Source organism: Ectopseudomonas composti (genome assembly GCF_001567565.1).
In the GTDB taxonomy this organism is placed as follows: domain Bacteria; phylum Pseudomonadota; class Gammaproteobacteria; order Pseudomonadales; family Pseudomonadaceae; genus Aquipseudomonas; species Aquipseudomonas composti_A.
On the sequence record NZ_LSSW01000031.1, the window covers coordinates 1 to 230686 of the forward strand.

Sequence of the window (230686 nt, forward strand, 5' to 3'; positions counted from 1 at the left end):
TCCCCTAGGGGACGCCACTTCAAGTTGTATCGCGGGAATAGCTCAGTTGGTAGAGCACGACCTTGCCAAGGTCGGGGTCGCGAGTTCGAGTCTCGTTTCCCGCTCCAAATAAACGAAAACGCCGCTCAATCGAGCGGCGTTTTCGTTTCTGTCGTTTGCCTTCAACAGCCTGTTAGGCCGTCTGCGCCAGATACAGCAGCGCATAGCCCAGCCCACACAGGCCCCAGCCCAGCCAGGGCGAGAACAGGGCGCGCCACAGCCAGTGGCGCGGGGCGAAGCCGACGCCATGGATGAAGGCGCAGGACACGCCCCACATCACCAGCATCAGTAGCGAGTGGCTGTAGCGGCCCTGGCTGTCGAGCATGGCGCCAGGGTGGATCAACAGCAACAGTGCCAGCGGCGTGGCCAGTAGCCAGGAGAGCGCGCGCAAGGGCGTACGCTCACTCAGGGTGATGTCACTCATGCTCGCTCTCGGTATCGAGATTCTGCGTGGTTTCCAGCCACAGTGCGTTGATGATGCCGAAACTGCTGGCCAGCAGCACGCCAAGAATCCAGGTGAAGTACCACATCGCGTTTCTCCTCAATACAGGCCGTGGGGGTTGGCTTCGATGCTGCTGTCATTCAACTTGCCCCACATCTTCACGTAGCCCCACAGGGTGTAGATGAGGATGATCGGTACGAAGATGCAGGCGACGACGAACATGATGCCCAGGGTCTTGTGGCTCGATACCGCGTCCCACACCGTCAGGCTGGAAGCCGCATCGAGGCTCGACGGGAAGACGAAGGGGAACAGGGCGAAGCCTGCGGTGCAGATGGCGCCGACGATCATCAGGCTGCTACCGATGAAGGCCAGGCCGGCGCGGCGCCAGGTGCTGGCGAGAATCGCCAGCAATGCGCCGAGTATGCCCAGCACGGGGGCGCCCAGGGTCAGCGGATAGCGGCTGTAGTTGCCGAGCCAGCCGGCGTTGTCGGCCAGTACCTGCTTGTTCAGCGGGTTCAGCGCGGCGCCGGTTTCGACGGCGCTGGCCAGGCTCATGCCGTTGATGCCGAGGGCCAGCCAGCTGCCAGCCAGCAGGAACCCGATCAGGAAGACCAGGGCGCTGAGGAAGGTGGCCTGGCGCGAGCGGGCGGCCAGGTCGCCTTCGGTGCGCATCATCAGCCAGGCGCCGCCATGGCTGCAGAGCATGCTCAGGCTGACCACGCCGCAGAGCAGGGCGAAGGGGTTGAGCAGGGCGAAGAAGGAGCCGTGGTAGGTCGAGCGCATCATGTCGTCGAGCTGGAACGGCAGGCCGAGGAACAGGTTGCCGAAGGCTACGCCGAACACCAGTGCCGGTACCGCGCCGCCGACGAACAGTGCCCAGTCCCAGGCGCTGCGCCAGCGGGTGTTTTCCAGCTTGCTGCGGTAGTCGAAGCCCACCGGACGGCAGAACAGGGCGAACAGCACCAGCAACATGGCCCAGTACAGCCCGGAGAAGGCCACCGCGTAGACCATCGGCCAGGCGGCGAACAGCGCGCCACCGGCGGTGATGAACCACACCTGGTTGCCGTCCCAGTGCGGGGCGATGGTGTTGATGGCGACGCGGCGCTCGTTGTCGGTCTTGCCGACGAAGGGCATCAGCGCCATGGCGCCCATGTCGAAGCCATCGGTGAGGGCGAAGCCGATCAGCAGTACGCCGATCAGCACCCACCAGACGAGTTTCAGGGTTTCGTAGTCGAACATGGCGAAGTCCTCAGGCGTGGGCCGGCTGCTGTTGCTCGAAGTGGTAGCGTCCGCTGTGCAGGCTCGAGGGGCCAAGGCGGGCGAACTTGATCATCAGGTACATCTCCACCACCAGCAGCAGGCTGTAGAAGGCGATCAGCGCGGTCAGCGAACCCCAGATGTCACCAGCCGACAGGCTGGAGGTGGACAGGTGGGTGGGCAGCACCTCACCGATGGACCAGGGCTGGCGACCATGCTCGGCCACGTACCAGCCGGTCTGCGCGGCGACCCAGGGCAGCGGCAGGCTCCATAGCGCCCACTTGAGCAGCCAGGGTTTGCTTTCTTCGTTCTTCTTCGCCGAGGCCCAGAAGGCGCAGGCGAACAGTGCGAGCATGAGGAAGCCACTGGCGACCATGATGCGGAAGGTCCAGAACAGGCTGAACACGTTGGGGATGGTATCCAGCGCCGCCTGCTTGATCTGCGCCTCGCTGGCGTCGGCCACGTTGGCGGTGTACTTCTTCAGCAGCAGCCCATAGCCCAGGTCGTTCTTCACTTCGTTGAAGGCAGCGAGGGTCTCGGCCGACTTGTCGCCGCCGCGCAGGCGTTCCAGCAAAGCGTAGGCGGTCATGCCGGTGCGGATGCGCGCCTCGTGCTCGACGAGCAGGTCCTTGATGCCCTTGACCTCCTTGTCCAGCGAGCGGGTGGCGATCAGACCCAGGGCGTAGGGGATCTTCACCGCGTAGTCGGTACGCTGCTCATCCTGATTGGGCAGGCCGAACAGGGTGAAGCCAGCCGGCGCCGGATGGGTGTCCCATTCGGCCTCGATGGCGGCCAGCTTGGTCTTCTGCACGTCACCGATTTCGTAGCCGGATTCGTCGCCGAGCACGATCACCGAAAGGATCGAGGCCAGGCCGAAGGCCGAGGCAATGGCGAAGGAGCGGCGGGCGAAGCCCAGGTCGCGCTTGTTCAGCAGGTAGTAGCTGGAAATCGCCAGGACGAAGATCGAGCCGGTGACGTAGCCGGCGGCCACGGTATGCACGAACTTGACCTGCGCCACGGGGTTGAACAGCAGCGCGCCGAAGTCGGTCAGCTCCATGCGCATGGTCTCGAAGTTGAACTCGGCGCCCACCGGGTTCTGCATCCAGCCGTTGGCGATCAGGATCCACAGTGCCGAGAGGTTCGAGCCAATCGCCACCAGCCAGGTGACGACCAGATGCTGCACCTTCGACAAACGATCCCAGCCGAAGAAGAACAGGCCGATGAAGGTGGATTCGAGGAAGAAGGCCATCAACCCTTCGATGGCCAGCGGCGCGCCGAAGATGTCACCGACGTAGTGGCTGTAGTAGGCCCAGTTGGTGCCGAACTGGAACTCCATGGTCAGCCCGGTGGTGACACCGAGGGCGAAGTTGATGCCGAACAGCTTGCCCCAGAACTTGACCATGTCCTTGTAGACCTGTTTGCCGGTCATCACGTAGACCGACTCCATGATCGCCAGGAGGAAGGCCATGCCCAGGGTCAGCGGCACGAAGATGAAGTGATACATCGCTGTCATGGCGAACTGCAGACGTGACAGATCGACGACTGATTCCGAGATCATCTCGGTTTCTCCTCGGTGGGTAGTGAAGAAGGGGCGCTGGCCTGGCCCAGCAGGTGGGCCTCAATGCGTTGCTGGCCGTCCTTGGGCACTGTCGGCGCGCTGAACCAGATGGCCTTGATGCCCAGCAGCAGGGTCAGCTTGATCAGCAGGATCACAGCGATTTCGCGTACCAGCGGAATGCGCCAGTGGGAAGTAGGTGCGCGTTCGGGCATCTCGACACTCCGGTTTTGCCGACGCTGGCACTGATGCAGCGTCGGCAGAGTGGATGTGTCTTAATGTTACTGGGTACCCGTGGGGGTATGTAGTGGCGACCATTGATATAGGTCAGGGGAATGGCAGTTAGTGGGGAAAATCCTGCAGCAGCTGGCCTTGGCGGCTCAATCGAAGGCCGGCAGGGTAGGTGTCAGCAGCTCGAGACCGGCCGCTTGCCAGGCTTCGATGCCGCCGGCCAGAGACACCACGTAGCGATAGCCCATGTCCTGCAGGGCACGTGCAGCCAGGGCCGAGCGGCCACTGTTCTTGCAGTAGAGCACCAGTTTGAGCGTGCGCTCGGTCAACTGCGGATCGTTGCTCAGCTTGAACTCCAGCAGGCCGCGGGGAATGTTGACGGCGCCGGGAATGTGCGCGGCGCCATATTCGTCCGCTTCGCGCACGTCGATCAGCAGGTCGGCGTCGCGGATTACCGCTGTGGCCTGCTGTAGATCCACTTCCGTGATATGGGTTTTGGCTTCGAGCACCAGGTCATGAGCGCTTTTCATGGGAGTTTCCTTGCCGGCAGGGTGGTTGAGAATCGGGTGGGGCGAGCTGTCTGAGCGCCTCGAACTGGCTGATGAACACCTGGCCGCCGAAGTGCTGCAGGAAGTCGGAGCGGCGCAGGCGATCCATCACCGGCCCCTTGACCTCGGACAGGTGCAGCTGCACGCCGGCGGTGTGCAGGCGCTCGACGATGGCGTTGAGCGAGTCCAGCGCGCTGGCGTCGATCAGGTTGACCCCCGAGCACATCAGCACCAGGTGGCGCACCTGCGGGCGGCTGGCAATCAGCTCGCCGACGCGGTCTTCCAGGTAGCGGGCGTTGGGGAAATACAGGCTCTCGTCGACGCGCAGCGACAGGACACTGGGCGACTCGATCACGGCGAAGCGCTCGACATTGCGAAAGTGCTCGCTGCCCGGCACCTGGCCGACCACGGCGATATGTGGCTGGCTGGTGCGCCAGAGAAACAGCAATAGCGAGAGGCCAACGCCAAGCAGGATGCCGGCTTCGACACCGATCAGCAGCACGCCGAGCAGCGTGGCGATCTGCGCCGCGCCGTCCTGGCGTGAGTAGCGCCAGGTGTGGCGCAGCGACTGCAGATCGACCAGGCTGAGCACGGCGACGATGATGGTGGCGGCCAGCACGGCCTGCGGCAGGTCGTGCAGCAGGGGTGTCAGCAGCATCACGCTGAGGCCGATGCCGAGGGCGGTGAACACGCCGGCCATGGGCGTCTGCGCGCCGGCATCGTAATTGACCACCGAACGGGCGAAGCCACCGGTCACCGGAAAACCACCGCTCAATGCCGCGCTGATGTTGGCGGCGCCGAGGCCAAGCAGCTCGTTGTCTGGCCCGATGCGCTGGCGCCGCTTGGCCGCCAATGTCTGGCCGACCGAGACCGATTCGACGAAGCCCACCAGGCTGATCAGCAGCGCGGCCGGCAGCAGTTGCATGGCCAGATCGAGATCCAGTGTCGGCAGCGTGAGCCCCGGCAGACCCTGTGGCACCAGGCCGACCACTCTGACGCCGGCGTGCTCCAGTTGCAGCAGGCTGACTGCGACAATCGCGACGATGATCGCCAGCACCGGGCCGGCCTTGGCCAGGTTACCGGCCAGTTGCGGCGACAGGCCAAGGCGCTGCAGTCGCAGCTTCAGCCGGGTTCTGGCCCACCATAGCCACGCCAGGCTGAGCGTACCGATGAGCAGGGTCGGCCAATGCGTAGCGGGCAGTGCCTTTAGAAGTTGTGGCAGCAGATGTGGCAGATTTTCGCCGGAGGCCGAGACACCAAGCAGGTGCTTGAGCTGGCCGACAGCGATCAGAATGCCGGAGGCGCTGATGAAGCCGGAGACCACCGGATGGCTGAGGAAGTTGGCGATGAAGCCCAAGCGCAGCATCGCCATCGCTGCCAGCAGCAGCCCGCAAAGCAAGGCCAGGAGCATGGCGGCGCCGGCGTATTCGGCACTGCCGGCCGGGAACAAAGGCGCCAGGGTGGCGGCGGTCATCAGCGAGACCACGGCCACCGGGCCGACTGCCAGGGTGCGGCTGGAGCCGAACAGGGCGTAGGCCAGCAGCGGCAGGATACTGGCGTAGAGTCCGGTCACTGGCGGTAGGCCGGCGAGCATGGCGTAGGCCAGGCTCTGCGGAACCAGCATCAGAGTGACAATCAGGGCGGCGAGGCTGTCCTGCGCCGCGCTACGCCGGTCGTAGGATCGGCCCCAGTCCAGGCAGGGTAACCAGTGGCGCAGCTTCATGTCCGGCCCCAGCTGAGGGTTGCTCTGCTAGAGGACATCGAGCGGAATCTTCAGATAGCGCGTGCCATTGTCTTCGGCCGGGGGCAGTTGCCCGGCCCGCATGTTCACCTGAACCGAAGGCAGGATCAGGGTCGGCATGCCGAGTGTGACGTCGCGCGCCTGGCGCATGGCGACGAACTGGTCTTCGCCGATGCCCTGGTGCACATGGACGTTGTGCTGTCGTTGCTCGCCGACCGTGGTCTGGTTGCGGAAGTCGTCGCGGCCCTCGGCCTTGTAGTCGTGGCACATGAACAGGCGGGTCGCGTCGGGCAGGGCGAAGAGCTTCTGGATCGACTGGTAGAGGAGGTGTGCGTCGCCACCAGGGAAGTCGCAGCGCGCGGTGCCATAGTCGGGCATGAACAGGGTGTCGCCGACGAAGCCAGCATCACCGATCAGGTAGGTCATACAGGCCGGGGTATGGCCGGGCGTGTGCAGGGCTCGACCCTGCAGCTCACCGATACGGAAGGTGTCGCCATCGCACAGCAGGTGGTCGAACTGGCTGCCGTCGGTGGCGAACTCGCTGCCGGCGTTGAACAGCTTGCCGAAGGTGTTCTGTACGACGGTGATGCGCTCGCCGATGGCCAGCTTGCCGCCTAACTCATGTTTGAGGTGTGGCGCAGCGGACAGATGGTCGGCGTGCACGTGGGTCTCCAGCAGCCACTCGACGTGCAGGCCGCGTGCCTTGACGAAGTCGATGATGCGCTTGGCGCTGGCACGCGAGGTGCGCCCGGAGGCGGGGTCGTAGTCCAGTACCGAGTCGATGATCGCGCAATGCTGGGTGACGGGGTCGATGACCACGTAGCTGTAAGTGTAGGTGGCGGGGTCGAAGAACTCGACGACATCGGGGCGCATGATGAGGCTTCTCTCTTATACCCATGGGAGTATTCAGTTAAGGGTAAGCGTAACTGTTTTTTGGTTCTATGCTTAGATTTAAATGAAATAAGAGAAAGAGCCTTGTTCAGCTCAGCTATAACCGCTGCTCGGGCCTTTGCAGTACCTGGTTCTCGCTGGGCAGAGTGGGCTTGGCGCACGCGAACGCTGCGCCGGGAGGGCATCAGGTGTACTTGGTGAATATCTCGCGCACGCGCTGCAGGGAGGCATCGGTGTCCTGCTCGGGGTCGAGCATGGCCTCTTCGATCAGGCAGGTCAGCATCAGCCGGTAGGATTTGTCCAGCGCGCTACGCGCCGCCGAGAACTGCTGGGCGATAGCGGCGCAGTCCTCACCGCGCTTGATCATGGCCTGGATGCCACGGATCTGTCCTTCGACCCGGGCCAGGCGTTTGAGCATCGCCTGCTGCTGCTCGAGCATGCGTACGTGTAGGTCGGTAGGTTCGGTCATGGCGTTTCCTTTGCGATGGGGCGGCTCAGGGTGAAGGCGCCGCGCAGCTCACCAAGCTGGTAGCCGCGGGCCTGATCATGCGGATAGTACTGGTCAATCACATTCTCTACCTCTGTGCTGATCGCCTTACCGTGACACGCCAGGCACGGCTCGCCGACGGCAATGGCCTGCATGTAGCGGTATTGCCCGTCGATTTCCTCGGCATGGCGCAATTGCGTGACGGGCGTCCCGCTGGCGGCTGCGGCGGCGAAGCTCTGCAGCACGCTGCGCTCCCAGGCATCGGGGGCGTTGTCCGGGTTGCGTACCTTCAGGGATGTGCGACCGATCTGCCAGGCCTGCTGGCTGTGCTCGCGGGCAATCTGCGGCGCCAGCGCCTGACAGGCCTGCACCGCTGCACCTGGCCCGCCATCGGCAATGGCCTGGCGCACGGTGCCGAGCAACTGCTCGGCGAAGGCGGGTATCTGCTTCGCCGCGTCATCCTGCCAGGGCGTGGCGGCGTACAGTGTGTTGCTGGTGAGCAGGGCGGTGAGCAGTAGCGTGCGCATGATCGATCCTCATAAATACTGGTGGGAGTATTTATGCACGAAAAAGGCAAGCTGTCATCGGCGCGCCCTGCGACATTACGACTCGTGAGATAGCCGCTGCGGATCAGTGCTTGGAGCCGTCGGTGGGCAGGGCCAGCAGCTGTTTTTCCTGGTTCCAGTCGAACGGCTCGTCGTTCTCTTCGGCTTCGAAACGGCGCTCGTCGAGCGTCTGGTACAGGGCGATTTCCTCGTCGGGCATGAAGTGCAGGCAGTCACCGCCGAAGAACCACAGCAGGTCGCGCGGTACCAGATGAGCGATCTGCGGGTAGCGGTGGAACACCTGGCTGATCAGGTCCTGGCCCAGGTACTGGCTGGAGACCGGGTCACGCGGCAGTTCGGCGAGCAGCTCGTCGTAGCGCTCGAGGAACAGGGCGTGGCTGTCGTCGAGCACCTGTTCGGCTTCGCCCAGGGCGACGAGAATGCCGCGCAGATGGTTGAGCAGGGCGAGGTGGTGTTCGAGATGGCTGGCCATGGTGCAGGCTCCTGAAGGGTAAAACGGGCGCAGGAGTATAGAGTTCCTGGCGCCCGCTGTCCCGTTTGGCTGGCCTTGCGTAGGAGAGGCTTACGGCTCGGGCATCCTGCTTCGCTCTACCTCCTGCATCCCTGCAGTCGTAGCCGCGGCACAAGAAACTCGCGGCTAAAGCCCCTCCCACACGCGGTCGCGTCAGCGAACCTTGCCGCGACTGAGCTTGAGCTCTTCCTTGGCGAAGTCGTCGACGTCGATCACCCGGCGCCGCGCCGCCTCGGCCGCGTGCAGGCGCTGGCCCTGTTCGCCGTCGAGAATGCCGGCCGCGATCGCCGCTTCGATGGCATCCTGGCCCGGCGCCGGTTGCAGGCTGCCGTCCTTGAGCGCCTGGTGCAGGCGTTTGCGCGCGTCCTGGCTGGCGTGCACCAGGTTCAGCGCATGTTGCAGGGCGCCGACCGAATCCTGGTCGGCCTGCGGGCGGTAGCAACCTTCCAGCACCGACTCCAGGGCCGGGTCGCCAGCCTGGCGGCCGATGATCGCGGCCACTTCGGCATCCAGTTCGTCGCTCGGGCCCTGATGACGGCGGCCCAGCGGGAACACCAGCACCTTGAGCAGGCAACCGAACAGGCGGTTGGGGAAGTTGCTCAGCAGGTCATCCAGCGCCTGTTCGGCATGGTAGAGGTTTTCCTCCATGGCCCAGCGCAGCAACGGAAGAATGTCTTCTGCATAGTCCAGGTCGTGGTAGCGCTTGAGTGCGGCCGAGCCCAGGTAGAGGTGGCTGAGCACGTCGCCCAGGCGCGCGGACAGGCGCTCGCGACGTTTCAGGTCACCACCGAGCAGCATCATGCTGCTGTCGGCGCACAGGGCGAAGGCCGCGGCCAGGCGGTTGAGCGCGCGGTAGTAGGGTTGGCTGAGGTCGTCACCCGGTACGGTGCCCAGGCGGTTCAGCGTCAGGCCGAGCAGCAAGCTGCTGGCGGCGTTGCCGACGGCGAAGCCGATATGGCTCATCAGCAGCGAGTCGAACTCGGCCAGGGCCTGGTCCTTGTCGTCGCGGTCGGCCAGGGCCATTTCCTTGAGTACATAGGGATGGCAGCGGATGGCGCCCTGGCCGAAGATCATCAGGTTGCGCGAGAGAATGTTGGCGCCCTCGACGGTGATGAAGATCGGCGCACCCTGCCAGGAGCGGGCCAGGTAGTTGTTCGGGCCCATGATGATGCCCTTGCCGCCGTGCACGTCCATGGCGTGGCTGATGCACTCGCGGCCGCGCTCGGTTAGGTGGTACTTGAGGATTGCCGACAGCACCGAGGGCTTCTCGCCCAGATCGACGGCGTTGGCGGTGAGGATGCGCGCGCTGTCCATCAGCCAGGCATTGCCGCCGATGCGCGCGAGCGCCTCCTGGATACCTTCGAACGCTGCCAGCGGCACGTTGAACTGCTCACGCAGCTGGGCGTATTGGCCGGTGGCCAGGCTGGTGAACTTGGCGGCGCCGGTGCCGACTGCCGGCAGGGAGATGGAGCGCCCGACCGACAGGCAGTTCATCAGCATCATCCAGCCCTTGCCGAGGTACTCCTGGCCACCGATCAGGTAATCCAGCGGAATGAACACGTCCTTGCCCGAGTTCGGGCCGTTCATGAAGGCGGCGCCCAGCGGCAGATGGCGACGGCCGATTTCCACGCCGGGGGTGTCGGTGGGGATCAGCGCCAGGCTGATGCCGAGGTCTTCCTGGTCGCCCAGCAGGTGATCCGGGTCGTAGGCCTTGAAGGCCAGGCCGAGCAGGGTGGCCACGGGGCCAAGGGTGATGTAGCGCTTTTCCCAGTTCAGACGCAGGCCGATCACTTCCTCGCCGTTGTGCTGGCCCTTGCAGATGATCCCGGTGTCCGGCATGGCGCCGGCGTCGGAGCCCGCCAGTGGGCCGGTGAGGGCGAAGCAGGGAATGTCCTCACCGTGTGCCAGGCGCGGCAGGTAATGCTGGCGCTGTTCTTCGGTGCCGTAGTGCAGCAGCAGCTCGGCCGGGCCGAGGGAGTTGGGCACCATCACGGTGGAGGCCAGGTCGCCGCTGCGGGTTGCCAGCTTCATCGCCACCTGCGAGTGGGCGTAGGCCGAGAAACCCTTGCCGCCGTATTCCTTGGGAATGATCAGGGCGAAGAAACCATGTTGCTTGATGTGCTCCCAGGCTTTTTCCGGCAGATCCATCTGCTGGCCGACCTGCCAGTCGCTGACCATGGCGCAGAGTTCTTCGGTGGGGCCGTCGATGAACGCCTGTTCTTCTTCGGTCATTTTTGCCTTGGGGTAGGCCAGCAGCTTGTCCCAGTCGGGCTTGCCGCTGAACAGCTCGCCATCCCACCACACGGTGCCGGCTTCTATGGCATCGCGCTCGGTGGCCGACATCGGCGGTAGCACGCGCTGGAACCAGGCGAACAGCGGGCTGGTGAACAGTTGCCGGCGCAGGTCGCTCAGCAGAACGAAGGCAGCGACGGCGCCGGTGACGATCCACAGCAGCAGTTGCAACCAGCCCGGGACCGGGCTGAACAATGCCATGGCGACCAGATAGGCCGCGGTGATGCCGAGGGCGGGTAGGGCGGCTGTGCGGCTGTGGGCCAGGTAAGTGACCCCGAGCAGCAGAACCAGCAACCAGATGACGAGCATGTGCATTCCTCCATGATTCGAACGGGCAACGCCCCGAGCATAGCCTTAATTGGCGGCAGGGGCGGTGAGCTTGGCCGGATCGTCGTGAACGTTGCGTAATGGGCAGGATTAGACTGAAGCGAACTTCAGGAGTATCCGTCATGCAGACCTATCTACGTCCCGGCCGCTTCATTGACAGTGACCACCCAGCGGTAATCGAGTTCGCCGAACGTTGGCGTGGCACGTCACCAGAACCGCTCGGTCAGGCCGTGGCCCTTTATAGCGCAGTGCGTGACGAGATCCGCTACAACCCTTATACCTTCAGTCTCGATGCGCAGACGTTGAAGGCCAGCCACGCCTTGGCGGCAGGGGAGTCCTACTGCGTGCCCAAGGCCAATCTGCTCGCCGCGTGCGCACGGCATTGCGGTATTGCCGCGCGGATCGGCCTGGCCGACGTGCGCAATCACCTGTCGACGCCGCGCCTGCTGGAGCTGCTGCGCAGTGAGGTGTTCGCCATGCATGGTTATACCGAGTTGTATCTGCATGGGCGCTGGGTCAAGGCCACGCCGGCGTTCAACGAAGCGCTGTGCCGGGTGTTCAAGGTGGCGCCACTGGAGTTCGACGGCGTGCATGACAGCGTCTTTCACCCGTACAACGACAAGGGCGAGCGTTACATGGAGTACCTGCATGACCACGGCCAGTTCGACGATCTGCCCGAACGATTGTTTTTCGATCATCTGCGGCGCTGTTACCCGCATCTGTTCGAGGCGGGTGCGCTGCAATTGAGTGGCGATATGCAGCGTGAGGCGGGTGTTATCGACTGAGTCGATAATCAACATCGCCAGGACGGTCTTTTCTCTATGTGTCCGGGTCGGTAGGGTGCATGCCAGCAACGAGTGGGCGAAACACGCGGTTGCAATCCACTGTGTCCGCCCACATCTATAACGACCTCACTCTCGCGCGGGAAACCCCATCTTCATGAGCTCCGCCCTGACCATCCGCCAGTTGACCAAGACCTACGGAAACGGCTTCCAGGCCCTGCACGGTATCGATCTGGACGTCGCCGAAGGTGACTTCTTCGCCTTGCTCGGCCCCAATGGCGCCGGCAAGTCCACCACCATCGGCATTCTCTCCACGCTGGTGAACAAGAGTGGCGGCACGGTCAGCGTGTTCGGCCATGACCTCGACCGCGAGCCCTACGCACTCAAGCGTTGCCTGGGCGTGGTGCCGCAGGAGTTCAACTTCAACCAGTTCGAGAAGGTGTTCGACATCCTCGTCACCCAGGCCGGCTATTACGGCATTCCGCGCTCCATTGCCAAGGAGCGCGCCGAGCAGTACCTGACCCAGCTCGGCCTGTGGGACAAACGCGACGTCGCCTCGCGCGAGCTGTCCGGCGGCATGAAGCGACGCCTGATGATCGCCCGCGCCCTGGTGCACCAGCCGCGTCTGCTGATTCTCGACGAGCCGACTGCCGGGGTGGACATCGAGCTGCGCCGTTCGATGTGGAGCTTCCTCACCGAGCTGAACAAGCAGGGCACGACCATCATCCTCACCACTCACTACCTGGAAGAGGCCGAGCAGCTGTGCCGCAACATCGGCATCATCGACCACGGGCGCATCGTCGAGCTGAGCAGCATGAAGGATCTGCTGAAGAAGCTGCACGTCGAGACCTTCCTGCTCGACCTCAAGGATTCCTTCAGCGAGGCGCCGAACCTGGTCGGCTACCCGGTGCGCCTGGTCGACCACCACACTCTTGAGGTGCAGGTGGAGAAGAGCCAGGGCCTCAACGCGCTGTTCCAGCAACTGGCGCAGCAGCAGGTGCAGGTGCTGAGCCTGCGCAACAAGAGCAATCGCCTGGAGGAGCTGTTCGTCTCCCTGGTGGAAAAGAACCTGGCCAAGGTGGCGCAATGAATACCCCGTACCTGAACAGTGAATTCGCCGCCAACCTGGTGGCCCTGCGTACCATCGTCCACCGTGAAGTGCGCCGTTTCGTGCGTATCTGGCCGCAGACCCTGCTACCGCCAGCGATCACCATGGTTCTGTACTTCGTCATCTTCGGCAATCTGATCGGCCGGCAGATCGGTGACATGGGTGGTTTCACCTACATGGAGTACATCGTGCCGGGGCTGATCATGATGTCGGTGATCACCAACAGCTACGGCAACGTGGTGTCGAGCTTCTTCGGCAGCAAGTTCCAGCGCAACGTCGAGGAGCTGCTGGTGTCGCCGGTTTCGCCACACACCATTCTTATCGGCTTCGTCGTCGGCGGCGTGCTGCGCGGGCTGGCAGTGGGGCTGATCGTCACCATCCTGTCGCTGTTCTTCACTCATCTGCAGGTGCATCACCTGGGCGTGACGGTACTGGTGGTGTTGATGACGGCGACCATCTTCTCCCTCGGTGGCTTCGTCAACGCGGTGTATGCGCGCAATTTCGATGACATTTCCATCATCCCCACCTTCGTGCTGACGCCTTTGACCTACCTCGGCGGGGTGTTTTACTCCATCACCCTGTTGCCGCCGTTCTGGCAGACGGTGTCGCTGGCCAACCCCATCCTGCATATGGTCAACGCCTTCCGCTACGGCATTCTCGGGGTGTCCGACATTCGCATTGGTGTGGCCATCGCTTTCATGCTGCTGGCGACCGCTGCGCTTTACACGCTGTGCATCCGCCTGCTGGTCAGCGGCCGTGGCATGCGCCAGTGACGCCGGACCCTCGCGCTTTTGTGGGAGCGGATTCATCCGCGATTTTCGCAGCGCAGGCCGCGCCTACACGTTTGCGTCGTCCGGGCTTACTGTTGGCGCTCGCGGCTGAAGCCGCTCCTACGGCGCCAGGCAGCGCTAGAAAAAACATAGCGAAATAACTTGCGCACCTGTCAGTAACGCAGCAGCCGGTTAGACTCCGCCTCTACCGAGAAAAAGGGGCTGATCATGACCGTGCTGTTACGTGCTCTTCCATGGTTGTTGCTGGGTGCATTCGCGCCGCCTGCCAGTGCAGCCGAAGGGCCGATGGTCGAGGTCGTGGCGGTACGCCAGATGGAGGTGCGCGACGAGCTGATCACCTTCGGTTCGTTGCGTTCCGACGAGTCGGTGATGATCCGCCCGGAAGTGGAAGGACGCCTGGCGACTCTGCATTTTCGCGAAGGCCAGGCAGTGACCGCGGGCGATCTGCTGGTCAGTCTCGATGATGCGATCGCTCGCGCCGAGTTCGCCCAGGCTCGGGCCAACCTCGATCTGGCCGAGAAGAACCACCAGCGTGCGCAGATGCTGTTCCAGCGCGGCGCCAGTAACGCCCAGGCGCTGGATGAAGCGCAGAGCCAGCTGCAGGCCGCACGCGCCAGTCAGGCCCTGGCCCAGGCCCGGCTCGACAAGACCCAGATCAAGGCGCCTCATGACGGCACGCTCGGCCTGCGCCAGGCCAGCGTCGGTGACTACCTCAGCGCCGGCCAGAACATCGTCAACCTGGAAGTGCTCGACCCGCTGAAGGTCGACTTCCGCATCCCGCAGAAGGCCGTGGCTCAGGTGCGCCTCGGCCAGACCGTGGAAATCACCCTCGATACCTACCCGGATGAACGCTTTCGTGGCGAAATCTTCGCCATCAATCCGCGCCTCGATGAAGCCGGGCGTAGCCAGGCGATCCGCGCGCACATCGGCAATGCCGACCGCCGCCTGCGCCCGGGCCAGTTCGTCCGCGTTTCGGTGATTCTCGAAGAACGCCCCAATGCACTGGTGATCCCCGAAGAGGCGGTGATGCCCCAGGGTGACAAGCTGCTGGTCAATCTGGTGGCAGACGGCAAGGTCGAGCGCCGTGAGGTGCTTCTGGGCAAGCGCTTCGAGGGGCTGGTGGAAGTACGTGAAGGGCTGCAAGGCGACGAAACCATCATCAGCGCCGGTTGGCAGCGGGTGCGTGAGGGGCTGGCGGTGCGCACCAAGAGTGGGGAGCGCCAGCCGTGACGCTGTCGGATATCTGCATTCGCAGGCCGGTATTCGCCACCGTTCTGTCGCTGATCGTGGTGCTGCTGGGGCTGATGGCTTACGACCGTCTTAACGTGCGCGAGTACCCCAATATCGATGTGCCCATCGTCACCGTGCAGGTCACCTATCCCGGTGCCAGCCCGGAGATCATGGAGTCGCAGGTGGCGCAGCCGGTGGAGGACGTGCTGTCCGGCATCGAAGGGCTGGATTTCGTCACCTCCATCAGTCGCGCGGAAAACACCCAGATCACCGCGCAGTTTCGCCTCGGGCGCAGCGCCGATGAAGCGGCCAACGATGTGCGTGACCGCCTGGGGCGGGTCCGCAGCCTGCTGCCGGACGAGGTCGACGAGCCCATCGTGCAGAAGGTCGAGGCCGATGCCCAGCCGGTGGTGTGGATCGCCTTCCACAGCCAGCAGCACAGCGCCATGGAGATTACCGACCTGCTGGAGCGGGTGATCAAGGATCGTCTGCAGACCATTCCCGGTGTGTCCGAAGTGCAGGTGCGGGGTGCGCGTACCTTTTCGATGCGCATCTGGCTCGACCCCGAGAAGCTTGCCGCGCACAACCTCACCGTGCAGGACGTGGAGGACGCCCTGCGCCGGCAGAACGTGGAAATTCCGGCGGGCCGCATCGAGTCGCGCGAGCGCGAGTTCAGCGTGCTCTCGGAAACCGATCTGCGTACGCCGGAGCAGTTCAACGAGCTGATTCTCGACGATTCGCAAGGCTATCTGTTGCGCCTGTCCGATGTCGGCCGCGCCGAAGTGGGGCCGCGCGACGAGCGCAGCGTAGTGCGTTTCAATGGTCTGCCAGCGGTGACCCTGGGTCTGGTCAAGCAGGCCACAGCCAACCCGCTGGATATTTCCGACGGGCTCCAGGCCGCCTGGCCTGACGTCAAGGCGCTGTTACCCGACGGCATGAAGATAACCGTGGCCAACGACAACTCGCAGTTCATTCGCGAGTCCATCGACAACGTCTTCACCACCATCTGGGAGGCGGTGGCGCTGGTCATCCTGATCATCTTCATCTTCCTGCGTTCGCTGCGTGCCACGCTGATCCCGCTGGTGACCATTCCGGTGTCGCTGATCGGTGCCTTCGCCCTGATGTCGCTGATGGGCTTTTCCATCAACACCCTGACGCTGCTGGCCATGGTGCTGGCCATCGGCCTGGTGGTGGACGACGCCATCGTCATGCTGGAGAACATTCACCGCCATATCGAGGCGGGGATGAAGCCCATGCAGGCAGCCTTCACGGGCAGCCGCGAGATCGCCTTCGCGGTGATCGCCATGACCCTGACCCTGGCCGCGGTATTCGCGCCCATCGGCTTCATGCAGGGCACCACCGGCAAGCTGTTCACCGAGTTCGCCTGGACCCTGGCCGGCTCGGTGCTGGTGTCCGGCTTCGTCGCCCTGACGCTGACGCCGATGATGTGTGCGGTGATGCTCAAGCCACATCAGCACGGGCAGCGTCATGGCCGCGTGTACAACCTGATCGAAGGCTTCCTCAATGGCCTGACCTACAGCTACAAGCACAGCCTGGAGCGTGCCCTGCGCGCCTGGCCGCTGGTGCTCGGCGTGCTGCTGGGTGCTTTCGTGCTCTGTGCCTGGCTGTTCGGCGGCCTGCGTTCCGAGCTGGCGCCGACCGAGGACACCGGCACCATCGTCGGTGTGTTCAATGGCCCGGATGGCGCCACCATCGACTACACCGCGCGTTATGCCCGCGAAGTGGAGGCGGCCTATGCCAGCATCCCCGAGACCAACCGCTATTTGGTGGTGGCCGGTTTCCCGACCGTGGCCCAGGGCATCTCCTTCATGAAGCTGGAGGATTGGGCCGAGCGAAGCCGTAGCCAGTTCGAGATCCGCAACCAATTGCTGCCCAAGCTGCAGGACATCGCCGGCATGCGCGTCACCCCGGTCAACCGTCCGCCACTGGGGCAGAGTGCGCGCAACCAGCCGATCAACTTCGTCATCCGCTCCTCGATGGAATATGCCGAGCTACAGGGGTATGTCGACCAGTTGATGGAACGCATGCGCGATTATCCGGGGCTGGAAGGGCTCGACAGCGACCTCAAGCTCAACTCGCCGCAGCTCAAGATCGCCGTCAACCGCGAGCAGGCCGTGGCGGTCGGTACCGACGTGTCGCTGATCGGCCGCAGCCTGGAAAGCCTGTTCGGCAGCCGTCAGGTGACGCGCTTCAAGCAGAACGGCGAGCAGTACGACGTGCTGGTGCAATTGGCGGACATCGACCGCAGCAATCCGCAGGATCTGGATCGCGTCTACGTGCGTGACCGCGACGGTGGCATGGTGCAGCTGTCCAACCTGATCGAGGTGCGCGAGACGGTGGCGCCGCGCGAGCTCAACCACTTCAACCAGTTGCGCGCGGTGACCATCAGCGCCAACGTCGGCACCGGTTACACCCTGGGCGAAGCACTCAATCATCTGGAAGGCGCCGCCCGCGAGGTGTTTCCGCCCGAGACGCAGTATGACTACACCGGTACTTCGCGCGATTTCAAGGAATCCAGCTCGGGCATCGCGCTGATCTTCGCCCTGGCGCTGGCGTTCATCTTCCTGGTGCTGGCGGCACAGTTCGAGAGCTTCAGCGATCCGCTGATCATCCTGTTCAGCGTGCCGCTGTCGATGGCCGGAGCCTTGCTGGCGCTGAAGCTGTTCGGCGGCACCTGGAACATCTACTCGCAGATCGGCCTGGTGACCCTGATCGGCCTGATCACCAAGCACGGCATTCTCATCGTCGAGTTCGCCAACCAGTTGCTGCGTGAGGGCAGGGCGCTGCGCGAGGCGGTGATCGAAGCATCGGTACAGCGTCTGCGGCCGATCCTGATGACCACGGGTGCCATGGTGCTGGGTTCGCTGCCGCTGGCCATTGCCACGGGCGCCGGCGCCGAAAGCCGCCAGCAGATCGGTCTGGTGATCGTCGGCGGGCTGCTGGTCGGTACCTTCTTCACGCTCTACGTGATTCCGACCCTGTACCTGCTGCTGCGCCGTTGGGCGCCGCTGCGTGGGATCGGGGACGAGCCAGTGGCGGTATGACTCCTGTAGGAGGCGCTTTAGCGGCGAGCTTTTGAGACAGTCGCGGCTACGACTGCAGGAGGTAGAGCGAAGCAGGATGCCCGAGCCGCAAGCCCCTCCCACGGATTGCCGTTCAGCGTTCGGTCGGCGGGTGCGGCGGGGCGGTCAACCCGTTAAACTCGCCCGGTTTTTCGCCACCCTGGATTGCGCACCATGCAGCACCCCGCCGAACATTCCCCGCTGGGCAAGTCCAGCCAGTACATCGCCGAATACAGCCCCGAGCTGCTGTTCCCCATCTCGCGTACCACCAAATGGGCGGAGCTGGGTCTCGATGGCGCCAGCCTGCCGTATCAGGGCGTGGACTACTGGAATTGCTACGAGCTGTCCTGGCTGCTGCCGTCCGGCAAACCGGTGGTGGCCATCGCTGAGTTCGCCATCCCGGCCGACTCGCCCAACATCATCGAGTCGAAGTCCTTCAAGCTGTATCTCAACTCGCTGAATCAATCGGCTTTCGCCACCTGGGACGAGGTGCAGGCGACCCTGGCGCGTGATCTCTCGGCGGTAGCCGGCAAACCGGTGGCGGTGCGTCTGCGCTCGCTGAGCGAGGTGTCGGCAGAGGGGGTGGCGAGATTGCTGGGGCAGTGCATCGACGAGCTGGACATCCGCGTCAGCCAATACGATCACCCGCAGCCCGAACTGCTGCGCTGCGATGCCGGCCGTGTGGTTGAGGAGAGCCTGCACAGCCACCTGCTCAAGTCCAATTGCCCGGTCACTGGCCAGCCGGACTGGGGCAGCCTGGTCGTGCAGTACCGTGGCGCAGCGCTGGATCACGCCAGCCTGCTGGCCTATCTGGTGAGTTTCCGCCAGCACGCCGACTTCCACGAGCAGTGCGTCGAGCGCATCTTCCTCGATCTGCAGCGCCTGCTGCAGCCGCAGTCCTTGACCGTCTATGCGCGTTACGTGCGGCGCGGCGGGCTGGACATCAATCCCTATCGCAGCACCGAGGCGCTGGCCCCGGAAAACGCCCGCCTGGCGCGTCAGTAGTCCATGAAAAATGCCGCCCGATGGCGGCATTTTCTTGAGTCGCTGCAGGGCGTTCAGATGCCCATGTTGGCCAGGCTTTGCATGATGTTGCGCAGGGTGCCGGCGAGGGTGGGGTGGCTGGCCTCGAAGCGCTCCACCGCCAGATTGACGCCATCGACCAGCGTGGCGTCTGGCGCTGACGCGGCTTCGCGCGCCAGTTGCACCTCGATTTCCTGGGTCAGCAGGTAAAGCGATGCGCGTTCTTCCTCGGTCAGCGGCGTGTCCTGAGCCAGGTGTTGCTGGAGCGCTTCCAGTTGCTGCTGCAGATCGCTTGCTGGCATAGAGTTCTCTCCTTGTCGAATCGGCATAGACATGGACCTCCAGCACTGCCGGAAGTTTTCAGCCCGTACCTGAAGGTTAATCCAAGCGCGCGGGCTTTGCCTGATCCGAATCAAGGGCTCAGGGCTTTTCCCCCTTGCTGCGGCGCAGGCCAATATCTTCCAGGCTGGCTTCGATCTCGCCCAGATGATCGACCACCGAATGCACGCCCAGGCGGTAGAGCTGCAACGTGGCTTCGGCGCGCAGGCGTTCCTGATCGCTTGTGCCGAGCGCCTGCCAATCAGCTGGCGCATGACCGCACAGCGGCCCGCAGGCAGCCAGGCCTATGGTCCAGCAGCCGGCATTGAGCCCGGCTTGCAGCAGCAAGGGGTTGCCGCTGACGACAATACAACCCTCCAGGCGCTCGACGCCTATCTGGCTCAATGCCTGCCAGCAGCTGTCGGGTGCAGGCCAGGGTCTGGTCGGACGCGCCAGCACGGCTTCGACAGGCACTGGCAGCGCCTCGGCCAGGCGCAGGCTGGCGTCGGCTGGCAGGTCGTCGAGCCAGGCGCAAGGTGTGCCTTGGGCGTGCAGGGTTTGCAGCAGCTGTGCGGCGCCGGGGGTCAGCTCGGCATGCTCGCTGGCCACTTCGCTGAGTGCCTGCTGCAAGGCCTGCTGTTGCGCTGTGGTTGCCGCCTGGCCCAGCCAGGTATCCAGTGCCTGCAGGACTGTACCTGCCACAGCAGGGTTGGCGCAGCTGGGATGGAGTCGCTGCAGCGCGACGGGCAGGGTACGGGCACCGAAGTCGACCAGGCAGCCGGACAGTTGAAAGATCAGGGCGGTGCAGGGGGAGGGCATGGGATCATCCGTGGCATTGGCCCTGATCAATCTAGCGCCCGCGGATGACCGAAAGATGACCGTCAGGTTACGCCGAAGAGCGCCCGCACGTGCTCGGGCAGGGCCACGGAATTACCTTTGGCATGATCGATCCACACCAGCTTGCAATAACCCTCGCCGTAGACCGTCTGCGGCTCTTCCACGGTCATCAGCCGGTGTTCTATCACCAGGCTGCTGCGTCCGACCGCGCCGGCGCGCAACTCGACCACTACGGTGGCAGGGTGCACCACCGGCTTGAGATAGGTGTGCTGGGTCTGCAGCACCACCGGGCCGAATGGCACGTTGCTCATCGCCACGCCGGCCAGTTCGAACCAGGCGACACGCGCCTCTTCCAGGTACTGCATGTAGATGATGTTGTTGACGTGCCCGTAGCTGTCCATGTCGCCCCAGCGTACGGGGATGTGTGCGGTGTGCAGCAAGGTTTCGTCGGTCATCGCTTTTCTTCGCTATGCTGCCCAATAAGGGCTCCTGGCTTTATACTACGCGGCCTGCGGCCCATTGGCGGTGGCCACATTATTCCCTCAAGGAGAGATTTCAAATGCATGTGATCGGTGCTCGCTGGATCGCGCGCCTGGGCGGCCTGATGGCCCTCGTTGGCTTGAGCCTGCTGCCTGCAATGAGTCAGGCCGCTTCGGAAGAAGACCCTTGGGAAGGTTTCAATCGCCCGATCTTCCGCTTCAACGATACCGTCGACACCTATGCGCTGAAGCCGATCGCGCAGGGCTACCGGGCAGTCACGCCGCAGTTTCTCGAAGATGGCGTGCACAACGTTTTCGGCAATATCGGCGACGTTGGCAACCTGGCCAACAACCTGCTGCAGGGCAAGCTGCACAACGCCGGTGTCGATACCGGCCGCCTGATCTTCAACACCACCTTCGGCCTGCTGGGCTTCTTCGACGTGGCCAAGCACATGGGCCTGCGCAAGAACGACGAAGATTTCGGCCAGACCCTCGGCGTCTGGGGGCTCGACAGCGGGCCTTACCTGGTCATTCCGTTCCTCGGCCCGAGCAGCGTACGCGATGCCACCGGTCGCGTGCCGGACAGCTTCCTGACCCCCTATCCGTACATCGATCATGTACCGACCCGCAATGTCACCCGTGGCGTGCAGGTGGTCGACACGCGCGCCAACCTGCTGCAGGCAGAACGCCTGGTCAGCGGTGACAAGTACATCTTTATCCGCAACGCCTACCTGCAGAGCCGCGAGTTCAAGGTCAAGGACGGGCAGGTCGAAGACGACTTCTAAGCCCGCACAGATGCGAAAAAGGCGGCCCTTGGGCCGCCTTTTTCGTAAATACAGATTTCAGCTCATGGAGATGATGGCCAGCCCCAGCGACTGGCGACCATCGCCCATGTCACTGATCCGAACCACCTCGGCATGAGCATCGAGACCTGCCAGTTCGTTGTGCTCCGAGGGAATGTGCACCTTGACCTTGTCGCCCATGCTCAGCGCGACCTCAGCCTCTATTTGCATGCCGGTACTGGAAAGATCCAGGCACAGTGCGGGGATTTCCCGGCCAGCATGATGGAGGACGACTGCTGCTTCCAGTCGCATGCGGATGTAGTCGCGTTTCTCGCTGTACGCTCGATCATTCTGACTCATGGACCCTGTCCTCTTCTTATGAGCTCTCCCGTGGCTCTTATAACTCCCGCCGATTTGACCTGTAAAGCCGCCGAACGACGACCGGTCCCGGCTTGAATCGGCCGGCAGATGGGAGTACCGTCTGCCCCTTGAAATCGCCCTGGCGCCACTGATGCGGCGCCGCGCTACGGGCAGTGACCAAAAATTGCCCTGGCGCAGTTTGCCTGGATACCCCATGCACAAAACCAGTGCCACTCTGCTGATCATTGACGACGACGATGTCGTACGTGCAAGCCTCGCGGCCTACCTCGAGGACAGCGGCTTCAAGGTGTTGCAGGCCAACAACGGTTTGCAGGGGCTGGAAGTGTTCCAGCAGGAAGGCCCCGACCTGATGATCTGCGACCTGCGCATGCCGCAGGTCGATGGTCTTGAATTGATCCGTCGTATCAATGCGTTGGGCGTCGAAGTGCCGGTAATCGTCGTTTCCGGCGCTGGCGTGATGAACGACGCCGTCGAAGCCCTGCGTCTGGGCGCTGCCGACTACCTGATCAAACCCCTCGAAGACCTTGCCGTGCTGGAGCACTCGGTGCGCCGTGCCCTGGATCGTTCGCGCCTGCGGGTCGAGAACCAGCGTTATCGCGAGAAACTGGAGGCAGCCAACCGCGAGCTGCAGGCCAGTCTGCACCTTTTGCAGGAAGACCAGAACGCGGGGCGCCAGGTGCAGATGAACATGCTGCCGGTGACGCCCTGGCAGGCCGATGGCCTCAACTTCGCGCACCAGATCATCCCTTCGCTGTACCTGTCGGGTGACTTCGTCGACTACTTCCGTATCGACGAGCGCCGTATCGGCTTTTACCTGGCCGACGTTTCCGGCCACGGGGCATCCTCGGCATTCGTCACCGTACTGCTCAAGTTCATGACCACACGACTGCTTTACGAGTGGCGTCGTGGCGGTACCCTGCCGGAGTTCAAGCCTTCCGATGTGCTCGGCCATATCAACCGTGGGCTGATCAACTGCAAGCTGGGTAAGCACGTGACCATGCTCGGCGGTGTGATCGACGAGGAGAGTGGCATGCTCACCTACAGCATTGGCGGGCATCTGCCTCTGCCGGTGTTGTTCGAGAATGGCCAGGCGCGCTACCTGGAAGGACGCGGCCTGCCGGTCGGCCTGTTCCAGGAGGCCGAATACGGTGACCTGGTGATGAAGCTGCCGGAGTCTTTCAGCCTGACCCTGCTGTCCGACGGTATTCTCGATCTGTTGCCGGGTGACACGCTGAAAGAGAAGGAATTGGCGCTGCCACAACTGGTTAGCCAGGCCGGCGGTACGCTCGGTGGTTTGCGTCAAGTTCTCGGTCTGGCCAATCTTGGCGAGATGCCGGATGATATCGCCTTGCTGGTGTTGAGCAGGAACCTTGCATGAATCCTGGGATAAGCCCCGGTCGCATCCAATTCGCCGAGCAGGATGGAACATTCGTCCTCAAGTTTGTCGGTGAAGTCCGTCTGACGCTGTGTTCAGCACTGGATGCCACGATTGAAAAGATTTTCACCGCGTTGAATTTTTCGGCGATCGTCATCGATCTGACCGAAACGCGCAGTATCGATAGCACCACCCTTGGTCTGCTGGCGAAATTGTCCATTTTGTCGCGGCAAAAGGTTGGTCTGTTGCCGACCGTTGTCACTACTCACGACGACATCACCCGTTTGCTGGAGTCCATGGGTTTCGATCAGGTGTTCAACATCGTCGACCGGCCGATTCCTTGTCCGGACTGTCTGGATGACCTGCCTTCGCAGGATCAGTCCGAAGAAGTGGTGAAGGCCAAGGTGCTCGAAGCGCACCGTATTCTGATGGGGCTCAACGACTCCAATCGCGAGGCCTTTCACGATTTGGTCAACGCACTCGAGCGGCACTGATCTCCCGCTTTCTGCAGGGTGCGCCCTGCCCGGGTATTGATCTCGCCGTATAGAAAAGGGGCGTCAGCTTGGCTGGCACCCCTTTTTCGTTCAGGCCTTGGCGGCCAGCAACGCTTCGAGTTTTTCCTGATCGCGGGCGAACAGGCGAATGCCTTCGGCCAGTTTCTCGGTGGCCATGGCATCCTCGTTCAGGGCCCAGCGGAAGGCCGCTTCATCCAGGCTCTGGCGAGGCTCACCGGTTGCGCCAGGCGCGAGCTGGCGACTCAGCTGACCATCGTCCTCGGCCAGTTTCTGCAGCAGTTCCGGGCTGATGGTCAGGCGATCACAGCCCGCCAGTGCTTCGATCTGGCCAAGGTTGCGGAAGCTGGCGCCCATCACCACGGTGTCGTAGCCGTTGGCCTTGTAGTAGTCGTAGATGCGCGCGACCGACTGCACGCCCGGATCTTCACTACCCGCGAAGTCACGGCCTTCGGCCTTCTTGTACCAGTCGTAGATGCGCCCCACGAACGGCGAAATGAGGAACACGCCGGCATCGGCACAGGCCTGCGCCTGGGCGAAGGCGAACAGCAGGGTCAGGTTGGTCTGCACGCCGGCTCTTTCCAGCTGTTCGGCGGCGCGGATGCCTTCCCAGGTGGAGGCGATCTTGATCAGTACGCGTTCGCGGCCGATACCGGCTTTTTCGTAAAGGCCGATCAGGCGCTCGGCGCGGCGCAGGGTCGCCTCGGTGTCGAACGACAGGCGCGCGTCGACCTCGGTGGAAATGCGCCCGGGAATGACCTTGAGGATTTCCTGGCCGACGGCAACCGCGAATTGGTCGCAGGCCATGCCCAGGTCACCCTTGCCAGCGGCGACTGCCTGATTCAGCAGATCCGCATAACGGGGCAGGGCAGCAGCCTTGAGCAGCAGCGAGGGGTTGGTGGTGGCATCCACCGGTTGCAGGCGAGCGATGGCGTCGAGGTCACCGGTGTCGGCGACTACGGTAGTGAACTGCTTGAGTTGTTCCAGCTTGGAGGTCATGACGAGGCCTTGTCGTTGCAGATGGCATGACCTTACCCGAGGCGCCTTACAGGCTCAACGGTCTGGCCACTGACAAAATTTACCTTCTTGGTATGCGCTTTTGGCCGGCTCGTTCGTCTTTATCCATGACAGTGCGTCAGAACGTACCGAAGTCGGTGGAGTCCGATTTCAAACGAGCCAGCAGGGAGCCCGAATATGTCGACCCAAACCCCGTCTTCTCGTTCAGTCCCTGGCGAGCCGGATACTCGTCAGTGCCGCGAGTGGCTGCAGGCAGTTGGCCTGCGCTTCAGCATGCCCAGACTCAAGGTGGTGGAGGCGCTGTGCCGTGCGGATGAAGAGCAGGGCGTCTCCGTCCGGGAGTTGCACCAGCAATTGAGTGAGGCGGGTGAGCCGCTGTCGCTGGTCAGCGTGCGTCAGGTGCTGCACCGCCTGGCAGGAAACGGGCTGGTGCAGGCGACAGGGCGCAGCCGCTATCGCCTGGCAACGCCGGATCAGTGCCCGCGCAGCAGTTCGGCGGCCTGATCCAGCAGCGCCAGCGGATCCTTCACCTTGTGGATGTCCACCGACAGCAGTTGGCGGAAACGCCGCGCACCGGGGAAGCCCTGAGCCAGGCCAAGCACGTGGCGGCTGATGTGGTGCAGGGTGCCACCGTCGCGCAGATGCTGCTCGACGTAGGGCTTGAGTGCGAGCAGGGCATCCATGCGGGTGATGCCTGCGTCTTCGGCGCCGAACAGGCGGCTATCCACCTGCGCCAGCAGATAGGGGTTGTGATAGGCCTCGCGGCCTAGCATTACACCGTCGAAGGTCTGCAGGTGCTGCTCGCATTCCTCCAAGGTCTTGATGCCGCCGTTGAGGATGATCTCCAGATCTGGAAAATCCTGCTTGAGCTGGGCGGCGATGTCGTAACGCAGCGGTGGAATCTCGCGGTTTTCCTTCGGCGACAAGCCTTCGAGGATGGCGACACGCGCGTGCACGGTGAAGCTGCGGCAGCCGGCATCGCGCACCTGGCCGACGAAATCGCACAGCTCGGCATAGCTGTCACGACCGTTGATGCCGATGCGGTGCTTGACCGTCACCGGGATGCTCGCGGCGTCCTGCATGGCCTTCACGCAGTCGGCCACCAGCGCTGGATGGCCCATCAGGCAGGCGCCGATCATGTTGTTCTGCACCCGGTCGCTGGGGCAGCCGACGTTCAGGTTCACTTCGTCATAGCTCTGTGCTTCGGCCATCTTTGCGCAGGTCGCCAGGTCCTGCGGGTTGCTGCCACCGAGTTGCAGGGCGATGGGGTGTTCGCACTCGCTGTAACGCAGGAATCGCTCACGGTCGCCGTGGATCAGCGCGCCGGTGGTGACCATCTCGGTATAGAGCAGGGCATGGCGCGACAACTGGCGCAGGAAGTAGCGGCAGTGACGGTCCGTCCAATCCATCATCGGTGCCACGGAGAAGCGGCGGGACAGGGTGGGCGGCGTGGTTACGGCGTTTTCTAGAGGCATTTGGGATGACGCGTTCTGACGTGTTGACGGGGTTTTCAGGCAAAAAACTCTGGCGCGGCGCTGTTCTACTGGTATCCGTCGCGCAGTGGCGCAACTGCTGGCCGCGGCGTGCAAGTCTACCAGAGCTGTGACTTTTCTCTCGCGGCGCGTATCGGTTTAACGCTACAAGCTGCATGCTTTAGGTCGAGCCGTTCTCCAGACAGCGGCCAAATAACAACAACGCCTGCGTGAATTGCCTGCATGAAGATTCAACCTCTGCCTCCACTGAACAGCCTGGTGGCGTTCGAGTCGGCCGCGCGAAACCTGAGTTTCACCCTCGCGGCCAAGGAACTGAACGTCACCCAGGGTGCGATCAGCCGACAGGTGCGCCTGCTCGAGGACTACCTCGGCAAGACCCTGTTCGAGCGCACCACCCGCGAGATCAATCTCAGCCCGACCGGTAGCCACTACTACGACACGGTGCGCGAGTCCTTGCTGCAACTGGCCCACGCCACCGGCGAGATCCGCCACTGGCGCGGCGCGCAGCAGGTCACGGTGGTGACCAGTACCGCCATGGCCTCGCTCTGGCTGTTGCCGCGGGTCGCCGAGTTCCAGCGTGACAACGAAGAAGTGGACCTGCGCATCATCGCCTACGACCACGTCAAGGATTTCTCCCGTCTGGACTGCGACCTGGCGTTGTACTACTGCCGCACGCCGCCTAAGAACATGCAGGTGACGCCGCTGTTCGCCGAAGAAGTGTTCCCTGTGTGCAGCCCTGGCTACCTGGCCAAGCACCCGGATTTCTGCGAGCCGACGCAGTTGGCCACCGGCACCTGGCTGTGGCTGGAAGACCCGCAACGCGACTGGATCAGCTGGCCGGAGTGGTTCCAGCGCCTGGGTTACAAGGCGCGTGAGCCAAGGCATCGGATCAATATCAACAGCTATTCGATGCTGATCCAGTCGGCGCTGAGCGGGCAGGGCATCGCGCTGGCCTGGTCGAACCTGGTCGACAACTACCTGCAGACCGGCGCACTGGTGCGGCCCATCGATGTCGCGCTGCATACCGATGCGCAGTTCTGCCTGCTTGAACCGCTTGGCCGCAGCAGCCGGCAGAGCGTGCAGCGCTTTCGCAACTGGTTGATGGAGCAGGTCGCCAACGCGCCCGATGATGAGGCGCAGAGCGGCTGAGACGAGGCTGGCGCAGGCTTGTGGCCTGCGCCAGCTCGTGCATTGCCTGCAGTGCAGGCGCTCAGTGAGGAGGGCGGTTCTGCCGCTGGTGGCGTAGAACCGCTGCGCAGCAGGCAGCGTTTGCCGGCTTGGCGAATGCCTGCGGAGCGTTGCGCAGTGGCGGCAAGATGGCACCGGCGACGACGCCGGACAAACCATTTCTGATCATGAGTCGATGAGCTCGTGACATGCATGAAGCCCCGTTTTTTCTGGGCTAACTCACCTGTCTCTATCGATATTTATGATTTTTAATCATAAATATCTGCGCAAAAAATCGTTTGTCGAACAATCCCCTGCTTTTCGACACTGGTGACCAACGAGCAGCGCCCAAGCGCCTGCCGATCACCACCACCGTGCCTTGCAGGGGATAACAACAATGACTCAAGCCACTTCTCAGCAAATCCCAGTGCGTCAGCTGGAAACCATACTTGCGCCGATCCACCAAGCTACCGGCCTGTCCAACGCGTTCTACACCGATCAGAAGCTGTTCGAGCTCGAGCGCGACGAGGTCATGGGCAAAACCTGGGCCTGCGTCGGCTTCGCCAGCGACCTGAGCCAGAACGGCTCGGTCAAACCGGTCGACTTCATGGGCCTGCCGCTGCTGCTGATGCGCAACCGTGAAGGCCTGGTGCAGGTATTCCACAACGTCTGCAGCCACCGTGGCATGAAGCTGGTAGAAGAAGCCGGCACCGTGCAGGGCGTGATTCGCTGCCCCTACCACTCCTGGACCTACGACCTCAACGGCGGCCTCAAGGGCACGCCGCATGTCGGTGGTATCGACAAGCACAAGGACGAGCGCTTCGCCTGCGAAAAGCATGGCCTCAAGGCCATCCGCAGCGCCATCTGGATGGACATGGTGTTCGTCAACCTGTCCGGCGATGCGCAGCCGCTGGAGGAGATGCTGGCGCCGCTGACCGCGCGCTGGAGCCAGTTCCTTGGTGACGACGGCATGGGCCTGATGCGCCGCCGCGCCAACATGGACTCGACCACGCTCGACATCGCCTGCAACTGGAAGCTGGCCGTGGAGAACTACTGCGAGGCGTACCACCTGCCGTGGGTGCACCCGAGCCTGAACACCTACTCGCGCCTCGAGGATCACTACAACATCCTCTTCGACGAGCAGTTCGCCGGCCAGGGCAGCTACGCCTACAACCTCTCCGATGTTGCCGGCACCCACCTGCCGCAGTTCCCCAGCTGGCCGCAGGACCGTCTGCGCAACGCCGAGTACGTGGCTTTCTTCCCCAACGTGCTGCTGGGCATCCAGGCCGACCATGCCTTCGCCATGCAGCTGGAACCGGTCGCACCGGGCCGTACCATCGAGCACCTGCGCCTGTTCTATGTTGGTGACGAGGCGCTGAGCGACGAGTACGCCGCCTGCCGCAACGCCATTCTGGAATCGTGGAAGGTGGTCTTCGCCGAAGACATCGCCTCGGTCGAAGGCATGCAGAAGGGCCGTCACTCGCCGGGCTACGGCGGCGGCGCGTTCTCCCCGGAAATGGACATCCCGACGCACTACTTCCACCAGTGGGCCGCACGCAAGTTGCTGGCCCTTGCGCAGAACGCCTGAGGAGGTCGTCATGTATCCGATTGCCTCTCACTGGCTCAATTACATCGACGGTGCCTGGGTCGACAGCGCCCAGCACCTGGGCGTGAACAACCCTGGTACTGCCGAGCCCCTGGCGACCATCGCCCAGGCTACCGTCGAGGACGCCGAGCGTGCGTTGCTGGCGGCGCGTCGCTGCGCCGACAGCGGTGAATTGACCCGCGCTCGCCCGGCGCAGCGGGTCAGCTTGTTGCTGCGCATCGCCGAGGAAATCCGCGCGGTGGCGGATGAGGGCGCCTCGGTGCTGTGCCAGGAGAATGGCAAGAGCCTGAGTGACGCCCGCGACGAGTTCATCGAAGCCGCGCGCTACTTCGAGTACTACGCCGGCATGGCGGACAAGATCGAGGGCACCTCGATCCCGCTGGGTAACGGCTACATGGATTTCACCGTCTACGACCCCATGGGCGTGTCGGCGCAGATCGTGCCGTGGAATTTCCCGGTGTCCATCTGTGCGCGCTCCCTGGCGCCGGCACTGGCTGCTGGCAACGCGGTGGTGATCAAGTCGCCGGAGCTGTCGCCGCTGGGCATGTGCGTGCTGGTGCGCGCCATCGTCAAGGCCGGTTTGCCGCAAGGCGCGATCAACCTGATCTGCGGCCGTGGCCGTGAGGTTGGGGCGCACCTGGTAAGCAGCGCCAAGGTCGACCAGATCGTCTTCACCGGCTCGGTGCCTACCGGTCAGTCGATTCTGCGTGATGCAGCGGCCAACGCCATTCCCAGCGTCATGGAACTGGGCGGCAAGTCGGCCGCCATCGCCTTCGCCGACGTCGACCGCAAGCAACTGCTGGCCAGCGTCAAGAACGGCATCTTCTTCAATGCCGGGCAGGTTTGCTCGGCCATGTCGCGCCTGCTGGTGCAGCGCGAGATCTACGAAGACATCGTCCAGGCGGTGGTCGAGCTGGCCGAAGGGCTCAGCGTCGGTCTCGGCCAGGACAACCCGGACCTCACCCCGGTGGTCAGTGCAGCTCAACTCGCTGGAATCGAAACCCTGTGTCGGCGCGCAGTCGATGAAGGTGCAGTACTGGCCACCGGTGGCGAGGCTCATAGCGAACTGGCCGGGCACTTCATGCGCCCGACGGTGTTCCGCGACGTGCGGGCGGACATGTGCATCGCCCAGGAAGAGGTGTTCGGCCCGGTACTGGCCATCATCCCCTTCGACAGCGAGGAAGAGGCCATCGCGATTGCCAATGGCACCGATTTCGGTCTGGTCGCCGGCGTCTTCACCCAGGACATCAGTCGTGCCATGCGCTGCGTGCGACGTCTGCGCGCTGGTCAGGTGTTCGTCAACGAATGGTATGCCGGCGGCATCGAAACGCCGTTCGGCGGCGTCGGCCTGTCCGGCTTCGGCCGCGAGAAGGGCCAGGAAGCGCTGTACAGCTACGTACGCACCAAGAACGTCGCCATTCGCGTGGCGGGGGAGTGAACGAGATGTTCAAGACCTGGCTCTGTGTGGTTTGCGGCCTCATCTATGACGAGGCCCTGGGCTGGCCGGACGACGGCATTGTCGCCGGCACCCGCTGGGAAGACGTACCGGCGGACTGGAAGTGTCCGGAGTGCAAAGTCGGCAAGGAAGATTTCGAGATGCTCGACATCAGCCCGCTAGTCGCCGCTGCGGCAGCGCCGCTCAGCACGCCGCTGCCGGTGCCGCCGCAACCGCTGCTGGCCGTGGCGACCGACGTGCGTCAGCCCATCGTCATCATCGGCAGCGGTTATGCCGGTTATGGCCTGGCCCAGGCCCTGCGCCGCGCCGATGCCGAGGTGGAAATCCGCGTGCTGACTCAGGAATCTGGTCACCTGTATTCCAAGCCGGCGCTGTCCATCGGTCTGGCGCAGGGCAAGAGCGCCGACGCGTTGGCCGGCGAGTCTGCGCTGGCCATCGAGAAGCGCCTGAAGATTCGCGTCTACCCGCATTGCACGGTGCAACACATCGACACCACCGCGCGGCGCCTGCACACCAATATCGGTGAGATGGAATACGGTCAACTGGTACTGGCCAGCGGCGCCGCGCCGATTCGGTTGCCCATCGAAGGGGCCAGCGATGCGCTGATCAGCGTCAACAACCTGCATGACTACCGCAGCTTCCGCGAGCGCCTGGTTGGCGTGCGGCGTGTGGCGATTCTCGGCGATGGCCTGATCGGCTGTGAATTCGCCAACGACCTGGCGGCCAGCGGTTTTCAGGTCAGCGTCATCGGCCTCGGCAAGTGGCCGATGGAGCGCCTGCTGCCGGCTGAAGCCGGGCAGCACCTGCAAGACGCGTTGGCGGCGCTGGGCGTCAGTTGGCATCTGCAGAACACCGTGCGCCGCGTCGATGCGCTGGAGCAGGGTTACCGCCTGACCCTGGCCAATGGCGACAGCCTGGAGGCCGATCTGGTGCTCTCGGCTGTCGGCCTGCAGCCCAATCTGGGCCTGGCCAAAGGCGCTGGGCTGGCCGTGGGCCGTGGGATACAGGTCGATGCTCAGTTGCAGAGCTCACAGCCGGGCATCTACGCCCTGGGCGATTGCATCGAGGTCGGCGGGCAGCTGCTGCCATATCTGGCCCCAATCAATCAGGGCATCGCCGCGCTGAGCAAGACCTTGCTCGGCCAGCCGACGGCGGTGAGCTATCCGCTGATGCCTGTGACGGTGAAAACCCCGGCCGCGCCGCTGTGCCTGCTGGCGCCGGCGCCAGGCACCACCGGAGAGTGGCGCTGCACAACGAACGACGATGGCCTGAGCGCGGGTTTCTACGATGCCCAGGGGCTGGCCTGCGGCTTCGTCCTGCTCGGACGACAGGCGCAGACCCAACGCAACAGCTGGCTGCAAAGCTGCCAGAACGCACAACGATCAGTGGCCTGAGGGCACGCGCATGAGCAAGCAAATCAATCTGCCCCATGATGACAGCAGTTGCGGCTGGTACGCCGCGCTGGGGCAACAGCCCGCGTGCAAACGCCTGCTGGGTGAGCAACGCGCCGATTACGCGGTGATCGGCGCCGGTTTCGCCGGCTTGGCCGCTGCACGCCGCCTCGGCGAACTGCTGCCGGACAAACGCATCATCCTGGTCGATGCTCAGCGTGTCGGCCAGGGCGCTTCCGGGCGTAACTCCGGTTTCGTCATCGACCTGCCGCACAAGTTCGCCCTGGAGCATCCCGACCCGGCGCACAAGCAGCGCCTGCTGTCGCTCAATCGCGCCGCCATCGCCCAGCTACAGGGGTTGATCGAACGCCACGGGATCGACTGTCAGTGGTCCCACGCCGGCAAGTATCAGGGCGCCGTGGGCCAGCGTGGCCTGGCGTATCTGCAGCATTTCGAAACGTTGCTGACGAACCTCGGCGAACCCTTTCGCCTGGTCGAACGCGACGAGCTGGCGCAGGTGCTGGGCAATACCTATTACAGCCGCGCAATCTTCACCCCGGGTTGCTACTTGATGCAGCCCGTGGCGTTGGTCACCGGGCTGGCGCGTTCGCTGCCGGACAACGTCGAGCTGCTGGAAGAGTCGCCCATCACCGGTCTGCAACGCGACGGGCAGGGCGACTGGCTGCTGCAGGGTAGCCAGGGCACGATTCGTACCGAGCAACTGCTGCTCGGCACCAGCATCTTCACCCAGGAGTTCGGTTACCTGCGCAACCGCCTGCTGCCGGTGATGACCTTCGCCAGCTGGACGCGTCCGCTAAGCGATGCCGAGTTGGCGGCCTTCGGTGGTCAGCTCGACTGGGGCCTGACCCCGGCCGATCACGCCGGCACCACGGTACGTATGACCCAGGATCGTCGCCTGATCATCCGTAACACCTACAAGCACGTGCCGAAGTACGGCAAGAGCACCAGCGACGCCATGCGCGAGTCGGTGCGCGACGACCATCGCAAGGCCTTCCTGGCGCGCTTCCCGCAACTGGCCGATGTGCCGTTCAGTCACACCTGGGGCGGTGTTTACGCGATCTCGCGCAACTTCACCAACTTCTTCGGCGAGCTGGAGTCGGGCGTGTTCGCCTCGGCCTGCGACAACGGCGTCGGCGCGGCCTGGGGCACCATCTCCGGCACGCTGCTGGCGGAAATGTCGGTCGGTAGCGACTCGGCGCAGTTGCGCGATATCCAGGCCGTCACCGGCATGCCGTCGCTCAATCCGCCGGAGCCGTTCCTCGGCCTGGGCGTACGCTCGCGCATTCGCCTGGCGGCCTGGAACAGTCGGAGCGAGCTATGACTCAGGTCGTTTCCGGGAAAGGTCCGGTGCTGTTGGTCGATCACCATGATCTGGAGTTCATCCCCCGTGGCGGCCCGCCCGGTGCTGCTTTCGTGGCGCGGGCGATCAGCAACGAGATCTCGCCGAACATCGGCATCGGTTTCGCCCGCTGGGAGGGCGCCGAGGTGGCCTGGACCCTGCTGTATGACGAGGTGATCTTCGTCATCGAGGGCTGCTTCGAGCTCAAGGCCAACGGCGAGTTGTATCTCGTCAAGCCGGGGCAACTGCTGTGGATTCCCGAAGGCACCGAGCTGGTCTACGGCGGGCATGCGCTGTTCGGTTACGTGGTCCATCCGGGTGACTGGAAGCAACGGCATGGTCTGGCCTAGCAGCGAGAGGGTTGACGATGGTCCAGCTTTGCTGCGCGCCCGGCTCAGGCGTGGTGGTTCTCCGTGAAAAAGGGGTGAGCAATTGCTCGGACTGACCCAGGCGTTCGCTGCACTGTATCTGGCCAGCCTGTTGATGCAGCTCGGCTCGACCCTGCTGATGACCTACCTGGCGCTGCGTCTGACTGCCGGTGGCGTCGCCGAATTCTGGGGCGGCGCGCTGATGGCGGCCAATGCCCTGGGCATGGTGGTCGGCGGCAAGGTCGGCCAGGTGCTGATTGGTCGTGTCGGTCATATCCGCACCTACGTGGCCTGCTCCGGGATCATCTGCGCGGCGGTGCTGACGCATGCCTTCAGCGAGGCGTTGCCGCTCTGGCTATTGCTGCGTTTTGTCGTCGGCATGGCGATGATGTGCCAACTGATGGTGGTGGAGAGCTGGCTCAACGACTGCGCGCAGAGCGATCAGCGCGGCAAGGTGTTGGGCATCTACATGGTCGCGGCCTATGTCGGCATGATGCTCGGTCAACTGGCGCTGAGCATCGACGGCAACCTTGGCCTGCATGCGCTGCTCGGCGTGGTCATCGCCTTCGCCCTGAGCCAGGTGCCGGTGGCGCTGACCCGCAGTACCCATCCCGCCATCCTGAGCGCCGAGCCGGTCGACCTGCGTCTGTTTCTGCAGCGCGTGCCGCAGTCGCTGATCACCGTGCTGATATCGGGGATGATCAACGGCAGCTTCTATGGGCTGTCGTCGATCTACGCCAGTAGGCAGGGCCTGAGCACGGTCGAGGTGGGGCAGTTCATGGCGCTGGCGATCGCTGCTGGTCTGCTCGCGCAACTGCCGCTCGGCTGGCTGTCGGATCACCTGCCACGCACCAGCCTGATTCGTGGTGTGGCGGCGCTGCTGATCCTGGCTTGCCTGCCGCTGGCGTTTTATCAGGGGGCGTCGTTCGGTGTGCTGCTGTTGTTCAGCGCCTGCATCGGTTTTCTGCAGTTCTGCCTGTACCCGCTGGGTGTGGCCCTGGCCAACGACAACATGGAGCCGCGCCTGCGCGTTTCGCTGGCGGGCTTGCTGCTCGCCACCTTCGGTGTGGGGGCCTGTATCGGCCCGCTGCTGGCTGGCGCGCTGATGGAGCACTGCGGCTCCGCAAGCCTCTATTACTTCTTCGCCGCCTGCTCCGGTCTGCTGGTGCTGGCGGTGAGCCAGAAACGAGTGACTGGCGAATTTCTCCAGGCGGATGCGCCGCTGCAACACCAGGCCACGCCGGTTGGCCTGGCCTGCGCCACGCTGGCCGCGGCCGTGGAGCCCGCGCAGAGCGGTGAGGCCTCGCAAGCCGAGGCGCCATTGAGCGTCATTGAGCCGCCCGCGTGACGGCGTCTCCCCATTTTATTCCCCAGGAAGTCTGGCCATGTTCGAAAACAAGAATAAGTACCTAGCAGACGAGACCGCTGCGCAGCCCCTGCGCAACCCAGTGAGCGTCGAAACGCATAAAGCGGCTTGCGCCTATCGTCTGCAACGCGTGCGTCAGCAATTGAAGGCCGCTGATTGTGCGGCCATCTTGCTGTATGACCCGGTGAACATCCGCTACGCCACCGACACCTCGAACATGCAGGTATGGACTCTGCATAACTACGCCCGCTATGCGCTGGTGTTCGCCGAAGGGCCGGTGGTGCTGTTCGAGTTCCACAACTGCGAGCACCTGCATGAAGGCAATGAGCTGCTCGACGAGATCCGTCCGGCGATCAACTGGAGCTATTTCGGCGCCGGTTCGCGGATCAGCGAGAAAGCCTTGGTCTGGGCCGACGACGTGTGCGCAGTGATCCGTCAGCATGCCGGTGACAAGGTGCGCCTGGCGGTGGATAAAGCCGATCTGGAAGGTCTTGAGTTGTTGCGTGACAGCGGCATGACCTTGGTCGAGGGGCACAGCCTGATGGAGGAGGCGCGCAAGATCAAATCAGCCGGGGAGCTGGAATTGATGCGCTGGACTATCGCGGTGTGCGAGCGCGGTATCCAGCGCATGCATGACGAGCTGCGTCCGGGGATGACCGAGAACGAGCTCTGGGCCTGGCTGCATTACGAGAATGTCCGTCACGGCGGTGAATGGATTGAGACCCGCCTGCTGGCCTCCGGGCCGCGAACGAACCCCTGGATGCAGGAATCCAGCAACCGGGTGATGAACGAGGGCGAGATCATCAGCTTCGACACAGACCTGATCGGTCCCTACGGTTACTGCGCCGACATATCTCGGGCCTGGACGGTTGGACACGTACCGCCCACCGCCGAGCAGCGCAAACTTTACCGCTTGGCCCATGAGCAGGTGCAACACAACATGAGCCTACTGCGTCCGGGGCTGAGTCACCGCGAGTTCGTCGAGCGTTCCTGGGATATCCCCGCGGCCTATTTGCATAACCGCTACTGCTGTGTGGTGCATGGCGTCGGCCTGGCTGACGAGTACCCAGCTCTGGCGCACAAGGGTGCCGATTGGTCCATTAGCGGTTACGACGGAGTGTTTGAGGAGAACATGGTGCTCTGCGTGGAGAGCTATATCGGCGAGCAGGGCGGTGCCGAAGGGATCAAGCTCGAACAGCAAGTGCTGATTACAGCGAACGGGTGTGAATCCCTGTCGCGTTATCCATGGCAAACGGACTGGCTCTGATGGCCTGCGCTAGAAGACTTCCCGAATCTGACGAAATACGCCGATCCCGCTGATGGTCATGCTGCGCGTGCACCTGCAGGACGATGCACCGCTGCAGCTTCAGGCCGCACCCAATGGCCTCGCGTGTACGGCCCTGGCGGCGGTCATCGAGCCGGCGGTCAGCGTGGAGGCGCGAGTCGAGGAGGCACCCAGCCAGAGGCTCTGAACGGTCCATCCCGATCCGCGAATGGATGCGCAAAGCTCAGCCAGAACAACGAGCCGGCAGGTGCCTGCCTGGAGGCTCGCCAGCGCCCGTGAAACATGGCTTTGGTGCGCTGTCGAGGCGCCCTGAGCAGCTGCTTATATTGATGATTAAAAGTCATAAGTCGCGCAGATTAAATGGTTTGTCGGTGGATTCGGGCCTGATCGACTATTGATCATCCGCAGCGCTTGCCGAGCCACCAACTGCACCAGCAGGGCTCGATCCGGATGCGGAGAAAACTATTACAAGAACAAAATCGAGGTGCGTGCATGAAGCCTATGGTTGCGCAAGACATCGTCGGTCGAGACTTCAATATCCGAGTGCTCGGCTTGAACTTCCATCGCGTCATATTCCCTGTTTCCTTCTCCATCATCCTGTTGCTGGTTCTCCTGGCACTGAGCAATCCCGTGGTCTTCGGCGAGACGCTGGAAGGCATCAAGGGCTGGATCCTGAAGAACTTCGACTGGTTCATCATCATCATGGGCAATCTGGCGGTGCTGTTCTGCGCCGGCCTGGCCCTGTCGCCGCTGGGCAAGGTGCGCCTCGGTGGCCGTGATGCCAAACCCGAATTCAGCACCCTGTCGTGGTTCTCCATGATGTTCGCCGCCGGCATGGGCGTCGGCCTTCTGTACTGGGGCGTCGCCGAGCCGGTGGCGCAGTACACCGCCTGGTGGAAAACACCGCTGAACGTGGCTGCCAGCACCCCGGAGGCCGCCCATGCGGCAATGGGCGCGACGATGTATCACTGGGGCTTTCACCCCTGGGCGATCTACCTGACCAGCGCGTTGGTGGTGGGGTACTTCTCCTACAACAAGGGCCTGCCGCTGTCGCTCAGCTCCGGTCTGCAACCGCTGCTGGGGCGCGGGCACCGTGGCTTGCCGGGGCAGATGGTCGACGTGTTCACCGTGGTGCTGAGCATCTTCGGCCTGGCCACTTCTCTCGGTCTGGGCGCGATGCAGGCCACCGCCGGCATTGCCCACGTGCTGGGTACACCGAATACCTTCGCCTTCCAGCTCATGTTTATCGTCGCGGTCACCTGTCTGGCAGGGTTCTCGCTGTGGCGCGGACTGGATGCCGGGGTCAAGGTCCTGAGCAACATCAATATGCTGCTGGCACTGGTGCTGTTCCTGCTGGTCGCGGTCGGTATCGGTGGCATGGCGTTCTTCTCCAACACCCTGAACGCGGCGGTCGACTACGGCCAGATGTTCCTGCCGCTGAGCAATTGGATCGATCGTCCTGATCAGGACTGGTTCCAGGGCTGGACGGTGTTCTACTGGGCCTGGTGGTGCACCTGGGGGCCGCTGGTGGGGATCTTCGTTGCCCGCGTTTCCAAGGGCCGTACCCTGCGTCAGATGGTCGGCATGGTGATGCTGGCGCCGACCGTGGTGACGCTGCTGTGGTTCTCGGCGTTCGGTGGCGGCGCCATCGCCCAGGTGATCGATGGTAGCGGTGCCCTGGCGGCTGGTCTCAGCGACGTCAACATGGCCATCTTCCAGTTCCTGGAGATGCTGCCGCTGGCTGGCATCGGCTCGCTGCTGGTGGTCGCCCTGCTGGTGTTCTTCATGGTGACCTCGGTGGACTCCGGCGCGCTGGTGATCGACAACCTGTCGGCTGGTGGTGACCCTGACACCCTGCCGGTGCAGCGCGTGCTGTGGCTGGTGATGATCGCGCTGGTGACCGTGACGCTGTTCGTGATCGGCGGCGATACCGCGCTCAAAGGCATTCAGGCCGGTGCCGTAGCCATGGGCCTGCCGTTCATGGTGCTGATGCTGTTGCTGATGATTGGCCTGGTCAAAGGCCTGATTGAAGACTGCCGCAGCTGACGTCTGCCAATCGACGCCCCGACACTCGCCGCAAGGCTGGTGTCGGGGCGTTTGCGTTTCTACGTGTACGGCTATTTACGACCAAAGGCGTGTTTTACCCAGTCGAAAGCAGCATTGTCTGGCGCTGGTGCGTTATCGAAGCTGGACGATATGCTGTCCAGAGAACCTTCGATGCCCCTGCACGCCGCGCACCTCGTGGGCGCCGCGACGCACTTCCAGCAGCGGGTTGTAGGCGGCCGAGGTCAGGTCGGTGGGGTTGAACAGCAGGCAGTGCGAGAAGCGGGAGCGCCAACCCGCGGTCAGGCTCCAGTTCTCGCCCTTGATGTCATGGATGACCGCCGAAGCGGGCCAGGAGAGCAGGGTGGGTACCACCAGACCGACGCCTTTGCCCGAACGAGTCAGTGCGAAGGTCAGGATATGCTCGGGGCCTTCATTACGCAGGTACTGCCCATCGAACTGGCCGAGGAACACGCCCGCAGGCTGGGTCAGGCCAGCATTGCGCACCTCATCCGCATCGGCCCAGCGCGCCGAGCCGTAGGTGGTGACGCGGCGTGCCTGGCGGGCCCGCCAGATAGCCATGCCAATGGCCACCACCAGTGCCAGCAGGCTGCTGCAGGCGGCGATGCTGCCGCCGACGTTGAAGACGTCCGGTGCGTAGGCATCGAAGACGAACCACCTCTCAAACAGACACCAGGGGTGATAGACCGGCGTGCCCAGCAGATCGAACCAAGGCGCTCCCAGGCGAGCCTGGGAGCCGAGTGCGGCAGCCGTCCACTGCGTGGCACTCCATACCCCGGATAGGGTAATGGCCAACACCACCAGCACTTGGCCGTACAGCACCGTCGTCGCTTGCATCCCTGAACCCAACCTCCCAGACAAGACGCACGGCACGCGTATGTGCCGCGAGCGAAAGGTTCGGTACTGGGAGAGGAAGGGTCAAAGACCGTTTTCGAGATGGCTACGAAGGATATGGCAACAGTTATGGCAGAGACGGACAGCGGATGAAACCGGCGAGGTGTGGCGACTACTGCAGGCAGATGTTCACATAGCTATTGTGTCGCCGCCGCGTCTGCGGAAGTTGCTTGTGGACGAAAATAAGATCGATAAGTCTTTAGCCCAGCCAGCGCTCGAATACGCTACTGGCGTTCTTGTCGTGCAATCCAGCGTCAAGCTGGCTCGCAATCTGGCGCTGTGAGTTATCGTCGAGGGCGTCGACAGCCAGGTGACCTCGGGCCACATGCGCGTCATCATCTGTGACGAAGTGCAGTGTTATTTCGTAGCAGTACCCTTGCAGATGGGGGGTACCGGCTTCAGTCGATGCCGAGACACATGTACTTTTGCTCAATATAGTCGTCGATGCCGTAGTGCGAGCCTTCACGGCCCAGGCCGGATTGCTTGATGCCGCCGAACGGCGCGACCTCGGTGGAGATCAGTCCTTCGTTGACGCCGACCATGCCGTATTCCAGCGCTTCGCTGACACGCCAGGCGCGGCCAAGATCGCGGGTGTAGACGTAGGAGGCCAGGCCGAACTCGGTGTCGTTGGCCATGGCGATGGCTTCGGCTTCCGTGTCGAAGCGGAAAATCGGCGCCAGTGGGCCGAAGGTTTCGTCGCGAGCGACCAGCATCTGCGCGGTGACGTCGCCGAGCACGGTCGGCTCGAAGAAGCTGCCGCCGAGTGCATGAGGGCGGCCACCGGCCAGTACCTTGGCGCCCTTGCTGATGGCATCGGCAATATGTTCCTCGATCTTCTCCACCGCCTTGGCGTTGATCAGCGGGCCCTGTTGAGCGCCATCTTCGCTGGCCGGGGCGACTTTCAGCGCGTTGACTGCGACGACCAGGCGTTTGCTGAACTCGTCGTACACGCCGTTCTGCACCAGCAAGCGGTTGGTGCACACGCAAGTCTGCCCGCTGTTGCGGAACTTGGACGCGATGGCGCCCTGTACGGCAGCGTCCAGGTCGGCGTCGTCGAAGACGATGAAGGGCGCGTTGCCACCCAACTCCAGGCTGACTTTCTTGATGGTGCTGGCGCACTGTGCCATCAGCAATTTGCCGATTTCGGTGGAGCCGGTGAAGGACAGTTTCTGCACGTCCGGGTTGCCGGTCAGCTCGGCGCCGATGGCGCGTGAGTGGGTGCCCGGTACGATGTTCAGCACGCCAGCCGGTATGCCAGCGCGCTCGCCGAGCACCGCCAGGGCCAGGGCCGACAGCGGTGTTTCCGAGGCAGGCTTGAGCACCACGGTGCAGCCGGCAGCCAGCGCCGGGCCGACCTTGCGGGTGATCATGGCGTTGGGGAAGTTCCAGGGTGTGATGGCCGCGACCACACCGATGGCCTGCTTGATCACCACCAGGCGCCGGCCCTGCTTGTCATGCGGAATCACATCGCCGTAGATGCGCTTGGCCTCCTCGGCGAACCATTCGATGAAGCTGGCGCCGTAGGCGATCTCGCCACGGCTTTCGGCCAGCGGCTTGCCCTGTTCCCAACTGAGCAGGCGGGCCAGGTCTTCCTGATTTTCCATGATCAGGTTGAACCAGGTGCGCAGGATGGCGCTGCGTTCCTTGGCGGTCCTCTCGCGCCAGGCCGGCAGGGCGGCCTTGGCCGCAGCGATGGCGCGGGCAGTTTCCGCCTGGCCGAGGGAGGCGACTTCGGCGATCAATTCGCCATTGGCCGGGTTGGTCACGGCGAAGCGCGACTGGTCATCGGCCTCGACCCACTGACCGTCGATGAAAGCCTTTTCGCGCAGCAAATTCAGATCGGAGAGTTTCATGTCGTTCTCGTAATCGCTTCAGTAAACGCCGCCGCCAGACGTGGACGGTGTCGGTGCATCCTTGAAAGTCGCAGCCAGGGTTTGCAGGCCGCGCATCAGCACGGTGGTGTCGACGCCGACGGCGACGAACTTGGCGCCCAGTTCCAGGTAGCGCCGCGCCAGGCTCTGGTCGGCGCTGAGGATGCCGGCGGCCTTGCCGGCCTTGCCGATCCGCACGATGGCGTCTTCGATGGCGGCCTGCACCTCTTGGTGGCCGGGGTTGCCGCGATGGCCCATGGACGCGCTGAGGTCGGCGGGGCCGATGAACACGCCATCGACGCCCTCGACCGCGACGATTTCATCCAGCTTGGCCAGGCCGTCGAGGTTCTCGATCTGCACCAGCAGGCACATCTGCTCGTCAGCCTTGTCCAGATAACCGGGAATGCTGTTCCAGCGCGAGGCGCGAGCCAAGGCGCTGCCGACACCGCGTACGCCGTGCGGTGGGTAGTGCATGGCGCGCACCAGCTCGCGGGCTTGTTCGGCGCTTTCCACCATCGGCACCAGCAGGGTCTGCGCGCCGATATCCAGCAGTTGCTTGATCAGCGCGGTATCGCCGATCACCGGGCGAATCACCGGCTGGCTAGGGTAGGGGGCGATGGCCTGCAACTGGCCGAGCAGGCCGCGTAGGTCATTCGGGGCGTGTTCACCGTCGATCAGCAGCCAGTCGAAGCCGGCATTGGCCGCTAGCTCGGCGCAGTAAGCGTCGGCCAGACCGAGCCACAGGCCGATCTGTGCTTCACCCGACTGCAGGCGTTGTTTGAAGGTGTTGATGGGCATGTCCATGATCGCCTCCTGCGCTCAGACGAACCGGCAGGCGATGCTGCCGAGCACGTCGTAGTCGACGTGGAAGGTGTCGCCGGGGCTGGCGGCCACCGGGCGGGTGAAGGAGCCACCGAGGATGATCTGCCCCGGTTCCAGGGTGACGTCGTACGGCGCCAGTTTGTTGGCCAGCCAGGCCACGCCCTTGGCCGGGTGGTTGAGCACGGCGGCGGATACGCCGGATTCCTCGATCACGCCATTGCGGTAGAGCACCGCCGGCACCTTGCGCAGGTCGATCTCGGTCGGTCGCACGGCGCGGCCGCCCATCACCACGCCAGCGTTGGCGGCGTTGTCGGAGATGGTGTCGAACACTTTGCGGGTGACCTTGGTTTGTGGGTCGATCTGCTGGATGCGGGCATCGATGATTTCCAGCGCCGGGATCACCCATTCGGTGGCGTCGAGCACGTCGAAGATCGTCACGTTCGGGCCTTTCAGCGGTTTGCCGAGAATGAACGCCAGCTCCACTTCCACGCGCGGCACGATGAAGCGCTCGAAGGGGATGTCGCTGCCTTCCTCGAACAGCATGTCGTCGAGCAGGGCGCCGTAGTCCGGCTCGGTGATGTTGGAGGACACCTGCATGGCGCGCGAGGTCAGGCCGATCTTGTGGCCGACCAGCTTGCGGCCATCCTTGATCTTCTGCTCGACCCAGGCGCGCTGGATGGCGTAGGCGTCTTCGATGGTGATGTTCGGGTAGTCCAGGGAGAACTGGCGGACCTGCTGGCGCGAACGCTCGGCGGAGTCCAGGCGTGCGGCGGCCTGCTGAATGATGCTGGCATCGAGCATGGTCAATGAACCTCAGGAAGTCTTGTTGAACAGGGGGTGCAGGCTGCTGTGCTTGGCGTCGAAGACCTGGCCGGGACTTTCGTCGATCTGCAGGGTGACGCCCACAGGGCGTTTGGCCAGCAGATCGTCGAGGTGCGTACGCAGCACACGCATCAGGTTGTCGCCGACCTGCTTGTGCACCACCTGGCTGCGCCCGGCGCCCATGCGCAGGTTGGCGTAGAGAAAGCCGTAGTCACCCTTGCCATCGGCCACCGCCGAATGAGCCGCCGGGTAGGCCAGCACGCGGGTGCCGCCGATGGGGAACACCGCCTTGCCGGCTTCATCACGTTGTTCGAGCATGCAGTCGGCCAGGGCGCGACACAGGGCCCCGACATCCACATCAGGTTCGACGTCGGAGGTGTAGAGCAGTACCAGGTGGGGCATCGTGATGTCCTCACAAAAGCAGGAGCGGCCGCCGCAAACCAGGGCTTCGCGGCTAAAGCCGCTCCTACGGGGTCAGAGGCGGCTGGTGGGGGCGACGCCAGCCGGGTTGGAGGCCTGGGCTTCGGGGATGGCGGAGCCGTCCTGTGGGGTGACCGGGAAGATGGCGTTGATCTGGCCGGTGCCGGAGGAGCCGAAGTAGGGCGTGACCACTTCGGCCTTGGCGTTGTATTTCGACCAGCCCAGCGCGCCGAGCAGCATGGCGGTGTCATGCATGAAGCCTTCGCCATGACCCTTGACGGCGTATTCCGGGAGCATGTTGCAGAAGGCTTCCCACTCGCCGTCCTGCCACATCTGCACTACGCGGTGGTCGAGGGTTTCCAGGAACGGGCTCCAGACCTTGGTGGCGAAATCCGGCGCCTGGCCGTTCTGGGCGAAGCGGTGCGACAGCGAGCCGCTGGCGAAGAACGCCACGGTGCCGTCGTAGTGTTCCTCCACGGCCTTGCGCATGGCCCAGCCGAGGCGGGCGCTGTCGGCCAGGTAATGCGAGGTGCATAGCGCCGAAACCGAGACCACCTTGAAGTGCTGATCCTGGTTCATGTAGCGCATTGGCACCAGGGTGCCGTACTCCGGGCCCAGGGTGGTGGCGTCGTGCGCCATGGTCTCGACACCCAGGCGGTTGCACTCGGCTGCGAGGATCTTGCCCAGCTCCGGGTTGCCCGGGAACTCGTACTCCATGTTGCTGATGAAGTGTGGCAGCTCGTTGCTGGTGTACAGCCCCTTGAAATGCGGCCCGCAGAGGACGTGGTAGTTGGCGTTGACCAGCCAGTGGGTATCGAACACGACGATGGTGTCGACGCCCAGTTCGCGGCAGCGCTTGCTGATTTCGATATGGCCGTCGATGGCTGCCTGACGGAAACCCTGACGCGGGCCGGGCAGTTCCGAGAGGTACATCGAGGGTACGTGGGTGATCTTGGCGGCGAGAGCGAGCTTACCCATGGTGATCTCCGTATTGTTCTTGTTGACGATGGGCTGCAAGGCAAGAGCAACGCTCCCGCTTGCAGCGGCGTTATACGCCCCAGCGCGGGATGTGGTGGCTGCCCATCGAGATGCACACGTTCTTGATCTCGGCGAACACCTCGAAGCTGTATTCGCCACCTTCGCGGCCAGTGCCCGAACCCTTCACGCCGCCGAAGGGCTGGCGCAGGTCACGCACGTTCTGGCTGTTGATGAACACCATGCCGGCTTCGATGCCGCGGGCCAGGCGGTGGGCCTTGCCGATGTCCTGCGTCCAGATATAGGAGGCCAGGCCGTACTCGGTATCGTTGGCCAGACGCAGCGCTTCGGCTTCGTCCTTGAACTTGATCAGGCACACCACCGGGCCGAAGATTTCTTCCTGAGCGATGCGCATGCGGTTGTCGACGTGGGCGAACACGGTGGGCTGGATAAACTGCCCCTTGGCCAGGTGCGCCGGCAGATTGGCCGGGCGCTCCAGGCCGCCCGCGAGCAGTTCGGCGCCTTCTTCCATACCGATCTTGATGTAGCCGGTGACCTTGTCGTAGTGCGCCTGGGTGATCATCGAGCCGACCTGGGTTTTCGGGTCGGTCGGGTCGCCAACGATCAGGCGCTTGGCACGGGCGGCGAACTCGGCGACGAACTGGTCGTAGACGCTCTCCTGAATGAAGATGCGCGAGCCTGCGGTGCAGCGCTCACCATTGAGCGAGAAGATGGTGAACAGCGCGGCGTCGAGGGCGCGGTCGAGGTCGGCGTCGTCGAAGATCAGCACCGGGCTCTTGCCGCCCAGCTCCATCGAATACTTCTTCAGGCCGGCGGTCTGCATGATCTTCTTGCCGGTGGCGGTGCCGCCGGTGAAGGAGATCGCGCGCACGTCCGGGTGGCGCACCAGGGCGTCGCCAGCGGTGGCGCCGTAACCCTGTACCACGTTGAGCACGCCCGGCGGAATGCCGGCTTCCAGGGCCAGGCGGCCCAGCTCGTTGGCGGTCAAAGGCGACAGCTCGCTCATCTTCAGCACCGCCGTGTTGCCCAGCGCCAGGCAGGGCGCGGTCTTCCAGGTGGCGGTCATGAACGGCACGTTCCACGGCGACACCAGGCCACACACGCCGACCGGCTGGTACAGGGTGTAGTTGAGCATCTGGTCGTCGACCGGGTAGCTGTGGCCGTCCATGCGTGTGCAGACTTCGGCGAAGAAATCGAAGTTGTGCGAAGCGCGCGGGATCAGCACGTTCTTGGTCTGGTGAATCGGCAGGCCGGTGTCCAGGGTTTCCAGCTCGGCCAGTTTCGGCACGTTCTGGTCGATCAGCTCACCCAGCTTGCGCATAAGCTTGGCGCGCTCCTTGGCCGGGGTGCCCGCCCACTTGGGGAAGGCTTCCTTGGCGGCGACCACGGCGCGGTTGATTTCCTCGGCGCCGCCGCTGGCGACTTCACCGATGGCTTCGCCGGTGGCCGGGTTGTAGTTGGTGAAAGTCTCGTTGCTCTCGACTTCCTGGCCGTTGATCCAATGCTTGATCATGTTCTGTGCCTCGTAGGTGTCACTTGCCGCGCGCGGCGAAGAATGCGGATTCGCTGACGATACGGTTGACCAGGCGGCCAACGCCTTCCACTTCCACCACCACTTCATCGTCTGGCACCACATCGGCCAGGCCTTCCGGCGTGCCGGTGGCGATCATGTCGCCGGGCTGCAGGGTCATGAAGCTGGAGAAGTATTCGATGAGATACGGAATGTCGAAGATCATGTCCGCGGTGGTGCCTTCCTGTTTCAACTCGCCGTTGATCCAGGTGCGCAGCTTGAGCTTGGACGGATCAGAAACGTCGGCGGCATCGACCATCCATGGGCCGACCGGGGTGGTGCAGTCGCGGTTCTTCACCCGCAGGTTGGGACGGTAGTAGTTTTCCAGGTAGTCGCGGATGGCGTAGTCGTTGCAGACGGTGTAGCCGGCCAGGTACTGCAGGGCGTCCTCGCGCTTGACGTTCTTCGCCGGCTTGCCGATCACCGCCACCAGCTCGCACTCGTAGTGCATGTACTTGACGTTGTCTGGGCGCCAGGTCAGCTGATTGTGGCCGGTGTAGGTGCCGGGCGACTTGATGAAGGCCAGCGGCTCGGTCGGCGCCTTGAAGGCCAGTTCGGCGGCGTGGTCGGCGTAGTTCAGGCCGAGGGCGAACATGCTGCCTTCGGCAGGCGGCAGCCACTCGACATCGGTTTCGGCGAGCAGGCGACCATCGGCCAGGCGCACGGCGTTGTCCGCCTCGACGGTAACGGCGTGGATCTGGTTCTCGTAGCGAATACGGGCGTGTTTCATCTTGCTCTCCTTACTGCGCCACGATGTGGTTGGTCAGGCGACCCAGGCCGCTGATTTCCACGCTCACTTCATCGCCGGGCTGCACGTCGACCCGACCTTCCGGGGTGCCGGTGATCAGCACGTCGCCTGCATGCAGGGTCATGAACTCGCTGAGTTCGGCGATCAGGCGCGGCACGCTGCGCACGAAGTTGGCGGTGGTGTTGTCCTGGCGCACTTCGCCGTTGACCAGCAGCTTGAGGGTCAGGGAATGCGGGTCCGCCAGCTCGATCACTTCGCTGCCGAGGGCGCAGAAGCCATCGCGGCACTTGGCCTTGACGGCGGGGCGGTAGTAGCTCTCTTCCGGCAGGCTGAATTCGTTGACGATCACATAGCCGGCGACATGGGTCAGGGCATCCTGCTCAGTGACGCGGCTGGCGCTCTTGCCGATCACCACGCCCAGGGCCGGGCCAGGCTGCAGGCGCTCGCCGGCTGGCATCACCACCGGCTGGCCGTCGCCATTGCGGGTATTAGGCGTCTTGATGAACAGCACCGGCTTGAGCGGTGGCTGCTGGTATGGCGGCTCGTTGAACTCGGCCAGGCGGCTGCGCAGCAGGCCCTGGTAGTTCAGGGCTACGCCGAAAAGTGTTCCGCTGGCGGCCTGTTCGGTGGGGCGACTCATTTCTTGTTCTCCTGCTCGGGGCGTTTGACATCGCCGGTTCGGTATCTGTCGTTAATATATTAATTTTAAAGTTAATATGTAAACGAAATTCTTGTTGCGGCGTCGGCCTGATCCTGTACGGGTGATATTGATGGTGTAGAAGGCGGCCTTTAATGGCTGTTTCAGGGAATCAATTGCACTTTTGCTGGTTTACGCGTCTGGGCGGCGGTCTTTGCTCGGCAAGGCCGCCGCGCGTCGTCATCAGTAGGTGATGCACACCGATTTGACTTCGGTGAAGCCTTCGATGGCGCTGCGGCCGAATTCGCGGCCCATGCCCGATTGCTTGTAGCCGCCGAAGGGCAGGTTGGGGTCGACCGGGACGTGGTTGTTGACCCAGACGGTGCCGGCCTCGACCTGCGGAATCAGCTCCATCACCCGGCCCAGGTCGTTGCTCCAGAGGCTGGCGGTCAGGCCGTAGCGGCTGTCGTTGACCATCTGCAGCCCTTGTTCGAGGTTGTCGTAGGGCACCACGGACAGCACTGGGCCGAAGATCTCTTCCTGCACGCAGGTCATGCGTTGCTGCATGTCGGCCAGTACGGTCGGGGCGACGAAGTAGCCGGGCAGATCCACGGGCTGGCCACCGGTGGCGAAACGTGCGCCTTCGCGACGGGCCGTTTCCAGGTAGTTGAGCACGCTGTTTTGCTGCTTCTTCGACACCAGCGGGCCGACCTGGGCGGTGGCGTCCATGCCGGCGCCGATGCTCAGTGCACCGACCTGGGCGCTGAGCGCCTCGACGAAACGCCCATAGTGGCGCGCCGGTACATAGATGCGCGAGGCTGCTGCGCAGACCTGGCCCTGGTTGAGCAAGCCGCCGCCGATGGCACCGGCCACGGCCTTGTCGAGGTCGGCGTCCTCCAGCAGCAGCATGGGGTTCTTGCCGCCCAGTTCGAGGGTGAAGCGGGTCATGTTCTGCAGCGCGGCGATGCCCACCTGCTTGCCGACCGCGGTGGAGCCGGTGAAGGACACCTTGTTCACCAGCGGATGCGCCACCAGCGCCGGGCCGACTTCGGCGCCACGGCCAATCAGCACGTTGAACACCCCGGCGGGGATGCCGGCTTCGACGGCCAGCTCGGCCAGGCGCAGGGCAGTCAGCGGGGTTTCGTCGGCTGGCTTGATGATCACGGTGCAGCCGCAGGCCAGCGCCGGGATGACCTTCCACAGCGCAATCATCATCGGGAAGTTCCACGGCACGATGCCGGCTACCACGCCTGCCGGTTCACGGCGGGTGTAGGCATTGAAGCGCGCGTGCTCCGGCATGGGGATGGACACGTCGAGCGTCTGGCCTTCGATCTTGGTGGCCCAGCCGGCCATGTAGCGCATGTAGTTGAGCGATGCGCCGACTTCGATGGCGCGCGACAGGTGGATCGACTTGCCCTGGTTGAGGGTTTCCAGCTGGGCCAGTTCTTCGCTGTGGGCCTCGACCAGATCGGCGAAACGCAGCAGGATGCGCTCACGCACGGCAGGTGCCAGCTTGCTCCAGCAGCCCGAGGCGAAGGCGCGCTGGGCCGAGGCGACGATGGCCTCCACTGCCGCTGCGTCGGCCAGCTCCAACTGGGTCAGCACCTGCGCGCTCGCCGGGTTGAAAATCTCCATCCCCTCGCCATGCCGAAGGCTGGTTTGCGCGCCATCGACAAAGGAGCTGTGACGCTTGTTCAGAAAGCTATCGACGGCGGGGAGAGTGGGTACGAGTGAGGTGGCCATGGGCGCGGAGCTCCTGCTACAAGTGGATTGCCAACATCGGGCCGTGGCTCGAGTCAGTTGGAGATCAGCATAAGAGCGGGCCGGCCGGCGAGCTTGACCGAGGCTGCCGCAGGCCATGTATGAGCATGCCAGTCGCACAGGCAGTGATTGACGGCAGGGTGTTATCTGCTTTATTTCGTTAAGCTATTTACTAATTCCGCTCTGTGAACCTTGCCATGCCCACACCTCGACCTTCCCTGACCCTTACCCTGCTGCAGGCCCGTGAAGCGGCCATGAGTTTCTTTCGTCCGCTACTCAACGAACACGGCCTTACCGAGCAGCAATGGCGGGTCATCCGCATCCTGCGCCAGCAGGGGGAAATGGAGAGCTTTCGCCTGGCCGAACTGGCCTGCATCCTCAAGCCGAGCATGACCGGTGTGCTCAGCCGTCTGGAGCGCGACGGTATCGTGGTGCGACGCAAATCCACCACCGATCAGCGCCGCATCCATATCAACCTGACCGAGAAGGGCCACGCCTGCTTCCTTTCCATGAGCGATGGCATGGAGCACAACTACCAGCGCATTCAAGAGCAGTTCGGCGAAGAGAAGCTGCAACAACTGCTTGGCCTGCTCAACGAACTCAAGCAGATCAAGCCCTGACACTGGTGAGCTGAGGGGGAGGAGCCATGCACGATCCGCAACCCATCCCCAACATCAACATCGGCCAGGTCTACGACCAGCGTTACGCGGATGCGGATGTGCATTACGAGGCCCTTGGCAAGCTGGCCGACTTCTTCGGCCGCAACATGCCGGTGCATCGGCATGACCGCTTCTTTCAGGTGCACTACGTCAAGAGCGGCGTGGTGCGGGTGTACCTGGATGACCAGCGCTACCAGCAACAGGGGCCGATGTTCTTTCTCACCCCGCCGACCTTTCCCCATGCTTTCGTCACCGACGCCGACAGCGACGGTCATGTGCTGACCGTGCGCCAGGAGCTGGTCTGGCCGCTGCTGGAGAGCCGCCAGGGGCTGGCCCAGGGGCCGCAGATCGCGCCCCTGTGCGTGGCGGTGGGCGAGCTGGACGGGCAATACGACGGCGAGGTCGCGCGGCTGAACCTGCTGTTCGACGAACTGCGCCACGAATTCGCCGACGACCGCCCTGGCCGCGAACTCAGCCTGGCGGCGCTGACCCGGCTGATCTTCGTCAGCCTGCTGCGCCTGTCTGCCCGCACCATCCAGGCGCAGCCGGCGCGTGGCGAAGACCTGCACATCTTCCAGCGCTTCAATGCCCTGATCGAAACCCACTATCAGGAACACTGGTCGCTGGGCCGCTACGCCACGCAACTGGGCGTCACCGAAGCGCGCCTCAACGACATCTGCCGCCGCATCGCCGACTTGCCGTCCAAACGCCTGGTGTTCGACCGCCTGATGCAGGAAGCCAAGCGCCTGCTGCTGTTCACCGGCAGCTCGGTCAATGAAATCTGCTACCAGCTGGGCTTCAAGGATCCGGCCTATTTCAGCCGGTTCTTCACCCGCAATGCGGGGGTGACGCCGGGGGAGTATCGGGTGGCGAAGGGAGCGGTGGAGTAGGGGCTTTGGGTGGTCAGGGTTGTGGTGATGGCAGCTCTCGGATATTGGCTGTTGAGGGCATCGTCTCTCCTCCTTGTATTGTTGGAGGCTAGAGGGTGCCTAAGGAATCGTGGTCTATACGTGGGTGGTTTTAAAACGGTTCAACTGCGATATTATTAAGCCATTATCTAGCAGTCTGTTAGTGTCTGATTAACATCAGAAAATGCTCGAATAGGGCAGGCACTTACAGGTTGGCTAGGCAATTTTGATCAATTGCTGTCAGCAGTTCATGAGGGCATAAAGATATGCAGATTAGGCCGCCATTAACAGAGTTGCATGAGACAAAACTTTACCGATATTTAGCATCGATCGACCAAGAGTATTCCGAGCGAATCACAACGTTTGTTCGCGAAATAGCACCTTTGATGGCGTCGATTGAAAGTTATTTTCCTTACTATACTCGGCATGACGCACACCACGGATACCAAGTGGTTAGGAGAATGGCTCAATGCGTACTTCCCTCCTGCTTCAACTCCTTAAAGCCAGAAGCACTAACGGCACAAGAAGTTTTTTTATTAATTGCCGCTGCATATGCACATGATCTGGGTATGGCTGTTTTTCCCGGAGAAGAGGCGGCTTTAAGAGCAAAGCTTCGCCTTGACGATGTGCCGGATTGGAAAACAAGCGGCAAGCTTCAAAGCTATCTACGGCAAAATCATTCTATCCGTGGAGGTGAGTACATCGAGAAATGTGCCGAGCAATTTGGCGTCCCTCGTAATCTGGTTTCAGCACTAGATCTACTCATGAAGGCGCATAATTACTCTATAGCTCAACTGGAAAAAGAGTTGCAGCGCCCATTCGCAACTGGCCAAAAAGAAAGCGACCTGGCTCAGTTGGCGGTAATTGTATGCGTGGCAGACGCTATAGAGTTCAGTGATACACGAGTACTTGATGGCGTACTTGATAAAATTGGAGTAGATGAAAGCTCTGCTGCCCGAATCTCTTATGCTGAGAATATGAAACACGTCTGCACTGGTGACAGTCTAGCTGTGACTGATGACGGTCGAATTATTGTCAGTGGTGCATTTCAGGATGCCGATGTCCTAGCTCTCGCTCATCGGACTTTTGATCAAATGGAAGAGTGGATTCAGGGGTACTGCGATATAGACCGTCGATGCAAAAGTAGAAGACTGAAGATTGTAGGGGAGCCTTTTCAGCGCAATCTGTCATTCAGTCGAGGAAATTTTCAGAGATTGGGTGTTAGGCTAAATAAGCGAAGTGTAATCGACTTGATCGCATCCAATGCAGTTTGGCGAACTAAACAGGGCATTGCATTGCGTGAATTAGTGCAGAACGCGGTTGAGGCATGCCGCTTTAGGGAACATCACTCTGCACGCTCGGACAAGTATTGTCCAGAAATCAGCGTAATTTTTGACAGAATACGACATGCAGTGATAGTCAGTGATAATGGATGCGGGATGTCGGAGCGTACTGTTCTGAATAACTTGCTTACTGTCGGGAGCAGTAGGTCTAGTGAGCCTGCATATATAGATAGCGAGTACGCACCGATTGCCCGCTTTGGTATTGGTTTTTGGTCGGTTTTTACCATTGCAGATGTGGCCAGCGTGTCCACCGCCGCATTTGAGGGCTATAGAGGAAGACCCGCCGAAGCTATGAATGCTCAAGGCTTCGAGTTTGACGTTCAACTCGCAGAGCTCAAAGATTTTACAGTTTTTACAGCAGTTGAAAGGCCCTGCGGAACAACCATAAAGCTAAAGCTAAAGCCTGATGTTATTATTGATGACGTATTTACAGATCTGAAAAGGCAGTTGGTTTGTTCAATGGTGCCTCTAACTTTGGTTTTGGACGAGGCAGAAGAGGTAATTGGCAGAGCTTTGCCTAAAGTTGAAGAGGTTGCTCTGTTTGGAGTGAGGCGTTTAAAGGCAAAAGAACTTGGTGTGAGGTGCTTTAACTATTCCGCTGAACTAGCTGGCGCATCTGTTTCGTTTGGCCTCGCGTATCGGACTGACGGAGAAATTACGACATTTACAGCGGAGTCTGGCGTTGCATTGCATAGAGTGTTGGATAGCTTTTACAGAAGTCAGTCAGCTGTGTGCGGATTTTCAGTGCCAGTACGAATTTCTCCATTATGCATCGATTTGGAGAGGGTCGGTACCTATAAAGTAAATGCCACCTCTCCTCGTGGATTTGAATTTTCCATCGATAGAACTCAGTTGAATGATAATGAAGCAGCTCAAGAATTCATAAAATCGGCTAGGGATATTATTCATGATGGGTATCGTGATTTTCTCAGGCAGACCAATTCTTATTCTCCGTCGGCGATCAATCGTTTGCAGAGAGAGGCTGCTGCAGGAGGTGGTAACGTATATGATCAATTCACAGGAAGCGAGCTATCTACCGCCAAATCAAGTTACCCTGATCTGATTTGCCTGGAGCTAATTCCTGTTATGCGAGATTGCGAATTCAATCATGCAAGGCGCAGCGCAAGATATGTTAGTTTAAATGAGTTGTGCAGCATGAGTGGCATAGTTTGGTGTTTGCAAGCGCAGCGCGGTAGGTTTAGTTTAAGAGGAGCGCCATATTTTTCTCTTGAAGACTCGGGGATGCTTGAGTTGGTGTACGCTTTCATACAAAGGCAGCAGGAAGCTCTAAGGGACGATATTCCTATATATATAGCGCGGCCAGATCGAAATTTTTCACTTCTATTCGACAATGATAGTCGCTCATATGCTCATGTGACCTCTCTGCCTAATGAGTTTTGCTTTCTTGCAGTCAATTTGGCGAATGTTGATTATACAGGTAATGCTGTCAACATTATTCCTGATATTAGAGGCGTGTGGACGGGGGCTATTTATTGGCGAGATTTTGATGTGTCAGATAATAAGCCATACTTATTCCTTGGCCGACATCGTGTTCTGGTTAGGCCTGGAACTGCGCTTCAGTCCCATATTCAAGCTCTTGCGGATAACTCTCGATTTTCTGCTATAGCGAATATCGTTAAGCTTCTTCAGGAGGACGAAGCAGGTCATTTAGTAGAGGAATTAAAGGGCCTGTTGTAAGGGGGATTGGGCGGCTTATGCTGCCTGGCGATAGGCTTCTTTGTTGTAAGACGCCAATCGCATGAATCTGTGAAGCGGCACTACCCGTGCCCGCGCCTCAACCCAAGCCACCCGCAATAAACCAACAACACCACACCAGCCAGCGCCATCATCCATGGGGCACCCAGATGAGCGGCCAGCAGGCCGACCAGCAGGCCGCCGAGGGCGTCGAAGCCGAAGCGGGTGGAGGTGTAGAGCGAGACGATGCGCCCGCGCAGGGCTTCCGGGGCTTCGCTTTGCAGCACGATATTGGTGCCGACGTTGCTCACGGTGATGCCGAAGCCGATCACCGCCATGGCGGTGAGCGACAGCGGCAGCATGTCGCTACCGGCGAAGACCAGCAGGGCCAGGGCAGTAACGGCGCTGGCGGCGAGTATGGTGCGCGGCAGCGACTCCACGGACAGGCGCGAGGCCAGCAGCACGGTCGATAGCAGCGAGCCGAGTCCAGCCGCGCCCCAGAGCCAGCCGAGGGTGGTGGCGTCGCCAGCGAAGATGTCCTTGGCGAACACCGGCAGCAGCACCGCGTAGCTCGACGCCGTGAAGTTGATCACCAGCACGCTGAGCATCATTGCCCGGATGCGTGGGTTGTGTCGGGCGTAGCGCAGGCCTTCGCCGAGCAGGTCGCGGTAGGAGCCGGCCGCGCGTTCGGCGGGGCGCAGGTGGATCAGCAGCAGGCCGATCACCAGCGCCAGGTAGGACAGGCCATTGAGGAAAAAGCACAGCGCCTCGCTGGATACGCCCAGCAGCAGCCCCGCCAGGGGCGGGCCGACGAAGCGTGACGAGGCGAACAGCATGGCGTTGAGCGCCAGGGCGTTGGGCAGGTCGGCGCGGTCGTCGACGAACTGGCTGAGCAGCGATTGGCGCAAGGGCGTGTCGAAAGCGTTGAGCACGCCCATCAGTGCGGCCATGGCGACGATCAGCGTCGGGTTGATCCAGCCGAGCCAGGTGAACAGGGCCAGCACCAGTGCCTGCACGCCGAGCAGGGCTTCGACGAGGATGAGCAGGCGGCGTTTGTCGTGGCGGTCGATCCAGGCACCGACCAGGGGGCCTACGAACAGTTGCGGCAGCAGGGCGACGCAGGTGGTCAGGTCGAGCAGGGCGGCTGAGCCGCTCAGGCCAGCGCCACTTGCTGGATCCAGGTGCCCAGCGTGGAGATGGCATGGCCTGCGAAGTACAGGCGGAAGTTGCGGTGACGCAGGGCGCGCAGCAGGTGAGGGCGTGCATAGAAGGGCAAGGCGGGCATCGGGCGCGTCCTGAGAGGGGGGCAAGGGGAAACTCATTAATGGATTAACTTTTTGCGTCTTGCCGCTCAAATTCCTATGGAAAGTACAATCGAGTCCTCGTAAGGTGCATTTTTAGCCCGCTGGCCAATACCCATAATGAGCGCGTCCCTCGGCCGGAATCGCACTTGATGCGCAGGCTGACGGGCTGCACGAGCAGCTTGTCAGTGTTGCCAACGAGTCGCCTGCCGCGATCTACAGCTAACAATAATCAGGGCTCGTACTCAGATGAAAAAGCCAAATCCGCTCCTCGAAGACCTCAAGGCCATCCTCCCGGCCATCGCTGCCAATGCTTCGCGTGCCGAGCAGGCGCGCAAGGTGCCCGAGGAAAACATCGCCTTGCTCAAGGGCATCGGCATGCACCGTGCCTTCCAGCCCAAGGTCTATGGCGGCCTGGAAATCTCTCTGCCGGAGTTCACCGATTGCGTCGCGGCCCTGGCCGGCGCCTGTGCCAGCACCGCCTGGGCCTTCAGCCTGCTGTGCACCCATAGCCATCAACTGGCGTTGTTTTCCAAACAACTGCAGGACGAGGTCTGGGGCGAGAACCGTGATGCCACCGCGAGCAGCAGCATCGCGCCGTTCGGCAAGGTGGAGGAGGTGGAAGGCGGCGTCATCTTCAACGGTGAGATGGGCTGGAGCAGCGGCAGCGATCACGCCGAATGGGCCATCGTCGGCTGCCGTCGGCAGAACGGTGAAAGCGGCCAGGATTATTGTTTCGCCGTGCTGCCGCGCAGTGACTACGAGATTCGCGACGACTGGTTCGCCGCTGGCATGAAGGGAAGCGGCACCAAGACCCTGCTGATCAAGGATGCCTTCGTGCCCAACCATCGCATCCAGAAGGCCAAGGACATGATGGAGGGCAAGTCCGCCGGGTTCGGTCTGTACCCCGACAGCAAGATTTTCTACGCGCCTTATCGCCCGTACTTCGCCAGCGGTTTTGCTGCCATCGGCCTGGGCATCGCCGAGCGCATGCTCGAAGCCTACAAGGAAAAGACCAAGAACCGCGTGCGCGCCTACACCGGCGTCAACGTCGGCACCGCCACGCCGGCGCTGATGCGCCTGGCCGAGTCGACTCATCAGGTCGGCGCCGCGCGGGCCTTCCTGGAAAAGACCTGGGCCGAGCACGCCGAGCATGCCGAGCGTCACCAGTACCCAGGTCGTGAAACCCTGGCGTTCTGGCGCACCAACCAGGCCTATGCGGTGAAGATGTGCATCCAGGCCGTGGATCGTCTGTTCGAGGCCGCTGGTGGTACGTCCTGGTTCGAGAGCAACGAGATGCAGCGCCTGTTCCGTGATTCGCACATGACCGGCGCCCATGCCTACACCGACTACGACGTCTGCGCGCAGATCCTCGGCCGTGAGCTGATGGGCCTGGAGCCGGATCCGAGCATGGTCTGAGTCTGGTTGCCTTGCGTTGGGGCCGCTAGCGGCCCCGCTACTCGAACAATAAGCCGCATCGCAGCGGCCAGGGAGATCCCCATGAGCACTTCCATCGACGCGCGCGCCTTTCGCCGTGCGCTGGGTAATTTCGCCACTGGCGTCACCGTCATCACCGCTGCCACGCCCGATGGCGAGAAGGTCGGCGTGACCGCCAACAGTTTCAACTCGGTGTCGCTGGATCCGGCCCTGGTGCTGTGGAGCATCGACAAGCGCTCCGGCAGCTACGAAGTGTTCCAGCGCGCCACGCATTACGCGGTGAACGTGCTGGCCGCTGACCAGATCGATATTTCCAATCAGTTCGCCCGGCCGCGTGACGACAAGTTCGACGGCATCGTGCATGAGGCCGGGGAGGGCGGGGCGCCGCTGCTGGCCGATTGCGCGGCACGCTTTCAGTGCGAGATGCATCAGCAGGTCGAAGGTGGCGATCACTGGATCCTGATTGGCAAGGTGGTGGCCTTCGACGATCTGGGGCGCTCGCCGCTGCTCTATCACCAGGGCGCCTATTCGATGGTGCTGCCGCACACGCGCATGACCCAGAAAAGCGAAGGCCAGCAGCCCAGCAGTGCCTTCCAGGGGCGCTTGAGCAACAACCTCTACTACCTGATGACCCAGGCTGTACGCAGCTACCAGAGCAGTTACCAGCCTCGTCAGCTTTCCACCGGCTTGCGTACCAGCGAGGCACGCATGCTGATGGTGCTGGAGAACGATGCGGGGCTGAGCATGTGTGATCTGCTGCGCGAAGTGGCCATGCCGGTGCGCGAGATCGAGCAGGCGGTGGCGATCCTCAAGCGCAAGGGCATGGTGGCTGATACCGACGAGCGCTACGTGCTGACCGCCGCAGGCGTGGAGCAGGCCGAAGCGCTCTGGCGCATCGCCGGTGAGCAGCAGGACAAGGTGTTCAGCGCCTTCAGCGCTGAGCAGATCGAAACCTTCAAGAGCATGCTCAAGGCGGTCATCGCCCAGGGCTGAAACCCAGTGTGGCGTTACGCTGACCGGCCCCTGGCATAGCGCCGGCGGCCGGTTTTTTATACGTGCTCAATGGCCGCATCCGGCGAAATGTTCGGCCCTGACACACCGGGGCAAGGCGGCGGCAGCCTGGTGCAAGAATTACCCCCCGGCGCAGTAGCACAGTGATAGTCGACGCGGCGCTCGACCGACGTCATATCCATGGGCACCACTGGGCCGCAAGGCCCGAGCGGGAGAATAATCGAATGAACAAGACCAACGCCCCTGACATTGCCTCGATGAAGGCGGGGAGTGCGACCTTCAAGCAGCACAAGAAACTGGGCTTCATCACCATGATGGCGATTTGTGTCGGCCTGGTGATCGTGCAGGGCTCGATGATCACCGCCACGCAGGGCATCGGCATTGGTGGCATGGGCTTCATAGCCGCGCTCATCGTCGCCTTCGTTCTGGCGCAGTTCAACGCCATGAGCTTTGCCGAGCTGTCGTTGATGTTTCCCCAGGAAGGGACGCTGGCGACCTACACGCAGAAGGCCATCGGCCACTTCCCGGCCATCGTTGCGGTTTTCGCCGGCTACGTGGTGGTTGCCATGCTGGCCCTGCCGGTGGAGATGTTCCTGGTCGATGCGATCATCGGTGAGTTGCTACCTGGCATGTTCCCACCGCTGGTGCTGCCGTTTCTGGTGCTCGGCGTGCTGGTGGTGACCAACATTCTCGGCGCGGATGTGTTCGCCAAGGTGCAGAACCTGCTGTCGTTCATCCTGGTCACAGCGCTGATTTTGATCGGTCTCTGCGCGGTCAGTGGTGCTGTCGAACCGCATGTCGAACTGAGTGGCACGCCGGTGAGCCTGAGCCTGGAGCCGATATTAAATGGCAGTTTCATCGGTCTGATCGCCATGGCCATGTGGCTGATGGTAGGGGTGGAGTTCATCTGCCCGATGATCAACGAAGTGGACAACCCACAGCGCAATATCCCGCGCGCGATGATGCTGTCGCTGTGCGCCATGCTGGGGATCTTTCTGCTGTTCGTCTGGGGCGCGACCTACTACCTGAATGTGGAAACCCTCACCGGCTCGCCGCTGCCTTATCTGGATTACGCTCATGCGGTGTTCGGCAAGGCCGGTCTCATCATCGCAGCGGTGATGGCGGTGACCGCTACCTGCAGCACGGTCAACACTGTATTGGCCGCCGTGCCGCGCATGTTGCAGGGCATGGCCGAGAACGGGCAGGCCTTTCCGCAGATGAAGATCATCAGCCGGCGCTTCGGCACGCCTTGGGTGGGCATTCTGTTCATGGCGGTAATCATCGCTATCCCGTTGCTGCTGATGGACATCGACTCGCTGATCCCGTTGGTGATCGCGGCCTCGACCAGTTGGCTGCTGGCCTACGTGGTGGCGCATATCGATGTGCTTGTACTGCGTCGCCGCCTGCCGCACCAGCCACGTCCCTTCAAGACGCCGTTCTACCCGCTGCCGCAGATCATCGGCATCGGCGCCATGCTCTATGTCGCGATGAACAACTCCCCGTCACCGGAAATGACCGTGCTGGTCTACAAGATTCTCGGCGCCATCCTGCTGCTGGTCAGCATCATCGCGCTGCTCTGGGTCAAGCTCTATATGAAACGCCCGTTGTTCGCACCTGACCTCGACTAGACGCACTACACCATGCCTCAGCTGAGGCGTGGCTGAAGGCGCGCCCGCACACGCAAGGTCAGCGTCAGTTGCCCTTGCGTAGTGCGTTGTCACTGAGTATCGACAATATCAGGGGAGTCGGATGATGAGAGGCTTGCTGCTAGCCGTGCTCATGCTGTCGAGTGTCAGCGGGCATGCCCAGACGCTACGGATCTACAACTGGAAGGACTACATCGACCCGCAGGTGCTCGCCCGTTTCGAGCACGACAGCGGAATTGCTGTCGACTACCAGACCTTCACGACGGCCCAGGAGTTGGACCAGGCGCTCCGTCAGGGTTCGTCTTTTGACCTGGTGGTGCCCTCGCATTTCCAGTTGCAGCGGCTTATCGAGGAGGGCCGCCTGCAGAAACTGGCACTGGACAGGTTGCCTCACTACGACAACCTCGATCCGAAATTGACGGCTGCCCTGGCGAGCTTTGCCGGTGCGCCGCGCTATGTTGTGCCGTACCTGTGGAGCACCGTTGGCCTGGTGATCGACCGTGATCAGGTCGAGCGTACATTGGGCCGGCAGGCACCACCGAGCTGGCGCCTGTTGTTCGATGAGCCCTATGTTCAGGCACTCAAAGCATGTGGCATCGGTTGGCTGGATGCGCCGGAAGAAACCTTCTCGCTGTGGATGAACGCCAAGGGACGGCGTCTTTCCGATGCTACGCCCAGGCGCTTGCAGGCAGTCGGTGCGTCTCTGGCAGTCAGCGCTGGCGCCGTGCATACACTGGACAACGAGGGCTATATAGAGGCGCTGGCTGCCGGGCGCCTTTGCGCGACCATGGCCTGGAGTGGGCATGCGCTGCAGGCGGCTGCGACGCGGCCATCGTTGGAGTTCCTGGTACCGCAGGAGGGCGCGCTGCTGACTGTCGACAGCTGGGCCATCCCCGCCGATGCGAAGGCGCCAGAGCTGGCCTATCGCTTCATCGACTACATGCTGACGGCCGAAAACGCCCGCCTGAATACCCAGGCCACCCATTTCTACGCGCCCTTGCGCGCTGATCTGCCGGAAATGATCGAGTTAGCCCGGCAGGCGCCGAGTCTCGTGCCGGCAGTCGGCGAGCGTCGCCGCTTGTACTTTCTCGAGCCGCTCAAGCCCGAGCAGAAGCAGGTCATCGACCAGCAGTGGCAACTGATCAAGCAGCGTGCGGCGCCCAGGCCGCCGCCCATCTGACGGGAGTAGCCGTTATGTTCTTTCGTGATCGAGGACGTGATATCGCCGAGGCGCTGGAGCAGCAGCTCGAGGCCTTGGGCCGGGGCGCGGAGCTTGCGTCGGCTCGTTGTGCAATATTGGCCGAGCAGCCCCGTTTGAACGATGCGCTGGCGCGAGTCGCTGCCCACCTGAGCCAGCTTCAGGAGCAGCAAGCGCGTTTGCAGACGCAGTTCGATGCGCAAGCCGAGGCGCAGCAACAGGCCACTGTTCGCGAGCGCCAGTTGCAGGAGCAGGTGCAGCGCCAGACGCTGGAGCTGGAGGCACTGCATGACCGGTGCCATGAGCAACACGAGGCGCTGCAGCACTGCCAGCAGGAAGCCCGGGTATGGGAGCTAGCGCAGTCGACGCTGACCGAAGGCTATTGGGACTTTATCGTGGTCAACGGGCGCATCGACGATCCGGCCAGCAGCATGCGCATCTCCAACCAGTTTCGCTCACTGACTGGATATAGCCGCGACGAGTTGCCCGATGGCCTGGAAAGTCAGGCCAGCCTCATTCATCCGGACCATCTCGGGGCCATCGCCGGTCTGTTCGAGCGAGAGATCGTCGATCCAGCCGGCAGTGGCGAGTACGTGATCGAATACCTGATGCGCCACAAGACGCGGGGCTACATCTGGTTTCGGGAGCGCGGGCGTTCGGTGCGCGATGAGCAGGGGCGGCTTTACCGGGTGATCGGGGCGGTGCGCGACATCTCCGATGAGCGCAACGCCCAGGCGGCGCATGAACGCATGCTGCAACACAACCAGGACACCTACGGGCAGATTGCTCAGGTGGTCAGCGTGATCAAGGGCATCGCCGAGCAGACCAACCTGCTTGCGCTGAACGCCGCCATCGAGGCGGCTCGCGCAGGCGAGGTAGGGCGTGGATTTTCGGTGGTCGCTGACGAGGTGAAAAAGCTGGCGCAGAACACGCGTCAGGCCACCCAGGAAATTCAGGCAATGCTGGCGCGTACCCAGTCCTCTGCGCCGCAACCCGACTGAACTCGCGTCCGCCGCTACGCTCTGCGTAGCGGCGCAAGCCCGATCCTGATTTGCGAGGCGTCTCTGCCTGCCAGGCGTACCCGACGAAAACAGCACGACCGGCCCGTTCGGGTTGTCAGCTGCAGGTTTCATGGGAAGTGGCAGTGCCGTGATGTTTGGTTATCCATGCACAAAGGCGCCCGAGTGGGCGCCTTTGCTATTGCGGCGGTGTGTTCAGGCCGTTTTCACCGGACTGCAGACGTCAGGCCGCTTGGCGCCTGCTGCTCGCGCGAGGCTGTAGCGAGCCGCTCCGGCTTCAGCAGGAAGTGCGCCAGGGCGGGAAGGAGGATCAGGGCACCGAGCATGTTCCAGAGAAACATGAAGGCCAGCAGCAGGCCCATGTCGGCCTGGAACTTGATCGGGCTCAGCACCCAGGTGATCACGCCGATCGCCAGGGTCACCCCCGTCAGCATCACCACCTTGCCTGTGAACAGCAGGGCGCGGTAGTAGGCTTGCGACAGGCTCTTGCCCGCGCGCAACTGGGCCAAGGTCACCGAGAGGATGTACAGCGCGTAGTCGATGCCGATGCCTACGCCGAGGGCGATCACCGGCAGGGTCGCCACTTTCACACCCATGCCCAGCAGTACCATCAGCGCTTCGGCCAGTACCGAGGTGAGCATCAGCGGCAGCACGGCCACCAGCACCGCACGCCAGGAACGGAAGGTGATCAGGCTGAGCAGCGCCACGGCGGCATACACCAGCACCAGCATCTGCCACCAGGCTTGCTTGACCACGATATTGGTCGCCGCCTCGATGCCGGCGTTGCCGGCGGCCAGCAGGAATTTCGCGTCCGGGGTGTCGTTGACCCGGGCGAATGCGGTGACGTGGTCGACCACGGCGGTCAGGGTGTCGGCCTTGTGGTCGCGCAAGTAGATGTACAGCGTCAGCAGGCTGCAGCCATCGTTGTACAGGCCACGAGGGGCGCTGGCGGCGACCGAGTTGAGCATGCCCTGGTTGGGCATGAACTCGTACCACTTGGGATTGGCCTCGCTCAGCCCGACCATCATGCGGCGGTTGAGCAGGGCCAGCGATTGGGTCGACTCCACACCAGGGAGCTGGCGCAGTTGCCATTCCAGGGCATCGACCCGGTTGAGGATGTCGTATTGCGCGCATTGGCCGTCCGGGCTGCTGACCAGTACCGCCAACACGTCGCTGGAGGCGCCATAGTTGGCGTTCATAAAGGCCACGTCGCGGTTGTAGCGGCTGTCGGGGCGCAGCTCCGGCGCACCCGGATCCAGGTCGCCGATCTTCAGGTGGGTGCTGACGATGAAACCGCCTACGCCGATCACCAGCGCGCCGGCTACTGCCACGCTGGCCATGGGGCGACGGGTGAAGCCATCGAGCAACGACCACAGGCGGTGCTTGCGCTGGCCACGGGCGTCGGCCTGCTCGGCCCGCAGGCTGCGCTGGGCGGCCCGCGTGCTGACGCCGGTGTAGGAGAGCATGATCGGCAGCAGGATGAGGTTGGTGAAGATCAGCACCGCGACACCGATGGAGGCGGCGATGGCCAGTTCACGGATGACCTGGATATCGATCACTAGCAGCACCGCGAAGCCCACTGCATCGGCCAGCAGGGCGGTCATGCCGGCCAGGAACAGGCGGCGAAAGGTGAAGCGCGCCGCCAGCAGCTTGGGGATACCACGGCCGATGTCCTGCATGATGCCGTTCATCTTCTGTGCGCCGTGGCTCATGCCGATGGCGAAAACCAGGAACGGCACCAGAATCGAATAGGGATCGAGCGAGTAGCCCAGCGTTGGCAACAGCCCCAGTTGCCATACCACTGCCACCAGGGAGGCAGTGACCACCAAGAGGGTGGAGCGTATGCAGCGGGTGTACCAGAACAGGGTGAGCGTGGCGATCAGCACGGCGATGGCGAAGAACACCAGTACTGCTCGCACCCCGTCGATCAGGTCGCCGACTATCTTGGCGAAGCCGGTGATATGGATGTCCAGGCCTTCGGCCTGGTATTGCTGGCGCAGTTGTTCGAGCTGCCCGGCGAAGGTCGCGTAGTTCAGCGCCTGGCCGTTGCTGTCCTTGGTCAGCAGTGGCACGTAGATCACCGTGGAGCGCGCATTGCTCGCCACCAACTGGCCGATCTCGCCGGAGCGGGCGATATTGGCGCGCAACTGTTCCAGGCTGGCCGGGCTGCCATCGTAGCCGTTGGGGATCACCGAACCGCCCTCAAGGCCATCTTCGGTCACACCCGTCCAGCGTGTCGAAGGCGTCCACAGGGATTTCATGTTGACGCGGTCGACCCCCGGCAGCAGGAATACGGCGTCCGACAGACGACGCAGGGCGTCGAGATAGTTCGGGTCGTAGATGTCGCCAGCCGGGTTCTGCACCGCGATTCGCAGCGAGTTGCCGAGGCCGGTCAGCTGGTTCTGATAGCGCTGAAAGACCTGGATATAAGGGTGCTGGGTGGGAATGGTCTTCTCGAAGCTGGCGTTGAATTCGAGCTTGGTGGTTTGCCAGGCCAGCAGCAGGGTGGTGATGGCGCACAGGGCCACCACCAGCAGGCGGTGGTTGAAGAGCAAGCGCTCGAGCAGCGAGCCCGAGCGCGGATCGAAGTCAGCGGAAGCTTCCGCCAGGTCTGTTGGCGCGTTGTTCACTTCACGTCTCCAGCTTTCAGCACACTGACACCTTCTGCGCTCACGAGGACGATATCGGCATGTGCAGTGGGCAGTAGGTTATTGAGGGGCGGCAGCAGCTGTCGGTTGCTCGGCAGCAGGCGCCCGTCTTGCTCGCGCAGGATCATGCCGGCCTGGTTGACGAATATCGGCTTGCCATTGGCCTGTAGCGCCGAGGCGGTGATCGAGGCCTCCACGGGGGAGACGAGCGGGCCCCAGCTCACACCACCGTCATCGCTGCGCAGCGCATTGCCACGCAAGCCGGCGAGCACGATCGAACCATCGGCTGGCAGTTCGAGGGTGAAGAAACTGCCGGAGTAGGGCGTTTCGACTGGGGTGAAACTGGCGCCGCCATCCTCGGAGAGCAGCACCAGGCCCTGTTCCCCAGCGATCACCACACGCTGGCCACGGCTGCGGATGGCATTGAGGTGCAAACCGCCCGGGTTGACGCTGCGCTGCAGCCAGGGCTGCCAGCTCTTGCCGCCATCGCGGCTGCGCAGGGCCAGGCCGTAGGCCCCGACGACATAAGCCTCCTGCGGGCCCTTCAGCCACAGGTCAAGGAAGGGTTTGTCCGGGCCGTCCTCGACCAGGCGCTTGGCTTCGGCTATCGCACGCGGGTTACCTTGCGCCTGCGCCGCTGCCAGTAGCGTTTGGGCGGCGCGGCGGCCATCGAGGCTGGCAGTCCAGCTAGTCCCTCCATCCTGGCTGACCAGTACGCTGCCGCCGTGCCCGACAGCGTAGCCGTGCTCGGCATTGGCGAAGCGCACAGCCGTCAGGGTGACGCTGACCGGGGAGGCGGCCTGTCGCCAGGTCGCCCCCTGGTCGTCGGACAGCAGGATAAGCCCGCGTTCGCCAACGGCTACCAGGCGCTGGCCGGCCTGGGCGAGGCCCAGCAGATAGCCCTGCGCCGGGTTGACCGTGGCCAATGCCGGGCGCTCCAGCGCAGCGCCGACCGGTTCGGCCTGCGCCGCACTGGTCAGGCACAGGCAGGCTGCCAGCAGTGCCCACGGCCAACGTCCTGCAGTGCCGCGCGATAAATGACTATGGGTGTTCATGAGCGCGCTCCGTAATGCTGTCGCGGATGGCGGGTAACAGGTCAGCGAATGCCGTCATTGGCCAGGGCGTCGGGGGTGAACTCGACATCCGGCAGGCGTTCGAGCAGCTCGTAATGCACCGGCTTCTCGTTGAACAGGCCGGCGACCATGGCCGCGCCGGAGAGCAGGTCATTGAAGCCGAAGGCGAACATGAAGTTGCCGGGTAGCTCTGGCATCACCATGACCTGGCCCCAGGTGGTCTTCCACAGTTGGCCGTTGGCATCCCAGCGATCACCCATCACGCAGGTCCAGGTGTCTTCGTCGCAGTAGTAGCGACTGCGTGCGGCCTGGTGGCGCTGGCCATTGCGCAGAGTGGCTTCGACGACCCACACGCGATGCAATTCCCAGCGAACGTGATCGGGGTTGAGGTGGTGGGCGCTCAGTACCTCTTTGTCCGAGGTCGGCTGCAGCAGTTTGTTGGCGTTGTAAGGGATGTACTTTTCCTGCTTGCCGATGATCTTCCAGTCGAAGCGATCCAGGCGACCAGAGAAGACTTCCAGTTCATCGAAGCTCATCAGACCAGCCATGGTCGGGCTTGGTGTGTCGCAGCAGGTATTGGGTAGTTTGCGCACGCGGCGTTGCCCCACCAGGTAAACCCAGGCCTGATCCTTGGCGGCGTCGAGGTTCTGCCGCCCGACGATGCCTTCGCCCGCACGGATGGCCGGGGCGGAGAGGTTGACCCGAATGTTGAAGTACAGGTTGGACTTGGCGTAATCCTCCAGACTGCTGTCCTTGAAGTAATAGGGCACCTGTTGCACGGAGCTGGCGTCGCTGGCCAGGACGGCGCGGCCATCGGAGGTCAATTGGTAGGCCGTGGCGTAAAAGCGTGCGGTCGGTGCACGCCAGCGCAGCAGGTGGTTCCAGATCACTTCGGCGCCGCTGCTAGGAATAGGGAAGGGAATCCCGCCGAACGCGCCGACCACCACGTCGTTGTCGATTTTCGCCCGGCTCGCGTTGGCCTGGGTGTTGTCGTACACCCATTGCGGCGCCGCGGCGGTGCGGTGCGTTTGATACACATCCAGGCGATAGCTGTCGGGGTACTTGGCCAGCATCGCGCGGGTGCCATCGGTCAGCTTGTCGGCGTATTGCGCGGCGTTGCCCGCGTTGATGCTGAACAGCGGCTTCTCGTCCTTGAACGGATCAGAACGGCGGCCTCCGGGTTTGTCGCCAGGGATGGGCGTGGTCAGCCCGCCTTTCCAGGCGGGAATGCTGCCGTCGGCGTTGCCGGCGCGTTCTGCACCGAGTGGCGTGAGTTCGCCTGTCAGCTTGGCGGCTTCTTCGGCCGTCACCGCAGCCATGCTCTGCTGGGCGCAAAGCAATGCCAGGCCCAGTATGGGAAGGGAGAAACGGGTCATGTGAGGTTCCTCTGCTTAGAAGGTACGCTGGATCGACAGGGCGATGAAGTCGCGATCCTTCAGCGATTGCTTGAAAGAGATGTGGTTGTCTTCGTCTACCGAGGTGCCAGCCGGCCCGAAGTAGTGGGTGTAGGTGAGGCCAGCTCGCCATTCGTTGAGGTACAGCGCGGTCAGGCCGATACTGAAGTCGCCCACCTTGTCGCCATTGAAGGCCCCGACCACTGCGGAGTTGCCGATGCCGAATCCGAGCCCGACCGGCACCGACAGGTCGACACCGGGAAACACCTGGCGATAGCGGGGCTCGTAGACAAAGCGCACGTTGGCGGCGTCGCGATCGGCCAGGGGGTTGAGCGCCTGGCGGTTCTTGGTCACGTCGAGTACACGGTTCCAGGCCACCTCACCGAGGAAGTCCGCTTCGTTGGCGATGAAAGACGGGCCTAGCGTCGCCAGCCAGGACACCTGCGCATGCAGGGTGTTGCCGACGGCGTAGCGGGCATCGCCATCGTTGTCGCCGCTGCCGTCGAGGATGGTCACGCCATCGCTGCTCAGCGGCATGTTGCGGCGGGTGGAGATTTCCGCAGCGACGTTGTAGTCGCCGAAGGTGTGGCTGACGCTGGCACCGAAGGCGCGGATGTTTTCCGGATAGACCCACTGGTAAGTGCCCAGGCGTCCGCTGGCGAAGTCGGGGGCGCCTGCACCGGGGCGAATGTAGATCTGCGGTGTCTTGTCGTGGTAGCGAACGGCATAAAGACCGAAGTCTGTCTCACCGGCGCGAAAGCGGATCTGCACGCCGCCCTGGCCGGAGTCCTTGGCCTTCATGTCCTGCTGGCGGAAGAATGCCAGGGGTTCACCACCGGGGATGACCGGGTTGGGCCCGGCGATCAGGCGCTCAGCGCCCTCGCCGATAGTGTCGAGCACCGAGAAGTAGCTGCCTGAGGCCGGCAGACGGGTCTGCTCCCAGCGCCATTGGTAGAACGCGCCGATGGAGACGTCGGGCGTCAGTTGCAGTTGACCGGAAAACTGCTCGGTGGGGCGGATCAGCTCCTTGAACTGGGTGTTGGGCACCGAGGCCGCCTTGACCGCGTCCACGGGCGCCATGGTGCCGGCAATGCCGTTTGCGCCGAAGAACAGGCTTTCCCCCCACACCAGTGCATGCCGACCGGCGCGCACCGTACCTTTGGCGTCGCCCAAATTGAAGCGGGCGAAGAGGAATGCATCGAGCAGTTCACCCTTGCGCCCATGCAGCTTTTCGGTAGCACGGGTGAACTCGTCGTGGTCGACCGAAAAGGCATTGGCGGTGGCCGCCGAGTTGTTGTCGTTACCCTCGTTGTAGACGCTGTCGTACCACGCTGCCCCCGATACCCGGGCGCCAACGTTCTTGTACATGACGTCGAATTCCGAGAGCAGGTCGAAGCGGTTGGAGATCAGGCCACGGCTGAAGTTGCGGTCGCCGTCGTCGTGGTTGGGAAGGGCGGTGAGCTGATCGGACGCGCCCTTGAGGCGGCTGGCCGTACTGTATTTGAACGTGTTGTCCCAGCGCAGCCTGAGATCGGGATCTCCGCTGTCGATCTGGAATGCCTGAACTGCAGGGGACATCGAGGCCATGATCGACATGGCCAGGGGATACAAGGCAAATTTCTTGTCCATCTCCCAGTTACCTCCGTTGCGAGACTTTTTTATTGTCAACAGGGTGTGTTTGCCCGCCTGGATAGGCGGAGACCGGGACGTGGCAGTTCGTCCGTTACGTTCAGGTTACGGAGGGGGCATTGGGCGTGTTAGCCAAAAATGGCAAAGATGCAGGCGCGAGGGTAGAAAAGCTGATACGCCCCCAGTCGCGGCTGTCATCAGTCGCGTCTGAGGGTTGGGTTAGCAGGAGGGGCGTAGGAAGTGCTGCGCCGATGGGGTCAGCGATGCAGGGTTTGCGAGGGACGTTCACCGAACATCGTCCGGTATTCGCTGGAAAAGCGACTGAGATGCCAGAAGCCCCAGCGGCTGGCGACCTCCTGCACTGACACCAGGTCGGCGCCCTGGCGCAGCTCCCGGCGCGCCGCGTTCAGGCGCAGCGTTCGCAGGTAGGCCACCGGATTGGTGCCAAGGGTTTCCTGAAAACAGTACTGCAGCTTGCGGCGACTGGCGCCCAGCGTGCGGCACAGATCGAGAATGGTCAGCGGCTCGTCCAGATGCGCCAGGGCGTATTCGCAGGCGCGGTCGACCGTGCGCTTGCGGTTCGAGGGGGTGATCTCGACGGGCTGGCTGGAGGGCAGCAGCTCGAACAGTTGCAGCATGATCGCGTCGCGGAACTGGTGACGTAGCCGCTCGTCATTCAGGTCGGCCGTGGAGCTGGCGCAGCCGTATTCGAGATTTTCCAGAATAGTGCGCAGGTTGCGTGGCAGATCCAGATCTTTGACCAGGTAGGTCTTGGGTAGGTGACGGCTTTCGAAGGCGATGCCCTGCAGGGTCAGCTCCCGTTCGAGTATTTCCATGTCCACGGCCACCACGAGCAGATCCATTTCGTCGGGCGTGCGCAACTGCGGCAGGTCATCGGCATGGGCGACCAGGGCCTTGCCTCCGGAAACGAGATTGCCATCGCAGTAAAGGTCACCGCTGAAGCTGAGCGGAATGCTGAAGTTGATGGTGCCGGGTTTGGCCGAGCCGCGCTTGATCAGAGACTGGTTGGTTCTGTCACGGATGACCTGCATCCAGTCCAGGCTGAACTCCGTCAGTTCGCCGTGAAAGCGGCCAGCGGACATCTGGTCGTAGGTCAGCTGCCAGTCGCTGACCTGCTCGGCATGCTCGTCGATATCCTGCGAGCTGACGTGCCGCGAAAAGGGAGAGGTGCTGATCAGTCGGGGAGTGGTGGATGAAGCGAATGTGTCATACATGCTCATTTAGTCCGCTCGAACGCCGTCGGTGCGGTGCTTACCGATGAGCCATTCTCCAGAGCGGAGGGCATGCGCATCATGCGCTTTGCCGTCTGCGGCGATCCATGTCCAGATGGAGTCTGGGTAGTCACCAGTGAGGCACCAAAGGATTCCCACTTGGGAAACACCTGAGCTGCAGTTAAGGAAAGGTTCTTTGTTGTTCTTGTTGAAATTTTCTTTAAGTAAGCAGCCTTTTCAGTTCGGCTCGTGGCACGACTGGGGCAGACCACCTCTCGAACGGATAGGGACGAAGGGTGATGGCTTGATGCATATGACGATAGAAGTTAAGACGTATAACTGTCTTGATCAAGCGTGCCTCCTTATTGATCGCTGCTGCCAGGGTGTCAGCGGATGAACGGTAGAGGAAGCAATTTCAGGCTGCGGTGTCACCTGAGCCCATAGGCTCTGGCAGGAATGGTCAAGTGTCAGGGCAGGGTGAATCAAGACGTGCTTGGCCTGATGAGTTCCTAATGTGATCCAGCAGAACGCAACGTGCACGGCGCCGGGCACGTTTAGCAGTCGTTCCTTCTCGAATACTTAGGTTGCTTCCCATGATCAATATCGAAACGCCTACCTACTACACGGCCACCAAGAAGTATGACCTCAGCTTTCCGTCCCTCGAGGCGGATATCGACGCAGACGTGGTCGTGATCGGTGGCGGCTTTTCCGGCATAAACACAGCTCTGGAGCTGGCCGAGAAGGGCATCACCAACATCGTCGTGCTGGAGGGGCGCTACCTCGGCTTCGGTGGTACTGGGCGCAACGGCGGGCAGATCATGGCGGGTATCGGCCATGACCTGGAGAAGATCCGCAAGGATGTGGGGGAGGACGGCCTGCGCGCGATTCTGGAGATCAGCGACCAGGGCGCGCAGATCATCAAGAGCCGCATCGAGAAGTACGCCATCGATGCCGACTTCTGCCATGGCTATGGCTACATGGGTTTCAATGCCCGCCAGGAAAAGACTCTGGCTGCCTGGGAGAAGGAGTTCAAGGCGCTGAGTCCGCAGCAGGAGATCCGTCTGCTGGTGGGCAGCGAGCTCAAGCAGATGATCGGTTCCGATGCCTATTCCAGTGGCTTGCTGCACATGGGCGCCGGCCATGTGCATTCGCTCAACCTTCTGCTGGGCGAGGCCAAGGCGCTGGCCAGTCACGGCGTGAAGATTTTCGAGTACAGCCCGGCGCTGGAAGTGACCTATGGCGAGCGCGTCACGGTGCGTACCGCCAAGGGCTCGGTCAAGGCCGGTAAGCTGCTCTGGGCCTGCGACAGCTTCCTCAACAAGATGGAGCCGGAGCTGCACAGGAGCACCATCAACACCTATGCCTTCCAGATGGTCACCGAGCCGCTGTCGGATGAGCTGATCGAGCGTATCAGCCCGATTCGCGGTGCCTACAGCGATATTCGCCCGGTCATCGACTACTACCGGGTCACCCGTGAGAACCGCCTGCTATTCGGTTCGGCCACGCCCTTCGTCGAGCACATTCCAAGCGACCTCAAGGCCTGGAACCGTAACCTGATGCTGAAGATTTTCCCTTACCTCAAGGACGTGAAGATCGACCTGGCCTGGGGTGGCCCTATGGCCTGCAGCCCCAATCTGTTCCCCCAGATCGGCACCTTGCCGCAGCACCCCAATGTGTTCTTCGTGCAGGGTTACTCGGGCTTCGGCGTTACCCCCAGTCACATCATTTGCAAGGTGCTGGCCGAGGGTATGAGCGAAGGCTCGGCGCGCTATGACCTGATCAGCTCGGTGCGTCGCATCCAGGTGATCGGTAAAGACCAGATTCGTCCGTTGCTGCTCACTGCCGGCAAATCCTGGCACCAGCTATCGGGGTACTGGAACGGGCGGCGCTGATCCATCCATTGACGATCATTAACAGAGGAAATATCCAATGACTCCCATCAAACAAGGCACCACCCTCAACGAGCTGGATACCTGGGGCACCATTGCCGACCTGGGCTCGGAGATTCTCGAAGGCGAGGGCAAGGCTTTCGGCAAGATGACCTTCGGCGCCCCAACCGATGCGCTCAGCGCCGGTTACTTCGCTGTGACCAAGAGCAAGTTCCGCATGGTGTATCCGTTCAACGAACAGGCCACCGTGGTGTTCGGCGAGGTCATTCTGACTGATGAGGCCACCGGCCAGAGCACCCGCTACAAGGCTGGCGACAGCTGGTTCGTGACCAAGGGCACTAGCGTGCTGTGGGACGTGCTCAGCGAAAGCTTCACCAAACATTACATGGCCGTGGTGTAACCCTAACCACTGGCTGCACAACCTGGCGGCCGATTCGGTCGCCAGGGTCTAACTGAGTCACGTGATCATGTATGACGCAGAGGTGGGTAGGCGTTGCCTGAACAGCTTCCTGGCGTTGCTACCCGTCTCCGCCGGTGTCTTCTATCGCATTGCCGACCAGCTCGAACCGCACGATTTCCTCCTGCAGCAGATGCGCTTGGACATGCATGAGCGCTATCTGTCCGACTATCGTCAGGTCGATCCGCTACAGCCACGCAACTGCCAGCGCACCGGCAGCAGTGTTGTGCCCTTGCAACTGGGCATGAGTGCGCAGGACGCCGCCGCCAATCGGCGCTACAGGGATTTCCTCGAGCGCTTCGGCGTTATCGATGTCGTCGAGGTACTGGCTTTCGAGCATGGGCGTCCCGTGGCGGGTATCTCGCTGCTGCGTGGTTCGCAGCTTGGCGCCTTCGCCATGCACGAACTGCAGCAACTACAGGCTCTGCAGGGACTGTTCGAGATTGCCGTGGCACCGCCAACGTCCGTCGCTTCGCGCATGCAACTGACTGCACGGGAGTGGCAAGTAGCTGAGCTGTTGCGAGCTGGCTACAGCAACAAGGACATCGCTCGACGACTCAACGTTGGCCTGCCCACCGTCAAGACCCATCTGATCAATCTATTTCGCAAGTTGGGTGTAAGCAATCGTACCGAACTGGTGGCGACGCTTTTCCTGTAAGACTTGCACGGGGTTCGCCTGACGCCCCTTCGCCTTCCATCCCACAAAACGGCCTTCGCAGCCGAACACCGCATCTGTCTTGTGCTAGCCATTTCTGGCAGGTCGGAGCCTGCTCCGAGCGGCCGGAAATGGTCGTCGTGATTCTGCCGAATTTGGATAACGGTGGTTTCAGACCGCGCCCTAGGATGCCTGCGTACCGCCGGCGCACGGTCGATGGCCTTGCATCTCGGAGCCTTTGGCAAACGCCGTAGGCAGGATCCCGAGGGGTGTCCTTGCGACGCTCGCCATGGATTCCTCTTCACTTCTTCGAGGTCTTCAGTATGTCCCTGGAACATTCCCTTGCAGGCGCGGCAGCGCCCAACGCCCGGCAGGCCAGCGGCCGGCGTGAAGGCGTGGTGCTGATGCTTGGCAGCAGCCTGACCATCATGGGTGCGGTGATGGTCGCACCCATGCTGCCGAAGCTGGCCGCCGAGTTTGGCCCGACTTCGCCACATGCCGAGCTGCTGGTGCCCCTGGCCGTGACCGGCCCGGCCCTGGCCATCGCCCTTTGCGCGCCTTTGGCCGGCTGGCTGGCCGACCGGGTTGGGCGCAAGGCGCTGCTGGTGATCGCTACCCTGTTGTACGCGTTGCTGGGAATGATCCCGGCGCTGCTCAACGATCTGACAGCCATCGTTGCTGTGCGCCTGCTCTTCGGTTGCACCGAAGCGGCGATCATGACCTGCTGCGCCACCCTGATCGCCGACTACTGGCGAGGGGAGGCGCGCATGCGCTACGTCAACCTGCAGGTGGTCACCATCGGCCTGGTGGGCGCACTGTTCTTCGTTGTCGGCGGTGCGTTGGGCGAACAGTCATGGCGCCTGCCGTTCTATCTCTATCTGCTGCCGCTGTTGTTGGTGCCGGCGATGATCCGGGTGCTCTGGGAACCCGTTCGTGAGCGGGTGGAGACGGCTTCCGACGAGGACGATGAGCAGGTCTCGATTCCGGCACTGGTCAGTGGCTATCTGCTGATTCTGGGCGGAATGATCCTTAGCCTGATCGTGCCGGTGCAGACACCCGTTCTGCTGGTGGGGATGGGCGTCACCTCCAGCACCCTGATTGGCCTGTCTGCAGGATTGGGGCTGCTGGCCACTCTCGGTGGCTCACTGATCTGGCCGCTGCTGCGTCGAGGTCTGGGTATCGCGGGTTGCAACGTTGCACTGCTGACCCTGCTGGCGCTGGGCCTGTGGTTGCTGACCCGTGCGCACAGCTACAACGAGGTCTTGCTGGCCGTGAGCGTGCATGGCCTTGGCGCTGGCCTGCTGGTGCCAAATGCCATGGCACCTGTGATGAACGCACTGAACGTCAGTACCCGGGGGCGTGGTCTCGGCCTGTTCACGGCCTGCCTCTATATCGGCCAGTTCGTCAGCCCATTGGTGGTCGCGCTGGTTGGTGCATTCACCGGCGACTTGCGCGCCTCGATTCACTGGCTGGCAGTGGCCAGCCTTGTGGCTGCGTCACTGTGGCTGGTTACCGGGCTGATCCAGCGTAAGCGTTCGGCTGAACCACTTTCTACCCACTCCTGATTCCAAGGACACTCACTATGCACAGCATTCACTCGCTGCTGGACAGTCACGATGGCTATGGGCTCGCCGAACTGGTACGCACGGGGGAGGTACTACCCGGCGAACTGCTGGAGGCGGTCATCGAACGCATCGAACAGGTCGAACCGCAGCTCAATGCAGTTTGCGAAAAACTCTATGACAGGGCCCGCCTCGATGCGCAGTCGGCCAGTACCCGTCAGGGTGCTTTCGCCGGTGTGCCGACTCTGATCAAGGATCTGTTCTCACCGCTGCGTGGTGCGCTGATGACCAACGGTTCCCAGGCCTGCGGCGAGGTGCGTGCCGATTTTGAAGCCGAGGTAGTGACGCGACTGCGGCAGGCCGGTTGCGTGTTCGCCGGCAGCAGCACGGCGCCCGAATTCGGTACGTCCTACACCACGGAGTCCACGCGCTTCGGAGCCACTCGTAATCCCTGGGACACAGAGCGCAGTGCTGGTGGCTCCAGCGGTGGAGCGGCAGCACTGGTGGCCGCGCGGGTGGTTCCTTTCGCCCACGGCAACGATGGCGGTGGATCGCTGCGGGTTCCCGCATCCTGCTGCGGCGTGTTCGGTTTCAAGCCGAGCCGTGGGCTCATGCCGTCCGGGCCGCTGGTCGGCGAAGGTTGGGCCGGCATGGGTACACCGCACGCGATCACCCTGTCCGTGCGTGACAGCGCTGCATTGCTCGATGTGACGGCTGGTATGGATCTGGGCGCGCCTTACGCGGCTCCGTTGCACAGCACCTCCTATCTCGCTGCTGCGCAGGGGCCATCGCGCCCGCTGCGTATCGCGCTGGTCGAGCATCTCGACCCCTGGCCAAGCTCTGCCGAAAGCCTGGCTGCCGTGCGGCATGCGGCGCGCCTGTGCGAGAGCCTTGGCCACTCGGTCGAGGTGACTCGGTTGCCGGTCGAGCTGCCGGTCTTCCTGGATCGCGTCTTCGACATCATCGGTGCGAGCACCCGTGGTTACATCGACATGCTGGGGCAGATGCGTGGTCAGCCGGTGGCGCTGGAGGAGTTGGAGCCGCGTACCCGCATCATCCTGCGCGAGCGTGGTGATATCGCTGGCGCACGTTATGCGGCGGCAGTCGACTGGATCCATACGCTGGGGCGTGTCTTTGCCGGGTTCCTGCAGCAGTTCGATGTGATTCTCACGCCGACCCTGACCCGTGAGCCGCCACGCATCGGTGATCTGGATGCCTTCGATGAACGGCTCAGCCTTGACGAGGTGATGGAGCAGTTCCACAGCTATTCGCCGTTTACCGCGCTGTTCAACGCCACCGGCCAACCGGCGATGTCGGTGCCGCTGTACTGGACGGCCGCAGGCCTGCCCATCGGTGCGCATTTTGCCGGTCGCTTCGGTGATGAGGCCACCTTGCTGGCTCTGGCTGCTCAGCTGGAGCAGGCGCAGCCTTGGGCGTCTCGCGTGCCTGCGGTAAACGCCCGTCAGAGCAAGGCTGCGAACTGATTGAGGGGCAGGACAAAAGCCCGCCCCTCAACCATCCGGTTGATAGGCGGGCTTCAACCGATCACGCACCATGCAGGCTCTACCCACCACTTCGAGATGTCCGCATGAGCACGAATTCCGACTGGATCACCGTAGGAGCCCTGGCCGATGGCTTTGCCCAGGAATCCTTCATCCTGCCGAACCTGGCCGACCTCGCTGGGCGAAGCCTGACGCTGCACTTTGCCAATGGCTGGCAAATCGCTCACCGCTTCGAGTCCGAGTGCCTGAGCTGGCAGGCCGCCGACGGTCATTCGCAGGGCAGTGCAACCTACCGCGCCACTTCGGTACGCCCCGGTATCTACCTGGTGGATTTCCTCAAGCACGAGCAAGGTCAGGACTGGTCGATCAGCCTGGTGCTGGATATTGGCAGCGCCTCCTTCACGGCGGTAATCGGCCGTCTGCCGGATGCTGAAACCACCCACGAAGGCCTCTATCACCGGGCTCTGGCCGGCAAACTGTTGACCGGCGTAGAGGTCGAGTTCTTCCACGGCAGCCTGGACAAACCTTGGCAGGAGGGCGCTTGCCCGCACGCGCCGACCCGCGAGCTGGTGGGGCTGCGCAATCTCTATCGCTACAGCCCGACCGAGGTTTACGAGCATATCTACCTCAACGAAAACTTCTACACCTGGCAGTGCCTGAAAGGTGTGGAAGCGGGGCTGTGCGACACCGATCGTTGTCACTACTACAAGATCGCCGATGAGCTGTACATGTTTGTCTGGCGCGAGAAGATCGTGCCGACCCTAGGCCTAGTGATGATCGACATGGCCAATCACCGTAGCGATGGCAAGATCTTCGGCTATGCCGGTGGCGGCTTCGATGAGCTGTCCAACTTCCCAGTGGCTTCCTATTGCAGCGTGATCAACCGCACCGAGTACCCCAATGAGTAAGGCGAAGACTATCGCCATCACGGGGGCAGGCACCGGCATCGGTGAAGCCTGTGCCCGGCGGCTGGCGGGCGAAGGTCATAATCTGGTGCTGGTCGGCCGTCGCCGCCAGCCTCTGGAACGTGTGGCGGCGCAAACTGGTGGCCTGGTGCTGGTTGGAGATGCTGCCAGCGCCGAGGCGTGGAGTGGTTTCGTCGAGCAGATCCGCAGCCGCTTCGGAGGCCTCGATGCGCTGCTGGCCTGTGCTGGTGGCCATGGTCTCGGCACGGCCACGCAAACGTCCGATGAAGGCTGGCAGGCCGCCATGCGCAGCAATCTCGACAGCGCCTTTCACAGCGCCCGAGCCTGCCTGCCGTTGCTGATCGAGCGGCGCGGCAGCATCGTCCTACTCGGTTCCATCGCCTCGCTGGCTGCCGGCCCGCAGGTGTGTGGCTACACCACTGCCAAGCATGCGCTGCTCGGCCTCAATCGCTCCCTGGCGCGTGATTACGGCCCACTGGGCGTGCGGGTCAACTGCGTGTGCCCCGGCTGGGTGCGCACGCCGATGGCCGACGAGGAGATGCAACCGCTGATGCAGCACTTCGGCGAAGACCTTGATTCCGCCTACGCCCGTGTTACCGCCGACGTGCCTCTGCGGCGTCCGGCCAGTGCCGAGGAAATCGCCAGCGTATGCCGTTTCCTGATCAGTGACGAGGCGTCGATCATCACCGGAGCCAGCATCGTCGCCGACGGCGGTTCCAGCATCGTCGACGTGCCGACCCTGGTGTTCGACCGTTTAGGAGGTGCCTGATGAACGCACGATTTGATTTCGCCGGGCAGACCGTATTGGTCACTGGTGGCGCCCAGGGCATCGGTCGCAGCATTGTCGAGGGCTTTGCCGCTAGCGGGGCGTGCGTGCTGATCGCCGACCTGCAGGTGCAGCCAGCCCAGGCACTGGCGCGCGAGCTGCAGAGCCAGGGGCACGATGTGCAGGCGCTGGCGATCGACCTGGCCGACGAAGCGGCCATCGCCGCGCTGCTTGGCGGGCTGGAGCGCCTGGACGTCCTGGTGCACAACGCCGGCTACTTTCCGCTGACGCCTTTCGCAGAAATCACTCCGACGATCCTGCAGCGCACCCTGGCGGTGAATCTCAGCGCGCTGTTCTGGCTCACCCAGGGTGCGTTGCCGTTGTTCGAGCGCCTCGGCAGGGGCTGCGTGCTGGTCACTTCGTCGGTGACCGGGCCACGGGTCGCCTATCCGGGGCTGAGTCACTATGCGGCGTCCAAGGCAGGGGTCAACGGTTTCATCCGCAGTGCGGCGCTGGAGCTGGCCAGGCGTGGGGTGCGGGTCAATGGTGTTGAACCGGGAATGATCCGTACTCCGGCGATGGGTAATCTGGGTGATGGTGCCCACAGTGCCGATATCGCCCGCGGGGTACCGTTGGGTCGCCTGGGCGAACCGGCTGATATTGCCGGTGCCATGCTGTTTCTCGCCTCCGAAGGTGCCGGCTATATTACCGGGCAGACCATTGTGGTGGATGGCGGTGCGACCCTTCCGGAAACCCAGGCAGCGCTTGACTGAGACTATGTCGGTGGCGACCTTCGGTCGTCGCAGCCGGTACCTGCCTGGGCTGGCCTTCCGCTACTGATCGATGGCCAGGGCGCGGTAGTCCTTGGGCGATTGCTCGAACTGTTTCTTGAACGCACGGCTGAAGTGCGCCGAGTCGGTGAAACCCCACTTGTAGGCAATGGCAGTAATCGATTCGCGACGTAGATTGGGGTTGGCTAGATCACTGGCGCTGCGCTGCAGGCGAGTTCGCTGGATGTAGCGGCATACGCTGTCGTTCTGTTCCTCGAAGAGTCGATAGAGCTGGCGCACGGATATCTGCAGGCGGCTGGCCAAGGCTACCGGCGTCAGGTTGGGGTGGCTCAGCGATTCGTCGATCAGCTGTCGTGCCTGCCGTCGCAGGCTGTTGCCAGCAATCGAGTCTGTGATTTCGGCCTGCTGTTCGCGCTGAGTCAGGGCAGGGCCGAGCAGACTGGTAAACGCACTCAGTATGGCTTCACCTTCGCAAGCATCGGCCTGGATGCCGGCTTCGCTGAGATATAGCTGGTCCACCAGCAGACGCAGCATGCGGCCGCTGGTGCAGCGAGGTGAAACCTTGCCGAAAAGCGAGCGATCATTACGGAGTGTGCGCAGGACATCTTCCCGCGGCAAATGCAGGGAAGCATGTTCGATCAATCCCTGTGGGGTGATTTCGCACGAGCCTACCGAGTCCATGAGCACTAGGTCGCCCGGTGCCAACTGCACGGTCCGGCCGTTCTGGGATATCTGTGAGCAGCCACTGCGCTGGCTTACCAGGAAGCAGTAACGGTCGTCATCGCGACCTGTCTTGGCCTTACGCGAGATCTGGCCGGCATTGGTCTTCAGGTGAGCCAGCGTCAGACCTGCGTGTTCCTTGGCATAGACGTCACCGATGAACAGGGTGCTGTTGAACGCCAGGCGGGTCTCGTAGTTGCCGCAAACGGATTGGATGGAGCGCTGCCAGTTTTCGAATGAGCTGTGCATTGCCTGCTGAGCGTGCATGGCGACCCCTTTATGCTTGTTAACATGTTACCGAATGACGCATTCGAATTTTTATTAACATGTTAAGCATGAACCGTGCCGTGTTCTTGCAAGTCATTCCTTGTTGCCGCAAAGCGCCATTGCGCAGGGCTGGAATCTGATACTCAAGCGGCCATTCGCCGACTCTCGGTGCGCTCTTTGTTACTGCTGCACACAACAGGTGCACTGTTGGCTGTGGCGCGTCAGGTCAAGTCCGCTGGCAAGTGTGGCCAAGCATTGCCGGCGTTTGCGCTCCCTAATAGCTCACACCGTTATGGAAGCTCTTCTGGTGCGCCGAGGACGTCTGCCAGGCCTGGCGTTCCGGCAATCTGGTACCCGCGCTGGTTGAGGTCGACCTGAGCGTTTATTTCAGGCGTCCGCTGGGCGGCGTCGATGATGGCTTCACTATCAAGGATTGTGGCCGCATTTCCGCCAAGGTTTCGGTCGGCGGTGAGTGGAGCCGAGACGCTGCTTCTGCTCGTCATGCCCTCGGTCTGACAGCGCTGGCAAGCAAGACCTGCCGCCTGCCCTTGGCTGCAGAGGGGTCGGTGGTTTCAATTTTTAATAATATCTTATCTATCAGGTTTCTCGCGGAAGAGCTGAGAGTGAGCCAATGATGAGAGATGTGAATTTTTTATATTCATGATTTTTAAAGAGTTATATGGTTTTCGAGAGGGGTTTTACGTAGGCATCAAAATGAGAAGGTTGACAGGGTTGGTTAAAAAGTTAATTTATTAATAAATAAGTATCCAGTGCGCGACAACTCCTCGCGCCGCCGACAACAACAAGATGGGAGCTCCACTCCTTATGAAGACCTACGCCCTGGCTGCACTCTGCGTGGCACTGAGCCTGCCTGTTCTGGCCCAGGCCGAAACGGTCACGCTGAAGGTCGCGCATTTCCTGCCGGCCAACTCCAACGCCCACGCCAACGTCATCAAGCCCTGGTGCGAACAGCTCAGCGCCGAGTCGGCCGGGCGCATCACCTGCCAGATCTATCCTTCCATGCAGTTGGGCGGCACGCCCGCCACGCTCGCCGACATGGCGCGCAACGGCGTGGCCGATATCGTCTGGACGGCGCCGGGCTATTCGGCTGGCAAATTCCCACGGGTGGAGGCGCTGGAGCTGCCGTTCGTCCTGCCCTATGGCGGACAGCGGGGCAATGCCATCATCTGGGACTACTTCGAGCAGTATGCCCAGGACGATTTCAAGGGATTCAAGGTGCTGGCGCTGTTCGGTGATGGCGGCATGGACGTGCATACGCGTGACAAGCCGATCAGGTCGCTCGAGGATTTCAAAGGGCTCAAGCTCAGAGCCTCCAGTCGCACTGCCGCCAAGACCCTGGAAAGCCTGGGAGCAAGCCCTGTGAGCATGCCGCCGGCGCAGATGACCGAGGCGATTGCCAAGGGAGTGGTCGACGGTGCCCTGGCGACCTGGGAGGTGGTGGCGCCAACCAAGCTCGACGAAGTGACGAACTACCACAGCCTGCTTGGCGAAGGGCAGCCGGCAATCGGTTACACGGTGCTGGGCATGTTGATGAACAAGCGCAAGTACGACAGCCTGCCCGCGGACCTAAAGGAAATCGTCGAGCGCAACAGCGGCAAGGTCCTGTCGGAGCGTTTCGGCAAAGCCTGGGACGAGGAGATCGCCAAGACTCAGAAGGCTGCGAAGGAGGGCAGTATCGTGGCCCTCGATGCAGGCACCTATGAGGCGATGCAGCGCGCTGCGGCACCGGTGGCCGAGCAGTGGATCGAAGAAGCGAACGGTCGTGGTCTGGATGCACAGGCGCTGGTAACCGGCTTGCGTCGTCTGGCTGCACAAAAGCGTTGATAGGATGAACGAGCCGCTGTCGTTCGACCCCGTGCCTATGCAGGCGCAAGGACCAACTCGCCGCGTGCTGAACGGGCTCACCCAGGGCTTTGCCCTGTCAGGCGGCTTGCTGTTGCTGGCGCTGATCGGCATGTCGCTGATTTCCATCGTCGGCCGCAAGCTGTTCGCTGCGCCGATTCGCGGCGACATGGAGCTCATGCAAGTCGGCGCCGCGGTGGCCATTGCTGCATTCCTGCCGATGTGCGAGCTGCGCGGCAATCACCTCAAGGCCGATGCCTTCACCCTGGCGGCTCCCGAGGCGGTAAAACGTTGCCTCGATGCTCTGGCTCATCTGCTCTGTGTTGGGGTTGCCGTCATCCTGGCCTGGCGCACCAGCTTGCAGATGCTAGATAGCCGCGAGTACGGCGATGTCACCACCTTGCTGTCCATTCCGTTATGGATTCCGTTGCTGCTGATCGTTCCGAGCCTGGTGCTTTTGGCGCTGTGCGCATTGCAGCGGGTTGCCGACATCGTCTTGCCTGGAGCCAAAGCATGAGTGGTCTGAGTCTCGGCCTATGTGCCTTGGGGGTTACCCTCACGCTGCTGGTGTTGCGGGTGCATATCGGTATCACCATGCTGGTTGGCGGTGCGCTGTGTTACTGGGCGGTCAATGCCGGTGATCTGAACGCCTTGCTGTTCACCCTCAACAACCTGGTCTACTCGAGGCTTTCCAACTACGACCTGGCGGTGATTCCGCTGTTCGTGCTGATGGGCCAGTTCGCCACCCATGGTGGCCTGTCGCGTACGATCTTCCAGTGTGCTGCCGCTTTTGTCGGTCACCTGCGCGGCGGCCTCGGCATTTCCGCCATCGGTGCTTGCGCCGGTTTCGGGGCCATCTGCGGATCCTCCCTGGCCACCTCGGCCACCATGAGTCAGGTGGCTCTGCCGGAGCTGCGTCGCCATCACTATTCGGGGCGTCTGGCCACGGCTACCGTCGCGGCCGGTGGGACTCTGGGCATTCTGATTCCGCCTTCGGTGCCGTTGATCATCTACGCCGTGTTGACCCAGGAATCCATCGCCAAGTTGTTCGTCGCTGCGGTAATTCCCGGTTTGCTGGCAATGCTCGGCTACATGCTGGTACTGCGTCTGCTGGTTAGCCGCGATGGGGCTGCAGACGAGGGTGTAGCCAAGGCCAGTGCAAGCGAGCGGGTGAGGGCGCTGATCAAGGTTATACCGGTGCTGGTGGTGTTTCTGGTGGTGATCGTCGGTATCTACGGCGGTTGGGCCAATCCTACCGAGGCGGCCTCGATCGGGGCGGCTGCCTGCGGCATTCTTGCGGTGCTGCAAGGCGGCATGCGCTGGCTGGGTGTGCGTGCCAGTCTGCTGGGCACCGCCGAGACCACAGCGATGATCTTCTTCGTACTGCTTGGCGCCGATCTGCTGAACTCTGGCCTGGCCTTGACCCAGATGCCCACCGAGCTTGCCAGCTGGGTGATGAATGCCGGCTTCGAGCCGATGCTGGTGCTGCTGGCGATTCTGCTGCTGTATCTGGTGCTGGGTTGCGTGATGGATTCGCTGGCGATGATTCTGCTGACTATCCCCATCTTCTACCCGCTGATACTCGGTCTGGATTTCTATGGCCTGGATGCGACGGCGAAATCCATCTGGTTCGGCATCCTGGCGTTGATGGTGGTGGAGATCGGTCTGATTACGCCGCCACTGGGGATGAACCTGTTCATTGTTCAAAAGGCGGCAGGGGATGTGTCCTTTGCCGAGACTGCACGAGGCGTGTTGCCTTTCCTCGTCTCCGATCTGTTGCGCATCGCTCTGTTGCTGCTCTTCCCGGGGATGTGTCTCTGGCTGCTCGGTCTGTAACCCTGCGCAGACGACCAGCGCGCGGGTTGGCCGTCTCAATCACGAGTGATCATGCATGTCCGCAGTCGCCAATCCGCAGCGTCTGATCGTTCTTCTCGCTGCTCTGACGGCCTTTGGCCCGCTCTCCATCGATCTGTATCTGCCCAGCTTGCCCCTGATCGCGGCGGATCTGCGAGCCGCAGAGGCCAGCGTACAACTTACTATCAGCGTATTTCTCGCGGGGCTGTGCTTGGGCATGCTGCTCTATGGGCCGCTTTCGGATCGCTTTGGCAGGCGTCCGCTGTTGCTCTTCGGTATTAGCCTCTATGTGGCAGCCAGCCTGGGTTGTGCGCTGGCAAGCAGTGCCGAGTCTCTGCTGCTGTGGCGCTTCCTGCAAGCACTGGGCGGCGCGGCAGCTTCTGTGCTGGCCAGGGCGGTCGTGCGTGATCTGTTTCCCCTGAATGCAGCGGCCAGGGTGTTCTCGCTCATGCACTTGGTGACCATGCTCGCCACGCTGTTGGCGCCGTTGGTAGGCAGCTACCTGATGCTGCTGGCGGGGTGGCGTTCGTTGTTCCTGCTGTTATTGGCGATCGCCGGGCTCTGCCTAACTCTGGTGGTTTCCTACTTGCCGGAAAGTCATCCGCCAGAGCGGCGAGGAGCTTCGCTGGGCCAGGTCTTTCGCGCTTACGGGCACATGCTCCGTGCACCTGTGGCGTTGGGGCTCATCCTGTGTATGGGCCTGTCTTTCGCCGGCATGTTCGCCTTCATCACTGCGTCACCCTTTGTTTATATCCAGTATTTCGGTGTTTCACCGCAGCACTATGGTGGTTTGTTCGCACTGAACATCGCCGGGGTGATCGTCGCCACCCTGCTCAATGCACGGCTGGTTCCTCGATTTGGGACGAGGCAGATGCTCAAGGCGGGAGTAGCCGTCGCGGCTTTATCCGGGATCGCCCTTGCTCTTGTGGGAACTTCGAGCCTGGGCTGCCTGCCTGCCGTGGTGATCTGCGTCCTGCTCTATGTCTGCGTGACCGGTCTGATTGGCGCCAACTGCCTGGCCAGCCTGCTGGCACACTTTCCCCATCAAGCTGGAGCCGCCGCCGGTCTGGCGGTATCGCTGCAATTTGGCCTCGGTATGCTGTCCAGCGCGTTGGCTGGCGTGTTTCACGACGGCACGGCTGCTCCCATGAGCATACTCATCGGCATTTCAGGGATCGGGTGTTCGGTGGCTTACAAGGTTGCGAGGAGATATGGCTTACAACATTAAATAGGGGACGCTAGACCGCTAGGTGGTAAAAAAGTGGTACGAACCGCTGGATTATTCTGCCCAAGGCCTCTAAATCAGTGGCCTGGGTGATTTAGGTCGTCCAATCCATCATCGGGGCGACGGAGAAGCGGCGGGAAAGGGGCGCGGGTGTGGGCGACTTCGAAGACATACGCAGATTGCTTGTTCAGGGATGAAGGAGTGGCCAGGGTAAATGGCCGAGCCCGCTCGCTGGCAGCGGGCGGGCGATTCTAGCAAGTCGGGGCGATCTTCTCTCGAAAAACGGACAGCCGAGCGGATGAATGCCTGCTGCAGCGGTGAGCTATTCGGGTCGGCAGCACACAGCCAATGTCCTTGGCGCATGCGTCACAGAGGCTGCGGGCCTTTGGTGCGCTGCCGTATCGCCTTACACCTTGAACTGATCCATCAGTTTCATCTGGTGGTTGGCCAGATTGTTGAGCTGGCTACTGATTTTCGCCGACTCGGTCGCCTGTTCGGTCAGGGTTTCGGTGACGCTGCGGATGGCCGCGACGTTGCGATTGACCTCTTCGGCCACGGCGCTCTGCTCTTCGGCGGCGCTGGCGATCTGCAGGTTCATGTCGCTGATCACCGACACCGCTTCGCTGATCCGGCCCAGGGCCTGGGCAGCGCGCTGGATTTGCTCGACGTTGGTTTGCGCATGCTGCTGGCTGGCGTGCATGGTGGTGACCACACCACGGGTCGCGCCCTGGATGCGTTCGATGACCTGACGGATTTCCTCGACCGAATTCTGGGTGCGTTTGGCCAGGTTGCGCACTTCGTCAGCCACCACCGCGAAGCCACGTCCGCTGTCGCCGGCCCGGGCGGCCTCGATGGCGGCATTGAGCGCCAGCAGGTTGGTCTGCTCGGCAATGCTGCGGATCACTTCCAGCACCGAGCCGATCTGTTCGCTGTTGACGGCCAGGGCCTCGACCTCGCTCACTGCCTTGCTCACTTCATCGGCCAGCAGGCGGATGTCCTGGCTGCTGCGTTCGATGAGACTCCTGCTCTGCTGGGCTGATTCGTCGGCGCCCCGGGCTGCTTCGGCGGCATTGGAGGCGCTGCTGGCGACCTCCTGGGCAGTGGCACTCATCTCGTTGGAGGCGGTGGCCACCTGATCGACTTCGCGGAACTGGATCTGCATGCCGTCGCTGGTCTGGCTGGCGATGTGCGAGGACTGGTCGGCCGTGCTGCGCGCCTCGGTGATGCTCTGCTTGATCTGGGCGATGGTCGGCTGCAGTTTGTCGAGGAAGCGGTTGAACCAGCTCGCTAGCTCGCCCAGTTCGTCGCGTTTGTTGTAGCGCAGGCGCTGGGTCAGGTCGCCTTCGCCGCTGGCGATGTCTTTGAGCATGTGGGCCACTTCGTTGATCGGGCGGGTGACGCCGGATGCAGTCAGCCAGATGAGTACCAGGCCCACCAGGCAGGCCACCAGTGCCACTGCCAGGGCCTTGACGGTGCCGCTGGTCTGGGCCTGGTCGAGCAGGTTCTGCAGCTTCACCGCGTCGGCCAGCAGCACCTTCTCTGGCAGGCCTATCGATACGCCCCAGGGCTTGGCATTGGCGATGGGACTGACAGGGTAGACGGCATAGATGAAATCGCCCTGGCTGAGGATGCTGTGGCTGCCGTTACCCACTGCCGCGAGGATCTTGCGGCCTTCGTCACCCTGGGTTTCGCTGATGTTCTTGCCGATCTGGCTGTCGTCGGTGCTGTAGGCGGCGAGGGTGCCGCTGGGGGAGACGATCAGCACACGACCGGCGTTGTCGAACAGGCCGCGCTGGGCTTCGCCTGCTGCCGCTTGCAGGGCGGCGAGCTCGAGGTCGACGCCCATGGTGGCGATCACCTTGTCGCCGTCCATCAGCGGAATCGACAGCGTGGTCATCAGTACGTGCTGGCCTTCCAGGGTGTCGGCATAGGGCTCGAGCAGGCAGGCGCTCTTGCGCTCACGAGGGCAGGTGTACCAGCTGTTGTAGGGCGTGCCACTGATGCTCAGCTCGGTTTTATTGAGGTCGCCCTCGGTGATCATGATGTTCATGGGCTGTGGCGTGCTGCGCGTCCAGGCACTGGAGAAACGGCCGGTTTCGTTGGAGCCATGGGCGCTGTCGTCGACGAATTCGGCATCGCGGCCATCCAGCACGTTGGGTTCGAATACCAGCCAGATGCCCAGTACCTTGGTGTTGCGCTCGAAGGCGGTTTTGATGCTCTGGTTGATCGCTTCACGCAGTGCGGCTGTCGGCATTGCGGTTTTTTCAGCCAGGACCCGCAGGTCGTTCACCTGGTCGGCGAGGCTGGTGACCAGCAGCAGGCTGTCGCCGAAGGTGCGCTGCAGGCTAACCGCCTGTTCGGATGCGCGGGCTTCCAGCAGCTGCTCGACGCCATCGGTCAGCATTTGGCGGCTGGACGCGCCAGTAAGCTGGTTGTTCTGGCTGCTCTGGTAGAGGTTCATGCCTACGATCAAGGCCGTCACACCGAGCAGGGAAAGACCCGAGAGCAGGACGATTTTCAGCCGAATGGACATGGCATTGAACATGGCGACGTCTCTTGAGGTGAGCAGCACTTCAATGAAGGCAGCGGATGCTGAAAGGATTTGGATGGGTCTTTTTGTTGTATCGGCCCGTCACGTGCTTTCGTGAGCGAGGGCGGCGCATCCTGCCTGCAGGTCCATCTTTGCACGTCCTGACATAGACACTAGTCGAGTGCCGCCATAGCGCCAGCGCAGAGCAGCCTGGGCTGCGAATCGAATCGCTCGGCGGTGGTCAACGCGTTGAATTGGCCGCGCCGGGTAACCGCTGAAAACAGAGCAGGCCATTTCGCCACCAAGTGGCTAGCGTCTTGCTACGAAAGAAGGATGGCGGCCGACGGGCTATGATCGGGAACCTGTATGGGAGTTTCTCGAGCCATCTCAATGCCTGCTTACGCTCCAACTCCGCACCGTCGGCTGCTGGCCAGTGGCGCTGTCCTGCATGTCGTCCAGCAACCCTGGGCACGACAGGCGGGCGCTTGCTTGCGGGTGGCGGCCGGCAGTCATGACGAGCCGCCGGCCTATCCGGGCCTGGCGCACTTTCTCGAGCATCTGCTGTTTCTCGGTAGCCGCGATTACCCCACTGACGAGGGTTTGATGGCCTTCGTCCAGCGCCATGGCGGGCTGGTCAATGCCTCGACTCAGGCACGGCATACCGATTTCGTCTTTGAGCTGCCGGCCGAACATCTGTCGGCAGCGCTGACGCGTCTGCTGGACATGCTGAGCCGCCCGCTGCTGGAGATCGACGCGCAGGTGCGCGAGCGCGAGGTGCTGCACGCCGAATACCAGGCGCGTAGCCAGGATGCCGACGGCCGTATCGATCATGCCCTGGGCCAGGCGCTCGCTGCCGGGCATCGCTGCAGTGAGTTTTTGGCTGGCGACCGCAGCACGCTGGTCGTGGAATCTGCGGCGTTTCAGCGGGCATTGCACGATTATCACCAGCGCCACTATCAGGCTCGGCATATGTGCCTGACCCTGGTGGGACCACAACCGGCAGAACAGTTGCTGGATATCGCAGAAGCGCTGCTTGCGGTTTTGCCAGCGGGCGATGGCCAGGCCGATTCAACGCCACCACAGGACCTGTTGCCGCTACGGGCGCCGCAGTTGTATCTGCAGCACAACCGCCCCGAGGTGTACCTGGGTGTGGCCGTGCAACTGGATACTCGCGACCTGAATGCTCCCTTGGAGCTGTTGCTGGACGCCCTGCAGGATCCTGCGCCCGGAGGTTTGCTGGCCGGTTTGCGTGAGCTTGAGCTGTGCCGGCAGTTGCAGACGCGGGTGCTGTATCGGTACGAGGGGCAATGCCTGCTGCGCCTGGACTTTCCTGACGCCACGGCAGAGCAGGGCGCGGCGTTGCGCGCGGCCGTGCAGCATTGGGCCGCGTGCCTGCACGGCCATGCGGATTGTTCGCAGCGCCTGCAGCACCATCAGCAGGCGGCAATACTCAGGCAGCTCGGGCTCAGCCCGTTGGCGGCGGCCAGGGAGCTGCAATCGCCTGCTCAGAACGACGGCCACACCTTGCGCGACCTCGATGCGCTGCTGGCTTGCCTGGCTCGCGGTGAGGGGTTGATCGAGTTGCAGTGCGGCGAACAGGCGCGGCCCCTGTGGCCGGCAATCGGGCTGGATCTGCCATTGCAGGCCTTGCCGATGCAAGCGTCAGCGCCAATCTCGAAGCGCCAGTGGCGGCTGTCCAGCGCTGAGCCATTGCTGGCCGGCGCTGCCGTGGCATCGGCCGCTCTGCCATTGGCTGCGCTGCGACACCATCCGGGGCAAGCCGAAGGAGGGCCGGCCGCCCTTTACTGGCGTGGCCCCTGGTCTGGTGCGGGCGATGTGGCCGCCATCGAAGCGGCTTTGCTGGCACGCAGTGCCGATCTGCGCTGGCGCGGTGAGCGGCTTGGCATCGCCTGCCAGCTGAACGTGCAAGCTTCCGGCTGGACGCTCTCGTTACGCGGGCCAGCGCCGCTGTTGCCGGCCTTTAGCGGCTTGCTGGTACCGTTGCTGTTGGTGGCTGTCGCTGAACCGGCCGAGCCCGCTTCCCAGGGCGTGCTGCTGCGGGCGTTGCTGCAGCGTCTGCCGCAGCTGTGCGAGCTGCCCGCAGCGTCGCGGCTGGAAGGGCTGAGCGTTGGCCTGGGGGCGAGCGAACAGGCGCAACTGGCCGAGCTGTGCACGGCGGTCGAGCCACTTGCAGAGTTGCCGCCAACACCATGTATCGACACCGGCATCGACTGGCATCAGGTCGCGCAGCCAGGCGCGGATGCGGCCTTGCTGCTGTTCTGTCCGCTACCGGCTGTCGACGCCCATACCGATGCCGCTTGGCAGTTGCTCGGGCAGATCGTGCAGGGGCGCTTCTACCAGCGCCTGCGGGGTGAGCTACAACTCGGCTACGCCTTGTTCGCCGGATTTCGCCAGGTGCAGGGCAGCAGAGGCCTGCTGTTCGCCCTGCAGTCGCCGGTGTGCGATGCGGCCGCTATCTTCGCTCATATACGTGCCTTTCTGGACGAGCAACGTCAGCAGCTCGAAGCGCTGGACGACGCGGCCGTGTCGCGTTATCGCGATGCCCTGCTGCCGCTACTGAACCCGGCCCAGGCCAATTGGCCGCGCGCCGAGCAGCTATGGCAGCTGCATCTGGCAGGCGCGCCCGAGGCGCACCTGCAACAGGTGCAGCAGGCGTTGGCGGCCTTGACCGTCAGCGATCTGCTGCGGGCGCATGCGCAATTGCTGCTCGCTCGTGACTGGCGCGTATTGGCCAGCGCAGCGCCGTCGGCCGCCTAGGCCGCGTAGTTTCCCACACCCCGATTCATCTCCATGAACCCGGCCCCGAACGGCCTGGCGTTCTGCCCTGTACGTCTGCCTGCATCTGTTGTTCAGCACTCCTGCGCGACGCGTAATTACGCCTCTACGCCCTAGGGCTGGCCCGGTACTAATACCTTTCTCCCACTACCGGTAGCAGGCCGGTCGCGAGCCCGCAGAAGTGGGCCGGTAGCGCCTAGCCAAAGCAGCAGCGAATCGCTGCCAAGGCAGCGTATGGCCCGGCTGACACGCTTTCGATAATCGCCTCCGACACGACTGCCCTGGCGGTCGCCACTCAAGCGGAGAGCGTTATGCACAACAACAAGATCGCCATCACTCGATTTCTGCCCCTGACCCTGGCTACAGCCGTCGCTCTGGCGACCGCGCAGCAGGCCGCCGCCGAGATCGTCCTGTACGACAAGGACGACACCACTTTCTCCACCGACGGCTACATCAACGCCTTCTACGTCAACAGCGACGTGGACCGTGATGGCGAGAAGTTCGACCGCCGCCAGTCGCGGGTGAAGATGGGCTTTCTGCCCAACTGGATCGGCTTCAACTTCGGCAAGCAGATCGACGATCTCAAACTGACCGGTCGCTCCTCGTTCTGGGTCACCATCAACGACAGCGAAACCAACGGCACCGACACCGCCATCGACGTGCGTCAGTTCTACGGCACCGTTTCCAGCCCGGAATGGGGCGAGGTGCTGGTGGGCAAGGACTTCGGCCTGTTCTCGCGCTCCAACATCTTCCTCGACGAGTTGCTGGCCGGTTACGGCAACGTGTCCGACACCCTGGGCCTGGTGGACGGCACCGGCGTGTCCTTCGGCAACATCGGTACCGGCTACCCGTACCCGTTCCCGACCTCGCAGATCACCTACCGCAACAACAACCTGGCCGAGGGCCTGCGCGTGGCGGTCGGCATCATGGACCCGGTCGACACCAACGACGACAGCGCCACCGGCAAGGCCTATCAGGAAAACCCGCGCTTCGAATCGGAAGTCAGCTACCAGTTCGAGGTGGGCGGCTCGACCATCTACACCTGGGTCAACGGTGCCTACCAGACCTCGGAAAACACCGACGATACGGTCGACAAGGTCACCTCCAAGGGCCTCGGTTATGGCGTGCAGGCCAAGTTCGGCGGCCTGTCGCTGACCGGCTCGGGCTTCCAGGCCAAGGGCATCAACCCGTTCTTCACCAACAACCTGGGCGAGCCGACCCTGCGTGACATCGACAGCGACGGCTACCTGCTGCAGGGCTCCTACTCCTGGGGCAAGAACCGCGTGGCGCTGTCCTACGGCAAGACCGAGGACGATGGCAACGGTCTGGGCGTGGCGGCGGATTACGAGACCCGTGGCATCGCCTACTTCCGCACCATCAACGACAACCTCAAGCTGGTCGCCGAATACAACCAGTACCAGATCGATGCCGCCGCCGGCAGCGGTCTGAACGAGGACACCGACACCTTCGCCGTGGGTGCCGTACTCAACTGGTAAGCCACGCGGCTTGTCGACGACGGGAGGCCCAAGGGTCTCCCGTTCTTTTTAGGGACTGAAAGGAAGAATCCAATGATCGGACTCTGGAGCGAATCGGCGCAAACCTACCTGCTGGTACTGGCGATCAGCACCACGCTGGTCTTCGCGCTGCCGATTTTCCTCGTACCGCTGACCTGGGCACGCCTGATGCGCTGGCGCATTCCCCAGGAAATCGATCTGGCGGTGTACTTCGGGCGCTGCCTGGGCGCCTTCATCCTGATTGTCGAGGCGCTGATGCTACGGGCGGCGCTGACCGGCGAAGCGCTGCACACCACCTTCGAGGTGCTGGCCGCCGTGGCCCTGCTGATGGTGGTGGTGCACGTGCATGGTGCGATCAGGCGCATCCAGCCGTGGACGGAAACCCTGGAGATCGGCTTCTACGTCGGGATGTTGGTATTGACCCTGATGTTCTGGCCGGCTCTGTAAGAACGCTGGTGCGCACGGCACACCCTACTAAAGCTTGGCGGTGTCCCGGCCAGGGTGCGCCATGCGCACCAGCGATCCCGGCATGTGATAACAAACGGAGTAGCCCGGATGAAATCCGGGAACGTAACCCCCGATTGCCCTTGCCGCCCGGCGTACTGCTTCGCAAGTACGTCCTACGGATCGACTACCCAGTACTCAAGTAGCATGGGTCGGGCAGCGCCGGCTTCGTAGAATTTCCCCATGACCAGCAGGTGTATTGGGGCGTGATATGGCCTTGCAACAGTCGGAAGGCGTGCTCAGCGCCGTATCCAGCACGAAGGACGTGGAACTGGCCGCCCAGGAACTGGCACGCCAGCTGATTCATCCCTATCTCGGTTTCGTGCTGTTCTTCTGCTCGGCCGAGTATGACCTCGACGGGCTCGGCCAGGCGCTGGAGGCCCACTTCGGCGGGGTGAGCCTGGTCGGCTGTACCAGCGCTGGTGAGATCACGCCGCAGGGTTATGACCGTGGTTGCGTGGTGGCGCTGGGCTTCGACCTGCGCTGCTTCTCCATCGCCAGCGTGCTGATCGACGAGATGGAGCGCTTCAATCTGCTCGATGCGCAGCATCTGGTCGATGGCCTGGTCAAGGACTGCCGCAGCAACGAGCTGGCCTCGATCAAGGGCCACAGCTTCGCCTTGACCCTGCTCGATGGCCTGTCCAGCCGTGAAGAATTGGTGCTCGGCGCGCTCAGTGCGGCATTGGGCAGCATCCCGCACTTCGGCGGCTCGGCCGGCGACGACAACCACCTGACTCACACCCACGTCTACCACGGCGGGCGCTTTCACAGCGGCGCGGCCGTGGTGGTGCTGTTCAACACCTGGCTGGAGTTCGAGGTGTTCAGCACCCACCACATTCAACCGCGTGTGGAAAAGCTGGTGGTGACCCGTGCCGATAGCGCCACGCGCCGGGTGTACGAGCTCAATGCCGCGCCGGCCGCGCAGGAATATGCCGAGCTGATCGGTGTGCCGGTCGAGGCCCTGGATCTGCGGGCGTTCGCCGCCTATCCGCTGGCGGTGCGGATCAGCGATCACTACTATGTGCGCTCGATTCAGCAGGTGCATGACGACCTCAGCCTGACCTTCTACTGCGCGGTGGAGAACGGCATCGTCCTCACCGCGATGCAGCCTGGCCCCTTGTTGCCCAATCTGCAGCAGCTGTTCGCCGGTCTGGAGCAGCGTCTCGGGCCGCTGCTGCTGACCATCGGCTGCGACTGCTTCCTGCGTCGCCTGGAGATCGAAAACGATGGCGGCGTCGAGTCGGTCGCCACACTGCTGCGCGAGCAGCGGGTGATCGGCTTCAACACCTACGGAGAGCAGTTCAATGGCATGCACATCAACCAGACCTTCACCGGTGTCGCCATTGGCCGACCTGTTGGGCGTGGCGAACGCTGACTTGCAAGCCCGCTTCACGGCGCTGGAGCAGGAGAACGCCAAGCTCAAACGCATCAACGCCGCGCTGATCGAGCGGGTCGAGTCGATCCACTCCCGGGGCGATGATGCCTACGCGGCCTTCCAGCATTCGGTGGTGCTCTCCGAGCAGGTGCGTGAACGCACCGACGCGCTGAACCAGGCGATGGCCGAGCTGAAATCCAGCAACCAGCTGCTCAGCGATGCGCGGTTGCGTGCCGAGACCGCGCACCAGCACCTGATCGATGCCATCGAGAGCATCTCAGACGCCTTCGTGCTGTTCGACGATCGCCAGCGCATCGTGTTGTTCAACAGCCGTTTCAAGGCCCTGTGGGCACGCAGCCGCGCGCGCATCGGCACCGGCACGCGGCTGGAGGAAATTCGCCGCCTGAGTCGCAGCACCGGCCTGGTGGTGGAGGCGCAGCTGGGCAAGGAGGGCGAGCCGAGCCTGTTCCGTCTGCAGGACGGGCGCTGGGTGCAGGTCAGCGAGCGGCCGACCCGTGAGGGCGGCTTGGTAATCCTCTACACCGACATTACCGAGGTGAAGCAGAGCGAGGCGCTGCGCCGTGAGCAGGCACTGGCGCAGAAGTCGCGCCTGCTGCAGCGTGCGGTCGACAATCTGTCGCAGGGCATGGCCATGGTCAATGCCGAGGGCGCGCTGGAGCTGTGGAACCACCGCTTTCTCGAACTCTGCGGCCTGGCGCCGATCAACGCCCATCGCCCGTTCGCCGAGGTGATGGCGGAAAGCGAGCTGGAACCGCTGACCCCGGACAGCCGCGATGTCGGCGGCAAACCACTGCGCCAGGTGGAAGTGCGCCTGTTCGACGGGCGCATGCTCGAGGTGCGCACCCATCCGCTGCCGACGGGCGGCTTCGTCAACACCTTCACCGACATCACCGAGCGCCATCGCCAGGCCCAGGCGCTAAGCGACAGCGAGCGCTGGATCCGCCTGATCACCGACCACGTGCCGGCGCTGATCGCCTACCTGTCGGCCGATCTGGTCTATGAGTTCACCAACAAGGTCTACGAGGAATGGTACTGCTGGCCGCGCGGCGCCATGCTCGGCCAGAGCCTGCGCGAAGTGCACAGCGAAGAGCATTGCCAGCGCCTGGAACCCTACGTCGAACTGGCGCTGTCCGGCGAGAGCGTGACCTTCGAATTCGCCGAAACCAACCACAACGGCCAGGAGCGCTACATGCTGCGTTCCTACGTGCCCAATCGCCAGGCCAGTGGCGAGGTGGTCGGCATCTTCGTGCTGATCCGCGATATCACCGAGCGGCGGCGTACCGCCGAGGCGCTGCATCAGGCTTACCAGCATCTGGAGCAGCGTGTGCGTGAACGCACCACCGAGCTGACCACGGTGAACGACCAACTGCGTCGCGAGATCGACGAGCGTACGCAGATGGAGGCGCGCCTGCGTGAAGCCAAGGGCGAGGCCGAGCAGGCCAACCTGTCCAAGACCAAGTTCCTCGCCGCCGTCAGCCATGACCTGCTGCAGCCGCTCAATGCCGCCCGGCTGTTCACCAGCGCCCTGCTGGAGAAGCGCGACCTTTCCGGCTGTGCGCCGCTGGTGCGCAACGTCAGCAACTCGCTGGAGGACGTCGAAAGCCTGCTGGGTACGCTGGTGGACATTTCCAAGCTCGATGCCGGGGTGATCAAGCCGGATATTGCGCCGTTCGCCGTCAGCGAGCTGCTGGAGAACCTGGCTGCCGAGTATCACCAGATCGCCCGCAGCGAAGGCCTGCGCCTGGATTATCTGCCCAGCTCGGCCCTGGTGCGCAGCGACGTGCAGCTGCTGGCGCGGATCCTGCGCAATTTCCTCAGCAACGCCATTCGCTACACCGCCAGCGGGCGCATCCTGCTGGGCTGTCGGCGGCGTGGCAACAGCCTGTCCATCGAAGTCTGGGACACCGGTATCGGCATCGCCGAGGACAAGCTGGTGGAGGTATTTCAGGAGTTCAAGCGCGGCGACAACGTGCAGCGCAAGCAGGATCGCGGCCTGGGCCTGGGCCTGGCGATCGTCGACAAGATCGCGCGCATGCTCGGCCACCGCATCCGCGTGGCGTCGCAGCAGGGCAGGGGCTCGATGTTCGCCGTCGAGGTACCGCTGACCCGTCGCGCGCCGCGCGTGCGTGCCGTGCAGGAGTGCCCGGATCAGTTACTCGAGCGCCTCAGCGGTGCGCGGGTGTGGGTGCTGGATAACGATGCGGCGATCTGCGCTGGCATGCGCACGCTGCTCGAAGGCTGGGGTTGCCGGGTGGTCACCGCACTTTCCGAGGAAGACCTGGCGCGCCAGGTGGACAACTACCACGCCGAGGCCGACCTGCTGATCGCCGATTACCACCTCGACGACGGGCGCAATGGCCTCGACGCCGTGGCGCAGATCAACGCCCGGCGCAGCGCGCCGCTACCGGCGCTGATGATCACCGCCAACTACAGCAACGAACTCAAGCAGCAGATGCGCGAGCTGGGCCACAGCCTGCTGCACAAACCGGTGCGACCGATGAAGCTGAAGACGGCGATGAGTCATTTGATGGAGCGTGGTGCGGGGGCTTGAAGCCCGGTGCGCACGGCGCACCCTACGATGTACCCGCGTGATACCTACTGCGCAGGCGACCTCGATCCCGTAGGGTGCGCTGCGCGCACCGAAGCTGGCCCGTAGCCCGGATGCAATCCGGGAAGGATCATAGCGTTCTGCCCCGGATTGCATCCGGGCTACGATACGGGCACATCATCAATCATCTGCGATCAGGCGTTTGCCCAGACTGACCGAGGCGTCGACCTTGTAGCCCAGCCGCTCGTAGAAGGCCAATGCTGCCGCGTTGCTGTCGCGCACCTGCAGGCTGAGTTTTGGGCAGCCCATGGCCAGCAACTGTTCTTCGATGTATGCCATCAGCTGACGGGCCAGGCCCTGCTGGCGTTGCTGCGGGCACACCGCGAGGTAGTTGACCCAGCCGCGATGCCCCTCGTAGCCGGCCATGGCCGAGGCCACCAGCTTGCCGTCGATCTCACCCACCAGAAACAGCTCGGGCTGCACCTGCAGCTTGCGCTGGATGTCCTTGTATGGATCGTTCCAGGGGCGGGTCAGGTCGCAGCGTTGCCAGAGGTCGACGATGGCAGCTTGGTCGGAGAGCTGGAAGGGGCGGATGTGCATGATGGGCTCCAATCGGTGAGCCCACCGTTTTAGCACAGGCCGATGAACTGGACGCTAGCGGCGCAGGTAGGAGGCGAAGTCAATATCGCCGGCGGAGAGAATCGCCTGCACCCGGTTATGCACGCCGAGTTTGCGCAGAATGGCAGACACGTGGGCTTTGACGGTGGTTTCGGCGATATCCAGGCTGTAGGCGATCTGCTTGTTCGACTCGCCCTTGGTCATGCGTTCGAGCACCAGCAGTTGCTTGCGCGTCAGCGCCTGCAGCAGCTCCGGGGCGAAGCTGTGGTTGTCGTGGTGCTGGCGTGAGTTGCCGCTCTTCTGCGAACGGATGATGTCCGGCGGCAGGTAGACGTTGCCGTCGAGAATCTGCGCGATGGCGTCGGTCATCTGCGCCCGTGGCGATGACTTGGTGATGAAACCCACCGCGCCATAGGTGATGGCCTGCAGCACGATCTGCTTGTCCTGCTCGGCCGAGACGATCACCACCGGAATGGTCGGCGCCTCGTTGCGCAGGTTCATCAGCCCGCCCAGGCCGTGCATGCCGGGCATGTTCAGGTCGAGCAGGATCAGGTCCAGGTCGTCATGGCTCTGGGTCAGCTCCAGGGCGCTGTCCAGGTCGGCGGTTTCCATGATCTCGCTGCCGGGAAAACCGTCGGCGATGACGTTGTGGATGGCTTCACGAAACAGCGGATGGTCGTCGGCAATCAGAATCTTGTACATGGCCTTGCACCTCGTTGTTGTGATTATGGTGTGGCGGTGGGCATGAGGAAAGCAGCAGGCAGTTCGGCAGGTTGGGCGGGTACCAGCGGCAGGCCAGCCTGTTCCCAGGCATCGATGCCGTCGCGGTACCAGTAGAGCTGACGATAGCCCATGGCATGGGCGCGGCGTGCGGCGTTCCAGCTCAGCCAGCAGTCGGAGCGGCAGTAGAACACGAAGGGTTGGCGCACGTCGCCACCGCTCTGTTGGTGCAGGTAATGGGTGAAATAGCGCTGCCATTGCGGGGCCAGGTTGCCGTCACCGGCATTGGCCAGCCACAGGCTGCCGGGCAGGTTGGCGTGGGGGCTGTCCTCGACGAAACGGTCCTGTACGAAGGGGCGGCGGTAAACGTCGATCAGGCGGGTATCCGGGCGCTCGGCAAGGAGTTTCTGCAGGGCGGGGGTATCGACGATCTGTACGCCTTCCAGGCTGGCTGGCGTGGGGCTGCGGTACTGGCTGCTGCGATAGCCGTCGGCATCGAACAGGTCATCGGCACGCACGATGCAGACCAGCAGCAGGGAGGCGAGCATCAGGCCCGCTTGCACGGGCAGACGGTACTTCATGGCGAGGTCTCTACTTATTGTTGTGCCGGTATTACAGGCCATGGTCGCAGACTTGGGAATTCTACGATGGAGAGGAAAACCAGTACCAAAGTAGTAGAAAGCTCATCCCGCCTTGCGCAGCGCCGCGTGTTGCGGGTTGAACGTGACCACGGCCAGCAGCGTCAGCAGGATGGTCAGGCCGGCGCAGATCAGCAGCGCCTCGAGGTGCAGGCGCAGGTACAGGGCGTTGCGCACCAGCTCCACGGCGTGGGTGAAGGGATTGGCCGCGCACAGCCAGTACAGCCATTCGCTGGACTCGCGCATCTTCCACAGCGGGTACAGCGCCGACGACAGGAAGAACATCGGGAAGATGACGAAATTCATCACTCCGGCGAAGTTCTCCAGCTGGCGAATGCCGTTGGACAAAAGCAGCCCCAGCGCGCTGAGCAGTAGCGCCACCAGCAGCAGCGCCGGCAGTGCGGCGAGCAGGCCCCAGGCCGGTGGTTGCACGCCATAGACCCAGGCGATGGCGAGGAAAGCATAGACCTGCAGCAGCGAGATCAGCGCCGTGGCCAACAGCTTGGCCACCAGCAGGAAGGCGCGCGGCAGCGGGCTGGTGAGCAGCACGCGCATGCTGCCCATCTCGCGGTCGTAGACCATCGACAGCGAGCCCTGCATGCCGTTGAACAGCAGGATCATGCAGGCCAGGCCCGGCACGATGTAGGTGTCGTAGGTGATGTAGGTGTCGTACGGCTCGATGATGGCGATGCCCAGCGCGGCGCGAAAACCGGCGGCGAACACCAGGAGCCACAGCAGCGGCCGCACCAGAGCACTGAGAAAGCGTGAGCGCTGCAGCACGAAGCGCAGCCATTCACGCAGGACGATGCCGCGCAGGCATTCCCAGTAGGCGGTCATGGGTGTGGCTCCGTTGTGGAATCTGTGGGATGCGCCGGGCGGCGTTCCGCTTTAGCCTCGAGCGCTTCGATATCGTGGATATCGCGGCTGAAGCCGCTCCTACGGGCCTGGGGATCCAGGTTCGGCCGCAGCGCCTCGCGCACATGGCCACGGCCCAGTGCTTCGTCACCGGTCAAGCGGGCGAAGCTGACGGCCAGGTCGTCGCCGAGCTGGCCAGCCTTGCCCCAGGCCACGCGCTCGCCGCGATGGAGGATCAGCAGGTCGTCGCTGGACTCGATCTCGTCGAGCAGGTGGGTCGTCCACAGCACGCACAGGCCCTGTTCGCGGCACAGGTTGCGCACGTGTCGGCCCAGCGCCAGGCGGCTGGCCGGGTCGAGCCCGGCACTGGCCTCGTCGAGCAGCAGCAGGCGCGGTTGATGGAGCAGTGCGCGGGCGATCTCCACGCGGCGCCGGTGCCCACCGTTTAGCGTGCGCACCCTGTCGTGGCGACGCTCGGCCAGATCCTGGCGCAGCAGCTCCTCGTCGATGCGCGCCTGCGCCTGGCGGCGCGGCATGCCGTGCAGCGCGGCGTGGTAGGCGAGGTTCTGCTGCACCGACAGGTCGAGATCCAGCGTGCTCTGCTGGAACACCACACCGAGCTGGCGCAGCGCCTGGCGCGGCTGCTCGCGCAGGCTGTGGCCGAAGATGCGGATGTCGCCCTGCTGCAGGTCATACAGGCGGGTGAGCAGGGCGATCAGGGTGGATTTGCCGGCGCCGTTGGGGCCGAGCAGGGCGCCAAAGCGCCCCGGCGCCAGCTCGAAGGCCAGATCATTCAAGGCCTGGCGCGCGCCATAGGCGAAACTGACGCCGCTCACCTCCAGGGCGCTCATGGCGTCACCACCACGCCCCAGGGGTAGCGGCCGACCTTGATCGACTTGGTCACCTTGAGGCTGTCGACGTCGATCACTGACACGTCGCCGCTGACGCCGTTGGTGGTCAGCAGGCGCTTCTGATCCGGGGTGAATGCCAGGTGCCAGACGCGCCGGCCCACCAGCAGGTAGTCGAGAATCTCGTAGGTCCTGGCGTCCACCACGGCTACATGGTTGGCCGGGCCGAGGGCGATGAAGGCGTACTTGCCGTCGTCGCTCAGCCTGACGCCCACTGGCTGCACCTTGTCCGGGTGTACGCCCTTGATGGCGAACTTGAGCACCTTGAGCACCTGCCGCGAGTCCACGTCCAGCACCGTTACCGTGCCGCCGATCTCAGCCGAGGCCCACAGGCGCTTGCCGTCCTTGTCGAACTCGACGTGACGCGGACGCTGGTCGACCAGGGTGTTGTCGACCAGTTGCTGGGTGCTGGTGTCGATCCAGTGCAGCATGTTGGTGGTTTCGCTGGTGTTGACGGCCCACTTGCCGTCCGGGCTCACCGCCATGCCTTCGGGCTCCACGCCCACGTCGATCTGCGCCAATACCTCGTCGCTCTGGGTGTCGACCACCGTGACCAGCGCATCGTCCTCGTTGGAGATGTACAGCCAGCGGTCGTTGGGGTGCAGGGCGAACTGCTCGGGGTCGGCGCCGGAGGGCAGCTCCTTGATGATCTTGCGCGTGGCCAGGTCCATTACCTGCACGCGATCCGAGTCGCTGGCGCAGATGTACAAGAGCTTGTTGTCGGAGGACAGCAGCAGCCCGCGTGGGCGCATGCCGACGTCGAGGGTGGCGGTGACTTCCAGGCTGTCGAGGTCGATGACGCTGATGCTGTCATCCTTCTCGTTGGTCACGTAGGCAGTGGCGGCCAGGGCCGAGTGGCAGGCCAGGCCGAAGGCGACAGCGCAGGCGAGACGGGTCAGGCGCATGGAGGATTCCTCTTGTTGTTATCGGGGCGACGGCCTTGGCCTGTGCGCTTGCTCCCCTCTCCCATTTATGGGAGAGGGGTCGGGGGAGAGGGCTGAAATCCCCCTCTCCCTAACCCTCTCCCCGGAGGGGCGAGGGGACAGAATTTCTTTGCCTGCGGCCATCACCTTCCGCAGGACAATCGTGCTGAATGTTGGGCCGCTAAGGCATACCCGCCAGATCACAGCTCACTTCCGGCTGGTCGTAGCCGAGGCTGTCCATCTCGTTGCTGGGGTGGAGGAAGCCGTCCTGCGGCGAGGTGCTGACTAGCGCGCGCGGGTGCACCAGCTCGATGGGCTGGCGCAATTCGCCGTTCCACGGGCGGAAACTCAGCTTGCGGCCCTTGAAACCATCCAGCGGCAGGTCGGCGGACAGCGCCAGAGCGCGAATGGCCTGCGGCTCGGCGCTGCGCAGCTTGGTCACGGCAGCGGCGATGCTGCGTACGGCCATCCACGCGGCGAAGTCGCGGTCGTTCATCCAGCGCCCGGCCAACTCCTCGAAGCGCTTCTGCAACTGCGCGGCGCCGAAGGTTTCCACCGTCTTGTGCCAGGCAGTCGGGGTCAGGCCCTGGGTGCCCGCCACCGGGCGCGGCAGCCAGGTGTTGTAGGGCAGGTATTCGCCAAAGTCGCCACGCTCATCGGCCACCAGCACCACGTCGTACTCGCTGGCCTGGGTGAACAGCGGCATCTCCGCCTGGGCGCTGCGGCGCTGGTCGTTGTCGAAGCTCCAGGGCTTCTCGGCGACGATCTTGTGGCCGAAGCGTTTGGCGGCGCGCTTGAGTGCGTCGGCGTAGGCGATGTCGTCTTCGGTGCTACCAGTCACCAGCAGCCAGCGCGTCCATTTGCGCACGGCGAGAAACTGCGCCAGGGCGTCGGCCAGCATGGCGCGGCTGGGTAGGGTGTGCAGCACGTTGCCCAGGCATTGCGCGCGGCGCAGGCCATCGTCGGCGCTGCCGGCATTGAGCAGCAGGCTGTCTGGCAGACGCTCGCTGAGCAGGCGCAGGGTGGCGGCCGGGGCGTTGACCACGAACAGGCGAATGCCGGCCTGGTGCTGCTGCTCGGCGGCGGCGAGCAGTGCCTCAGCCTGATCGCTCTCGGCGCTTTGCAGTTCGAACTGCTGCTTGAGGAAACGTCCGGTGCTGTTGCTGTCGATGATCGCCAGCTCGGCGCCACGGCGGCCGGCGTCGCTGGGCTCGGGGATGACGTTGGACAGTAGCGGCCCGCGCGGCGGCTGGTGCGCCAGATAGCCGATGCGCACCTGCAGCTCGTCCGCACTGGCGCCTGCCACCACGCCGAGCGCGGCAGCGATGCAGAACAACAGGCGACAACTGATCCGGCGCATGGGGCGACTCCTGCAGAGGGTGTCGCCAGCATAGAAAGCACCATCGGCTTGGGAAATATGCCCAAGGTAGCGCCGGACACGTACGAAGGTCGTAGTTCGCCTGGTCGCAAAGGCTGGGGTTATGCCGCGCCGCGCCAGGAAATCTGCCCAAAGTACCAACCCGTCAGTACCAAGGTAGTAACCCGGTGCCGGGCTTTACTTCCTAGCATGGCAGGCAATCTCCAATAACAAGAACCGGTGAACGCCATGCGTATTTTCAAAGCCCTGCTGTTGCCGCTATTGCTGATCATCAGCCTGCTCGGCGTCGATCAGTTGCACGCCGCCGGCGACATGACCCGCCGCCCGGTGGCACTGCCTGATCTGGTGCTGGGCAGCGACGACAGTGACTACTTCATGTCGCACAACGAATACCAGCTGGAAACCGGCCAGGCCTACCAGCTCAAGATCATTTCCAACGGCCAGAAGGAATACGCCTTCCAGGCGCCGGAGTTCGCCACTTCCATCTACTTGCGCAAGGTCGAGGCCGGTGGCGTGGAGGTCAAGGCCGTCACCCTCACCGAACTGGAGTTCGAGGACGCCGGCGAGGCGGAAATCTTTTTCCTGCCGGTCAAACCGGGCAAGTTCCGCTTCTACGCCAAGGGCCTGGAAGGCAAGGGCATGCTCGGTCATTTCGTGGTCAAGTAGATGACTGCTCTGGGTCGCATCAACCTGGTGGTCAGTCTGCTGTTCGTGCTGGTGACCCTGGCCGGGTTGGCGCTGCTGTTGCGTCAGGCCAGCCACGATGTGCAGCGCGAGCTGCAGGCCGCCGAGGCGGTGGTCGAGTACCTTGGCGAGGTGGCGCGCAGCAATCCTGGCAGCCTGCGCCCGGAGCTGACCGAGAACCTGCGACATATCCGTGTGAGCTGGCTGCGCCCCGGCGAGCAGCCCAAAGCGCAGAGCGCGAGCGCTATTGAGCATTGGATCGCCGAGCGCCTGCTGGGCTCTTCGTCGCTGGTGAGTGATGCCTGGCCGCTCGACGACGGCCGCGTGCTGCGCATCGCCCTCGATCCCTATGACGAGATCGAGGAAATCCAGGACTCGCTGCTGCAACTGTTGCTGCTCAGCGCCTTCGCCCTAATCCTCAGCCTGCTGACCATCCGCTTCGCCGTGCACCGTGCGCGCCGTGTGCTGGACGAATTGCTCGCCGGCCTGCGCAAGGTCGGTGCCGGCCATTTCGATACTCGTCTGCGTGACCACGGCCTGAGCGAGGCCAGACACCTGGCGGCGCATTTCAACGCCATGGCCACCACCTTGCAGCAGGTGCAGGCGGACAACGCCGAACTGACCCAATCCCTGCTGGAGCTGCAGGAGCGTGAGCGCACGCGCCTTGGCCAGACCCTGCATGACGACCTCGGCCAGTACCTCAGCGGCATTCGCGCCCAGGCCTGCCTGCTCAAGGTGATCGCTGATAGGCCGCAACAGGTGCAAGACACCGCGCGCCTGCTCGACGACAACTGCGAGCGCCTGCAGCAGGGCTTTCGCAGCCTGATCCGTGATCTCTACCCGGTGGTGCTGGAGCGTCTGGAACTCGGCCCGGCGCTGCAGCAACTGGCCGCCGACTGGCAGCAGGCACAAGGTATTCGCTGCCACCTGCAACTGGGCGAACAACTGCCGAGCCTGCCGTTGGCGAGCAAGGCCCATCTCTATCGCCTGGTGCAGGAGGCATTGACCAACGTCGCCCGCCATGCCGATGCCAGTGAAGTGCGCATTCGCCTGCAACGCCGTGGCCAGGGCCTGCGCCTGCTGGTGCGCGACAACGGCCAGGGCACAGCACTGCCGCTGCGCCCCGGCATCGGCCTGCGCTCGATGCGCGAACGCAGCCGCAGCCTGGGCGGCGAACTGCGCCTGCACAGTCGACCGCAAGCCGGTTGGGCGTTGTGCCTGAACATACCTTTGGAGGCAATGCGATGAAGGTTCTACTGGTAGACGACCACGCCGTGGTGCGCCAGGGTTACGCCAGCCTGTTGCGCGCCCTGTTGCCGGACGTGCAACTGCGCGAAGCCTGCGACGGCGAACAGGCCCTGCAGCGGGTGCAGGAAGAGATCCCCAACCTGGTGATCATGGACATCGGGCTGCCCGGTATCAGTGGCCTGGAAACCACTCGCCGCCTGCGCCAGCGCCTGCCGCAACTGCGCGTGCTGTTCTTCAGCATGCACGACGAACTGCCCCTGGTGCGCCAGGCACTGGATGCTGGCGCCATCGGCTACCTGACCAAGAACTCCTCACCAGAAGTGCTGGTGGAAGCGGTCAAACGTACCGCCGCTGGCCACGCCTATATCGAACAGCAACTGGCCACCCAGCTTGCTTGCAACCCCGCAAGCAGCGACGGCCTCGACCCACGCCTGCGCGAACTGACCCAGCGCGAGTTCGAAATCTTCGTCATGCTCGCCCGCGGCCTGCCGCCCCGGCAGATCGCCGAGAAGCTGTGCATCAGCGCCAAGACCCTGTCCAACTACCAGACCCTGGTAAAGAACAAATTGCAGATCGCCTCGCAGGCGGAGCTGGTGCATCTGGCGATTGATAGTGGGGTGGTCAGGGTGGGGTTGGAGAGTGCCTGAGGGGTAATGGTGGGCTGCAATGGTTCGTTGCTGGGCGACTTCCTGTCCAGGCTTAATCCCTGCGGCAAAAAGCGAAGTTTGGCCTAAGGTTAGGTACCGCTCAGACTCGCCGCAGGCCACTGATTAGGTGTAGATTGCTGGCACTAAGTCGTGGTGGGCGTGCGGTGTTAGACCCAATGGGAGATTCAATGAAACTTGACGTAATCGTTGCGCGAGCTGACGAGCTAATAGTCATGGGGCAACAGGTAGTTGCCACGCGACGTTCTTCGGGGTACGGATCAGACGTGGTTGAAAGCGCCCCGATGAAAGGTTTCCGCGCAGCGGTACTCTCTTTTATTGACCGCGTCTACGGACGTGACCATCCGCATTTCTCTGAATTTGAAGTCAGCACTAATGACAGCTGGTTTTACAATGCGGAGCATGGACTAGCCATAGTGAAAAGTATTCGCGATGAGATCGCTGGAGGCTGGTTATTGACTATTCGGGGTTTGGTTGCCGCCGAGGTTTTCGCCAATTTCCTAGAAATGGCAGGGCATCTACTCGAGTCCGGCTACAAGGATCCTGCTGCGGTCATGGCTGGCAGTGTTCTCGAAGAGCACTTGCGGCAACTATGCAACAAGCATGCAATCCCGATCGATGAACAGAAAAATGACAGGAAAGTGCCTAAAAAGGCTGATCGTCTCAATGCTGAACTGGCCGCTTGGACTGCATACTCAAAGCTTGATCATAAGCAAATTACGGCTTGGTTAGATTTGCGAAATAACGCCGCACATGGAAACTACAGCGCTTATACCGCGGAGCAAGTAGCGCAGCTTCTAGCGGGTGTCACTAACTTTATGGTTCGCATTCCAGCTTAGTATTTAGCTTAGAGATATCCCTCGCCCGTGGTGGATGAAAAAGCGTCATCCATCCTACGTTGCTATCTGCATTGCGCGGCGTATTGATTGCTCCTGCGCTCTGCGTGGGAATGTAGCCCAGACGTCCTGCGTCCAATTGCGGTCTTGTTTTTCTTATCTTGTATGGGTTGTTATTGTGCGCGTAGTAGTGCTTGCTGTTTTGGTTTTTATATTTGGATCGTGTAATGCTCTAGAGTTTGTTGAGGGTGAAAAGATTTCGAGTGAAATTTCTTTGCCTTATGGGTCATGGAAAAGCTTTGGGGCAGAAGATGGCTTAAGTCGAACTTGGTATGGTGATGGCGATCATGAAGCATTTCAGGTGCTGATAGCAAAAGACCTTCAATATGATCTTAGAAAGACCTTGTTGATAGCGGAGCAAGTGGGAAGATCAAGTTGTGATGAGTATGAGGCGGAGATTGTTTCGGCTAAGCCTGTAAATAATTATCCTGCGGTTCTTTATTATTCTACTTGTGTCAAGGGTGATAAAAAATCATTGGCAATTCATAATTTAATTGTTGCTAGTGGGGCAAGTTATGCTTTCGCGAAGTACTGGAGCGATTCATCTTTGGTAATGAATTACTCTGCATGGTTAGACTATATTTCCAATATTTCAGTGTGCAGCGCTCAAACTAGCCTTCATGCTTGCGGTGCGAGCAGTAAGTAGCCCGGACATCTCTTTCGCCAATGGTGGATGAAAAAAGCGTCATCCACCCTACGCAAGGGATTAGTAGGGTGGACAACGCGAAGCTTGTCCACCGTTTCCACAACTCAGCCGTCGAGGGTGGCAACACTTCGCGGTTTCCACCCTCAACACCTTACTCGCCGCCTTCGCGCACCACCCGCCAAACCGTATTGGCCAGATCATCCGCCACGATCAGCGCGCCGCGTGGATCGACCGTTACGCCCACCGGGCGGCCGCGGGTCTTGCCGTCTTCGTCGCGAAAGCCGGTGACGAAGTCGATGGGGTCGCCTGAAGGGCGGCCGTTTTCGAAGGGCACGAAGATCACCTTGTAGCCCACCGGGTTCTTGCGGTTCCAGCTGCCGTGCTCGCCGACGAATACGCCGTCGGCATAGCGCTCACCCAACACTTCGCTGGAGAAGTCCAGGCCCAACGCGGCGACGTGGGCGCCGAGGGCGTAGTCCGGGGCGATGGCGCTGGCGACCTTGTCCGGATCCTGCGGTTTGACTCGGCTGTCGACGTGCTGGCCGAAGTAGCTGTAGGGCCAGCCGTAGAAGCCGCCTTCCTTGACCGAGGTGAGGTAGTCGGGCACCAGGTTCTCGCCCAGCTCGTCACGCTCGTTGACCACCGTCCACAAGGTGCCGGTGCCTGGCTGGATGGCCAGCGCTGTGGGGTTGCGCAGGCCGGTGGCGTAGGGCTTATGGGCACCGGTTGCGGCGTCGATCTGCCAGACCATCGCGCGGTCGACTTCGGCGTCCATGCCGCGCTCGGTGATGTTGCTGTTGGAGCCGATGCCGACGTACAGGTAGCGGCCGTCGTCACTGACGGTCAGCGCCTTGGTCCAGTGGTGGTTGATCGCGGAGGGCAGGTCGGTGACTTTGCTCGGCGGGCCGCTGGCCTTGGTCTGGCCCTCTTGGTAGTCGAAGCGCACCAGCTCGTCCTGGTTAGCCACGTACAGGTTGCCTTCGTGCAGGGCCAGGCCGTAGGGCGCGTTGAGGTCTTCGGCGAACACTGTCTGCAGTTCGTAGGTGCCGTCGCCATCGGCGTCGCGCAGCAAGGTCAGGCGGTTGCCGCTTTCCACCCTGGTGTTGCCGCGTGCCTTGATCACACCGGCGATCACGTCCTTGGGTTTGAGCTTGGCCGCGTTACCGCCACGGCCTTCGGCGACGAGGATGTCGCCATTGGGCAGCACCAGGGTTTGCCGGGGAATCTTCAGGTCGGTGGCGATGGCGCTGATGCTGAAGCCTTCGGGCACGCTGGGTTGCTGGTCGCCCCAGGGCGTTGGCTCGGCGATGGTCATGCTTGGCAGGATGCCGCGTTCGGGTTTGGGCAGATCCGGCTGGGCGCCGTAGAACTGCTGGTCGTTGCCGGGCTCTTCGCCGCAGGCGCTCAGCAGCAGGGCCAGGGGCAGTGCGGTTAGTGCTAGGGGCGTTTTCATCGGGCACCTCCTGTGCGTGGCTGGGCCATTCCGACCCAGGTGGCGGCGACGGCCAGCAGGGTGACGATTACCGACAGGGCCAGGCCCATGGGCATGGCGGCCCAGGCGTCCTTGGCGTGTTCCAGCGCATTGATGAAGCCCAGTACCCAGGTGACCAGAAGCAGGAGGAAATAGGTGAGTGGGCGTGAGCTGGAGCGTTCACGCAGCAGACCGACCAGGGCGAACAGCAAGGCCAGACCGGTGAACACCAGCGCACCGGCGATCAGCCAGGAAGCGAAGTTGCTCCACTGGATCTGGTAGCTGCGGTAGTAGGCGATGTCGGCCAGCAGCGCGCCGAGAAACAGCGGCACCTGGCCGCACAGCAGGGTGGCGTGCAGGGGGCTGAGCATGGTGGGGTAGGCGTGTGGCGTTGCGGTGGTGGTCACGGCAGATCCCTCTTGGACAATGACTGATGGCGGCCTGGATGTTGCCGCCTCGATCAGGCTGTTCCTAAGAAGGGATTGCCCTGTGTGGGCATGGTTCAGGTTGTTTTACTTCAGGGCGAAAGGACGAGGCGTTCGGCCTGGTGCTCGCATGGGGTGTAGGAGCGGCTTTAGCCGCGATATTCACGAGCGCATCGCGGCTGAAGCCGCTCCTACCGGGATCGGGCTCAGTCCCAGCCCTTGGGGCATTGCACGCAGCCGGGCATGTTGGCGTCCTGAAAGTTGCCGAAGCGGGTGCGCGCGCCAGTGAGGTTGGCGTTCTCCAGGTTGGAGCCGCCGAGCTTCACTTCTTGCAGGTTGGCGTCCTCCAGGTGCGCGCCCTTGAGATCGGCCTTGCTCAGCCAGGTCATCTCCAGGTTGGCCGCCTGCAGTTGGACGTTGTGCAGCTTGGCCCCGGAGAGACGGGCGAACTCCAGGTTGGCGGCGCGCATGTCGGCGCCTTCGAATTGCGCCGCCTGGGCAAACAGGCCCCAGCCGCCGATGGCTACCAGGCTGGCGCCGGAGAGGTCGGCCAGGCGCAGGTTGCTTTGCTGCAGGCTGGCGCGGTTGAGATTGGCGCCACGCAGCTTGGCCTTTTCCAGATTGGCCAGGTCTAGGTTGGTATGGCGCAGGTCGGCGCCGGAAAGATCGGCCCCGGACAGGTTCATGCGACGCATGTCGAGGTTGCGCAGGTCAGCGCCGCGCAGGTTGGCGTTGGGGCATTGGCTGTCGGGTTCGATGCGGCAGCCGTTGATCTGCGGCACGCCGTCGTTGTCGGTTTCGGCGCCGATGGCGTGGCTGCCGAGTACCAGCAGTACGACTGGAATGAGTAGAGGCAGGTAGTTCATGGCGAGTCCTCGGGGTGATGGCCTGATTAGCTTCGCGGCTGAAACGGAATGCCGCCCAGCCGCTCCTACAGGCAAAGGCGCATGGCGCACCCAGGTGCGCCATGCGTTCAGCCTCTAGCGTTTGGCGGTTGCCTTGTCCCAGCTCGGCAGCTTGAACACCCAGAAGGAACCGCCCTGGGCGACCGGCTTGGTCAGCTCGGCCATGTCGCCACCCCACAGCGGTACGGCGCCGCCGTAGCCGGCAGTCACGCCGATGTACTGCTCACCGTCCTGTTCCCAGGTGATGGGCGGGGAGATGATTCCGGTGCCGACCTGGAATTTCCACAGCTCCTTGCCGTTCTTGGCGTCGAAGGCCTTGAAGTAGCCGTCGCCGGTACCGGTGAACACCAGGTTGCCCTTGGTGGCGAGCACGCCGGCCCACAGCGGCAGGCGCTCCTTGTGTTCCCAGGCGACCTTGCCGGTGGTCGGGTTCATCGCGCGCAGGATGCCGACGTGGTCATCGAACAGGCGCTTGATACGAAAGCCCATGCCCAGGTAGGCGGAGCCCTTCTTGTAATGCGCTTCCTCGGCCCAGTAGTCCTCCTTCCAGTGGTTGGCCGGCACGTAGAACAGACCGGTGTCCTGGCTGTAGGCCATGGGGTTCCAGTTCTTGCCGCCGAGGAAGGGCGGGGAGACCTCGACCGCCTCACCCTTGCTTTCGCCGGGCTTGGGTTTCGGCGGGCGCTGGCCTTCGTTCTCGACCGGACGACCGGTCTTCAGGTCGATATGGCTGGCCCAGGTGATCTTGTCGACGAAGGGGAAGGCATTCTTCAGCTTGCCGTTGGCGCGGTCGACCACGTAGAAGAAACCGTTGCGGTCGGCGTGAGCGGTGGCCTTGGTGACCTTGCCGTCCTTGTCCTTGTAGTCGAACAGCACTAGCTCGTTGTTGCCGGAGAAGTCCCAGGCATCGTTCGGGGTGTGCTGGTAGAACCACTTCACTTCGCCGGTGGTCGGGTCGACGCCGACCTGGCCGGAGGTGTACAGGCTGTCGTAGTCGTGCGGGTTGCCGCCGTCGCTGGTGCGTGCCCAGCCGTTCCACGGGGCCGGGTTACCGGCACCGATGATGATGGTGTTGGTCTCGGCATCGAAGCTGGCGCTCTGCCACGGGGCGCCGCCACCCTGGCTCCAGGCTTCCTTCTTGCCGGTCGGGTGGTTGGGGTCATCCGGCCAGCTCGGCGCCTTGATGTCGCCGGTCGGGGTGCTGTCTTTGCCGTTGAGGCGCCCCATGTGGCCTTCGACGAAGGGGCGCATCCACACTTCTTCGCCGGTGTCCGGGTCGCGGGCGAACAGGCGGCCGACCACGCCGAACTCGTCGCCGGAGCTACCGTGAATCAGCAGTACCTTGCCGCTCTTGCCGTCCTTCACGATGGTCGGCGCACCGGTCATGGTGTAGCCACCAGAGTGATCACCGAACTTCTTGTTCCACACCACCTTGCCGGTGTCCTTGTTCAGCGCGACGACGCGGGCGTCGAGGGTGCCGAAGTAGATCTTGTCGCCGTAGATGGCGGCGCCACGGTTGACCACGTCGCAGCACGGGCGGATGTCGTCGGGCAGGCGGTGGCTGTAGGTCCACAGGCGTTTGCCGGTCTTGGCGTCGAGGGCGAAGACGCGCGAGTAGGAGCCGGTCACGTAGACCACGCCGTCATGGATGATGGCTTGCGATTCCTGACCGCGCTGCTTCTCGTCACCGAAGGAGTAGCTCCAGGCCGGGGTCAGCTTGAACACGTTGTCGGCGTTGACCTGAGCCAGTGGGCTCCAGCGCTGGGCGTTGGTGCCCATGCCGTACTGCAGCACGTTGTTGGTGGTGGTGTGGTCGTTGGCAATGTCGTCCCAGGTGACCGGCTTGGCGATCGCGCCCTGGCTCAGCGCCAGGCCGCCGGCCAGCATCAGGGCAAGCGCCAGGGGGCGTGGGGTGCTGGGTAGGTTTCTTGTTGTCATCGTTGTGCTTCCCATTGGAGGTGGTAGGTCGCCGCAGCTCACCGCAAGAAAACGATCCGCGTGGTCATCGCCGACGCTTCTGGAGAGGGTCTGCAGGGGCAAGCTGATGGTGGAACCGTGCTTCCTTGGCGCCTACGGAAAAACTCCCGCCCTTACCGGGAGGATTTCCCGGTTGGCACATGACTTGGCCTTGCTGCCAAGGCATCGGCAATACCCCCTCCCAAGCCCTACTACCAAGGGACTAGAGCGCGACCACCAAAGCAGCATTCGGTGCGCTGCGCGGCCTTTCTAAGATGGTCGCCACGAGCTCTGAATGGGCTGTCTTGCGTGCATTAGATGAGGTCCTGGCCATGAACAAGAAGATCCAATCCACTCTGGCGCTGGTGCTGCTCACCGCGTCGACCACCCTCTGGGCGCACGGCGACGTGGTGCCGCAGGCGGTCAACACCGATGGTCTGGAGCCGCTGGGTGAGCAATGGCTGGACGAGAACCCCTACCGCGACAACCCGCGCGCCATCGAGATCGGCTCCTCCGCGTACAACCAGAACTGCGCGGCCTGCCATGGCCTGGAAGCCAAGTCCGGCGGTATCGCGCCAGACCTGCGCCTGCTGGAGCTGGGTGCCAGCGGTGATGAATGGTTCAAGGAGCGGGTTATTCACGGTGCGGTGCGCGATGGTCGCGTGTACATGCCGAAGATGGCCGACTACCTGAGCCAGGAAGCCCTGTGGGCGGTGCGCAGCTACCTGGAGAGCGTGCACGTCGAGGAGTAAGCGCTTGATGATCACTCTGCTGCGCTCGTGCTTCACGACCTTCGTGGTCATGCGTCGGCTGATCCTGCTGAGCGCTCTGCTGTTGTGCCTGGGTACAGCTCAGGCACAGGTGCGTGACTACGACCGCATCATGGAAGAGGGCGTATTGCGCGTGGCGCTGTACCAGGACTTCCCGCCGTACAGCTACGAGCAGGATGGCCAGCCGCGTGGCGTCGACTACGAACTGGCCAAGGCGTTGGCCGAGGGCTTGGGCCTGACGCTGCAGGTGATCTGGGCGCCGCCCGGCGAGAAGCTCGACGATGATCTGCGCGACTACATCTGGCGTGGCCGGGTGACTGCGCAGGGCGAGCTGGCCGACCTGATGCTGCGCGTGCCCTATGACCGTGACTACGCGCAGATGCGCAACGAACTGGGCGAGTTGGTCAACGAGCGCGTGGTGATGTTCGGTCCCTATCAGCGCGAGCGCTGGCAACTGGCGTTCGACCGCCGTCGCCTGGCCGAGGTGCCAAGCATCAATGCACTGCAGACGCATCCGATTGGCGTTGAGGTGGACAGCGTGCCGTCGTTCTACCTCAGTTCCGCGCGTGAGGGCTTGCTGCGTTCGCAGGCTCGCCACTACCCGTCACCGACCCTGGCTTTCGCCGCGATGCGTGCCGGTGAGGTGGATGCGGTGATGGCCCTGCGCGGCGAAGTGGACTGGCTGTTGCACGAGGCGCACGACCCGAAGCTGGCGCTGGCCGAGAACGCCTACCCGGACATGGGCCGGCAGATCTGGGAGATCGGCATGGCGGTGCACGAGAGCAATCGGCAACTGGCCTATGCCCTGGAAGAACAGCTGGAAAACATGATTCTCGACGGCTCGCTCGAGCGCCTGTACGCGCGCTACGGGCTGCGCTACGAGAAGCCTGAACAATACCAATAGCGGTTTGGGCCGCAGCGGAGGTGAACGATGGATTGGCGCAGCCTGATGTTGCTGGCCCTGTTTGCCTGGGCCTGGGAGGCGCGGGCCGCTGCGCCCGATCCGGTCACCTCGGTGATGTGGGATTACTACCACCAGCGCCTGCTCAACGGTGAGGCCTTCGTCTTCGATGACAGGATTCACCTCGAGGTGCCGCCCTTCGCCGAGGATGCACGCCAGGTGCCGATCCAGATCGACGCCAGTGCCTACCGTGGCAAGGTCAAACGCATTCTGGCCTGGGCCGAACTCAACCCCATTCCGCGCATTCTCGATTTCACCCCCGGCGCGGAGCTTGAGCCGAGTCTGGCCATCCGTATCCGCGTCGAGCAGGCCACGCCGATTCGCGCGGCGGTGCTCACCGACGATGGTGTCTGGCATATCGGCTCGGCGCGCATCGAGGCCGCGGGCGGCGGTTGCACCGCACCCAGTGTGGTGCGTGCCGAAGGTGGTTGGGAAGAGCGCCTGGGCCAGGTGCTGGGCAAGCGCTTCTTGCGCGGTGAGGACAGCCGCTTGCGCCTGCAGGTCTCGCACCCGATGGACAACGGCCTGGTCGACGGTATCCCCGAGTTCTACATCGAAGAAGCCGAGCTGCGCGATGCCGATGGCCAGGTGCTGGGGCGCATCGAGCTGTTCCCGGCCGTCAGCGAGAATCCGACGCTGACCTTCGACCTGCGCGGCGACCAGCACGCCGAACTGTGGCTACGCGACAACAACGGCAACGAATTCCAGGCCGCGTTCTGAACGCCGCGACCGGTCGGGTGCGCCGTGCGCACCAATCCCATCTAGGAGGCTTCCATGCGCTGGATGCTATTGATGACGTGCCTGCTCGCCAGCCTGGCCCAGGCGCTCGACTACCACTTGCAACCCCGGCAGATCGCCGATGGCGTCTGGCTGCTGGAGGGCAGTACCGATAATTTCGCTGCGGACAACGGCGGCAATATCGTCAACATCGGTTTCATCGAAACCGCTGACGGCGTGGTGGTGATCGATACCGGCCCGTCGCGCCGCTACGGTGAGGCGTTGCGTCAGGTCATCGAGAAAACCACCGGCAAACCGGTGGTGCGCGTGTTGCTGACCCACCATCACCCCGATCATGTGCTGGGCAACCAGGCCTTCACCGGGGTGCCCATCGCGGCGTTGGCCGAGACCACCCGGTTGCTGGCCGAGCAGGGCGATGCCATGGCGGAAAACATGTATCGCCTGGTCGGCGACTGGATGCGCGGCACCGAGGTGGTCTTGCCCAACGAAGAAGTGCAGGAGGGCGAGCTGGAGATCGGCGGGCGACGCCTGCAGCTGCTGGCCTTGCGCGGGCATACCGGCGCCGATCTGGCAATTCTCGATGAGCGTACCGGCGTGTTGTTCGCTGGCGATATCCTGTTCTATCAGCGCGCGCTGACCACGCCGAACAGCCCGGGGCTGGATGTCTGGCTGGCCGATCTGGATCGGCTCGAAGCGCTGCCCTGGAAGCAGATCGTACCCGGCCATGGCCCAGTGACCACCGATGCGGCGCCATTCGTACAGATGCGTGATTATCTGGGCTGGCTCGATGGCCTGCTGCGCCAGGGTGCGGAGCAGGGCGCGGAGATGAACGAGCTGATCCGTGCACCGATCCCCGAGCGTTTCGCCCAGGTCAAGCTGTCGCGCTATGAGCTGATCCGCAGCGTCAGCCACCTCTATCCGCGCTACGAGCGCAATGCCATGGCGCGCGTGGATCGTCAGGATTAGCAACCTGGGGTGTCACTCAGGCCACAGGTCTCGCTTGTGGGAGGGGCTTTAGCCGCAAGCCGCGCACAAGAGCGTCGCCGCTAAAGCGCCTCCCTCGGCCAGTCGCAGCCCGCATGACATCCGGGGGCTGGATGTGTTTTCCCGGATTTCATCCGGGCTACAGACTGATTTGACCCGAGCCACAGGTCACTTTTGTGGGAGGGGCTTTAGCCGCGACCGGCGCACAGGAGCGTCGCCGCTGAAGCGCCTCCCGCGGCCAGTCGCCGCCCGCATGACATCCGGGGGCTGGATGTGTTTTCCCGGATTTCATCCGGGCTACAGGCTGATTTGACCCGAGCCACAGGTCACTTTTGTGGGAGGGTCTTTAGCCGCGACCGGCGCACAGGAGCGCCGACGCTGAAGCGCTTCCCGCGGTCAGCGATCAAAGTTCTTCGTCGTCACGAATCATTACGTAATGACGGCCGTGCTCGGTCTCTTCGTGGTCGTAGACGTAATACATCACCACCTCATCCAGGCTGGACTGCACGGCTACGTAGTCACCGCTCTCGGGCATGAAGAACGCCTTGGTGGCCGGCTTGGCCAGGCACTCGATATGGGCGGTGACGAAGTGGGTGGGGTCTTCCTCGCCGTAGTAGTCCTCGCGCTGGTGTGCATCCCAGTCCTGCGGTGGCTCGAAGGCGCCAGTGATCAGGACCTTGCCATCGCCCAGGTCCTGCTCTTCGGCATCCGGGTCCTGCTCGTCGGGACGATAGACCGTGCAGTCCAGCGCATCGGGATGATCGAGAATTTCCTGGCGTGGGTGGGGCACGGGCGTCTCCGGTCGATAGGTGCGGGGCGGCCAAGTGTCGGGCAAAGCGGTGACCACTGCAATCGCGTCGATGCAGGTATTGCTACCAAGGAACGAGGAAAATCGGCTGGGGGTGCAATTGTTGGCTGGCCTGTGCGAGCCAAGAATTTGCGGCAGACCGGGAAAATTTCCCGGCAATAACAATGAACCCGCAGAGGTAGCCGCAATGAAACACGCCGGTCTTCGCCAGCCCTTCCTCCTCACCGCACTCTGTGCCGCCATGCTGTTGCCGTCCGCCGCCGCGCTGGCGGTCACCGACGCCGAGATTCTCAAGGACGCCACCACCACCGACCAGATCGTCACCAACGGTCTCGGTCTGCAGGGCCAGCGCTATAGCCCGCTGAGCATCCTCAACGACCAGAACGTCAAGGAACTGCGCCCGGTCTGGACCATGTCCTTCGGCGGCGAGAAGCAGCGCGGCCAGCAGGCGCAGCCGATGATCAAGGACGGCGTGATGTATGTCACCGCCTCCTACTCGCGGGTGTTCGCCGTCGATGCACGCACCGGGCGCGAGCTGTGGCAGTACGAAGCACGCCTGCCGGACGATATCCGCCCGTGCTGCGACGTGATCAACCGGGGCGTCGCCCTGTACGACGATCTGGTGATCTTCGGCACCCTCGACGCCAAGCTGGTGGCGCTGAACAAGGACACCGGCAAGGTGGTCTGGCGCAAGAACGTGGCTGATCACAAGGCCGGCTACTCGATCACCGCAGCGCCGCTGGTGGTCAATGGCAAGCTGATCACCGGCGTCTCCGGTGGCGAGTTCGGCGTGGTCGGCAAGATCGAGGCCTACGACCCGAAGAACGGCGATCTGCTGTGGAGCCGCCCGACCGTCGAAGGTCACATGGGCTACGTCTACAAGGATGGCAAGGCCATCGAGAACGGCATCAGTGGTGGCGAGGCCGGCAAGACCTGGCCGGGCGACCTGTGGAAGACCGGCGGCGCTGCGCCATGGCTGGGCGGCTATTACGATGCCGACACCAACCTGCTGTTCTTCGGCACCGGCAACCCGGCGCCCTGGAACTCGCACCTGCGCCCGGGCGACAACCTCTATTCCTCCTCGCGCCTGGCGCTCAACCCGGACGACGGCAGCATCCAGTGGCACTTCCAGACCACGCCGCACGACGGCTGGGACTTCGACGGCGTCAACGAGCTGATCTCCTTCGACTATCAGGAAGGCGGCAAGACCATCAAGGCCGCGGCCAGCGCCGACCGTAACGGTTTCTTCTACGTGCTCGACCGTACCAACGGCAAGTTCATCCGTGGCTTCCCCTTCGTCGACAAGATCACCTGGGCCAAGGGGCTGGACAAGAATGGTCGGCCGATCTACGACGACAGCAACCGTCCTGGCTCGCCGAGCGCCAAGGAGAAGGGCAAGAGCGTGTTTTCCGCCCCGGCCTTCCTCGGTGCGAAGAACTGGATGCCCATGGCCTACAGCCAGGACACCGGCCTGTTCTACGTGCCGTCCAACGAGTGGGGCATGGACATCTGGAACGAAGACATCGCCTACAAGAAGGGCGCGGCCTATCTGGGTGCCGGTTTCACCATCAAGCCGCTCAACGAGGAATACATCGGCGTGCTGCGCGCCATCGACCCGAAAACCGGCAAGGAAGTCTGGCGCCAGACCAACTACGCGCCGCTGTGGGGCGGTGTGCTGACCACCAAGGGCAACCTGGTGTTCACCGGTAATCCGGAAGGTTACCTGCAAGCGTTCAACGCCAAGACCGGCGAGAAAGTCTGGGAATTCCAGACCGGCTCGGGCGTGATCGGCTCGCCGGTGACCTGGGAGATGGACGGCGAGCAATATGTCTCGGTGCTGTCCGGCTGGGGTGGCGCGGTACCGCTGTGGGGGGGCGAGGTGGCCAAGCGCATCAAGCACCTGAACCAGGGTGGCATGCTGTGGACCTTCAAGCTGCCGAAGGAGCTGGTGGCCAAGCACTGATTGGTTGAAGCGTCAGACGATGGCCGGACTTTGTCCGGCCATCGTCGTTTCTGGCGTCTGCCGCGCGGCTTGCCGCTGCTGCGAAATGCCGCGGGTGAATTTGTCCGCTGGGAACGCAAGACGCGGCGAACGGGTCTAGCCTTTAGCTTCCATAGCCTTGTGCCTCGCTGCCAAAGGCCCGTGGCAGACCGTCCGTGCTGCTCTACTACCAAATGACGAGACGATCTGTGCCATGGGCGCATACCGAGGTTTTCGGGGGCTTCCTAAGATCGAACCATGACTCGCTTCCCGATTGGTAGCGAGCTCCGACAACAAGAGAGGTCAGCATCATGATTTACGCGAAACCGGGTTCCGCAGGCGCCGTCGTCACCCTCAAGCCGCGCTACGGCAACTACATCGGCGGCGAGTTCGTCGCCCCGCTCAGTGGCCAGTACTTCAGCAATACCAGCCCGGTCGATGGCTCGGTGATCGCCGAATTCCCTCGCTCCAACGCCGCCGACATCGACAAGGCGCTGGACGCCGCGCATGCCGCCGCCGATGCCTGGGGCCGCACCAGCGTGCAGGAGCGCTCGCATATCCTGCTGAAGATCGCTGACCGCATCGAAGCCAACCTCGAGCTGCTGGCCGTGGCTGAGACCTGGGACAACGGCAAGGCTGTGCGCGAAACCCTCAACGCCGACGTGCCGCTGGCCGCTGACCACTTCCGCTATTTCGCCGGCTGCATCCGCGCCCAGGAAGGCAGCACCGCCGAAATCAACGACGGCACCGTGGCCTATCACTTCCACGAACCGCTGGGCGTGGTCGGGCAGATCATCCCGTGGAACTTCCCGCTGCTGATGGCCGCCTGGAAACTCGCCCCGGCCCTGGCTGCCGGCAACGCCATCGTACTTAAACCGGCCGAGCAGACCCCGCTGTCGATCACCCTGCTGGCGGAAATCGTCGGCGACCTGTTGCCGCCGGGCGTGCTCAACATCGTCCAGGGCTTCGGCCGCGAAGCCGGCGAAGCGCTGGCCACCAGCAAGCGCATCGCCAAGATCGCCTTCACCGGCTCCACCCCGGTCGGCTCGCACATCCTCAAGTGCGCCGCCGAGAACATCATCCCGAGCACCGTCGAGCTGGGCGGCAAATCGCCGAACATCTTCTTCGCCGACATCATGAACGCCGAGCCGGCCTTCATCGAGAAAGCCGCCGAAGGCCTGGTGCTGGGCTTCTTCAACCAGGGCGAGGTGTGCACCTGCCCGTCGCGCGCGCTGGTGCAGGAGTCGATCTACGACGCCTTCATGGTCGAGGTGATGAAGAAGGTCAAGCAGATCAAGCGTGGCGACCCACTGGACACCGAGACCATGGTCGGCGCCCAGGCCTCGCAGCAGCAGTTCGACAAGATCCTCAGCTACCTGGAGATCGCCCAGCAGGAAGGCGCCCAGGTGCTGACCGGCGGCGCGGCGGAAAAACTCGAAGGCGACCTGGCCAGCGGTTACTACATCCAGCCGACCCTGCTCAAGGGCACCAACAAGATGCGCGTGTTCCAGGAGGAGATCTTCGGCCCGGTGATCGGTGTGACCACCTTCAAGGACGAAGCCGAAGCCCTGGCGATTGCCAACGACACCGAGTTTGGCCTGGGTGCTGGCGTGTGGAGCCGCGACATGAACGTGGCCTACCGCATGGGCCGCGCGATCAAGGCCGGTCGCGTATGGACCAACTGCTACCACCTGTACCCGGCGCACGCTGCCTTTGGCGGCTACAAGAAGTCCGGGGTCGGGCGTGAAACCCACAAGATGATGCTCGATCACTACCAGCAGACCAAGAACCTGCTGGTCAGCTATGACATCAATCCGCTGGGCTTCTTCTAAGTCGCAGACCCAAGAGGCCACACGTTCGCTCCAGCGTGTGGCCTGTAACCTTGGCGATGCTCCAGATCGGCAGCAGACCCTTATCGCAACGCGGCTTCGGCCGCGTTTTTTATTGGCGATGAGGTTTGGCTCTGCCTCTGCTTGAGCGTGATCGCGGATAAATCCGCTCCTGCAGAAACGGCGCGCCTGACCGGTAGGAGCGGATTTATCCGCGATATTGACCGACATCGCGCTCACCCTGATCGCGAATGCGCCATCCATACTCCGCCAAGCGCTTTGTATTGGCACATGTTTCAGGTCGGGCGATCGCTGGAACCTTCATGGCGCGATCCATTCCTACTAAATGGACGCACCTACCAATGCCAGTGCTGACTCATCCCAAAGTACCATTTGGCCTCTTGCCTGGCGGGGGCTTAATGGGGTTGCCGGAATGCCCCGGCTTCATAACAAGAGGACCGCACCATGTGGACTAAACCCGCCTACACCGATCTGCGCATTGGCTTCGAAGTGACGATGTACTTCGCCAACCGTTGATCGCTCCTGGCCCCGGTTCGTCCGGGGCATCCCTGCTGGTGACTTCCATGCATATCCAGATTCTCGGCTCCGCCGCTGGCGGCGGCTTCCCCCAATGGAACTGCAACTGCCGCAATTGCCGTGGCGTACGGAGCGGTAGCCTGCGGGCGCAGCCGCGCACGCAATCGTCCATCGCCATTTCCGATGATGGCGAGCAGTGGATCCTGTGCAATGCCTCGCCGGATATCCGCGCGCAGATCGAAGCCTTCCCGGCGCTGCAGCCGGCGCGCAAGCTGCGCGATACGGCAATCGCCGGCATCGTTTTGCTCGACAGCCAGATCGACCACTGCACGGGCCTCTTGACCCTGCGCGAGGGCTGCCCGCATCAGGTCTGGTGTACCGAGATGGTGCATCAGGACCTGACCACGGGCTTTCCGCTGTTCAACATGCTCAGCCACTGGAACGGTGGCCTGCTGCATCGGTTGATCGAGCTGGATGCCGAGCCTTTCAGCATTCCCGCCTGCCCGGCGCTGAGCATCACCGCCATCGCCCTGCGCAGCAGCGCGCCGCCGTATTCGCCGCACCGGGGCAACCCGCATCCGGGCGATAACATCGGCCTGTTCATCGAGGACAGCCGCAGCGGTCGCAGCCTGTTCTACGCCCCAGGCCTGGGCCAGGTGGACGAACACCTGCTGAGCTGGATGCGCCGCGCCGATTGCCTGTTGGTCGATGGCACGCTGTGGCGCGACGACGAGATGCGCGTGTGCGAAGTGGGCGACAAGCTCGGCAGCGAAATGGGCCACCTGTGCCAGAGCGGCCCGGGCGGCATGATCGAGGTGCTCGATGGCCTGCCGGCCGCGCGCAAGATCCTCATCCATATCAACAACACCAACCCGATTCTCGACCTGGACTCGCCCGAGCGCGCCGAGCTGGACGCGCAGGGTGTCGAGGTCGCATTCGACGGCATGAGCATCCACCTGTAACGGGCTACAAGAAAAATCCGGAGAGCCGATGAGCCAACCTGCCATGAGCCCTGCCGAATTCGAGCAGGCACTGCGCGCCAAGGGCGCGCTGTATCATATCCATCACCCGTTTCATCGCGCCATGTACGAAGGGCGTGCCACCCGCGAGCAGATTCAGGGCTGGGTGGCCAACCGCTTCTACTACCAGGTCAATATCCCGCTGAAGGATGCGGCGATCCTCGCCAATTGCCCGGATCGCGAGACGCGCCGCGAGTGGATCCAGCGCATCCTCGACCACGACGGTGCGCCGGGTGAGGAGGGCGGTATCGAAGCCTGGCTGCGTCTGGCCGAGTCGGTCGGCCTCGACCGCGAGCAGGTGCTGTCGCAGGAGCTGGTGCTGCCGGGTGTGCGTTTCGCCGTCGATGCCTACGTCAACTTCGCGCGTCGTGCCAGTTGGCAGGAAGCGGCCAGCAGCTCGCTCACCGAACTGTTCGCCCCGCAGATCCACCAGTCGCGCCTGGATGCCTGGCCGCAGCACTACCCGTGGATCGACGCCACCGGCTACGACTACTTCCGCAAACGACTGAGCGAAGCGCGGCGTGATGTCGAGCATGGCCTGCGCATCACCCTCGAACACTACCGCACCCGCGAATCACAGGAGCGCATGCTGAATATCCTGCAGTTCAAGCTGGATGTGCTGTGGAGCATGCTCGACGCCATGAGCATGGCTTACGAGCTGCAGCGTCCGCCGTATCACACGGTGACCGAAGCGCGCGCCTGGCATCGGGGGATCGCGCTATGAGTTTCGTGCGTACTAGCCAGGAGTCAGAAGCATGACCATCTCAATCCTGCCCAACGTGCCTGCCATCCGCCGTGGCTTTCGCCTGCAATTCGAGCCGGCGCAGGGCTGCCACGTACTGCTCTATCCGGAAGGCATGATCAAGCTCAACGACAGTGCCAGCGAGATTCTCCAGCAGGTCGACGGCAAGCGCTCGGTGGCCGAGATCATCGGTAACCTGCACCAGCGTTTCCCCGATGTGCCGGGCATCGACGAAGACATCCTCGCCTTCATGGAGGTGGCCCATGCTCAGTTCTGGATCGAGCTTCGCTAAGGCAGGTCATGAGCCAGGGCCGCCGCTGTGGCTGCTGGCTGAGCTGACCTATCGCTGCCCGCTGCAGTGCCCGTACTGCTCCAACCCGCTGGATTTCGCCAAGCAGGGCGCCGAGCTGTCGACTGCCGAATGGATCGAGGTGTTTCGCCAGGCCCGTGAGCTGGGCGCGGCGCAGCTGGGCTTTTCCGGCGGCGAGCCGCTGGTGCGCCAGGATCTGGCCGAGCTGATCGCAGCCGCGCGTGGCCTGGGCTACTACACCAACCTGATCACCTCCGGTATCGGCCTGACCGAAGCACGTATCGCCGAGTTCGCCGACGCTGGCTTGGATCATATCCAGATCAGCTTCCAGGCCGCCGACGAGGAGGTCAACAACCTGCTGGCCGGCTCGAAGAAGGCCTTCGCGCAGAAGCTGGCCATGGCCCGTGCGGTCAAGGCGCATGGTTATCCGATGGTGCTCAACTTCGTCACCCATCGGCACAACATCGACAATATCGAGCGCATCATCGAGCTATGCCTGGAGCTGGAGGCGGATTTCGTCGAACTCGCAACCTGCCAGTTCTACGGCTGGGCCGAGCTCAACCGCGCTGGCCTGCTGCCGACCCGCGCACAGCTCGAACGCGCCGAGCGCATTACCAACCAGTGGCGCGACAAGCTGGCGGCCGAGAATCACCCGTGCAAGCTGATCTTCGTTACCCCGGATTACTACGAGGAGCGCCCCAAGGCCTGCATGAACGGCTGGGGCAACCTGTTTCTCGACATCACCCCGGACGGTACGGCGCTGCCTTGCCACAGTGCGCGGCAATTGCCGGTGCAGTTCCCCAACGTGCGCGAACACAGCATCGAGCATATCTGGCGGCATTCCTTCGGTTTCAATCGCTTTCGCGGTGACGACTGGATGCCCGAGCCATGCCGCAGCTGCGATGAGAAACACAAGGATTTCGGCGGCTGTCGCTGCCAGGCCTTCATGCTCACTGGTGATGCCAGCAACGCCGACCCGGTGTGCAGCAAGTCGGCGCACCATGACGTGATCCTCGCCGCGCGCCAGCAAGCCGACGAGGCGCCACTGGGGCTGGAGGCGTTGCAGTACCGCAACGACAAGGCCTCGCGGATCATATGCAAGGTGTGACCGACCCCGATTCGATCTGGAGCGCCGAGCAGGCCGCTGCAGCCAGCGCCGACTTCGCCGAGCTGCATGCGGCTCACGGCGGTGTGCTGTGGGTGGCGTTCGACCCGCAGCTGGCGCGTTGCGGCTTGTACTTCTGGCGTGACGAGCAACTGCGTGAACTGACCCCGCCAGGATTTTCCGTGCGCAGTCGCGTCTACGAGTACGGTGGCGGCGCCTGCTGCGCCACCGAGCACGGCGTGGCCTTCGTCAATGAGCGTGATCAGCAGATCTACCACCTGCCGATGCCGGAGATGGTAGGAGCGGCTTCAGCCGCGATTTCTCCTGATCCGCAAAGATTCGCGGCTCAAGCGCAATACCGCACAGCCGCTCCTGCGAACAATGAGCCGCAGGCGCTGACGGCTGGCGTCAACTGCCGTTATGGCGACCTGTGTTTCGTGCCTGCCTGGCAGGCGTTGCTGGCGGTTGAGGAAAGTCACGAGGCGGACGCGGTGGTGCATCGCCTGGTGCGCATCGGCCTGACCGGCAAGCGCGAGGTATTGGTCGAGGGCGCTGATTTCTACGCTGCGCCGGTGACTGACCCCACTGGCCAGCGACTGGCCTGGATCGAATGGGATCGTCCGCATCAGCCCTGGGTTGCCACGCGCCTGTGTCGGCGCGAGTCCGGCGAGCGCACCCGGGTGTTGTCAGGTGAGGCGGGGGATCGATCCCTGCAGCAACCACGTTTCGATGCATTGGGCCGGCTATGGGTGTTGAGCGACCGCAGCGGATGGTGGCAGCCCGAGTGCGTCGATGACGATGCAAGGCGCGATGCCGCGCCCTGCGATCACGCGCCGGCGCCCTGGCAGCTGGGCGGTCGCAGCTACTTGCCGCTTGCGCATGATGAGCTGCTGCTGACGCGTTTCGAGCAAGGCACGGGCGTCTTGGTAGGCGCGCGCGGGGCCGCCCAGGTTGTGCGCACCAACGATCTTGCTGGCAACGCAGTCGGTACGCCCGTCGCACCTTACGTAGAGCGGCGGCTGGCCGAAGGGTTTACCCGTTTCCGCAGCCTGGCTGCCGACAACGAGCATTTCTACTGCATTGCCGGCGCCCCGGATCGCCTGCCGGCGGTGCTTGCCATTCGCCGCAGCGATGGAACCGTGCGGATACTGGCCGGTGGCGAGCAGCCGTTACCTGAAGAGCAGCGCTCACGCCCTCGGCCATTCAGCTGTGCGGTGGCGGAGGGCGAGCGTAGCCATGGGTTTTTCTACTCCTGCGTTGCAAACGTGGAGCGTCCACCGCTGGTGATCTTCCTGCACGGTGGCCCGACCTCGGCCTGCTACCCGGTATTCGATCCGCGCATCGCCTTCTGGACGCTGCGCGGCTTCGCCGTGCTCGATCTCAACTATCGCGGCAGCAGCGGTTATGGTCGCGACTATCGCCTGCGTCTGGCTGCCCAGTGGGGCGAACTGGAGGTGCAGGACATACGCGCCGCCATCGACGCCCTGGCCCGCGACGGCCGTATCGATCCTCGGCGCGTGTTCGTGCGCGGCGGCAGCGCTGGCGGCTTCAGCGCCTTGCGGGCACTGGTCGAGCTGCCGCAGTTGCGCGGCGGAGCCAGCCTCTATGGCGTCAGCGACCCACTGGCGCTACGCCGGCTGACGCACAAGTTCGAGGCCGATTACCTGGACTGGCTGATTGGCGACCCGCAGCAGGATGCTGAGCGCTATCGACGCCGTACCCCTGTGTTACAGGCCGCACGGATCAAGGTGCCGGTGATTTTCTTTCAGGGTGGGCTGGATGCCGTGGTGGTGCCCAGCCAGACCGAAAGCATGGTCGAGGCGTTACGCCAAGGTGGTTTGCCGGTCGAATATCACCTGTTCGCCGACGAACGCCACGGTTTTCGCCAGGCCGCCAATCTGGCCGAGGCGCTGCGAGCCGAGCATGCCTTTTTTCAGCGCCTGAGCTGATCGCAGGTCGCATTGCATAAACCCAGCAATGCAGTAGGCTGATCGCCATTCCATAACAAGAAATCTCAGGCCGTTGTATGAGCCACGATTTGAATCAACTACGCAAATTCGTTTCCCCCGAGATCATCTTCGGTGCCGGCTCGCGGCATAACGTCGGCAACTACGCCAAGACCTTCGGTGCACGCAAGGTGCTGATCGTCTCCGATCCCGGTGTGGTCGCTGCTGGTTGGGCCGGTGATGTCGAGGCCAGCCTGCAGGCGCAGGGCATCGCTTACTGCCTGTACACCCGTGTGTCGCCCAACCCGCGCGTGGAAGAGGTGATGGAGGGCGCCGAGCTGTATCGCAGCGAGGGCTGCAACGTCATCGTCGCTGTCGGTGGCGGCAGCCCGATGGACTGCGCCAAGGGCATCGGCATCGTCGTCGCCCACGGCCGCAACATTCTCGAATTCGAGGGCGTGGACACCATTCGTGTGCCCAGCCCGCCGCTGATCCTGATCCCGACCACCGCCGGCACCTCGGCCGATGTGTCGCAGTTCGTGATCATCTCCAACCAGCAGGAGCGGATGAAGTTCTCCATCGTCAGCAAGGCGGTGGTGCCGGACGTGTCGCTGATCGACCCGGAAACCACGTTGAGCATGGACCCGTTCCTGTCAGCCTGTACCGGCATCGACGCCATGGTGCATGCCATCGAGGCCTTCGTTTCCACCGGCCATGGCCCGCTCACCGACCCCCATGCGCTGGAGGCCATGCGCCTGATCAACGGCAATCTGGTGCAGATGATCGCCAATCCGGGCGATATCGCTTTGCGCGAGAAAATCATGCTCGGCAGCATGCAGGCCGGCCTGGCCTTCTCCAACGCGATCCTCGGCGCGGTGCATGCCATGAGCCACAGCCTGGGCGGTTTTCTCGACCTGCCGCATGGCCTGTGCAACGCCGTGCTGGTCGAGCACGTGGTGGCATTCAACTACAGCGCGGCGCCGGAGCGCTTCAAGGTCATCGCCGAAACCCTGGGTATCGATTGCCGTGGCCTCAATCACGCGCAGATCCGCCAGCGCCTGGTCGAGCACCTGATCGCCTTCAAGCACGCCATGGGTTTCCGCGAGACGCTCGGCCTGCATGGCGTGAGCACTTCGGACATTCCGTTTTTGTCCAGCCATGCGATGGATGACCCGTGCATCCTGACCAATCCGCGCGAGTCGACTCAGCGAGATGTCGAGGTGGTCTATGGCGAGGCGCTCTGACGAAGCGCTGGCAGGACTGCTGGGGCTTGGCAGCCAGTCGGCGCGCAAGAGTCATTACCCCGAGCTGCTGGCACGCCTGGAAGAGCTGGAAACCGAGCGCAACCGCTACAAATGGCTGTTCGAGCACGCCGTGCACGGCATCATCCAGGCCAGTCTGCAGGACGGCGTGCTGGCGGCCAATCCGGCGATGGCGCGTATGCTCGGTTATGACGATCCGCAGCAGGTGCTGTGGTCGCTCAGCGATCTGGCCCGGCATCTGTTCGTCGGCGGTTTCGATGAACTGGAGGTGATTCGAAACCGCCTGAGCCAGGGCCAGGCCCTGCTCGGTTATGAAACGCGTCTGCGGCGGCGCGATGGCAGCACCATCGACGTGCTGATGAACCTGTTGCTCAAGCCCGAAGGCGAGGGCGTCTTCGAAGGCTTCGTCGCCGACATCACCGAGCGCAAGCAGGCACAGCAACGTCTGCAACAACTCAACGACGAGCTGGAGCGCCGCGTCGCCGCGCGCACCTATGAGCTGCTCGAATCCAACCGCAACCTGCAGCGCCAGATCGAAGAGCGCGAGCGCATCGAACTGGCCCTGCGTGAGGCGCGCGACGCCGCCGAGGCGGCCAACCGCAGCAAGGACAAGTACCTGGCCGCGGCCAGTCACGACCTGCTGCAGCCACTCAATGCGGCGCGATTGCTGATCTCCACCCTGCGTGAGCGTGAACTGCCGAGCGCCGAGCACAATCTGGTCGAGCGCAGCCATCTGGCGCTGGAAGGCGCCGAAGATCTGCTCGCCGATCTGCTGGATATCTCCAAGCTGGATCAGGCAGCGATCAAGCCGGATGTCGACGTCTATCGTCTCGAAGAGCTGCTGGCGCCGCTGGCCTCTGAGTTCGACAGCGTCGCCAGCGCCAATGACCTGCGTCTGCGCGTACGCATCGCCGACTATGCGGTGCACACCGATTTCCGTCTGCTGACGCGCATCCTGCGTAATTTCCTCAGCAATGCCTGTCGTTACACCGAGCGCGGCGGCGTATTGCTCGGCGCACGCCGCCGTGGCGACTTCGTCGAACTGCAGGTGTGGGACAGCGGCCGCGGCATCGCGGTGGATCAGCTGGACAAGATTTTCCTCGAGTTCAATCAGCTGGAGGTCGGCCGCGCCGCTGAGCGCAAGGGTGTCGGCCTGGGCCTGGCCATCGTCGAGCGCATCGCGCGTATGCTGGGTTATCCGGTACAGGTCCGTTCGCAGCCTGGGCGAGGCTCGGTGTTCAGCATCCGCGTGCCACTGGCGCAGGCCATGCCGCAGCGGCAGGTGCCGTCCGTGGCGCAACCGATTCTCGGCAATCCCTTGCCGGGGCGGCGTCTGCTGGTGATCGACAACGAGGTGGACATCCTCCATAGCATGGACGCGCTGCTCGGCCAGTGGGGTTGCGAGGTGGTCACGGCGGTCGATTTCCCTGAGGCGCTGCAGCGACTGCAGGGCAGGGCGCCGGAGGTGATCCTGGCGGATTATCACCTCGATCACGGCGTGCTCGGTTGCCAGGTGATCCAGCAGCTACGTGACGAATTCTCCCGGCCGATTCCGGCACTGATCATCAGCGCCGACCGCAGTGATGCCTGTCGCCGTGAGCTGCAGAGCCTGGGCGCGCCGCTGCTGAACAAGCCGGTCAAGCCCGGCAAGCTGCGTGCGGTGCTCAGCCAGCTGCTGATGGACGCGTGAACGGCAGCCGGCTGGCGGAGTGAACCTGAGCGATTTTGGGGCTGTCTATTGGCTACCTCGTCCCTCAGGAGATAACCACAATGACAATTTCCATGAACCCCGTTATGCGCCGCCTGGCAGCCATGACCGCGCTGTTTCATCTGCTGCTGGTGGTGCAGATTCCTGCTGCGAACGCGGCAATGGTCGGCACTCACGAGGTAATCGCCGAGCAGCAGCACAAGGTGGATCAGGAGCAGTTGATGGCCATGCTCGATGACCAGCAGGTGAAGGAGAAACTGGTGTCGATGGGCGTCGACCGTGATCAGGTCGAGTCGCGCATCGCCAGCCTGACCCCGGCCGAACTGGCGCAGTTCAACCAGCAGCTGGATCAGGCGCCGGCCGGTGCGGGTGTGGTCGGCATCATCGTGTTGTTTCTGGTGATCTTCATCATCACTGATATGCTGTGCGCCACCAACATCTTCAGTTTCGTTAAATGCATAAATCGCTGATTCGCCTCTGCTGCATCGCATCGATCGTTCTACTCACAGCCTGCGCTCGCTCCCCGGTGTTATCACCGGTGGGCGAGCGTCTGCCTGAGCGGGTAGAACTCACCGACGTTCCCTTCTTCCCCCAGAACGCCTACCAGTGCGGGCCAGCCGCCTTGGCCACCATGCTCAACCAGCGTGGCGTGTTGACCACGCCCGGTGCGCTCAAGGACAAGGTGTACATCCCCAGTCGTGAGGGCAGCCTGCAGGTGGAGATGGTCGCCGCCGCGCGCAACCACGAAATGCTGGTGTATCCGCTGCAGCCGCGCCTGGAGGCAGTGCTTGCCGAGGTGGCAGCCGGCAACCCAGTGCTGGTGCTGCAGAACCTGGCCTTCGACTGGTACCCGCAATGGCACTTCGCGGTAGTGGTGGGTTACGACCGTCGCGAGCGCACGCTGGTCCTGCGTTCGGCCACCACACGCAGGCTCGAAGACAGCTTCAACAGCTTCGACAGAACCTGGGCGCGCGGTGGTCGCTGGGCGGTAGTGACCCTGCCGCCCGAGCGCCTGCCGGCACAGGCCGACATGCAGGTATGGATGAAGGCCGCCAACGACCTCGAACAAACCGGCAATGCCCAGCCGGCGCGGCGTGCCTATCGTCGTGCTGCCGAGGCCTGGCCGGAGCAGTCGCTGCCCTGGTTCGCCCTGAGCAACAGCCGCTACGCCGATGGCGATCGCAAGGGCGCCGAGCAGGCGTTGCGCGAGAGTCTGAAGCGCGAGCCAGCTTTCGCTGCGGGTTGGTTCAACCTGTCGCAGGTGCTGGGCGAGCAGGGTTGCGCCCGTGAGGCGCAGCAGGCCCAGGCTTGCGCACAGCGTCTGGCACCAGATGATGCGCGCTTTGCCGTGCCCCCCAAGGCCGCTGGCGTTGCCGGGCAGTGTCAGGCCTTGCCGCTTTGTCCGTGATGCATATGAAAACGGCGCCCGAGGGCGCCGTTTTCATTGGAGTGAAGGAAGGTTATACGCCGAGCTTGTCGCGTAGCGTGTAGTACCAGGCGCCGATGGCGCTGAACGGTACCTGGAACAGGCGACCGCCCGGGAAGGGGTAGTGCGGCAAGCCGGCGAAGGCATCGAAGCGCTCGGCCTGGCCACGCAGCGCCTCGGCCAGGACCTTGCCCGCCAGGTGCGTATAGGTCACGCCATGGCCGCTGCAACCTTGCGAGTAGTAGATGTTGTCGCCGATACGGCCGACCTGCGGCAGGCGCGAAAGCGTCAGCAGGAAGTTACCGGTCCAGGCGAAGTCGATCTTCACGTCTTTCAACTGCGGAAAGGTCTTGAGCATCTTCGGCCGAATGATCGCCTCGATATTGGCCGGGTCGCGCGCACCGTAGACCACGCCACCACCGTAGATCAGGCGCTTGTCGCCGGTGAGGCGGTAGTAATCGAGCAGGTAGTTGCAGTCTTCCACGCAGTAGTCCTGCGGCAACAGACTGGCAGCCAGTTCATCGCTCAAGGGCTCGGTGGTGATGACCTGCGTACCGCACGGCATCGACTTGGCCGCCAGCTCCGGCACCAGGTTGCCCAGGTAGGCGTTACCCGCGACCACCACGAACTTGGCCTTGATGCGACCTTCCGGGGTGTGCACCACCGGGTTGGCGCCGCGCTCGATGCGGGTAGCAGGGGACTGCTCATAGATCACGCCGCCGAGTGATTCCACCGCAGCGGCTTCGCCCAGCGCCAGGTTCAGCGGATGGATATGGCCGCCACTCATGTCCAGCATGCCGCCGATATAGTTCTCGCTGGCAACGACTTCACGGATACGTTTGGCGTCCATCAATTCCAGCTGGGTGTGGCCGTAGCGCTCCCACAGTTTCTTCTGCGCTTCCAGGTGGCCCATCTGCTTGGTGGTCAGCGCCGCGAAGACGCCACCATCCTTCAGATCGCACTGGATGTCGTACTTGGCGATGCGCTCACGAATGATGCGGCCGCCCTCGAATGCCATCTGCCCGAGCAGTTGCGCCTGCTTGGGGCCGACAGTGCGCTCGATCACGTCGATGTCGCGGCTGTAGCTGTTGACGATTTGCCCGCCGTTGCGGCCGGAAGCACCGAAGCCGACCTTGGCCGCTTCGACGATGCTTACCTTGAAACCGTTCTCCAGGAGAAACAGTGCAGTGGACAGACCGGTGTAGCCTGCACCGATGATGCAGACATCGGTTTCCACCTCGCCTTGCAGGGCTGGGCGTTGCGGGACTGGGGTGGCTGAGGCGGCGTAATAGGATTGGGGATATGCCGTGTGCGCCATATTGAACCTCTGTTCTTTATTTTTTACGAATGATCCGATGCTACCTGAGTTGAAAATAGCCGGCTAGTGGCCGTGCAAAATATTCAACGACCCGGTTTCGAAAAAAATTGGCCTATTTCAGTGAGTTAGCGAAAAAACTTGTTGACGGGCAAAAAGATCTGCGTAGAATGCGCACCCATCGAAGGCACATAGCTCAGTTGGTTAGAGCACCACCTTGACATGGTGGGGGTCGTTGGTTCGAGTCCAATTGTGCCTACCAAATCGATAAAAAGGGGTCGCTAAGCGACCCCTTTTTTATTTCCCGAATTGCTCGGGAGAAGGCGGCAGGTTTTTCCGTTTTTGTTTCAGCTGGCGGCTTGTCAGGGCTCAGGCTTTCTGAAAGCATCCGCACTCTTTACTTCCAGTGACTCTGGTTCGTTCTGGTTGGCCTTCGGGCTCCTGCCATCGTTAGGCAGGCATACCGCCGAATCGCTTCCTGGCTCATCCCAACCCACGTGACCTTTGGTAGGGGTCACCACTAGGAGAGGAGGCGCCATGCCCATCATTACTCTTCCCGACGGCAGTCAACGTTCGTTCGATCATCCGGTATCCGTGCTGGAGGTCGCTCAATCCATTGGTGCGGGTCTGGCCAAGGCCACCCTGGCTGGCAAGGTCAATGGCAGGCAGGTCGACGCCTGCGACGTCATCGATACCGATGCCACCCTGCAGATCATCACGCCGAAGGACGAAGAGGGGCTGGAGATCATCCGCCACTCCTGTGCTCACCTGGTTGGGCATGCGGTCAAGCAGTTGTATCCGAATGCCAAGATGGTGATCGGCCCGGTCATCGATGAAGGCTTCTATTACGACATCGCCATCGATCGCCCCTTCACGCCGGAAGACATGGCGGCCATCGAGAAACGCATGGCCGAGCTGATCGACAAGGACTACGACGTCATCAAGAAGATGACGCCGCGCGCCGACGTCATCGAGCTGTTCAAGTCCCGTGGTGAAGAGTACAAGCTGCGCCTGATCGACGACATGCCGGACGAGCAGGCCATGGGCCTGTATTTCCATGAAGAATACGTCGACATGTGCCGTGGCCCGCACGTGCCGAATACCCGCTTCCTCAAGGCGTTCAAGCTGACCCGCATCTCCGGTGCCTACTGGCGTGGCGACTCGAAGAACGAGCAGCTGCAGCGTATCTATGGCACTGCCTGGGCGGACAAGAAGCAGCTGGCCGCCTACATTCAGCGCATCGAAGAGGCCGAGAAGCGCGATCACCGTCGTATCGGCAAGCAACTCGACCTGTTCCATCTGCAGGAAGAAGCGCCGGGCATGGTCTTCTGGCACCCCAACGGCTGGACCGTTTACCAGGTGCTGGAGCAGTACATGCGCCAGGTGCAGCGTGAGAATGGCTACGTGGAAGTGCGCACGCCGCAGGTGGTCGATCGCATCCTGTGGGAGCGTTCGGGGCACTGGTCCAACTACGCCGAGAACATGTTCACCACGGCTTCGGAAAACCGCGACTATGCGGTCAAGCCGATGAACTGCCCGTGCCATGTGCAGATCTTCAATCAGGGCCTGAAGTCCTACCGCGACCTGCCGCTGCGTCTGGCTGAGTTCGGTGCCTGTCACCGCAACGAGCCGTCTGGGGCGCTGCACGGCATCATGCGTGTGCGTGGCTTCGTGCAGGATGATGCGCACATCTTCTGCACCGAAGATCAGGTCAAGAAAGAAGCGGCCGATTTCATCAAGCTGACCCTGCAGGTCTATTCGGACTTCGGTTTCAGCGATATCGCCATGAAGCTCTCGACTCGTCCTGCCAAGCGTGTGGGCTCCGATGAACTGTGGGATCGCGCCGAGGGTGCGCTGGCTGAGGCGCTCAATGAATCCGGTCTGGCTTGGGAATATCAGCCGGGCGAGGGCGCGTTCTACGGTCCGAAGATCGAATTCACGCTGCGCGACTGCCTGGGTCGTAACTGGCAGTGTGGTACGCTGCAGTACGATCCGAACCTACCCGAGCGTCTGGATGCGAGCTATATCGCCGAAGACAACAATCGTAAGCGTCCGGTCATGTTGCACCGTGCGATCCTCGGTTCCTTCGAGCGTTTCATCGGCATGCTGATCGAGCACTATGCAGGTTCCTTCCCGGCCTGGCTTGCACCCACTCAGGCGGTGATCATGAATATCACCGATAAACAGGCCGATTTTGCCCGCGAAGCCGAGAAAACTCTCAATCAAAGCGGTTTTCGTGCCAAGGTTGACTTGAGAAACGAAAAGATCGGCTTTAAAATCCGCGAGCATACCTTGCTCAAGGTTCCCTATCTCTTGGTTATTGGAGATCGGGAAGTCGAGACACGATCCGTTGCTGTGCGCACCCGCGAAGGCGTTGACCTGGGGTCAATGCCTATCGAGCAATTCGCGGCGCAGTTGCAGCAAGCGGTTTCCCGGCGTGGTCGCCAAGATTTGGAGTAATAACTATTAAGCGTGAAATGAGACAGGACAAGCGGGCCGCCCCTAAGGCGCCGATCAACGAAAATATCACCGCTCGTGAAGTGCGCCTTATTGGTGCTGACGGCGAGCAGGTCGGTATTGTTTCGATCGATGAGGCATTGCGCGTGGCTGAAGAAGCCAAGCTGGATCTGGTAGAGATCTCTGCTGACGCGCTGCCGCCAGTTTGCCGCATCATGGACTACGGCAAGCACCTGTTCGAGAAGAAGAAGCAGGCTGCTATCGCCAAGAAGAACCAGCACCAGCAACAGATTAAAGAAATCAAGTTTCGTCCAGGGACGGAAGAAGGGGATTATCAGGTAAAACTACGCAACCTGATACGTTTCCTTGAAGATGGGGACAAGGCCAAGGTATCGCTTCGATTCCGCGGCCGTGAGATGGCTCACCAGGAGCTGGGTATGGAGCTGCTCAAGCGGGTCGAACAAGACCTGATCGAGCTCGGCACCGTAGAACAGCATCCTAAGCTGGAAGGACGCCAGCTGATGATGGTCATCGCTCCCAAGAAGCGTAAATAATCTACCGGGCACTGGCAGGCCTGATGGTTATCAGTTGTTAATGAATGCGGAGTACAAAACATGCCAAAAATGAAAACCAAGAGCGGTGCTGCGAAGCGCTTCCTGAAGACTGCTACAGGCTTCAAGCACAAGCACGCTTTCAAGAGCCACATCCTGACCAAGATGTCCACGAAACGTAAGCGCCAGCTGCGTGGCAGCTCGCTGATCGGTCCGTCGGACAAAGCTAAAGTCGAGCGCATGCTGCGCGTTCGTTAATCGGTCAAGATACTTAGAGGTAATTACTCATGGCTCGTGTTAAGCGTGGCGTTATCGCTCGTGCTCGTCACAAAAAGATTCTGAAACTGGCTAAAGGCTACTACGGCGCTCGTTCGCGTGTGTTCCGTGTTGCCAAGCAGGCTGTCATCAAGGCTGGTCAATATGCCTACCGTGACCGTCGTCAGAAAAAACGTCAGTTCCGCGCACTGTGGATCGCTCGTATCAACGCTGGTGCTCGCGTCAACGGTCTGTCCTACAGCCGTCTGATCGCTGGCCTGAAAAAAGCGTCGATCGAAATCGACCGTAAGGTTCTGGCTGATCTGGCAGTGAACGAAAAAGCGGCGTTTGCTGCGATTGTCGAGAAGGCCAAGGCCGTTCTGGCTTAAGTCCCCCGACAATCACCGGGCTCGCCCGGTGGCAACGTCAAAGATAGGGGAAGAGCCTTAACAGCTCTTCCCCTATTTCGTATCTGGAGTCTGTAAATGGAAAATCTGGATGCATTGGTCTCCCAAGCGCTCGAGGCCGTGCAACAAAGCGAAGATGTCAATGCCCTGGAACAGCTCCGGGTTCAGTACCTTGGCAAGAAAGGCGAGCTGACAGCCCTGATGCAGACCCTGGGCAAGCTGTCGGCTGAAGAGCGCCCGCAGGCCGGCGCCCTGATCAATACTGCCAAGAACCAGGTGCAAGACGCTCTGAATGCCCGCAAATCCGTGCTTGAGCAGGCTCTGCTCGCCGAGAAGCTGGCCTCCGAGCGTATCGATGTGACCCTGCCTGGCCGTGGCCAGGCCTCCGGTGGTCTGCACCCGGTCACCCGCACGCTGGAGCGTGTCGAGCAGTTCTTCACCCATATTGGTTTCAGCGTTGCCGAAGGCCCGGAAGTCGAAGACGACTACCATAACTTCGAAGCGCTCAACATCCCCGGCCACCACCCGGCGCGGGCGATGCATGACACCTTCTATTTCAATGCGAACATGCTGCTGCGCACTCACACCTCGCCGGTGCAGGTGCGCACGATGGAATCGCAGCAGCCGCCGATCCGCATCGTCTGCCCCGGCCGCGTTTATCGTTGCGACTCCGATATCACTCACTCGCCGATGTTCCATCAGGTCGAAGGCCTGCTGGTCGACGAGGACATCAGCTTTGCCGACCTCAAGGGCACCATCGAGGAGTTTCTTCGAGTGTTCTTCGAGAAGCCGCTGGGCGTGCGTTTCCGTCCATCGTTCTTCCCCTTCACCGAGCCTTCGGCTGAAGTCGACATGCAGTGCGTGATGTGCTCCGGTAAAGGCTGCCGTGTGTGCAAACAGACCGGCTGGCTGGAAGTGATGGGGTGCGGCATGGTTCATCCCAACGTGCTGCGCATGAGTGGCATCGACCCGGAGAAGTACTCTGGCTTCGCTTTCGGTATGGGCGTCGAGCGCCTGGCCATGCTGCGTTACGGCGTCAATGATTTGCGCCTGTTCTTCGATAACGACCTGCGGTTCCTGGCGCAATTTCGCTAGCCACCGTCCCTCGTGATCGAATTCGTTTAAGGAGAACAGACAACATGAAATTCAGTGAACAGTGGCTGCGCAGCTGGGTGAACCCCGACGTATCCCGTGAGGAGTTGGTCGCGCGCCTGTCCATGGTCGGCCTAGAGGTCGATGCGGTGCAGCCGGTGGCCGGTGTCTTCAGTGGTGTGGTGGTCGGTGAGATCCTCAGTGCCGAACAGCACCCGGATGCCGACAAGCTGCGCGTGTGCCAGGTGAGCAATGGCGCCGAGACCTTCCAGGTCGTCTGCGGTGCGCCCAATGCCCGTGCCGGCATCAAGATTCCGTTCGCCATGATCGGTGCCGAGCTGCCGGGCGACTTCAAGATCAAGAAGGCCAAGCTGCGTGGCGTGGAGTCGCAGGGCATGCTGTGCTCGGCTTCCGAGCTGCAGGTCAGCGAAGACAATAGCGGCTTGATGGAGCTGGCGGCGGATGCGCCTGTCGGGCAGGACATCCGGGCCTACCTGAGTCTCGACGATGCCAGCATCGAGATCGGCCTGACCCCCAATCGTGGCGACTGCCTGTCGCTCGCCGGCCTCGCTCGCGAAGTCGGAGCCATGTACGGCGCTGCAGTTTCGCCGGTGGCTGTCGAAGTCGTAGCGCCCGCCCACGATGAAGTGCGTCCGGTCGAGGTGCTGGCGAGCAATGCTTGCCCGCGCTATCTGGGGCGCGTGGTACGCAACGTCGACCTGTCCAGGCCGACCCCGCTGTGGATGGTCGAACGCCTGCGTCGGTCCGATATCCGCAGTATCGATGCGGCAGTGGATATCACCAATTACGTGATGCTCGAGCTGGGTCAGCCGATGCATGCTTTCGATCTCGCCGAGCTCAACGGCGGCATTCGCGTACGCATGGCGGAAGAGGGCGAGAAGCTGGTGCTGCTCGATGGCCAGGAAGTCAGCCTGCGCGCTGACACCCTGGTGATCGCCGACCATGGTCGTGCTCTGGCCATTGCTGGCGTAATGGGTGGTGAACACAGCGGTGTGAGCGACAAGACGCGTGACCTGTTCCTGGAAAGCGCTTTCTTCGACACCATCGCCGTAGCTGGCAAGGCCCGTTCCTATGGCCTGCACACCGACTCTTCGCACCGCTTCGAGCGTGGTGTCGATTCGCAGTTGGCGCGCAAGGCGATGGAGCGCGCCACTGCGCTGCTGCTGGAGATCGTCGGCGGTGAAGCTGGGCCGATCATCGAGGTCGCCAGCGAGGCCGATCTGCCCAAGGTGGCGCCCATCACGCTGCGTGCCGAGCGTATCAGTCAGATGCTGGGTATGGACATGGACGGTGCCGAAGTCGAACGTCTGCTCGCCGCACTGGGGCTGGGCGTCAGCGCTCAGGGCTCCGGTCAATGGCAGGTCAGTGTGCCGAGCCACCGTTTCGATATCAGTCTGGAAGTGGACCTGATCGAAGAGTTGGGCCGCCTGTATGGCTACAATCGCCTGCCGGTGCGTTACCCGCAGGCTCGCCTGGCGCCACAGGCCAAGGCCGAAGCGCGTGCCGAACTGCCGGCTCTGCGTCGCCTGCTGGTCGCCCGTGGCTACCAGGAAGCGATCACCTACAGCTTCATCGATCCTAAGCTGTTCGAGCTGTTCACCCCTGGCGTCGAGCCGCTGCAGTTGGCTAACCCGATCTCTGCCGATATGGCTGCCATGCGTTCGTCGCTGTGGCCGGGCCTGGTCAAGGCGCTGCAGCACAACCTCAACCGTCAGCAGTCGCGTGTGCGCCTGTTCGAAAGCGGCTTGCGCTTCGTCGGCCAGTTGGAAGGTCTGCAGCAGGAGGCCATGCTTGCGGGTGTGATCACTGGGAGCCGTCTGCCGGAAGGCTGGGCCAACGGCCGTGAGAGCGTCGATTTCTATGACCTGAAGGCTGATGTCGAGGCGTTGCTGGGTTATGCCGGCGCGGCCGATGCATTCAGCTTCGTGCCGGGCGAGCATCCTGCTCTGCATCCAGGCCAGACCGCTCGTATCGAGAGGGAAGGGCGTCTGGTCGGCTTCATCGGAGCCTTGCACCCGGAGCTGACCAAGACCCTGGGCCTGGATCAGTCGGTGTTCCTCTTCGAGCTAGTGTTGGCCGAAGTCGCTGCTGGTCGTATGCCTGCGTTCAGCGAATTGTCTCGCTTCCCTGAAGTACGTCGTGACCTGGCGTTGCTGGTCGATCGCGAGCAGCCGGCCGAAGCCGTGTTGTCGGCAATCCGAGAAACTGCAGGCGAATGGCTGACAGACCTCAAGCTATTTGACGTCTATCACGGTAAAGGTATTGATCCGCATAGAAAAAGCCTTGCTGTTGGCTTGACCTGGCAACATCCATCGCGCACTCTTAATGACGATGAGGTGAGTACTACTACGCAAAACATCCTCACCTGCCTCGAACAAAGGTTCAACGCCACGTTAAGGAAGTAGCGTATGGGGGCTCTGACGAAAGCTGAAATGGCGGAACGTCTGTATGAAGAGCTCGGCCTGAACAAGCGGGAAGCCAAGGAACTGGTGGAACTGTTTTTTGAAGAGATCCGCCAGGCTCTTGAGCTTAACGAACAGGTCAAGCTGTCCGGGTTCGGCAACTTCGACTTGCGCGACAAGCGCCAGCGACCGGGCCGTAATCCGAAAACAGGGGAAGAGATTCCGATCACGGCTCGCCGTGTGGTCACTTTTCGTCCAGGGCAAAAATTGAAAGCCAGGGTCGAGGCCTATGCTGGAACCAAGTCATAACGACGAATTACCGGCAATTCCCGGCAAACGTTACTTCACCATCGGTGAGGTCAGCGAGCTCTGTGCGGTCAAACCTCACGTTTTGCGCTACTGGGAGCAGGAATTCCCACAGTTGAATCCGGTAAAGCGGCGGGGCAACCGCCGCTACTATCAGCGCCAGGACGTGCTGATGATTCGGCAGATTCGAGCATTGCTGTACGATCAAGGTTTCACCATCGGTGGGGCGCGTCAGCGTCTCTCAGGTGATGAGGCCAAAGACGATACCACCCAGTATCGTCAGCTGATCAAGCAGATGATCGCTGAGCTTGAGGACGTTTTGCACGTCCTGAAGAAGTAAGGCTAAGAAAAAGTTGCCTTATTTCAAAAGCTTAATGTATAGTTCCTCCCGCTTCCGGTCACCCGGAAGCATCGTCGGGGCGTAGCGCAGCCCGGTAGCGCACTTGCATGGGGTGCAAGGGGTCGAGTGTTCGAATCACTCCGTCCCGACCAAAAAACCCTAGAAAATCCAGTCACTTAGCGGTGACTGGATTTTTTTATGGGCGGGTGTTTTATCGGTGACTGGAATTTTGTGCCACTTTTTGTGCCACCACTGGTTCTTGCTTTGTGAGTATCAATTTTGTCGCGCGCTGACTGCGACACCCATGTAGCACCTGCATCAGGGGGGATAGTTAGTTTGGGGGCTTTCAGGAGCTGTTAAGCAGGCTAGGAGTAAAAGGTCCTATGCTCAGACATCTGTCCGAGATTTGAGGCTCAACCTTCGGGCCGATAGCAACCGCTCACGCGAGGCTGCTATCGGCCCTGCGAGCTCCGCTGTAGTACGTCAGTATCCCTCGGTATCGCGCTGCAGCGTTTTTACGCTGCAGCCTAATGCTTTCGCGGCGGCCTTCCAACTTCCTTTAGCGGCTTTGGCTTGTAGTGCCAGCTCCGCCTGAAACCGCCTGGTTTGTTCCTCACGGCTGCCTGTCCGAACCGGCTCGGGCGTTGGCGGGCTTTGGTCGGCAAGGGACCACTGTTGAATCGCTGTGTCCAGCCAGTGGGTCGGATTGCCAGGTTCGAACCAGGCCATGCAGAGTGCCGCCAAGCGTTGTAAATCACGCAGATTGCCAGTCAGAGGGTGTTCCGCCAGCCGCTTTTGCAGTGCCTGCGACCAAGGGGCGACCGCTGGAAGCCTTACGTCAACGCGGCAATCTGCCCAGACTCGTTGCCAATCTTCCTGAAGGTCTTCGCGGCATTCGCGTAAGGCGGGCAGCGACACGCAAAGGTGGCTCAGGCGATCACACAGGTCCTCGTCCAACCGCTCGCGCAGTTGGGTCATAGACAGGTTCGAGGCACAGACCAATTCGAAGTCGACGCTGATCTCATTGTCACTGCCGATGGGGCGGTAGCGTCGCTGACGATCTTGGAACACCCTCACCAGCTGGCGCTGCACGGGCCGTGGTAGATCTTGGATTTCATCAAGAAACAGAATGCCGCCACTGGCCTGCGCGAGCAGGCCATCGCGCGCTTGCGCAGCGCCAGTAAAGGCGCCCTTGATGTGGCCAAACAACATGCTTTCCGCCAGGCTCGATTCCAGGCCGCCACAGGCGAGGGTGACTACTTTGCCCTGTCGCTGCTTGAGCGTTGCCACCTGGGTTTCCACAAGACGGCTCTTGCCAGTGCCGCGCTCTCCCAGTATCAGCAACGGAGCCCCTGCCACCCGGGCATAGCGGAACAGGCAATTCATTGCCTCGCGCCGTGCTGTCGAACGTGCTTCTGGATCGTAGGATGGCACGTTCGGCTTCAACCGCTGTTGCCGACGTACCTCTGCGAGGTAGGTGCTGACCTCAAATTGCACGGCATCAAGCCGGCCGGGTTGGGATGACCATAAGCGCGTGCCGGGTGCAAATGCCCCGCCGGCATGCAGAATCAACCAGACGCTGTGCATCGCAGGAGTACCCGGCGAGAGGTTCAGGTGCAGACAACCTTCGACGTGCTTCAACTTGGGTAGTACCTGGCGCTGGATCGAGTCATGGATGGTCTGGTGCTGAGTAGGGTCAGGCAGTTCGATCCTGATCGATTCGATGTGCGCACCGTCGATGCTGCGCGGGATGTCGGCAGCGCTGTGCGTATGGACCAGATAAATGACCCGGCTGATCCGGACGCCAAGCTCGGCAAACTTGCCGAGCGCGCCTTCAAGTACCACCAGACCGGCTCGTTCCGCATGCCAGCAAAGTAGCGTATCGCTCATTGGCGTGACCTGCTGTCGATGACTACGGCGGCAGCACCGATTTCACCAAGCAGTTGGACGGCGGAGTCCAGCTCGCCTGGCTGGCTGATCGCTACCGTGAGGCGCCCGCTTGGTTCGCGCAGTACGTTGGGGGTGTAGGGGCGAGGTTTTTCCTTGCCTTGCGCGGGGCGCATGTGAGGGCTGGCCTTCGGGTTGCTGTAAGGGGCGGTGACTGTCCAGTTGCATTTCAACTGGTGAGCTGGCTCAGGCTTGGATACTTCCGGGCGGGGCGCCTCCAGGCGATGGGCGGACTCGGCAACTACCTCGCCCAGATTGACTTCAGCGACGGTCAGGATCTGTATCTGGTCCAGCCGACCGTTGCACCACAGTTGCACCTCCCCACTGAGGTCCCCCAGCACGGGGGCTGGCAGCAACCGCCAGGGCGCGACGGCCTGCCAGTGCAGCAGGCGCTGCTTGAGCTCTTCGGACTGGTGCGCATCCAGCAGCGCGCCAAGCTCGAAGCTATCGTCCAGTCCGTGCGGCTCCAGGTTTGCCGACATCACCATGGCGTCTCCGGCATCGGTCCACAGTGCCTTGGCATGCAACCACTTGAAACCGTGAACCTGCGCACCGCTTTCGGCGAGTGCCAACAGCGCTGGCATGGCCGACGGGCGTATCCGTGCTAGCACCGTCACCTTCAGCCCTTCACGGGCGCGCTGGCACAGTAGTTCGACCACCGGATGTCGCAGGTCCCAGCCGAAGCTGCTGATGATGATCTGGGTTGAGGCGTTGTTCAACGCATACAGCAGGTGTTCAGCGATGCCTTTGTGCTCGGCCGTGGTGGCGCGGATGCCGGCCTGGGGTACTGGGTGCTGCACGCCCTTGACGGGTTTGGCAGCCTTGAAGTCGTGGCCGTCGAGCAATTCATGCTCCGCCGTTTGCCACATAGCCCAGCGCAGGTACCCGGCGATGCCCTCGGCTTGTGTCGGACTCAGGCGCACTGCGAGTTCTTCGTTGCGCGTGAGGGCGCCCTCCGTGAGGTTGGCGGTGAGCAGGATGCCGGCCGGCCGGGTGTAGGGGTCGATCAGGACGACCTTGGCGTGAAAGTGCGCAGCCGTACGGAAAAGCACGGACTTGCCCAATGCCTTGAGCATCGCCTTGTGGTGCGCGTGGGTCTTCTGGTCGAACTCGCCCTGGTTCGGTTCCCTGCCCAGGCGCGCTTCCGAGGCCACCATCACATACACTCGTACGCCACGCTCAGCGGTGGCCTTCAGCGCTGCCTCGAAGACGGGGTCTGCGATCAGGAAGCTGCAGATCACGGCCATGTCCACTGCCTGATCCAGCAGTGCGATCAGTTCGGCGCGCAATGCGCCCTGGTTGCCGGAAACGTAGATCGAGTGGCCTATCTCCGAGGTTGGCAGGCGCTGCGCCCGGGCCCCTTGCCATGCTGCAGGCATGGGTAAGGCACGTTGGTCGAGCACTTCGGTGTGGGTGCGTACCCAGGGGTTGGTCATCTTGGTGTTCATCACAGTCCCCAATCTTCAGCGGCAACCAGGTGCCAGAGGGTGGTGGCGCGGCTGTTTTCTCGTCGCAGCCAGGTCTGCTCGGCAAGATCCTTGCGCCGGGGGGCGCTCAGCTCGAAGCTGAGGAAGGGGGCGTAGGCCTCCACAGTCCAGGTGTTGAAGCGTTCGCTGCTGGCATAGTGATTGACGTGCTCCAGCAGGCGCCATCGTGCCCAGCGCTGGGCGTCGTCGTGCGAGCGCGGAGTCAGTGCCACGCGGGCGATGCGCAGGTCATCGAAACTACCTAGCTCGGCAAGCTCCGGCGCGGGTACGCGCAGGTCGCCACGCAGGCTGTTGCGCTCGGCATCCGAGCTGCTGTCGAAAGACCTTTTCAATGCCCGCGCCTGATCATCCCAGTCGTCCAGCATCCCGGCCGACTGCAGCAGCCCCTGCCAGACGGCTTGTGCGCTCAGTTGCGGCGCATCGGAGGGGGTATCGATGGGCGTCCCACCGAGATTGCCGTGCAACTGCAAACAGCTCTGGTCGACGTCCCAGGTGGCAATTAGCGTCGCCTCGGTCTTCTGCGGCTGCAGGTTCTTTTCCAGAAGCTCGATGCGCAGCGCTTCCTTGTTACCTGGGGGCGTGATGGTCTTGCGCAAGGCCTGGTTCAGCCAAGTCGGGATTTTCTCGTGGGCTGGGGGCTCTTTGCTATAGACATCCTGCCTGGCACGGGGCTCCTCGAACGGTTCGACCAGCAGCACCGGGCACTCCAACAAGGGGTCATCACTGGCCCATAGCCGCCAGCAGGCGTACTCAGGCACGAACACTTGCTGGCGTTGCAAGGCGTCCTGGCCGAGTTCGGTCAGGCTGTAGCTGCGACGCCTGGGGCTCTGTGCGCCAGGCTCCGGCAACGGTTGCAGCAACCCTAGCCCGCAGGCGATGTCCAGCAGGCGCTGGGCCGCAGCCTGGCGGGAGGGCTCGCAGAACAGGTGCACGGCGATGTCGTGGGCGTCGATGGCCTCCCTCACGCCAGCCCGTTGCAGCAGCGGCAGCAACTCCGGGCGCTGGGTGGCCCGCGCCACCTCACCGATCACGTGCCAGCAGAAAATGCTCACCTGACGGCTCAGGACGATATCGCCGCGTTCGGCGTCAGTGTTTTTCATGCAGCGAGGTCTCCCAGGTCTTTTCAGCGGCGAGTTTGCCGAGCAGGCTGTCCTTGTCTTTACCCAGGGCATGGCGATCTCCCACGATGATCCGGCAGTAGCGCGCCCTGGTCAGGGCGACATTCAGGCGGTTCGGGCTGCGCAGGAAGGGGGTTATGTGATTGCGTACCAGCGACAGCAGCACCAGGTCGGCTTCGTGCCCCTGGAAACGATCGACGGTGCACAGGTCCAGGGTGATGAAGGGGCTGCCTTTCGCGCCCCTGGCGAAATGGTGCTGGGCATGGCCGTTGGCAGACCACTTGCGTAGCGCGTTGCGCAATGCCCGCTCCTGCCCGCGGTAATAGGTGAGCACCGCGACCTCCCAGGGGTGGCCATCATCCCTGCGGTTTTTACCAGCCCAACGCTCGAAGCGCTTGAGTTCTGCGATGAGCTCTTCGACCTCGGCCGGATTGTTGTCCGCTTGGCCATCGTAGCGTGCCTTGACATGCCGCCAGGTGGCGGGGTGCCGGTCGTAGCTCCAGGTGCGCTCGGCGGTCATACGCACCGGGCTGAACAGCGCCTGGCCCTGATAGATATGCTGGTGCGAAAACGCCGCGATATCGGGGTGCATGCGGTGCTGATGACTCAGCCGTACGTGCCGTGAGGCCAGGACCGCCTCGGGCAGGCCGTCGCTCAGCGCGTTGCCGTTTCGTGCTTGCCGGTTGCGGCCAAACCCTTCCTGCAGGGATTCGAGGATCGAGGGCAGGACCACCTTGCGTACCCGATCGACGTTCCTGTTCACATGATCGGGTGTCGCCCCTGAACCTTCGACCGGCATCAAGGCCTCGATCTGGCGGGCTATGCGCGTTTGTTCTGAGCGGTCGTCCTGGCTGGCGTGGCGTTGCTCGTACTCGGCATTGATGCGCCACGCAACCTCCATACTCCAGTCTGGCACGGGCTCTGCGACACTCAGGCGCGGGATCCGCCGGCGGGCTGCTGCTGCACGGCGCTCAAGCATGGCCGGGGCTTGGCCGCGCACAAGGGTGACATCCAGCGGCAGCTCATCCAGGCGTGCGCCGAGGGTTTCGCCTGCCCCCAGCACAATCCAGGCATCCTCCAGTGAGGCGGGCTCCTCCGCCTGGGCAAGCTTTACCCCCAATGCGTTGGCTTGAGCCATGTAGGCCTGGCGCGCCTGTGCGTCGGGGTTGGCGATCACGCAGCCACGCTTTTTATGGCGGGCCATGAACGCATCGACGCAGGCGTTGCGCAGCCCTGCCTTGGGCAGGCAGGCGTCAAGGTTCGCTGCCATGGCCTGATCATCCACGAAAGGTGCGAGCTGCAGCGGATCGCCAACGATGACCCAGCGCTTTGCCAGTACGGCGGGGACGAGAAATTCGTGGAACGTGGTCTTGGAGGCCTCGTCGAGAATCAGCATGTCGTATGGAGGGTGGTTGCTGTGCCTGCGCTTGAGGTCCGGATGCTGGAGGATGCCTGTGGTGGTGCCGCAGGTCAGGTTGGCGGTGCTCAGGACCAGTTCAGTGATCACGTGGTCATCCTGGCGCAGCGCATCGAGCAGTGTCCGTTGCGCCTGGCTCGGGTTTTGCTGACGGCTCAATGCCGCTTGTAGGCGCTTGCGCTCGGTTGTGCGAAAAGTCTCCAGCTGCCATTTGCGGGCTTTTTCGGAAACGTTGCGGGTATCGCCGATACGGATGGGGATGATCTGGTCGCGATGGCGGTTGCGGGCGTCCATGAGCTTTTCCAGGACATTGTCGACGGCCACGTGGGTCGAGGCACACAACAGTACTCGCTTGCCCTGTTCGGCCATCTGCAGGATCAGCTCGCAGATCGCGGTGGTTTTACCAGAGCCTGGCGGGCCTTCCAGCAACATGAAATCAGTGGTGTGCAAGGCCTGTTCGACGAAGCGGCGCTGCTCGTCGGTACCGGGGCGTTCAAGATCCAGCAGCAGCTTCCAGGCGTCGCCCGCCAGGGCAGGGGCAGCCAGCTCTGGCCAGCGCGCATGGTCGTGGCTCTCCAGCAGGCGCAGCAATGGACGGTGCCCGACCGAAGGGGTGTCCTGTAGGCAAGCGATGGCCTCCTGCTGGCGCCGGAGCGTATTGGTGTTGGGGCGCAGCAATAACTGGCTCTCGCTGGGTTGGCGCTCCAGCAGCAGCCGCTGGCCGGCGGGGTCGCGGTCGAGGATGCGCAGGGAGCGCTGGCGATTGAACCTGAACTGCACGCCCAGGCGATCGGGCGCAGCAGATTCGTAGACCTCGCGCGCGTCTTCGTCGAGAAACGCACGGAAGGTCGCTTCCGGTTCGCTGGGCCGGTCTTCGGGCGGCTCCAGGCTGATCCAGAAGCCCGCGGGGTTATCGTCGAGGCCATCCGGCCGGAAGGCGGCCGCCCAGCCCAGCCGCTTGACGGCGTGGTCGCTGCTGAGATGCTTCTCAGAGACCTGAAGGAACTCGTTGAAGTCTTTGAGGCCATGAAAAACCCGGCGCATGAGAACGTCGGGGCGGTGGTGTTGAAGGTTTTGGTAGTAGAGCAAGGCCATCAGTCAATTCCTGTTGGTACTGTCGGCAGGGTCCGTTGCAAGCGCTGTGCCTAAGCGAGCTTAGTGCTCAATCTATTGATTTATAAGTTAATTTTTATTCATGGGCGAACGCCTTGTCGGTCGTATATGTCCATCTATCGACGAATTTGTCCCGTTTGATGAACAAGCTTAACGGATGGTGGCTAAAAGCTATACCCTGTGGCACCTGCGCGAAGAGGACAAGGAGCGAGACAGGGTGTCGAACCGTAGCCAACTGGGATGGGTGGACTTTTCTAACGAAGACCGTGATCGGGTCAAGCATGCGCTCAGCCAGCTTGCACAACCCGGCACGCTGGACGAACTGGGCATCGGAGGCTTGCGCGATGCGTTCGCCGACTTGATGTTCCCCGGGTTTTCCACCCTGCAGACCCGGGCCAAGTATTTCATCAGCGTGCCGCGGATCATCCGCGATTACTTGCAGCTCAGTTGTGCGCGCCAGCGCAAGCAGCCATTCGGTCACTACCTGGAAGAGCAGGAGGCGCAGCTTTCTGAATTGCTCAGGGAGCGCCACCGTGACTCTGGGCAGACCGGTATATCCGGGTTTTCCCTGCAGAAAGGCGAACGGGTTTCCAGGCAACCATCGTCCATCTACTGGGTCGGCTTGCGCACCTGGAAGCTGATCGATACCCAAGGGTCGCTGCGTCAGTTCGCGCAGGCCATCGGCTCGGCAGATGAACCCTGGGAAGCTCAGCCGGACGAGGCGGGGGATGACAGCGACGCCTACAGCCCGTCGCGGCTCGTTCACCTGGATCGCTATGAGCCGGACTGGCTTGCCAGCGTCAGCATCGAACTGACCGAGTCGGAGGCGCGTTTCCTGAGTGAAAAATTCAAGGCGGGCCCCGAGTACAACCTCGCCACCGAGCTTGAACGATCCGGTCTGCGCGAGCAGGCGCTGGTCAAGGGGCGGGACGGGTTCCCTGCGCTGGCCGCCTGGGTGGGCGGCCAGGCGCAACTGCCTCGCCAGACGCGCGACAATGTGGCCATGGCGCAGGCGTTCAGTGAGCTGATTTATGGTGCCCATCTGCGCTTGAACATCCTGCTGGTGCGTAACGGTGCCGAATACCGACCCTTGCTGAGCAGCTACAGCGATGAATGGGACGCCTGGCGCTCGCAGGCGCATGCCCAGCCGCAGGAGATTGGGCAATGGCTGGCGCACACCCAGGTTGTGCTACCCGATCACACCAGGGCATTTCTGGATAACTGGGCGCGGGGGATTGCCGGCAATGCCCGGGAGGCTGAGCTGGACAGATTGATCGAAGCGCAAGCCAGGGCCAACAAGAACCAGCGCAGCATCCTCAACAGGCGCCTGCCCGAAGACTTCAAATGGCATGGCATGGCGCGGCTGGACTACCGCTGGGCACAGGTGCGCAATGTACTGCGCGATATTCAGGAGGGCTTGGCATGCTGAATCCGCATGCTGACCGCATCGACTACGGCGACAAGTTAACTGCGCCTGAAGGTTTTACCTTGAGCCACGCGGTGGCAACGACCTACTCGCTGGACCTCGAGACCTTGCTGTGCCTTCCACTGGCGCTGTCGTTCAGTTGCACGCCCGAAGGCGACCTGAAGGCCGACAAGCTGGCCCTGCTCGAGGCGATCAGCCAGCTCAAGGGCAAGGTCAAGGTGTTCTTCCAGCAAGGCTGTATAAAGGTGCCTCGCCAGTTCAACCTGCTTTTCTTGCTGCTCGAACCCTTGTTGGTGCCCCAGGTGCCGACGCAAGCCTTCAGTGCGTTCCACCCCAAGCTGTGGTTGCTGCGCTTCATCGATCAGGGCAAGAGGGTGCGTTACCGGTTGCTGGTCATGTCGCGCAACATGACCTTCGACCGCAGCTGGGACCTTGCAGTGGCGCTGGAGGGCGAGTTGACTGGCGCCCGCAGTGACGACAACCAAGGGCTGGTGGCGCTGCTCAAGGCATTGATGCCTGGCGCCGAGGACTTCCGCAGCGAGCTGGCGTTGCTGACCAAGGAGCTGGCGCGGGTCACCTGGGACAGGCCGGATGGCTTCAGTGCCTTGGGCACCTTGCCCGGGCAACCCGGGCAGTCGCCCCTGCTGTCATGCCCGAAGGCTGACACCGTGATGGTTATGTCGCCGTTTCTGCATGCCGATGCCCTCGAGCAGCTTGGGCAGGGCCGCACCCGCCGTTGGCTGTTCAGCCGTGCGCAGGAGCTCGACCGCCTGGGCCAGGAGCGGTTGCAAGGCTGGGAGTGCTACGCGCTCAACCCCCGCCTGATCGACGCTGAGGATGAACTCAGCCACGCCCGTGCGCAGGATCTGCACGCCAAGATGGTTGTGCTGCAGGAGGGGCCGGTCAGCCACTGGCATGTGGGCTCGGCCAATGCCACCCGGGCAGCGCTGGGCGGCATCGGTGCTCAGCCGCGCAATACCGAGTTCATGTTGCGCCTGTCGAGCAGCAACGCTCGGCAATCGGCGCAGCAACTGCGTGCCGAACTGGTGGGTGGCGAGCAGGAGCCCAATGGGGTCTTCGTGCCCCATGGTTTTGGTGGATTGTCTTTGCAGCCCGAGCAGCCAACCGAGGCCTGCCTGCGCAGGCTGTTGTACCGGTTGATTGAGGCCGACTGGTGCATGCGTGCGGTGGCCGACGCCAATGGCACCTACACCTGCTTCATCGAGTGCCCGCCAGAGGTACTGGAAGCCGAGGGCAACTGGGTGATCGAGGCGCAGCCGCTGGTCAGTGGGCAGCCCCAGGTGCTAGCCCCGCGCCTGATGTGGGAGGGCATGGAGCTCGCCCAGGTCAGCGCTTTCCTGATACTGCGGGTGCTCACCGGGGCCGAGGTGGCGAGTGAACAGATGATCAAGCTGCGCTTGGAGATCGACGGTGGCGACAATCGCGAGCAGCACATCACCACCACCCTGATCGACAGTCCGCACAAGCTGCTGGCCTACCTTCACAGGCTGCTCAGCCCCACGCATGCCCACCAGTTCGACACCCGCGCGAGGGATGGAGCAGGCAACGGCAGCGATGCTGACGCGCTCATCGGCCAGATGCTCGGCGGCCCGCTGCATGAAGCGCTGCTGCGGTGTGCTGCTCGCCAGCCGCAAAAGCTGCAACGCATCGACGATATTCTGGCGAAGCTGGCCGACACCGAGAACCTGATCCCCCCGGAGCTTCACAGTTTGTGGGCGCAGTACCAGGCATTTTCGAGGAGCAAAGCATGACTGGGTGTGTAACGGATCGCGAAAGCATCGAGCTGGCCCTGCAGCGCACCTGGTGCAAACTCAAGGATTTTCAGCGCGCCACGGTCGAGCGCATCAGTGCGCAGTTCAATGACCCGCAACATGGCGGGCGGGTGCTGGTGGCCGATGAGGTAGGGCTGGGCAAGACGATCGTCGCAAAGGGCTTGATCGTGTCGATGTTGCGTGACTGGCGCAAGCGCGAGCCCATGCGGGTCACCTATATCTGTTCCAACCTGAGCCTAGCCGCCGAGAACCTGACCAAGCTGGCGGTATTTCCCAGCGATAGTGGCTGGGTTCGTCAGCCTTCCTATGAACGCCTGGCCCACGTCGCCCTCTGTCAGCCCGAGCACGAAGATGCGGTGCTGGAAATATGCACGCTCACTCCGGCCACGTCGTTTGCGTTGACCAAGGGCACTGGCAATCGGCGTGAACGGGGCATCATCCTGGCGGCGTTGCTGCGCCACCCGCAGCTGAAAGGCTCGCGTCGCAGCTTGACGGCGCTGTTTCAGGACAGGGTACAGGATGCCAAGGGGTGGGAGGATGAGCTGCGCCAGATCGAGCGACAAGGCTTGCTCAAGCCGATCGTGGACGCCTTCCTCGCGCAGATCGACTGCGCGCAGCCAGACAAGGGGCAGAGCCTGCTGGAGCAGTTGCGCAGCGTTGCCGGCCTGCGTGCCCAGCGCCACCGCGCCAGCAAGCGCGAGATGATGCGCAAGCTACGGGTGCTATTCGCGCACTGCTGCGCCACGCAGTTGCATGCGGATCTGTTCATTCTGGATGAGTTCCAGCGCTTTGAAAGCCTGCTGGACCAGGCTGAGGACAGTGAGCACTCGCTGATTGCCCGGGAGATCTTCAGTCGCGAGCGCGACTGCAAGGTGCTGCTGCTCTCGGCCACGCCGTTCAAGGCCATGAGCACGGTGGCGGACGACGAGAACGATGATAGCCACTTGAGCAAGCTTAAGCAGATTCTAGCGTTTCTGAACCTGTCGCCTCTGCAGGCGTATGAGCCGGCGCGCAAGACATTGCAGGCTGAGTTGCTGCGACTGAGAACCGACAGGGTCAACGCCAGGGCCCTCGATGACGCGCCCAGGAGAGCTGTGGAAGGCTTGTTGCGCCCGCTGATCTGCCGTACGGAGCGCGGCCAGATAGCGCAGGATGTCGATGGCCTGATCGATGCTAAACCCTTGCGGCCCGGGCCAGAACTGCGGGCTGACGATATCCGTGCCTACGTGTCACTCGACCGGCTCGCCGTGCTGCTCGAAAACGACAGCTCGCGACAGCTGGCCAGCCAGCTCATGAGCTTTTTCAAGTCGGCGGCCTGGCCGTTGTCGTTCAGTACCGGTTACAACATCCAGCAGCTGTTGCAGCGCCATTACCAGCGCTCGCCGCAAGAGTTCAAGCGCATCAACGCCAACAAGCAGCTCTGGCTGCCTCGTGAGCGGGTGCATAAGTTCACACTCGACGTTGCCCGTGATGCACCCAATCCCCAGGTTCGCTGGCTGACCACCCATCTGTTCGCACAGAGACGCACGGCCGGCCCGGAAATGTTGCTGTGGCTGCCGCCCAGCTGGCCACACTATCCGCTCGAGGGTTTCTTCGCAGGCCATGAACAATTCAGCAAAACGCTGTTGTTCTCGTCCTGGGCCATGGTGCCGCGGATGGTCAGCGGCTTGGTCAGCTACGAAGCGGAGCGGCGGGTGCAGCAGCACCTTACCGATAAAACCGAATATTTCAGCAGGCGCCGCGCGGGGTTGGGCCAGGACGCGCAAGACACTCATGCGCTGAGGCGGCGTGCGGTGATCAAGCTCGACAGTGGCGACCTGGCCAGCTGGGCATTGATCTACCCCGCGCGCTGCCTGATCGACATCCCTGTCCAGCGTTCGCCAGCCACTCTGCAGCAGCGAATCGCCGAACTGACCCGGCACTTCAAGCAGCAGCTGGCGCCGTTCAAGCGCAGGTTTAGGGGAGGGCACAACAGCCATCATTGGTATCTGTTCGCGCCGATGTTGCTGGACAAAGTTCATGAGGGCTGGACGAGCGATTGGTTCAAAGCCCTATCGCATCTGGTGTCCGGGGGCGTGCACCAGCGTGCTGCTGAAATTGCCCGTCGCTTTGAGCAATTGGACGATCTGGGCGCCATGCCGGCCGACCTGCCGGAGCACCTTGCCAGACTGGCGCTGGGGTCTCCGTCGGTCTGTGCGCACCGTGCCCTCAGGCAGTATTACCCAGAGCAGCACTGCCTGCATGGGCATGTCAGCCGGGTGGCGCTGGGGTTCGTTAGCCTGTTCAACGGGGTGGCCGGCAGTGCGATCGCTAGACGGCTGGACGCCGAGCACCCGTGGCGCGGCATTGTCCGATACTGCGCCGATGGCGGTATCCAGGCTATGCTGGAGGAGTACATCTATCTGCTGGCCCCCGACCGCTCACTTGACGGCGTCGTGTCGACCCTGGAAAACGTGCTGCGTACCTCGCCGTCGAGCGTGAAGGTATGGAAGCTCGACCGCGACCAGGACGACACCCACCTGCGCTGCCATTACGCGGTGCCGCTAGGCGCGCAGAAGTCTACGGACGATGCAGGCCAGGTTCGCATTGTCAGCATTCGGGAGAGCTTCAACTCGCCGTTTCGCCCCTTTGTCCTGGCATCGACTTCCATCGGCCAGGAAGGGTTGGACTTTCACTGGTACTGCAGTGAGGTGGTGCACTGGAACCTGCCCAGTAACCCCATTGATCTGGAACAACGTGAAGGACGGGTTAATCGCTATCAGTCGCTGGTGGTCAGGCGGCGGGTCGTACAGGCAGTGACCGGGGCCGAAACGCCTTCAACCAGTTGGGAGCACCTGTTCAAATCTGCCGAGAGCCTGGCCTGGGGCACCGACCTAGTGCCGTACTGGCACTATCCGCAGGGCAACGCGAAGATTCGCCGGCTGATCCCGAGTCTGGCCTTCAGCGAGGAGGCCCGGCGGTACCCTAATATGCAGAAGATACTATCTCTCTATCGCCTGGCATTTGGCCAGCCCGGGCAAAGCGAGTTACTCGAGCATTTGAAAAGCTTGGATCTTGACAGCGATGCATTGGCTTATCTGAAACGTCAGTTGATGATCCGGTTGGCGCCGGTTTTGTACCGGCCGGAGTTATCGGAACTCTCATAGCCACCCGAGCAGCTCTGCTCCGTATAGAAGGGGTAGCTATCACAGGCGCGTCAAGATGCTCAGTCGGCTGTGGCTTGGCCCGCGACGGGGTTTACCCCGTTGTCCCAATTCCATACCCCGGCCTGAACACTCTCCGCCATAGTTGCTCCCCAGGTTATGTCCGCCCGTTGCCCGAAGTGTCCCTTGAAGTCCAGAGAGTGTGAGGCTGAGCGTTCAAGGTGATCTACAGTTTTCCGGTGATGCTCGAGAAGCTTCTTGATGTGGTCCTGCTTTATCTAGCGCATTTCTACTTGAGAGCCGCCGATCTTCAAGTAGCTTGAAAGTCAGGCGTTCTCTATGAGGTCGGGGCTATTTACCTCATGATATCCTTAGATATTATGAGGTAGTTAACCGATGGATAACCTCTGGAGTGATTTTCGCGAATTTGTTCACTATGCAGGGGTAAGGAATTTATTTTTATAAATTCGCCGTTCCTCATTTCCTGTCTTGCTCTCGTGAAAATTGACTCACTAAAATCATAGCGGCCCCCTGACTTTAAAATGTGACCGAGCTTTGTTAAGAGTTGTATGCTGGCCATAAGTCGATCAGAGCCAACATTGCCTCTTAAGCAACCAGGGCCGTACTGTTTTATGTCTGTTGGTATGAAACTGGTTTGTACACCTGGTCGCTGATTTTCAGGCAGCAGAGACGCTGAGCTTTGATTGTTATGGTGTTGTTCAGAGTAAGCTTTTTTTAATAGATAGTTGACCAATAAATTTGTGTCGGTGACGAGTTGTGGTTCATCGGCTAAGTGCTCCATGAAGTGGCTGGAGCACTGCCTTGAAAATTTCCAGCAGAATTCAAGTGTACTTGATTCTATTTGTGTGTCGTGCTCACTGTTGCTCTCAAAGGAATGCAGGATGGCGGCTAACCGGCTGACGTTCTCTAATAATTTTGAGGCGTGGTCTTTCAGATAGAAATACAGGCCGTTTTCTTGCATCTCGGACTCGAGGCGGCTGCTGTATTCAAACCACGCGTTTTTGGCATGCTCTGAAAAGCGAAGAATCTGGCGGTCTGTTCCCATTTGGGTGTTTAGCATGTGAAGGATTCTTTCATTGAATTCTTGTTTTTTGGGTTGCTCAGACAGCAGTTTGTTGGTGCGTTGACCTGCCATCGTGCGAGCTTTGACTACTAAGAACCTTGAGAGGAAACCAGTGCCGCGAGCTTCATCTCCGCGCTTATCCATAAAGCGGGAAATTACACTTGGCTGAACCATTAAGGCCAGCGTCAGTCTGGCATTTTGGAGTAGGAAGCTTTCTCTTGATATCCTGTCGACTATTACGGTACCTCCATCCCAAAGGGTATTAAGTTTGTCGAGCTCTTCTAGGGCTTTACCGCTAAAAATGCTATTGGCTTCGCTGGTTAATAGGCATCCGTTAGATATGTTTTCATATAGCATTTGTACTAGAGCTTGAGGGGTTGTGTCGTCATATAGGAATTTACGGGAGCGCGGGGGGGAAGGTTGAGCGCTGAGAAGCTCTGTTAATGTTTGCTGTAGTGTGTTTGCGTCAGTGTTTTTTTCTTGCGTCAAATGTTTGCTGTATTGTTTTTCCAAGCTTCTTTTTTTAATGTTCCAAAGATGATTTTCTTGTTTGTATCTGTTTTGTGCTATTTGGTTGTCGTGATATGCAGAATTATTACTCTTGTAGATTTCATCAAAAAAATAATTCTGTGCTGTGGTTTTCCTTTCGCCTGACTCTGCAATCGTTAACAACATCAAAGATGTGGGCCTTCGGTGGCCAGTGGGCAACTCCACATCTACATGTCCTTGGCAGGCTGTGGCCATGGCCCCAAAGGCGCTCATAAGAGCCATTTCTCGGGAAATCTGAAGCTCACGGCTGGCTTCAGTTACTGCGGCTTCCAGAAGACTATGTTCATGGAACCTGGGCCAGTCTTCGCCAAGAGAGTCTATCTCTAACGGCGTAAATTCATCTGAATTTGTCATTTTTTACCTGCTATTTTTGCTATTTCTAGCAGAAATAGCAGTAATTCAGCATAAGATCAACGCTATATTCGAAGGTCTGGATCAGGGGCACGTGCTAGGTGGATACCTGGCTGCGGTTTATTTGGATGGGTGGTGCTCTGGAGCCGCCTCCCTGGGATAGCTGCTTCCAAAATGGGCTTGTGATCGATACGGTGAAGCTAGCAAGTGTCTGTTGGAGAGCATGAACATCGTTAAATCACTGGTGAGCGACGGGGTGTGCCGGGGCTGGGTTTACTTAACTCCTTAGTTAATTTGGCTTGTTATGTGTCGCGGGACTCCTTTTGCTATGCGGTTGTGCGGTGTGTGGGTGGGTAAAAGTATGTCGGTTAGTTATTATTATTTGATGTGGGTTGTTCATTGGCTTTGATTTATTATTGTATGGGTGGGAGGTCTTCTATGTGTCGTTCATAGGAGATTTCTAATGTACATGTGTCCCCCTGATTCTTCGTATAGGTGGCGAGGCTTTCCTGTTCAATTTAAGCTGCATGAAATGAATTTGATTTATGTTCAGAAGATATATGGCTTGATCTTTGGCGCTTTGAGGGAGCATTCGAGATGGTCTGTCATTAGATTTGATCTTCATGTTCCTAGGGGTGGATGTCTTTGTTCGGGATCAATAAGCAAGTTTATTGACTCGGTTAAGAGTCAGTTGCTTGCCGAGAGCTTGGCAAGTCGTGCGAAAGGCGGGCGTGGACATGATCCGATGTTGCGCTATGTCTGGGTGCGAGAGACGGGGGCATCCGGTAGCATTCACTATCATGTTGCCTTCTTGCTTAATCGCGATGCTTACTATGGAGTTGGAAATTACGCAAAATTACACAGTGAAGATGCAAACTACAGTGACCTGATAGCCGGTCGTATATGTAAAGCTTGGGCTGCTGCCTTGGGTTTACACTGGCGAGAGGCAATGAGGGGTGTCCATTTCCCCGAGCGACCAGTGATGTCCTTGCTAAGGGACAGTGAGATGATTACGGATCAGGTTAGTGCTGTTTTTTATCGGTTGAGCTATTTTGCTAAGTTTCGCACGAAGAAGTACGGAGATGGTTGGCGAAACTTTGGTATGAGCCAGCTACGCTGAATTTAAGTTACACAGGACTGAGCCATCTCATGGGACAAACCAATGGAGTTTCAATCATGAGACTGATTCGACTGAAAGAAGTAATGCAGGTAACGGGGCTGGCTCGCTCGACCGTCTACAAGTACATCGCGGAAGAGGCCTTTCCGAAACCAGTCTCCTTGGGGGAGCGATGTGTCGGCTGGGTAGAAGATGAGGTGCAGGACTGGGTTGTTGCTAAAATCCAAGAGCGCAATTTGGCAAAGAGTGCTGCAGGGCGGCCAGATCGGCTGAGGTTGGCCGGCTAGATACCATTTGGCCAATGGACAGATTGCCAAACGGCCGTCGTCATTGAAGAGTCTCTACAGCTTGGCCTCGAAGCTATGCGGTCTGACGCAAAAAAAAATCCCTCAGCTCTCCTGAGGGATTTCAGAAGCTTTCAAGTGCTATTGGCTCTTTACGACAATTACATAAACAATCCAAGCCAGTATTGGGTCAATTATCATCCCGAGAATGAACCAGATCCAGAATGACCTTCCGTTTGCTTTGGCGGTAAACCCGAGCACTATGGCCAGGGTGATCCAAAGTATGACTATCAGCATTAGTTACACTCCATTTTTTAATTATGCCGATGTTTTTTCATCTGCATGATTGAGCATTTCGCCTCAGCAAGTGAGGTAAACATCTGGCACTTTCTGTGACGAAAGGGGGGCGGTACTGGGCGGGTTTTTTCCAACGAGCAAGCCATTTGAGATGAATGGCAACCCTTAAGGTTGAGTCTCGACTTTATGGGTCCTTCATGTCAACAGGTTGTGACACGACCATCTGGGATGACTGGAGGGTGTGATGTCAAAGACCGAATCGAAAAGGCTGGCTGATGTAGTGGGACGGGCGATTGCTCGGCAGCGCCTGCAATCCGGACTCAGCCAGGAGCAGGTTGCCGAGCGACTGGGGATAGGCAGCGAAGCGGTGTCGCGGATTGAGCGCGGCGTGGTCATGCCCAACATCGAGCGACTGGTGGAGTTGGCTGGTGTCTTCGGCTGCGAAACAGCTGAACTCCTGACAGAAGCGAGTGACCGTCCAGAGGACCAGGCGCGTCGTCTCCATGCTTTGCTTTCCTCCCTGGGTGGAGACGACAGGCAACTGGTGATGGAGGTTGTAGAGCGTTTGGTTGAAAGGCTGGCACGTAGTTGAGCTAAGCGCTGGATTGGGGGGCATCGAACAATGCTCCGCAGCGCAAGCAAAGACACGTGTGCCCCATGAACTGATACTTCTGCATGTCCTGAATCCAGGTGTTGATACCCTCCCATTCGGACGAGACCGCTGATGTTCCGTCAGTGATCATATTCAGCACTTGCGCCAGTGGCTGAGGGGCTGCTGGGCTGGCGCTGACGGTAGCTCGCTGAGTGCCCTTGATGAAGCTTTCCGCGATTCCAAGCGTGCGTGCAATGGCACTTGCAGCATCTCGGGTCAGAACTGCCGAGGAGTTGCATATCAAGCATTCCATGATGGTCTCCTCACAAGTAGCCAGACTCAGCTAGCGAGATGCAGCCTTCTTTGCCGACCACGACATGATCGAGCGTTCGTACGCCAACCACGTTCAACGCTTCCTGCAGCCTGTGCGTCAGGTTGCGGTCCGCATGGCTTGGCTCGGGATCACCTGAAGGATGGTTGTGGACCAGGATGATCGCTGCCGCGTTGTGCGCCAATGCCATCTTGACCACCTCTCTCGGGTAAACGCTTGCGCCGTCCAGGGTGCCTCGGAACATTTCGTGAAACGTGATCACCCGGTTCTTGCTGTCGAGCAAAAGCAGAGCAAAGACCTCGTGTTCGTAATCGGCGAGCAGTGCTTGCAAATGGATAAAAACCTCTCTTGGAGAGGTCAGTGCCCGTCCCCGACGAAGGCGTTGATTGGCGAGTTGCCTAGCCATTAGCAGGATGTCAGCTTCAGTGACTGGCGATTCAACCAGGTAGGTTCCGCTTGGCTCACTGGCCTTCAGTTTGTGCAGTTTCATGATGGTGTCCTTAGTTCTGAGGAGAGGGGGCACTCAGCCGTTGAACCTGTGATTCCAATTTCTCGCTCAGGCTGGTTTTCGGTGCGGCTTGGCAGGGGGCGGGAGGGCTGCCGCTGTCGGTGGGGTAGAACTCTTCAACGATGGCGCCTGTGTCTTCCTCACTGTCTTCGAAGGCGCCATTGGCAAAGCCTCGACGTGCTGCGTCATCCAGCGCAGCCTGATCGAAACCAGCTGCTTGTCGTTGTGCATCGAGCTCTTGGGTCGCCTGCAGCGTTTGAGTCATGTCCATGCTGTGGCGTACTGTCAGGTCGACGTAAAAGATCGGTGTGCCGTGGCTCTGGCGAGTGGACTTGCCACGCAGGCGCAGTTCCAGTGGCAAGCAGGCCAGGCGATTGCCCGAGATGGCCTGGAAGTAATGCAGCCGAGCGGCGATGGTGCGGATGCTATTGAAGCCGGTGGTACGGAAGACGAAGCTGCCCAGCGGATCCTCGTCTCCAATCACCACGTTGAGTCGGCCATAGGGCTTGCACGCTCCGCCCTTGGCCAAGGAGCAGGCATCTGGCGAAGGGCAGGGTAGAGATTGCATGCCGTCCTGCGTGACGCGCTTGCAGGTATCACCGTTGCCGACACACAACGGACGCCCAGACTGCCGATCGAACAGGGTGTAGTCGGCGCGGAAGTTCAGCTCTGGTTCGTTGAACAGTAGGCGTATGGGGATGCTGCGTAGCTTGTCGCCATCGCTTTGGCGCAGTTCGTCATTCAGTGGGTGCAGGAGCCAGCCATCCTTGCCCTGCACCTGAGAGGTAATGGTGAACTGATCATCCTTTTCCGGCAGACGCTTGCCGTTCTTCTCGATGACCTTGCCGATGGAAATCCGCCCGAGTACCGGCGGGGTGATAGCCAGACCTTTGAGCATGGTGGTTCTCCTGGAAATAAAAAAGGCCAGCCACGCAGTGCGAACTGCATGGACCGGCCAAGGGGGAAGGGCGTGAGAGGGTGAGGGAGTCAACCGACGAGAAAGCGCCGTGCTCCGGTTTTCAATAGCGGGTACTTGGCCTGCAGGTATGGCTTGTCCTTGAGCAGTTGGGCGACATCGAGCCCTACGCTGCCCTTGGCCTTGCGCCAACTGACATAGCCATTGGAGAACTCCGCCCGGCTGGCGTCGCCCATGGCCTGCTGCAGCATCTGCTTGAGTTCGGCTTCGCGCTTTTCCTTATCAGCAATCGACTGCCGAACGGCTTTCAACTCGATATAGGCCGCGGTCAGGCCGGCATGCTGGCTGAGGTCGACGGTCTTTCCACTGTCCTCTGGGTAGAGGCAGCGCAGGGCAGCTTCAGCGGAGGCCGTACCATCGGCTGGAGGTGGCGTGTCGCTTTCCACGTAATGCCAGAATTGGCGCTCCAACTCGATCAGGCGAGCGATCATCTGCTCGTCCCGCTCGATGCGATGGATCTCCAGCGTCTGGCCTCCCAGCAGCACAGCCACATCAGCAGCTTGCTTGCCAGTCACGGCGAGTTGGTGCATCACCTGTAGCTGTACATACTCCGGCACGCCCTCTTTCCAGAGACGTGCTCCATTTATGCCGGCGGTCTTACATTCGAGGATTTGCACCTCGTCCGTGCCGATCACCTCTCGATCAATGTTGGCCAGCATCCAGGGCAGCTCCGGATTGGGATGCTGCAGCACGGCGTTGATCCGCCGTACCTTGTGCTTCGTGCGCTTGCTGTAGTGCCAGGCCACGATGGGTTCCAGGACGTTACCCCAGTACATCGGGCTTTCCTCATCGTGGGGATCGGTCTTCGGTAGTTTGCTGTCGCGGCCGGTCTTTTCCAGCCACAGCTCCAACTGCGATTTGTACGGGTTCAGACCTACTGCAGCGGCAGCATCGGAGCTGCCAATGCCTTGTTTGCGAATCGCTAGCCAGTCCTCGCGAGGCAGCTCCTTGGTACTCACCAGGCGCAGAGCAGGGCGGGGCTTACGAGTGTTGCCGTTCAATGAAGTGGCTTTCATGTGCATACCTCACAGACATAAAAAAGCCCGGTCAGCGCGAAGCTGACCGGGCGTGGTTTTAGAGGGTAAGAGGTGGGTGTCTCTAGATGACTTTGCCGTTGTAGACGACGGTTGTTGCCCCTTCTTTCTTAACGCTTAGCTTGTTGTTTTCAGCAAAGGCTTCGACGGTTTCAGAGCAGCCATCAATGCTCGTTTTGCCATCGACAATTTCGCTCTTGGTGTCGTAGCTAAGGACGTATGTGGTTGCCGGGCAGGAGTTGCCGTTTTCGCCGGTTGAGACAACCAGAACGAATTTGTCCGGACCAAAGGCATAGGCTTTTTCGATTTTGACGTAGCCGGTGGATTCGGGGTCTTGCACAACCGACTCCATGAGGTTGACCACCCCTGCTCTGGATTGGTAGTTGAGTGCAGTGCCGAGATCCATGTAGGCGATGCTGAAGGGGCCCGCTGCATCGTCTGAAATCAGCAGCGCCTCGTAGGCAATGCTGGGGGCAGCTGGTGCAAGTAACTCAGGTTTTGTAGCTGCGGTAGGCTGCGATGTAGGGGACATGCACTGTCCGCTTTCGCAGATGCGGTCGCCTTTGCAATCCGTATCCTTGGCGCACATTGCCGGAGGTTGATTTGTCTGTGCGGTTTCTTCTTTGGGTTTGTCGCATCCGCTGATGGCGAGTGCGAGTAACGCAACGATAGCTATCTGTTTCAACGTGAAGATCCTTCTAGATGGTGGTGTGTGATTATTGACGAACTTCTGTCCGAGGTCGAACAGCCACCCAGCCCGCTTGGGCTGGGTAGGCTTCAGGGCAGGAGTTAGGCTGCCAACCTCAACGCAGAATCCAGCGCGCGTTGCTTGATTTGCGCACCCTGACCGAACCAGGCCGAGTCCATGCGGTACTCGTTGCTGCGTGCACGGCGCTCGTGGTCGACGTACTCGGTGACGGCATTGAGCAGGCCCCAGGCGGTGCTGCGTGCCGAGTCCAGCTGGCTGCCACGACCACGACCTTCATACAGTTCCTGTACCTTGCGCAGGGCGCGCTCGTTGGGCAGTTGTTCCGGAAGCGCACCGGTCGGGCTGGTCTCGCACATGACGTTCATAAAGAAGCCCAGTGCCTCATGCCATTGCACCTTACGCTCGGCCAGCGCGCGCATGCGGTACATGAAGTCGTCCCATTGCGAGACGGCAATACCGAGTTGCTTCTTCACTACCGTTGGATCGAAGCGGGTGTTATGCGGCACCTTGATCGCTCGGCTGGTGCCGTCCAAGGCGATGGTCAGTGTGTTATTGCAGACCACGCGCACTGTGGTTGGCGTTGCGGTGGTAGCCAGGGTTCCGTCGCAGGAAGTGGCCAGCAGTAGGTAACCGTTGACCTGGTCGTTACCCTTGAGTGCAGCGCCTTGCCCGGTACGCGCCAGCGCCCAGAACTTGCGCCCGCCTTTGAGTACGCCTGCGGTTTCCAGCTCGTAGCCGGAGACCTCGGTCAGGTCCCTGTAGAACTCCAGCACTTCGCGCGGTTGCACGGTGTGGTAGCGCTGGGAGACCACCGACAGGGGCGCCTTGGTATCCGAACGGAACAATACCTTCTGCTCGGGGAACGAGTGGATCGTGCCGAGATGGCCAATCGCGTCTGACTTGAAATGAACAGGGCTTTCCAGGATCTGCCAGTCCATACCGGCTTCGCGCTGCCAGACTTCAAGGGGCTGCTTCTGCGTAAGTTGATTACCCAGGCCGTGCCAAGGGGTGGCTCCGACGTAGGCCATTTGCTCGATGAGGTGAGCCATAAAGATCTCCTTGCCAGAGGAACTGGCTATCGCCCGGCAGTCGAATGCCGAGTTGGTGGGAATGGAAGTGAATGAAGGCGCGTGGCGCGCCTTGTAGGAGGGCTACTGGTCGAGGGAAAAGATGTGGCCGCAGGCATGGCACTCGAAGTTATCGAGTACGTGGGCATCGATTTCTTCACCCATGCGTGCACCGGCGAGGCTGCCAACTGCGCCGCCAGCCAAGCCACCCAGGATCGCACCAGCCAGGCCGCCCAAGGCCGCTCCGATGGGGCCGGCGACCGCGCCCAGAGCAGCACCACTTTGGGCTCCGGCGGCAGCGCTCGCCGCGCCGGTTGCTGCTCCGCCTACAGCACCGGCTGCACCACCGATTTTGCGGGCATGGTTGCGCGCTGTGACGCGCGCAGAGTTACAGGAAGGGCAGTTAATCGACATCGTTCAGACTCCTGAAAAGGGAAGGGCAGAAGAGGGCAATACGCACCCGTCTTCCCTTAAATGATTTAGGTCTGAAATTTCGTTATATCTCGTCGCTGCAGTCAGTGGTGGGGCCCGTCACTGCGGAGAAAAAATCAGCAGTTTCATTTTGCACCCTTCATGCAGATCTGTGAGATGAAGCACAGGAGCAACTTCACATCCCAGTACTTCCGCCAGACTGCCGACTATCTGTGCGTATTCGCCGTGCGTAATCGTCGGCGTGCCTTCAACGACTAGCAGTGCCTCCTGTGCACGATCTGACTGGTAAAGTCGCACGCGGTTTCGTAAATGCTGCAATGCTTGAAGGGCGGATTTTGCTTGCGCTGAGACGTACCTGCCGATCAGTTGTTGCGGATTCCAGGTGGCATAACTGGTCCAGTCCAACCCAAGTAAATTTGGGTTGTCCCGGGCAGCGTACAGGGCATGCCAGAAGTCGAACATGTCTTGCTCTTTCGTCCACTGATAGACGCGAATGCCGGAGGGAATCGCTGAAGTAGCTGGTCGGAGGTAATGCACATGGATGATGTCGGCGAGGCCCTTCAGACTCTGCAAATTGGCTGGCGAGGCCTTGTGGCCGCATAGCCAGTGAAGCTCGTGGAATCGCCGCGTTGGCCAGGTAGCATCCAGAGCGATTGCGTGGAAGTTGTGGCGCGATTGCCTCTGCTTGGGGAGTTCGTGGGGGCTGCTACCTCTCTCAAGGAATTCCCTGCATGTCCGAAGTGCCTCCTCCTCAGTAGCGGCGAGCAAGGCAATTTCGTAGCAGCCCTCTTGAGTCGGGGGCGACGACTGCTGCGAAACGAGTGGCACGGCGACCTGCGGGTCATCACCCATGCCCAGCAGGTAGAAGAGGTAGTCCCGAGGCCGCATGATTGGAACGCTTACCGGACTTGCACCGGAGCGTTGATGCATTTGTATCCAGGATACTGAGCTTCTGCTGTTACCCGTGCCATGGCCGAGTTCACCGCTTGGACGGTGATCGTAAAATTGGCCCGCGGCCCAGCATTCGCCACGACACGTTGTAAAGAGGCGGAGTAGGATTTCATCAGCAAGTCTCCATATTTAAGGTGGAGACATGATGCTGCCGAAGGGCGACGTCCTGTGTCGCAATCACTCGCCGGCATAAAGAGACGCCATGCGCTTAGCCGACGCTGCGATTTGCGCACGAAGGGCGGTGGGCTCGAGAACTTCCAGATGTTCACCTTGGCTCAGCAGCCACAGGTCCAAACCCTGGCTGAGGTGGATGCTGCCACTCATAAGCCACCAGTCCGTCGTTTCCGGTTCCAGAGTCTGGTCATCAGTGAGAGGGTTCTCCTGCAGGCGCTCGCTCAAGGTGTGACTGACGCGGAGTCGGATCTGGACAGGATGATCGGTTCTCAGCCCCACCAGGCTGCGCATTGCGGGGACTGAATTGATGTCGTAGTCCTCTGGCGCAGCGATATCCTCGAATATCGTGCGTGCGGTTCTGAAACGATGCAGGGGCAACGCAGCAATATTGCCTTGGGGCAACCCCTTGAATACGCATGAGAGATAGATGTTCGAATCTTGATAGGACAGCCCCAGCGGTTTCAGTTGGAGCAGCTTGGGCTCATCAGCGCCACGCTTCTGGTAGAGCGCTTCGATTGACATGCCGTCCAGAAGCGCTTGTTGAATAACGTCCAGTACCTCTTGTTTGACCACGCTGGGCTGCAAGGTGATGAAGCGCGTGTTGCTGGTGATCTTGTTGGAAATATCCTGACTGGGCCGGTTGCCTTTGAGCAGGGAGGCAGCGTAATCACGAAGCGAGGCCAGTCGTTCGACTTGCGCAGCCATCCCAAAACGCGTGGCGTGATCCATGATCATGGCTAGGTTCATGGCATCTGTGGGAAGCATCGACAGACGGGAAAGGGACTTTTCCGCCCACCACAGCGTCGAGCGTCCGTCTTTTCTGCTGTGTACATGAGGGTATTTTTCCTTCAGATCGCTCAGGTCCCGCTGGATCGTCCTCAGGTCGACATTCAGGCCTTGCCGAGCCACGCGCTCACGAATGGCTGTACTGCCCAACGCGTTTTCCTTGCCGGGAAGAATTCCCAGAATCAGGTCCTGGCGAAATAGCTGATCCACTTTTGCATCCTTGTGCTCAACACGACATGAGGTGTCGCAAGACTCATGGAAAATAGCCCTGCGATCAACGATAGGGTTGCAGCATGAGCAAATCGGTCTGTGTGTTCAATCTGCTGGAGCCATTGCTCCCGATACCTGAGCAGGTTGCGGTTGTCGCGCCGGGTGAGATGCAGCGCCTCTACAGCGGAGTTGGGATTCCATCCTTGCGTACCGCGGAGCTGGCAGGGCAGGCCAGGTTTGCCAATCTGCACGAAGTCAAAGCGGCCAATTCACTGCTGGGATTGGTTGACCCGATCGAGATTCATCAAACATACGCTTGCCTGAGGGCTGCGGCCGTTGATGGCGACCCCGATGCAATGAATGATTTGGGCTGGTTATGGCTCAATGGAACGCGCTTGGCATCTGACCCGATATTAGCCAGGCGGCTGTTCAAGCTAGCTGCTGTCGAGGGCAGCGGCGAAGCATTCTTCAACCTGGCTGAGCAGGCTTACTACGGCAAGGGGATGGTCACGAATCCTGCTCTTGCCATCGACTACTACGAGCAAGCATTCGAGCATGGTGTTCCAGGTGCTGCGCTGGCGCTGGGAGCAATCTACGAAGAGGGTGACGAAGGTGTCATGGTCGACCATGGCAGGGCCATGCTCTGGTACAAACGGGCGGTCGAAGAGGGGGATGTGCTGGCAGGTTTTTATCGTGGGCGACTGGCACTGAATGAATCATCGACAGAGCACGACATGGCCTGCGGGGTGTACTGGTTGCAGTGGTCCGCAATGCTCGGTGAGCGGTGCGCGAGCGAAGCACTTATTGAACTCTACAGTTCTCCGTTCCATTCACCACCTGATCCCGAGCGTCGGCTATACAGCTTCTGGCGTGATTTCGCTATTGAGCAGGGGAGTAACACGGCGATCGCGATGAGGGATGCAGATGAGGTTTCTAGCTTGCGCCTTGCTGAGAACAGTTGACTTATTCCAAGCCTCAGACTTTGATCTGGCGCAGCAACCAGGTTGATTCAAGATTATTTTCAAGGACGTCACGAATGGAAAAGAGCACCTACCTACAGACTCCCGCGGTAGCGAATTTCGTCAAATGGATGAGTGAGAACCTCGACGGCGATACCTTCGCGCACCAATACACGAACCGTCGTTCGGGATGCAGCTGGCGCTGCGACAGCCTTTATGATGCTTATGCCCAGTATCACTGGCCGCATCCAGGCAATCAGCGTCTCGGAGAGCCGACAGGCACCACTTTCGAATCCAGCGCAGCCACTCTTAAGGCGCTCAGTCAGGATCTTCAGAGCGCTTTGAGATCCCAGGGAAGCGATCACTCGGTTGTAACGGCTGCAGTCGACGTCATGACATGGGGTGGCGTACGTGCTGGTAACGTACGTTGGCTGCATGCGAACCAAGCCAATCTCCCTCAAATTCTATCCAGTACTAGGCAAGCCTTGGATGCAGGAAGCACCGATCATCCTCTGCTAGTTGCCAAAGATCTCCGGTTCAATGCCGGGATGACCAAGGTCTATTCACTCATCTGCGACCGCTTCGTTATTTATGACAGCCGTGTTGCTGCGGCGTTGGGTTGGGCCGTTGTGAAGTTTTGTCAGGCCGCTGGGCTGTCGGAGGTGCCGCAAGAGCTTCGTTTCCCGTGGGCTCCTGCAAAGAGCGCAGCTAATGACCCGTCCCCTAAACGGCGTAACCCAGGCCAGTCAGAATTTTTCTTTCCGAGGTTAAAGTCAGGAGCTAACCATGCTGCCTGGAATCTGAAAGCCAGTTGGTTGCTCAGTGACGTGCTGGAGCAGCCTGCGGCGCAGAACAGTCGATTCAATCAGATCGAGTGTTTTGATACTCGTCTAAGGGCGCTTGAAGCTGCGCTTTTCATGATTGGGTATGACCTGGATGCTACTCAGGCAGGCGCATCCGCGGCGATTTCCGAGCAGGTCATACACCGCGCTCAAGAAGATGAGGCCGATAGTTTTTGGAACGACTGTCAGACGCTAAGCAAGGGGAATCCCTTTCGCTACAAACTGACGGACAGTGGCATTGCTATCGAGGGTGGTCCGACCTTTACGTTGGCGGACATCTCTTCAACCTTGATGCAGCTCTGGACTGACTTTGGCTCGAGTGCGTTCCCCCTTGCAAACAGCGCTACCGATGTTCGTGATGGCACTGCCCCAAAAGGCATGGGGGCAGCCTACTTTCAGGCGACCGGCGCCAATCCGCCCAATACCAGTAAGCTCGCTGCTGTTTTGGAGGAGCTGGGGGCGATTGTTCCTATAGCGGGATATTCTGCTCGATCGCTGAGCTGGACACTCGATTTGCGCCGGCTTGGGCTCGATCAGGGCGCGCGTACGATCGATATCGATTCTTTCTGGGCTGAGGTGCTACGTGCTGAGCAAGAAGGCTGAGTTTTTGCACGTTAGGCATTGCACGGGCTCATCGGCTGCTGGTCAGGTGGCTCTAGCCTCCGCTGCTATTGCCCCGGGGAGTGCTAGTGGCGCCTAACTTGCGGTGCAGGGACTACTACCAGACGCAGTTCGCAGGGTATGCGCGCTACCCGGCATGCGGCGTTGCGCTTGATGAGTGTCTGCATGACTTTCTCGATCAACGACCAAGCGGAAAGTACACCCAGAGGCATCGTGCCTCTGGGCTGGCTGGCGCCGATTTCTGGTGGCAGCCCGCAAATGTTGAGGGAGCTGCTCTGGCCAGTCTGGCGCTTGCGCGTGTACTGCATTTTGACGACGTGATCAGTACTGAGCTGTTGGATCACCTGGCAGTTCATCACCCTGATCAGCTGCGCTGGGCCATTCGCTACTCCAAGCTTTTCACCCGTAGGGATTCGCCTCTCTGGATTCACCTTAAAGAAAACTGCACTTGCGAGCAGTGGCAGACGTTCTTCGGAGTTTGCGAGCGTCTGCTGCTGCAGCTGGAACCCTTTGAAGCCGTGATCAAGAGTGCTGAGCGACAACTGCAGTCTCTGACGCTATTGGAGCTGCTTTCCTATCTCAGCGTATTGGCCTACGCCCGTCTCGGGGATGCTGGTGACGATCCAGCAGGCATGGATTGGCTTGCTTACGCGCGGATCATCCTGCGTAAGCTGAAGTCTTGTGGCGAGTCTGATTTTCGGCTTTCTGCCGATGTGCTTGGCCGTTCGTTGAGGCAGCATCTGTCGCCCATGTTGTTTCCGCAGCCCGGGGAGGGTGCGGAGTGTGCGGCGAACCTAGAAGCAGTCGGCGTGATGATCGATGCAACGCGCGAGCTCATTGACTATGAGCGCTCCATCGACTGGTTTTGCTTCGATAGTGAATGCGATTACCGGCTTCAGCCTGGGCAATCAGTCATTTTCAACAAAACAGACGAGGGTACCCTGCGCTGGCAGCGCACTGAGCGAAAAAGCCAGCTGCTATGGTGCTACTGGATGCGTCGTGCGGTCGATGTCTTTGCGGCTTCTGAGCTGGCTGGGCAGGTCATCGGGAGTGCTGAAAACCATGAAGCCAACCAGCTTGCCTACATCAAAGCGATTCGCAGCCAGCTCTATCTGCAGGTGGTTTTTGGGCTAGGCGAAAGCATCAGGCTTAACAATGGGACGGAGGTCTCGCTGCATCACGCCATGCTGGCCAGTGAGCTGACTAACGCCTTTTTCGAGCAGGCCTATCTGCGACCTTATCGGCGATACCTGGCTGACTCCGATGATCCCATAGCGGCACTGGGGCGTTTGGCTTTTGAGGGGTTGCTGCAGGGAGAGAACCGCTTTCCCATGACCTGGTCGGAGTTGCCGGAGAAAGTGGCGCGGATCCGCGCGTGGACGGTCAGTGATGAGCATCCCGCAGGTGATCCAGAGGCCGCCAAAGCCATTCTGCAGTTTTGGACCAGCGATCTTCAGGCGCTGTCCGAGCAAACCAAGCAAGCGCCTAATCAACCGACGCCCAGACTCTACGAGAGGCCGTTCTACAAAATCGGCCGCTTCAGCTTTCAGTTTCCTTGGGTTGCGGGAAGACAGAATAGCCTCACAGCCGCGGTAAACAATTTGCGTCGAGTAGATCCGCGCAGACCTGAGCTTCGCTCCGAAACAGAGCGCGTCGAGCGCGAACTGGCTGCGTCTCTTCGGCAGCTAGGTTTCCGGGTGGTGGTGGGCTACCAGCCGCCTCGCAAGGATGAGGGCGATGCAGGAGAGATCGATGTGCTGGCGTGCCTCAAAGGCGTGTTGCTATTGCTCGAGATCAAATCTGGATTTATCCGCTCCAACGGTCATGAAGTCTGGCTCCACCGCACGAATACGTTACGTAAGGCTGCCAGACAGTTGAAGCGTAAAAGCCCTGCGTTGCTCTCTGCATTGCTGGCTGACGCTAACTTGCGTGACGCGCTGGGGCTGGAGATTTCCGATCCGTTGCCACACTTGCACGCCTGGGTTGTGGATACCTCGATTGAGCTGGATGGAGAGATTGTTGATGGTGCTCTTGTGGTATCCCGAGAAGTCCTGGAGGTCGCGCTGCGTGATGAGCCGCATTACCTGAGGGCGTTTGACCAGGACGCGGAGGAAGAGGAGGCGATCGCCACACTTTATCCGAACGGATTCAGCGCTCAGGCGTTTATCCGAGTCATCGAGCGCAGCGAGGTTTGGCGGGGTTTACTTTAAGCGGCGTCTACCTGGCGTAGGCCTTGGCAACCGGGCTTGTACTAGGCACTGACGGCAGCAGTGGCCTGCTCGTCGATCCAGCGCAGCAAAGCTGGCTATGGTGACCAGGATTTAGGTCTTATTTGGGGGCTTAAATATGCAGCGCATCTTGGCTGGCGCTGGTAGTAGGCCTGTCGCCGTGCTCAATCACAATCGCGTCATGGGATACCTGGTGCCGGCAGAGTTTTATGAGCAACTGATGGAGCGCCTGGATGATCTGGAGCTGCTCGAGGTGGGGAACGCTCTCTCGGGTGAGGAGCCTATCCCGGTGCGCTTGGAGGAGCTCTGAGCTGGAGTTTCTGCCCTCGGCACTGAAGGAATGGCTGAAGCTCGGCCATACAGTGCGCGAGCAGATCAAGGAGAAACTGCGCGATCCCAAAGTTCAGGCTGACGCCCTCAGGGGCATGCCGGGGCAGTGCAAAATCAAGCCGCGCGTATCGGGCTGTCTCTTGGTATGCCGCGTCGAAGATGAACGCGTGGTGGTCGTGCTGGTTGCCGTTGGCAAGCGCAAGCGCGAGACCGCTTACCAATCTGCCAAGGGCCGTTAATGACCGGAGGCTAGTGCTGGTTCGGATGTGCCCGAAAGCTTTACAGGCGGAAAGTTTACGTGTCGCGGCTCGTGGGGATCGAGGTTATGGTCATCTCGTCATTACCGAGGAGGCTTTCCATGATCATGCTGAGCTCACTGAGTGAGTACCTGGTGCTGCTGGGTTCGATGTTGCTGATGATTGGGTTGGCACGGCTTGCTTACGGTGGTCGTGCTATCTGATTGAGCCGGCCGGATTCAGGTGATGGAGATGGTCGACGCATTGGTAGGCAAGGTTATAAGGCCCATATCCGAATCAACGCATGCCCCAAATCTAGGTTGATGGATTCGCGCCCTTCCACCCACGTATCAGTGCGAAGACGTTTACCGGTATTGCTTTCCTGCTCACCTTTAGCAATCACCAGCGCGAATAAACGGGTTGAGGTGTTAAAGGAGCTAAGTCTTTCGATATCGGCTCGTACGGACCAATCCCCTTCTAGACACTTGGCTTGCGATGCGTCGCCCAGGCATTTGACCTCAGCGACCATGGATGTCGCGCCGCTTTCATCTCGGGCATAAAGATCAGCTTTTCGGCCTCCGCCTATTGGGAGATCGGTCCATATTTCAATGTTTTCTTCGAACCAGGCGTGCAGGCTGATTTCAGCCTGTATCCAATGCTCACGGCAGCTGTTTAGCTGCAGAACCTGCTCAAGTTTCTTGTCCATTGAGCAAAAGGCTTGCTTGAATAAGGCGATCCATTGTGCTGTTTCCAAGGTGCGGTCCTCGCGTCGTTGATGTTGATCGTGATGCTGCAAGACCAAATGAAAATGTCTTGCCAGCCATAACCGACTCAGCCAGTCCTTGATGGGACTCAACAGCTGCTAGTGGTATAGCCAGGGCTGCAGTTCATCCAGGTTGGCGACCACGATCTGCTGTGCCGTTGCCTTGGCGTGCACCTTGGTCGGGTCGATTTGGTAGCGCTGCAGGACATACTGCACCAGGGCACCGCGCGTTTCGATCACCAACTGCCCCTCGCGCATCCCGTAGTCGGTCTCGATGATTACCTTCTGCTCCGGCTTTAGTCGTGAGTCCGGTTCGATCACCACTGCCACCTGAGTGCTCCAGCCTGCATCCTGATCGCGTCCATTGGCTGAAGGGTCATCCATAAGCTCAGGCAAGCCGCGGAAGCGACTCAATACGAAGTCCCGGTAATCGCGATTCTTCTCGCAGTACGCGCGCACGTGCCAGCGCATGCCGGTGTAAATCAGCGTATGCGGAGCGATCAAGCGTGTCTCTGCATCCGGCGTAGTGAAGGATACGTACTCACACTCCAAGCGCAGCCCCTCGCGGCAGGCGCGCAGAAGCGGGCGCAGTAGTTCCGGGCGTACCGTGCGATCCGGCACCTGCAGCACTTCGGTGTGCGCATAGGCCAATGCTAGGCCCTCAACGTGTGGCGCACGGTCGTGATTCTGGTTGAGCAGGTGTAGGTAGGCGCTGGCGCTGTCATCGATGAACAGCGGCGCGAAATTCCTGCTGGGTACATACCCCTTTAGATGCTTGTCATATTCCAGATTCTTTGGCGCGTAATCGGTGATGTAGGAGTTGATGTCTTTCGACGCCTGTTGGCGGCTGATGCCGAAGCTCTGAATCAGGTGATTGGTGGTCAGACGGCCTTCCCACCAGGCCACTGTCTCGATCAGGCGATAGCGCAACGCCAGATCCCAGCGCACGGATTCGATTGATTGCTTGCGTTTCATGGCCTCTCCATCTGCTCGAAAACTTTACCTGTACGCGTAAACACTCTAGATGCGTCGTCTAAAGTTACATACCTTGACATTATCATTCAAGCCGCCCGTTGGGCTGGCGGATAGAGGGAGTGTCAAAGCATGAACATGATTGGGTTGTCGTGGATGGTAATTAGCGGCAGTTTGTTGCTGGTTGTGCTGGCGGGTGTTGCAGTCTACTGGCAGGTATTGCGCCGTCGTGAGGCGGTTACAGCCTTGCAGGTCTGTCAGTCGCAACTGGAGCAGCATATGGCTGCATCTCACCTGAAAGACGATGAGCTCCGTGAGCTGAGTGCTGGTCTGCGGGCGGAGAAGGCTCATGTTGAGCAGCTTCAGCGGCAGGTTGAATTCGCTCAGCAAGAGGCTAGTCGCTTGCGTACCGAATATCGCGATCAATCCGCTCAACTGGCCGAGGTGCAGAGCGCTGCCAGCGCCGCTCGTGCTCAGTATGGTCAACTGCTTCAGCAGCATGATGAGCTCAAGCAGGCGAGTGTCCGGCTGCAGCAAGTTCACGACGTTTTGCAGGATCGCTTTGCGGCCCTGACCAAGGAGCATGCCACGCTGAGCAGCACGCTCGATCAAAAGCAGCAGCACTTTGCCGAACAGCAGCAGCTGCTGAAGGAAAGCCGCGACCAGCTCAAGCTAGAGTTCGAGCAGCTCGCTGGCCAGATCTTCGAAGCCAAAGGCCAGGCGTTCTCGCAGCACAGCCAACAGTCACTGGACGCATTGCTTAAACCCTTCCGCGAGCAGATCGAGGGTTTCCGCACCAAGGTTGAAGATATTCACCACAAGGATATTCAGCAGCAGGCTGCATTGACCCAGGAGCTGCATCACCTAAAAGAGCTGAATCGACAGATCACCCAGGAGGCTCAGGATCTCACTACAGCGCTGAAAGGGCAGAAGAAAGCGCAGGGCAATTGGGGTGAGCTGATTCTGGAGAATGTCCTGGAGCGCTCCGGCCTAGTCAACGGCAAGGACTTCAAGCGGGAGGTCAGCTTCACCGGTGAGATCAATCGCCAGCGCCCCGATGTGATCGTTTACCTGCCTCAAGGCAAGCACCTGATCATCGATGCCAAGGTCTCGCTCAACGCGTACACCCGTTACATCAATGCCGAGGACGATGCCGAGCGACGCATGGCGCTTGCCGAGCACGTGACGGCCGTTGGGCAACGTATCAAAGAGCTCTCTGATCGCAGCTACTCTGACTTGCCGGGTCTGAATGCGCCTGAGATGGTTTTTATGTTCGTGCCCATCGAATCGGCTTTCGTCGAGGCGCTGAAGGCGGACGAGACATTGTTCCAGAGGGCCATCGAGCAGAACGTGCTGGTGGCGACGCCAACCACACTGTTGACCAGCCTGAACATCGTGCGCCAGCTGTGGCGTTTCGAGGACCAGAACAAGCACTCCGCCGAGTTAGCCGAGCGCGCCGGCAAGGTATACGACAAGCTGCGCACCTTTCTCGGCAGTATGGACGCCATCGGCCACAGCCTGGATAAGGCGCAGGATGCCTACAAGAAAGCCTGCGATCAGTTGGTCAGTGGCAAGGCTAACCTAGTCAAGCAAGTCAGTGATTTCCGTCAGTTGGGCGTGGCGGTTAAAGGCGAGCTGAACGAGGTCTGGGTCGACCGGGCGGATCTGGAGCTCAACCTGATCTCCCAGATGCCAGCTGAGCAGCAGGCGTGAGTACTGCCAAGGAGCAAAACAGGATGAAAAAACCAGCAACGGTACAGGCGCTCGAGGACCTGGGGCGCGTCCGGCTATCCAAGCACTTTTTTATGCGGGATTTCCTTTACTCGGAAATCAGCCAGATCGAGGGCATCCCCAATATTCCGGAGTATCCGGACCGCGCCATCGAAGCCGGTCGAGGACTGTGCGGACAGTTGTTGGAGCCTCTGCAGGAGCGCTTTGGACGGATCCACATTCGCTCGGCTTACCGAGCGCCGGCAGTCAACGCCAAGGGAGCCGAGAACAACAACCAGTACAGCTGTGCTGCCAACGAAAAAAACTACGCGGAGCACATATGGGATTATCCGGACGCTGAAGGGCATCTGGGCGCGACTGCCTGCATCGTGGTGCCGGCATTACTGCCTTGGTATGAGGAGCGCAAGGACTGGACACCGCTGGCCTGGTGGATTCACGACAACCTGCCGTATGCCAGCCAGTTCTGGTTTCCCAGACTTGCGGCATTTAACCTTCGGTGGAGCGCAAACCCGAACACGTTACCCAGCATCAGCACCTACGTTACCAACCCCCATACCGGTGACAAGACAGCGTTGGTGAAGGGCGGGGTGGCCACGCTGAGCTTGGATGAGCGCAAGGCGATCGTTCGCCCATGGTTGGCGAGTCTCAACTAGGTTGCAGAAAGATCGACCGATCAAGTAAGCGATCATGTAGCCGATCAAGTAACGTTGTTAAGACATGTGCTTGAAAACTTTACCTGTACGGGTAAACACGCTAGATGTATCTCGAAAGGCTACATATTTTTCGGGGTATCCGCTGCGGCAGCGGCTTTTGGGCAGCAATCATCTGGAGTGTGAATGCAATCTGTTACCTACCGTCTTGATCAGAGCCCCGTGACGCCATTTCAGTACCAGCAGGATGTCGAGAAGTACGCGGGCAATATTGAGTGCTCAGAGTGCGAGGCCAGTGCCTGGTTCGTAAGAAGTTCAGTCAGTGGCGGTCGGGAGCGTGTTGCTTGCTTCGCCGCGCACCACCAAGACGGTTGCCAGATCAAGACGGTGGTACTGGTTGTTGACGATGAAGGGGCTGAGCCAGATGAAGGTACGGACACGACGCGCATCAATGTCGATCTAGATAAGCGCAAACCCCAGGAAATCCTGGTTCCAGAGCCCAGAGAACGGCAGCCCGTCGATTCTCCGTGGGGCGTGCTACAGCGGAAATACGCAAACGCTGCAGACTACCCGATCAACAAATCACTCCGGCAGATCCTGTCGTGCCTGATCAAGAACCCCGACTACCCAGAGGATGATGTTTCGATCCGGATCACAACTGACGGTGGTCGAGTCGCTCTGGAAGGGGAAGTCCGTAAGTTGCTCTCCCATCAGCGACAGCTTGCTGGGATCGAACTCGGTACGGTTCGCTTGTTCTGGGGGCTGGTCACCAACGTCAACCGGAAGGAGGGCGAGGTCTGGCTCAACTGCGGGGATTACCGTACTGAACCAAGCCTGCTCGTCAGAGATGAGAACCTTGAAGAGGAAATGCTCAAGGCGTTCCGCCTCAAAAGTTTGGATGAGCTCGAGGGGGCCTATTTCCTTGTCATGGGATGGCTTGCCGGCTCGGAGCGCAAGCCCATAATCAACTTCGGCTTTGCGAAGTACATCGCCTTTGTTAAGTACCGCGTCAAGCATGACGAAGAGGCTTGAGCCCTCACAGGCCAGCTTCTCCGGCTTTGTGCACCAGTGATTCCCTGCAAATGGTAGAGCCTGTACTGGGCCGTACTATGCACTGCCCCATCAGACCACAGGTGGTGGGCTGCGCCAGCGCGCTACGCAACGACAATTCCGTTATTCGAAAGCTAGAGACTCAACACTTCTACCGGGTTGAACCGTGTGCGTCATCAATCCGCACGGGTTCCCCGGCAGGCTGCCCCGTTTCTGACCGAAAGCATCCTCAGGGGCTGTCAACCTGCCTGAATACTTGACCTGTATGAAAGCCCATTATTGGTGCGTCCAGTTGGGCGACATATCCTGCAGCTATGCCCACTGGATGAGCTGGATGGAGCCACCGGCATGGAGGCCTAACTCAAACAGGATGGGTTGTCACAGCGCAGAGGAGACGGGCAATGGAGTACACCACACATGCCATACATCGATGCAGTCAACGCGGTATTCGGCAGCAGCAGGTCCAGTGGCTTCTCGAATTTGGATGCCATACCTGGAATCGTGGAGCGCAGGTGTACTTCTTCGACCGAGCGCGCTTGAAGCGACTGTTGCTCAAGCTCTCCTCGGCTGAACGGCAGTTGGCCGAGAAGGCCCAGAAGGTATATGTGGTTGTGGTAGATGGCGCAGTGGTGACTGTTGGGCACAGAAGCCCCGACTTCTGCGTCAGCAAGCCAGGCGCTCACCACCATCGACGTCGACCGCAGCACCAAGCAGCTTGAGCCGCGGCAGATGACAATTTCTGGCTGATTAGGCAGGATGCGAGTGGTGGCCAGTTGATGTTATGTGTCTAATGCCTGCCAATTTGGCACCGGCAAGAAGCATTAGAAAGTAACTGGGGTTGCGAGCGCAGGTGCTGCGGAGAAAGGGAATATGAATGAGCTTAAGCCGGGCACAAAGGTGCTGCTGAGGGATAATCCCGCGCGAATGGGCATTGTCGGTGCTGGAACTGAAGGAAGTGGGCGGCGTCTCCGCCTTCAAGTTTTCCTTCTGGATGGCACAGAGGATCATTTCCCGCCTAGTGCTCTGGATCCCATCCTACAAGAGAGCAACAGTCCCACGGCTTGCTTCAACGCAGGTCGTTACTCCTTATCAAAGAATCTGCGGACAGCTATTACGCACCATCGATTGAGTGGCAAGCTGGCGAACCTCATTTACAGCTTGAAGACCACCAATACGGACTTCTACCCGCATCAGTTTAAGCCTGTACTTCAGTTCTTGGATTCACCCAGCAACGGCATTCTCATAGCCGACGAGGTCGGCCTGGGAAAAACAATTGAGGCGGGGTTGATCTGGACAGAGCTAAGAGCTCGATTCGATGCGCGGCGCTTACTAGTTATCTGTCCTGCGGTGCTGCGCAACAAATGGCGTGAGGAATTGTTAAACCGGTTTGGCATCAAGGCTGAATTGGTCAATGCCGATGAGCTGCGCGAGCGTCTCGAAAGCGTTAGAGGCAGGCCAATGCAGGACTTTGCATTGATCGCCAGTATGCAAGGGCTGCGTCCACCAAGCGATTATGACGCCTTAAACAATAAGCAGGGTGCGGCCAAGCTGGCTCGTTTCCTGGAGGATGCCGACCCAGCCGGTGATCCGTTGCTGCATTTGCTGGTGATAGATGAGGCTCACTACCTGCGCAACACGGGAACCAAGACCAATCTTCTGGGCCATCTGCTCAGGCCTCTCGTGGAAAATCTTGTTCTGCTTTCCGCAACACCTATCCAGTTAGCAGACACCGATTTGTTCAATTTGCTGAAGCTGCTTGATGAGTCGGCCTTTCCGCACGAGTACTTGTTTGACCTGAGCATGGCCGTCACACGTCCTATCGTGCAATTGCGTGATGCGGTACTGGCCGGTCGAGTTAATCGTGATGAGTTCTGTGCAGCTATACGTCAAGCCATGGACAACCAGTTCCTGGATGAAAGCGCGCAGCTTGCGTCCATGCTCAATCAGCCGCCTTCAGACGAAGAGCTCAAAGCGCCTCATAGCCGCTCCGAGATTGCGGACCGACTCGATCGGGTGCATCCGCTGAGCAAAGTTGTTACGCGAACGCTTAAGCGCGAAGTGCAAGAGAATCGGGTCATTCGTGTTCCCCTGGATTTTCGCGCACCGCTCAACGAAGTTGAGCAAGCTTTCTACGATCAGGTGACTCAACGAGTACGTGAATACTGTCAAGAGAACGGTCTCTTAACGGGGTTCATTCTTACGACACCGCAGCGCCAGATGGCCAGCTGTATGCCCGCTGCTTGTCGTGCTTGGCAGGAAAAGCTCAACCGTGGGCGTATGGCTGGCCTTGACGAAGCGATGTACGAACTGTCAGAGGACGAAAGTGATGATGAGGTCGAAGAGCCCCCGATCCTCGGCAGCCTGATTGAGCAGCTAGTTGAGATCTCGCAATCAGTTGGTGACTACGAGCAGCTGAGACTGCATGACAGCAAGTATCGGCTGCTACGAGAACATCTGCGTAAATACTGTGCGCAGTTCCCTGGGAAAAAGATCGTGCTCTTCTCATTCTTCCGGCAGACCCTTGCCTACCTGCATGAGCGTCTGAGCGAGGACGGTATCTCCTGCGTCGTTCTTCAAGGGGGCGATGACAAAGACGCGATACTGCGGGCCTTCAAAGCCGATACAGGGCCCCAGGTGTTGCTGTCGTCCGAGGTCGGCTCGGAGGGTGTCGACCTGCAGTTCTCCGCTCTGTTGGTGAACTACGATCTGCCCTGGAATCCGATGAAGATCGAACAGAGGATTGGTCGAATTGATCGGCTTGGCCAGCAATCCGACAAGATACTCATCTGGAACCTAATGTATGCAAACACCATTGATGAGCGCATCTATGATCGACTGCTGATGCGCCTGGATATCTTCCGGCAGGCGCTCGGCAGCATGGAGTCCATCATCGGGCGCGTCATCAAAAAGATGACCAAGGAGCTTTTCAGTCATCAGCTTAGTCCTGAGGAAGAAACGCTACGTATCGAAAACAATCTGCAGGCCCTTGCCGAAACCAAGCTTAGGCAGGAGCGTTTAGAGGCCGAGGCTCCAAATTTGGTGGCTCATGGCGACTTCATCATGAACAAGGTACGTGCGGCTGAGCAATTGGGGCGTTACGTGCGCTCTGATGATTTACATGCCTATGTGACCGATTTCATTCTGGACACCTACCCGGGTACTCGCTTCATCCCTGTAGATGATGAGCTGGAACTGTACAGCGTCGAATTGTCGATGGATCTGCGGGTGCAACTCAGTCAGTTTATTCAGGATAAGGGACTGCAAGGGCATACGCAGTTGCTTGATGCCAGGGCGCTCCCGGTACTGTTCGAGAACTGCCATCGTGCACCTTCTTCGCGTTTTGAACGTGTGGCTCAAGATCATCCATTGGTGCGCTTCGTTACCAGTCAGCTCGGTAGCCAGGATCAAGCCAACCAGCGTTATCCCATCAGTGCTGTCCAGCTGTCGCGCTTGGCATCGGAAGGTATTGAACCTGGTATTTACGCCTTCGTCGTTTCGCGTTGGAGCTTTAGTGGCGCACAGACGAATGAGCGACTGGTCTATGCCGCCAAGGAGCTTGATAGCGAGAATGGACTGGAAGCAGAGCGCGCCGAGCAGCTAGTGAATCTCGCCGCGTTAGCAGGGGAGGATTGGCCTGCAGCAAAAAATCTGCTGGTGCCGAATTCGGTAGTAGATGCCTACGAAGAGTGCCGCGGCCAGATTGCTGACCAGTTTAGGGATGTCAGGCAGGCAATGCGAGATGAGAACAACGACCGCGTCAATCTATTAATCAAGCTGATTCGCGACCGCTGTGACTTGGAGGTCAAGCGTATCAATGAGCGTATGGTCGCTCTCCGGCAGTCTGGTAAAGAACGCATGATCCCGGCTGAAAAGGGTAAGCGTGATGCTGCATTGAAACGACGAGAACAGCGTGAGGCCGAGTTGCTCCTCAAACAAAAGCTTGAGGCTGAGAACCACTTCGTTACAGCTGGAGTCATCAAGATCGGTTGACAAGGAGGTCACATGAAGCTCGCAGGAATATTCAAAGAAGCTTTTGAGAAAGCCGGTGTGCCTTTACCGGAGACCCCGAAGAAAAAGGCCGTTCCGGTACTGGATCAGCGAAAGAAGAAAGTTACCCGGCCAGATGCCAATAAGGAACGAAAGGCCCGGCCCAAGACTGCCAGGAAGAAAGTCAATCAGCCTGCAAAGTCGGCTCCAGAACAAAACGGCAAAAAAGTTACGGTGACGGCCAACGGAATCTGCATCACGCGTTGGTCAAGTCCGGAGTCAGTCGCCAAGGGAGCTACCAGCAAGGTTGCGGCCCAATCTTATGGGGCTGAGGGGGGTAAAGGGGGCTCTGCTGAGAGTCTGCGCAGTGATCCCGACTACTCGATCACCGCCACCGCTGGGGCCTGCGTTACTTGGCATACGCTCCAGCATGGTCGGCTAGCCTCTCTCATGGAGTGGCCGCTGGGGGGGTATGAGACTCAGTTAAACAAATGCACTGACGAAAAGTTCTTGTGCCTGGGACTGGACTTTGGCAGCTCGACGCTCAAGGCCGTCATCAGTGACGGGGAGAGGCAGATTACATACGCAGTTCCGTTCAGAGATATCCAGGGCGTTGAGGGCTACCTGCTGCCGTGTAGGGTTTATCTGGGCGAAAACGGATACAGCCTGGAAGGGCAGGGCCAGGCCTATCAGGATCTCAAGCTTGCTTTGTTAGCTAACGCCGAGTCGTTGCAAGCTCAAATGCCTGTCGTTGGGTTTCTTGCCCTGGCGCTGAGGATGATCAGAGGCTGGTTGCTGAGCACTCACGGAGAAACCTACTCAGGAGCCATCGTCTGGGATCTTGCTATTGGGCTACCAGTTGCAAGTCGCCGTGACGAAAAAACTGTAAGACTTTACCAACTGGTAAGCACTGCGGCCTGGATCGCCTCGACCGAGAGGCAGTTGACGCCAGAGACGATAGGCCTAGCACTAAAACGAGCAGAAGCCTTGTGCGGCGGTGCCGAGGCTGAGTGTGACAGCGAAGACATTGAAGTAAGGGTGGAGCCAGAAATTGCTGCGCAAATTTATGGCTTCGTCAGTTCAGGTGCCTACGACCCTCACGCCAGCAATATCTATCTAATGGTTGATGTAGGTGCGGGAACACTGGATGCCTCTGTGTTTCGTGTCGAGCGCAAGAGTGGGCAGCGCAAAGACAGCTTGGTCATTTTTAGAACCACGGTTGAGCCCCATGGAGTGATGAATTTTCACAAGAAGCGTATGGATTGGCTGCAGTCGGCGCTGGTGCAAAAGCTTCCGGATAGGCCGGACCTGCGACAGGCCGTGCAGGCCATCAGTCACTTGACTGATGCCGAGGAGGCCCTTCCCGATAGGGTAGATGGGTACTTCAGCGGGGTTGATGTCCAGTTCAAAGGTCGAAGTCTCGATCAGCTTTTTTATGCGCAGGTGAGCCGCCAAGTTGTCCAAGATACCTACCTTCACGTGGCAAATGAGAGGCTACTCGACAGGCAACAAATGGCTGGTATGCCCATGTTTCTCTGTGGTGGCGGCAGTCGTTTGGGGTTTTACGCCAAGCTGAGGGGCGACCTACATTCTGCGCGAGGGTTCAGCTGGTTTGGTGTTACTCCGAAACCGTTACAGAAGCCGCGAGGATTAGTGGCGCCAGGACTGCCCCGTGCTGAATATGACCGCCTTTCCGTTGCCTTTGGTCTGAGCCAATTGAAGCTCGATAAGCTGGTTATGGATGTTCCTGCTCTGACCGAGAAGCCCGGCGCAGTGGACTTCAGTGACCGCTACATCGAGAAGTAAGTGGCGGGTAGGCGAGAAGGGAAAGCCAGTGCTCCGGTTCGATGGCCAATTTGCGGTTCTCCGCCCCCAATCCCTCGCTGCTTCCCTTCGGCCTCATGTAACATCACGTCACGTTACAGGCCCAAGCCAGGTACTCACGCCCATGAAAACTAGCAATCGCGTTGTGATCGAGGTTGATCCTGCCCAAAAGCAGCAGATCTACGCCGCACTCAAGGCGCGTGGGTTGACCATGCGCGAGTGGTTTCTGCAGCAGGTGAGCCAGGAACTTTCCATTCCCAAGCCCACCACCCCCTCCAGTCAGTCGAGCAACGATTAAGTAATTCTCAGGGAGTCGAGCAGATGCTCAAGACAGTCAAGCAGGCATGCACATTCAACCCAATCATTCGCGACTACCGGATGAGCGAAGGGATCGAGAACCTTTCTGCGCTCATCTCTGATGAGGGTGATGGGCGTGAGTTCTTTGCACGAAACTACATCACCTCGGGCATGGAGCAGCTCTTTCGCGAGGGGATGCTGCGGCTGGATGGCAAATCAGATCAGGCAGTTTTCGAGCTGACCCAGGCAATGGGTGGCGGTAAAACCCACATGATGATCGCTCTCGGCCTGCTGGCCAAACACCCGCATCTGCGCAGCGAAGTGCTGTCGCCTGATCTTGCTAAGCGGATCGAAATCGGTGAGGTGCGAGTAGCTGCATTTAATGGCCGTAACAACCCTGAGAATTACATCTGGGGCGAGATCGCTACCCAACTAGGTGAAGAGGAAGCCATCAAGCCCTACTGGGTCAATGGCCCTCGCGCGGTCGACCAGGCTGGATGGAAGAAAATTATCGGGGACAAACCGACCCTGATCATGCTCGATGAGTTGCCGCCCTACCTTGAAAACGCGAGCACTACTGTCATCGGTGGCGGTACGCTGGCTACCGTGAGCACCTACACACTCAGCTGCCTGATGAGCGCTGCTCTGGAGTTACCGCGTTGCTGCATTGTGATTGCCAATCTATCCGGCAGCTATGTGGCTCAGACCAAGGCAATTGCCGAAGCAATCTCTAACCTCCAGCAAGAAGCCAGTCGCCAAGCCAGCACCATCACCCCCGTCCAGCTGGCGGGCAACGAGATCTACGAGATCCTGAAGAAGCGACTGATCCTGGAGCTACCCGACGAGTCCGTCATTAACGATGTCGCCGAGGAATATGCCCAGCGCATCAAGGCAGCAGCCGATGGTGGATACATTGTCGCGACCAGTCTGGAGCAGGTCGCCCAGCAGATCAGGGAAACCTACCCCTTCCACCCCTCCTTCAAGCATCTGGTTGCCTTGTTCAAGGAGAATGAGGGCTTTCGGCAGACACGAGGCTTGATGCAGTTCGCTGCGCGTTTGCTCAAGAGCGTCGATGATCGCGAAACTGATGATGTCTTCCTGGTTGGGTCACAACACCTGCGCCTGAACGACGATGCCGTGCGCGAAGAGGTCGGCCGTATCGCCAACTCGCTTCGCCCGGCCATGGCCCACGATATTGCCGACGATGGTCAATCCATCGCAGAAGAAATCGATGCCAACCTGGGCAGCGATGCCGCCCAGCAGGTCGGTGCCCTGCTGCTAGCGTCCTCATTCTCTCGGGCAGTAGGTGGTCGAATCGGCCTGACCGAGGCAGAGATCATTGAGTTCTTGGCCGCACCTAACCGTAAGTCCGATGAGTTCAAGACCGCTCTGGAGAAACTGCGTGAGCAGGCGTGGTATCTGCATCGCGAAGAAGAGCGTTTCTTCATTAAAGAAACAGAAAACCTCTCTCGCCAGATTGAGCGAAATGCTCGCGACATCCCTCAGCCGAAGATTGATCAGGCGCTGATCAACAAGCTTACTGCGGTATTGCAGCCGGTTAGCAAGGCTGCCTACCAGGATGTACAGGTGCTGCCGCGACTGGACGATCTAAAGCTAAGCGGACCTCGTGTTCTGATCGTAGTGCGCCCGGACGGCAAGCTACCGCCGAGCGAGCTGGTCAATTTCTTCGAGTACCAGCAAGAGAAGAACAATTTCATGGTGCTGTCCGGTCAGGACAGCTACCTCGCCGATACCGTTGAAGATCGTCTGCGCGACCTGTATGCAATTGAGTCCATCTGCAAGCGTTTGAAGGACGGTGACAGCCTCTTCGAAGAAGCGCGTGATCGCCTAGAAGATGCCCAGCAGCGCTTTAACAAAGCTCTTTCTGGCACCTACAACCGGATCTACTTCCCAGCCATCGACGAGATGACCGGCAATGCCCAACTCATGCAAGCCACAATTGATAATGGCCTGAACATGGGGCAAGGCACCAACTCTGCCGAGCACCAGATTGAGCAGCTCCTGGCCAGCCCTCGTGCCAATTACAAACTGATTCTCAATCTACTGGATGAGCCGGGTACCTACTGGGCGATGGCAGAAGAGGATCTTTGGCCGGCGAATGACCGCAGAACGCCATGGAAAGACGTGCTGATGCGCGCCAAAAGCAATCCAATCTGGGCTTGGATGCCCGGCACCGGTGGCATGGAGACCCTCAAGGCAGAAGCCCTGAAGCAAGGTCGCTGGCGACAAGGGACTGACGGCTACATCGAGAAAGGGCCGTTCCCGGCAGAAAAAACTGCAGTGAACGTGACAGTGCATGCCGCAAATGAAGCGACAGGCGAAACCACTTTGGCCCTGATCCCCCGCAATGCCGGTCAGAGCCCTGTGGTTCATTACGCGCCGACTGCCAAGGTCAGCACAAGCGATCCGAAGGTCGAAGACCTAGATAACTTCACGACCGACGCGGCAACTCTGTACTTCCTGGCAGTGGACAGCGAAGGCAAGCATGAAACCGGTGAGCCACAGCGCTGGGTGGCGGAGCTTCGTGTGCGTCATCAGGTCCAGGCCATCGCCGACAAGCGTATGGTCACTCTCTCCTGCATGCCTGCTGCCGATATGCGTTACACCCTAGATGGCTCGAACCCTAAAGATGGGGAACTGTACGGAGACCCCTTCGAAGTTGGCCCGCAGGCTGCCCGTCTAATGGTCTATGCCTGCTCGGGCGAGGCTACTCGTACCGCTGACTTCCAGATCCCAGCTGCCAACGACAAACAGGTTCAGATCGACGATGCCAAGCCGGCAAAGTTGGCTGAGAACAAGAAGGTGTCGCTCGACAGTACCGAAAAGGTGTTCGGCGTACTCAATAGTTTCAAAAGCTCGCCGGCTACCTTCAAGGGGGTACGTATCCATATTGGGGAAGGTGAGAACGCCGTTAGCATCAACTTTGCTGAGCGCGGGGTTACGGCTTCCGTGATCGAGGCGGCGATTAACGGTCTGCGTAAGGCCATCGGGAATGAGCAAGAAACCGTTACCGTGCAGATTCGAAGCGGAGCAGCCTTCGAGAATGGCTTCGCTGCCAAGGAGTTCGCCAAACTCAGTGGTGTTGAACTGCGCCCTGGTGATGTGATTCAAGAGGAATGACCATGGCCAACGCAGTACGTAAAGAGGATTTAGGCATGGCTCGTTCCCCGAGTAAAACCATAAGTGGGGCCAAAAAAACCAAGGCTCCTGAGCGCCCTACCATCGGTTTTGGTGTGCCGGCCACTACTGACCCTCATCACTTTATGGTGGAGGTGCCCAAGAGCTCGACTGGCGCAGTTCGCATCATCGAAAGCCTCGGGCTGCAGGCTCAGGATCAGCAAACCAGCATCATCGAGCGCGTTGTGATTGAGCGCTCGCGCTGGACAGCGATTCGCAGTGAAGTTCAGCGGGCCTTCAATGTGCGCCTAAAGGAGCACAACCTGCGCGTCAGCGCTTGGAAGGTGGGCGATAACCCCGTGGATCGCCTGCTTGGCAAAGAGCTTTGCGTACTGGCCTGGGCGGTTGAAGACATGAGCCCCGAGAAGATTCCAGTTGCAGTACGCAACTGGCTGGCCTTGCGCCCTGAAGAGCGCTGGTGGCTGTTCGGCATGACCGCCATGAGCACAGGCGGTGTGCATGACAGCAACAAGGGGTGGCGACTGGCTCTCCGGCACGCACTGGGCGACGTAGCGCATACAGAACTATTCAAGCCGCAGGCTGTGAAATCCCGCAAACCAGATACTGAGCGTCCAACGCTGGGCCTGTTCGATTAAGGAAGACCGAAATGACCGCAATGACACCCGTAAAGCTGGTGCCTTTCTCTCTTAAGGACGCGCCCGCCCTGATCGAAACCGTATTTCCAGCGCAAAAGGTGTCTTTTGAGTCACAGCAAGAGCGAACCTCGGTACAGAGTCAAACGCTTACCGGGTTGGGTTCTTACTGGAAAGGCCGCAAGCCTCTCATCTTGGTACGTGCCATCGTGCTGGCTAGCTTGCTGCCACCAACCGAAGACGCTCAGGCAGATCTTGCGATCTTTGAAAAACTGATGGCTTTTGACGACGAAGGCTTGGCGCGGCGTGCGATGGCCAGCAATGCCGCATCACCTGCCGAGATTGCAGCGCGTATCCAGCTCGAAGACCCGTGGAATTACTTCAAGGCCACGATCAAGCGAGGTGATGTCACAGGAGGGGACGTTCATTGGATGCGTTTCCCACTTGAGGCGGATGCAGAAGGTATTTCTTTGCGTTGGCAGCGCAGTCTGAGTGACGATGAGAAACTGGTGATCTATCGCAAGTTGCTGGAAACCTACGCCAGCTATGAGGAAAAGGCCAGCCTGGGCAAGCGTCCAGAAGAGTTGGATCAGGAATGGCTTTATGCCCCGGTTTGGGCTGCGGTCAATCGCCACTACGCCCATTTGGGGGTGAATGTAAGATCCTTGTCCGAACTGGTGGAGCAGCTAGGTATTCTTCGCTACGGCCATTGCCCGCGCGTGGGTGATACCTTCTCGGGTGGCGGCTCCATCCCGTTCGAGGCTGCGCGAATCGGTTGTAGCGCCTTCGCTTCCGATCTCAACCCTATCGCCTGCATGTTGAGCTGGGGAACATCAGAAATCATCGGTGCGCCCAAGCAAAGACGTGAAGAAATTACACGGGCTCAAACCATCCTAGCAAAGGCCGTCGATGAGCGTATCTCCGAGCTGGGTATTGAACATGATGCCAGCGGGAATCGTGCTAAGGCATATCTCTGGTGTCTTGAAGCACGCTGTCCAGAAACCGGCTGGATGGTGCCCCTATCCCCGACCTGGACGGTGTCCAAGACGCGCAATGCAATTGCCTGTTTAAGGCCAGACCCCACAAACAAGCGCTTCGATATCGAAATCATCTCGGGCGCATCCAAGGCAGAGATGAGCTCCGCCGAGAAAGGCACAGTGCAAGATGGCGACATGGTTTATGTCCTTGATGGAAAAACCTATCGCACCCCCATCAAGACCCTGCGCGGTGACTTTCGACAAGCCGGTGGGGTGACAGGTAACCGCCTACGCCGCTGGGAAAAACTCAACTTCAAGCCTCTCCCGGACGACATCTTTCAGGAGCGCCTGTACGCGATTCAATGGATCAGTAAGGAAACGCTGGATGCTGGTCGTCAGAACACCTGGTTTGCCGCCCCAACTGACTCAGACCTTCAACGTGAGCAGCTCGTCGAGCAACTTGTCGCTGAAAACTTAAACAAATGGCAGACGCAAGGCGTAGTGCCGGACATGGCAATCGAACCAGGCGACGAAACCGCACGCCTTTTCCGTGAGCGAGGCTGGACACACTGGCACCATTTATTCAGTCCTCGCCAGATTTTGGTGGCGGCCCTGGTGCATGAGCAAATCCAACGGATGCCTGCCGATGTGCAACCAGCATTGTGCTTGTCCTTAGCCAAGATGCTGGATTGGTCTAGCAAGCTTTGCCGTTACGGCACTGGGGCTGCGCGTGAATCAATTACGCAGACTTTCTACAACCAAGCCTACAACACTAATTTTTTCTATGGCGTTCGCTCGTTTGTAACAGGTAAGAACTACCTGTTCCTCACTGAAGCAGCAAGTAGCATTGCAGGCAGTCTGTCCGTCAAGAATAAGGAGGCTGTTGGTCTTCAGCAGGACGCCGAGCTGTGGATCACCGACCCGCCCTATGCGGATGCTGTTAGCTATCACGAGATTGCGGAGTTCTTCATAGCTTGGCTGCGTAAGAACCCACCGGCTCCTTTCAATGAGTGGAAGTGGGACTCCCGCCGTGCAATGGCGATTAAAGGAGATGGTGACGATTTCCGGCGAGGGATGATCGACGCTTATTCGGCCATGGCTAAACACATGCCGGACAACGGAATGCAGTGTGTGATGTTTACCCATCAAAGCACTGAGGTTTGGTCGGACATGGTGGGCATCTTCTGGGCGGCAGGGCTCCAGGTAGTGGCTGCTTGGTACATAGCTACAGAAACCAGTACTGAGCTTAAGAAGGGAGGATACGTACAGGGGACTGTGACGCTTATGCTGCGTAAGCGAAGTGCAGGCGAAAAAGTCGGCTTCAAGCAGCGCATTCTCCCTGCGGTTCGCAATGAAGTCGCGAGCCAGATCATGCAGATGATGCACCTCAACGATGAGGTGGAAGCCCGGATGGGTGAGCCTGTATTCAATGATGCCGACCTGCAGATGGCCGGCTATGCCGCAGCTCTGAAAGTTTTGACCGCCTACACCAAGATCGGTGAGACCGATGTCACCACGTTCGCCTTGCGGCCCCGCGTCAAAGGCGAGATCACCGTGGTGGATGAGATCGTCCAGCAAGCCTCCGAGGCAGCCAACAGCTTGTTGGTGCCTGAAGGGGTGGCGCTGGACACCTGGCAAGCCATTGATGGCATTCAGCGCTTCTACTTGCGCATGCTGGATATGGAATCGGTCGGCGCCTCAAAGCTGGACAACTACCAGAACTTTGCCAAGGCCTTCCGCGTGAATGACTACACGAAAGTCATGGCCAGCATGACGGCCAATGGTTCGCGGTTGAAGCAAGTTGATGAGTTCGGCTCTCGTGAGCTAACCGATAGCACGGAAATTGGCCCGACCTGGCTGGGCCATCTGATCATCGCTATTCAGCAGCTGCTAGCTGAGGTCGAACCGCAATCTGTGGTCAAAACACTGATGGAGGATCTGCCTGACTACCTCGAAGTCCGTCCAAAGCTGATCGATCTGGTTCGCTTCTTGGAAAACAAGTCCCGCAATGAAGCTGTTCGCTCAGCCGCTGAGGTGCTTGTTTCTCGGATGCAAACGCAGCGGTTGGATTCCTGAGAGGCCAGGGCATGACGATCACCCGTTTGTCCTCACGCACCCATGCGCTGGATCAGAGTTTTCTCGCCGAGCATCTCAAAGGAGCTCGGCGCTATCGGCGAATTGCCGGCTATTTCACTAGTTCGCTGTTTGAGGTTGCCGGAGAGCTGATCGATCAGATTCCCGAGGTGCAGATTGTTTGCAATGCGGACATTCAGGCAGATGACTTGCGGGTGGCCCAGGTGTGTGAGGCGAAGCTGCTGGGGAAGCTGAACGAACGCTCGGTCGAGATTGAATCGCTGCTGAATCGCGAACGCTACCAACGACTGGCCTCATTTCTGGAGAAACGTGGCCAGGTTATCCGGGTTGCTCCGGATAGCGCCTGTGGCTTTGTGCATGGCAAGGCTGGGGTGATCGATCTGGCCGATGGCCGCAAGCTAGGCTTCATTGGCTCAATGAACGAAACCAGCAGTGGTTGGCAGAGCCACTACGAAATCCTCTGGTCAGATGATTCCCCGGAGGGCGTCGCCTGGATCGAGGCTGAGTTTGATTACCTATGGAATGCAGCCAAGCCCCTGCCAGAAGCGGTGTGCCGGGAGATTACTCGGCGCAGTCATCGTCATGAGGTATCCATCGAAGAGGTGGAAGAACCTGAGCAAATTGCCCCGGCTGCCTTGATCGAGTCACCGCTGTATCGCGAAGGGTTTTCTCTACAACCCTGGCAGCAGGGATTCGTCACCGAATGCCTGAAGCATTACCAAGAATATGGCGTTGTCCGTTTGCTGCTAGCTGATGAGGTCGGCTTAGGAAAAACACTTTCCATGGGCACGGCTGCATTGGCGTTATGCCTACTGGCCGAACAGAAAGGACGCAGTAAGCCCGTTATCATCTTTGCACCGGCAACCCTCTGCGAGCAGTGGCAGACCGAGATGATGGACAAGTTGGGTATCCCCTGTGCGCGGTGGCAGACCCAGCAGAAAGCCTGGCTCGACGAGCAAGGACGAGCGATCTCTGCCGATGGCGCTGGCCATGTTGCAAACTGTCCGCTGAGGATCGGCATCATCTCAACCGGCCTGATGCTGCGCGACTCGCCGGAGAAGGCGCATCTGCTCGGACTACGTGGCGGCTTTGGGCTGGTGATACTCGACGAAGCTCATAAGGCGCGCACCCGGCAGGGAATGGGCAAGGATGCGGGCACACCGAATGAGCTATTGGCGTTCATCCGTGACATTGCTGCCCGTTCAGACCATGTGCTCCTTGGTACGGCAACGCCAATCCAGACTCGCCGGGAGGATTTATGGGATTTGGTCCGGGTTCTGCACCAGGGCAAAGGTAATTTCGTCTTGGGCGGAGATTTTTCAGAGTGGCACAGACCCAAGGACATTATCCCGATCCTCTCTGGAGAAGAGGACGTCACGGATGCAGGTTATGCCTGGCGGTTGCTTCGTGCGCCTTTACCCACAGTCAATTCGACTCAGGATAGCCAGGCGAGGCGGCTTTACAGCCTGATTCGCCAGGATCTTGGGCTATCGCAGAGCGAGTGGCTTGGCGGCTCATACTCCGAGCTGGGTGAGGATGCTCGTGAGGTACTTGAGGATGCGCTGGAGCGTCGTGTCGCTGGGGCTAGCTTCTTCCAGCGCGAGAATCCATTTGTGCGCCATGTCGTGCTGCGCAAACGTACCACGCTTGAAAATGAGGGGCTTCTCAAGGCCATTGGTGTGGACGTTCATCCTGACGCCGGACTGGTAAAGGATGTTCATCGCTTCCATGCATTGTTTGAGGGGTTGGCCCTGCGTTCTAGTGACGACTTCCGTGAGGCTTACAGCCAGGCTCGTGGCTTCGGCAAGGCTTTGGCAAGCAGCGGACGTGGAAGCGGCTTCATGAAGAACCTGATGGAACAGCGCATCTGCAGCAGCATCGTTGCGGGGATCAACACCGCAACCAAACTGCTGGGCGGAGAGACGATCACTGAAGAAAGTGACGAGGGCGAGGTTTCGGTGCAAGTACAAAGCACCGATGAGCAGCTGGCCCTGGAGCGGTTGCTGGACCGCCTGAAGCGGGTCAAGGAAGATCCAAAACTTAAGGCGATCCTGCACTATCTGGAGAACGAAGGTTGGCGTGAGCTTGGCTGCATTATCTTCAGCCAATACTACGATACGGCTCGCTGGGTGGCTGAATCGCTCGCTGCACGCTACCCCGATGAGGCGGTTGGCCTGTATGCGGGGGCTGGTCGGAGCCGGCTCTATCGAAAAGGTGACAGCGTGGCCATTGAGCGCGAAACACTCAAGCGCATGGTCGCAGACCGCAAGCTCCGCTTGATGATCGCTACCGATGCTGCCTGCGAAGGCCTCAACCTGCAGACGCTGGGTACGCTGATCAACGTAGACTTACCATGGAATCCGACCAAACTTGAACAGCGCATCGGCCGCATCAAGCGTTTCGGTCAGACACGCGACAAGGTGGACATGCTCAACCTCGTGAACGAGCAGACGGTGGACGAGAAAGTCTACGACCGCCTTTCCGAACGCATGAAGGACCGCTTTGATCTGTTCGGATCGTTGCCGGACACCATAAAGGACGAATGGATTGACGACATCGAGCATCTGGGAGAATTAATGGATCAGTACATCAATGCCCAGAAACAGGAAACTGGCTTCGATCTGCGCTACAACGCTACCATGCGCCCAACCGATAACGACTGGCGCAACTGCGCACAGGTCTTGTCGCGTCGAGATTTTGAGACGCTGATGAGGAAGGGCTGGTGATTGCTAGCGGCACTGCCTAACAGGCAGCATGCCGGCACCACCTGCAACGATTAGTACGAGCATGCAGACGACACCGCATACGCCTTGGTTTTGCTTCATCAAACAGAGGCTGTTACCGAGTCTGGGCAGTACCTAATGCTCCGTTAGCAAGGATCAGCGATAGCTTCTCGCCCAACAGCCGCCAAGCCTCAGTTTTTTCCTTTGCATAGTCATGATGGAGATAATGCCGGCGTACCTTGGATCCGCCTAGAAGATGGTTCTGGCAGCGGTCAATGATCTCCAGTGTGACACCCAGCTCTTGCATCATGGTCGCACCAGTACGGCGCAAGTCATGTGGTGTCCATTCACCTTTGGTGCCATTGCTCAGTACCAACGAGTCGTCGTGATGGCGGCCCGCCAGAGGCTTGCTGCGGTTCTTGAAACGGCACTGTCGGTCTCCGATGAGCTTGCTGACCGTCTTGGTGTCGACGTGGTTTTCTCCATCCTTGCTGGGGAAGCAGAACGGTGTACCGCTGGTTTCTTTGTGCAGCTGTTTGAACTGCTTAAGAGCAAAGGCTGAAAGAAAGACGTGGTGATCCTGGCGCTTACCCTTATGCCCCTTGGTTGCTTCGGCTGGGATGAACCAGGTGCCTCTATCCAAGTCCACGTGGCGCCATTCGGATTTGAGTAACTCGCCGATGCGGCAAAGCGTGCTCAGACAGATCCACACTGCACACTGAACACGCAAGTTGACAGGGCGAATACCTGAATATTTTTGGCCGGCGGGCAAGGCCTCGTAGTCACGCTCGAGGCGCTCGAAAATATTGCGGAGTTCACGGATCTCATCTGGCGAAAGCAGTCGGTCGCGCTGTTCTTCGTAGTCGTGATCCAGCAGCTTGCTCACGTCGATCAGGTCGGCGGGATTGCCGTCCGCCATCAGGGTGCGCCACGGCTTACGTTTTTCTCCCCAGCGCAGCATCTGACCGATGTCCTTGCTGCGGATCACGACTGTACGGTTCAGGCCGCGTGCTTTGACTGAGCGTAGGACGGTGAGTAAATCTTTCTCTGTCAGGCTGCGAAGCGGCTTCTTGCCAATGAGGGGGAGTACGTCTTTTTTGAAGCTGCGGATCAGTTCAGCATTGCCATCCTGCCGAGAGACGCCGTCGCTTATCCATTCGTCAAACAGGTCTGCCACTGTTTTGTTTTCAGCGGCTTCACGTTCGGCCTCAGCAATCGTAGCGACAATGGCCGCTTGTGCCTCGATCCGTGCTGCTTTGGCGGCAAGGGTAGGGTGCAGGCCTTTCGTAACAAGAGTCCGGGCTTCGTCTCGCTCAGATCGGATCTGCGCCAAGCTTTTCTTCGGCCAACTGCCCAGTCGCTTTCGGGTTCTGGAACCATCCAGTTTGAATTCATAGCTGAACTGAACCGTGACTCCACGCACGCCAGCTCGCACCTCGGCAACCAGTCCGCCATCCTCTCGGAAGACCTTTCCATGATCTTCGGCAGTGAAAGCCTCCAGTTGTTTGATCGTCAGCTTGGCCACTCTCTACCCCTAGTAAATTTTTTTCGCGTCCGAATTTTGTGCCACTTTTGTGCCACCGAAACGCTTGGCTGGTGGTGGACGATAGTGGACGCTACAGGAAGGTAAAATAGCCTGAAAGTCCCGTGAATACTAGGCTTGGCGTTGTTTGTGGTTGTCCATGGTGATCTATAAAAATCCACTAAATAAGCGCATGGGGTGCAAGGGGTAGAGTGTTCGAATCACTCCGTCCCGACCAAAAAATCCCTACATTAGAGCCTGGTCACTGATGACCAGGCTTTTTTGTGTCAAGGACTTTTGCGGGACTTTCTTCAGCCTGCCATCCTCCTCAAAACTGTCAGGGCCGGCGCGCGAGTCGGTAGCCGAAATCCTGTTGGCTTCATCGATCAGTTTGCCCAACTCGGCGGCTGAGTAGTGGCTGGTGATGCTGCCGTTTTCGTGGTCCAGCTGAGCCTTCCTGTCTTCCTTCATGATTGCTTTGCGCGCGGTAGAGCTGCCAGCCCCGGTGATCTGTGCTGTACATAGGCGTGCCCGGGGTACCGCCCGACGGCATGGGCGTGGCTGGGGGAGGTGTTTCTGGCGTGTACAGTCGCCAAGCGGTGTGTCTTGCGACACTTGTTGAGCTCGTTCTCGTATCGACGCGACGAAGGCAGAAAGCCCGGATTGCTCAACCCGCTTGCGTTCCCGAGGGCTGCAGCGATCAATATTTCAGGGGTTGTCGCGATAGAGCTTGCGCAGCAGCGCGATCAGTTGTCCGCGCTCTTGCTGGTCAAGTGAGCGGGTCGAGTCGACATCGCTCTGCTGTGCTATTTCCTTGAGTTCCTTGAGCTGGGCCTCGCCTGACTTGCTCAGGAAAATGCCGTAGGAGCGTTTGTCCGGCTTGCAGCGCACGCGCATGGCCAGGCCTAGTTTCTCCAACTTGTTGACCAGCACCACTGCTTGCGGCGGTTCGATGGCCAGCGCGCGGGCAAGGTCGGCCTGCATCAGGCCCGGATGCTGTTCGATGATCATCAGGGCAGTGAATTGCGCGGGGCGCAGGTCGAACGGTTCCAGGCGCGCCGACAGGTGCTGAAATACCTTCATCTGCGCGCGTCGAAGCACGTAGCCGAGGTAACCATCCAACGCCAGGTCGAGAAGCGCAGGATCCAGGGGGCGGTCGCTGAGTTCGGGAATTTTGGCCATGTTGTCCGAATTGATCACGCTTTAAGTTAAGTAAGTTAATTATCTTGCAGTCTCGCAAGGCGAGATGCCAGCGCTAATTGGGTTACTGATCGGCTGGGCCGTGCTTTTTCAGGCGATAGGCGAACTGCGCGCGGGTCAGGCCGAGCAGGCGTGCGGCGGCGGCCAGGTTGCCTTCTGCCTTGCTCAGGGCGTCGTCGAGCAGGCGCCGCTCCAGGTGCTGGATGTCAGGCTCGATATCTAGCTGCTGGAGCTGTTCGAGCAGGTTGTCCGGGCCGCTGGCGTTGCTGTCCGTGTTGCTGGAGAGGGTGCCGCTCTGGCTTAGCGAGTAGAGCTGCGGTGGCAGCGGTTCGTTGTGGAAGAGGTGGATGAGGTCGATGGGGCGGCCTTCGTCGCTGGCGATCAGGCCGCGCTCGATCAGGTTCTGCAGTTCCCGCACGTTGCCCGGGAAGTCGTACAGCAGCAGGGCCTTGAGCGCGCGCATGGTCAGCCCGGCGGGCGTGCGCTGGTATTCGCGGCAATAGCGGCTGAGGAAGGCATCCACCAGCAACGGGATGTCGTCGCGCCGTTCGCGCAGCGGCGGCAGGCTGATGGGGTAGACGTTGAGGCGGTAGAACAGGTCTTCGCGAAAGCGCCCGGCCTGCACCTCCTGGCGCAGATCGACGTTGGTCGCTGCGACCACGCGCACGTCTACCTTGATCGGCTGGCCGCCGCCGACGCGCTCGACTTCGCGTTCCTGCAGGGCGCGCAGCAATTTGCCCTGGCCGGGCAGGCTGAGGCAGGCAATTTCGTCGAGGAACAGGGTGCCGCCATGGGCGCGCTCGAAGCGCCCTGGGCGTGAATGGCTGGCACCAGTGAAGGCGCCGCGCTCGACGCCGAACAGTTCGGCCTCGATCAGGTTGTCGGGTATGGCGGCGCAGTTGAGCGCGACGAAGGGCTGTTCGCGTCGGGGGCTGAGGCGGTGCAGCTCGCGGGCGAAGAGTTCCTTGCCGGCGCCGGATTCGCCACCGATCAGTACTGTCGCCGGTGTTGGCGCCACCCGTTGCAGGGCGTGGCGGGCAGCGTTGAAGGCGGCGCTGACACCAATCGGGATCAGTTCGCCGGGCTCGCTGCTGAAGGGGCGTAGCGGCGCCGTCGCCTGGGCGGCGGGCGGCGTCGGGTTGGGGGTGGCATAGAGCAGGGCGAGGTCGGCACTGACGTCACCCCATTGCTCGGCGGTCTTGCCGATCACCCGGCAGACCTTGTGGCCCATGGCCCGGCACTCCACCTCGCGGAAGATCACCAGCCGCCCGAACAGGCCGCTGACATAGCCGGTGGCGTAGCCGATCTCGGTCCAGCAGGCCGAGTCCTGGCCGATGCCGTAGGCGGCGATATGCTCGTCCGCCTCGCAGGAGTGGTGCCAGAGGAACTCGCCTTCATAGAGGCCGACATCGGCGTCGAACTTGAAGTGCAACGGCTCCACCTTGGTCATGCCTTCGAGGGTGTGCAGACGGGTGCCGGCGAAGAACACGGCGGTGCGGTCGGCCTGCGGCCAGCGCGTGCGGATCAGCTGCGCGTCGCGCGCACCGGACTGGTAGCCGGTACGGGTGAACAGCCCACGTGCGCGCTCCAGGCCGAGGCTGTCGATGAATTCGCGGCGCAACGCGCCGAACGAGGAGCCGTGCATCAGCAGCATGCGCTGGTCGTTGAGCCAGATGCGTCCGTCACCGGGTGAAAAGAACAGGCACTCGGCCAGTTCCGCCGTGGTTGGCGACTGATCCTGCTGCAGCAGCGAGCTGTCGCCGCGCAACGGGCTGGGATCTTTGCCCTGGGCGAAGTCACTGAACAGGTGCTTGGGCATCTCCATGGGGCAACGCCTCGCTTCATCAAATGATCAATGGGTAAAAAGTTAATTAACATAACTTTGATCATTTGCGTAATCGCCGCTGCGCCGCAATCGTGCTTGGTTTGTTCATGAAACGGCTGAAATGGCCGGACTAGAGCCTCTTCATCGAGATTCTGAAGGAGTGGGCACAGCGCTTGCTCTAGTGCTGGCAGGGCATGACTCGTGAGCGAAGCTGCGGGTACCGCCCTCCACAAGTACAAGAACATCGGAGTGCGATATGTCCGCAGTCAAAGAGGCCGGTTTCCTGCGTGAAGCGCAGTGGCGCGAGAAGATTTTCAATGGCGGCTGGATCAGCCCGCTCGGTGGCGTCAACCCGGTGCGCGAACCGGCGACCAACACCCAACTGACCACTACCGGGTTGGCCAATGCCGAGGACATGCGCATCGCCTGCGCAGCGGCGAGCAAGGCGCAACCAGCCTGGAGCGCCCTGGGGCCACGCGACAAGGCGCTGATCTTCCGCCGCGCCGCCGACCAGGCCGAGGCGCACTTCGCTGAGCTGGCGCTGTTCTTGGCGCGGGAAACCGGCGGCAGTGTGCTCAAGGGCAGCCATGAGGTGCGCGAGGCCATCGTGCTGCTGCACCAGGCAGCCGCGATGCTCTCGCAGGGGCACGGCCTGGTGCTGCCGAGCGAGGCCGGGCGCCTGTCCTATGCGCGGCGTGTGCCGCATGGCGTGGTCGGGGTGATCTCACCATTCAACTTCCCGCTGGTGTTGTCCCTGCGGTCGGTGGCGCCGGCGTTGGCGGCGGGCAATGCGGTGGTGCTCAAGCCCGATCCGCAAACGCCGGTCAGCGGCGGTTTCCTCATCGCTCGCCTGTTCGAGGCGGCTGGCCTGCCTTCGGGCCTGCTGCAGGTGTTGCCGGGGCATGCCGAGGCCGGTGTGGCGCTGTGCGAGAACCCGCAGGTGAAAATGATCGCCTTCACCGGCTCCACCGCTGCCGGGCGCAAGGTGGCCGAGACCGCCGGGCGCACGCTGAAAAAGGTGGCGCTGGAGCTGGGCGGCAAGAATTCGCTGATCGTGCTGGAGGACGCCGACCTGCAGCTGGCCGCCAGCAACGCCGCCTGGGGCGCCTGGCTGCACCAGGGGCAGATCTGCATGGCCACCGGACGCATCCTCGCCCACGTCTCGATTGCCGATGAGCTGACCCGTTTGCTGGTGGACAAGGCGCGCGCGCTGACGGTGGGCAACGCCGCCCGCGGCGAAGCGCACCTTGGCCCGCTGATCAACGAGCGCCAGCTGGCGCGGGTCAGCCAGATCGTCGACGACAGCGTCGCGGCCGGTGCGCGCCTGGAGGTGGGTGGCCCGCACGAGGGCCTGTTCTACAAGCCCAGCGTGCTCTCCGGCTTACGCCCCGGCATGCCGGCCTTCGAGGAAGAAATCTTCGGCCCGGTGGCCTGCGTGGTGCCTTTCGAGGACGACGACGAGGCGGTCGAGCTGGCCAACGCCAGCGAATACGGGCTGTCCGCTGCGGTGATCTCACCCTCGCTCGGGCGCGCCATGGCCATCGGCGAGCGCCTGCATTGCGGCCTGCTGCACATCAACGACCAGACCGTCGCCGACGAGTGCATCAACCCCTTCGGCGGGCGTGGCAATTCCGGCAACGGCGGCAGCGTCGGCGGCCCGGCGGACTGGGACGAATACACCCAGTGGCAGTGGGTGACGGTCAAGGACACGCCGCCGCGCTATCCCTTCTGACCGAGCCTTTTAGCGAACACAACAAGAGCAAGAGGACGCGAAATATGAACCTGCAAGGCAAGACCCTGGCAGTAACCGGTGTCGCCTCCGGTATCGGTGCCGAGACGGCGCGCCTGCTGCGCTTTCACGGTGCGCGGGTGATCGGCCTGGATCGCAGCGAACCGCACATGAGCCTCGACGGCTTCGTCGAGATCGATCTGGAAAGCCCGGCGCGCATCGACCAGGCCGTGGCCCAGCTCCCGGCGCAGCTCGACGGGCTGTGCAACATCGCCGGCGTGCCCGGGACGGCCAACCCGCATTTGCTGGCGCGGGTCAACTACCTCGGCCTGCGCCACCTGACCGAGGCGCTGCTGCCGCGCATCGCGTCTGGCGGCAGCATCGTCAACGTTGCCTCGATCCTCGGCGCGCAGTGGCCCGAGCGTCTGGAGCAGCACAAGGCGCTGGCGGCCACTAAAGACTTCGCCGCCGGCGAAGCCTGGCTGGCGGCCAACCCGGTGCCACCACAGACCTGCTACCAGTACTTCAAGGGGGCGCTGATCGTCTGGAGCATCACCCAGGCGCAGCGCTGGTTCATGGCCCATTCGGTGCGCATGAACAGCGTGGCACCGGGGCCGGTGTTCACGCCGATCCTCGGCGACTTCGTGGCCATGCTCGGCAGCCAGCGCACCGAGGCTGACGCCCACCGCATGAAGCGCCCGGCCTATGCCGACGAGGTGGCAGCTGTGATCGCCTTCCTCTGCGCCGAGGAGTCGCGTTGGATCAACGGCGTCAACCTGCCGGTCGATGGCGGCCTGGCATCCACTTACCTCTGAACCTTCGGGAGTGAACCCCCGCTGATACCGGCTGCCCTGGCGGCAGTCACTGCGTCCGTACAACAAGAACAATGAGGAACGACATGAAGCACACACAAGCGAATACCCGCGTTCGCTCGCTGGCCCTGGCCGTGAGCCTGGCCAGCAGCGCGCCGGCCATGGCCGCGCAGATCGATCTGGGCGACAGCGACTGGCAAATGCGCTGGGACAATACCCTCAAGTACAGCCAGGCCTGGCGCCTCAACCGTGCCGATGACCGGCTCACCAACGCGCCCACGGCCAATGGCTTGTTCCCCTCGATCCAGAGCCAGGGCGACCGTAACTTCAGCCGGGGTCTGGTTTCCAATCGCCTCGACATCCTTTCCGAGATGGATCTGAGCCACCAGAACTACGGCCTGCGCCTCAGTGGCGCGGCCTGGTACGACCGCGTTTACAACGAGGACACCGACAGCCGCGAGCAGCCGCATTTCCTGCCCAAGACCCGCGACCTGCATGGGCGTGATGCCGAGCTGCTGGACGCTTTCGTCTACCTGCGCGGTGAGTTGGGGGAAAGCTCGCAGGGGGTGCTGCGTCTCGGCCGCCATAGCCTGGTCTACGGCGAAAGCCTGTTCTACGGCGCCAACGGTATCGGCGCGGCGCAGGGGCCGACCGATGTGGTCAAGCTGCTCAGCGTGCCAGGCACCCAGTTCAAGGAGATCCTGCGCCCGGTCAACCAGGTTTCCGGGCAGTTGCAGCTCACGCCACGACTGTCGGTGGGCGCCTACTACCAGTTCGAATGGGAGCGCTCCAGCCTGCCAGGTGCGGGCAGCTACCTGAGTGATAACGACCTGATCGGCGAAGGTTCCGGATCCATTACCGATGTCACCGGTGGCCTGACCCTGCATGCCAGTGACATCGAGGCCAAGTACAGCGGCCAGGGCGGCGTGCAACTGCGCTTCAAGCCCGAGGACACCGAACTGGAGCTGGGCCTGTACGCCGCGCAATACCACGACAAGGCGCCCAGCGGCCTGTACGGCTACGTCAACACCGCCGGGCCGTCGCCGGTGCTCTCCAGCTACCGCCAGGTGTTCGCCGAGGACATCAAGACCGTTGGTGCCAGCTTCTCCACCGCCTATGGCGACTTCAACTTCGCCGGTGAGGCCTCGTTGCGCTGGAACGCGCCGCTGGTCAGCAACCTGCAGGTGATCGCACCGGGCCAGGCGGCGGATAACGACGGTGAGGCGCGTTACGCCAAGGGCCGCACCGCGCACGTCAACCTCTCGACCATCTACCTGCTGTCGCCGTCGGCGCTGTGGGACGGTGGTTCGATCCTCGCCGAACTGGCGTGGAACCGCACGCTGAGCGTCACCGACAACCGCGCCGCGCTGGACAGCAACACCACCCGCGATGCCACCGCACTGCGCGTGCTGGCCGAGCCTGCTTACTTCCAGATCGCCGATGGCCTCGACCTGAGCGTGCCGATGGGTTTTGGCGTGGTGCTCGATGGCCGCTCTTCTGCGGTGAGCAAGTCCGGCTTCGGCAACACCCATGCCGGCGACTGGAGCGTGGGCCTCAAAGCCACCTACCTGCAGCGCTGGGAGATGGGCCTGAACTACGTGAACTTCTTCGGCGCCCCGGAGGCCGGCCTGCGTGAAGACGGCAACTTCAGCTACGCCCAGTCGCTGGCTGATCGCGACTTCGTCTCGCTTTACCTGAAGACCACTTTCTAAGAACAACAGGTGCAATGACTATGTTTAACAAGAACCTGATGATGACCCTGTGCAGCCTTGCCTTGCTCACCGGTGGCCTGGCACAGGCCGCCGTTAGCCCTGATCAGGCCGCGCGCTTGAAGACTGACCTGACCCCCATGGGCGCTGAGCGCGCCGGCAATGCCGACGGTAGCATCCCGGCCTGGGACGGCGGTTACACCCAGGCACCGGCCGGCTATAAACGTGGCGACAAACGCGCCGATCCCTTCGCTGGCGAGAAGCCGCTGTACAGCATCACTGCCGCCAATATGGGCCAGTACGGCGAGCAATTGGCCGAAGGCACCAAGGTGCTGCTGAACAAGTACCCGGACTACCGCCTGGACGTGTATCCGACCCATCGCAGCGCCGCCGCACCGCAGTGGGTGTACGACAACACCTTCGCCAACGCCACCCGTGCCCAGGTTGACGTGCCGACCGAGAAGGTCAGTGGCGCCTACGGCGGCATTCCGTTCCCGATTCCGCAGAACGGTGCCGAGGTGCTGTGGAACTACCGCCTGTCCTGGCAGGGCGGCGACACCATCAGCGCGCCGTTCGACACCTGGCTGATGACCGCTGGCGGCAAGAAGGTGCAGGCCACCCGTGCCAAGTTCAGCTACCAGTTCCCGTACTACTTCGAGGAGGGCAACCTGGAGAGCTTCGGTGGCAAGTACCAGTGGGGCAAGCTGTACACCGAGCTGCCGTCGTCCAAAGCTGGTGAGGGCCTGATGACACACTGGGACGTCGACCCCGCCGCCCGTGCCGCCTGGCAATACCTGGTCGGCCAGCGCCGCGTGCGCCGTGCGCCGAACATCGCCTACGACACCCCGGACTTCGTCACCTCTGGCGTTGGTCTGTTCGACGAGGCCTTCATGATCTTCGGCCCGACCGATCGCTACGACCTCAAGCTGGTGGGCAAGAAAGAACTGCTGGTGCCCTACAACAACAATCGAGCCGGCCTGGCCAAGAGCGATGATCTGGTTCAGCCGCGCTTTCTCAACCCGGATCTGGTGCGCTGGGAGAAGCACCGCGTGTGGGTAGTTGAAGCCACGCTCAAGTCGGGTAAGCGCCACGTGGTGCCGCGCCGCACCTACTACGTTGACGAGGACTCCTGGCAGGTACTGCTGGTTGACGGCTATGACGCTCAGGGCCGTCTGGGGCGGCAGATGTACAGCCTGACCCTGCTGGCACCGGATATGCCGGCACTGACCGCGCAAGTGATGTGGGGCAGCTACAACCTCGACACCGGGGCCTACTTCCTCAATTCCTCGAGCAACGACCTGAAAGAGCAGTACCACGCCATTGAGCGGCCGTCTGCCACGTTCTTCACTCCTGACGCCATGGCCAACTCCAGCATCCGTTGATGCGAGCGCCCCGGGGCGGTGCTGCCTGCTGCCCCGACCTTCGAGGAGGTTTTGATGAAAGTCTTAGCGAAAGGGCTCAGCGGCCTTGCCCTGGTGCTGGCCGGTGTTTTCGCCCTTGGCGTGCAGGCGGCTCCCGCCGTGCTGGAGCGCCCGGCCTTGCACAGTGCCAAGGCGCAACGCAGCGTAATGCTGGATCTGGCGCGTGCCGGGCAGCGCCTGGTTGCCGTTGGCGAGCGCGGCATCATCCTGCTGTCGGATGACGATGGCGCGAGCTGGCGCCAGGTGGACGTGCCGGTCAGCGTCAACCTGACGGCCGTACAGTTCGTCGATGCGCAGCAGGGTTGGACGGTCGGCCATCTCGGTGTGGTGCTGCACAGTAGCGATGGCGGTGAAACCTGGCACAAGCAGTTCGACGGCATTCAGGCCGCCCAGTCGATTCTGCAGGCAGCGCAGGCCTCGGGCGATGCAGATGCCATCGCGCAGGCCGAGGCGATGGTCGCCGACGGCCCGGACAAACCCTTTCTCGATCTGTATTTCCTGAATGAGCGCGTCGGCTACCTGGTCGGTGCCTACAACCTGATCCTGCGTACCGAGGACGGCGGCCAGAGCTGGCACAGCTGGATGCAGCATCTGGACAACCCGCAGGGGCTCAACCTCTATGCCATTCGCGCCTGGCGTGGCGATCTGTATATCGCCGGCGAGCGAGGCCTGCTGCTGCGCTCGCGCGATGACGGCGAGCATTTCGCCGCCTTGCCATCGCCCTACGAGGGCAGCTTCTTCGGTCTGCTCGCCGCCCGTGAAGGCCTTCTGGCGTTCGGTCTGCGCGGCAATGCCTGGTGGTCGACCGATGGTGGCGAAACCTGGCAGGCACTGGAAACCGGCGTGGAATCGGCCCTGGCCGCGGCGCTGGAGCTGGCCGACGGCCGTTTGCTGTTGGCCGGGCAGGGCGGCGAGTTACTGGTCGCGCAGCCTGGCAGTGCTCGCGTGCAGAGCCTGCCGCTGCGACTGGCGCCGGGCCTGGCCAGCGTCGTCCAGGCGGCTGATGGCAGCCTCGCCAGTGGCGGTTTGAGTGGCATCACCGCGCGGCAAATCCCTGAACAATCGGCCCAGCGCTGAGTGACCCCGTATCGGCGTGGCACGTGCCACGTCTGAGGAGTGCGTAGTGAAGTTCGAGAATCCCGCCGATGCCGCGCCGACTGTCGCCGCGCATCTGGATACCTTCGATCCGCGTTCGGGCAATGTCATCGAGCGCGCCATTTTCAATCACCGCCTGCTGGTGATCCTGCTGTGCCTGGCGCTGACCCTGCTGCTCGGCTGGCAGGCGCGCGGCATTGGTATCAATGCCAGCTTCGAGAAAACCATCCCCACCCAGCATCCCTACATCGCCAACTTTCTCGCCGAGCGCAGCGAGCTGAGCGGCGTCGGCAACGTACTGCGCATCGCCGTGGCGACCCAGCAGGGCGACATCTTCAACGCCGCCTACCTCGACACCCTGGCGCGCCTGAATGACGAGCTGTACCTGCTGCCGGGCGTCGACCGGCCCTATATGAAGTCGCTGTGGACACCGACCACGCGCTGGACGGCGGTGACCGAAGAAGGCCTCGATGGCGGCACGGTGATCCCCGATGGCTACGACGGTTCGCCCGCCAGCCTCGACGAGGTGCGTGCCAATGTCGCCCGTTCCGGGGAGATTGGCCAACTGGTGGCCGGCGACATGCATTCGAGCGTGATCTTCCTGCCGCTGCTCGACCGCAACCCGCAGACTGGCGAGGCGCTGGACTACGCCGCGCTGTCGCAGCAGCTGGAAGCGCTACGCGCCAAGTACCAGGACGAGGGCGTGAGCATCCATATCACCGGCTTCTCCAAGATCGTCGGTTACCTGCTGGAAGGCCTGGGCCAGGTGGCGCTGTTCTTCGTCATCGCCGTGCTGGTCAGCGTGGCCATGTTGCTGGCCTACACCCGTTGCCTGCGCAGCACCTTCGCCGTGGTCGCCTGCTCGCTGGTGGGCGTGCTCTGGCAGGTCGGGTTGCTGGCGTCGCTGGGTTATGCGCTCGACCCGTACTCGATCCTGGTGCCGTTTCTGGTATTCGCCATCGGCATGAGCCACGGCTCGCAGAAGATGAACGGCATCATGCAGGACATCGGCCGTGGTCTGTCGAACCTGGCTGCGGCGCGCATGACCTTTCGCCGCCTGTTCCTTGCCGGGCTGACCGCGCTGATCAGCGATGCGGTGGGTTTTGCCGTGCTCTGGGTGATCGACATTCAGGTCATCCGTGATCTGGCGATCACCGCCAGCATCGGCGTGGCGGTGCTGGTGCTGACCAACCTGGTGCTGTTGCCGGTACTGCTCAGCTACACCGGCGTCAGCGCCAAGGCGGCGCAGCGCAGCCTGCGTGACCAACAGGCCGGGCAAGCGCAGCATCCGCTGTGGAGCGGCCTGTCGCGCTTCGCCACCCCACGCCAGGCGGTGCTCGCGTTGCTGGTGGCGGGCGTGCTGGCGCTGGGCGGCAAGCTTGTCGGCAGCCAGTTGCAGATCGGCGATCTGGACCCCGGCGCGCCGGAGTTGCGCGCCGACTCGCGCTATAACCGTGATGCCGCCTTCATGAACGCGCACTACGCCGCCAGTTCGGACATCTTCGTGATCATGGTGCGCACCCCCGAGGATCAGTGCACGCGTTACAACACCCTGGCCGCGGTGGATGAGCTGGCCTGGCGCCTGGAGCAACTGCCGGGCGTGGAGGCGACCAACTCCATGGCCAGCCTGAGCAAGATGGCCAGCGCTGGCTACAACGAGGGCAACCTCAAGTGGTATGAGCTTATCCCCAACGAAGGGGCGCTGGGCGCCGTGCAAACGCGCGCCCCGCGTGAGCTGTTCAACCAGGGCTGCTCACTGCTGTCGCTTTACGTCTACCTGGCTGACCACAAGGCGGCGACGCTGGCGCGGGTGGTAGCCGAGAGCGAGGCGTTCATCGCCCAGCAGTCGCTGCCGGAGGTCAAATTCATGCTCGCCGCCGGCAGCGCCGGCATCGAGGCAGCGACCAATATCGTGGTCGAGAAGGCCATGCAGCAGATGCTCTACTGGGTCTACGGCGCGGTGATCCTGCTGTGCTGGATCACCTTCCGCAACTGGCGCGCGGTGCTCGCCGCGATCCTGCCGCTGATGCTCACCTCGGTGCTGGCCGAGGCGCTGATGGTCGGCCTGGACATGGGCGTGAAGGTGGCCACCCTGCCGGTGATCGCCCTCGGCGTGGGCATCGGCATCGACTACGCGCTGTATGTGCTCAGCGTGCTGCTGGCGCGCATGAAGGAGGGCGACAGTCTGGTCGATGCCTACTACGGCGCGCTGCTGGCCACCGGTAAGGTGGTGCTGCTGACCGGCCTGACCCTGGCCATCGCCGTGGCCACCTGGGTGTTCTCGCCGATCAAGTTCCAGGCCGACATGGGCATCCTGCTGGCTTTCATGTTCCTGGTGAACATGCTCGGCGCGCTGATCCTGCTGCCAGCCCTGGCCTGGTTGCTGCTGCCGCGTGTCCCTCGCAAGGCGGCTGACTGAGACCGAGCAGGTCGACGGGCGCCCGTCGACCCGCTATGTGCCACCCAATCGTTCGCCCCATTGCAGGAGTGCCACATGATCAAGCCATTGCAGTTTATCGCCGCCAAATTACTGCGCGCGTTCGCCAAACGGATGAAGGCGAGTTTCGTTTATGCCAGTGCCGACTATCCGCTGCAGGCGCGCCAGACCCGTTATATCGACACGCCGCAGGGGCGCGCACGCGCGCTGTTTTATTGGCCATTGGCCGGATGCGATGAATTGCGACCGGTGTACCTGAACCTGCATGGCGGCGGCTTCGTGGCTGGCGTGCCGGAGCACGATGACAGCTACTGCCAGCGCCTGGCGCACAACCTGGGTTTCCTGGTGGTCAACCTCGACTACGTGCTGGCGCCCGAGCATCCTTTTCCGGCGGGGCTTAACCAGTGTTTCGCGGTGCTGGAATGGCTGGCGGACAACGCTACCGAGCTGGGCATCGACCCTTGGCGCATGGCCGTCGGCGGACACAGTGCCGGCGGCAACCTGAGCGCTGGCGTTGCTGCCCTGGCACGCAATCATCAGCGCCTGCGTGTAGTGCATCAGGTGATCGATTACGCCGCATTGGATCTGGCGGCGCCAGCCGAGAGCAAGACCTCGCCGCTGGCAAAGCCGCTGCTGCGGCCCGGGCTGATGAACTTCTTCATGAGCTGCTATTTCTCCGACCCGGTGCAGGCACTCGAGCCGCTGGCCTCGCCGGTGTTGGCCGAGATCGAGCAATTGCGAGGTCTACCGCCGGCGACGCTGATTACCGCCGAGTACGACGTACTGCGCGCGGAAGGCCAGGCCTATGCCGCGAAGCTGCGCCAGGCCGGTGTCGCCGTGCAGGAACGTATGTTTGTCGGCTGTGACCATATGTTCACCCACCTGGGCCCGGATGAGTCCGCCGAGCAGGCCTGGCAACTGATCGAGGACAGCTTGCGTAGCGCCTTCGCCGAGCCGCCGGCATGGCAAACAGCACATCTTCCGTAGCCCGGACGCAATCCGGGCATGGTCGACTCGCAAATCCCCGGATTGCATCCGGGCTACACGGCGCCGCAAGTAGGGCGCCGTGCCTTGTTGCCGCAGGCTGCAGTCCCTACAGATCCAGTACCAGGCAAGCACTGCGCGAACGTGAGCAGCAGGGGGTGAACTGGTCGTTGCGGGCTTTTTCCTCATCGCTGAGAAACAGATCACGGTGCTCCGGCTGGCCATCCACCACGCGAGTCAGGCAGGTGCCGCAGATACCCTGGCCGCACGATACCGGGATGTCGAAACCGGCGTCCTCCAACACCTCCAGCGCGCTACGATCTTCCGGCACCTGCAGTTCCAGGCCTGAGCTGGCGATGCGCAGGGTGAAGGCGCCACCGCCGCTTTCGGCTTCCGGCGCGGCGAAGTATTCGCGGTGCAGGCGTTCTTCCGCCCAACCCTGAGCGCGCGCGGTGTTCAGCACGTACTCCATGAAGCCGTTGGGGCCACACACATAAAGCTGGCTGCCGGGCGGCTCGGCGGCGAGCAGGGCGGGCAGGTCGAGCTTTTGCGCGGCGTCGCCATCGTCGCGGTGCAGGTGGGTGTGCGCGGCGAAGGGCGCGTTGCTCAGACGCTCGGCAAAGGCGGCGAGTTTGCCCGAGCGCACGCACTGGTGCAGCGCGAAGTCCGCGCTGAGCGCGTGCAGGCGCCAGGCCATGGCCAGCAGCGGCGTGATGCCGATGCCGCCGGCCAGCAGCAGGCTGCGCGGCGCCTGCTCGTCGAGGGCGAACAGGTTGCGCGGCGCGCTGATGCGCAGGCGCTGGCCGATGCGCAGCAACTCGTGCACGGCCTGCGAACCGCCGCGCGAGGCCGCGTCACGCAATACGGCGATGCGGTAGCGGTGGCGTTCGCGCGGGTCATTGCACAGCGAATACTGGCGGATCAACCCGTTGGGCAGGTGCAGGTCGATATGCGCACCGGCCTCGAACGGCGGAAGCGGCGCGCCATCGGCAGCCACCAGTTCCAGGCCGAGGATGCCCTCGGCCTCCAGACGCATGGCGCGGATGATGACTTCGATCATGATGCGCTCCGCGCCAGGATCTGCCCGTCGGCCTGGGCCTGTTCGGCTTTGACCAGTCGCTCGATGATGCGCCGCGCCTGCACGCCGCCGGCATCGATATTGAGCTTGAGCAGGTTGCGCTCCGGGTGGCGCAGCAGGTTGCGTTGCTGGCGTTCGAGCATTTCCAGGTCTTCGCTGAAAATCTTGCCCTGGCCCTCGCGGATGCGGTCGGTGAGCTCGTTGTCGTCGACCTTGAAGCGTCGCGCCATGCCCCAGAAATACCAGATCGAGGTGTCGTTCTCCGGGGTGATGAAGTCGACCACGATGCTGCTGGCCTTGTACTGATCGGGCGCTTCATAACCGCCATGCCCGGCAATCGCCACGCCGACCTCGATCAGCACATGGCTCGGCGGGGTGAAGCGGCAGATCTGCCAGCGATCCACCAACGCGTCCTCATCCAGGCCATTGGCGCGTAGCGCCGCACGCCAGAAGGGCGGCGCGGAGATGTTCTCCATGAAGCGGCTGGTAATCACCTCGCTGCCGTCGACGCGGGTATTGACCGGCGCTTCGTCGATCTCCTTCTGGCCGATGCTGCTGGCGTGCACGTAGGTCTCGTGGGTCAGATCCATCAGGTTGTCGACCATCAGCCGGTAGTCGCAGGCGATGTGATACAGGCCGCCGCCGTAGGCCCACTCGGGGCTTTCCGCCCACTCCAGATGCGGCAGTTGCGCCGGGTCGGCCAGTGTCTCGTCACCTGGCCAGACCCAGATGAAGCCATAGCGCTCAATCACCGCGAAGCGGCGGATGCAGGGGAAATGCTGCACGCGCTGGTTGGGCATGGCAGCGGTCTTGCCGTCGCAGCCCATGGCCAGGCCGTGGTAACCGCAGACCAGCAGGCCATCCTCAACGTAACCCAGCGACAGCGGTGCGCCACGGTGCGGGCAGAAGTCTTCCAGGGCCACGGCGCGGTTTTCCGGGCCACGGTAAAACACCATCGACTCGCCGCAGATGGTGCGGCCCAATGGCTTGCTATCGATCTCGTCCGGCGTGCAGGCAACGTACCAGGCATTCTTCGGGAACATGGCAACCTCCTCGAGGCTATTGTTGTTATTGGATCCAATAGTCTGCTTCTAAGGGGTAATTGACCAGCTCAATCCAGGTTTATGGATCCATTGATGGGCGTTAATCGCACGAAAAGCCGAATTGACCTGGCCATTGGCTGCCGTAGACTGGCGCCATTGGATCCAATCAAGGAGAAGTCATGAGCGGACCGGGACAACGGGTTCTGGCGTTGCTGCGGCAGATGATTGCCGAGGGCAGCCTGGCGGCGGGCGAGCGCATCGCCGAGATCCCCACGGCCGAGCGCCTGGGCGTATCGCGTATGCCGGTGCGCATGGCGTTTCGCGTGCTGGAGCAGGAAGGCTTGTTGATTCGCCATGGCGCGCGCGGCTACGCAGTGCGCCAACTCGGTGAAGAGGAACTGGCCGGCGCCGTGGAAGTGCGCGGCGTGCTCGAAGGCCTGGCTGCGCGCCAGGCCGCCGAACGCGGCGTGTCCGAAGCCGTGCGCGCAGTGCTGTTGGAATGCCTCGCACAGGGCGATCAGTTATTCGACAAGGGCTACCTGAGTGAAGAAGACCTGGCCAGCTACCACGACATCAATCTGCGCTTTCACCAGGCGCTGGTGGAGGCCAGCGGCAACCCGGCCATCGCCACGGCCCTGGCGCGCAACGACCACCTGCCGTTCGCCTCGGTCAGCGCCCTGGCCGTTGACCGAGCCCACCTGGATCGCGAATACCGCCGCTTCAACTTTGCCCACCTGCAACACCACGCCGCCGTCGACGCCGTACTTGCCGGCCAGGGCGCACGCGCCGAAGGCATCATGCGCGAGCACGCCAACGCGACCCTGCGCTACGCCCGCTTGTTCGGCGCGGAAGAGGGCGCGAGCAGTGGGCGGACGGTGATACAGCGGGGCGGTAAGAACCTGAGCGAATAGACTCTTTAATGCAGCGTGGGGGCTTTATCCTTGGCCGGATGGCATCACGATCAACCCGCTCACCCCAGCGGGCTGACGACACCGGCAAAGCCCTGGCCCAGCACATGCGTGTAGATCTGCGTCGTGCGTATATCAGCATGCCCCAGCAGCGTCTGCACGGTGCGGATATCACTGCCCCGGCGCAGCAGTTCGGTAGCAAAGCTGTGGCGAAAGGTATGGCAGCTTGCAGGCTTGTGCAGGTTTGACTGCCGGACGGCATGCCTGACCGCCTTCTGAATGGCACTGACATGCAGGTGGTGACGAACGATCTGCCCGTCCTCATCCGTGCAAAGCCCCGTTGAGGGAAATAACCACTGCCACTCGAATGAGCATCCGGCCTTTGGATACTTGCGACGTAACGCCAAGGGCAGGCTGACGGGGGCTTGATAGAAAATGTCTCGTTGCTTCCAGGCGCGAAACATTCGCTCTCTGCGTTCTAACAATGGTGTGATCAAGGGCGCCGGCAATAGTGTCGTGCGGTCCTTGGCGCCTTTGCCGTCATGGATGGTGATGACCTGCTTGTCGAAATCCACATCCTTGGTGCGTAACCGTGCGGCCTCCACCACACGCAAGCCAGCGCCGTACATCAGCGAAGCCAGTAATTGATGAGGTTGACCCAACCTGGCAATCAGTGCTGTGGCTTCCTCGTGTGTCAGCACGCAGGGAATACGCGCCGAGCGTTTGGCACGCACCACCTCGCCAACTTGCCCAAGGGGCTGCTGCAACACCTTGTCATACAGGAATACCAGCCCATTGAGCGCCAGATTCTGGGTAGCGGCAGCCACCTTGCGCTCAACGGCCAGCCAGGAGAGAAAAGCATTGACCTCGGTAGCGCCGAGCTCCAGCGGATGGCGCAGCTTATGGAAACGGATGAAATAGCGAATCCAGTACCAGTAGGATTGCTCGGTACGGATGCTGTAGTGATGCACGCGCATCACCGTCCGGAACTGCTCTTGCAGGCGAGGTTTGCTGGAGGTTTCCATGGCCGACTCCCTGGCTGTGTTTTTATACAGTGGTAATGGTAGAGCAAAAAGAGGAAGTCAAGCGAATACGTTGCCGGGGCAGTGGTGCAGCAGTAAGGTATTGATTTAATTAGATTTACTTTGTGGCGGGATTGACGATGGTGCGGAGTTAGATGGAAGGCTCTACTATCGGATTAGTACCGCCTTCCATCTAATCACTGTTAGGGGTACACATTGAAAACATTGGATAAATGGGCTGAGCGAATATACGCGGAAACTGATGTGGGCCGGAGCATAGCCACCTCTGTAGCCGGTGTTGTGGGCTTATCAGTTTATCTCCTGTCATCAGACTGGGTAATTGCTGTATTTTCGGCGGTTATCGCGTTTCCATTAGTTCGACTTGTCGCTACTGGACTTCATGCGCGCGCAGTGAGGCGAGCACAAGGTCAAATGGAGTTAGAAGAAGCAGAGCGAATCTATGACCGCTTGAGTGAACATGAGAAAACGGTAGTTCAGGCATTTGTCCAATCAGGTGGCTCGGTTCTCACTTGGGGGTAAGTAAATCAGCTAGGTCTGCCAGGTAATGGTATAGAGTCACTCATCCAACGAGAGGTAGCTTGGACCTCAATGACCGCGGACGGCATGCGAGAAACATTTGCTATAGATTCTGCTATATTTGATGTCGGCCAAAAGCATGCACCGAATGACAGAAAACTCTAACAAGCCAAGGCTGTCGGACGCTTCGCGCCGCAGCTTGCGACGTTATGCGCCTAACATAAAAAATCAGCCACATTTGCAAAATTTAAAAGGATAGAAATTGAGCAAGGTAATTCTAAAAGGCTTCATTGTTGTGCCCAAAGCAGAGCTAACTGCTGTTATCAATGAGCTAGACAATCATATTCGTTTCACGAGATTAGAAGATGGTTGTCTGATTTTTGAAGTCACGCAAAACGAAGAAAACCCATATCGATTCGATGTGTATGAAGAGTTTAGAGATCAAGCTGCTTTTGATAAGCATCAGCTAAGAGTTAAATCTTCTACGTGGGGTAAAGTTTCCGCTAATGTTGAACGTAATTATGAAGTTACGGTGAGTTGCGCATAACAAACGCCTCAAGAGGGACTGTCAACGCGCGGCGTTTCCAGTCCCATTGAGCCGCGGTGGTTGCAGTTGTTGTGTTTGAGTTTAGTGGTCATGCGTTGTCAGCCCCTTAGGCGGGCGTTAGGCGTCAAAAACACTGGAGAACGTGCATGCATTCAGGCACAGCTATTAATCTTAAGTACCTACATGATCACATTGAGGATTCGGTGCTTGTTTATAGCCCAAGTGAATGCGCCATCTATTTAATTGCCGACGAACAAGAGTACCCCAATTCATTTGTAAAATTGAGTTTTGAAGGCGCACGTTGCATTCGCAGTGCAAGAACAGATTGCAGCCCCGCTATCGGCATATACCCGAAGGAAGCTGGCACATGCTTCGTTGTAGAATTAACAGACTCACAATGGTCCGGCGAAGCACATAAACTTTATACATACTCTAACTCAGGGCTAGAACCGAGAGGCCGTCACTTCGTGGTAACTAACCACGATATATTTCACGAGGTTCTAGCGGACTCTTTCGAAGAAAGCATTATTACTCCCGGCAGCGAAGAACATGAAAGCGTTAAGTGCCGCTTTCCAAGTTGCTCTTGCGGCAGCGCCTAACAAGTGTATACGGACTCCCCCCACAAGTAGTGAGCGAAGCTTTTCTTTTGCACTTGTCGTCAGCGCGGTTGCATTCGTATATCCGGCCTGTTGAGGGCTTTTCTGCCCTGGCCATTCTGTAGTTCGCGCAGCGGGGGCCAAGCGTTCAATCGATCACGTGGATCATCATTGTTATCGGCCTTATTCCGCTGCAGGACTCGCCTGTTCCGACAGTGCTGCTATTCACCACAACCACAAGAAAATCATCACATCTTTACTGATCACTCCCGCCGTCAGGCGGACTTTGTGCTCTGCCAATTGCCATTGAAGCGCCGCTCATGGCACCACACCGCCCAGCAGATCCGCACCAGTTTGTTGGCCAGCGCCACAGCCGCTTTGTTGTGGCCAATACGGGCTGCCGTCTCGACGGCCCAGCGCTGTAACTGGGTCAATTTCTCTGGCGTGCGTGCCTGGCATCGCTGATGCCGCTAGCAAGGCCGCTCGCGAGCCATGGATAAATAGCGTGCGCACATAGATGTTGCCTTTGCAGCTGATCCGCCCAAGCCGTCGGCGTTCGCCACTGCTGTATTCGCTTGGGGTCATGCCCAGCCAGGCGCTCAGCTGGCGACCATTGGCAAAGCGCTCTGGCTTGCCGACTGCAGCTGTCAGCGCACTGGCCGTCAGCAGGCCAATACCGCTGACCTCATCCAGTTTGCGCACGATTTCATCGTCGGCATGCCAGCTTTTGAGTTGCTGTTCGCACTCGGCCATGCACTGCTCATACAGATTGATCTCGGCCAGGACGATATGCAGCAGTCGACTCAAGGGCGTGAGTTCAGGCTGGTCAACCAGCTCATTGGCTGCCCGGATGAAGGCGACGGTTGAGGTCGGCGCTTCGATACCGGCTTCACGCAGCATGCCGCGCAGCAGGTTGGTCCGCTGGGTGCGGCTTTTCTTCCAGGTTTCGCGCAGCCCGTGCAGTTGCTATAGCAACTGCTGCTCATGGCTCTTCACCGGCACCGGATAAATATCCCTGCAGCGCGCCGCTTCCAGCATGGCGTCACAGTCGTTGCAGTCGGTCTTGTTGCGCCGTCGATAGGGCCGGACATAGCGCGCATGAATCAGCCTCACTTGAGGACCGAGCGATTGCGCCAGCCGCCCCCAATAGTGCGCTGTGCCACAGGCTTCCATCACCCACTCGACCGACTCGGCCTGCTCCTGTATATATCGGCGAAACGCCTCTCGGTTCAGCCGCTTGCGCTGCACCACCTGGCCGGAACGGACACTCTCGGCAACTTGGTAAACGGACTTGGCCAGATCAACGGCAATGCGCTTCATAACGACTCTCCCGCTCAAAAATCCTCGACACCTTGGTATAGAACTGTGGGGTGGGGAGAGTCCATTACAGCCTTCAAACCGTTCGCTTCGCTCACTGGGACAGGCTATACAAACGTAAGCGAAACCACATAGAAACCATAGCGACAACGGAGGCCCGCGACTGAATTCCGCGGAAAGTGACATGAATACAAATATCACGCTGGCATCCGCAAGTAGCATCCTTCCATGCTGGAACGGGAAATATATTACTTCCTTTATTGCGGCTGTCGAGTCTGGGTTACAGGCTGAACGAAGGCGTCTAGGGGGAAATTCATATATTGTCGTAGCATCGCGCCACCAGTACGACTACGATGGACTGACTCACTATGTTGACCTAGTGGAGGCATTTCCGTCCCAAGAGCTGGCACTAGCTTTCGCACACCAGGCTTCGAAGACTGCGTTAGTGAAGGCACTGGATATGCCGACCTACGGAAGTTACAAGTGGCATCAGGTCGACGGATGGTCTGAGTATTTCAATAGGTGCAAACAGCCACAGGTTCATATCATTGGTAGCGAGCGCTTGCACTTGGAAAACGGCTCCGGCTTCGACTTGACCTACATCGAACACTTGATTTTACACATTCAAGCCTCAGAGCCATTGGGTAACGAATTGTTTGCGTATCTCGGAGATGAGTACGAAGTCATGAGATACCTTTCCATGCAAGGTGAGCCTCGCCCCACCGCTGGAGCGTAACATCAGATACATTACCCAGCGATATCTGTCACTTGCCAAACAGCATTAAAACCGCTCACTCCGCTCGCCGTAATGAGCTACATCCAGCCCTCCAACCAAACACCATGCAGCCATGACAATTTAGTATTCAGTTATACATGGAGTAAAAATCAAGATGAAAACCAAACGTTCACTTGGCCATAGAGCGCTCAATGCCCTCAGCGTAATCCTCCTTCTTTCATCCGTGATTTATATCCTGGTCGCAGGATTTCATTCTGTTGCCATGGCCGCTGTAGCGCTATCTGTTGCCGGCGTAGCAACACCTGTCATCCTCACTGACAGCGGTCCATTGGAGATATTGTCAGGCATTCTAGAAGCCATAGTCGATGGTGTCCTAGCGATAGTCGAAGGTATAACCAGTGTGATCTCTGGACTGTTTAGCTAAACGCATGACGTTTCACTCACCACCCAGTCAAAGGCTTCGCTTTTGCCCGGTCACTATTTTAATTGCCAAGCATATCGCAATCGGATCAACAACCAAAAGAAGACCATTATGGAAGAAGTCAATCTCGTCGTCATGATCGAAGTAATGCCAGGCAAACGAGACCTCCAAATTGAGGCATATAAAAATCTTAAACCGCTAGTCCTCGCGGAGCCTGGATGCCTGCAATACGAGTTATTTAGCGATGCAGCGGATGAAAACAAGTTCTTGCTCATCGAAAGATGGACATCGCAAGACGCACTAAACGCGCACGATCAAACAGAGCACATGATTGCCGCTGACACCCATAGCCCAACATTTCGTGCCAAGCCTGCCCAAGTCATAAAAATGACCACGGTAACCGCCTGACCATAGGTTCAGATCGCTCGCGGAAGCGGACTGAGGCCGCCTCCTTAATCAAATACCAGGTGCTTTAACTGTGCGAAAGCTATTGGAGTCCGACAGTCTCATTCAGGTAAACTTGATAGCCAGCTACCTGCAAAGCAATGGCATCACCACAAAGATATTAAATGAACACCAAGACGCTATCCGCTCGGTGATTTCCTTCAACAAACCGATACACCCCGAACTCTGGGTACATCCTGAACAATTTGAAACCGCAGCCAAATTAGTCGGACGCTACCAACATGAACAAGAATTAAATGATTCACTCAGCGAAAACGAGTGGCCTTGCAAAAAGTGCAAGGAATACAACCCTGAAAATTTCATGTCTTGCTGGAGCTGCGGGAACTCAAAGTGACCATATCCAACTTAAATCGGTAGAACCCCAATGCCCTTCCCACACGATGAACACCAGGCCCTTCTGAACGTTAAAGGCGTAGGCCCGACCGTCGTGCAACGACTCGAACAGATCGGCATCAACTCGCTTCAGGAGCTGGCCGAAGCCAGCGTCGGCGATATCGTCACGGCGGTAGCCGCTCAGCTGGGCTCGACCTGCTGGAAGAACAGCCCGCAGGCACGCGCCGCTATCCAGGCGGCTATCGACCTGGCTAAATCACGTCAGTAATCCCCCCTTTCACTGCCAAGGAACTCGGCATGCCTGCTCACGAGAAGATCAATTACGTCGAATATCCCACCCGCAACCTGCCGGCCACCAAAGCCTTCTTTCAGGCCGCTTTCGGCTGGCGATTCACGGACTATGGCCCCGACTACGCCGCCTTCGCCGACGAAGGCCTCGATGGCGGATTTTTCAGCGCCGAGATGTCCGCACGCAGCGACAACGGCAGCGCGCTGATCGTGTTCTACAGTGCACAGCTGGAAGGCACTCAGGCCAAGGTCGAGGCTGCTGGAGGGGAAATCATCAAACCGATCTTCGCCTTCCCCGGCGGGAGGCGCTTTCATTTCGTCGAACCGGGTGGCAACGAGTTCGCCGTATGGTCGGAACCGAACGGCCAATAGTCGCCCACACCTCTGAGTAGCGAACCGTCGTTCCTGCACAGGCGGGAACCCGGCTCCCTGCAGCCCTGCCCTCTCCGGCCCAAAATCGTTGTAGAGACAATCTGTAACGCTTGAAACCGTGCGCCGACGGACCATCGTTTGACCCGCCGCCAGTCCCCCTATTAACGTCCGCAGCCACGGAAGATCCCTGCACAAATCAAGGAGGTACAGGATGCGAATCATGGTGATCGGCGCTAGTCGAGGTCTTGGCCGCGCCTTGGTAGACGGCTTGGCGCAAGACCACGAATTGGTCGGAATTTCGCGTAGTCATCCAGCCGATCTGCCTAGGGGCATCCAGTGGATCGAAGCCGATATGAGCGACCCACTGCGGGCGGTAGAAGCCATCGAAGCCCAGACACCGCAACAGCTGGACGCGATCATCTACAACCTGGGTATCTGGGAAGCGCGCGCATTCGAGGATGACTACAGTTTTCTGCAGGACGAGGACGCACAGATTCTCGAGATGGTCAGCGTCAATATCGGCGCGACCTTGCTGCTGCTCAAACGCTTGCTACCGCGCCTGCTCGGCCGCGCCAAACCGCAATTGATCCTGACCGGTTCCACCTCGGCGCTGCCACAAAGCGGCCGTCCGGAAGTCACGTTCGGTGCCAGCAAATTCGCCCTCAAGGGCATTGCCGAGACCCTGCGCGAAGGTTTTCGCGATCAGCGTCTGGCCGTCACCTGCCTGCAACTGGGCTACCTCAATACCCAGGACGATCTGCAAACGCCGGTCGAGCGGGCCGCGCAGCATGGCCAGGGTCAGCTGATTCCACTGCACGATGTCGTCGCCCTGGTGCGCACACTGCTGAGTCTGTCCGATGCCAGCTACGTGCGTGAGCTGGTGCTGCCGGCCATTGCTGACGAGCGCTTCTGAACACAAGGAACCCCATGCCTGATCTTTGCGTGACACTGACAACAGATCGTCTCCTGCTGCGCCCTCTGCAAGCAGCGGATGCGCCAGTGCTGTTCGCGACCTTCTCCGATCCGCAGGTCATGCGCTACTGGAACACCCCGCCCTGGGACACCGAGGCCGTGGCGCTGGATTACATCCACGCAGAACGACACGCCATGCACGAGGGCGAGCGCCTGACCCTGGCTATCGTCATCAGGGAAAGCGCCGAGCTGATCGGCAAGTGTCTGCTATTCAACTACCAGCCGGAATCTCGTCGCGCGGAGATCGGCTTTGGCATTGCATCCTCTGCCTGGGGCAAGGGTTACGTTCAGGAGGCGGCCGGCGAGTTGCTGCGCCATGGATTCGAAACCCTGGGGCTCAACCGCGTCGAGGCCGAGATCGACCCGAACAATAGCGCCTCCGGGCGCGCATTGTAGCGTTTGGGGTTCAGCCAGGAAGGGTTGCTGCGCCAACGCTGGATCATCGACGGACAGGTATCGGATTCGGCACTATTCGGACTGCTGAGCGAAGACTGGCGCAAGCGCCACAATCAACGGCAAGTCGCGAACGACAGGGGCAAGCATGCAGAGAATCGACCATATCCGCCTGATGGCACGCTACAACAGCTGGATGAACGAACGGCTCTACGCGGCGGCGTGCACCCTGCCCGACGAAGCGCTGAGTGCCGAGCGTGGTGCGTTCTTCGGCTCGATCCTCGGTACGCTCAATCATCTGCTGGTGGCCGACCGTATCTGGCTGGGGCGCTACCGCGCACACCCGGCGAACTTCCGGGCATTGCAGACTCTCGCAGAGTTGCAGACACCGACGCGGCTGGATCAGCCGATGGCGGCGGACATACGTGAGCTGGCCACACTGCGAAAGCAGCTGGACAGTTGCATCGAGGCCCTGGCTGCCGAGATGGGCGAAGAACAGCTGGATCAGCCGCTGAGCTACCACAACACCAAGGGTGTCGCCGCGCAAAAGCACTTCTTCGCCCTGCTGACGCACCTGTTCAACCACCAGACGCATCACCGAGGACAGGCCACGACGCTGTTGGCTCAGGCCGGAGTGGATGTTGGCGTGACCGACCTGCTGGCGTTGATCCCTGACGAGCCTTGAGCGGTGATCAAGCGCCTATCGAGCTTCGCCCTTGTCCACGCTCACAGCCCAGCCAGTTTCAGCCAGTGCGCGTAGAAACCCTCGGCGACCCGATTCAGCGCACTGACCTTTCCGCTCAGGTCGTCGCGCATCTCGGCAATGCTCTGCTGGCTGGGCTGGCTGGCATCGAGCAGATGGGCCCAGTCGCCGAGCCAGTGCTCGACCAGCGCCTGGGTCATTTCCGGATGCCCTTGCAGTGCCAGGACCTTGTCACCCCAGGCAAAGCCCTGATTGTCACACCAGCGACTGCTCAGCAAAGGCTGGGCGCCGTCAGGTAGCGCGAAGGTGTCGCCATGCCACTGAAAAATGCTGAATTCTTCAGGCAAGTGCGCCAGCCAGGGGCTATCGGCCGCTTCTGAGCGCCGCTGCATAATCTGCCACCCCGCTTCGGTGTAGGGCATACGGCGGATGCTCGCGCCCAGCGCCTTGGCCAGCAGTTGGCCGCCCAGGCAGTGACCGATAAGCGGAATGTCGCGCGCGATGAAGCGCTGCAGCGCCGCCACTTCGTCGGCGATCCAGGGCAGCGGGTCGTTGACGCTCATCGGCCCGCCCATCACGGCAACCGCCTTGGGCCGCTCCAGGTCGTAGCCGCGCAATTGGCCCAGATCGACGCGCAACACGTCGAAACTGCAGCCACGCGCCTGCAGCACCTGCGCCAGGTGGGCGGGTGGGCAATAATCGATATGGGTCAGGATCAGAACATCGGCCATGAGTACCTCCGCCGCGCAGTCTGCGCGAGAAGGCGTGGCAAGTCGAGGTGGGCTGGGAGTTGAAGCCATCGGCCGGGTGGCCGGCCGATGGTCTGCTGACGGATGCCGCGGCAATCCCTAACGCATGGCTGACGCTTTCACCTCCTGCGTGACGCCCCAGCCATCCATCTTGCCGCCCAGCGGGACGACGATGGACTCCAGGTCGTGTTCGAACTCGCCGATACCGGCATGGGTGGCGTACATCACTTTGCTGATCTGCAGGTGCCAGATGCCGTCCTCGCGGGCAGATATCTGGGCATTGAGCGACTCGCCGCGAAAGTTTCTGGCCGCCATTCTGGCCCGTTCTTCGTCGGGAAAGATGGCGTAGAACTCGATCGGGTGAAACTGGGCGAAGTCGAATCCCCCTTCTTTCATCCGACGCAGCACCGAAGTGCTGGAGTCTTCGTGGAAGGCTGTGCTCATAAACGACCCCCTCTCAGGCTATGGATGGATTAACCGCTTTCCCAATGCGACCGTCTTGTGGACGGTGTCGCGCCCCCTGTTGGCGCCGCCCCGAGAATCGAGCAGGTGCTCGATGTGTCTACTGCAAGCGTATCGACGACTGCCCGGCAGAACACCGGACTGAAGACCGTCTTCTCAAGAGTAGCCCGTAAATACGCGATTGGCTTCGTTCAGAAAGCCTTTGTGACAAAGCCGACGACCAGCGGCAACTGGCCATCCCGGGCACCTCGCCTGCACTCATGGGCGACTGAACCAGCCCATCAGCAACCTGTTGATCCACCCCGGCGTGACCTGCCCAAGGTTGAACTGCAGCCCCACCGGGCGATGCACGATGCTGGCGTGGGCCTGCTTCCAGGCTGATTCGGCGATCTGCTCGGCCTGCAGACACATGTCCAGGCGACGCATCACCGGTGGACGCTGCGCCTGACTGCGCAGCATCGGTGTGTCGACGAATGGCGGCATCAGCTCCCCCACGCGGTTGCCGTGCTCACGCCACTCCAGCTCCAGTGCTTCGTCAGGCCACGTACAGCGAACTTGCTGGCCGAGTAGCTCGCAGCCGTAGAGCCCCGAGGCGGGGCCCATGTTGAACGCCAGCGCCTCTGGCGTGGCCTGGCCGCGTGGCAAAGGTTGAACACGCCGAATCGATGTGGGCCTCATGCATGGTTCTAGCCCTTTCGCCCAGGCCGAAGCTACGAACGCGCCGGGATTTGAAAGTCATCTTCACGCTGACAAGCCGCAAGCGCCGAGCTAGGGTGCCAGCCATGAACATCATCACGCTGCTTCTGCCCTACCAACCGCCCTGGGACTGGCAACAGTTCCACAGCCATTTCGCCCTGCGCGCGATTCCCGGTCTGGAGTCGCTGAGCGCGGATAGCTACAGCCGCGGTTTCAGCATCGATGGCGCACCGGGCTGGTTCAGGGTCGCTCCGCTGCCGGGGCAGAACGCGCTGGAGTTGCGCTGTCGCCTGGCCTCGCCTGCCCATCTCGATCCACTCGAACGACGCGTGCGGCGCATGTTCGACCTCGACAGCGAACCCGAGGCGATTGCCCTGCATCTGGGCACTGATGAGCTGCTCGCACCATTGCTGCGGCGCAATCCGGGCCTGCGCCTGCCAGTGGCATTCGACCCGTTCGAGCAGGCAGTACGCGCTATCGTCGGCCAGCAGGTCACGGTCAAAGCCGCGGTCACCATAGTCGGGCGCCTGGTACAGCGCGTCGGCACGCCAATCGAGACGCCGGAAACGCTGGGCATCAGCCATCTGTTCCCCTCGCCGCAAGCACTTGCCGAGGCTGATCTGACCGGCATCGGCATGCCCGGCAAGCGTGTGCAGTGCCTGCAGCATTTCGCCGCGCGCATCGCCGATGGCAGCCTGAAGCTGGATATGGAAAAGGGCAGCGCGGCGCTGATCGAACGACTCTGCACCCTGCCCGGCATCGGCCCGTGGACGGCGGAGTATATTGCCCTGCGTGCATTCGGAGAGGCCGACGCCTTTCCCGCCAGCGATCTGGGGCTGCTCAAGGCGCCCGTCTGGGGAGCTGAAGGGATCGATGCGCGTCGCCTGAAACAACGTGCCGAAGCCTGGCGCCCCTGGCGCGCCTATGCGGCGGCGCACCTCTGGCATAACTATTCGGGAGGCTGAGCCATGCACTACCGTTACCACGACAGCCCCGTCGGCCCGCTGTTTCTCGCGGCCGATGAAAGCGGCCTGCAACTGCTGCTGATGGAGCTGGACAGCCGGCCCTGGCGCATCGAAGAGCATTGGCAGCCCGCTGGCCGTGAGCTGGACGCCGTGTGCAGCCAGCTGGACGAATATTTCGCCAGCAAGCGCCGTCAGTTCGAACTGCGCCTGGCGCCGAAGGGCACGGCCTTTCAGCAGGCAGTTTGGCAGGCGCTGCTGGCGATCCCCTACGGCCGCACCTGCAGCTACTCCGAGTTGGCCAGTGTCCTCGACAGGCCACAGGCGGTGCGTGCGGTGGGAACGGCCAATGGCGCCAATCCGATTTCCATCATCGTGCCCTGTCATCGCGTGATCGGCCGTGACGGCAGCCTCACCGGTTATGCCGGTGGCCTGCCGCGCAAACAGCAATTGCTGGAGTTGGAGGGTGTGTTGCAGCCGGCGCAGGCGCAACTGGCTCTGTAACCTAGGGCGCGGGTATGCGCGCCAGAGGCTCGGTACGCGGGCGCAGTGGCAGCGCCAGAATCAGCCCTTCGCCCGAGGCAGGAAAGATGCCGGTCAGCGCGGTGATGTTGACCTGATGGGAAACCAGCAGCAACGGCGCACCAAGCGGCAGCTCGTTGATCATGCGAACCAGCTCGGCGGTCTGCTCGGCACCGTCCTCGGGCTGGCCAAAGAATGAATCCAGCGCGGCGAACGGCTGCACCGGGCCGCGCAGCATGCCGCGCGCAGTGTCCAGTGCGCGGCACCAGCGACTGCTGAGAAGGCGCGGCTGCTCGATCCCCTGACGCGCGAGCAACTCGCCCCAGCGCCGGGCCTCGGCACGCCCTTGATCGTTGAGATTGCGCTGGGTTTCGCAGCGTTCCAGGCGAAAATTCGCCGGGTCGCCCGTACCCGGCGCCGTTGCGTGGCGCATGAGCATCAACGCGCGGCCCTCGCGCAGTGCCTGCCAGGCATCGGCGTTATCTGCTGCCACACTGAACAGTGGCAGCAGCGCCAAGGCCAGCAGCCACAGCCGGCTCATATCCTGACGTTGCCGCGCGGCCCCATCAGCGCCCAGATGATCAGACCGATCACCGGCAGCAGCACGATCAGCAGAATCCACAGAATCTTGATCCCGGTCTCGGCGCTGCTCTTGATCACGTTGAGGATGGCCCAGATATCCAGGGCAAGGATGACCAGGCCGATCAGGCCATTGAACATGGAACCCATGACGACACTCCTGTCTGAAAGGTTGCCTGCATAGGATAGCTGGCGACTGGCGTCGGTTCCCTCAATCACCGAGCCGGGCAAAACGGCTGGCGATATCGTCATCGGTACGCACGGGTGCATCCTCGCTGGCACTCAGGCGCACTACCAGTGCATGCGGTTCCTCACCCAGGTCGAACCAGTGGCGGGTGCCGGCTGGCAGCGACAGCAGATCGCCCCTCTCGCCCTGCAGCATGTACACGTGGCCATCGAGGTGTAGGCTGAGCTGGGCAAAGCCACCGAGGAACAACCAGGCACTGGCCGTCGACTGCGCCTGCTCGTCCAGATGACGCGCACGCAGCTCCAGCTTCTGCGGATCATTGCGCTGCAGGTTGAACAGCTCCTGCTGCACGTGACCTTCCTTGCTCATGAATGCCTGCAGCCACAGGCCGTAGGCCGCATCCAATTCGGCCTGCTCGCAGCCAGGGCGCAAGGCAGCCGGCAGTTCCACCTGACGATAGTCGATGCCCGCCGCCGCCAGCGTGCTGGCGATGTCGTCGGCGTAGTTCAGTACCTTGTTCGGCAGTTCCGGTGCGGTATCCAGGTAGACGGCGAGGCTGCTCATGACGGGTTCACTCGATTCAGGGCTGCTCGGGCGGCAGACGGGTGGCAATGATGAAGGCGGCCAGCAAGGCTACCAGACTGGCGATGGCGAAAGTCCAGGCCGGGCCCAGGCTCTTCCAGCTGTAACCGGCATACAACGCGCCCAACGCGCCGCCGATCCCGGCCAGACTGACATACAGCGCCTGGGCCTGGCCCTGTTGGCGATCAGCGAAACTGCGCTGTACGAAGTGAATGCACGCGGCGTGGAATGCGCCAAAGGTGGCGGCGTGCATGCACTGCGCCAGAAGCAGCAGCGGCAGGTACTGGGCCAGGTTGCCCAGCAACAGCCAGCGCACGGCGGTGATCAGGAAGCTGGCCAGCAACACTGCACGCAGCGAGTAACGCTGCAGCAGGCGCGCCATGACCAGGAACAGCAGGATCTCTGCCACCACCCCCAGCGCCCAGAACAAGCCGATGGCGCCACGGCTGTAGCCAACACCTTCCAGGTGCAGAGTCAGAAAGGTGTAGTACGGGCCGTTGCTCAACTGCATCAGCCCAACGCAAACATAGAACGCGAGGATGCCGGGGCGGCGCAATTGGCGCACAAAGCCCTCCGACTCCAGCGTATTCGCACGCAGCAAAGGCTGCGCATTGGGCACCCAGAGACTGCTGGCGACGATGCCGGCCATGATCACCAGCAACGCCGCCGGGTAGGCGTCCAGACTCAGCCACTCGAACAACAGGCCGAGGCCGACCACGGCGACGATGAAGCCGATGCTGCCCCACAGGCGAATCTGGCTGTAACGCGCCGCCTGCTCGCGCAGATGGGCCAGGGTGATGACCTCAAACTGCGGCAGCACCGCATGCCAGAAGAAGGCGTGCGTGGCCATGATCAACGCCAGCCAGGCGTAGCTCTGCCCGAGAAAGATGCCGGCGAAGCAAACCAGGGTGCACAGCGCGCCGAAACGCACGATCAACAAGCGCTGGCCGGTGTGATCCCCCAGCCAGCCCCACAGGTTCGGTGCCAGGCAGCGCATCAACATGGGAATGGCGATCAGCTCGCCAATGCGTGCAGGGGAAAAGCCCAGGTGATCGAAGTACAGCGCCAGGAACGGCGCCGTACCCCCGAGCAGGGCGAAGTAGAAGAAGTAGAAGCCGGACAGCCGCCAGTACGGCAAGGCCGCGCGCGCCCAGATCACAGTTGCGGCAGTACCGGCGTGGTGACGCGCACGTCGGCGTTCTGCGCGCGGTGACGCAGCAGGTGATCCATCAGCACGATGGCCATCATCGCCTCGGCGATGGGCGTGGCGCGGATGCCGACGCAGGGGTCGTGACGGCCCTTGGTGATGAGGTCCACCGGGTTGCCGTCGACGTCGATGGAACGCCCCGGCGTGGTGATGCTCGAGGTCGGCTTCAGCGCCAGGTGGGCAACGATCGGCTGACCACTGGAGATACCACCGAGGATGCCGCCGGCATTGTTGGAGAGGAAACCTTCCGGGGTCAGCTCGTCGCGGTGTTCGGTGCCGCGCTGGGCAACGCAGGCGAAGCCGGCGCCGATCTCCACGCCCTTGACCGCGTTGATGCTCATCAAGGCATGGGCCAGCTCGGCGTCGAGGCGATCGAAGATTGGCTCGCCGAGCCCCGGCATGACGCCTTCGGCAACCACGGTGATCTTCGCGCCCACCGAATCCTGGTCGCGACGCAGCTGGTCCATGTAGGCCTCCAGCTCCGGCACCTTGTCCGGGTCGGGACTGAAGAAGGCGTTGTCCTCAACGCTGTCCCAGGTCTTGAACGGGATCTCGATGGGGCCGAGCTGACTCATGTAGCCACGGATGACGATGCCCTGGCTGGCCAGGAACTTCTTGGCGATGGCGCCGGCCGCGACGCGCATGGCGGTCTCGCGCGCCGAGCTGCGGCCGCCGCCACGGTAATCGCGCAGGCCGTACTTGTGGTGGTAGCTGTAGTCGGCGTGGGCCGGGCGGAACAGATCCTTGATCGCCGAGTAGTCCTTGGACTTCTGGTCGGTGTTGCGGATCAGCAGGCCGATGGAGCAGCCGGTGGTCTTGCCCTCGAACACCCCGGAGAGGATTTCCACCTCGTCGGCTTCCTGGCGCTGCGTGGTGTGGCGGCTGGTGCCCGGCTTGCGACGGTCGAGGTCGCGCTGCAGGTCTTCCAGGACAATCTCGATACCCGGCGGGCACCCGTCGACGATGGCGACCAGCGCCGGGCCATGGCTTTCGCCTGCGGTGGTGACGGTGAACAGCTTGCCGTAGGTATTGCCGGACATGGGAAGACGCTCCGCGAAATTCAGCTCAGGCCCGGCGCTGCGCAGGCCCGATTCACAAGGTGGGCGAGTATACCTGCCACCTTCTTGCAGTTCACCCCGAACCTTGGTGCTCGGCTAGCGTCCAATGCCAGTCTGCCACTACCCTGCCCTCATCATGCTGCGAGCCCTGCTCTTGTCCCTCACCCTGATCACCGGTCTGGCCCAGGCCAGTACCACCCGGCAATCCCCCGTCAGCCTCGATACCGACCAGGGCACCCTGTATGGCAGCCTGCTGGTGCCACAAAGCGACAAGCCGCTACCGGTAGCGCTGTTGATCGCCGGCTCTGGCCCTACCGACCGCAACGGCAACAACCCCGAAGGCGGCCATAACGACGCGCTTAAGAAGCTGGCCCAGGTTCTGGCGCGCAATGGCATCGCCAGCCTGCGCTATGACAAGCGCGGCGTCGCTGCCAGCCGCGCCGCCACCCCGGACGAGCGCGACCTCAGCGTCGAACACTACGTGGCTGACGCCGAAGGCTGGGCCAGGCTGCTGAGGAAGGATCCGCGCTTCGATCGCCTGATACTCATCGGCCACAGCGAAGGTGCGCTGATCGCCAGCCTGGCTGCGCCCGCCAGCCAGGCCGATGCGCTGGTGTCCATCGCCGGCCCCGCCTACCCCATCGGCCAGGTGCTGGACATGCAACTGGCCATGCGCCTGCCACCGCCCCTGCTGGACGAAAGCCGGCACATACTCGCCAACCTGATTCGCGGCAAGCTGCAGCCCAAGGTGCCCAAGGAGCTGCAAGCGATCTATCGCCCCAGCGTGCAGCCCTACCTGATCAGCTTGCTGCGCCAGGATCCGGCAGAGAACTTCGCGGCATTGCAGATTCCCGCGCTGATCGTGCAAGGCACCCACGACGCCCAGGTCAGCCCGGACAACGCCGAGCTGCTCAAGCAGGCCAAGCCCGACGCCGAACTGGCGCTGATCCCTGGCATGAACCATGTCATGCGCATCACCCCGGCGCCCTGGAACGAACAGGTAGCGTCCTACGACGATCCGCAGCTACCCTTGGCCCGTGCTCTGGGCGAGCGGATCGTCGCGTTCATTCGCTCCAGCGCAGAGAAAAACGGTCGATAACCTGCAAAATGACCCGACCAAGCGCACAGGACGCCCATGAGCGAGAACCCAGCCCCGGAGGCGCAGGCCCCCGAAGACGCAGCCGCAGCCAGCGAAGCGGCCGCCGCGCCACACCCCTGGTCTGAACTGCCAGCCGAGCAGTTCAGCCTGCTGCGCCTGGCGCCGCTCCCCGTCGACCGCGAAACCGGGCCAAGACCGATGCGTTTCGTCCAGCTTGGCCGGGTGGAGCGTCACACCCGGAGTCTGAGCATGCTGCGCCTGACCGTTCAGGTGCCAGGCCAACGCCTGCATCGGCAGAGCAACCTGCTGGAAGTCTGGGCCGATCATCAGAACAAGGAGGTTCGTTTCGGTCCGGACAAGGGCTTCAGCGTGGAGCCGGCCAATCGCGGCCTGGGACGTTTTCTCATGGCCCAGGGCATTGCCTGGGCACGCAAGCAATTCGCCCATTACACCGTCGAAGGCGGCGCGCTGCCGACCAAGGACAACTTCAACGACGCTGCCCGTGCCCGCCGCGACCACGCCGTCAAGGCGCAGGGCTTCACCATCGAGTACAGCGACCCACTGCAGCTCAAGCCCTTCTACAGCGCGCCACGGGTCAGTTCGCTGCATGGCGACTGGCAAGCCGAGAAGGTGCAGATCATCGAACTGCTGGATGCCGCGGCGATGCTGCAGCTGGCAGACCAGAACCTGCAGGAGCAGGACGCCAAACTGCGCAAGCTGGGAGATCGGGTCGAGCGCCTCAAGCGCGAAGACAGCGGCCTGCGCTTCACCATCACCTGCCTGGTGGCGTTCAGCCTGTTTCAGGCGGGGTTGCTGATCTGGATCGCCACGCGCTGATCCATCGCGGCCGAAGCGCAATGTGGACCAGGTCATGGCGCCTTTCTCGGCATGAACCGGTGGACTGCTCGCTTCGCTACGAGCAGTCGGCGCCCCGATCCGCCCTAGGCCCTGATAGATATCGCGGCTGAAGCCGCTCCTACAGTAGGAGCGGCTTCAGCCGCGAAAAACCATCCGCTCAGCCCTTCAGCCGCGAACGAAACAGTTCCTGATGCTCGCGGCACTGCTTGGCCGCCAGCAGGAACACGCCGTGTCCGCCACGCTGGAAGTCCAGCCAGGTGAAGTCCACTTCCGGGTAAAGCGCTTCGACATGCACCTGGCTGTTGCCCACCTCGACGATCAGCACGCCGCGTTCGGTGAGATGATCGGCCGCCTCGGCCAGCATGCGCCGCACCAGATCCAGACCATCATGACCGCAGGCCAGGCCCATCTCCGGTTCGTGCTGGTATTCGGCGGGCATGTCGGCGAAGTCTTCGGCGTCGACATAAGGCGGGTTGGAAACGATCAGGTCGAAGCGCTGGCCTGGCAATTCGGCGAAGCCATCGCCCTGCACGCAGTACACGCGATCCTCCAGGCCGTGGCGCTCGATGTTGAGGTTGGCCACCTCCAGCGCATCGAACGACAGATCGCCCAGCACCACTTCCGCTTCAGGGAACTCGTAGGCACACGCGATACCGATGCAGCCGGAGCCGGTGCACAGGTCGAGAATGCGCGCCGGTTCACTCGGCAACCAGGGCGCGAAATGACGGTCGATCAGCTCGGCGATCGGCGAGCGCGGCACCAGCACACGCTCATCGACGACGAAGGGCAAGCCGCAGAACCAGGCTTCGCCCAGCAGGTAAGCGGTGGGGACACGCTCTTCGATACGACGCTTGAGCACGGCCTGCAGGTGCGCATGCTCGTCGTCTTCCAGACGGCAATCGAGATAGGCGTCGGAAATTTCCCAGGGCAGGTGCAGCGAACCGAGCACCAATTGACGCGCCTCGTCCCAGGCGTTGTCGGTGCCATGGCCGAAGAACAGTTGCTCGGCCTGAAAACGGCTGACGGCCCAACGGATGTAATCACGCAGGGTGCGTAAACGAGTAGAGAGAGCAGTCACGGGCGGCCTCCGGGTGAAAAGTGCGGAAGTTTAGCCCAGTGCAGGTCGCTCGCGCATGAATGACAGGTTAACGAAAGCTCAGGAGCGCTCGCGTTTCTTGCGCACCAGGTCATCATCCGGGCGCCGCAGCTCGCGCAGAACGGCGATGGCCACAGCGATGGAGAACAACAGCCAGAAATATTGGGGTAACTGCGGCAAAAGCGACATGGCAACTCCTTTTGCGTACGACCCCGAGTCCTTCGGGGCAGTTCCGATTCTGCTCCGGCAAAACGCACCGAGCAAGCCTTGGCGCAGATAGAGGTTCACAGAGCGCTCTGGCAAGCGGACAATGGCACATCATCACCATCAGCCAGGAGCCCGAGATGTCCCATCCGCAAACCATGTTCCAGCTCACCGGTCGTGGCCACGCACCGGCCAGCCTGAACAATGCGACCCTGCTGATCATCGACGCCCAGGAAGAGTACCGCAGCGGCGTGCTGGCGCTGCCGGGGCTCGACGCTGCGCTGGCGGAGATCGCCAGCCTGCTGGCAGCAGCGCGCAGTGCCGGTGCCGACATCGTTCACGTCAAGCACCTCGGTATTCCCGGCGGCCTGCTCGACCCCAGCGGCCCGCGTGGTCGCCACCTGCCGGAAGCGGCCCCACTGGCTGGCGAGATCGTGGTCGAAAAACGCCTGCCCAATGCCTTCGCCGGCACCGAGCTGCATGATCGCCTGCAGGCGCTCGGCCATCTCGACCTGATCGTCTGCGGCTTCATGACCCACTCCAGCGTCAGCACTACCGTTCGCGCCGCCAAGGACTATGGCTACCGCTGCACCCTGGTCGATGCCGCCTGCGCCACCCGTGACCTGCCGGCGCCAGATGGCAGCGTGATTGCCGCCGCCGAGGTGCATCGCATCGAGGTGATCACGCTGGGCGATAACTTCGCCACCCTGGTGCCGAACGCCAAAGCGCTGGTGTGAACGCGCTAGCAGTCTTGCCTGCGCGGCGGAACCCAGGCGTAACCAGCCGGTCATACCGCCGATAAGCCAAAGGAAATCGGAATGAAGCTGTCCGACGATTTCGATGCACGCCGCCTGCGCCCACGCCAGCCGAGAAACTGGCGTATGCGTATCGGAGCCGGTCTGGGTGCGCTGCTCGCCGCCTTCGGCATTCTCCTGGCAATGGCCGGCGTCGCCTCTCTGGCCGGTCGCGCGCCGGTTCTCGGGACGCTCAACGACACCACGGGCGAAGCCATCATCCTGCTGCTGTTGGGCCTGTTCCTGTTGTGGGCCGGTATCGCCTTCTGGCGTCGCTGCCGCAGGCGCTTGCGGCGCCCCAACGATCTGAGCCTGTCGCCCTCGCTAATGAAAAAGCACGACTGACCAAGCGAAACATCGCCCACAGCAGCCGCAGAAGCTGGCTTGCCAGCGACGCTGTTCGCCAAGTGGCCCGGTGAGCGCCAGTAGACCGGCTGCTACAAATTCGTCTTTCTACGCTTACACGACCGGCATTTGGGTAAAATGCCAGCCTGTTTCGCGGAGCCTCCGATGCAAGACGACGACTTTTCCCTGTTCCAGGCCGAGCTGCGCGGCGTCAAGCCGCTCAAGCACGACCGTGCCGACACTGGCAAACCCAAGCCTGACCGTAAACAGTTCAACACCCTGCGCCAGGCTGCGACCATCAGCCAGGGCGAGATCAAGGTGGACGGCCTGTCCGATCAGTTCGTCATCGACGTCGGCGCCGAAGACCCGTTGTACTGGGCCGGCAACGGCGTGCAGGACGGCCAGATGCGCAAGCTCAAACTGGGTCAGATTCCCTTCGACGGCAGCCTTGACCTGCACGGCATGAGCGTCGAGAAGGCACGCGATACGCTATGGGAGTTTCTTGCCGAAGCCACCAAACTGGAGATTCGCTGCGTGCGCGTCACCCATGGCAAGGCCGTGCGCATGGACGGGCGCAAACCGATGATCAAGAGCCATGTGAACACCTGGCTGCGTCAGCACCCACAGGTACTGGGCTTCAGCTCCTGCCTGGCCAAGCATGGTGGTACCGGCGCGGTGTACATCATCCTCAAACGCACCATGATGGATGGCCGCGACGAGTAATCAGAGCACCTGGCACTCTTGCCAGGCCCCTGTCGGCGCCCTACCCTGCGCCCTTCGATACCCAACAGGATTTTCCATGTCCCTGGAACAACACTACACCGCGATCCTTGGCCAGCTCGGCGAGGACGTTTCTCGCGAAGGTCTGCTGGACACGCCCAAGCGCGCCGCCAAGGCCATGCAGTACCTGTGCCGTGGCTACCAGCAGACGCTGGAGGAAGTCACCAACGGCGCGCTGTTCAGCTCCGACAACAGCGAGATGGTGCTGGTGAAGAACATCGAGCTGTACTCGCTGTGCGAACATCACCTGCTGCCGTTCATCGGCAAGGCTCACGTTGCCTACATCCCCAACGGCAAGGTGCTGGGCCTGTCCAAGGTGGCGCGTATCGTCGATATGTTCGCCCGCCGCCTGCAGATCCAGGAGAACCTCAGCCGGCAGATCGCCGAGGCGGTCGAGCAGGTCACCGGCGCGCTGGGCGTGGCGGTGGTCATCGAGGCGCAGCACATGTGCATGATGATGCGCGGCGTGGAGAAACAAAATTCCTCCATGGTCACCTCGGTGATGCTCGGCGAGTTCCGCAGCAACCCGGCGACTCGCGGCGAATTCCTCAATCTGGTTCGCTGAGCCAGACACCCGAAGACGGCCGCTCACTTGCGTGAACGGCCGTCGGCATTTCAGGAGTTAGAAAGATGTTGCTCAAAGCCCTTCGTATCGGCCTGGGCCAGCTCGTTGTGTTCGTCGACTGGATCAGCCGCCCGCGCAAGCTCAAGCGCAGCCCCGAGGCGCAAGCCGACGTCGAACGCGCCACGGCCAACCTGGCGCTGTACCAGTTCCACGCCTGCCCGTTCTGCGTCAAGGTGCGGCGCAACCTGCATCGCCTGAACCTGCCGGTGCAACTGCGCGATGCCAAGCACGATGCCGAGCATCGCCAGGCACTGGAACAGCAAGGCGGCCGCATCAAGGTGCCGTGCCTGCGCATCGAGGAAAACGGTCAGAGCACCTGGCTGTACGAGTCCAAAGCGATCATCGCCTATCTGGATCAGCGCTTCGCCAGCTAACGCGGTGGGCGTGGATCAGGTTTCATCGATCCACCGCTGCGCTGGACCCGCTGCAACCGATCCATCGCTTTGGTGGATGAAAAGAGCGTCATCCACCCTACCCGAGCCCAGCTGACAGCGTAGGGTGGAACACGCCCCTGCTGGCGGACCTTACTCCGCGAGCCTTGGAGCGGCCCAGCACCGGTCATTTCGCGGCTGAAGCCGCTCCTACAAGATCGGCACCTCTTTGTCCGCCTCTGCTCGCGAACAGCTCCCTAGGGTTCGATGCCGTAGACCTTGAGCTGGTCGACAAACTGCGCTTCATCCAGCACCTTGACGCCCAGTTCGCTGGCCTTGGCCAGCTTCGAGCCGGCACCGGGCCCTGCTACCACGCAATGAGTCTTGGCCGATACCGAGCCGGCCACTTTGGCCCCCAGGCTCTCCAGCTTGCCCTTGGCCACGTCGCGGCTCATAAGTTCCAGGGTACCGGTGAGCACCCAGGTCTGGCCGGCCAGCGGCAGCCCTTCGGCGACCTTCTTCTCGCTTTCCCAGTGCATGCCGAAATCACGCAGTTGCTGCTCGATCGCACGAGCCCGCTGGGCGTTTTCAGCATTGTCGAAAAACTCGCGCACGGCCTTGGCCTGTTTTTCCGGCAAGGCCTGGCGCATATCCAGCCAATCACCGCCGAGCACGCCATCCAGATTGCCGAAACGCTCGGCCAGCTTCTGCGCCGCGCCAGGGCCAACACTGGGAATGTTCAGCTTGTCGAGCATGCCGCCCAGAGTGGCAATGGCCGAAAATTCAGCGCTCAGCTCCCCCTCCTCTTGCAGCTCGAGGCCACACTCACCCAGCAGAGCGCTGATCACCTGTTGATTGTGTGCGTCCTCGAAAAAGCTGTGGATCTCGTGCGCCACTTCCAGACCGATATCCGGCAAGTAGGTGAGCACCTGCGGCAGCGCCTGACGCACGCGCTCCAGTGAGGCCAGGGAACGCGCCAGCACCTTGGCGGTTTCCTCGCCGACATCGGGGATGCCGAGTGCGTATATGAAGCGCGCCAGGGTCGGCCGCTTGCTGTCCTCGATGGCTGCCAGCAGTTTGTTGCTGGACACCTCGGCGAAGCCTTCCAGGCCGATGATCTGCTCGAAGGTCAGTTTGTACAGGTCCGCCGGCGACGCGATCAGCTCCTCGTCCACCAGTTGCTCGATGGTCTTGTCGCCGAGGCCTTCGATATCCATGGCACGGCGCGAGACGAAGTGGATGATCGCCTGCTTGAGCTGCGCCTGGCAGCTCAGGCGACCAACGCAGCGATACACCGAGCCTTCGCTGAGCGACTCCTTTCCCTTGCTGCGCTTGACCAGTTGCGTGCGCTCCACCGCCGAGCCGCACACCGGGCATTGCTCGGGAATGTGCACCGAGCGCGCGTTATCCGGGCGACGCTCGGGCACCACGGCCATCACCTGCGGGATCACGTCACCGGCGCGGCGGATGATCACCGTATCGCCGATCATCACGCCGAGGCGCGCCACTTCATCCATGTTGTGCAGGGTGGCATTGGCCACCATCACGCCGGCCACCCTGACCGGGTTCAGACGCGCCACCGGCGTGACCGCGCCAGTACGGCCGACCTGGAATTCCACGTCGAGCAACTCGGTCAGCTCTTCCTGCGCCGGGAATTTGTGGGCGATGGCCCAGTGCGGCGTACGCGCGCGGAATCCCAGCTGCTGCTGGTCTTCGATGTTGTTGACCTTGAACACCACGCCATCGATGTCATATTCCAGACTCAGACGCCGCTCACCGATGTCGCGGTAATACGCCAGGCAATCTTCGACGCCCTTGGCCAGTTTCAACTCACGACTGATGGGCACGCCCCAGGCCTTGAGCTGCTGCAGCATGGTCACCTGGGTGCCCGGCAGCTCGCCGCTGACCTGGCCGACGCCGTAGCAGCAGAACTCCAGCGGGCGGCTGGCGGTGATCTTAGGATCGAGTTGGCGCAGGCTGCCGGCAGCGGCGTTACGCGGATTGGCGAAGGTCTTGCCGCCACTCTCGGCCTGACGGGCGTTGAGTTCCTCGAAACCGGACTTGGGCATGAACACTTCGCCACGCACCTCCAGCACTTGCGGCCAGCCTTCGCCCTGCAGCTTCAGTGGTACGTTGCGGATGGTGCGCACGTTGCTGGTAATGTCCTCGCCGGTGCTGCCGTCGCCGCGCGTGGCGCCACGCACCAGTTGGCCATTCTCGTAGCGCAGGCTGACCGCCAGGCCATCGAGCTTGGGCTCGCAGCTGTACTCCACCTCGGCGCCGCCACCGAACAGATCGCCGCCCTGAAGGCCAAGACCGTTCTGCACGCTACGGTCGAACGCGCGCATGTCGTCCTCTTCGAAGGCGTTGCCCAGACTGAGCATCGGCACTTCATGGCGCACCTCGCCAAAGGCGCTGAGCGCCTCGCCACCAACGCGCTGGGTCGGCGACTCGGGCGTCACCAGTTCAGGGTGCTCGGCTTCCAGCGCCTGCAACTCGCGGAACAGACGGTCGTACTCGGCGTCCGGTACGCTCGGTTCGTCCAGCACGTAGTAGCGGTAGTTGTGCGCGTCCAGTTCATTGCGCAGTTCGGTAATACGTTGGGCGGCGTTGGTCATGCTCGGTCTCTCAAACGAAAAGAGCAGCCTCGGCTGCTCTTTTGCAATGCACTGGTGTTTCAGCGTTTCTGGGTCAACTGCCGACGCTCGAATTCGACGATGCGCTGACGGTAGTGTTCGATGGTCTGTGCGGTCATCACGCTGCGCTGGTCATCCTTCAGCTCGCCGCCCAGTTCGTGGGCCAGCTTGCGCGCAGCGGCGACCATCACGTCAAAGGCCTGCTTGGGATGACGCGGGCCGGGCAGACTGAGGAAGAAGCTCACCGCGCGGGTGCTGAAGCCTTCGATGTCGTCCAGGTCGAAAGTACCCGGCTTGAGAGCGTTGGCCATGGAGAACAGCACCTCGCCATTACCGGCCATGCTTTCGTGGCGGTGGAAGATATCCATCTCGCCGAAGCGCAGGCCACTTTCGAGAATGTTCTGCAGCAGTGCCGGGCCCTTGAAGCCGAAATCATCGCGCGCAACCACGTTGATCACCAGCACTTCCTCCACCGGTGCCGCATCGGCTGCCGGCCTGGCGGCTTTCTTCGATTCCTGGGGCTCGTCATCGACCGGATTGAGCAAGGTCGGCACCGGCTCGTCGACGGCC

At 61.4% G+C, this 230686-nt stretch carries 201 protein-coding genes, 3 tRNA genes and 5 pseudogenes (1 of these 209 cut by a window edge); 125 read left to right on the top strand and 84 right to left on the bottom strand.

Annotation, left to right across the window (positions count from 1 at the left end):
• Nucleotides 1-31 precede the first annotated feature (31 nt).
• Nucleotides 32-107: transfer RNA gene (locus PCLY_RS21600), tRNA-Gly, on the top strand.
• A 65-nt stretch (nt 108-172) separates the two neighbouring features.
• Here PCLY_RS21600 and PCLY_RS21605 read toward each other — a convergent pair.
• The 12 genes from PCLY_RS21605 to PCLY_RS21660 all read right to left on the bottom strand — a co-directional run bounded on the left by PCLY_RS21605 (nt 173) and on the right by PCLY_RS21660 (nt 10869).
• A complete protein-coding gene (locus tag PCLY_RS21605) occupies nt 173-463 on the bottom strand; it encodes a cyd operon YbgE family protein (protein WP_061242171.1) in 291 nt (96 codons plus the stop codon).
• A complete protein-coding gene (cydX, locus tag PCLY_RS21610) occupies nt 456-569 on the bottom strand; it encodes a cytochrome bd-I oxidase subunit CydX (protein WP_024308618.1) in 114 nt (37 codons plus the stop codon). The genes PCLY_RS21605 and cydX overlap by 8 nt, the downstream gene beginning before the upstream one ends.
• A gap of 11 nt (nt 570-580) precedes the next feature.
• Entirely contained in the window at nt 581-1720 is a 1140-nt protein-coding gene (gene cydB, locus PCLY_RS21615; RefSeq protein ID WP_061242172.1) for a cytochrome d ubiquinol oxidase subunit II, read from the bottom strand.
• A gap of 10 nt (nt 1721-1730) precedes the next feature.
• Nucleotides 1731-3296, bottom strand: a complete 1566-nt coding sequence (locus tag PCLY_RS21620; protein WP_061242174.1) for a cytochrome ubiquinol oxidase subunit I — start codon at nt 3294-3296, stop codon at nt 1731-1733.
• Nucleotides 3293-3508, bottom strand: coding sequence for a cytochrome oxidase putative small subunit CydP (gene cydP / locus PCLY_RS21625; RefSeq protein ID WP_061242176.1), 216 nt, complete (start codon nt 3506-3508; stop codon nt 3293-3295). The genes PCLY_RS21620 and cydP overlap by 4 nt, the downstream gene beginning before the upstream one ends.
• Before the next feature lie 165 nt (nt 3509-3673).
• Complete coding sequence (locus PCLY_RS21630) at nt 3674-4054, bottom strand: rhodanese-like domain-containing protein (protein WP_061242177.1); 381 nt, start codon at nt 4052-4054, stop codon at nt 3674-3676.
• Nucleotides 4038-5795, bottom strand: a complete 1758-nt coding sequence (locus tag PCLY_RS21635; RefSeq protein WP_061242179.1) for a SulP family inorganic anion transporter — start codon at nt 5793-5795, stop codon at nt 4038-4040. Before PCLY_RS21635 ends, PCLY_RS21630 begins: the two co-directional genes overlap by 17 nt.
• 27 nt (nt 5796-5822) lie before the next feature.
• Nucleotides 5823-6686 carry an MBL fold metallo-hydrolase gene (locus tag PCLY_RS21640; protein ID WP_061242181.1) on the bottom strand — a complete coding sequence of 288 codons (864 nt, stop codon included), beginning with the start codon at nt 6684-6686 and terminating at the stop codon, nt 5823-5825.
• A gap of 202 nt (nt 6687-6888) precedes the next feature.
• On the bottom strand, nt 6889-7173 hold the full coding sequence (locus PCLY_RS21645; RefSeq protein ID WP_061242183.1) for a metal-sensing transcriptional repressor: 285 nt from the start codon (nt 7171-7173) through the stop codon (nt 6889-6891).
• Complete coding sequence (locus PCLY_RS21650; protein ID WP_061242186.1) at nt 7170-7718, bottom strand: Tll0287-like domain-containing protein; 549 nt, start codon at nt 7716-7718, stop codon at nt 7170-7172. The genes PCLY_RS21645 and PCLY_RS21650 overlap by 4 nt, the downstream gene beginning before the upstream one ends.
• A 103-nt stretch (nt 7719-7821) precedes the next feature.
• Nucleotides 7822-8229: a PA2817 family protein gene (locus PCLY_RS21655; protein ID WP_061242188.1), complete on the bottom strand. Its 408-nt coding sequence runs from the start codon at nt 8227-8229 to the stop codon at nt 7822-7824.
• Nucleotides 8230-8421: 192 nt separating this feature from the next.
• A complete protein-coding gene (locus PCLY_RS21660) occupies nt 8422-10869 on the bottom strand; it encodes an acyl-CoA dehydrogenase (RefSeq protein WP_061242190.1) in 2448 nt (815 codons plus the stop codon).
• Nucleotides 10870-11009: 140 nt separating this feature from the next.
• On the opposite strand from PCLY_RS21660, the gene PCLY_RS21665 reads away from it, so the two are divergent.
• From PCLY_RS21665 to queF, 6 genes are all read left to right on the top strand, one after another.
• Nucleotides 11010-11672, top strand: coding sequence for a transglutaminase-like domain-containing protein (locus PCLY_RS21665; RefSeq protein WP_061242192.1), 663 nt, complete (start codon nt 11010-11012; stop codon nt 11670-11672).
• A 154-nt stretch (nt 11673-11826) separates the two neighbouring features.
• Nucleotides 11827-12759, top strand: coding sequence for an ABC transporter ATP-binding protein (locus PCLY_RS21670; RefSeq protein ID WP_061242194.1), 933 nt, complete (start codon nt 11827-11829; stop codon nt 12757-12759).
• Between the two features lie 11 nt (nt 12760-12770).
• Nucleotides 12771-13550 carry an ABC transporter permease gene (locus tag PCLY_RS21675; protein ID WP_061242541.1) on the top strand — a complete coding sequence of 260 codons (780 nt, stop codon included), beginning with the start codon at nt 12771-12773 and terminating at the stop codon, nt 13548-13550.
• Between the two features lie 225 nt (nt 13551-13775).
• Entirely contained in the window at nt 13776-14798 is a 1023-nt protein-coding gene (locus PCLY_RS21680; RefSeq protein ID WP_061242196.1) for an efflux RND transporter periplasmic adaptor subunit, read from the top strand.
• On the top strand, nt 14795-17863 hold the full coding sequence (locus tag PCLY_RS21685; RefSeq protein WP_061242197.1) for an efflux RND transporter permease subunit: 3069 nt from the start codon (nt 14795-14797) through the stop codon (nt 17861-17863). The genes PCLY_RS21680 and PCLY_RS21685 overlap by 4 nt, the downstream gene beginning before the upstream one ends.
• Before the next feature lie 192 nt (nt 17864-18055).
• The gene (queF, locus tag PCLY_RS21690; RefSeq protein ID WP_061242199.1) at nt 18056-18886 is read left to right on the top strand and encodes an NADPH-dependent 7-cyano-7-deazaguanine reductase QueF; all 831 of its coding nucleotides are present in this window, start codon (nt 18056-18058) and stop codon (nt 18884-18886) included.
• Between the two features lie 53 nt (nt 18887-18939).
• Here queF and PCLY_RS21695 read toward each other — a convergent pair whose 3' ends face one another.
• The 3 genes from PCLY_RS21695 to PCLY_RS21705 all read right to left on the bottom strand — a co-directional run bounded on the left by PCLY_RS21695 (nt 18940) and on the right by PCLY_RS21705 (nt 20514).
• A complete protein-coding gene (locus PCLY_RS21695) occupies nt 18940-19206 on the bottom strand; it encodes a DUF4404 family protein (protein WP_061242201.1) in 267 nt (88 codons plus the stop codon).
• A gap of 118 nt (nt 19207-19324) precedes the next feature.
• On the bottom strand, nt 19325-20041 hold the full coding sequence (locus PCLY_RS21700) for a phosphatase (RefSeq protein WP_061242202.1): 717 nt from the start codon (nt 20039-20041) through the stop codon (nt 19325-19327).
• A 62-nt stretch (nt 20042-20103) separates the two neighbouring features.
• Nucleotides 20104-20514: an acyl-CoA thioesterase gene (locus PCLY_RS21705; protein WP_061242204.1), complete on the bottom strand. Its 411-nt coding sequence runs from the start codon at nt 20512-20514 to the stop codon at nt 20104-20106.
• A 104-nt stretch (nt 20515-20618) separates the two neighbouring features.
• Here PCLY_RS21705 and PCLY_RS21710 point away from each other — a divergent pair, with 104 nt between their 5' ends.
• A complete protein-coding gene (locus PCLY_RS21710) occupies nt 20619-21323 on the top strand; it encodes an MlaA family lipoprotein (RefSeq protein WP_061242206.1) in 705 nt (234 codons plus the stop codon).
• Nucleotides 21324-21380: 57 nt separating this feature from the next.
• Here PCLY_RS21710 and PCLY_RS21715 read toward each other — a convergent pair whose 3' ends face one another.
• On the bottom strand, nt 21381-21680 hold the full coding sequence (locus tag PCLY_RS21715) for a PilZ domain-containing protein (protein WP_061242208.1): 300 nt from the start codon (nt 21678-21680) through the stop codon (nt 21381-21383).
• A 214-nt stretch (nt 21681-21894) separates the two neighbouring features.
• On the opposite strand from PCLY_RS21715, the gene rssB reads away from it, so the two are divergent.
• Both rssB and rssC read left to right on the top strand, forming a co-directional pair.
• Nucleotides 21895-23079 carry a two-component system response regulator RssB gene (gene rssB / locus PCLY_RS21720; RefSeq protein ID WP_061242211.1) on the top strand — a complete coding sequence of 395 codons (1185 nt, stop codon included), beginning with the start codon at nt 21895-21897 and terminating at the stop codon, nt 23077-23079.
• Nucleotides 23080-23087: 8 nt separating this feature from the next.
• Complete coding sequence (gene rssC / locus PCLY_RS21725) at nt 23088-23570, top strand: anti-sigma factor antagonist RssC (protein ID WP_061242543.1); 483 nt, start codon at nt 23088-23090, stop codon at nt 23568-23570.
• 90 nt (nt 23571-23660) lie between these two features.
• Here rssC and tal read toward each other — a convergent pair whose 3' ends face one another.
• Nucleotides 23661-24587 (bottom strand): transaldolase, encoded by a 927-nt coding sequence (tal, locus tag PCLY_RS21730; RefSeq protein ID WP_061242213.1) that lies wholly within the window; start codon nt 24585-24587, stop codon nt 23661-23663.
• 195 nt (nt 24588-24782) lie between these two features.
• On the opposite strand from tal, the gene PCLY_RS21735 reads away from it, so the two are divergent.
• The gene (locus PCLY_RS21735) at nt 24783-25109 is read left to right on the top strand and encodes a transcriptional repressor (RefSeq protein WP_061242215.1); all 327 of its coding nucleotides are present in this window, start codon (nt 24783-24785) and stop codon (nt 25107-25109) included.
• On the opposite strand, the gene dusA is transcribed toward PCLY_RS21735, so the two are convergent.
• Entirely contained in the window at nt 25079-26017 is a 939-nt protein-coding gene (gene dusA, locus PCLY_RS21740) for a tRNA dihydrouridine(20/20a) synthase DusA (RefSeq protein ID WP_061242545.1), read from the bottom strand. The genes PCLY_RS21735 and dusA overlap by 31 nt on opposite strands.
• Before the next feature lie 303 nt (nt 26018-26320).
• Here dusA and PCLY_RS21745 point away from each other — a divergent pair, with 303 nt between their 5' ends.
• From PCLY_RS21745 to PCLY_RS21785, 10 genes are all read left to right on the top strand, one after another.
• Entirely contained in the window at nt 26321-27247 is a 927-nt protein-coding gene (locus PCLY_RS21745) for a LysR substrate-binding domain-containing protein (RefSeq protein ID WP_061242217.1), read from the top strand.
• A 415-nt stretch (nt 27248-27662) separates the two neighbouring features.
• Nucleotides 27663-28853 carry an aromatic ring-hydroxylating oxygenase subunit alpha gene (locus tag PCLY_RS21750; protein ID WP_061242218.1) on the top strand — a complete coding sequence of 397 codons (1191 nt, stop codon included), beginning with the start codon at nt 27663-27665 and terminating at the stop codon, nt 28851-28853.
• 10 nt (nt 28854-28863) lie between these two features.
• Entirely contained in the window at nt 28864-30309 is a 1446-nt protein-coding gene (locus PCLY_RS21755; protein WP_061242220.1) for an aldehyde dehydrogenase family protein, read from the top strand.
• A 5-nt stretch (nt 30310-30314) separates the two neighbouring features.
• A complete protein-coding gene (locus PCLY_RS21760; protein WP_061242222.1) occupies nt 30315-31721 on the top strand; it encodes an FAD-dependent oxidoreductase in 1407 nt (468 codons plus the stop codon).
• A gap of 10 nt (nt 31722-31731) precedes the next feature.
• Nucleotides 31732-33060 carry an NAD(P)/FAD-dependent oxidoreductase gene (locus PCLY_RS21765; RefSeq protein ID WP_061242224.1) on the top strand — a complete coding sequence of 443 codons (1329 nt, stop codon included), beginning with the start codon at nt 31732-31734 and terminating at the stop codon, nt 33058-33060.
• On the top strand, nt 33057-33428 hold the full coding sequence (locus PCLY_RS21770; protein WP_061242226.1) for an ethanolamine utilization protein EutQ: 372 nt from the start codon (nt 33057-33059) through the stop codon (nt 33426-33428). Before PCLY_RS21765 ends, PCLY_RS21770 begins: the two co-directional genes overlap by 4 nt.
• An 82-nt stretch (nt 33429-33510) precedes the next feature.
• Complete coding sequence (locus PCLY_RS21775) at nt 33511-34794, top strand: MFS transporter (RefSeq protein WP_231740197.1); 1284 nt, start codon at nt 33511-33513, stop codon at nt 34792-34794.
• Nucleotides 34795-34831: 37 nt separating this feature from the next.
• Nucleotides 34832-36079, top strand: a complete 1248-nt coding sequence (locus PCLY_RS21780; protein WP_061242229.1) for a M24 family metallopeptidase — start codon at nt 34832-34834, stop codon at nt 36077-36079.
• 52 nt (nt 36080-36131) lie between these two features.
• Nucleotides 36132-36284, top strand: coding sequence for a hypothetical protein (locus PCLY_RS24910; protein ID WP_231740198.1), 153 nt, complete (start codon nt 36132-36134; stop codon nt 36282-36284).
• A 305-nt stretch (nt 36285-36589) separates the two neighbouring features.
• Entirely contained in the window at nt 36590-38143 is a 1554-nt protein-coding gene (locus PCLY_RS21785) for a BCCT family transporter (RefSeq protein WP_061242231.1), read from the top strand.
• A 177-nt stretch (nt 38144-38320) separates the two neighbouring features.
• Here PCLY_RS21785 and PCLY_RS21790 read toward each other — a convergent pair.
• The 10 genes and pseudogenes from PCLY_RS21790 to PCLY_RS21835 form a co-directional block, all read right to left on the bottom strand.
• A pseudogene (locus tag PCLY_RS21790) lies at nt 38321-38998 on the bottom strand (type IV secretory system conjugative DNA transfer family protein); the annotation flags it as partial.
• Between the two features lie 455 nt (nt 38999-39453).
• On the bottom strand, nt 39454-40908 hold the full coding sequence (locus tag PCLY_RS21795; RefSeq protein WP_061242234.1) for an NAD-dependent succinate-semialdehyde dehydrogenase: 1455 nt from the start codon (nt 40906-40908) through the stop codon (nt 39454-39456).
• An 18-nt stretch (nt 40909-40926) separates the two neighbouring features.
• A complete protein-coding gene (gene hpaI / locus PCLY_RS21800; RefSeq protein ID WP_061242236.1) occupies nt 40927-41730 on the bottom strand; it encodes a 4-hydroxy-2-oxoheptanedioate aldolase in 804 nt (267 codons plus the stop codon).
• A 15-nt stretch (nt 41731-41745) separates the two neighbouring features.
• Nucleotides 41746-42549, bottom strand: coding sequence for a 2-oxo-hept-4-ene-1,7-dioate hydratase (gene hpaH / locus PCLY_RS21805; RefSeq protein WP_061242238.1), 804 nt, complete (start codon nt 42547-42549; stop codon nt 41746-41748).
• A gap of 12 nt (nt 42550-42561) precedes the next feature.
• Nucleotides 42562-42972 carry a 5-carboxymethyl-2-hydroxymuconate Delta-isomerase gene (locus PCLY_RS21810; protein ID WP_061242240.1) on the bottom strand — a complete coding sequence of 137 codons (411 nt, stop codon included), beginning with the start codon at nt 42970-42972 and terminating at the stop codon, nt 42562-42564.
• 72 nt (nt 42973-43044) lie between these two features.
• Nucleotides 43045-43968: a 3,4-dihydroxyphenylacetate 2,3-dioxygenase gene (gene hpaD / locus PCLY_RS21815; RefSeq protein ID WP_061242550.1), complete on the bottom strand. Its 924-nt coding sequence runs from the start codon at nt 43966-43968 to the stop codon at nt 43045-43047.
• Between the two features lie 70 nt (nt 43969-44038).
• A complete protein-coding gene (hpaE, locus tag PCLY_RS21820) occupies nt 44039-45499 on the bottom strand; it encodes a 5-carboxymethyl-2-hydroxymuconate semialdehyde dehydrogenase (RefSeq protein ID WP_061242242.1) in 1461 nt (486 codons plus the stop codon).
• Nucleotides 45500-45518: 19 nt separating this feature from the next.
• Nucleotides 45519-46286 carry a fumarylacetoacetate hydrolase family protein gene (locus PCLY_RS21825; protein ID WP_061242244.1) on the bottom strand — a complete coding sequence of 256 codons (768 nt, stop codon included), beginning with the start codon at nt 46284-46286 and terminating at the stop codon, nt 45519-45521.
• Nucleotides 46287-46296: 10 nt separating this feature from the next.
• Nucleotides 46297-46944: a fumarylacetoacetate hydrolase family protein gene (locus tag PCLY_RS21830; RefSeq protein WP_061242246.1), complete on the bottom strand. Its 648-nt coding sequence runs from the start codon at nt 46942-46944 to the stop codon at nt 46297-46299.
• 240 nt (nt 46945-47184) lie between these two features.
• Nucleotides 47185-48684, bottom strand: coding sequence for an aldehyde dehydrogenase family protein (locus tag PCLY_RS21835; RefSeq protein ID WP_061242247.1), 1500 nt, complete (start codon nt 48682-48684; stop codon nt 47185-47187).
• Nucleotides 48685-48899: 215 nt separating this feature from the next.
• Here PCLY_RS21835 and hpaR point away from each other — a divergent pair, with 215 nt between their 5' ends.
• The 3 genes from hpaR (at nt 48900) to PCLY_RS24640 (ending at nt 53310) form a co-directional block, all read left to right on the top strand.
• A complete protein-coding gene (gene hpaR / locus PCLY_RS21840) occupies nt 48900-49322 on the top strand; it encodes a homoprotocatechuate degradation operon regulator HpaR (RefSeq protein ID WP_061242249.1) in 423 nt (140 codons plus the stop codon).
• Between the two features lie 26 nt (nt 49323-49348).
• Entirely contained in the window at nt 49349-50251 is a 903-nt protein-coding gene (hpaA, locus tag PCLY_RS21845; RefSeq protein WP_061242250.1) for a 4-hydroxyphenylacetate catabolism regulatory protein HpaA, read from the top strand.
• Nucleotides 50252-50655: 404 nt separating this feature from the next.
• A complete protein-coding gene (locus PCLY_RS24640; protein WP_463440386.1) occupies nt 50656-53310 on the top strand; it encodes an HD domain-containing protein in 2655 nt (884 codons plus the stop codon).
• An 80-nt stretch (nt 53311-53390) separates the two neighbouring features.
• On the opposite strand, the pseudogene PCLY_RS21860 reads toward PCLY_RS24640, so the two are convergent.
• A pseudogene (locus tag PCLY_RS21860) lies at nt 53391-54592 on the bottom strand (MFS transporter).
• Nucleotides 54593-54857: 265 nt separating this feature from the next.
• Here PCLY_RS21860 and PCLY_RS21865 point away from each other — a divergent pair.
• The 5 genes from PCLY_RS21865 (at nt 54858) to PCLY_RS25340 (ending at nt 60901) form a co-directional block, all read left to right on the top strand.
• Complete coding sequence (locus PCLY_RS21865) at nt 54858-56027, top strand: p-hydroxyphenylacetate 3-hydroxylase oxygenase component (protein ID WP_061242256.1); 1170 nt, start codon at nt 54858-54860, stop codon at nt 56025-56027.
• 81 nt (nt 56028-56108) lie between these two features.
• Nucleotides 56109-57038, top strand: a complete 930-nt coding sequence (locus PCLY_RS21870; protein WP_061242258.1) for a p-hydroxyphenylacetate 3-hydroxylase reductase component — start codon at nt 56109-56111, stop codon at nt 57036-57038.
• A gap of 242 nt (nt 57039-57280) precedes the next feature.
• On the top strand, nt 57281-58684 hold the full coding sequence (locus PCLY_RS21875) for an APC family permease (RefSeq protein WP_061242260.1): 1404 nt from the start codon (nt 57281-57283) through the stop codon (nt 58682-58684).
• 124 nt (nt 58685-58808) lie between these two features.
• Nucleotides 58809-59882, top strand: a complete 1074-nt coding sequence (locus PCLY_RS21880; protein ID WP_061242262.1) for an extracellular solute-binding protein — start codon at nt 58809-58811, stop codon at nt 59880-59882.
• A 14-nt stretch (nt 59883-59896) separates the two neighbouring features.
• A complete protein-coding gene (locus PCLY_RS25340) occupies nt 59897-60901 on the top strand; it encodes a methyl-accepting chemotaxis protein (protein WP_061242264.1) in 1005 nt (334 codons plus the stop codon).
• Between the two features lie 224 nt (nt 60902-61125).
• On the opposite strand, the gene PCLY_RS21890 is transcribed toward PCLY_RS25340, so the two are convergent.
• The 5 genes from PCLY_RS21890 to PCLY_RS21910 form a co-directional block, all read right to left on the bottom strand.
• Nucleotides 61126-63549, bottom strand: coding sequence for an efflux RND transporter permease subunit (locus PCLY_RS21890; protein ID WP_061242266.1), 2424 nt, complete (start codon nt 63547-63549; stop codon nt 61126-61128).
• Complete coding sequence (locus PCLY_RS21895; RefSeq protein ID WP_061242268.1) at nt 63546-64622, bottom strand: WD40/YVTN/BNR-like repeat-containing protein; 1077 nt, start codon at nt 64620-64622, stop codon at nt 63546-63548. The genes PCLY_RS21890 and PCLY_RS21895 overlap by 4 nt, the downstream gene beginning before the upstream one ends.
• Nucleotides 64623-64663: 41 nt before the next feature.
• Complete coding sequence (locus PCLY_RS21900) at nt 64664-66016, bottom strand: DUF1329 domain-containing protein (RefSeq protein ID WP_061242270.1); 1353 nt, start codon at nt 66014-66016, stop codon at nt 64664-64666.
• Between the two features lie 15 nt (nt 66017-66031).
• The gene (locus PCLY_RS21905) at nt 66032-67663 is read right to left on the bottom strand and encodes a DUF1302 domain-containing protein (RefSeq protein ID WP_061242273.1); all 1632 of its coding nucleotides are present in this window, start codon (nt 67661-67663) and stop codon (nt 66032-66034) included.
• Between the two features lie 257 nt (nt 67664-67920).
• Nucleotides 67921-68904, bottom strand: a complete 984-nt coding sequence (locus PCLY_RS21910; protein WP_061242274.1) for a helix-turn-helix domain-containing protein — start codon at nt 68902-68904, stop codon at nt 67921-67923.
• Between the two features lie 584 nt (nt 68905-69488).
• Between PCLY_RS21910 and PCLY_RS21915 the strand changes: the two genes are divergently transcribed.
• The 8 genes from PCLY_RS21915 (at nt 69489) to PCLY_RS21950 (ending at nt 77425) form a co-directional block, all read left to right on the top strand.
• Nucleotides 69489-70787 carry an NAD(P)/FAD-dependent oxidoreductase gene (locus PCLY_RS21915; protein WP_061242276.1) on the top strand — a complete coding sequence of 433 codons (1299 nt, stop codon included), beginning with the start codon at nt 69489-69491 and terminating at the stop codon, nt 70785-70787.
• Between the two features lie 37 nt (nt 70788-70824).
• Nucleotides 70825-71184, top strand: coding sequence for a cupin domain-containing protein (locus tag PCLY_RS21920; protein WP_061242278.1), 360 nt, complete (start codon nt 70825-70827; stop codon nt 71182-71184).
• 67 nt (nt 71185-71251) lie between these two features.
• Nucleotides 71252-71899, top strand: a complete 648-nt coding sequence (locus PCLY_RS21925; protein WP_061242280.1) for a helix-turn-helix transcriptional regulator — start codon at nt 71252-71254, stop codon at nt 71897-71899.
• Between the two features lie 320 nt (nt 71900-72219).
• The gene (locus PCLY_RS21930; protein ID WP_061242281.1) at nt 72220-73461 is read left to right on the top strand and encodes an MFS transporter; all 1242 of its coding nucleotides are present in this window, start codon (nt 72220-72222) and stop codon (nt 73459-73461) included.
• Nucleotides 73462-73478: 17 nt separating this feature from the next.
• Nucleotides 73479-74942, top strand: coding sequence for an amidase (locus tag PCLY_RS21935; protein WP_061242283.1), 1464 nt, complete (start codon nt 73479-73481; stop codon nt 74940-74942).
• 104 nt (nt 74943-75046) lie between these two features.
• Nucleotides 75047-75868, top strand: coding sequence for a molybdenum cofactor biosynthesis F family protein (locus tag PCLY_RS21940; RefSeq protein ID WP_061242285.1), 822 nt, complete (start codon nt 75047-75049; stop codon nt 75866-75868).
• Complete coding sequence (locus PCLY_RS21945) at nt 75861-76655, top strand: SDR family NAD(P)-dependent oxidoreductase (RefSeq protein WP_061242288.1); 795 nt, start codon at nt 75861-75863, stop codon at nt 76653-76655. The genes PCLY_RS21940 and PCLY_RS21945 overlap by 8 nt, the downstream gene beginning before the upstream one ends.
• On the top strand, nt 76655-77425 hold the full coding sequence (locus PCLY_RS21950; RefSeq protein ID WP_061242291.1) for an SDR family oxidoreductase: 771 nt from the start codon (nt 76655-76657) through the stop codon (nt 77423-77425). The genes PCLY_RS21945 and PCLY_RS21950 overlap by 1 nt, the downstream gene beginning before the upstream one ends.
• Nucleotides 77426-77485: 60 nt before the next feature.
• Here PCLY_RS21950 and feaR read toward each other — a convergent pair whose 3' ends face one another.
• Nucleotides 77486-78430 carry a transcriptional regulator FeaR gene (gene feaR, locus PCLY_RS21955; RefSeq protein WP_061242292.1) on the bottom strand — a complete coding sequence of 315 codons (945 nt, stop codon included), beginning with the start codon at nt 78428-78430 and terminating at the stop codon, nt 77486-77488.
• A gap of 825 nt (nt 78431-79255) precedes the next feature.
• Between feaR and PCLY_RS21965 the strand changes: the two genes are divergently transcribed.
• The 4 genes from PCLY_RS21965 to PCLY_RS21980 are packed head-to-tail and all read left to right on the top strand — an operon-like array spanning nt 79256 to nt 83375.
• A complete protein-coding gene (locus PCLY_RS21965; RefSeq protein WP_061242297.1) occupies nt 79256-80275 on the top strand; it encodes a TRAP transporter substrate-binding protein in 1020 nt (339 codons plus the stop codon).
• A gap of 4 nt (nt 80276-80279) precedes the next feature.
• The gene (locus tag PCLY_RS21970) at nt 80280-80810 is read left to right on the top strand and encodes a TRAP transporter small permease (RefSeq protein ID WP_061242299.1); all 531 of its coding nucleotides are present in this window, start codon (nt 80280-80282) and stop codon (nt 80808-80810) included.
• Nucleotides 80807-82129 carry a TRAP transporter large permease gene (locus PCLY_RS21975; protein ID WP_061242301.1) on the top strand — a complete coding sequence of 441 codons (1323 nt, stop codon included), beginning with the start codon at nt 80807-80809 and terminating at the stop codon, nt 82127-82129. Before PCLY_RS21970 ends, PCLY_RS21975 begins: the two co-directional genes overlap by 4 nt.
• 55 nt (nt 82130-82184) lie before the next feature.
• Nucleotides 82185-83375: a Bcr/CflA family multidrug efflux MFS transporter gene (locus tag PCLY_RS21980; protein WP_061242303.1), complete on the top strand. Its 1191-nt coding sequence runs from the start codon at nt 82185-82187 to the stop codon at nt 83373-83375.
• A gap of 403 nt (nt 83376-83778) precedes the next feature.
• On the opposite strand, the gene PCLY_RS21985 is transcribed toward PCLY_RS21980, so the two are convergent.
• Nucleotides 83779-85917, bottom strand: a complete 2139-nt coding sequence (locus tag PCLY_RS21985) for a methyl-accepting chemotaxis protein (protein ID WP_061242305.1) — start codon at nt 85915-85917, stop codon at nt 83779-83781.
• A gap of 375 nt (nt 85918-86292) precedes the next feature.
• Between PCLY_RS21985 and pqqF the strand changes: the two genes are divergently transcribed.
• The 5 genes from pqqF (at nt 86293) to nahK (ending at nt 94663) form a co-directional block, all read left to right on the top strand.
• Nucleotides 86293-88680, top strand: coding sequence for a pyrroloquinoline quinone biosynthesis protein PqqF (gene pqqF, locus PCLY_RS21990; protein WP_061242307.1), 2388 nt, complete (start codon nt 86293-86295; stop codon nt 88678-88680).
• A 329-nt stretch (nt 88681-89009) separates the two neighbouring features.
• Nucleotides 89010-90194: a porin gene (locus PCLY_RS21995; protein WP_061242309.1), complete on the top strand. Its 1185-nt coding sequence runs from the start codon at nt 89010-89012 to the stop codon at nt 90192-90194.
• Nucleotides 90195-90266: 72 nt separating this feature from the next.
• Nucleotides 90267-90659: a hypothetical protein gene (locus PCLY_RS22000; protein WP_061242311.1), complete on the top strand. Its 393-nt coding sequence runs from the start codon at nt 90267-90269 to the stop codon at nt 90657-90659.
• 268 nt (nt 90660-90927) lie between these two features.
• Complete coding sequence (nosP, locus tag PCLY_RS22005; protein ID WP_061242313.1) at nt 90928-92091, top strand: nitric oxide-sensing protein NosP; 1164 nt, start codon at nt 90928-90930, stop codon at nt 92089-92091.
• On the top strand, nt 92021-94663 hold the full coding sequence (gene nahK / locus PCLY_RS22010; protein ID WP_197432224.1) for a hybrid sensor histidine kinase/response regulator NahK/ErcS': 2643 nt from the start codon (nt 92021-92023) through the stop codon (nt 94661-94663). Before nosP ends, nahK begins: the two co-directional genes overlap by 71 nt.
• A 177-nt stretch (nt 94664-94840) precedes the next feature.
• Here the strand turns inward: nahK and PCLY_RS22015 are convergent, their stop codons facing one another.
• The 7 genes from PCLY_RS22015 to PCLY_RS22045 form a co-directional block, all read right to left on the bottom strand.
• Nucleotides 94841-95260 (bottom strand): GNAT family acetyltransferase, encoded by a 420-nt coding sequence (locus PCLY_RS22015; RefSeq protein WP_061242318.1) that lies wholly within the window; start codon nt 95258-95260, stop codon nt 94841-94843.
• Between the two features lie 54 nt (nt 95261-95314).
• The gene (locus PCLY_RS22020; protein ID WP_061242320.1) at nt 95315-95980 is read right to left on the bottom strand and encodes a response regulator transcription factor; all 666 of its coding nucleotides are present in this window, start codon (nt 95978-95980) and stop codon (nt 95315-95317) included.
• A gap of 23 nt (nt 95981-96003) precedes the next feature.
• Nucleotides 96004-96579, bottom strand: coding sequence for a PQQ-dependent catabolism-associated CXXCW motif protein (locus PCLY_RS22025; protein ID WP_061242322.1), 576 nt, complete (start codon nt 96577-96579; stop codon nt 96004-96006).
• 102 nt (nt 96580-96681) lie between these two features.
• A complete protein-coding gene (locus PCLY_RS22030) occupies nt 96682-97473 on the bottom strand; it encodes an ABC transporter permease (protein ID WP_061242323.1) in 792 nt (263 codons plus the stop codon).
• Nucleotides 97470-98342: an ABC transporter ATP-binding protein gene (locus PCLY_RS22035; RefSeq protein ID WP_061242325.1), complete on the bottom strand. Its 873-nt coding sequence runs from the start codon at nt 98340-98342 to the stop codon at nt 97470-97472. The genes PCLY_RS22030 and PCLY_RS22035 overlap by 4 nt, the downstream gene beginning before the upstream one ends.
• Complete coding sequence (locus PCLY_RS22040) at nt 98339-99304, bottom strand: YVTN family beta-propeller repeat protein (protein WP_061242326.1); 966 nt, start codon at nt 99302-99304, stop codon at nt 98339-98341. The genes PCLY_RS22035 and PCLY_RS22040 overlap by 4 nt, the downstream gene beginning before the upstream one ends.
• Before the next feature lie 199 nt (nt 99305-99503).
• Nucleotides 99504-100682 carry an ABC transporter substrate-binding protein gene (locus tag PCLY_RS22045; protein WP_061242328.1) on the bottom strand — a complete coding sequence of 393 codons (1179 nt, stop codon included), beginning with the start codon at nt 100680-100682 and terminating at the stop codon, nt 99504-99506.
• 246 nt (nt 100683-100928) lie between these two features.
• Here PCLY_RS22045 and PCLY_RS22050 point away from each other — a divergent pair, with 246 nt between their 5' ends.
• The 5 genes from PCLY_RS22050 to PCLY_RS24915 all read left to right on the top strand — a co-directional run bounded on the left by PCLY_RS22050 (nt 100929) and on the right by PCLY_RS24915 (nt 104839).
• A complete protein-coding gene (locus PCLY_RS22050) occupies nt 100929-101366 on the top strand; it encodes a cupredoxin domain-containing protein (protein ID WP_061242330.1) in 438 nt (145 codons plus the stop codon).
• Nucleotides 101367-102632: a HAMP domain-containing sensor histidine kinase gene (locus PCLY_RS22055; RefSeq protein WP_061242331.1), complete on the top strand. Its 1266-nt coding sequence runs from the start codon at nt 101367-101369 to the stop codon at nt 102630-102632.
• On the top strand, nt 102629-103279 hold the full coding sequence (locus PCLY_RS22060) for a response regulator (RefSeq protein WP_017363262.1): 651 nt from the start codon (nt 102629-102631) through the stop codon (nt 103277-103279). The genes PCLY_RS22055 and PCLY_RS22060 overlap by 4 nt, the downstream gene beginning before the upstream one ends.
• 188 nt (nt 103280-103467) lie before the next feature.
• A complete protein-coding gene (locus tag PCLY_RS22065) occupies nt 103468-104136 on the top strand; it encodes a HEPN domain-containing protein (RefSeq protein ID WP_061242333.1) in 669 nt (222 codons plus the stop codon).
• Nucleotides 104137-104311: 175 nt separating this feature from the next.
• Nucleotides 104312-104839, top strand: a complete 528-nt coding sequence (locus PCLY_RS24915) for a hypothetical protein (RefSeq protein WP_156458642.1) — start codon at nt 104312-104314, stop codon at nt 104837-104839.
• A gap of 151 nt (nt 104840-104990) precedes the next feature.
• Here PCLY_RS24915 and PCLY_RS22070 read toward each other — a convergent pair whose 3' ends face one another.
• The 4 genes from PCLY_RS22070 to exaA form a co-directional block, all read right to left on the bottom strand.
• A complete protein-coding gene (locus tag PCLY_RS22070) occupies nt 104991-106292 on the bottom strand; it encodes a PQQ-dependent sugar dehydrogenase (protein ID WP_061242335.1) in 1302 nt (433 codons plus the stop codon).
• Entirely contained in the window at nt 106289-106681 is a 393-nt protein-coding gene (locus PCLY_RS22075) for a DUF2231 domain-containing protein (RefSeq protein ID WP_061242552.1), read from the bottom strand. Before PCLY_RS22075 ends, PCLY_RS22070 begins: the two co-directional genes overlap by 4 nt.
• 260 nt (nt 106682-106941) lie before the next feature.
• A complete protein-coding gene (locus tag PCLY_RS22080) occupies nt 106942-107601 on the bottom strand; it encodes a pentapeptide repeat-containing protein (RefSeq protein ID WP_061242337.1) in 660 nt (219 codons plus the stop codon).
• A 114-nt stretch (nt 107602-107715) separates the two neighbouring features.
• A complete protein-coding gene (gene exaA, locus PCLY_RS22085) occupies nt 107716-109578 on the bottom strand; it encodes a quinoprotein ethanol dehydrogenase (RefSeq protein ID WP_061242339.1) in 1863 nt (620 codons plus the stop codon).
• Between the two features lie 350 nt (nt 109579-109928).
• Between exaA and pedF the strand changes: the two genes are divergently transcribed.
• From pedF to PCLY_RS22105, 4 genes are read left to right on the top strand one after another with little or no spacing between them, the layout of a single operon-like run.
• Nucleotides 109929-110348, top strand: coding sequence for a cytochrome c-550 PedF (gene pedF / locus PCLY_RS22090; protein ID WP_061242341.1), 420 nt, complete (start codon nt 109929-109931; stop codon nt 110346-110348).
• A 49-nt stretch (nt 110349-110397) separates the two neighbouring features.
• Nucleotides 110398-111270 (top strand): substrate-binding periplasmic protein, encoded by an 873-nt coding sequence (locus tag PCLY_RS22095; protein WP_061242553.1) that lies wholly within the window; start codon nt 110398-110400, stop codon nt 111268-111270.
• Nucleotides 111271-111297: 27 nt separating this feature from the next.
• Nucleotides 111298-112047 (top strand): quinoprotein dehydrogenase-associated SoxYZ-like carrier, encoded by a 750-nt coding sequence (locus PCLY_RS22100; RefSeq protein ID WP_061242343.1) that lies wholly within the window; start codon nt 111298-111300, stop codon nt 112045-112047.
• 54 nt (nt 112048-112101) lie between these two features.
• Nucleotides 112102-113031, top strand: a complete 930-nt coding sequence (locus PCLY_RS22105) for a quinoprotein relay system zinc metallohydrolase 1 (RefSeq protein WP_061242345.1) — start codon at nt 112102-112104, stop codon at nt 113029-113031.
• A gap of 421 nt (nt 113032-113452) precedes the next feature.
• Here the strand turns inward: PCLY_RS22105 and PCLY_RS22110 are convergent, their stop codons facing one another.
• Nucleotides 113453-113839: a hypothetical protein gene (locus PCLY_RS22110; protein ID WP_061242347.1), complete on the bottom strand. Its 387-nt coding sequence runs from the start codon at nt 113837-113839 to the stop codon at nt 113453-113455.
• Between the two features lie 205 nt (nt 113840-114044).
• Here PCLY_RS22110 and PCLY_RS22115 point away from each other — a divergent pair, with 205 nt between their 5' ends.
• The 12 genes from PCLY_RS22115 (at nt 114045) to PCLY_RS22165 (ending at nt 127704) form a co-directional block, all read left to right on the top strand.
• Entirely contained in the window at nt 114045-115820 is a 1776-nt protein-coding gene (locus PCLY_RS22115; RefSeq protein ID WP_061242349.1) for a methanol/ethanol family PQQ-dependent dehydrogenase, read from the top strand.
• A 329-nt stretch (nt 115821-116149) separates the two neighbouring features.
• Nucleotides 116150-117670 (top strand): acetaldehyde dehydrogenase ExaC, encoded by a 1521-nt coding sequence (gene exaC, locus PCLY_RS22120; protein WP_061242351.1) that lies wholly within the window; start codon nt 116150-116152, stop codon nt 117668-117670.
• A 462-nt stretch (nt 117671-118132) separates the two neighbouring features.
• A complete protein-coding gene (gene pqqA, locus PCLY_RS24645) occupies nt 118133-118204 on the top strand; it encodes a pyrroloquinoline quinone precursor peptide PqqA (RefSeq protein WP_003243383.1) in 72 nt (23 codons plus the stop codon).
• Between the two features lie 47 nt (nt 118205-118251).
• Nucleotides 118252-119166 (top strand): pyrroloquinoline quinone biosynthesis protein PqqB, encoded by a 915-nt coding sequence (pqqB, locus tag PCLY_RS22125; protein WP_061242353.1) that lies wholly within the window; start codon nt 118252-118254, stop codon nt 119164-119166.
• A gap of 28 nt (nt 119167-119194) precedes the next feature.
• Entirely contained in the window at nt 119195-119947 is a 753-nt protein-coding gene (gene pqqC, locus PCLY_RS22130; protein ID WP_061242355.1) for a pyrroloquinoline-quinone synthase PqqC, read from the top strand.
• Nucleotides 119948-119978: 31 nt separating this feature from the next.
• On the top strand, nt 119979-120257 hold the full coding sequence (gene pqqD / locus PCLY_RS22135; RefSeq protein ID WP_061242357.1) for a pyrroloquinoline quinone biosynthesis peptide chaperone PqqD: 279 nt from the start codon (nt 119979-119981) through the stop codon (nt 120255-120257).
• Nucleotides 120229-121383, top strand: coding sequence for a pyrroloquinoline quinone biosynthesis protein PqqE (gene pqqE, locus PCLY_RS22140; RefSeq protein WP_061242360.1), 1155 nt, complete (start codon nt 120229-120231; stop codon nt 121381-121383). The genes pqqD and pqqE overlap by 29 nt, the downstream gene beginning before the upstream one ends.
• Nucleotides 121371-123329: an alpha/beta hydrolase family protein gene (locus tag PCLY_RS22145; protein WP_061242361.1), complete on the top strand. Its 1959-nt coding sequence runs from the start codon at nt 121371-121373 to the stop codon at nt 123327-123329. Before pqqE ends, PCLY_RS22145 begins: the two co-directional genes overlap by 13 nt.
• Before the next feature lie 77 nt (nt 123330-123406).
• Entirely contained in the window at nt 123407-124570 is a 1164-nt protein-coding gene (gene ercA / locus PCLY_RS22150; RefSeq protein ID WP_061242363.1) for an alcohol dehydrogenase-like regulatory protein ErcA, read from the top strand.
• Nucleotides 124554-126278, top strand: a complete 1725-nt coding sequence (locus PCLY_RS22155) for a hybrid sensor histidine kinase/response regulator (protein WP_061242365.1) — start codon at nt 124554-124556, stop codon at nt 126276-126278. Before ercA ends, PCLY_RS22155 begins: the two co-directional genes overlap by 17 nt.
• A gap of 80 nt (nt 126279-126358) precedes the next feature.
• Entirely contained in the window at nt 126359-126766 is a 408-nt protein-coding gene (locus tag PCLY_RS22160; RefSeq protein ID WP_061242367.1) for a PA2779 family protein, read from the top strand.
• Entirely contained in the window at nt 126751-127704 is a 954-nt protein-coding gene (locus PCLY_RS22165) for a PA2778 family cysteine peptidase (RefSeq protein ID WP_394326861.1), read from the top strand. The genes PCLY_RS22160 and PCLY_RS22165 overlap by 16 nt, the downstream gene beginning before the upstream one ends.
• Before the next feature lie 52 nt (nt 127705-127756).
• Here PCLY_RS22165 and PCLY_RS22170 read toward each other — a convergent pair whose 3' ends face one another.
• Nucleotides 127757-129040: an NAD(P)/FAD-dependent oxidoreductase gene (locus tag PCLY_RS22170; protein ID WP_061242371.1), complete on the bottom strand. Its 1284-nt coding sequence runs from the start codon at nt 129038-129040 to the stop codon at nt 127757-127759.
• Nucleotides 129041-129222: 182 nt separating this feature from the next.
• On the opposite strand from PCLY_RS22170, the gene PCLY_RS22175 reads away from it, so the two are divergent.
• The 10 genes from PCLY_RS22175 (at nt 129223) to PCLY_RS22220 (ending at nt 137020) form a co-directional block, all read left to right on the top strand.
• Nucleotides 129223-129299, top strand: a tRNA-Val gene (locus PCLY_RS22175).
• A 275-nt stretch (nt 129300-129574) separates the two neighbouring features.
• Entirely contained in the window at nt 129575-131497 is a 1923-nt protein-coding gene (gene thrS / locus PCLY_RS22180) for a threonine--tRNA ligase (protein ID WP_061242374.1), read from the top strand.
• The gene (gene infC, locus PCLY_RS22185) at nt 131497-132048 is read left to right on the top strand and encodes a translation initiation factor IF-3 (RefSeq protein ID WP_197432229.1); all 552 of its coding nucleotides are present in this window, start codon (nt 131497-131499) and stop codon (nt 132046-132048) included. The genes thrS and infC overlap by 1 nt, the downstream gene beginning before the upstream one ends.
• Nucleotides 132049-132108: 60 nt before the next feature.
• Nucleotides 132109-132303: a 50S ribosomal protein L35 gene (rpmI, locus tag PCLY_RS22190; protein ID WP_003461222.1), complete on the top strand. Its 195-nt coding sequence runs from the start codon at nt 132109-132111 to the stop codon at nt 132301-132303.
• A gap of 29 nt (nt 132304-132332) precedes the next feature.
• Nucleotides 132333-132689 (top strand): 50S ribosomal protein L20, encoded by a 357-nt coding sequence (gene rplT / locus PCLY_RS22195; RefSeq protein WP_003461224.1) that lies wholly within the window; start codon nt 132333-132335, stop codon nt 132687-132689.
• A 96-nt stretch (nt 132690-132785) separates the two neighbouring features.
• Entirely contained in the window at nt 132786-133802 is a 1017-nt protein-coding gene (gene pheS, locus PCLY_RS22200; protein ID WP_061242377.1) for a phenylalanine--tRNA ligase subunit alpha, read from the top strand.
• Nucleotides 133803-133846: 44 nt separating this feature from the next.
• On the top strand, nt 133847-136225 hold the full coding sequence (pheT, locus tag PCLY_RS22205; protein ID WP_061242379.1) for a phenylalanine--tRNA ligase subunit beta: 2379 nt from the start codon (nt 133847-133849) through the stop codon (nt 136223-136225).
• Nucleotides 136226-136228: 3 nt separating this feature from the next.
• Nucleotides 136229-136531 carry an integration host factor subunit alpha gene (gene ihfA / locus PCLY_RS22210; RefSeq protein WP_003243414.1) on the top strand — a complete coding sequence of 101 codons (303 nt, stop codon included), beginning with the start codon at nt 136229-136231 and terminating at the stop codon, nt 136529-136531.
• Nucleotides 136512-136868, top strand: a complete 357-nt coding sequence (locus tag PCLY_RS22215; protein ID WP_013716019.1) for a MerR family transcriptional regulator — start codon at nt 136512-136514, stop codon at nt 136866-136868. The genes ihfA and PCLY_RS22215 overlap by 20 nt, the downstream gene beginning before the upstream one ends.
• Nucleotides 136869-136943: 75 nt before the next feature.
• Nucleotides 136944-137020 (top strand) — tRNA-Pro (locus PCLY_RS22220).
• Nucleotides 137021-137351: 331 nt separating this feature from the next.
• Here PCLY_RS22220 and PCLY_RS22225 read toward each other — a convergent pair.
• The 4 genes from PCLY_RS22225 to PCLY_RS22240 are packed head-to-tail and all read right to left on the bottom strand — an operon-like array spanning nt 137352 to nt 143932.
• Nucleotides 137352-138758, bottom strand: a complete 1407-nt coding sequence (locus PCLY_RS22225; protein ID WP_061242381.1) for a sigma-54-dependent transcriptional regulator — start codon at nt 138756-138758, stop codon at nt 137352-137354.
• Nucleotides 138755-140263, bottom strand: a complete 1509-nt coding sequence (locus tag PCLY_RS22230; protein WP_061242383.1) for a phospholipase D-like domain-containing protein — start codon at nt 140261-140263, stop codon at nt 138755-138757. The genes PCLY_RS22225 and PCLY_RS22230 overlap by 4 nt, the downstream gene beginning before the upstream one ends.
• Nucleotides 140263-141402, bottom strand: coding sequence for a hypothetical protein (locus PCLY_RS22235; RefSeq protein ID WP_061242385.1), 1140 nt, complete (start codon nt 141400-141402; stop codon nt 140263-140265). Before PCLY_RS22235 ends, PCLY_RS22230 begins: the two co-directional genes overlap by 1 nt.
• Nucleotides 141389-143932, bottom strand: a complete 2544-nt coding sequence (locus tag PCLY_RS22240) for a DEAD/DEAH box helicase family protein (RefSeq protein ID WP_061242387.1) — start codon at nt 143930-143932, stop codon at nt 141389-141391. The genes PCLY_RS22235 and PCLY_RS22240 overlap by 14 nt, the downstream gene beginning before the upstream one ends.
• 235 nt (nt 143933-144167) lie before the next feature.
• Here PCLY_RS22240 and PCLY_RS22245 point away from each other — a divergent pair, with 235 nt between their 5' ends.
• From PCLY_RS22245 to PCLY_RS22255, 3 genes are read left to right on the top strand one after another with little or no spacing between them, the layout of a single operon-like run.
• Nucleotides 144168-145379 (top strand): DUF6361 family protein, encoded by a 1212-nt coding sequence (locus PCLY_RS22245; RefSeq protein WP_231740200.1) that lies wholly within the window; start codon nt 144168-144170, stop codon nt 145377-145379.
• Nucleotides 145373-147148: a phospholipase D family protein gene (locus tag PCLY_RS22250; protein WP_061242389.1), complete on the top strand. Its 1776-nt coding sequence runs from the start codon at nt 145373-145375 to the stop codon at nt 147146-147148. The genes PCLY_RS22245 and PCLY_RS22250 overlap by 7 nt, the downstream gene beginning before the upstream one ends.
• On the top strand, nt 147145-150315 hold the full coding sequence (locus PCLY_RS22255) for a helicase-related protein (RefSeq protein WP_061242391.1): 3171 nt from the start codon (nt 147145-147147) through the stop codon (nt 150313-150315). Before PCLY_RS22250 ends, PCLY_RS22255 begins: the two co-directional genes overlap by 4 nt.
• Nucleotides 150316-150667: 352 nt before the next feature.
• Here PCLY_RS22255 and PCLY_RS24650 read toward each other — a convergent pair whose 3' ends face one another.
• A complete protein-coding gene (locus PCLY_RS24650; protein ID WP_082768136.1) occupies nt 150668-152299 on the bottom strand; it encodes a YfjI family protein in 1632 nt (543 codons plus the stop codon).
• A 529-nt stretch (nt 152300-152828) separates the two neighbouring features.
• Here PCLY_RS24650 and PCLY_RS25440 point away from each other — a divergent pair.
• The 3 genes from PCLY_RS25440 (at nt 152829) to PCLY_RS22265 (ending at nt 154586) form a co-directional block, all read left to right on the top strand.
• Entirely contained in the window at nt 152829-153416 is a 588-nt protein-coding gene (locus PCLY_RS25440) for an inovirus Gp2 family protein (RefSeq protein WP_197432225.1), read from the top strand.
• Between the two features lie 56 nt (nt 153417-153472).
• The gene (locus PCLY_RS22260; protein ID WP_061242393.1) at nt 153473-153700 is read left to right on the top strand and encodes a helix-turn-helix transcriptional regulator; all 228 of its coding nucleotides are present in this window, start codon (nt 153473-153475) and stop codon (nt 153698-153700) included.
• Between the two features lie 538 nt (nt 153701-154238).
• Nucleotides 154239-154586: a helix-turn-helix domain-containing protein gene (locus tag PCLY_RS22265; RefSeq protein ID WP_061242395.1), complete on the top strand. Its 348-nt coding sequence runs from the start codon at nt 154239-154241 to the stop codon at nt 154584-154586.
• A 323-nt stretch (nt 154587-154909) separates the two neighbouring features.
• On the opposite strand, the gene radC is transcribed toward PCLY_RS22265, so the two are convergent.
• The 8 genes from radC to PCLY_RS22310 all read right to left on the bottom strand — a co-directional run bounded on the left by radC (nt 154910) and on the right by PCLY_RS22310 (nt 161764).
• Entirely contained in the window at nt 154910-155407 is a 498-nt protein-coding gene (gene radC, locus PCLY_RS22275) for a RadC family protein (RefSeq protein ID WP_061242401.1), read from the bottom strand.
• A 10-nt stretch (nt 155408-155417) separates the two neighbouring features.
• Nucleotides 155418-156323, bottom strand: a complete 906-nt coding sequence (locus tag PCLY_RS22280) for a recombination directionality factor (protein WP_061242403.1) — start codon at nt 156321-156323, stop codon at nt 155418-155420.
• Nucleotides 156324-156412: 89 nt separating this feature from the next.
• Complete coding sequence (locus PCLY_RS22285) at nt 156413-157417, bottom strand: YqaJ viral recombinase family nuclease (RefSeq protein WP_061242405.1); 1005 nt, start codon at nt 157415-157417, stop codon at nt 156413-156415.
• Between the two features lie 82 nt (nt 157418-157499).
• On the bottom strand, nt 157500-158120 hold the full coding sequence (locus PCLY_RS22290; protein ID WP_061242408.1) for a hypothetical protein: 621 nt from the start codon (nt 158118-158120) through the stop codon (nt 157500-157502).
• A 104-nt stretch (nt 158121-158224) separates the two neighbouring features.
• Nucleotides 158225-159193: a DUF932 domain-containing protein gene (locus tag PCLY_RS22295; protein WP_061242410.1), complete on the bottom strand. Its 969-nt coding sequence runs from the start codon at nt 159191-159193 to the stop codon at nt 158225-158227.
• Between the two features lie 102 nt (nt 159194-159295).
• On the bottom strand, nt 159296-159625 hold the full coding sequence (locus tag PCLY_RS22300) for a hypothetical protein (protein WP_061242412.1): 330 nt from the start codon (nt 159623-159625) through the stop codon (nt 159296-159298).
• Nucleotides 159626-159742: 117 nt separating this feature from the next.
• Nucleotides 159743-160573, bottom strand: a complete 831-nt coding sequence (locus PCLY_RS22305; RefSeq protein WP_156458643.1) for a hypothetical protein — start codon at nt 160571-160573, stop codon at nt 159743-159745.
• A gap of 198 nt (nt 160574-160771) precedes the next feature.
• The gene (locus PCLY_RS22310) at nt 160772-161764 is read right to left on the bottom strand and encodes a helix-turn-helix transcriptional regulator (RefSeq protein ID WP_061242417.1); all 993 of its coding nucleotides are present in this window, start codon (nt 161762-161764) and stop codon (nt 160772-160774) included.
• Between the two features lie 83 nt (nt 161765-161847).
• Here PCLY_RS22310 and PCLY_RS22315 point away from each other — a divergent pair, with 83 nt between their 5' ends.
• The 5 genes from PCLY_RS22315 (at nt 161848) to PCLY_RS22335 (ending at nt 166983) form a co-directional block, all read left to right on the top strand.
• Nucleotides 161848-162726: a tetratricopeptide repeat protein gene (locus PCLY_RS22315; protein WP_061242419.1), complete on the top strand. Its 879-nt coding sequence runs from the start codon at nt 161848-161850 to the stop codon at nt 162724-162726.
• Between the two features lie 74 nt (nt 162727-162800).
• Nucleotides 162801-164168, top strand: a complete 1368-nt coding sequence (locus tag PCLY_RS25075; RefSeq protein WP_197432226.1) for a hypothetical protein — start codon at nt 162801-162803, stop codon at nt 164166-164168.
• 86 nt (nt 164169-164254) lie between these two features.
• Complete coding sequence (locus PCLY_RS22325; RefSeq protein ID WP_061242420.1) at nt 164255-166396, top strand: NERD domain-containing protein; 2142 nt, start codon at nt 164255-164257, stop codon at nt 166394-166396.
• A gap of 136 nt (nt 166397-166532) precedes the next feature.
• Nucleotides 166533-166724 (top strand): type II toxin-antitoxin system Phd/YefM family antitoxin, encoded by a 192-nt coding sequence (locus tag PCLY_RS22330; RefSeq protein WP_061242422.1) that lies wholly within the window; start codon nt 166533-166535, stop codon nt 166722-166724.
• The gene (locus tag PCLY_RS22335; protein ID WP_082768138.1) at nt 166648-166983 is read left to right on the top strand and encodes a type II toxin-antitoxin system RelE family toxin; all 336 of its coding nucleotides are present in this window, start codon (nt 166648-166650) and stop codon (nt 166981-166983) included. Before PCLY_RS22330 ends, PCLY_RS22335 begins: the two co-directional genes overlap by 77 nt.
• Before the next feature lie 274 nt (nt 166984-167257).
• On the opposite strand, the gene PCLY_RS22340 is transcribed toward PCLY_RS22335, so the two are convergent.
• A complete protein-coding gene (locus PCLY_RS22340) occupies nt 167258-167734 on the bottom strand; it encodes a hypothetical protein (RefSeq protein ID WP_061242559.1) in 477 nt (158 codons plus the stop codon).
• 108 nt (nt 167735-167842) lie between these two features.
• Nucleotides 167843-168718 carry a WYL domain-containing protein gene (locus PCLY_RS22345; protein WP_004350178.1) on the bottom strand — a complete coding sequence of 292 codons (876 nt, stop codon included), beginning with the start codon at nt 168716-168718 and terminating at the stop codon, nt 167843-167845.
• A 129-nt stretch (nt 168719-168847) separates the two neighbouring features.
• Here PCLY_RS22345 and PCLY_RS22350 point away from each other — a divergent pair, with 129 nt between their 5' ends.
• The 10 genes from PCLY_RS22350 to PCLY_RS22395 all read left to right on the top strand — a co-directional run bounded on the left by PCLY_RS22350 (nt 168848) and on the right by PCLY_RS22395 (nt 187842).
• Nucleotides 168848-170428 (top strand): DNA recombination protein RmuC, encoded by a 1581-nt coding sequence (locus tag PCLY_RS22350; RefSeq protein WP_231740201.1) that lies wholly within the window; start codon nt 168848-168850, stop codon nt 170426-170428.
• 23 nt (nt 170429-170451) lie between these two features.
• Complete coding sequence (locus PCLY_RS22355; RefSeq protein ID WP_061242424.1) at nt 170452-171099, top strand: hypothetical protein; 648 nt, start codon at nt 170452-170454, stop codon at nt 171097-171099.
• A gap of 183 nt (nt 171100-171282) precedes the next feature.
• The gene (locus PCLY_RS22360; RefSeq protein WP_031634897.1) at nt 171283-172128 is read left to right on the top strand and encodes a hypothetical protein; all 846 of its coding nucleotides are present in this window, start codon (nt 171283-171285) and stop codon (nt 172126-172128) included.
• An 888-nt stretch (nt 172129-173016) separates the two neighbouring features.
• On the top strand, nt 173017-176136 hold the full coding sequence (locus PCLY_RS22370; RefSeq protein ID WP_061242429.1) for an SNF2-related protein: 3120 nt from the start codon (nt 173017-173019) through the stop codon (nt 176134-176136).
• A 12-nt stretch (nt 176137-176148) separates the two neighbouring features.
• A complete protein-coding gene (locus tag PCLY_RS22375; RefSeq protein WP_061242431.1) occupies nt 176149-177939 on the top strand; it encodes a hypothetical protein in 1791 nt (596 codons plus the stop codon).
• A 142-nt stretch (nt 177940-178081) separates the two neighbouring features.
• Complete coding sequence (locus tag PCLY_RS25080) at nt 178082-178255, top strand: hypothetical protein (RefSeq protein ID WP_162954805.1); 174 nt, start codon at nt 178082-178084, stop codon at nt 178253-178255.
• A 23-nt stretch (nt 178256-178278) separates the two neighbouring features.
• Nucleotides 178279-181395: an anti-phage-associated DUF499 domain-containing protein gene (locus PCLY_RS22380; protein WP_031634902.1), complete on the top strand. Its 3117-nt coding sequence runs from the start codon at nt 178279-178281 to the stop codon at nt 181393-181395.
• 2 nt (nt 181396-181397) lie between these two features.
• Nucleotides 181398-182048, top strand: a complete 651-nt coding sequence (locus PCLY_RS22385) for an anti-phage-associated DUF3780 domain-containing protein (RefSeq protein ID WP_078459551.1) — start codon at nt 181398-181400, stop codon at nt 182046-182048.
• 11 nt (nt 182049-182059) lie between these two features.
• On the top strand, nt 182060-185098 hold the full coding sequence (locus PCLY_RS22390) for an anti-phage-associated DUF1156 domain-containing protein (RefSeq protein WP_031634906.1): 3039 nt from the start codon (nt 182060-182062) through the stop codon (nt 185096-185098).
• Nucleotides 185099-185109: 11 nt separating this feature from the next.
• On the top strand, nt 185110-187842 hold the full coding sequence (locus PCLY_RS22395) for a phospholipase D-like domain-containing anti-phage protein (protein ID WP_061242432.1): 2733 nt from the start codon (nt 185110-185112) through the stop codon (nt 187840-187842).
• A gap of 112 nt (nt 187843-187954) precedes the next feature.
• Here PCLY_RS22395 and PCLY_RS22400 read toward each other — a convergent pair whose 3' ends face one another.
• The 4 genes and pseudogenes from PCLY_RS22400 to PCLY_RS22415 form a co-directional block, all read right to left on the bottom strand.
• Nucleotides 187955-189364, bottom strand: a complete 1410-nt coding sequence (locus PCLY_RS22400; protein WP_061242434.1) for a tyrosine-type recombinase/integrase — start codon at nt 189362-189364, stop codon at nt 187955-187957.
• 308 nt (nt 189365-189672) lie between these two features.
• Nucleotides 189673-189835, bottom strand: a pseudogene (locus PCLY_RS24660) (tyrosine-type recombinase/integrase); the annotation flags it as partial.
• Nucleotides 189836-190069: 234 nt separating this feature from the next.
• Complete coding sequence (locus tag PCLY_RS22410; protein WP_061242561.1) at nt 190070-190543, bottom strand: MarR family winged helix-turn-helix transcriptional regulator; 474 nt, start codon at nt 190541-190543, stop codon at nt 190070-190072.
• A gap of 82 nt (nt 190544-190625) precedes the next feature.
• Entirely contained in the window at nt 190626-192386 is a 1761-nt protein-coding gene (locus PCLY_RS22415) for a sigma-54-dependent Fis family transcriptional regulator (protein WP_061242438.1), read from the bottom strand.
• Nucleotides 192387-192642: 256 nt separating this feature from the next.
• Between PCLY_RS22415 and PCLY_RS22420 the strand changes: the two genes are divergently transcribed.
• The 7 genes from PCLY_RS22420 (at nt 192643) to PCLY_RS22450 (ending at nt 202576) form a co-directional block, all read left to right on the top strand.
• The gene (locus tag PCLY_RS22420; protein WP_061242440.1) at nt 192643-194118 is read left to right on the top strand and encodes a benzaldehyde dehydrogenase; all 1476 of its coding nucleotides are present in this window, start codon (nt 192643-192645) and stop codon (nt 194116-194118) included.
• Between the two features lie 44 nt (nt 194119-194162).
• Nucleotides 194163-194930, top strand: a complete 768-nt coding sequence (locus PCLY_RS22425) for a coniferyl-alcohol dehydrogenase (RefSeq protein WP_061242443.1) — start codon at nt 194163-194165, stop codon at nt 194928-194930.
• Nucleotides 194931-195013: 83 nt separating this feature from the next.
• Nucleotides 195014-196639: a DUF1302 domain-containing protein gene (locus tag PCLY_RS22430; protein ID WP_061242445.1), complete on the top strand. Its 1626-nt coding sequence runs from the start codon at nt 195014-195016 to the stop codon at nt 196637-196639.
• A gap of 20 nt (nt 196640-196659) precedes the next feature.
• A complete protein-coding gene (locus PCLY_RS22435; RefSeq protein WP_061242447.1) occupies nt 196660-198018 on the top strand; it encodes a DUF1329 domain-containing protein in 1359 nt (452 codons plus the stop codon).
• A gap of 54 nt (nt 198019-198072) precedes the next feature.
• Nucleotides 198073-199134 (top strand): WD40/YVTN/BNR-like repeat-containing protein, encoded by a 1062-nt coding sequence (locus PCLY_RS22440; protein WP_061242450.1) that lies wholly within the window; start codon nt 198073-198075, stop codon nt 199132-199134.
• 46 nt (nt 199135-199180) lie between these two features.
• Complete coding sequence (locus PCLY_RS22445; protein WP_061242452.1) at nt 199181-201571, top strand: efflux RND transporter permease subunit; 2391 nt, start codon at nt 199181-199183, stop codon at nt 201569-201571.
• Between the two features lie 75 nt (nt 201572-201646).
• Nucleotides 201647-202576: an alpha/beta hydrolase gene (locus PCLY_RS22450; RefSeq protein WP_061242454.1), complete on the top strand. Its 930-nt coding sequence runs from the start codon at nt 201647-201649 to the stop codon at nt 202574-202576.
• A gap of 106 nt (nt 202577-202682) precedes the next feature.
• Here the strand turns inward: PCLY_RS22450 and PCLY_RS22455 are convergent, their stop codons facing one another.
• Nucleotides 202683-203633 carry a PDR/VanB family oxidoreductase gene (locus PCLY_RS22455; protein ID WP_061242456.1) on the bottom strand — a complete coding sequence of 317 codons (951 nt, stop codon included), beginning with the start codon at nt 203631-203633 and terminating at the stop codon, nt 202683-202685.
• Nucleotides 203630-204694 carry an aromatic ring-hydroxylating oxygenase subunit alpha gene (locus PCLY_RS22460; RefSeq protein ID WP_061242458.1) on the bottom strand — a complete coding sequence of 355 codons (1065 nt, stop codon included), beginning with the start codon at nt 204692-204694 and terminating at the stop codon, nt 203630-203632. The genes PCLY_RS22455 and PCLY_RS22460 overlap by 4 nt, the downstream gene beginning before the upstream one ends.
• Nucleotides 204695-204873: 179 nt before the next feature.
• Between PCLY_RS22460 and PCLY_RS22465 the strand changes: the two genes are divergently transcribed.
• Nucleotides 204874-205605 (top strand): GntR family transcriptional regulator, encoded by a 732-nt coding sequence (locus PCLY_RS22465; protein ID WP_061242460.1) that lies wholly within the window; start codon nt 204874-204876, stop codon nt 205603-205605.
• A gap of 59 nt (nt 205606-205664) precedes the next feature.
• On the opposite strand, the gene PCLY_RS22470 is transcribed toward PCLY_RS22465, so the two are convergent.
• The gene (locus PCLY_RS22470) at nt 205665-206627 is read right to left on the bottom strand and encodes an integron integrase (RefSeq protein WP_061242462.1); all 963 of its coding nucleotides are present in this window, start codon (nt 206625-206627) and stop codon (nt 205665-205667) included.
• Between the two features lie 796 nt (nt 206628-207423).
• Here PCLY_RS22470 and PCLY_RS24670 point away from each other — a divergent pair.
• Entirely contained in the window at nt 207424-207708 is a 285-nt protein-coding gene (locus PCLY_RS24670) for a putative quinol monooxygenase (RefSeq protein ID WP_000048762.1), read from the top strand.
• 871 nt (nt 207709-208579) lie between these two features.
• On the opposite strand, the pseudogene PCLY_RS22475 reads toward PCLY_RS24670, so the two are convergent.
• Nucleotides 208580-209624: pseudogene (locus PCLY_RS22475) on the bottom strand (IS110 family RNA-guided transposase).
• A 181-nt stretch (nt 209625-209805) separates the two neighbouring features.
• Here PCLY_RS22475 and PCLY_RS22480 point away from each other — a divergent pair.
• The 9 genes from PCLY_RS22480 to PCLY_RS22510 all read left to right on the top strand — a co-directional run bounded on the left by PCLY_RS22480 (nt 209806) and on the right by PCLY_RS22510 (nt 214286).
• Nucleotides 209806-210357, top strand: a complete 552-nt coding sequence (locus tag PCLY_RS22480; protein WP_061242464.1) for a hypothetical protein — start codon at nt 209806-209808, stop codon at nt 210355-210357.
• Nucleotides 210358-210511: 154 nt separating this feature from the next.
• Nucleotides 210512-210781 (top strand): hypothetical protein, encoded by a 270-nt coding sequence (locus tag PCLY_RS24680; protein ID WP_231740202.1) that lies wholly within the window; start codon nt 210512-210514, stop codon nt 210779-210781.
• 108 nt (nt 210782-210889) lie between these two features.
• Entirely contained in the window at nt 210890-211186 is a 297-nt protein-coding gene (locus PCLY_RS22485; RefSeq protein WP_061242466.1) for a putative quinol monooxygenase, read from the top strand.
• A gap of 70 nt (nt 211187-211256) precedes the next feature.
• Nucleotides 211257-211577, top strand: a complete 321-nt coding sequence (locus tag PCLY_RS25445) for a putative signal transducing protein (protein WP_197432227.1) — start codon at nt 211257-211259, stop codon at nt 211575-211577.
• A gap of 30 nt (nt 211578-211607) precedes the next feature.
• Nucleotides 211608-211844 (top strand): helix-hairpin-helix domain-containing protein, encoded by a 237-nt coding sequence (locus PCLY_RS22490; RefSeq protein WP_061242468.1) that lies wholly within the window; start codon nt 211608-211610, stop codon nt 211842-211844.
• Between the two features lie 29 nt (nt 211845-211873).
• Nucleotides 211874-212236 (top strand): VOC family protein, encoded by a 363-nt coding sequence (locus PCLY_RS22495; protein WP_061242470.1) that lies wholly within the window; start codon nt 211874-211876, stop codon nt 212234-212236.
• Nucleotides 212237-212447: 211 nt separating this feature from the next.
• Nucleotides 212448-213149, top strand: a complete 702-nt coding sequence (locus PCLY_RS22500; protein ID WP_061242472.1) for an SDR family NAD(P)-dependent oxidoreductase — start codon at nt 212448-212450, stop codon at nt 213147-213149.
• Nucleotides 213150-213163: 14 nt separating this feature from the next.
• On the top strand, nt 213164-213604 hold the full coding sequence (locus PCLY_RS22505; protein WP_231740203.1) for a GNAT family N-acetyltransferase: 441 nt from the start codon (nt 213164-213166) through the stop codon (nt 213602-213604).
• Nucleotides 213605-213749: 145 nt separating this feature from the next.
• Nucleotides 213750-214286 carry a DinB family protein gene (locus tag PCLY_RS22510; RefSeq protein ID WP_061242474.1) on the top strand — a complete coding sequence of 179 codons (537 nt, stop codon included), beginning with the start codon at nt 213750-213752 and terminating at the stop codon, nt 214284-214286.
• A 41-nt stretch (nt 214287-214327) separates the two neighbouring features.
• Here PCLY_RS22510 and PCLY_RS22515 read toward each other — a convergent pair whose 3' ends face one another.
• The 3 genes and pseudogenes from PCLY_RS22515 to PCLY_RS22525 all read right to left on the bottom strand — a co-directional run.
• Entirely contained in the window at nt 214328-215035 is a 708-nt protein-coding gene (locus tag PCLY_RS22515) for a type 1 glutamine amidotransferase (RefSeq protein WP_061242475.1), read from the bottom strand.
• 117 nt (nt 215036-215152) lie between these two features.
• The gene (locus PCLY_RS22520; protein ID WP_061242478.1) at nt 215153-215497 is read right to left on the bottom strand and encodes a ribonuclease E inhibitor RraB; all 345 of its coding nucleotides are present in this window, start codon (nt 215495-215497) and stop codon (nt 215153-215155) included.
• A 276-nt stretch (nt 215498-215773) separates the two neighbouring features.
• Nucleotides 215774-216174 (bottom strand): annotated as a pseudogene (locus PCLY_RS22525) (SDR family NAD(P)-dependent oxidoreductase); the annotation flags it as partial.
• Nucleotides 216175-216297: 123 nt separating this feature from the next.
• On the opposite strand from PCLY_RS22525, the gene PCLY_RS22530 reads away from it, so the two are divergent.
• Together PCLY_RS22530 and PCLY_RS22535 are read left to right on the top strand one after the other, a co-directional pair.
• The gene (locus PCLY_RS22530) at nt 216298-217176 is read left to right on the top strand and encodes a DNA-3-methyladenine glycosylase family protein (protein WP_061242480.1); all 879 of its coding nucleotides are present in this window, start codon (nt 216298-216300) and stop codon (nt 217174-217176) included.
• A gap of 3 nt (nt 217177-217179) precedes the next feature.
• Nucleotides 217180-217677 (top strand): methylated-DNA--[protein]-cysteine S-methyltransferase, encoded by a 498-nt coding sequence (locus tag PCLY_RS22535; protein WP_061242482.1) that lies wholly within the window; start codon nt 217180-217182, stop codon nt 217675-217677.
• Nucleotide 217678: 1 nt separating this feature from the next.
• On the opposite strand, the gene PCLY_RS22540 is transcribed toward PCLY_RS22535, so the two are convergent.
• From PCLY_RS22540 to aroC, 5 genes are all read right to left on the bottom strand, one after another.
• Entirely contained in the window at nt 217679-218236 is a 558-nt protein-coding gene (locus PCLY_RS22540) for a histidine phosphatase family protein (RefSeq protein ID WP_061242484.1), read from the bottom strand.
• Complete coding sequence (locus PCLY_RS22545; protein ID WP_061242486.1) at nt 218233-218424, bottom strand: PLDc N-terminal domain-containing protein; 192 nt, start codon at nt 218422-218424, stop codon at nt 218233-218235. Before PCLY_RS22545 ends, PCLY_RS22540 begins: the two co-directional genes overlap by 4 nt.
• Before the next feature lie 61 nt (nt 218425-218485).
• Nucleotides 218486-219025: an acireductone dioxygenase gene (locus PCLY_RS22550; protein WP_061242488.1), complete on the bottom strand. Its 540-nt coding sequence runs from the start codon at nt 219023-219025 to the stop codon at nt 218486-218488.
• A 16-nt stretch (nt 219026-219041) separates the two neighbouring features.
• Nucleotides 219042-220202, bottom strand: a complete 1161-nt coding sequence (locus PCLY_RS22555) for an MFS transporter (protein WP_061242490.1) — start codon at nt 220200-220202, stop codon at nt 219042-219044.
• A complete protein-coding gene (gene aroC, locus PCLY_RS22560; protein ID WP_061242492.1) occupies nt 220199-221290 on the bottom strand; it encodes a chorismate synthase in 1092 nt (363 codons plus the stop codon). The genes PCLY_RS22555 and aroC overlap by 4 nt, the downstream gene beginning before the upstream one ends.
• 124 nt (nt 221291-221414) lie before the next feature.
• Between aroC and PCLY_RS22565 the strand changes: the two genes are divergently transcribed.
• Together PCLY_RS22565 and PCLY_RS22570 are read left to right on the top strand one after the other, a co-directional pair.
• A complete protein-coding gene (locus PCLY_RS22565; protein ID WP_061242494.1) occupies nt 221415-222407 on the top strand; it encodes an alpha/beta hydrolase in 993 nt (330 codons plus the stop codon).
• Between the two features lie 36 nt (nt 222408-222443).
• Nucleotides 222444-223244 carry a hypothetical protein gene (locus tag PCLY_RS22570; protein WP_061242496.1) on the top strand — a complete coding sequence of 267 codons (801 nt, stop codon included), beginning with the start codon at nt 222444-222446 and terminating at the stop codon, nt 223242-223244.
• 178 nt (nt 223245-223422) lie between these two features.
• On the opposite strand, the gene prmB is transcribed toward PCLY_RS22570, so the two are convergent.
• Both prmB and PCLY_RS25345 read right to left on the bottom strand, forming a co-directional pair.
• Nucleotides 223423-224343 (bottom strand): 50S ribosomal protein L3 N(5)-glutamine methyltransferase, encoded by a 921-nt coding sequence (gene prmB / locus PCLY_RS22575; protein ID WP_061242498.1) that lies wholly within the window; start codon nt 224341-224343, stop codon nt 223423-223425.
• Nucleotides 224344-224421: 78 nt separating this feature from the next.
• Nucleotides 224422-224550, bottom strand: coding sequence for a hypothetical protein (locus PCLY_RS25345; RefSeq protein ID WP_269451546.1), 129 nt, complete (start codon nt 224548-224550; stop codon nt 224422-224424).
• A gap of 155 nt (nt 224551-224705) precedes the next feature.
• On the opposite strand from PCLY_RS25345, the gene PCLY_RS22580 reads away from it, so the two are divergent.
• The 5 genes from PCLY_RS22580 to PCLY_RS22600 all read left to right on the top strand — a co-directional run bounded on the left by PCLY_RS22580 (nt 224706) and on the right by PCLY_RS22600 (nt 227483).
• Nucleotides 224706-225302 carry a cysteine hydrolase family protein gene (locus PCLY_RS22580; RefSeq protein ID WP_061242501.1) on the top strand — a complete coding sequence of 199 codons (597 nt, stop codon included), beginning with the start codon at nt 224706-224708 and terminating at the stop codon, nt 225300-225302.
• A gap of 81 nt (nt 225303-225383) precedes the next feature.
• A complete protein-coding gene (locus PCLY_RS22585) occupies nt 225384-225704 on the top strand; it encodes a hypothetical protein (protein WP_061242502.1) in 321 nt (106 codons plus the stop codon).
• A gap of 165 nt (nt 225705-225869) precedes the next feature.
• Complete coding sequence (locus tag PCLY_RS22590) at nt 225870-226427, top strand: Smr/MutS family protein (RefSeq protein WP_061242504.1); 558 nt, start codon at nt 225870-225872, stop codon at nt 226425-226427.
• Nucleotides 226428-226503: 76 nt separating this feature from the next.
• On the top strand, nt 226504-227049 hold the full coding sequence (gene folE, locus PCLY_RS22595; RefSeq protein ID WP_037002777.1) for a GTP cyclohydrolase I FolE: 546 nt from the start codon (nt 226504-226506) through the stop codon (nt 227047-227049).
• 65 nt (nt 227050-227114) lie between these two features.
• Nucleotides 227115-227483 (top strand): glutaredoxin family protein, encoded by a 369-nt coding sequence (locus PCLY_RS22600; RefSeq protein WP_061242506.1) that lies wholly within the window; start codon nt 227115-227117, stop codon nt 227481-227483.
• 254 nt (nt 227484-227737) lie between these two features.
• On the opposite strand, the gene ligA is transcribed toward PCLY_RS22600, so the two are convergent.
• Together ligA and zipA are read right to left on the bottom strand one after the other, a co-directional pair.
• A complete protein-coding gene (gene ligA / locus PCLY_RS22605) occupies nt 227738-230098 on the bottom strand; it encodes an NAD-dependent DNA ligase LigA (RefSeq protein WP_061242508.1) in 2361 nt (786 codons plus the stop codon).
• Nucleotides 230099-230157: 59 nt separating this feature from the next.
• Nucleotides 230158-230686: the 3' portion of a cell division protein ZipA gene (gene zipA, locus PCLY_RS22610; RefSeq protein ID WP_061242510.1), read on the bottom strand. 293 nt of this gene lie beyond the right edge of the window; 529 of the gene's 822 nt are visible here — the last part of the coding sequence; its start codon lies off the right edge, out of view — the gene reads right to left on this strand; its stop codon occupies nt 230158-230160.

Excerpts from the sequence above, each read along its gene's own strand:
- PCLY_RS21605 (WP_061242171.1), bottom strand. The coding sequence starts at position 463 with ATGAGTGACATCACCCTGAGTGAGCGTACGCCCTTGCGCGCGCTCTCC.
- cydX (WP_024308618.1), bottom strand. The coding sequence starts at position 569 with ATGTGGTACTTCACCTGGATTCTTGGCGTGCTGCTGGCCAGCAGTTTC.
- cydB (WP_061242172.1), bottom strand. The coding sequence starts at position 1,720 with ATGTTCGACTACGAAACCCTGAAACTCGTCTGGTGGGTGCTGATCGGC.
- PCLY_RS21620 (WP_061242174.1), bottom strand. The coding sequence starts at position 3,296 with ATGATCTCGGAATCAGTCGTCGATCTGTCACGTCTGCAGTTCGCCATG.
- cydP (WP_061242176.1), bottom strand. The coding sequence starts at position 3,508 with ATGCCCGAACGCGCACCTACTTCCCACTGGCGCATTCCGCTGGTACGC.
- PCLY_RS21630 (WP_061242177.1), bottom strand. The coding sequence starts at position 4,054 with ATGAAAAGCGCTCATGACCTGGTGCTCGAAGCCAAAACCCATATCACG.
- PCLY_RS21635 (WP_061242179.1), bottom strand. The coding sequence starts at position 5,795 with ATGAAGCTGCGCCACTGGTTACCCTGCCTGGACTGGGGCCGATCCTAC.
- PCLY_RS21640 (WP_061242181.1), bottom strand. The coding sequence starts at position 6,686 with ATGCGCCCCGATGTCGTCGAGTTCTTCGACCCCGCCACCTACACTTAC.
- PCLY_RS21645 (WP_061242183.1), bottom strand. The coding sequence starts at position 7,173 with ATGACCGAACCTACCGACCTACACGTACGCATGCTCGAGCAGCAGCAG.
- PCLY_RS21650 (WP_061242186.1), bottom strand. The coding sequence starts at position 7,718 with ATGCGCACGCTACTGCTCACCGCCCTGCTCACCAGCAACACACTGTAC.
- PCLY_RS21655 (WP_061242188.1), bottom strand. The coding sequence starts at position 8,229 with ATGGCCAGCCATCTCGAACACCACCTCGCCCTGCTCAACCATCTGCGC.
- PCLY_RS21660 (WP_061242190.1), bottom strand. The coding sequence starts at position 10,869 with ATGCTCGTCATCTGGTTGCTGGTTCTGCTGCTCGGGGTCACTTACCTG.
- PCLY_RS21665 (WP_061242192.1), top strand. The coding sequence starts at position 11,010 with ATGCAGACCTATCTACGTCCCGGCCGCTTCATTGACAGTGACCACCCA.
- PCLY_RS21670 (WP_061242194.1), top strand. The coding sequence starts at position 11,827 with ATGAGCTCCGCCCTGACCATCCGCCAGTTGACCAAGACCTACGGAAAC.
- PCLY_RS21680 (WP_061242196.1), top strand. The coding sequence starts at position 13,776 with ATGACCGTGCTGTTACGTGCTCTTCCATGGTTGTTGCTGGGTGCATTC.
- queF (WP_061242199.1), top strand. The coding sequence starts at position 18,056 with ATGCAGCACCCCGCCGAACATTCCCCGCTGGGCAAGTCCAGCCAGTAC.
- PCLY_RS21695 (WP_061242201.1), bottom strand. The coding sequence starts at position 19,206 with ATGCCAGCAAGCGATCTGCAGCAGCAACTGGAAGCGCTCCAGCAACAC.
- PCLY_RS21700 (WP_061242202.1), bottom strand. The coding sequence starts at position 20,041 with ATGCCCTCCCCCTGCACCGCCCTGATCTTTCAACTGTCCGGCTGCCTG.
- PCLY_RS21705 (WP_061242204.1), bottom strand. The coding sequence starts at position 20,514 with ATGACCGACGAAACCTTGCTGCACACCGCACACATCCCCGTACGCTGG.
- PCLY_RS21710 (WP_061242206.1), top strand. The coding sequence starts at position 20,619 with ATGCATGTGATCGGTGCTCGCTGGATCGCGCGCCTGGGCGGCCTGATG.
- PCLY_RS21715 (WP_061242208.1), bottom strand. The coding sequence starts at position 21,680 with ATGAGTCAGAATGATCGAGCGTACAGCGAGAAACGCGACTACATCCGC.
- rssB (WP_061242211.1), top strand. The coding sequence starts at position 21,895 with ATGCACAAAACCAGTGCCACTCTGCTGATCATTGACGACGACGATGTC.
- tal (WP_061242213.1), bottom strand. The coding sequence starts at position 24,587 with ATGACCTCCAAGCTGGAACAACTCAAGCAGTTCACTACCGTAGTCGCC.
- PCLY_RS21735 (WP_061242215.1), top strand. The coding sequence starts at position 24,783 with ATGTCGACCCAAACCCCGTCTTCTCGTTCAGTCCCTGGCGAGCCGGAT.
- dusA (WP_061242545.1), bottom strand. The coding sequence starts at position 26,017 with ATGATGGATTGGACGGACCGTCACTGCCGCTACTTCCTGCGCCAGTTG.
- PCLY_RS21745 (WP_061242217.1), top strand. The coding sequence starts at position 26,321 with ATGAAGATTCAACCTCTGCCTCCACTGAACAGCCTGGTGGCGTTCGAG.
- PCLY_RS21750 (WP_061242218.1), top strand. The coding sequence starts at position 27,663 with ATGACTCAAGCCACTTCTCAGCAAATCCCAGTGCGTCAGCTGGAAACC.
- PCLY_RS21755 (WP_061242220.1), top strand. The coding sequence starts at position 28,864 with ATGTATCCGATTGCCTCTCACTGGCTCAATTACATCGACGGTGCCTGG.
- PCLY_RS21760 (WP_061242222.1), top strand. The coding sequence starts at position 30,315 with ATGTTCAAGACCTGGCTCTGTGTGGTTTGCGGCCTCATCTATGACGAG.
- PCLY_RS21765 (WP_061242224.1), top strand. The coding sequence starts at position 31,732 with ATGAGCAAGCAAATCAATCTGCCCCATGATGACAGCAGTTGCGGCTGG.
- PCLY_RS21770 (WP_061242226.1), top strand. The coding sequence starts at position 33,057 with ATGACTCAGGTCGTTTCCGGGAAAGGTCCGGTGCTGTTGGTCGATCAC.
- PCLY_RS21780 (WP_061242229.1), top strand. The coding sequence starts at position 34,832 with ATGTTCGAAAACAAGAATAAGTACCTAGCAGACGAGACCGCTGCGCAG.
- PCLY_RS24910 (WP_231740198.1), top strand. The coding sequence starts at position 36,132 with ATGGTCATGCTGCGCGTGCACCTGCAGGACGATGCACCGCTGCAGCTT.
- PCLY_RS21785 (WP_061242231.1), top strand. The coding sequence starts at position 36,590 with ATGAAGCCTATGGTTGCGCAAGACATCGTCGGTCGAGACTTCAATATC.
- PCLY_RS21795 (WP_061242234.1), bottom strand. The coding sequence starts at position 40,908 with ATGAAACTCTCCGATCTGAATTTGCTGCGCGAAAAGGCTTTCATCGAC.
- hpaI (WP_061242236.1), bottom strand. The coding sequence starts at position 41,730 with ATGGACATGCCCATCAACACCTTCAAACAACGCCTGCAGTCGGGTGAA.
- hpaH (WP_061242238.1), bottom strand. The coding sequence starts at position 42,549 with ATGCTCGATGCCAGCATCATTCAGCAGGCCGCCGCACGCCTGGACTCC.
- PCLY_RS21810 (WP_061242240.1), bottom strand. The coding sequence starts at position 42,972 with ATGCCCCACCTGGTACTGCTCTACACCTCCGACGTCGAACCTGATGTG.
- hpaD (WP_061242550.1), bottom strand. The coding sequence starts at position 43,968 with ATGGGTAAGCTCGCTCTCGCCGCCAAGATCACCCACGTACCCTCGATG.
- hpaE (WP_061242242.1), bottom strand. The coding sequence starts at position 45,499 with ATGATCAAGCATTGGATCAACGGCCAGGAAGTCGAGAGCAACGAGACT.
- PCLY_RS21825 (WP_061242244.1), bottom strand. The coding sequence starts at position 46,286 with ATGAAACACGCCCGTATTCGCTACGAGAACCAGATCCACGCCGTTACC.
- PCLY_RS21830 (WP_061242246.1), bottom strand. The coding sequence starts at position 46,944 with ATGAGTCGCCCCACCGAACAGGCCGCCAGCGGAACACTTTTCGGCGTA.
- PCLY_RS21835 (WP_061242247.1), bottom strand. The coding sequence starts at position 48,684 with ATGGCCACCTCACTCGTACCCACTCTCCCCGCCGTCGATAGCTTTCTG.
- hpaR (WP_061242249.1), top strand. The coding sequence starts at position 48,900 with ATGCCCACACCTCGACCTTCCCTGACCCTTACCCTGCTGCAGGCCCGT.
- hpaA (WP_061242250.1), top strand. The coding sequence starts at position 49,349 with ATGCACGATCCGCAACCCATCCCCAACATCAACATCGGCCAGGTCTAC.
- PCLY_RS24640 (WP_463440386.1), top strand. The coding sequence starts at position 50,656 with ATGGCGTCGATTGAAAGTTATTTTCCTTACTATACTCGGCATGACGCA.
- PCLY_RS21865 (WP_061242256.1), top strand. The coding sequence starts at position 54,858 with ATGAAAAAGCCAAATCCGCTCCTCGAAGACCTCAAGGCCATCCTCCCG.
- PCLY_RS21870 (WP_061242258.1), top strand. The coding sequence starts at position 56,109 with ATGAGCACTTCCATCGACGCGCGCGCCTTTCGCCGTGCGCTGGGTAAT.
- PCLY_RS21875 (WP_061242260.1), top strand. The coding sequence starts at position 57,281 with ATGAACAAGACCAACGCCCCTGACATTGCCTCGATGAAGGCGGGGAGT.
- PCLY_RS21880 (WP_061242262.1), top strand. The coding sequence starts at position 58,809 with ATGAGAGGCTTGCTGCTAGCCGTGCTCATGCTGTCGAGTGTCAGCGGG.
- PCLY_RS25340 (WP_061242264.1), top strand. The coding sequence starts at position 59,897 with ATGTTCTTTCGTGATCGAGGACGTGATATCGCCGAGGCGCTGGAGCAG.
- PCLY_RS21895 (WP_061242268.1), bottom strand. The coding sequence starts at position 64,622 with ATGAACACCCATAGTCATTTATCGCGCGGCACTGCAGGACGTTGGCCG.
- PCLY_RS21900 (WP_061242270.1), bottom strand. The coding sequence starts at position 66,016 with ATGACCCGTTTCTCCCTTCCCATACTGGGCCTGGCATTGCTTTGCGCC.
- PCLY_RS21905 (WP_061242273.1), bottom strand. The coding sequence starts at position 67,663 with ATGGACAAGAAATTTGCCTTGTATCCCCTGGCCATGTCGATCATGGCC.
- PCLY_RS21910 (WP_061242274.1), bottom strand. The coding sequence starts at position 68,904 with ATGAGCATGTATGACACATTCGCTTCATCCACCACTCCCCGACTGATC.
- PCLY_RS21915 (WP_061242276.1), top strand. The coding sequence starts at position 69,489 with ATGATCAATATCGAAACGCCTACCTACTACACGGCCACCAAGAAGTAT.
- PCLY_RS21920 (WP_061242278.1), top strand. The coding sequence starts at position 70,825 with ATGACTCCCATCAAACAAGGCACCACCCTCAACGAGCTGGATACCTGG.
- PCLY_RS21925 (WP_061242280.1), top strand. The coding sequence starts at position 71,252 with ATGTATGACGCAGAGGTGGGTAGGCGTTGCCTGAACAGCTTCCTGGCG.
- PCLY_RS21930 (WP_061242281.1), top strand. The coding sequence starts at position 72,220 with ATGTCCCTGGAACATTCCCTTGCAGGCGCGGCAGCGCCCAACGCCCGG.
- PCLY_RS21935 (WP_061242283.1), top strand. The coding sequence starts at position 73,479 with ATGCACAGCATTCACTCGCTGCTGGACAGTCACGATGGCTATGGGCTC.
- PCLY_RS21940 (WP_061242285.1), top strand. The coding sequence starts at position 75,047 with ATGAGCACGAATTCCGACTGGATCACCGTAGGAGCCCTGGCCGATGGC.
- PCLY_RS21945 (WP_061242288.1), top strand. The coding sequence starts at position 75,861 with ATGAGTAAGGCGAAGACTATCGCCATCACGGGGGCAGGCACCGGCATC.
- PCLY_RS21950 (WP_061242291.1), top strand. The coding sequence starts at position 76,655 with ATGAACGCACGATTTGATTTCGCCGGGCAGACCGTATTGGTCACTGGT.
- feaR (WP_061242292.1), bottom strand. The coding sequence starts at position 78,430 with ATGCACGCTCAGCAGGCAATGCACAGCTCATTCGAAAACTGGCAGCGC.
- PCLY_RS21965 (WP_061242297.1), top strand. The coding sequence starts at position 79,256 with ATGAAGACCTACGCCCTGGCTGCACTCTGCGTGGCACTGAGCCTGCCT.
- PCLY_RS21970 (WP_061242299.1), top strand. The coding sequence starts at position 80,280 with ATGAACGAGCCGCTGTCGTTCGACCCCGTGCCTATGCAGGCGCAAGGA.
- PCLY_RS21975 (WP_061242301.1), top strand. The coding sequence starts at position 80,807 with ATGAGTGGTCTGAGTCTCGGCCTATGTGCCTTGGGGGTTACCCTCACG.
- PCLY_RS21980 (WP_061242303.1), top strand. The coding sequence starts at position 82,185 with ATGTCCGCAGTCGCCAATCCGCAGCGTCTGATCGTTCTTCTCGCTGCT.
- PCLY_RS21985 (WP_061242305.1), bottom strand. The coding sequence starts at position 85,917 with ATGTTCAATGCCATGTCCATTCGGCTGAAAATCGTCCTGCTCTCGGGT.
- pqqF (WP_061242307.1), top strand. The coding sequence starts at position 86,293 with ATGCCTGCTTACGCTCCAACTCCGCACCGTCGGCTGCTGGCCAGTGGC.
- PCLY_RS21995 (WP_061242309.1), top strand. The coding sequence starts at position 89,010 with ATGCACAACAACAAGATCGCCATCACTCGATTTCTGCCCCTGACCCTG.
- PCLY_RS22000 (WP_061242311.1), top strand. The coding sequence starts at position 90,267 with ATGATCGGACTCTGGAGCGAATCGGCGCAAACCTACCTGCTGGTACTG.
- nosP (WP_061242313.1), top strand. The coding sequence starts at position 90,928 with ATGGCCTTGCAACAGTCGGAAGGCGTGCTCAGCGCCGTATCCAGCACG.
- nahK (WP_197432224.1), top strand. The coding sequence starts at position 92,021 with ATGGCATGCACATCAACCAGACCTTCACCGGTGTCGCCATTGGCCGAC.
- PCLY_RS22015 (WP_061242318.1), bottom strand. The coding sequence starts at position 95,260 with ATGCACATCCGCCCCTTCCAGCTCTCCGACCAAGCTGCCATCGTCGAC.
- PCLY_RS22020 (WP_061242320.1), bottom strand. The coding sequence starts at position 95,980 with ATGTACAAGATTCTGATTGCCGACGACCATCCGCTGTTTCGTGAAGCC.
- PCLY_RS22025 (WP_061242322.1), bottom strand. The coding sequence starts at position 96,579 with ATGAAGTACCGTCTGCCCGTGCAAGCGGGCCTGATGCTCGCCTCCCTG.
- PCLY_RS22030 (WP_061242323.1), bottom strand. The coding sequence starts at position 97,473 with ATGACCGCCTACTGGGAATGCCTGCGCGGCATCGTCCTGCGTGAATGG.
- PCLY_RS22035 (WP_061242325.1), bottom strand. The coding sequence starts at position 98,342 with ATGAGCGCCCTGGAGGTGAGCGGCGTCAGTTTCGCCTATGGCGCGCGC.
- PCLY_RS22040 (WP_061242326.1), bottom strand. The coding sequence starts at position 99,304 with ATGCGCCTGACCCGTCTCGCCTGCGCTGTCGCCTTCGGCCTGGCCTGC.
- PCLY_RS22045 (WP_061242328.1), bottom strand. The coding sequence starts at position 100,682 with ATGCGCCGGATCAGTTGTCGCCTGTTGTTCTGCATCGCTGCCGCGCTC.
- PCLY_RS22050 (WP_061242330.1), top strand. The coding sequence starts at position 100,929 with ATGCGTATTTTCAAAGCCCTGCTGTTGCCGCTATTGCTGATCATCAGC.
- PCLY_RS22055 (WP_061242331.1), top strand. The coding sequence starts at position 101,367 with ATGACTGCTCTGGGTCGCATCAACCTGGTGGTCAGTCTGCTGTTCGTG.
- PCLY_RS22060 (WP_017363262.1), top strand. The coding sequence starts at position 102,629 with ATGAAGGTTCTACTGGTAGACGACCACGCCGTGGTGCGCCAGGGTTAC.
- PCLY_RS22065 (WP_061242333.1), top strand. The coding sequence starts at position 103,468 with ATGAAACTTGACGTAATCGTTGCGCGAGCTGACGAGCTAATAGTCATG.
- PCLY_RS22070 (WP_061242335.1), bottom strand. The coding sequence starts at position 106,292 with ATGAAAACGCCCCTAGCACTAACCGCACTGCCCCTGGCCCTGCTGCTG.
- PCLY_RS22075 (WP_061242552.1), bottom strand. The coding sequence starts at position 106,681 with ATGCTCAGCCCCCTGCACGCCACCCTGCTGTGCGGCCAGGTGCCGCTG.
- PCLY_RS22080 (WP_061242337.1), bottom strand. The coding sequence starts at position 107,601 with ATGAACTACCTGCCTCTACTCATTCCAGTCGTACTGCTGGTACTCGGC.
- exaA (WP_061242339.1), bottom strand. The coding sequence starts at position 109,578 with ATGACAACAAGAAACCTACCCAGCACCCCACGCCCCCTGGCGCTTGCC.
- pedF (WP_061242341.1), top strand. The coding sequence starts at position 109,929 with ATGAACAAGAAGATCCAATCCACTCTGGCGCTGGTGCTGCTCACCGCG.
- PCLY_RS22095 (WP_061242553.1), top strand. The coding sequence starts at position 110,398 with ATGCGTCGGCTGATCCTGCTGAGCGCTCTGCTGTTGTGCCTGGGTACA.
- PCLY_RS22100 (WP_061242343.1), top strand. The coding sequence starts at position 111,298 with ATGGATTGGCGCAGCCTGATGTTGCTGGCCCTGTTTGCCTGGGCCTGG.
- PCLY_RS22105 (WP_061242345.1), top strand. The coding sequence starts at position 112,102 with ATGCGCTGGATGCTATTGATGACGTGCCTGCTCGCCAGCCTGGCCCAG.
- PCLY_RS22115 (WP_061242349.1), top strand. The coding sequence starts at position 114,045 with ATGAAACACGCCGGTCTTCGCCAGCCCTTCCTCCTCACCGCACTCTGT.
- exaC (WP_061242351.1), top strand. The coding sequence starts at position 116,150 with ATGATTTACGCGAAACCGGGTTCCGCAGGCGCCGTCGTCACCCTCAAG.
- pqqB (WP_061242353.1), top strand. The coding sequence starts at position 118,252 with ATGCATATCCAGATTCTCGGCTCCGCCGCTGGCGGCGGCTTCCCCCAA.
- pqqC (WP_061242355.1), top strand. The coding sequence starts at position 119,195 with ATGAGCCAACCTGCCATGAGCCCTGCCGAATTCGAGCAGGCACTGCGC.
- pqqD (WP_061242357.1), top strand. The coding sequence starts at position 119,979 with ATGACCATCTCAATCCTGCCCAACGTGCCTGCCATCCGCCGTGGCTTT.
- pqqE (WP_061242360.1), top strand. The coding sequence starts at position 120,229 with ATGCTCAGTTCTGGATCGAGCTTCGCTAAGGCAGGTCATGAGCCAGGG.
- PCLY_RS22145 (WP_061242361.1), top strand. The coding sequence starts at position 121,371 with ATGCAAGGTGTGACCGACCCCGATTCGATCTGGAGCGCCGAGCAGGCC.
- ercA (WP_061242363.1), top strand. The coding sequence starts at position 123,407 with ATGAGCCACGATTTGAATCAACTACGCAAATTCGTTTCCCCCGAGATC.
- PCLY_RS22155 (WP_061242365.1), top strand. The coding sequence starts at position 124,554 with ATGGCGAGGCGCTCTGACGAAGCGCTGGCAGGACTGCTGGGGCTTGGC.
- PCLY_RS22160 (WP_061242367.1), top strand. The coding sequence starts at position 126,359 with ATGACAATTTCCATGAACCCCGTTATGCGCCGCCTGGCAGCCATGACC.
- PCLY_RS22165 (WP_394326861.1), top strand. The coding sequence starts at position 126,751 with ATGCATAAATCGCTGATTCGCCTCTGCTGCATCGCATCGATCGTTCTA.
- PCLY_RS22170 (WP_061242371.1), bottom strand. The coding sequence starts at position 129,040 with ATGGCGCACACGGCATATCCCCAATCCTATTACGCCGCCTCAGCCACC.
- thrS (WP_061242374.1), top strand. The coding sequence starts at position 129,575 with ATGCCCATCATTACTCTTCCCGACGGCAGTCAACGTTCGTTCGATCAT.
- rpmI (WP_003461222.1), top strand. The coding sequence starts at position 132,109 with ATGCCAAAAATGAAAACCAAGAGCGGTGCTGCGAAGCGCTTCCTGAAG.
- rplT (WP_003461224.1), top strand. The coding sequence starts at position 132,333 with ATGGCTCGTGTTAAGCGTGGCGTTATCGCTCGTGCTCGTCACAAAAAG.
- pheS (WP_061242377.1), top strand. The coding sequence starts at position 132,786 with ATGGAAAATCTGGATGCATTGGTCTCCCAAGCGCTCGAGGCCGTGCAA.
- pheT (WP_061242379.1), top strand. The coding sequence starts at position 133,847 with ATGAAATTCAGTGAACAGTGGCTGCGCAGCTGGGTGAACCCCGACGTA.
- ihfA (WP_003243414.1), top strand. The coding sequence starts at position 136,229 with ATGGGGGCTCTGACGAAAGCTGAAATGGCGGAACGTCTGTATGAAGAG.
- PCLY_RS22215 (WP_013716019.1), top strand. The coding sequence starts at position 136,512 with ATGCTGGAACCAAGTCATAACGACGAATTACCGGCAATTCCCGGCAAA.
- PCLY_RS22225 (WP_061242381.1), bottom strand. The coding sequence starts at position 138,758 with ATGAGCGATACGCTACTTTGCTGGCATGCGGAACGAGCCGGTCTGGTG.
- PCLY_RS22230 (WP_061242383.1), bottom strand. The coding sequence starts at position 140,263 with ATGAACACCAAGATGACCAACCCCTGGGTACGCACCCACACCGAAGTG.
- PCLY_RS22235 (WP_061242385.1), bottom strand. The coding sequence starts at position 141,402 with ATGAAAAACACTGACGCCGAACGCGGCGATATCGTCCTGAGCCGTCAG.
- PCLY_RS22240 (WP_061242387.1), bottom strand. The coding sequence starts at position 143,932 with ATGGCCTTGCTCTACTACCAAAACCTTCAACACCACCGCCCCGACGTT.
- PCLY_RS22250 (WP_061242389.1), top strand. The coding sequence starts at position 145,373 with ATGCTGAATCCGCATGCTGACCGCATCGACTACGGCGACAAGTTAACT.
- PCLY_RS22255 (WP_061242391.1), top strand. The coding sequence starts at position 147,145 with ATGACTGGGTGTGTAACGGATCGCGAAAGCATCGAGCTGGCCCTGCAG.
- PCLY_RS24650 (WP_082768136.1), bottom strand. The coding sequence starts at position 152,299 with ATGACAAATTCAGATGAATTTACGCCGTTAGAGATAGACTCTCTTGGC.
- PCLY_RS25440 (WP_197432225.1), top strand. The coding sequence starts at position 152,829 with ATGAATTTGATTTATGTTCAGAAGATATATGGCTTGATCTTTGGCGCT.
- PCLY_RS22260 (WP_061242393.1), top strand. The coding sequence starts at position 153,473 with ATGAGACTGATTCGACTGAAAGAAGTAATGCAGGTAACGGGGCTGGCT.
- PCLY_RS22265 (WP_061242395.1), top strand. The coding sequence starts at position 154,239 with ATGTCAAAGACCGAATCGAAAAGGCTGGCTGATGTAGTGGGACGGGCG.
- radC (WP_061242401.1), bottom strand. The coding sequence starts at position 155,407 with ATGAAACTGCACAAACTGAAGGCCAGTGAGCCAAGCGGAACCTACCTG.
- PCLY_RS22280 (WP_061242403.1), bottom strand. The coding sequence starts at position 156,323 with ATGCTCAAAGGTCTGGCTATCACCCCGCCGGTACTCGGGCGGATTTCC.
- PCLY_RS22285 (WP_061242405.1), bottom strand. The coding sequence starts at position 157,417 with ATGAAAGCCACTTCATTGAACGGCAACACTCGTAAGCCCCGCCCTGCT.
- PCLY_RS22295 (WP_061242410.1), bottom strand. The coding sequence starts at position 159,193 with ATGGCTCACCTCATCGAGCAAATGGCCTACGTCGGAGCCACCCCTTGG.
- PCLY_RS22300 (WP_061242412.1), bottom strand. The coding sequence starts at position 159,625 with ATGTCGATTAACTGCCCTTCCTGTAACTCTGCGCGCGTCACAGCGCGC.
- PCLY_RS22305 (WP_156458643.1), bottom strand. The coding sequence starts at position 160,573 with ATGCATCAACGCTCCGGTGCAAGTCCGGTAAGCGTTCCAATCATGCGG.
- PCLY_RS22315 (WP_061242419.1), top strand. The coding sequence starts at position 161,848 with ATGAGCAAATCGGTCTGTGTGTTCAATCTGCTGGAGCCATTGCTCCCG.
- PCLY_RS25075 (WP_197432226.1), top strand. The coding sequence starts at position 162,801 with ATGGAAAAGAGCACCTACCTACAGACTCCCGCGGTAGCGAATTTCGTC.
- PCLY_RS22330 (WP_061242422.1), top strand. The coding sequence starts at position 166,533 with ATGCAGCGCATCTTGGCTGGCGCTGGTAGTAGGCCTGTCGCCGTGCTC.
- PCLY_RS22335 (WP_082768138.1), top strand. The coding sequence starts at position 166,648 with ATGATCTGGAGCTGCTCGAGGTGGGGAACGCTCTCTCGGGTGAGGAGC.
- PCLY_RS22345 (WP_004350178.1), bottom strand. The coding sequence starts at position 168,718 with ATGAAACGCAAGCAATCAATCGAATCCGTGCGCTGGGATCTGGCGTTG.
- PCLY_RS22350 (WP_231740201.1), top strand. The coding sequence starts at position 168,848 with ATGAACATGATTGGGTTGTCGTGGATGGTAATTAGCGGCAGTTTGTTG.
- PCLY_RS22355 (WP_061242424.1), top strand. The coding sequence starts at position 170,452 with ATGAAAAAACCAGCAACGGTACAGGCGCTCGAGGACCTGGGGCGCGTC.
- PCLY_RS22360 (WP_031634897.1), top strand. The coding sequence starts at position 171,283 with ATGCAATCTGTTACCTACCGTCTTGATCAGAGCCCCGTGACGCCATTT.
- PCLY_RS22370 (WP_061242429.1), top strand. The coding sequence starts at position 173,017 with ATGAATGAGCTTAAGCCGGGCACAAAGGTGCTGCTGAGGGATAATCCC.
- PCLY_RS22375 (WP_061242431.1), top strand. The coding sequence starts at position 176,149 with ATGAAGCTCGCAGGAATATTCAAAGAAGCTTTTGAGAAAGCCGGTGTG.
- PCLY_RS25080 (WP_162954805.1), top strand. The coding sequence starts at position 178,082 with ATGAAAACTAGCAATCGCGTTGTGATCGAGGTTGATCCTGCCCAAAAG.
- PCLY_RS22380 (WP_031634902.1), top strand. The coding sequence starts at position 178,279 with ATGCTCAAGACAGTCAAGCAGGCATGCACATTCAACCCAATCATTCGC.
- PCLY_RS22385 (WP_078459551.1), top strand. The coding sequence starts at position 181,398 with ATGGCCAACGCAGTACGTAAAGAGGATTTAGGCATGGCTCGTTCCCCG.
- PCLY_RS22390 (WP_031634906.1), top strand. The coding sequence starts at position 182,060 with ATGACCGCAATGACACCCGTAAAGCTGGTGCCTTTCTCTCTTAAGGAC.
- PCLY_RS22395 (WP_061242432.1), top strand. The coding sequence starts at position 185,110 with ATGACGATCACCCGTTTGTCCTCACGCACCCATGCGCTGGATCAGAGT.
- PCLY_RS22410 (WP_061242561.1), bottom strand. The coding sequence starts at position 190,543 with ATGGCCAAAATTCCCGAACTCAGCGACCGCCCCCTGGATCCTGCGCTT.
- PCLY_RS22415 (WP_061242438.1), bottom strand. The coding sequence starts at position 192,386 with ATGGAGATGCCCAAGCACCTGTTCAGTGACTTCGCCCAGGGCAAAGAT.
- PCLY_RS22420 (WP_061242440.1), top strand. The coding sequence starts at position 192,643 with ATGTCCGCAGTCAAAGAGGCCGGTTTCCTGCGTGAAGCGCAGTGGCGC.
- PCLY_RS22425 (WP_061242443.1), top strand. The coding sequence starts at position 194,163 with ATGAACCTGCAAGGCAAGACCCTGGCAGTAACCGGTGTCGCCTCCGGT.
- PCLY_RS22430 (WP_061242445.1), top strand. The coding sequence starts at position 195,014 with ATGAAGCACACACAAGCGAATACCCGCGTTCGCTCGCTGGCCCTGGCC.
- PCLY_RS22435 (WP_061242447.1), top strand. The coding sequence starts at position 196,660 with ATGTTTAACAAGAACCTGATGATGACCCTGTGCAGCCTTGCCTTGCTC.
- PCLY_RS22440 (WP_061242450.1), top strand. The coding sequence starts at position 198,073 with ATGAAAGTCTTAGCGAAAGGGCTCAGCGGCCTTGCCCTGGTGCTGGCC.
- PCLY_RS22450 (WP_061242454.1), top strand. The coding sequence starts at position 201,647 with ATGATCAAGCCATTGCAGTTTATCGCCGCCAAATTACTGCGCGCGTTC.
- PCLY_RS22455 (WP_061242456.1), bottom strand. The coding sequence starts at position 203,633 with ATGATCGAAGTCATCATCCGCGCCATGCGTCTGGAGGCCGAGGGCATC.
- PCLY_RS22460 (WP_061242458.1), bottom strand. The coding sequence starts at position 204,694 with ATGTTCCCGAAGAATGCCTGGTACGTTGCCTGCACGCCGGACGAGATC.
- PCLY_RS22465 (WP_061242460.1), top strand. The coding sequence starts at position 204,874 with ATGAGCGGACCGGGACAACGGGTTCTGGCGTTGCTGCGGCAGATGATT.
- PCLY_RS22470 (WP_061242462.1), bottom strand. The coding sequence starts at position 206,627 with ATGGAAACCTCCAGCAAACCTCGCCTGCAAGAGCAGTTCCGGACGGTG.
- PCLY_RS22480 (WP_061242464.1), top strand. The coding sequence starts at position 209,806 with ATGAATACAAATATCACGCTGGCATCCGCAAGTAGCATCCTTCCATGC.
- PCLY_RS24680 (WP_231740202.1), top strand. The coding sequence starts at position 210,512 with ATGAAAACCAAACGTTCACTTGGCCATAGAGCGCTCAATGCCCTCAGC.
- PCLY_RS22485 (WP_061242466.1), top strand. The coding sequence starts at position 210,890 with ATGGAAGAAGTCAATCTCGTCGTCATGATCGAAGTAATGCCAGGCAAA.
- PCLY_RS22490 (WP_061242468.1), top strand. The coding sequence starts at position 211,608 with ATGCCCTTCCCACACGATGAACACCAGGCCCTTCTGAACGTTAAAGGC.
- PCLY_RS22495 (WP_061242470.1), top strand. The coding sequence starts at position 211,874 with ATGCCTGCTCACGAGAAGATCAATTACGTCGAATATCCCACCCGCAAC.
- PCLY_RS22500 (WP_061242472.1), top strand. The coding sequence starts at position 212,448 with ATGCGAATCATGGTGATCGGCGCTAGTCGAGGTCTTGGCCGCGCCTTG.
- PCLY_RS22505 (WP_231740203.1), top strand. The coding sequence starts at position 213,164 with ATGCCTGATCTTTGCGTGACACTGACAACAGATCGTCTCCTGCTGCGC.
- PCLY_RS22510 (WP_061242474.1), top strand. The coding sequence starts at position 213,750 with ATGCAGAGAATCGACCATATCCGCCTGATGGCACGCTACAACAGCTGG.
- PCLY_RS22515 (WP_061242475.1), bottom strand. The coding sequence starts at position 215,035 with ATGGCCGATGTTCTGATCCTGACCCATATCGATTATTGCCCACCCGCC.
- PCLY_RS22520 (WP_061242478.1), bottom strand. The coding sequence starts at position 215,497 with ATGAGCACAGCCTTCCACGAAGACTCCAGCACTTCGGTGCTGCGTCGG.
- PCLY_RS22530 (WP_061242480.1), top strand. The coding sequence starts at position 216,298 with ATGAACATCATCACGCTGCTTCTGCCCTACCAACCGCCCTGGGACTGG.
- PCLY_RS22535 (WP_061242482.1), top strand. The coding sequence starts at position 217,180 with ATGCACTACCGTTACCACGACAGCCCCGTCGGCCCGCTGTTTCTCGCG.
- PCLY_RS22540 (WP_061242484.1), bottom strand. The coding sequence starts at position 218,236 with ATGAGCCGGCTGTGGCTGCTGGCCTTGGCGCTGCTGCCACTGTTCAGT.
- PCLY_RS22545 (WP_061242486.1), bottom strand. The coding sequence starts at position 218,424 with ATGGGTTCCATGTTCAATGGCCTGATCGGCCTGGTCATCCTTGCCCTG.
- PCLY_RS22550 (WP_061242488.1), bottom strand. The coding sequence starts at position 219,025 with ATGAGCAGCCTCGCCGTCTACCTGGATACCGCACCGGAACTGCCGAAC.
- aroC (WP_061242492.1), bottom strand. The coding sequence starts at position 221,290 with ATGTCCGGCAATACCTACGGCAAGCTGTTCACCGTCACCACCGCAGGC.
- PCLY_RS22565 (WP_061242494.1), top strand. The coding sequence starts at position 221,415 with ATGCCAGTCTGCCACTACCCTGCCCTCATCATGCTGCGAGCCCTGCTC.
- PCLY_RS22570 (WP_061242496.1), top strand. The coding sequence starts at position 222,444 with ATGAGCGAGAACCCAGCCCCGGAGGCGCAGGCCCCCGAAGACGCAGCC.
- PCLY_RS25345 (WP_269451546.1), bottom strand. The coding sequence starts at position 224,550 with ATGTCGCTTTTGCCGCAGTTACCCCAATATTTCTGGCTGTTGTTCTCC.
- PCLY_RS22580 (WP_061242501.1), top strand. The coding sequence starts at position 224,706 with ATGTCCCATCCGCAAACCATGTTCCAGCTCACCGGTCGTGGCCACGCA.
- PCLY_RS22585 (WP_061242502.1), top strand. The coding sequence starts at position 225,384 with ATGAAGCTGTCCGACGATTTCGATGCACGCCGCCTGCGCCCACGCCAG.
- PCLY_RS22590 (WP_061242504.1), top strand. The coding sequence starts at position 225,870 with ATGCAAGACGACGACTTTTCCCTGTTCCAGGCCGAGCTGCGCGGCGTC.
- folE (WP_037002777.1), top strand. The coding sequence starts at position 226,504 with ATGTCCCTGGAACAACACTACACCGCGATCCTTGGCCAGCTCGGCGAG.
- PCLY_RS22600 (WP_061242506.1), top strand. The coding sequence starts at position 227,115 with ATGTTGCTCAAAGCCCTTCGTATCGGCCTGGGCCAGCTCGTTGTGTTC.
- ligA (WP_061242508.1), bottom strand. The coding sequence starts at position 230,098 with ATGACCAACGCCGCCCAACGTATTACCGAACTGCGCAATGAACTGGAC.